Origin of the sequence: Candidatus Thiodictyon syntrophicum, assembly GCF_002813775.1 — a bacterium.
Classification (GTDB): Bacteria; Pseudomonadota; Gammaproteobacteria; order Chromatiales; family Chromatiaceae; genus Thiodictyon; species Thiodictyon syntrophicum.
On the sequence record NZ_CP020370.1, the window covers coordinates 2,632,733 to 2,861,207 of the forward strand.

Annotated in this window: 203 protein-coding genes, 1 tRNA gene and 1 pseudogene (2 of these 205 cut by a window edge); 91 read left to right on the forward strand and 114 right to left on the reverse strand. The window is 67.6% G+C overall.

Annotated features, from left to right (window positions below):
• The 4 genes from THSYN_RS11050 to THSYN_RS11070 all read left to right on the forward strand — a co-directional run.
• Positions 1–960: the 3' portion of an aldolase catalytic domain-containing protein gene (locus THSYN_RS11050; protein WP_100919191.1), read on the forward strand. It extends 24 nt beyond the left edge of the window; the window shows 960 of its 984 coding nt (coding positions 25–984); its start codon lies off the left edge, out of view; it ends in the stop codon at positions 958–960.
• Positions 961–1,059: 99 nt separating this feature from the next.
• Positions 1,060–1,929: a 23S rRNA pseudouridine(2605) synthase RluB gene (gene rluB, locus THSYN_RS11055; RefSeq protein WP_236848936.1), complete on the forward strand. Its 870-nt coding sequence runs from the start codon at positions 1,060–1,062 to the stop codon at positions 1,927–1,929.
• 102 nt (positions 1,930–2,031) lie between these two features.
• Entirely contained in the window at positions 2,032–2,280 is a 249-nt protein-coding gene (locus THSYN_RS11060; RefSeq protein WP_100919193.1) for a type II toxin-antitoxin system ParD family antitoxin, read from the forward strand.
• Positions 2,281–2,658: 378 nt separating this feature from the next.
• Complete coding sequence (locus tag THSYN_RS11070) at positions 2,659–3,327, forward strand: caspase family protein (protein WP_100919195.1); 669 nt, start codon at positions 2,659–2,661, stop codon at positions 3,325–3,327.
• A 99-nt stretch (positions 3,328–3,426) separates the two neighbouring features.
• Here THSYN_RS11070 and THSYN_RS33720 read toward each other — a convergent pair whose 3' ends face one another.
• The 6 genes from THSYN_RS33720 to THSYN_RS11095 form a co-directional block, all read right to left on the reverse strand.
• Entirely contained in the window at positions 3,427–3,576 is a 150-nt protein-coding gene (locus tag THSYN_RS33720; protein WP_157817601.1) for a hypothetical protein, read from the reverse strand.
• A 208-nt stretch (positions 3,577–3,784) separates the two neighbouring features.
• Positions 3,785–4,063, reverse strand: a complete 279-nt coding sequence (locus THSYN_RS11075; protein WP_100919196.1) for an MraY family glycosyltransferase — start codon at positions 4,061–4,063, stop codon at positions 3,785–3,787.
• A gap of 117 nt (positions 4,064–4,180) precedes the next feature.
• Positions 4,181–5,104, reverse strand: a complete 924-nt coding sequence (locus THSYN_RS11080; RefSeq protein WP_100919197.1) for an SDR family oxidoreductase — start codon at positions 5,102–5,104, stop codon at positions 4,181–4,183.
• Positions 5,105–5,275: 171 nt separating this feature from the next.
• A complete protein-coding gene (gene rlmKL / locus THSYN_RS11085; RefSeq protein WP_100919198.1) occupies positions 5,276–7,429 on the reverse strand; it encodes a bifunctional 23S rRNA (guanine(2069)-N(7))-methyltransferase RlmK/23S rRNA (guanine(2445)-N(2))-methyltransferase RlmL in 2,154 nt (717 codons plus the stop codon).
• 199 nt (positions 7,430–7,628) lie between these two features.
• Positions 7,629–8,042, reverse strand: a complete 414-nt coding sequence (locus THSYN_RS11090; protein WP_100919199.1) for a YajD family HNH nuclease — start codon at positions 8,040–8,042, stop codon at positions 7,629–7,631.
• A 12-nt stretch (positions 8,043–8,054) separates the two neighbouring features.
• Entirely contained in the window at positions 8,055–8,954 is a 900-nt protein-coding gene (locus THSYN_RS11095) for a Tim44 domain-containing protein (protein WP_100919200.1), read from the reverse strand.
• A 428-nt stretch (positions 8,955–9,382) separates the two neighbouring features.
• On the opposite strand from THSYN_RS11095, the gene THSYN_RS11100 reads away from it, so the two are divergent.
• The 5 genes from THSYN_RS11100 (at position 9,383) to THSYN_RS11120 (ending at position 16,845) form a co-directional block, all read left to right on the forward strand.
• Positions 9,383–10,354, forward strand: coding sequence for a hypothetical protein (locus tag THSYN_RS11100; RefSeq protein WP_100919201.1), 972 nt, complete (start codon positions 9,383–9,385; stop codon positions 10,352–10,354).
• A gap of 263 nt (positions 10,355–10,617) precedes the next feature.
• A complete protein-coding gene (locus tag THSYN_RS11105) occupies positions 10,618–11,856 on the forward strand; it encodes an HD-GYP domain-containing protein (protein ID WP_100919202.1) in 1,239 nt (412 codons plus the stop codon).
• A 432-nt stretch (positions 11,857–12,288) separates the two neighbouring features.
• Complete coding sequence (locus THSYN_RS11110) at positions 12,289–13,122, forward strand: transporter substrate-binding domain-containing protein (RefSeq protein ID WP_236848863.1); 834 nt, start codon at positions 12,289–12,291, stop codon at positions 13,120–13,122.
• 460 nt (positions 13,123–13,582) lie between these two features.
• Positions 13,583–16,336, forward strand: a complete 2,754-nt coding sequence (locus tag THSYN_RS11115) for an ATP-binding protein (RefSeq protein ID WP_100919204.1) — start codon at positions 13,583–13,585, stop codon at positions 16,334–16,336.
• Positions 16,337–16,482: 146 nt separating this feature from the next.
• The gene (locus tag THSYN_RS11120; protein WP_100919205.1) at positions 16,483–16,845 is read left to right on the forward strand and encodes a sulfur globule protein CV3; all 363 of its coding nucleotides are present in this window, start codon (positions 16,483–16,485) and stop codon (positions 16,843–16,845) included.
• Positions 16,846–17,063: 218 nt separating this feature from the next.
• Here THSYN_RS11120 and THSYN_RS11125 read toward each other — a convergent pair whose 3' ends face one another.
• Both THSYN_RS11125 and THSYN_RS11130 read right to left on the reverse strand, forming a co-directional pair.
• A complete protein-coding gene (locus THSYN_RS11125) occupies positions 17,064–17,540 on the reverse strand; it encodes a hemerythrin domain-containing protein (RefSeq protein WP_100919206.1) in 477 nt (158 codons plus the stop codon).
• Between the two features lie 666 nt (positions 17,541–18,206).
• Positions 18,207–18,812 (reverse strand): HNH endonuclease, encoded by a 606-nt coding sequence (locus tag THSYN_RS11130; protein ID WP_100919207.1) that lies wholly within the window; start codon positions 18,810–18,812, stop codon positions 18,207–18,209.
• 533 nt (positions 18,813–19,345) lie between these two features.
• On the opposite strand from THSYN_RS11130, the gene THSYN_RS11135 reads away from it, so the two are divergent.
• The 6 genes from THSYN_RS11135 to THSYN_RS11160 all read left to right on the forward strand — a co-directional run bounded on the left by THSYN_RS11135 (position 19,346) and on the right by THSYN_RS11160 (position 27,751).
• Positions 19,346–21,580, forward strand: coding sequence for a primosomal protein N' (locus THSYN_RS11135; RefSeq protein ID WP_100919208.1), 2,235 nt, complete (start codon positions 19,346–19,348; stop codon positions 21,578–21,580).
• A 238-nt stretch (positions 21,581–21,818) separates the two neighbouring features.
• Complete coding sequence (gene argS / locus THSYN_RS11140; RefSeq protein ID WP_100919209.1) at positions 21,819–23,588, forward strand: arginine--tRNA ligase; 1,770 nt, start codon at positions 21,819–21,821, stop codon at positions 23,586–23,588.
• Complete coding sequence (locus THSYN_RS11145; RefSeq protein ID WP_100919210.1) at positions 23,589–24,281, forward strand: SPOR domain-containing protein; 693 nt, start codon at positions 23,589–23,591, stop codon at positions 24,279–24,281.
• Between the two features lie 9 nt (positions 24,282–24,290).
• Positions 24,291–25,349 (forward strand): response regulator, encoded by a 1,059-nt coding sequence (locus THSYN_RS11150; protein WP_157817602.1) that lies wholly within the window; start codon positions 24,291–24,293, stop codon positions 25,347–25,349.
• Positions 25,350–25,483: 134 nt separating this feature from the next.
• The gene (locus THSYN_RS11155; protein ID WP_100919212.1) at positions 25,484–27,205 is read left to right on the forward strand and encodes a thiamine pyrophosphate-binding protein; all 1,722 of its coding nucleotides are present in this window, start codon (positions 25,484–25,486) and stop codon (positions 27,203–27,205) included.
• 18 nt (positions 27,206–27,223) lie between these two features.
• Positions 27,224–27,751 (forward strand): carboxymuconolactone decarboxylase family protein, encoded by a 528-nt coding sequence (locus tag THSYN_RS11160; protein WP_100919213.1) that lies wholly within the window; start codon positions 27,224–27,226, stop codon positions 27,749–27,751.
• Between the two features lie 49 nt (positions 27,752–27,800).
• On the opposite strand, the gene THSYN_RS11165 is transcribed toward THSYN_RS11160, so the two are convergent.
• The 3 genes from THSYN_RS11165 to THSYN_RS11175 form a co-directional block, all read right to left on the reverse strand.
• Positions 27,801–28,412: a M48 family metallopeptidase gene (locus THSYN_RS11165; RefSeq protein ID WP_236848864.1), complete on the reverse strand. Its 612-nt coding sequence runs from the start codon at positions 28,410–28,412 to the stop codon at positions 27,801–27,803.
• Between the two features lie 26 nt (positions 28,413–28,438).
• A complete protein-coding gene (locus THSYN_RS11170) occupies positions 28,439–31,438 on the reverse strand; it encodes a type I restriction endonuclease subunit R (protein WP_216644730.1) in 3,000 nt (999 codons plus the stop codon).
• Positions 31,439–31,832: 394 nt separating this feature from the next.
• A complete protein-coding gene (locus THSYN_RS11175) occupies positions 31,833–33,143 on the reverse strand; it encodes a Fic family protein (protein WP_100922382.1) in 1,311 nt (436 codons plus the stop codon).
• A 56-nt stretch (positions 33,144–33,199) separates the two neighbouring features.
• Here THSYN_RS11175 and THSYN_RS11180 point away from each other — a divergent pair, with 56 nt between their 5' ends.
• The 19 genes from THSYN_RS11180 to THSYN_RS11270 all read left to right on the forward strand — a co-directional run bounded on the left by THSYN_RS11180 (position 33,200) and on the right by THSYN_RS11270 (position 53,167).
• Positions 33,200–34,831 (forward strand): DUF935 domain-containing protein, encoded by a 1,632-nt coding sequence (locus THSYN_RS11180; protein ID WP_100919215.1) that lies wholly within the window; start codon positions 33,200–33,202, stop codon positions 34,829–34,831.
• Between the two features lie 56 nt (positions 34,832–34,887).
• Positions 34,888–35,181: a M15 family metallopeptidase gene (locus THSYN_RS11185; protein ID WP_216644731.1), complete on the forward strand. Its 294-nt coding sequence runs from the start codon at positions 34,888–34,890 to the stop codon at positions 35,179–35,181.
• Positions 35,174–35,992: a phage head morphogenesis protein gene (locus tag THSYN_RS11190; protein ID WP_100919216.1), complete on the forward strand. Its 819-nt coding sequence runs from the start codon at positions 35,174–35,176 to the stop codon at positions 35,990–35,992. Before THSYN_RS11185 ends, THSYN_RS11190 begins: the two co-directional genes overlap by 8 nt.
• Positions 35,992–36,531 carry a phage virion morphogenesis protein gene (locus tag THSYN_RS11195; protein WP_100919217.1) on the forward strand — a complete coding sequence of 180 codons (540 nt, stop codon included), beginning with the start codon at positions 35,992–35,994 and terminating at the stop codon, positions 36,529–36,531. The genes THSYN_RS11190 and THSYN_RS11195 overlap by 1 nt, the downstream gene beginning before the upstream one ends.
• Before the next feature lie 213 nt (positions 36,532–36,744).
• On the forward strand, positions 36,745–37,833 hold the full coding sequence (locus THSYN_RS11200; RefSeq protein ID WP_100919218.1) for a phage protease: 1,089 nt from the start codon (positions 36,745–36,747) through the stop codon (positions 37,831–37,833).
• Complete coding sequence (locus THSYN_RS11205) at positions 37,830–38,591, forward strand: hypothetical protein (RefSeq protein WP_100919219.1); 762 nt, start codon at positions 37,830–37,832, stop codon at positions 38,589–38,591. Before THSYN_RS11200 ends, THSYN_RS11205 begins: the two co-directional genes overlap by 4 nt.
• A 144-nt stretch (positions 38,592–38,735) precedes the next feature.
• Positions 38,736–39,704 (forward strand): Mu-like prophage major head subunit gpT family protein, encoded by a 969-nt coding sequence (locus THSYN_RS11210; RefSeq protein ID WP_100919220.1) that lies wholly within the window; start codon positions 38,736–38,738, stop codon positions 39,702–39,704.
• A complete protein-coding gene (locus THSYN_RS11215; protein ID WP_100919221.1) occupies positions 39,704–39,934 on the forward strand; it encodes a hypothetical protein in 231 nt (76 codons plus the stop codon). The genes THSYN_RS11210 and THSYN_RS11215 overlap by 1 nt, the downstream gene beginning before the upstream one ends.
• Complete coding sequence (locus tag THSYN_RS11220) at positions 39,931–40,224, forward strand: HU family DNA-binding protein (RefSeq protein WP_157817603.1); 294 nt, start codon at positions 39,931–39,933, stop codon at positions 40,222–40,224. Before THSYN_RS11215 ends, THSYN_RS11220 begins: the two co-directional genes overlap by 4 nt.
• A gap of 2 nt (positions 40,225–40,226) precedes the next feature.
• On the forward strand, positions 40,227–40,625 hold the full coding sequence (locus THSYN_RS11225) for a phage protein Gp36 family protein (RefSeq protein WP_100919223.1): 399 nt from the start codon (positions 40,227–40,229) through the stop codon (positions 40,623–40,625).
• Entirely contained in the window at positions 40,622–41,086 is a 465-nt protein-coding gene (locus THSYN_RS11230; RefSeq protein WP_100919224.1) for a phage protein Gp37, read from the forward strand. Before THSYN_RS11225 ends, THSYN_RS11230 begins: the two co-directional genes overlap by 4 nt.
• A 108-nt stretch (positions 41,087–41,194) precedes the next feature.
• Positions 41,195–41,977 carry a phage tail tube protein gene (locus THSYN_RS11235; RefSeq protein WP_100919225.1) on the forward strand — a complete coding sequence of 261 codons (783 nt, stop codon included), beginning with the start codon at positions 41,195–41,197 and terminating at the stop codon, positions 41,975–41,977.
• A 3-nt stretch (positions 41,978–41,980) separates the two neighbouring features.
• Positions 41,981–42,403, forward strand: a complete 423-nt coding sequence (locus THSYN_RS11240) for a hypothetical protein (RefSeq protein WP_100919226.1) — start codon at positions 41,981–41,983, stop codon at positions 42,401–42,403.
• Positions 42,403–45,444, forward strand: coding sequence for a phage tail tape measure protein (locus THSYN_RS36645; RefSeq protein WP_100919227.1), 3,042 nt, complete (start codon positions 42,403–42,405; stop codon positions 45,442–45,444). The genes THSYN_RS11240 and THSYN_RS36645 overlap by 1 nt, the downstream gene beginning before the upstream one ends.
• Positions 45,445–45,537: 93 nt before the next feature.
• Positions 45,538–49,125, forward strand: a complete 3,588-nt coding sequence (locus tag THSYN_RS11250; protein WP_100919228.1) for an RHS repeat domain-containing protein — start codon at positions 45,538–45,540, stop codon at positions 49,123–49,125.
• A gap of 34 nt (positions 49,126–49,159) precedes the next feature.
• The gene (locus THSYN_RS11255; protein ID WP_100919229.1) at positions 49,160–50,368 is read left to right on the forward strand and encodes a hypothetical protein; all 1,209 of its coding nucleotides are present in this window, start codon (positions 49,160–49,162) and stop codon (positions 50,366–50,368) included.
• Complete coding sequence (locus THSYN_RS11260; protein ID WP_100919230.1) at positions 50,365–50,673, forward strand: hypothetical protein; 309 nt, start codon at positions 50,365–50,367, stop codon at positions 50,671–50,673. The genes THSYN_RS11255 and THSYN_RS11260 overlap by 4 nt, the downstream gene beginning before the upstream one ends.
• The gene (locus tag THSYN_RS11265; protein ID WP_100919231.1) at positions 50,670–51,071 is read left to right on the forward strand and encodes a hypothetical protein; all 402 of its coding nucleotides are present in this window, start codon (positions 50,670–50,672) and stop codon (positions 51,069–51,071) included. The genes THSYN_RS11260 and THSYN_RS11265 overlap by 4 nt, the downstream gene beginning before the upstream one ends.
• A 5-nt stretch (positions 51,072–51,076) precedes the next feature.
• A complete protein-coding gene (locus tag THSYN_RS11270) occupies positions 51,077–53,167 on the forward strand; it encodes a hypothetical protein (protein WP_100919232.1) in 2,091 nt (696 codons plus the stop codon).
• Between the two features lie 136 nt (positions 53,168–53,303).
• Here the strand turns inward: THSYN_RS11270 and THSYN_RS11275 are convergent.
• The 3 genes from THSYN_RS11275 to THSYN_RS11285 all read right to left on the reverse strand — a co-directional run bounded on the left by THSYN_RS11275 (position 53,304) and on the right by THSYN_RS11285 (position 54,916).
• Positions 53,304–53,390, reverse strand: a tRNA-Leu gene (locus THSYN_RS11275).
• A gap of 55 nt (positions 53,391–53,445) precedes the next feature.
• Positions 53,446–53,889 carry a tetratricopeptide repeat protein gene (locus tag THSYN_RS11280; RefSeq protein WP_100919233.1) on the reverse strand — a complete coding sequence of 148 codons (444 nt, stop codon included), beginning with the start codon at positions 53,887–53,889 and terminating at the stop codon, positions 53,446–53,448.
• Positions 53,890–54,073: 184 nt separating this feature from the next.
• On the reverse strand, positions 54,074–54,916 hold the full coding sequence (locus THSYN_RS11285) for an inositol monophosphatase family protein (RefSeq protein ID WP_335582503.1): 843 nt from the start codon (positions 54,914–54,916) through the stop codon (positions 54,074–54,076).
• Between the two features lie 203 nt (positions 54,917–55,119).
• Here THSYN_RS11285 and THSYN_RS11290 point away from each other — a divergent pair, with 203 nt between their 5' ends.
• Positions 55,120–57,141 carry a transglycosylase SLT domain-containing protein gene (locus THSYN_RS11290; protein ID WP_216644732.1) on the forward strand — a complete coding sequence of 674 codons (2,022 nt, stop codon included), beginning with the start codon at positions 55,120–55,122 and terminating at the stop codon, positions 57,139–57,141.
• Between the two features lie 159 nt (positions 57,142–57,300).
• Here THSYN_RS11290 and THSYN_RS11295 read toward each other — a convergent pair whose 3' ends face one another.
• Genes THSYN_RS11295 through THSYN_RS11305 form a run of 3 tightly spaced genes read right to left on the reverse strand, consistent with a single transcriptional unit; the run spans position 57,301 to position 60,256 of the window.
• Positions 57,301–57,810 (reverse strand): pyridoxamine 5'-phosphate oxidase family protein, encoded by a 510-nt coding sequence (locus THSYN_RS11295; protein ID WP_100919234.1) that lies wholly within the window; start codon positions 57,808–57,810, stop codon positions 57,301–57,303.
• Positions 57,800–58,369: a UbiX family flavin prenyltransferase gene (locus tag THSYN_RS11300; RefSeq protein WP_100919235.1), complete on the reverse strand. Its 570-nt coding sequence runs from the start codon at positions 58,367–58,369 to the stop codon at positions 57,800–57,802. The genes THSYN_RS11295 and THSYN_RS11300 overlap by 11 nt, the downstream gene beginning before the upstream one ends.
• 18 nt (positions 58,370–58,387) lie before the next feature.
• Positions 58,388–60,256, reverse strand: a complete 1,869-nt coding sequence (locus tag THSYN_RS11305) for a putative bifunctional diguanylate cyclase/phosphodiesterase (RefSeq protein WP_100919236.1) — start codon at positions 60,254–60,256, stop codon at positions 58,388–58,390.
• Positions 60,257–60,550: 294 nt separating this feature from the next.
• Here THSYN_RS11305 and THSYN_RS11310 point away from each other — a divergent pair, with 294 nt between their 5' ends.
• Both THSYN_RS11310 and THSYN_RS11315 read left to right on the forward strand, forming a co-directional pair.
• The gene (locus tag THSYN_RS11310; protein WP_100919237.1) at positions 60,551–62,386 is read left to right on the forward strand and encodes a SufS family cysteine desulfurase; all 1,836 of its coding nucleotides are present in this window, start codon (positions 60,551–60,553) and stop codon (positions 62,384–62,386) included.
• A 14-nt stretch (positions 62,387–62,400) separates the two neighbouring features.
• On the forward strand, positions 62,401–62,610 hold the full coding sequence (locus THSYN_RS11315) for a hypothetical protein (RefSeq protein WP_100919238.1): 210 nt from the start codon (positions 62,401–62,403) through the stop codon (positions 62,608–62,610).
• Between the two features lie 278 nt (positions 62,611–62,888).
• Here THSYN_RS11315 and THSYN_RS34845 read toward each other — a convergent pair whose 3' ends face one another.
• Positions 62,889–63,038, reverse strand: a complete 150-nt coding sequence (locus THSYN_RS34845) for a hypothetical protein (protein WP_172965264.1) — start codon at positions 63,036–63,038, stop codon at positions 62,889–62,891.
• A 127-nt stretch (positions 63,039–63,165) separates the two neighbouring features.
• Here THSYN_RS34845 and THSYN_RS11320 point away from each other — a divergent pair, with 127 nt between their 5' ends.
• Positions 63,166–63,483: a c-type cytochrome gene (locus tag THSYN_RS11320; protein WP_100919239.1), complete on the forward strand. Its 318-nt coding sequence runs from the start codon at positions 63,166–63,168 to the stop codon at positions 63,481–63,483.
• Between the two features lie 616 nt (positions 63,484–64,099).
• On the opposite strand, the gene prlC is transcribed toward THSYN_RS11320, so the two are convergent.
• The 4 genes from prlC to argE form a co-directional block, all read right to left on the reverse strand.
• On the reverse strand, positions 64,100–66,133 hold the full coding sequence (gene prlC / locus THSYN_RS11325; protein ID WP_100919240.1) for an oligopeptidase A: 2,034 nt from the start codon (positions 66,131–66,133) through the stop codon (positions 64,100–64,102).
• A 226-nt stretch (positions 66,134–66,359) separates the two neighbouring features.
• Positions 66,360–66,947: a CNP1-like family protein gene (locus tag THSYN_RS11330; protein WP_100919241.1), complete on the reverse strand. Its 588-nt coding sequence runs from the start codon at positions 66,945–66,947 to the stop codon at positions 66,360–66,362.
• A gap of 7 nt (positions 66,948–66,954) precedes the next feature.
• A complete protein-coding gene (gene ypfJ / locus THSYN_RS11335; protein ID WP_100919242.1) occupies positions 66,955–67,890 on the reverse strand; it encodes a KPN_02809 family neutral zinc metallopeptidase in 936 nt (311 codons plus the stop codon).
• Between the two features lie 12 nt (positions 67,891–67,902).
• Positions 67,903–69,093, reverse strand: coding sequence for an acetylornithine deacetylase (gene argE / locus THSYN_RS11340; RefSeq protein ID WP_100919243.1), 1,191 nt, complete (start codon positions 69,091–69,093; stop codon positions 67,903–67,905).
• 309 nt (positions 69,094–69,402) lie between these two features.
• On the opposite strand from argE, the gene THSYN_RS11345 reads away from it, so the two are divergent.
• From THSYN_RS11345 to THSYN_RS11360, 4 genes are all read left to right on the forward strand, one after another.
• Positions 69,403–69,696: a BrnA antitoxin family protein gene (locus THSYN_RS11345; RefSeq protein WP_100919244.1), complete on the forward strand. Its 294-nt coding sequence runs from the start codon at positions 69,403–69,405 to the stop codon at positions 69,694–69,696.
• A gap of 176 nt (positions 69,697–69,872) precedes the next feature.
• The gene (locus THSYN_RS11350; protein WP_100919245.1) at positions 69,873–70,115 is read left to right on the forward strand and encodes a hypothetical protein; all 243 of its coding nucleotides are present in this window, start codon (positions 69,873–69,875) and stop codon (positions 70,113–70,115) included.
• Entirely contained in the window at positions 70,112–70,510 is a 399-nt protein-coding gene (locus THSYN_RS11355) for a type II toxin-antitoxin system VapC family toxin (RefSeq protein WP_100919246.1), read from the forward strand. Before THSYN_RS11350 ends, THSYN_RS11355 begins: the two co-directional genes overlap by 4 nt.
• A 124-nt stretch (positions 70,511–70,634) precedes the next feature.
• Positions 70,635–73,766, forward strand: coding sequence for a caspase family protein (locus tag THSYN_RS11360; protein ID WP_100919247.1), 3,132 nt, complete (start codon positions 70,635–70,637; stop codon positions 73,764–73,766).
• 1,181 nt (positions 73,767–74,947) lie between these two features.
• Here THSYN_RS11360 and THSYN_RS11365 read toward each other — a convergent pair.
• Positions 74,948–76,105: an IS91 family transposase gene (locus THSYN_RS11365; protein ID WP_100917452.1), complete on the reverse strand. Its 1,158-nt coding sequence runs from the start codon at positions 76,103–76,105 to the stop codon at positions 74,948–74,950.
• Entirely contained in the window at positions 76,098–76,946 is an 849-nt protein-coding gene (locus THSYN_RS11370; protein ID WP_100917453.1) for a tyrosine-type recombinase/integrase, read from the reverse strand. The genes THSYN_RS11365 and THSYN_RS11370 overlap by 8 nt, the downstream gene beginning before the upstream one ends.
• A gap of 547 nt (positions 76,947–77,493) precedes the next feature.
• On the opposite strand from THSYN_RS11370, the gene THSYN_RS11375 reads away from it, so the two are divergent.
• The 4 genes from THSYN_RS11375 to THSYN_RS11390 are packed head-to-tail and all read left to right on the forward strand — an operon-like array spanning position 77,494 to position 78,745.
• Complete coding sequence (locus THSYN_RS11375; RefSeq protein WP_100919248.1) at positions 77,494–77,934, forward strand: hypothetical protein; 441 nt, start codon at positions 77,494–77,496, stop codon at positions 77,932–77,934.
• Positions 77,935–77,971: 37 nt separating this feature from the next.
• Positions 77,972–78,259 carry a hypothetical protein gene (locus tag THSYN_RS11380; protein ID WP_157817604.1) on the forward strand — a complete coding sequence of 96 codons (288 nt, stop codon included), beginning with the start codon at positions 77,972–77,974 and terminating at the stop codon, positions 78,257–78,259.
• On the forward strand, positions 78,256–78,447 hold the full coding sequence (locus tag THSYN_RS11385; protein WP_100919250.1) for a nucleotidyltransferase substrate binding protein: 192 nt from the start codon (positions 78,256–78,258) through the stop codon (positions 78,445–78,447). The genes THSYN_RS11380 and THSYN_RS11385 overlap by 4 nt, the downstream gene beginning before the upstream one ends.
• Before the next feature lie 28 nt (positions 78,448–78,475).
• Positions 78,476–78,745 carry a nucleotidyltransferase family protein gene (locus THSYN_RS11390; protein WP_216644733.1) on the forward strand — a complete coding sequence of 90 codons (270 nt, stop codon included), beginning with the start codon at positions 78,476–78,478 and terminating at the stop codon, positions 78,743–78,745.
• Positions 78,746–78,810: 65 nt separating this feature from the next.
• Here the strand turns inward: THSYN_RS11390 and THSYN_RS11395 are convergent, their stop codons facing one another.
• The 4 genes from THSYN_RS11395 to THSYN_RS11410 all read right to left on the reverse strand — a co-directional run bounded on the left by THSYN_RS11395 (position 78,811) and on the right by THSYN_RS11410 (position 81,346).
• A complete protein-coding gene (locus THSYN_RS11395) occupies positions 78,811–79,806 on the reverse strand; it encodes a GNAT family N-acetyltransferase (RefSeq protein ID WP_100919252.1) in 996 nt (331 codons plus the stop codon).
• 19 nt (positions 79,807–79,825) lie between these two features.
• Entirely contained in the window at positions 79,826–80,206 is a 381-nt protein-coding gene (locus THSYN_RS11400) for a hypothetical protein (protein ID WP_100919253.1), read from the reverse strand.
• Between the two features lie 48 nt (positions 80,207–80,254).
• On the reverse strand, positions 80,255–80,788 hold the full coding sequence (locus THSYN_RS11405) for a NifB/NifX family molybdenum-iron cluster-binding protein (RefSeq protein ID WP_236848865.1): 534 nt from the start codon (positions 80,786–80,788) through the stop codon (positions 80,255–80,257).
• A gap of 147 nt (positions 80,789–80,935) precedes the next feature.
• The gene (locus tag THSYN_RS11410; protein ID WP_100919254.1) at positions 80,936–81,346 is read right to left on the reverse strand and encodes a hypothetical protein; all 411 of its coding nucleotides are present in this window, start codon (positions 81,344–81,346) and stop codon (positions 80,936–80,938) included.
• 18 nt (positions 81,347–81,364) lie between these two features.
• On the opposite strand from THSYN_RS11410, the gene THSYN_RS35850 reads away from it, so the two are divergent.
• Genes THSYN_RS35850 through THSYN_RS11425 form a run of 3 tightly spaced genes read left to right on the forward strand, consistent with a single transcriptional unit; the run spans position 81,365 to position 82,556 of the window.
• A complete protein-coding gene (locus tag THSYN_RS35850; protein WP_236848866.1) occupies positions 81,365–81,850 on the forward strand; it encodes an SDR family oxidoreductase in 486 nt (161 codons plus the stop codon).
• Between the two features lie 32 nt (positions 81,851–81,882).
• On the forward strand, positions 81,883–82,125 hold the full coding sequence (locus THSYN_RS11420) for an antitoxin (protein WP_100919255.1): 243 nt from the start codon (positions 81,883–81,885) through the stop codon (positions 82,123–82,125).
• 2 nt (positions 82,126–82,127) lie between these two features.
• Positions 82,128–82,556, forward strand: coding sequence for a type II toxin-antitoxin system VapC family toxin (locus tag THSYN_RS11425; protein ID WP_100919256.1), 429 nt, complete (start codon positions 82,128–82,130; stop codon positions 82,554–82,556).
• Positions 82,557–82,819: 263 nt separating this feature from the next.
• Here the strand turns inward: THSYN_RS11425 and THSYN_RS35855 are convergent, their stop codons facing one another.
• A complete protein-coding gene (locus THSYN_RS35855; protein ID WP_236848867.1) occupies positions 82,820–83,002 on the reverse strand; it encodes a hypothetical protein in 183 nt (60 codons plus the stop codon).
• A gap of 198 nt (positions 83,003–83,200) precedes the next feature.
• Here THSYN_RS35855 and THSYN_RS11435 point away from each other — a divergent pair, with 198 nt between their 5' ends.
• A complete protein-coding gene (locus THSYN_RS11435) occupies positions 83,201–83,635 on the forward strand; it encodes an SDR family oxidoreductase (protein WP_236848868.1) in 435 nt (144 codons plus the stop codon).
• Positions 83,636–83,923: 288 nt separating this feature from the next.
• On the opposite strand, the gene THSYN_RS11440 is transcribed toward THSYN_RS11435, so the two are convergent.
• From THSYN_RS11440 to THSYN_RS11465, 6 genes are all read right to left on the reverse strand, one after another.
• The gene (locus THSYN_RS11440) at positions 83,924–85,735 is read right to left on the reverse strand and encodes a DUF262 domain-containing protein (RefSeq protein WP_100919257.1); all 1,812 of its coding nucleotides are present in this window, start codon (positions 85,733–85,735) and stop codon (positions 83,924–83,926) included.
• 4 nt (positions 85,736–85,739) lie between these two features.
• Entirely contained in the window at positions 85,740–86,708 is a 969-nt protein-coding gene (locus THSYN_RS11445; RefSeq protein ID WP_100919258.1) for a hypothetical protein, read from the reverse strand.
• Positions 86,708–87,889: an AAA family ATPase gene (locus THSYN_RS11450; RefSeq protein ID WP_100919259.1), complete on the reverse strand. Its 1,182-nt coding sequence runs from the start codon at positions 87,887–87,889 to the stop codon at positions 86,708–86,710. The genes THSYN_RS11445 and THSYN_RS11450 overlap by 1 nt, the downstream gene beginning before the upstream one ends.
• Positions 87,890–88,354: 465 nt before the next feature.
• Positions 88,355–88,783 (reverse strand): DUF779 domain-containing protein, encoded by a 429-nt coding sequence (locus tag THSYN_RS11455; RefSeq protein ID WP_100919260.1) that lies wholly within the window; start codon positions 88,781–88,783, stop codon positions 88,355–88,357.
• A 215-nt stretch (positions 88,784–88,998) separates the two neighbouring features.
• Positions 88,999–90,519: an aldehyde dehydrogenase gene (gene adh, locus THSYN_RS11460; protein WP_100919261.1), complete on the reverse strand. Its 1,521-nt coding sequence runs from the start codon at positions 90,517–90,519 to the stop codon at positions 88,999–89,001.
• Positions 90,520–90,862: 343 nt separating this feature from the next.
• Positions 90,863–92,011 (reverse strand): zinc-binding metallopeptidase family protein, encoded by a 1,149-nt coding sequence (locus THSYN_RS11465; protein ID WP_100919262.1) that lies wholly within the window; start codon positions 92,009–92,011, stop codon positions 90,863–90,865.
• A gap of 437 nt (positions 92,012–92,448) precedes the next feature.
• Here THSYN_RS11465 and THSYN_RS35260 point away from each other — a divergent pair, with 437 nt between their 5' ends.
• The 4 genes from THSYN_RS35260 (at position 92,449) to modD (ending at position 98,833) form a co-directional block, all read left to right on the forward strand.
• On the forward strand, positions 92,449–92,544 hold the full coding sequence (locus THSYN_RS35260) for a toll/interleukin-1 receptor domain-containing protein (RefSeq protein ID WP_216644734.1): 96 nt from the start codon (positions 92,449–92,451) through the stop codon (positions 92,542–92,544).
• A 51-nt stretch (positions 92,545–92,595) separates the two neighbouring features.
• Positions 92,596–93,072, forward strand: coding sequence for a toll/interleukin-1 receptor domain-containing protein (locus THSYN_RS11470; RefSeq protein WP_236848869.1), 477 nt, complete (start codon positions 92,596–92,598; stop codon positions 93,070–93,072).
• 394 nt (positions 93,073–93,466) lie between these two features.
• Positions 93,467–96,901 (forward strand): tetratricopeptide repeat protein, encoded by a 3,435-nt coding sequence (locus THSYN_RS11475; protein WP_236848938.1) that lies wholly within the window; start codon positions 93,467–93,469, stop codon positions 96,899–96,901.
• A 1,041-nt stretch (positions 96,902–97,942) separates the two neighbouring features.
• Positions 97,943–98,833, forward strand: a complete 891-nt coding sequence (gene modD, locus THSYN_RS11480) for a ModD protein (RefSeq protein ID WP_100922387.1) — start codon at positions 97,943–97,945, stop codon at positions 98,831–98,833.
• A gap of 42 nt (positions 98,834–98,875) precedes the next feature.
• On the opposite strand, the gene THSYN_RS11485 is transcribed toward modD, so the two are convergent.
• The 6 genes from THSYN_RS11485 to tagH form a co-directional block, all read right to left on the reverse strand.
• Positions 98,876–99,490: a nitrogen fixation protein NifQ gene (locus tag THSYN_RS11485; RefSeq protein WP_100919265.1), complete on the reverse strand. Its 615-nt coding sequence runs from the start codon at positions 99,488–99,490 to the stop codon at positions 98,876–98,878.
• 268 nt (positions 99,491–99,758) lie between these two features.
• On the reverse strand, positions 99,759–103,373 hold the full coding sequence (gene tssM / locus THSYN_RS11490) for a type VI secretion system membrane subunit TssM (protein ID WP_100919266.1): 3,615 nt from the start codon (positions 103,371–103,373) through the stop codon (positions 99,759–99,761).
• Positions 103,370–104,749: a type IVB secretion system protein IcmH/DotU gene (gene icmH, locus THSYN_RS11495; RefSeq protein ID WP_100919267.1), complete on the reverse strand. Its 1,380-nt coding sequence runs from the start codon at positions 104,747–104,749 to the stop codon at positions 103,370–103,372. Before icmH ends, tssM begins: the two co-directional genes overlap by 4 nt.
• A 3-nt stretch (positions 104,750–104,752) precedes the next feature.
• Complete coding sequence (gene tssK / locus THSYN_RS11500) at positions 104,753–106,087, reverse strand: type VI secretion system baseplate subunit TssK (protein WP_100919268.1); 1,335 nt, start codon at positions 106,085–106,087, stop codon at positions 104,753–104,755.
• A gap of 293 nt (positions 106,088–106,380) precedes the next feature.
• Entirely contained in the window at positions 106,381–106,890 is a 510-nt protein-coding gene (gene tssJ / locus THSYN_RS11505) for a type VI secretion system lipoprotein TssJ (protein WP_100919269.1), read from the reverse strand.
• A 339-nt stretch (positions 106,891–107,229) separates the two neighbouring features.
• Positions 107,230–108,984: a type VI secretion system-associated FHA domain protein TagH gene (gene tagH, locus THSYN_RS11510; RefSeq protein WP_100919270.1), complete on the reverse strand. Its 1,755-nt coding sequence runs from the start codon at positions 108,982–108,984 to the stop codon at positions 107,230–107,232.
• Positions 108,985–109,297: 313 nt separating this feature from the next.
• On the opposite strand from tagH, the gene THSYN_RS11515 reads away from it, so the two are divergent.
• Positions 109,298–111,049, forward strand: coding sequence for a serine/threonine-protein kinase (locus THSYN_RS11515; RefSeq protein ID WP_100919271.1), 1,752 nt, complete (start codon positions 109,298–109,300; stop codon positions 111,047–111,049).
• A 53-nt stretch (positions 111,050–111,102) separates the two neighbouring features.
• A complete protein-coding gene (locus THSYN_RS11520; RefSeq protein WP_100919272.1) occupies positions 111,103–112,380 on the forward strand; it encodes a cation:proton antiporter in 1,278 nt (425 codons plus the stop codon).
• Positions 112,381–112,559: 179 nt separating this feature from the next.
• Here THSYN_RS11520 and THSYN_RS11525 read toward each other — a convergent pair whose 3' ends face one another.
• The 4 genes from THSYN_RS11525 to THSYN_RS11545 all read right to left on the reverse strand — a co-directional run bounded on the left by THSYN_RS11525 (position 112,560) and on the right by THSYN_RS11545 (position 115,883).
• The gene (locus THSYN_RS11525; RefSeq protein WP_100919273.1) at positions 112,560–113,405 is read right to left on the reverse strand and encodes a PA4780 family RIO1-like protein kinase; all 846 of its coding nucleotides are present in this window, start codon (positions 113,403–113,405) and stop codon (positions 112,560–112,562) included.
• Positions 113,406–113,862: 457 nt separating this feature from the next.
• A complete protein-coding gene (locus tag THSYN_RS33725; RefSeq protein WP_236848939.1) occupies positions 113,863–114,828 on the reverse strand; it encodes an IS66 family transposase in 966 nt (321 codons plus the stop codon).
• Between the two features lie 225 nt (positions 114,829–115,053).
• Positions 115,054–115,485, reverse strand: coding sequence for an IS66 family insertion sequence element accessory protein TnpB (gene tnpB / locus THSYN_RS11540; protein WP_100919275.1), 432 nt, complete (start codon positions 115,483–115,485; stop codon positions 115,054–115,056).
• A complete protein-coding gene (locus tag THSYN_RS11545; RefSeq protein WP_100919276.1) occupies positions 115,473–115,883 on the reverse strand; it encodes a hypothetical protein in 411 nt (136 codons plus the stop codon). Before THSYN_RS11545 ends, tnpB begins: the two co-directional genes overlap by 13 nt.
• A gap of 189 nt (positions 115,884–116,072) precedes the next feature.
• Here THSYN_RS11545 and THSYN_RS11550 point away from each other — a divergent pair, with 189 nt between their 5' ends.
• The gene (locus THSYN_RS11550; protein WP_100919277.1) at positions 116,073–116,663 is read left to right on the forward strand and encodes an RNA-dependent RNA polymerase family protein; all 591 of its coding nucleotides are present in this window, start codon (positions 116,073–116,075) and stop codon (positions 116,661–116,663) included.
• Here THSYN_RS11550 and THSYN_RS11555 read toward each other — a convergent pair.
• The 4 genes from THSYN_RS11555 to THSYN_RS11570 all read right to left on the reverse strand — a co-directional run bounded on the left by THSYN_RS11555 (position 116,580) and on the right by THSYN_RS11570 (position 121,529).
• Positions 116,580–117,866 (reverse strand): ISKra4 family transposase, encoded by a 1,287-nt coding sequence (locus tag THSYN_RS11555; RefSeq protein ID WP_100917720.1) that lies wholly within the window; start codon positions 117,864–117,866, stop codon positions 116,580–116,582. The two genes, THSYN_RS11550 and THSYN_RS11555, sit on opposite strands and share 84 nt — an antisense overlap.
• Positions 117,867–118,166: 300 nt before the next feature.
• A complete protein-coding gene (locus tag THSYN_RS33730; RefSeq protein WP_157817608.1) occupies positions 118,167–118,493 on the reverse strand; it encodes a type 2 periplasmic-binding domain-containing protein in 327 nt (108 codons plus the stop codon).
• A gap of 1,037 nt (positions 118,494–119,530) precedes the next feature.
• Positions 119,531–120,688 carry an IS91 family transposase gene (locus THSYN_RS11565; protein ID WP_100919279.1) on the reverse strand — a complete coding sequence of 386 codons (1,158 nt, stop codon included), beginning with the start codon at positions 120,686–120,688 and terminating at the stop codon, positions 119,531–119,533.
• On the reverse strand, positions 120,681–121,529 hold the full coding sequence (locus THSYN_RS11570; protein WP_100917453.1) for a tyrosine-type recombinase/integrase: 849 nt from the start codon (positions 121,527–121,529) through the stop codon (positions 120,681–120,683). The genes THSYN_RS11565 and THSYN_RS11570 overlap by 8 nt, the downstream gene beginning before the upstream one ends.
• Before the next feature lie 936 nt (positions 121,530–122,465).
• On the opposite strand from THSYN_RS11570, the gene ltrA reads away from it, so the two are divergent.
• On the forward strand, positions 122,466–123,689 hold the full coding sequence (gene ltrA, locus THSYN_RS11575) for a group II intron reverse transcriptase/maturase (protein WP_236848870.1): 1,224 nt from the start codon (positions 122,466–122,468) through the stop codon (positions 123,687–123,689).
• Between the two features lie 186 nt (positions 123,690–123,875).
• Here the strand turns inward: ltrA and THSYN_RS33735 are convergent, their stop codons facing one another.
• The 3 genes from THSYN_RS33735 to THSYN_RS11590 form a co-directional block, all read right to left on the reverse strand.
• Positions 123,876–124,274: a hypothetical protein gene (locus THSYN_RS33735; RefSeq protein ID WP_157817609.1), complete on the reverse strand. Its 399-nt coding sequence runs from the start codon at positions 124,272–124,274 to the stop codon at positions 123,876–123,878.
• Between the two features lie 428 nt (positions 124,275–124,702).
• On the reverse strand, positions 124,703–125,860 hold the full coding sequence (locus THSYN_RS11585; RefSeq protein WP_100917452.1) for an IS91 family transposase: 1,158 nt from the start codon (positions 125,858–125,860) through the stop codon (positions 124,703–124,705).
• Positions 125,853–126,701, reverse strand: coding sequence for a tyrosine-type recombinase/integrase (locus THSYN_RS11590; protein WP_100917453.1), 849 nt, complete (start codon positions 126,699–126,701; stop codon positions 125,853–125,855). The genes THSYN_RS11585 and THSYN_RS11590 overlap by 8 nt, the downstream gene beginning before the upstream one ends.
• Positions 126,702–127,549: 848 nt before the next feature.
• On the opposite strand from THSYN_RS11590, the gene THSYN_RS35860 reads away from it, so the two are divergent.
• Both THSYN_RS35860 and THSYN_RS37260 read left to right on the forward strand, forming a co-directional pair.
• Complete coding sequence (locus THSYN_RS35860; RefSeq protein WP_418219913.1) at positions 127,550–128,119, forward strand: phage integrase N-terminal SAM-like domain-containing protein; 570 nt, start codon at positions 127,550–127,552, stop codon at positions 128,117–128,119.
• Positions 128,086–128,331, forward strand: a complete 246-nt coding sequence (locus THSYN_RS37260) for a tyrosine-type recombinase/integrase (RefSeq protein ID WP_418219914.1) — start codon at positions 128,086–128,088, stop codon at positions 128,329–128,331. Before THSYN_RS35860 ends, THSYN_RS37260 begins: the two co-directional genes overlap by 34 nt.
• A gap of 1,000 nt (positions 128,332–129,331) precedes the next feature.
• Here THSYN_RS37260 and bioD read toward each other — a convergent pair.
• The 5 genes from bioD to bioB form a co-directional block, all read right to left on the reverse strand.
• On the reverse strand, positions 129,332–130,033 hold the full coding sequence (gene bioD / locus THSYN_RS11605) for a dethiobiotin synthase (RefSeq protein WP_100919283.1): 702 nt from the start codon (positions 130,031–130,033) through the stop codon (positions 129,332–129,334).
• Positions 130,030–130,908 carry a malonyl-ACP O-methyltransferase BioC gene (gene bioC, locus THSYN_RS11610; protein WP_100919284.1) on the reverse strand — a complete coding sequence of 293 codons (879 nt, stop codon included), beginning with the start codon at positions 130,906–130,908 and terminating at the stop codon, positions 130,030–130,032. Before bioC ends, bioD begins: the two co-directional genes overlap by 4 nt.
• 400 nt (positions 130,909–131,308) lie before the next feature.
• A complete protein-coding gene (gene bioH, locus THSYN_RS11615; RefSeq protein ID WP_100919285.1) occupies positions 131,309–132,115 on the reverse strand; it encodes a pimeloyl-ACP methyl ester esterase BioH in 807 nt (268 codons plus the stop codon).
• Positions 132,116–132,245: 130 nt separating this feature from the next.
• Entirely contained in the window at positions 132,246–133,439 is a 1,194-nt protein-coding gene (gene bioF, locus THSYN_RS11620; protein ID WP_100919286.1) for an 8-amino-7-oxononanoate synthase, read from the reverse strand.
• Positions 133,440–133,619: 180 nt separating this feature from the next.
• Positions 133,620–134,663, reverse strand: coding sequence for a biotin synthase BioB (gene bioB, locus THSYN_RS11625; RefSeq protein ID WP_100919287.1), 1,044 nt, complete (start codon positions 134,661–134,663; stop codon positions 133,620–133,622).
• A 225-nt stretch (positions 134,664–134,888) separates the two neighbouring features.
• Between bioB and THSYN_RS11630 the strand changes: the two genes are divergently transcribed.
• From THSYN_RS11630 to THSYN_RS11645, 4 genes are all read left to right on the forward strand, one after another.
• Positions 134,889–135,368: an SRPBCC family protein gene (locus THSYN_RS11630; RefSeq protein ID WP_100919288.1), complete on the forward strand. Its 480-nt coding sequence runs from the start codon at positions 134,889–134,891 to the stop codon at positions 135,366–135,368.
• Positions 135,369–136,143: 775 nt separating this feature from the next.
• A complete protein-coding gene (pflB, locus tag THSYN_RS11635) occupies positions 136,144–138,462 on the forward strand; it encodes a formate C-acetyltransferase (RefSeq protein WP_100919289.1) in 2,319 nt (772 codons plus the stop codon).
• Positions 138,446–139,249, forward strand: coding sequence for a pyruvate formate-lyase-activating protein (gene pflA, locus THSYN_RS11640; protein ID WP_100919290.1), 804 nt, complete (start codon positions 138,446–138,448; stop codon positions 139,247–139,249). The genes pflB and pflA overlap by 17 nt, the downstream gene beginning before the upstream one ends.
• A gap of 13 nt (positions 139,250–139,262) precedes the next feature.
• A complete protein-coding gene (locus THSYN_RS11645; protein WP_100919291.1) occupies positions 139,263–139,511 on the forward strand; it encodes a hypothetical protein in 249 nt (82 codons plus the stop codon).
• A gap of 65 nt (positions 139,512–139,576) precedes the next feature.
• On the opposite strand, the gene THSYN_RS36650 is transcribed toward THSYN_RS11645, so the two are convergent.
• From THSYN_RS36650 to thiC, 4 genes are all read right to left on the reverse strand, one after another.
• Positions 139,577–139,990, reverse strand: a complete 414-nt coding sequence (locus THSYN_RS36650) for a nucleotidyltransferase domain-containing protein (protein ID WP_335582504.1) — start codon at positions 139,988–139,990, stop codon at positions 139,577–139,579.
• The gene (locus THSYN_RS11655; protein ID WP_216644736.1) at positions 139,872–140,351 is read right to left on the reverse strand and encodes a HEPN domain-containing protein; all 480 of its coding nucleotides are present in this window, start codon (positions 140,349–140,351) and stop codon (positions 139,872–139,874) included. Before THSYN_RS11655 ends, THSYN_RS36650 begins: the two co-directional genes overlap by 119 nt.
• Positions 140,352–140,568: 217 nt before the next feature.
• Positions 140,569–141,141: a Uma2 family endonuclease gene (locus tag THSYN_RS11660; RefSeq protein ID WP_100919293.1), complete on the reverse strand. Its 573-nt coding sequence runs from the start codon at positions 141,139–141,141 to the stop codon at positions 140,569–140,571.
• Between the two features lie 283 nt (positions 141,142–141,424).
• Positions 141,425–143,317, reverse strand: coding sequence for a phosphomethylpyrimidine synthase ThiC (gene thiC / locus THSYN_RS11665; protein ID WP_100919294.1), 1,893 nt, complete (start codon positions 143,315–143,317; stop codon positions 141,425–141,427).
• A 467-nt stretch (positions 143,318–143,784) separates the two neighbouring features.
• On the opposite strand from thiC, the gene THSYN_RS11670 reads away from it, so the two are divergent.
• Entirely contained in the window at positions 143,785–145,881 is a 2,097-nt protein-coding gene (locus THSYN_RS11670; protein WP_100919295.1) for an EAL domain-containing response regulator, read from the forward strand.
• A 166-nt stretch (positions 145,882–146,047) separates the two neighbouring features.
• Here the strand turns inward: THSYN_RS11670 and THSYN_RS11675 are convergent, their stop codons facing one another.
• Positions 146,048–146,953, reverse strand: a complete 906-nt coding sequence (locus THSYN_RS11675; RefSeq protein WP_100919296.1) for a lytic transglycosylase domain-containing protein — start codon at positions 146,951–146,953, stop codon at positions 146,048–146,050.
• Positions 146,954–147,228: 275 nt separating this feature from the next.
• On the opposite strand from THSYN_RS11675, the gene THSYN_RS11680 reads away from it, so the two are divergent.
• The 6 genes from THSYN_RS11680 (at position 147,229) to THSYN_RS11705 (ending at position 157,021) form a co-directional block, all read left to right on the forward strand.
• Positions 147,229–150,864 (forward strand): class I SAM-dependent DNA methyltransferase, encoded by a 3,636-nt coding sequence (locus THSYN_RS11680; protein ID WP_100919297.1) that lies wholly within the window; start codon positions 147,229–147,231, stop codon positions 150,862–150,864.
• A gap of 216 nt (positions 150,865–151,080) precedes the next feature.
• Complete coding sequence (locus THSYN_RS11685) at positions 151,081–151,749, forward strand: response regulator (RefSeq protein WP_100919298.1); 669 nt, start codon at positions 151,081–151,083, stop codon at positions 151,747–151,749.
• Positions 151,746–153,113: an ATP-binding protein gene (locus THSYN_RS11690; protein WP_100919299.1), complete on the forward strand. Its 1,368-nt coding sequence runs from the start codon at positions 151,746–151,748 to the stop codon at positions 153,111–153,113. The genes THSYN_RS11685 and THSYN_RS11690 overlap by 4 nt, the downstream gene beginning before the upstream one ends.
• Positions 153,114–153,301: 188 nt before the next feature.
• Positions 153,302–153,751 (forward strand): hydrogenase expression/formation C-terminal domain-containing protein, encoded by a 450-nt coding sequence (locus tag THSYN_RS11695; protein ID WP_100919300.1) that lies wholly within the window; start codon positions 153,302–153,304, stop codon positions 153,749–153,751.
• 239 nt (positions 153,752–153,990) lie between these two features.
• On the forward strand, positions 153,991–154,971 hold the full coding sequence (locus THSYN_RS11700; RefSeq protein WP_236848941.1) for a hydrogenase small subunit: 981 nt from the start codon (positions 153,991–153,993) through the stop codon (positions 154,969–154,971).
• A gap of 73 nt (positions 154,972–155,044) precedes the next feature.
• Positions 155,045–157,021 (forward strand): nickel-dependent hydrogenase large subunit, encoded by a 1,977-nt coding sequence (locus THSYN_RS11705; protein WP_100919301.1) that lies wholly within the window; start codon positions 155,045–155,047, stop codon positions 157,019–157,021.
• Between the two features lie 356 nt (positions 157,022–157,377).
• Here THSYN_RS11705 and THSYN_RS11710 read toward each other — a convergent pair whose 3' ends face one another.
• Positions 157,378–158,676: an alpha-amylase family glycosyl hydrolase gene (locus THSYN_RS11710; RefSeq protein WP_100919302.1), complete on the reverse strand. Its 1,299-nt coding sequence runs from the start codon at positions 158,674–158,676 to the stop codon at positions 157,378–157,380.
• A gap of 200 nt (positions 158,677–158,876) precedes the next feature.
• Positions 158,877–161,012: a glycogen synthase gene (locus THSYN_RS11715; RefSeq protein WP_100919303.1), complete on the reverse strand. Its 2,136-nt coding sequence runs from the start codon at positions 161,010–161,012 to the stop codon at positions 158,877–158,879.
• Between the two features lie 315 nt (positions 161,013–161,327).
• Here THSYN_RS11715 and THSYN_RS11720 point away from each other — a divergent pair, with 315 nt between their 5' ends.
• Positions 161,328–161,462, forward strand: a complete 135-nt coding sequence (locus tag THSYN_RS11720) for a hypothetical protein (protein WP_236848942.1) — start codon at positions 161,328–161,330, stop codon at positions 161,460–161,462.
• A 158-nt stretch (positions 161,463–161,620) separates the two neighbouring features.
• Here the strand turns inward: THSYN_RS11720 and THSYN_RS11725 are convergent, their stop codons facing one another.
• Positions 161,621–162,013, reverse strand: a complete 393-nt coding sequence (locus THSYN_RS11725) for a PilZ domain-containing protein (protein WP_100919305.1) — start codon at positions 162,011–162,013, stop codon at positions 161,621–161,623.
• Positions 162,014–162,249: 236 nt separating this feature from the next.
• Between THSYN_RS11725 and THSYN_RS11730 the strand changes: the two genes are divergently transcribed.
• From THSYN_RS11730 to THSYN_RS11745, 4 genes are all read left to right on the forward strand, one after another.
• Entirely contained in the window at positions 162,250–164,916 is a 2,667-nt protein-coding gene (locus tag THSYN_RS11730; protein WP_100919306.1) for a type IA DNA topoisomerase, read from the forward strand.
• A 138-nt stretch (positions 164,917–165,054) separates the two neighbouring features.
• Entirely contained in the window at positions 165,055–165,735 is a 681-nt protein-coding gene (locus tag THSYN_RS11735; protein WP_100919307.1) for a TIR domain-containing protein, read from the forward strand.
• 17 nt (positions 165,736–165,752) lie between these two features.
• The gene (locus tag THSYN_RS11740) at positions 165,753–167,747 is read left to right on the forward strand and encodes a tetratricopeptide repeat protein (RefSeq protein ID WP_100919308.1); all 1,995 of its coding nucleotides are present in this window, start codon (positions 165,753–165,755) and stop codon (positions 167,745–167,747) included.
• A gap of 247 nt (positions 167,748–167,994) precedes the next feature.
• Positions 167,995–168,930: an RpnC/YadD family protein gene (locus THSYN_RS11745; RefSeq protein ID WP_100919309.1), complete on the forward strand. Its 936-nt coding sequence runs from the start codon at positions 167,995–167,997 to the stop codon at positions 168,928–168,930.
• A 184-nt stretch (positions 168,931–169,114) separates the two neighbouring features.
• Here THSYN_RS11745 and THSYN_RS11750 read toward each other — a convergent pair whose 3' ends face one another.
• Complete coding sequence (locus THSYN_RS11750; protein ID WP_100919310.1) at positions 169,115–170,701, reverse strand: ATP-binding protein; 1,587 nt, start codon at positions 170,699–170,701, stop codon at positions 169,115–169,117.
• Between the two features lie 86 nt (positions 170,702–170,787).
• Here THSYN_RS11750 and THSYN_RS11755 point away from each other — a divergent pair, with 86 nt between their 5' ends.
• Entirely contained in the window at positions 170,788–171,102 is a 315-nt protein-coding gene (locus THSYN_RS11755; protein ID WP_100919311.1) for a DUF3301 domain-containing protein, read from the forward strand.
• A 320-nt stretch (positions 171,103–171,422) separates the two neighbouring features.
• On the opposite strand, the gene THSYN_RS11760 is transcribed toward THSYN_RS11755, so the two are convergent.
• The 6 genes from THSYN_RS11760 to THSYN_RS11785 form a co-directional block, all read right to left on the reverse strand.
• Positions 171,423–171,875, reverse strand: a complete 453-nt coding sequence (locus tag THSYN_RS11760) for a ClpXP protease specificity-enhancing factor (RefSeq protein ID WP_216644785.1) — start codon at positions 171,873–171,875, stop codon at positions 171,423–171,425.
• A 41-nt stretch (positions 171,876–171,916) separates the two neighbouring features.
• A complete protein-coding gene (locus tag THSYN_RS11765; RefSeq protein WP_100919313.1) occupies positions 171,917–172,519 on the reverse strand; it encodes a glutathione S-transferase N-terminal domain-containing protein in 603 nt (200 codons plus the stop codon).
• Positions 172,520–172,951: 432 nt separating this feature from the next.
• Entirely contained in the window at positions 172,952–173,677 is a 726-nt protein-coding gene (locus THSYN_RS11770) for a cytochrome c1 (RefSeq protein WP_100919314.1), read from the reverse strand.
• Positions 173,674–174,927: a cytochrome b gene (locus tag THSYN_RS11775; protein ID WP_100919315.1), complete on the reverse strand. Its 1,254-nt coding sequence runs from the start codon at positions 174,925–174,927 to the stop codon at positions 173,674–173,676. The genes THSYN_RS11770 and THSYN_RS11775 overlap by 4 nt, the downstream gene beginning before the upstream one ends.
• Positions 174,928–175,521, reverse strand: a complete 594-nt coding sequence (gene petA, locus THSYN_RS11780) for a ubiquinol-cytochrome c reductase iron-sulfur subunit (protein ID WP_100919316.1) — start codon at positions 175,519–175,521, stop codon at positions 174,928–174,930.
• Between the two features lie 353 nt (positions 175,522–175,874).
• Positions 175,875–176,627, reverse strand: coding sequence for a Nif3-like dinuclear metal center hexameric protein (locus tag THSYN_RS11785; RefSeq protein WP_100919317.1), 753 nt, complete (start codon positions 176,625–176,627; stop codon positions 175,875–175,877).
• A 156-nt stretch (positions 176,628–176,783) separates the two neighbouring features.
• On the opposite strand from THSYN_RS11785, the gene THSYN_RS11790 reads away from it, so the two are divergent.
• Positions 176,784–177,488: a L,D-transpeptidase gene (locus tag THSYN_RS11790; protein WP_100919318.1), complete on the forward strand. Its 705-nt coding sequence runs from the start codon at positions 176,784–176,786 to the stop codon at positions 177,486–177,488.
• 39 nt (positions 177,489–177,527) lie between these two features.
• On the opposite strand, the gene THSYN_RS11795 is transcribed toward THSYN_RS11790, so the two are convergent.
• The 7 genes from THSYN_RS11795 to THSYN_RS11825 all read right to left on the reverse strand — a co-directional run bounded on the left by THSYN_RS11795 (position 177,528) and on the right by THSYN_RS11825 (position 183,422).
• Positions 177,528–178,289 (reverse strand): AAA family ATPase, encoded by a 762-nt coding sequence (locus THSYN_RS11795; protein ID WP_157817610.1) that lies wholly within the window; start codon positions 178,287–178,289, stop codon positions 177,528–177,530.
• Positions 178,252–178,890 (reverse strand): AAA family ATPase, encoded by a 639-nt coding sequence (locus THSYN_RS11800; protein ID WP_100919320.1) that lies wholly within the window; start codon positions 178,888–178,890, stop codon positions 178,252–178,254. Before THSYN_RS11800 ends, THSYN_RS11795 begins: the two co-directional genes overlap by 38 nt.
• Entirely contained in the window at positions 178,887–179,090 is a 204-nt protein-coding gene (locus THSYN_RS35265) for an AbrB/MazE/SpoVT family DNA-binding domain-containing protein (protein ID WP_216644737.1), read from the reverse strand. Before THSYN_RS35265 ends, THSYN_RS11800 begins: the two co-directional genes overlap by 4 nt.
• A gap of 267 nt (positions 179,091–179,357) precedes the next feature.
• Complete coding sequence (locus tag THSYN_RS11810; protein WP_100919321.1) at positions 179,358–180,152, reverse strand: hypothetical protein; 795 nt, start codon at positions 180,150–180,152, stop codon at positions 179,358–179,360.
• 9 nt (positions 180,153–180,161) lie between these two features.
• Complete coding sequence (locus tag THSYN_RS11815) at positions 180,162–181,835, reverse strand: polysaccharide biosynthesis tyrosine autokinase (RefSeq protein WP_157817611.1); 1,674 nt, start codon at positions 181,833–181,835, stop codon at positions 180,162–180,164.
• A 29-nt stretch (positions 181,836–181,864) separates the two neighbouring features.
• The gene (locus THSYN_RS11820) at positions 181,865–182,449 is read right to left on the reverse strand and encodes a Wzz/FepE/Etk N-terminal domain-containing protein (RefSeq protein WP_100919323.1); all 585 of its coding nucleotides are present in this window, start codon (positions 182,447–182,449) and stop codon (positions 181,865–181,867) included.
• A gap of 226 nt (positions 182,450–182,675) precedes the next feature.
• A complete protein-coding gene (locus THSYN_RS11825; protein ID WP_100919324.1) occupies positions 182,676–183,422 on the reverse strand; it encodes a polysaccharide biosynthesis/export family protein in 747 nt (248 codons plus the stop codon).
• Between the two features lie 167 nt (positions 183,423–183,589).
• On the opposite strand from THSYN_RS11825, the gene ilvD reads away from it, so the two are divergent.
• The 5 genes from ilvD (at position 183,590) to THSYN_RS11850 (ending at position 189,118) form a co-directional block, all read left to right on the forward strand.
• A complete protein-coding gene (gene ilvD / locus THSYN_RS11830; RefSeq protein ID WP_100919325.1) occupies positions 183,590–185,443 on the forward strand; it encodes a dihydroxy-acid dehydratase in 1,854 nt (617 codons plus the stop codon).
• A 115-nt stretch (positions 185,444–185,558) separates the two neighbouring features.
• Positions 185,559–186,119 carry an REP-associated tyrosine transposase gene (locus THSYN_RS11835; protein ID WP_100919326.1) on the forward strand — a complete coding sequence of 187 codons (561 nt, stop codon included), beginning with the start codon at positions 185,559–185,561 and terminating at the stop codon, positions 186,117–186,119.
• A 32-nt stretch (positions 186,120–186,151) separates the two neighbouring features.
• Complete coding sequence (locus THSYN_RS35270) at positions 186,152–186,607, forward strand: hypothetical protein (protein ID WP_157817612.1); 456 nt, start codon at positions 186,152–186,154, stop codon at positions 186,605–186,607.
• 43 nt (positions 186,608–186,650) lie between these two features.
• Positions 186,651–187,613, forward strand: a complete 963-nt coding sequence (locus THSYN_RS11845) for a hypothetical protein (RefSeq protein WP_100919328.1) — start codon at positions 186,651–186,653, stop codon at positions 187,611–187,613.
• A gap of 233 nt (positions 187,614–187,846) precedes the next feature.
• Positions 187,847–189,118 (forward strand): anion transporter, encoded by a 1,272-nt coding sequence (locus THSYN_RS11850; RefSeq protein ID WP_100919329.1) that lies wholly within the window; start codon positions 187,847–187,849, stop codon positions 189,116–189,118.
• A gap of 224 nt (positions 189,119–189,342) precedes the next feature.
• Here the strand turns inward: THSYN_RS11850 and THSYN_RS11855 are convergent, their stop codons facing one another.
• From THSYN_RS11855 to THSYN_RS11960, 22 genes are all read right to left on the reverse strand, one after another.
• Positions 189,343–189,762, reverse strand: coding sequence for a type II toxin-antitoxin system VapC family toxin (locus THSYN_RS11855; protein WP_100919330.1), 420 nt, complete (start codon positions 189,760–189,762; stop codon positions 189,343–189,345).
• Positions 189,762–189,980, reverse strand: a complete 219-nt coding sequence (locus THSYN_RS11860) for a hypothetical protein (RefSeq protein ID WP_100919331.1) — start codon at positions 189,978–189,980, stop codon at positions 189,762–189,764. The genes THSYN_RS11855 and THSYN_RS11860 overlap by 1 nt, the downstream gene beginning before the upstream one ends.
• A gap of 694 nt (positions 189,981–190,674) precedes the next feature.
• Positions 190,675–192,816, reverse strand: coding sequence for a CDC48 family AAA ATPase (locus THSYN_RS11865; RefSeq protein ID WP_100919332.1), 2,142 nt, complete (start codon positions 192,814–192,816; stop codon positions 190,675–190,677).
• A gap of 10 nt (positions 192,817–192,826) precedes the next feature.
• The gene (locus THSYN_RS11870) at positions 192,827–193,357 is read right to left on the reverse strand and encodes an Hsp20/alpha crystallin family protein (protein WP_100919333.1); all 531 of its coding nucleotides are present in this window, start codon (positions 193,355–193,357) and stop codon (positions 192,827–192,829) included.
• Positions 193,358–193,502: 145 nt separating this feature from the next.
• A complete protein-coding gene (locus tag THSYN_RS11875; RefSeq protein WP_100919334.1) occupies positions 193,503–194,195 on the reverse strand; it encodes a hypothetical protein in 693 nt (230 codons plus the stop codon).
• A gap of 21 nt (positions 194,196–194,216) precedes the next feature.
• A complete protein-coding gene (locus tag THSYN_RS11880) occupies positions 194,217–194,597 on the reverse strand; it encodes a gas vesicle protein (RefSeq protein WP_100919335.1) in 381 nt (126 codons plus the stop codon).
• A gap of 10 nt (positions 194,598–194,607) precedes the next feature.
• On the reverse strand, positions 194,608–195,033 hold the full coding sequence (locus THSYN_RS11885; protein ID WP_100919336.1) for a gas vesicle protein K: 426 nt from the start codon (positions 195,031–195,033) through the stop codon (positions 194,608–194,610).
• Positions 195,026–195,247 carry a gas vesicle protein gene (locus THSYN_RS11890; RefSeq protein WP_100919337.1) on the reverse strand — a complete coding sequence of 74 codons (222 nt, stop codon included), beginning with the start codon at positions 195,245–195,247 and terminating at the stop codon, positions 195,026–195,028. Before THSYN_RS11890 ends, THSYN_RS11885 begins: the two co-directional genes overlap by 8 nt.
• A complete protein-coding gene (locus THSYN_RS11895; RefSeq protein WP_100919338.1) occupies positions 195,244–195,600 on the reverse strand; it encodes a gas vesicle protein GvpG in 357 nt (118 codons plus the stop codon). Before THSYN_RS11895 ends, THSYN_RS11890 begins: the two co-directional genes overlap by 4 nt.
• 74 nt (positions 195,601–195,674) lie before the next feature.
• The gene (locus tag THSYN_RS11900) at positions 195,675–196,442 is read right to left on the reverse strand and encodes a GvpL/GvpF family gas vesicle protein (RefSeq protein ID WP_236848872.1); all 768 of its coding nucleotides are present in this window, start codon (positions 196,440–196,442) and stop codon (positions 195,675–195,677) included.
• A 64-nt stretch (positions 196,443–196,506) separates the two neighbouring features.
• Positions 196,507–196,710 (reverse strand): hypothetical protein, encoded by a 204-nt coding sequence (locus THSYN_RS11905; protein ID WP_157817613.1) that lies wholly within the window; start codon positions 196,708–196,710, stop codon positions 196,507–196,509.
• 26 nt (positions 196,711–196,736) lie between these two features.
• Positions 196,737–197,147: a hypothetical protein gene (locus THSYN_RS11910; protein WP_100919340.1), complete on the reverse strand. Its 411-nt coding sequence runs from the start codon at positions 197,145–197,147 to the stop codon at positions 196,737–196,739.
• 1 nt (position 197,148) lies between these two features.
• A complete protein-coding gene (gene gvpN / locus THSYN_RS11915) occupies positions 197,149–198,132 on the reverse strand; it encodes a gas vesicle protein GvpN (RefSeq protein WP_100919341.1) in 984 nt (327 codons plus the stop codon).
• Between the two features lie 190 nt (positions 198,133–198,322).
• Positions 198,323–199,057, reverse strand: a complete 735-nt coding sequence (locus THSYN_RS11920; RefSeq protein WP_100919342.1) for a hypothetical protein — start codon at positions 199,055–199,057, stop codon at positions 198,323–198,325.
• A 166-nt stretch (positions 199,058–199,223) separates the two neighbouring features.
• Entirely contained in the window at positions 199,224–199,442 is a 219-nt protein-coding gene (gvpA, locus tag THSYN_RS11925) for a gas vesicle structural protein GvpA (RefSeq protein ID WP_020503491.1), read from the reverse strand.
• A 611-nt stretch (positions 199,443–200,053) separates the two neighbouring features.
• Entirely contained in the window at positions 200,054–200,485 is a 432-nt protein-coding gene (locus THSYN_RS11930) for a response regulator (protein ID WP_100919343.1), read from the reverse strand.
• A 1-nt stretch (position 200,486) separates the two neighbouring features.
• On the reverse strand, positions 200,487–201,980 hold the full coding sequence (locus THSYN_RS11935) for a PAS domain-containing protein (RefSeq protein WP_236848873.1): 1,494 nt from the start codon (positions 201,978–201,980) through the stop codon (positions 200,487–200,489).
• On the reverse strand, positions 201,955–202,677 hold the full coding sequence (locus THSYN_RS11940; protein ID WP_157817614.1) for a GvpL/GvpF family gas vesicle protein: 723 nt from the start codon (positions 202,675–202,677) through the stop codon (positions 201,955–201,957). The genes THSYN_RS11935 and THSYN_RS11940 overlap by 26 nt, the downstream gene beginning before the upstream one ends.
• 17 nt (positions 202,678–202,694) lie before the next feature.
• Positions 202,695–203,459 carry a GvpL/GvpF family gas vesicle protein gene (locus THSYN_RS11945; protein WP_100919346.1) on the reverse strand — a complete coding sequence of 255 codons (765 nt, stop codon included), beginning with the start codon at positions 203,457–203,459 and terminating at the stop codon, positions 202,695–202,697.
• A 21-nt stretch (positions 203,460–203,480) separates the two neighbouring features.
• Positions 203,481–204,866 (reverse strand): sigma-54-dependent transcriptional regulator, encoded by a 1,386-nt coding sequence (locus THSYN_RS11950; RefSeq protein WP_100919347.1) that lies wholly within the window; start codon positions 204,864–204,866, stop codon positions 203,481–203,483.
• 1,346 nt (positions 204,867–206,212) lie between these two features.
• Positions 206,213–207,439 (reverse strand): pyridoxal phosphate-dependent aminotransferase, encoded by a 1,227-nt coding sequence (locus THSYN_RS11955; RefSeq protein ID WP_100919348.1) that lies wholly within the window; start codon positions 207,437–207,439, stop codon positions 206,213–206,215.
• Between the two features lie 152 nt (positions 207,440–207,591).
• The gene (locus THSYN_RS11960) at positions 207,592–207,909 is read right to left on the reverse strand and encodes a hypothetical protein (protein ID WP_100919349.1); all 318 of its coding nucleotides are present in this window, start codon (positions 207,907–207,909) and stop codon (positions 207,592–207,594) included.
• 571 nt (positions 207,910–208,480) lie between these two features.
• Here THSYN_RS11960 and THSYN_RS11965 point away from each other — a divergent pair.
• On the forward strand, positions 208,481–208,960 hold the full coding sequence (locus THSYN_RS11965) for a DUF29 domain-containing protein (RefSeq protein WP_100919350.1): 480 nt from the start codon (positions 208,481–208,483) through the stop codon (positions 208,958–208,960).
• Positions 208,961–209,117: 157 nt separating this feature from the next.
• Here the strand turns inward: THSYN_RS11965 and THSYN_RS11970 are convergent, their stop codons facing one another.
• Both THSYN_RS11970 and THSYN_RS11975 read right to left on the reverse strand, forming a co-directional pair.
• On the reverse strand, positions 209,118–209,450 hold the full coding sequence (locus THSYN_RS11970; RefSeq protein ID WP_100919351.1) for a hypothetical protein: 333 nt from the start codon (positions 209,448–209,450) through the stop codon (positions 209,118–209,120).
• A gap of 341 nt (positions 209,451–209,791) precedes the next feature.
• A pseudogene (locus THSYN_RS11975) lies at positions 209,792–210,313 on the reverse strand (BPTD_3080 family restriction endonuclease); the annotation flags it as partial.
• A gap of 434 nt (positions 210,314–210,747) precedes the next feature.
• Between THSYN_RS11975 and hisG the strand changes: the two are divergent.
• Positions 210,748–211,620, forward strand: a complete 873-nt coding sequence (gene hisG, locus THSYN_RS11980) for an ATP phosphoribosyltransferase (RefSeq protein ID WP_100919352.1) — start codon at positions 210,748–210,750, stop codon at positions 211,618–211,620.
• 252 nt (positions 211,621–211,872) lie between these two features.
• On the opposite strand, the gene THSYN_RS11985 is transcribed toward hisG, so the two are convergent.
• Entirely contained in the window at positions 211,873–212,949 is a 1,077-nt protein-coding gene (locus THSYN_RS11985; protein ID WP_100919353.1) for a glycosyltransferase family protein, read from the reverse strand.
• A 104-nt stretch (positions 212,950–213,053) separates the two neighbouring features.
• On the opposite strand from THSYN_RS11985, the gene THSYN_RS11990 reads away from it, so the two are divergent.
• The 4 genes from THSYN_RS11990 to THSYN_RS12005 all read left to right on the forward strand — a co-directional run bounded on the left by THSYN_RS11990 (position 213,054) and on the right by THSYN_RS12005 (position 214,518).
• The gene (locus THSYN_RS11990; protein ID WP_100919354.1) at positions 213,054–213,308 is read left to right on the forward strand and encodes a type II toxin-antitoxin system prevent-host-death family antitoxin; all 255 of its coding nucleotides are present in this window, start codon (positions 213,054–213,056) and stop codon (positions 213,306–213,308) included.
• Positions 213,309–213,313: 5 nt separating this feature from the next.
• Entirely contained in the window at positions 213,314–213,751 is a 438-nt protein-coding gene (locus tag THSYN_RS11995) for a type II toxin-antitoxin system PemK/MazF family toxin (RefSeq protein ID WP_100919355.1), read from the forward strand.
• A 168-nt stretch (positions 213,752–213,919) separates the two neighbouring features.
• The gene (locus THSYN_RS12000; RefSeq protein WP_100919356.1) at positions 213,920–214,165 is read left to right on the forward strand and encodes a DUF433 domain-containing protein; all 246 of its coding nucleotides are present in this window, start codon (positions 213,920–213,922) and stop codon (positions 214,163–214,165) included.
• Complete coding sequence (locus THSYN_RS12005) at positions 214,162–214,518, forward strand: DUF5615 family PIN-like protein (protein ID WP_100919357.1); 357 nt, start codon at positions 214,162–214,164, stop codon at positions 214,516–214,518. Before THSYN_RS12000 ends, THSYN_RS12005 begins: the two co-directional genes overlap by 4 nt.
• Before the next feature lie 56 nt (positions 214,519–214,574).
• Here the strand turns inward: THSYN_RS12005 and THSYN_RS12010 are convergent, their stop codons facing one another.
• The 10 genes from THSYN_RS12010 to THSYN_RS12055 all read right to left on the reverse strand — a co-directional run bounded on the left by THSYN_RS12010 (position 214,575) and on the right by THSYN_RS12055 (position 223,041).
• Positions 214,575–214,871, reverse strand: a complete 297-nt coding sequence (locus THSYN_RS12010; protein ID WP_100919358.1) for a type II toxin-antitoxin system RelE/ParE family toxin — start codon at positions 214,869–214,871, stop codon at positions 214,575–214,577.
• A complete protein-coding gene (locus THSYN_RS12015; RefSeq protein ID WP_100919359.1) occupies positions 214,859–215,044 on the reverse strand; it encodes a hypothetical protein in 186 nt (61 codons plus the stop codon). Before THSYN_RS12015 ends, THSYN_RS12010 begins: the two co-directional genes overlap by 13 nt.
• A gap of 11 nt (positions 215,045–215,055) precedes the next feature.
• Entirely contained in the window at positions 215,056–215,397 is a 342-nt protein-coding gene (locus THSYN_RS12020; protein ID WP_100919360.1) for an HVO_A0114 family putative DNA-binding protein, read from the reverse strand.
• A 37-nt stretch (positions 215,398–215,434) separates the two neighbouring features.
• Positions 215,435–215,662 carry a type II toxin-antitoxin system VapB family antitoxin gene (vapB, locus tag THSYN_RS12025; RefSeq protein WP_100919361.1) on the reverse strand — a complete coding sequence of 76 codons (228 nt, stop codon included), beginning with the start codon at positions 215,660–215,662 and terminating at the stop codon, positions 215,435–215,437.
• 216 nt (positions 215,663–215,878) lie between these two features.
• On the reverse strand, positions 215,879–216,136 hold the full coding sequence (locus THSYN_RS12030; RefSeq protein WP_100919362.1) for a hypothetical protein: 258 nt from the start codon (positions 216,134–216,136) through the stop codon (positions 215,879–215,881).
• Positions 216,133–216,315: a hypothetical protein gene (locus THSYN_RS33745; protein WP_157817615.1), complete on the reverse strand. Its 183-nt coding sequence runs from the start codon at positions 216,313–216,315 to the stop codon at positions 216,133–216,135. The genes THSYN_RS12030 and THSYN_RS33745 overlap by 4 nt, the downstream gene beginning before the upstream one ends.
• Positions 216,316–216,485: 170 nt before the next feature.
• On the reverse strand, positions 216,486–218,474 hold the full coding sequence (locus tag THSYN_RS12040) for a HEAT repeat domain-containing protein (RefSeq protein WP_100919364.1): 1,989 nt from the start codon (positions 218,472–218,474) through the stop codon (positions 216,486–216,488).
• Between the two features lie 76 nt (positions 218,475–218,550).
• A complete protein-coding gene (locus THSYN_RS12045) occupies positions 218,551–220,947 on the reverse strand; it encodes a TIGR04083 family peptide-modifying radical SAM enzyme (protein WP_172965266.1) in 2,397 nt (798 codons plus the stop codon).
• A gap of 494 nt (positions 220,948–221,441) precedes the next feature.
• Positions 221,442–222,710 carry a type II toxin-antitoxin system HipA family toxin gene (locus THSYN_RS12050; protein WP_100919366.1) on the reverse strand — a complete coding sequence of 423 codons (1,269 nt, stop codon included), beginning with the start codon at positions 222,708–222,710 and terminating at the stop codon, positions 221,442–221,444.
• Complete coding sequence (locus THSYN_RS12055) at positions 222,700–223,041, reverse strand: helix-turn-helix domain-containing protein (protein WP_236848874.1); 342 nt, start codon at positions 223,039–223,041, stop codon at positions 222,700–222,702. The genes THSYN_RS12050 and THSYN_RS12055 overlap by 11 nt, the downstream gene beginning before the upstream one ends.
• Before the next feature lie 252 nt (positions 223,042–223,293).
• Between THSYN_RS12055 and THSYN_RS12060 the strand changes: the two genes are divergently transcribed.
• Together THSYN_RS12060 and THSYN_RS12065 are read left to right on the forward strand one after the other, a co-directional pair.
• Positions 223,294–224,790 (forward strand): IS1182 family transposase, encoded by a 1,497-nt coding sequence (locus tag THSYN_RS12060; protein WP_100919367.1) that lies wholly within the window; start codon positions 223,294–223,296, stop codon positions 224,788–224,790.
• Between the two features lie 447 nt (positions 224,791–225,237).
• Positions 225,238–228,475, forward strand: the 5' portion of a protein-coding gene (locus tag THSYN_RS12065; RefSeq protein WP_100919368.1) for an alpha-2-macroglobulin family protein. 2,453 nt of this gene lie beyond the right edge of the window; only the first 3,238 of its 5,691 coding nucleotides appear in the window; its start codon is at positions 225,238–225,240; its stop codon lies off the right edge, out of view.

Genomic DNA, 228,475 nt, shown 5'->3' on the forward strand with positions numbered 1-228,475 from the left:
ACCTACCGTCCCGAGCTCAAAGTCCTCGATTGCACCATCCGTGACGGGGGACTGGTCAACGCCCATCAGTTCAGCGACGCCTTCGTCGGCGCCGTCTATCGCGCGTGCGTGGACGCCGGCCTGGACTACATGGAGATCGGCTACAAGAACTCGAAAAAGGTCTTCCCGACCGACAAGTTCGGCCCCTGGCGCCACTGTGCCGAGGAGGACCTGCGCCGCGTCGTGGGCGACCACACCGCGGCCGCCACGGGGCTGAAGCTCGCCGCCATGGCCGACGCCGGCAAGAGCGATTGGCAGCACGACATAGTTCCCGCCGCCGACAGCCCGCTCGACATGATCCGGGTCGCCTTCTATGCCCACCAGGTGTCGGAGGCGGTCGAGATGATCCGCCACTGTCACGAACTGGGCTACGAGACCACCGCCAACCTGATGGCCGTCTCCAACATCACCGAGGAGGAGATTGACACGGTGCTGGAGGCCATCGCCGCGACCCCGGCCAGCACCATGGTCATCGTCGACAGCTTCGGCTACCTCTACCGCGAGCAGATCGACCGGCTCTACAAGAAGTACGCGGCGGCCATGGCCGGGACCGGCAAGGAGGTCGGCATCCATGCCCACAACAACCTCCAGCTCGCCTTCGCCAACACCATTGAGGCGATCATCCTGGGCTGTAACCGGGTCGACTCCACCATCTACGGCTTCGGCCGCGGCGCCGGCAACTGCCACACCGAACTGCTGCTCGGGTTCCTGCGCAACCCCAAGTTCAATGTCCGGCCCATCATCGAGGTGATCCAGCACCAGGTGGCACCGTTGCGCAAGGACTTGGTCTGGGGCCCGTCGATCCCTTTCAACATCACCGGCCAGCTCAACCAGCACCCGCGCACCGCCATCGAGTGGACCGAGGGCCCCAACCGCGACGACTACCTGGCCTTCTACGACAAGGTTGTCTCGGAGTCCTGAGTGCGCCACCACCACGGTTCCGGCACACCCCCGCGTCCTTCAGGCACCGCCCGTCCGCCGCTCGACCGCAACCGCGGCGGGCGCGGCCGGACCGAACCGGTGCCTGCACCCGCCGACGGCCCCGGCGAGCGGCTACAAAAGGTCCTGGCCGAGCAGGGGCTAGGCTCGCGCCGCGAGATCGAGGTCTGGATCACCGAGGGCCGCGTCCGGGTCAACGGCCAGGTCGCGAAGCTGGGCGACCGCGCCACCCCCACCGACCGGGTGCGGGTCGACGGCCAGGAGGTCCGCCGCCGCCCCCGGCGCGAGGCCGAGAGCCAGATCATCGCCTACCACAAGCCGGAGGGCGAACTGGTGACCCGCCGCGACCCGGAGGGGCGGCCCACGGTCTTCCGCCACCTGCCGCGCCCCAAGGACGGGCGCTGGATCGCCGTTGGCCGGCTCGACATCAACACCTCCGGGCTCATGCTCTTCACCACCGACGGGGAACTGGCCAACCGGCTCATGCACCCCTCCCGGGAACTGGAGCGCGAATACGCGGTGCGCATCCTGGGCCGGGTCCCGGACGGCACCCTGGACCGGCTGACCGCCGGGGTCGAATTGGAGGACGGCCCCGCCCACCTGGACGCCGTGAGCGCGCGCGGCGGCGACGGCGCCAACAGTTGGTACCACGTCGTCCTCAAGGAGGGCCGCAACCGCGAGGTCCGGCGCCTCTGGGAGGCGGTCGGCTGCCAGGTCAGCCGCCTGATCCGGGTGCGCTACGGCAACATCGAACTGGGCCGGCGGCTCTTCCCCGGTGTCTGGCGGCCGCTGACGGATGAGGAACGCCGGACCCTCTTGACCCTGGTCGGGATGGAGCCGGTGCGGCGCGTGCCGCGGGCCAGGACCGCCGCCTCAGAGGTGTGGGCGCCGGGACCTGGGGGCGGGGGGGCAGGGCGTGGGCCGCGGGCGGGGTACTCCAAGAGAGAGTAGGTGTCCGCAAATGAACGCAAATGAACGCAAATTGCGCCGCGGGCTTGACCTTACGGCATCCTCGATACCCTATTTGCCACAAACAATGAGTCGAGGTGCGCGATGGCAACCACGAAGCTGAATCTGGGTGATCGCTGGGAGGCGTTCATCGACAGCGAGGTCTCCTGCGGGCGGTACGGCTCCCCGAGCGAGGTCGTGCGGGATGCCCTGCGGCAGATGGAGGCAAGACAGCGGACGCTTGAGGCCCTGCGAACGCATCTCGCCGAAGGTGAGACGCAGGCGTACCGCGGTGAGTTCGTGCAGGACTACTCCGTCGAGGCCATCTTGGCTTCGTCGGAGCAGGGGGCGTGACCCGCCCGTTCCGGATCACGCCCAGGGCCGCTCAGGACTTGCGGGACATCGCCCGCTACACCATGCGAACCCTACCAGACATCACCAACTTGAAGCCGAAAAAAACAATGCTTCTGAAGACTACCTTGAGGAATATCTTGGCTACGTGTTTGAAAAATTTTCTGACACCAAGAAAGAATACGATGCACTCTGCAGCGAGCAGGACGTATGATAGTCTCCTTATCTAGAATCCGGACAAAACAATTTTCATTGACAATGTTTTTCATTTAATAACAACGGGGAAAACGGGCCAGGCTCGAGTTGATACTGACGCCGAACCGCACTCGCTCGTTCCGGTCCGCCTGCACTCGTCCAACACCGACATCCGTCTAAGCACAAATGGGTTCTGAAAACGTAAGTTCGTCCATTTTCTATGCCTCACAGTCCGGAAGGCCGACCCTCGACCAAGGAGAGGGCAGAGGCAACCCGTTTGCAACTTCTCTAATTGAGCTTCTTGCAAGACCTTCGTTAAAGTATTCCGAGCTGCGAACGGACATTGTTTCGCTGACCCAACACAAGAGTCGCGGCTTTCAAGTACCCGATGTTCCTGCTGTTGAAACTGATTGGACCCCCGCCGCCTGGCAACTGAAGCCCGCTGCTTCGGAAGAAAAGCGCATGGCATTCATCTTCGTATACTCGGATTATGAAAAAGCCGGAGTGTCGTCCCTTCCCGGAGCCGAGCGGGACCTTGGCCGCGTAACAGACGCATTGGTGCAAGCGGGATTCGCTGTAGAAACAGCCGCAAACCCAACCAAGCAAGAACTCCAGCGGGCTTTAGCTGATTTTTCCCGGAGATCTGCGAGCGCGGATGCAGCGACAATATACGTTACCGGTCATGGATTTGAGCAAAACGGAAAAGTTTATCTGGCGCCGAACGATTATCCTTTCAAGCAAGGCGCAAAGGTTCTTTCCGAGATGGGAATTGATATTGTCGGCTTGGGAAATTATTTGAAAGCAAAAAGTGCGAACATGGTTTTCTACGGCGGCTGTCGGAGCGAATTGCGGTAAAAGACGTCAAACAATCGGCGCAGCGTCGCCGCATACCGCGCGCCGAGTTCGTCGTAAGATTCAAAGCTGATCACCAAACTCGGCGCATCGCGCTGCCAGTCAATCGGCCGCCACGGCCTCGCCATTGAGCTGCCGCCAGGTGATCTCGCTGGCGACCAGATAGACGCTGAACAGGGTGAGGAAGGCGGCGAATTGGTAGCGCTCGGGCGCGCCGAACCGGTAGGCGCAGAGCCCGGCCGCGGCGAGCACAGGGTGCCGGTACCCAGCATGACCGCGAGTGCGCCGTTGACGGTGAGACCGACGGCGCACAGGAGGTGGTGCAGGTGCTCGCGGTCCGGCAGCAGGGGCGAGCGGCGGTGCAAGGTGCGGCGCAGCATGATGCCGACCGTATCCATGAGCGGGATTGCGAGTATCCATAGTGCCGTTACGGGGGCGATCACCAGGGCCTCTCTTTGGCTCAGGGGCCGACCACGAACCAGGCCAGCCCCAAGCCGAGGAACAGGCTTCCGGAGTTGCCCATGAAGACCAAGGCGCGGGGCCGACCCGGCAGGCGCAGGTTGGCGAACAGGAAGCCACAGAACATGGCGATGCCGCCCACCAGGGGTACCTCGCCCAGGTGGGTCTTGTGGCCGCGCGGAATGTCGATGAGTCCGATGTTGCGCGCGACCGGGGAGAGCAGATGGGGCAGGGCGGCGGTGCTCAGAAAGGCGATGGGATAGACGGCGATACTGTGCATTCGTTGCGGTGCGATCGCCGGTGACGGTAACAGGGCACCCAAGATACACAAAACACGGACGCCGTGCGGCAACTTTCGCACCGTGCAGAGCGCAGGACTCGCCCCGGCGCGCCCCGCTCAATCCTTCAGATAGTCCAGTGCCGGCGCCGCGAACCGCTGGGGTCTGATGCCAAGCCGGGCCAGGCCGTCGTCCCCGGAGCAGACGTTGCCCTCCAGCAGCATCTCGATCTGGTCGCGGGTGATGGGGAACCAGGGGTAGCGATCCAGCAGCGCCGCCGCCGCCTTCACCGCGACGGCGGGTGCGGGCAGCATCCACTTGGAGCGTCCGCAGGCTGCGGCGATGGTGGTGAGGATGGCCTTCCAACTGAGCCGGTCCGGGCCGCACAGGCAATAGGTCTGGGACTCGGTGCGCGGATCGGTCAGGGCCTGGGCAAAGGCCGCCGCTACGTCAATGACACTGACCGGGGCGAGTTCAAATCGGCCGGCCTGGAGCGGGAGCAGGCCCGGAAAGAACAGCGGCGCGGGCAGGGGACTCAAAATGATGTCGCGTTTGAGCTGGTCGCAGAACTCCATGCGCCCCCGCGGGTCGCCGAAGATCACCGAGGGGCGAAAGATCGTCCAGCGCAGCCCCGCGGCCTTGACCGCCTCTTCGGCCCGCCACTTGGTGCGCTGATAGGCGGTGCCGTCCGCGCGAATCCCATTTGCACTCATCAGGATGAAGCGCGGGACACCCTGGAGCCGGGCGGCGGCCAGGGTGTCGACCACGCCCTGGTACTGCAAGGCCTCGAAGGTGATGCCGCGGGCCGGAAATTCGCGCAGTATGCCGATCAGATAGATCACGGCCGAGGTCCCTTGGAGGCAGTCGGCCAAGGCCTGGGGGTCAGCCACCGTGCCCGTCACCCGTTCGCACCCGTCCGGCCGGTCGACCTTGGACTCGCTGCCGGGCCGCACCAGGAGGCGGGGGGTGTGGCCGTCCGCGCGCAAACGCTCGATCAGGTATGAGCCCACGAACCCGGTGCCGCCGATGATTGCAACCTTCATGTTGTTGTCTCCGCATGTCCAAAACGATGGGTTGGAACTGGTGGCTGGCGCGGGTTTGTCAAGCATGTGCCGCGGGCCTTGATCATACGTTGTCGTTGTCGTTGTCGTAATCGTAATCGGAAAAGCGATAACCTCGATTACGACAACGACAACGACAAGGACAACGAATTCCTAGTGGCGGATACGCCAGCAGTTGTGGATACGCGGGTTGCGGGCGAAGTCGCGGGGCAGGGTGTCCGCGCTGAGGTCGGTGATCTCCAACTCCGACAGGTCCTCGGCGTCCATGCGGAAGCGCCGCAGGTTGTTGGAGAAGATCAGGGTTCCGTCCGGCTCCAGCAGGCGCACCGTGGCGCGGATGAGGGCCGCGTGGTCGCGCTGGATGTCGAGCGTCTCGTCCATGCGTTTGGAGGTGGAGAAGGTGGGCGGGTCGAGAAAGATGAGGTCGAAACGGCGCCGGCCCTCGACCAGGCGCAGCCAGTCGAGGCAGTCGGCGTGGATCAACTCATGCCCCAGTCCTTCGATCCCATTGAGATCCAGGTTGCGCCGCGCCCAGTCCAGGTAGGTGCGTGACAGGTCCACCGTGGTGGTGGCGGCAGCCCCGCCGCGGGCGGCATAGACGGTGGCGGTGCCGGTGTAGGCGAACAGGTTCAGGAAGCGCTTGTCGGCGGCCAGTTGTCCGATCAGGCGGCGGGTGTCGCGGTGGTCCAGGAAGAGTCCGGTGTCCAGGTAGTCCTCGAAGTTGACCAGGAAACGGTGACCGCCCTCGGCGACCTGGTGGAAGCGCCCGGTCGCGGCCAGGCGTTCGTATTGACGCTCGCCGCGCTGGCGCTCTCGCACCTTGAGATACACCTGGGTCTCGGGTACCTCCAGCACCTCGGGGATGACACTCATGGCCTCGCGCAGGCGACGGCGCGCGTCCCTGGGATCGATGGTGGCGGGGGCGGCATACTCCTGCACCACGACGCAGCGGCTCTCTCCCTCGTAGATGTCCAGCGCCACCGCGTACTCGGGCAGATCGGCGTCGTAGAGTCGGTAGCAACTGATGTCCTGCGTCTTGAGCCACTTACGCAGGGCCTTGAGGTTCTTCGTGAGACGGTTGGCGAGACTGGTTGCGCCCTCGCTGCGTTGCTCCGGGGCCAGGGGGCGGGGCCGGCTGGAGACGAAGTAACGCGGGTCGACCTCGAAGTGCAGCAACCGGCATTCGATGGGGCCGTTGTAGAGGGTGTGCAGGCGGATCGCCCGCAGGCCCATCTGCTTGCCGAGATCGGGGTTGCCGGTCAAGAGTGCGGCGCGCCAGCCGACGAAACGCTCCTTGAGCAGGCTGCCCAGCCGGGCATAGAGGGCGGGCAGGTCGAGGTCGGTGCCGAGCCGCTCGCCATAGGGGGGGTTGACGACGACCAGGCCCCGGTCCTCCTCCCGCCCGGGCCAGCAGTCGGCCAACTCCCGTCGCTCGAAATGGACCCGTCCCGCGAGTCCGGCCCGCTCCAGGCAGGCGATCGCCACGCGGATGGCCGTGGGGCTGGCGTCATAACCGCGCAGCGGTGGGAGCCGGTTCAGTCCGGCGGTGCGTCGGATCTCGGCCTCGTCGATGAGGCGCTCCCAGATCGCGGGCTGATGCCCGGCCCAGCCCAGGAAGCCGAAGTCCTGGTGCAGCAGGCCCGGGGCGATGTCCGCGGCGATCAGAGCCGCCTCGATGACCAGGGTGCCGGAGCCGCACATGGGGTCGAGCAGGGCCCCGCCCTCGGCCGCGCTGGCCGGCCAGCCGGCGCGCAACAGGATGCCGGCCGCCAGGTTCTCCTTCAGCGGCGCGGCGGAGCCCTCCTCCCGGTAGCCGCGGCGGTGCAGGGAGCCCCCTGAGAGGTCGAGCGCGATGACGGCGCTATCCTGGTAGGCATAGCAATGGATCAGCAGGTCCGGGTGGTCGGGGTCGACGTTGGGTCGGCGTCCGCAGTGCTCGATGAAGCGGTCGGCAATGGCGTCCTTGACCCGCAGCGCCGGGAACTGGCTGTTGTTGACCCCGGCCAGACTGCCGTCGAAGCGCACCGCGAAGGTCCGCTCCAGCGCCAGGTGCTCCTCCCAGGGGATGGCGCGGGCACCGGCGTAGAGGGCCTCGATGCCGGGTGCCGGAAAGGCCGCGAGTTGCAGCAGGACGCGGTTGGCCACCCGTGACCACAGACAGGCGCGGTAGCCGTCCTCCAGGGTGCCGGTGAAACGGGCACCGCCACGGGCCTCCACCGCCCCGGTCAGGCCCAGCCGGTCCAACTCCTCGGCGAGCAGACTGCCCAGGTGCTTGGGGGCGGTGGCGAAGAAGGTATAGCGGGACATGCATGGACCTGCGGGTGGGGGTGCGCGGCGAAAGGGGAGTAAGGATGCCGGGCGCAAACGTTGTTGTTGTCGTTGTCGTTGTCGTAATCGTGGTCGGATTATTCGATTACGACAACGACAACGACAACGTACCCGGGATCTCGGTCACCACATCCAGCCATCGCCGGTCGCCGGTTCCTTGCGGCGACGCCCCTTGGGCTTATTCCTTCTTCAGCAGATCGCCTAACCCCGCGAAGGGGTTGTGGGTGGTCTGCTTGCCCCCGCCCGGGGCCGGCCGGGTGGGTCCGGCAGCGCGGGCGGCCAGGTGTTCCTCGTAGCGCTGGTGCTCGTTGTCGTGGCAATAGAGGCAGAGGAGTTCCCAGTTGCTCCCGTCGGGCGGGTTGCGATCGTGGTTCATGTCCTTATGGTGGACGGTCAGTTCGCGCAGGTTGCTTCGGTCGAAGACCCGGGCGCAACGCCCGCACACCCAGGGGTAGATTTTGAGGGCCTGTTCGCGGTAACCGGCGGCGCGCTCGTCGCTGGCCGCCCGCGCCTGACTGACGACGCGGTCGAGCCGCGCCGTGTCGATCGGTCGGCCGGTCTTGCCGTGACGCGGGGGATCACTCGGGGGCATGGGTCGACCTCGTTACGCCTGTTGAATACCGGCGATGTACCAGTCGCCGGCCGCGCTCGCCCACTGGTGCTGGACGTGCCAGAACTCGCGGACTTCCTGGGCGGGGCCCTGTTGGTCCTCACGGATCAGCCCGGAGAACAGGATGCTCGCCACGGCCAAGTCCCCGTCGCGCTGCAGCGATGCCAGCTGCGCCTGGAGGCGTACCACTTCGGTGTACTGGGGGCCGGCCAGGGCTGCGCGCTCGCGCTGCAGCTCGGCACACAGTTCGGGGGTGGTGTAGTCGCGGATCTCGCTGAAGTCCGCCTTGTCCCAGGCCGCCTGCAGGCGGATATAGTGGTCCTTGGCCCCGGCCTCGAAGGCCGCACCGTCGAACCAGACGGGGAGTTCATTGCCGCCGCCGGTCGAGTCACGCGCTTCACCCAGACCGCCGCCGTTCTGCGCGCCGAGCGGGTCCTGGCCCGCGGGCGGCGGGTTGAAGCCAGGCCCCGCGTTGGCGGTTGCGGTCCTGCCATAGGCGCCCGCGGCCAAGGGTCTGGCCTGGTTGCGGCGAAACCAGCGCCAGAGCATGAAGACACCAAATACCAGCGCGGCGATTACCAGAAAGTCCATGATTTGGAAGCCCTGGAATCCGCCGCCCATAAACATGGACGCCAGCAGCCCGCCGGCGGCAAGCCCCGCCAGGGGGCCGAGCCAGCGGCTGGCCCCGCCCGCCTGGGGCGCCCGCTGCCCGGCGGCGGCCGTCGGACCCTGCGCCTGGGTGGGGCGCTGCACCGGCGCCTGACTCGGCACGCTGTACTGCTTGCCGACGTTGCCCCCGCTACCCATGCGCTTGGCGTCGGCCGGTTGGGGCAGCAGCAGGAGGCCGGCGACCAACAGCGTGGCCGCGGCGATGAAGATGGTCTCAAGTTTCATAGTGCGGGTGAGGTCCTGCAAGGTGAGTGGATGGGTCCGGACCCACGGTCAAGGGGTGACTGGACGGCGGCGTCGGCGCCCGCTGACCTTGCCAACCCTGGGCCTCGATGTCAAAGGCGGATTGTCGGGGTCCGCCGCGCGGCGCGCAACCCCCCGGGGAAGTCCCGGTCCCGGGTTGGCCCCACGACCACGAACCTGGGTTGCCGCGGCCGCCGGGCAGCGCGGTGACCCGGCGCGGTCGGCGCGCCGGGCGAGCCTAACCCGCGCTGCACGGCGCCTTCGTCGCCGTTTTCCCCGCATCTGTCACCTCTCTCTAGCTATCTTGGGGTTTACCGATAGCTTTAACAGGTAGGAGGGGGTACTGCGCCGTCGGGCGGGTGCCACGAGACAGGGATCAGGCCTCTCCCACCGTTATTGGAGTCGTAAGCATGTATAAGAATCAACACCACGCACAGTACCAAATCGCCGCCGCGCATCAGGCGGCAAGCCACGGCCGGTCACCTGTCAACCCCCGCGAGGCCGGCGCGGACAGTGCCCCCATCCTGGCGCGCCTGCACGCCTTGCGCACCCTCGATAGCCACCGGGTGCTGCCTGAACTCATCCTGATCCTCGGGCAACTGCCGGCGGCGCAACTGGAGGTGCAGGCGCGCTGCCACGCCTTGCGCAAGCTCGAGCGGGCGGTCGTGCAGGTCGCCGCGGTCCTGGCCCCGGGACCGATGGGTGCGCCGGCCGGAGCCAGCGCTCAACGCACCACACTGCGGGGGGGGCGCCGCGCGGCGCTGAGTCTGGAACAGCGGCTCTATGCCGCGATGGCCCACAACTGCGTGCATCTGCTGCACGAATTGGACCACGGGCAAGGGTTTTTCTCCGATGATCACGCGCGCGGCCGGGCCTGGGCGATCCGCGTCGCCTTCCGCTTTTTCAGCCGCGAACTGCTCTATGCCGTCAAGGCCGGGAGCGCCTGGCCCGCGGGCGCCTGGCTGGCCTTGCACGAGCTCTTCGTCTATCTGGTGATGCGCGGCAGTGTGCGGCCGCATGGGGAGTCCCCGACCCTGGATGAGGACGAATTCGATCCTGAACTGGCCTACAAGCGGCTGTTGCTGATCGGCCTGGTGGCGGACCTGTGCGGGTGCGCGCGCATCGACCGTGAGGTTGCCGCACGCCTCCGGCACCTGGCCGCGGACGCCCGTCTGATCGCCTCCGACGGGCTGGTCGGGGAGTCCGGACTCATCGTGGTCGATGTCGGGCTGGATCGCCCGGCGCAGCTCAAGACGGGCAGTCTGGATGATCCCTTCCGCGGGTGGGTATTACGGGTCCCGGACGCGTTCCACGCCCTGCTCCTGTTCCTTGATCCCTTCCATCACCATCGGATCGCCGGCGCCGCTGAGCATCGGCCCTGACCGCCGCGGGCGGCGGAGGCCGACGCCGCGTGCCGGCCTCGGCGTACCGGGTCGATCACGGGGGGTGCGGTCAGAACTGATGTATTCGTTGTCGTTGTCGTTGTCGTAATCGTGGTCGGATTATTCGACAACGACAACGACAACGACAACGATAGCGTACCCGGGATCTCGGTCACCACAGCAGTTCTGATCGCACCCCAAGGGTGGGCTGGGGTGCTAAGCTCAGGGCACCAGGATATCATCCACCGACCAGTCGCGGCGCTATGTCCCTCACCCCCGACGTTCGCTCCACCGTGCTGGTGGTCGACGATACACCCGAGAACCTTCTGGTTCTCGGGGAAATACTGCAGCCGGAGTTTCGCGTGCGGGTCGCCAACGGCGGCGTGCGCGCGCTGGTCGTCGCGCACACCAAGCCCTGCCCGGACCTCATTCTGCTTGATGTGATGATGCCGGGACTCGACGGCTTTGCCGTGCTGGAGCGCCTGCGCGGCGACCCCGTCACCGCTGAGGTGCCGGTGATTTTCGTCACCGCGCTGGATGCGGTGCAAGACGAAGAGCGCGGTCTTGCCCTCGGGGCGGTGGATTACATCACCAAGCCGGTGCGCGCCGCGATCGTGCGGGCGCGGGTGCGTACCCACCTGCTGCTCAAGCACGCCCGCGATGCCTTGGCACTGCGCAACGACGCCTTGGAGGCGGAGGTGGCGCGGCGCGTGCGGGAGGGTCAGATTGCGCAGGACGTGAGCATCCGCGCCTTGGCGAGTCTGGCCGAGACGCGCGACCCCGAGACCGGCAACCATCTGCGCCGCACCCAGGCCTATGTACAATGCCTGGCCCAGCGGCTCAAGGACCACCCGCGCTTTCGCACGGCCTTGAGTCCCCGCGGGGTGCGGATGATCGTCCAGGCCGCGCCGTTGCACGACATCGGCAAGGTCGGCATTCCGGATCATATCCTGCTCAAGCACGGCCGGCTCACCGGGGCAGAGTATGCGGTGATGCAGACTCACAGCCGGATCGGCAGCGACGCCATCGACGATGCCATGCGCGGGGCCATGTCGGAGACGGAGTATGCGGCGCTGCGCGAGCATTGCCGCCTCGGTCATGCGGCCTTGGCGGCGGCCTTGGCGGGGCCCGGCGCCGCCGCCGACCCCGGGCCGCTGGAGTTTCTGCTGATTGCCCAGGAGATCGCCCGTTCGCACCACGAGTGCTGGGACGGCAGCGGCTATCCGGACGGTCTCCAGGGCGATGACATCCCCGTCGCGGCGCGTCTCATGGCGCTGGCGGACGTCTTCGACGCCCTGGTGTTTCGCCGCGTCTATAAGCCGGCCATGGCCGTCGATGCGGCGATCGAAGAGATCCGCGTTCACCGGGGGACCCATTTCGATCCTGACGTGGTCGATGCCTTCCTGGCCGATCAGGGCCGCTTCCGGGCGATCGCCGGCCGCTATGCTGAGGACGAGCGCCACCGGATGGCGGCGCTCGGCGTCTATCGGGACCGGGTCTGAGCCGGCCCCCGGTGAAACCGCACACTTGCGCCTAAAATCCACAGATGACTGCTCTCTCAGGGTCGGGCGGCGACGCTGCCTGACGCCGCCGGCTTGGCGGCGCCGGGGCGCCCCCGTGTCCGCCCGGAAGCCGGCGCGACGCGCGCCGTCGGCCATCCCCGGCGCGCGGCGCCCGTGCCGAATCGCGAGCCGGATTGCGTCGCAATTCGCGAACCGCACGCCATCCGCCACATCAACCGCTTGTAAGGTGCCGTCACGGCGTTCGGGATGGATCTTGCATTAAACACTAGAATGATATCGGAACAGACCCAAAACGGGAGAAACATCATGCTGCGTCCATCATCTGCGCCTCTGCGCGCCGTCCTTCTCCGGTTCCGCCGCGGTTGGGGTCTCGTAGTGCCGCTCGTGGGGTGCCTCATTCTGAGTTTCCTGGTGACCGCCGCGGCCGCGGCGGGCGGGCTGGCGGAGGTCAAGGAACGCGGGGTCCTGCGCCACCTGGGTATCCCCTATGCGAATTTCGTCACCGGCGCCGGTGACGGCATGGACGTGGAACTCATGCGCGCCTTTGCCGCTCACCTGGGGGTCCGCTACGAGTTCGTGCAGAGCGACTGGGGCGACATCATCAGTGACCTGATCGGCCGCAACGTCAAAAGCAAGGGTGACGACTTCGAGGTGCTGGGGGCGGCGCCGATCCGCGGTGATGTGATCGCCAACGGCATGACGGTGATCCCCTGGCGGACCAAGGTGGTCAGCTTCGCCGATCCGACCTTCCCCACCCAGGTGTGGCTGGTCTCGCGTGCCGACCTGCCGGTGTCGCCCATCACGCCCAGCGCGGTCCTGGACAAGGACATCGCGGCCACTAAGGCGCTGATGCCGCGGCGCACCCTGCTCGGCAAGGCGGATACCTGCCTCGATCCGGAGCTCTATGACATCAAGGCGACCGGCGCCAAGGTCGCCATGTTCAAGGGTACCTTGAACGAGATGGCCCCGGCGCTCATCAACGGGGAATCGGAGTTGACCCTGCTCGACGTGCCGGATGCACTCGTCGCCCTGCAAAAATGGCCGGGGGAGATCAAGGTCATCGGGCCGGTAAGCGAGCGCCAGGACATGGCCCCGGCCTTCCGCCCCGCGGACAAGGACCTGCGCGATGCCTTCAACCTGTTTCTCAAGGAGTTGAAGGCGAGCGGCGAGTTCAGACGCATCGCCCTGGCCTATTACCCGTTCGTCATCGACTACTTCCCGGACTACCTGCCCGAAGCGCGCTGAGCGGTGTCGGCGGTCCCGCCGGTGCGCCCCTGCCGGGCGGCGGGGCGAGGGCGGCCGTGATCATCGCTGCGGCGGCAAGGATACCGCAGGTCAAGGCTTTACCGTGAAAGCCGCTCCCGCCGGGGGCTTTCGTGCTGCGGGGGCGACGGACAATCCCTGATAGCGGTTAGCCGCGACGCGACCGTGGCGGCTGCCGTGGCCTCGTTGCGGCTAAGCCCCTCTCACCGCTTCGCTGCGGGACTTTCCTGTTAACGCCTCGACGTCCAGCGCGGGCGCCTGCTCTCCCGCTCCCCTCCGGCGCGAACCGATTTGCGCCGCGGCGGCGTCAGACGACAGACCGGCTGCCTTTTCCAAGGTTATGCGTTAGCCTGTGTGGCGTGGCGCCGAACCGCATCCCCGCGGTGTGGCCGTCCCACGCCGCCCGCGTATCACGGGTACCCCTCTGGAGAACCGATCGAGTATGCACGAGCCCAAACCCCGGGGAGCGCTCCGCGCCATTGCGCCCAGGTATGGCCTCCCGACCATCCTGATCAGCGTCGTCCTGACGCTGTATGTGGGCTTCCTGCTGGTGGCCAACTACTGGTCGGCCACCAGCCTGCGTCAGACCATGGAGCAGCAGCGGCGCCTGGAGAGCGGGCGGCGGGTCGCGGCGCTCCAGTATTTCTTCAGCGAGCGGCGCGACGATCTGGCCAATCTGGCCCTGTCGCGGGAGGTGGCGGGGTTCTTCGAGAATCGTGCCCTGGGGATGAGCATGCGCTACGGGCTCAAACAAAGCCTGGTGCCGATCGGCGCCCGTTTCGCCCAGCTCATCGACCGCAAGCGCATCGGCACCAAGCCCATCTATCAGCGTCTGGTCCTGCTCGACGAGACCGGGGAGGTGCTGGTCGACGAACCGAGCCAGGGTGAGGCCACCCTGCTCGATCGCCCCTGGAAGGAGTTCCTGAATCCCGCCCATCGGGGTGGCGAGATCCTGGTCCTGGACGGGGGCCGCACCCTGGCGGTGTCGCTCGCCCACGAATTCAAGGGGGTCTACGCGGGTCAACTCCTGGCCCTGCTGGACGCGGGGCTGGTGACGCGCGAGGTGCTCAATGTGGACCGCGGCGCCGACGACACCTACGTGGCGACCATCGCGGGGGGGCATCTGCACGGGATCGGCGGTCAACTGGCCCCCGGCCTGGCAAGCTTAACGCCGCCCGCGGGGGTGAAGGACGGCCAACTTTTCGAGTTCCGCGACGGTCCCGCCGGGGACGGCGAGCACATGGTCGCGCTTGCCCGCCTGTTGTCAGGGACCGAATTCGTTGTGATCGACGTGATGTCCACGGCGCAACTGCGCGGCCGGCTCGAACCCTGGCACCTGTTCCTGGGGATGGCGAGCCTGGCGGTGGTGGTCCTGCTCGGGGTCTTCCTGATCCTGCGGCTGAATCTGCGCGCGGTCGCCTTGCAGGCCCATTTGCGTGAGAGCGCGCTGCGCGAGAAGGCGGTGCAGGAAAAAAACCTGGAGCTCGAACAGGAGATCGGCGAGCGGCGGCGGGTGGAGAGCGAACTGCGCGACGCCAAGGAGGCGGCGGAGGCGGCCAACCGGGCCAAGAGCGAGTTCCTCGCCAACATGAGCCACGAGATCAGGAACCCCATGATCGGGGTGGTGGGGATGGCCAACCTGCTGGCGGAGACCCGGCTCGATCAGGAGCAGCGCGAGTATGTCACCGTGGTGCTGCACTCGGCCGACGCGCTGCTGAGCGTCATCGACGATATCCTGGACTACTCCAAGGTCGAGGCCGGTAAGCTCACCCTGGACGAGACCGACTTCAGCCTGCGCACCCTGATCGAGGAACTGGCGGATATGTTCGCCTACAAGGCCGATGGGCGCGGCCTGGGCTTCGCGTGCATCTGTGAACGCGGGGTGCCGGACTGGCTGCACGCCGACCCGGGCCGCTTACGGCAGGTCCTGATCAACCTGATCGGCAACGCCATCAAGTTCACCGAACAGGGCGAGGTCGAGGTGCGGGTCGCGGTCCAGACGGGGCCGCATGGGGGCGCGCGCCTGCATTTTGCCGTGCGCGACTCCGGCATCGGTATCGCCGCGGACCGGTTGGGGCTCCTGTTCCGTTCCTTCTATCAGGTGGACACCTCCTTTACCCGCCGCTATGGCGGCACCGGCCTCGGGCTCGCCATCTCGCGCCGCCTGGTGGAGTTGATGGGCGGCGAGATCGGGGTCGACAGCCGCGAGGGGGAGGGCTCCTGTTTCTGGTTCGAGTTGCCGGCCGTGCCCGTCGCGGCGGGAGAGGTACCCCTGCCACCGTGGTCGCGAGTACCCCGGGCGCTGCTCATGGATACGCTCGCGATCGGCCGGGCCGCGCTCACCGAGACCCTGGCCCATTTGGGGGTCAGCGTCCTCGCCACCGCCGATACCGAGGGCGCGATGGATGAACTCCTGCTGGCCGAGGATCGCGACGATCCCTACGACCTGGCCCTGATCGTCCTGCGCCAGCCCGGCGGGGAGGGCGACCGCCTGTTTGACCTGGTACCCCACCAGCCCTGGCGGGTGCCCTTGCGGGTACTGGCCTTGGTGCCCCAGGGGCGGCGCCGGGACCTCACGCTGGCCGAGTCGAGTCCGGTACGCGTCCTGACGCTGCCGGTGCATCGGGCGGCCCTGCTGGAGGCCCTGGATGAGCGGCCGCGGCCAGCCTTGATGCCGACGCCGGCGGCCCCAGTGGTTGATGCGGCACCACGTCCGGTGGCGGCCGCGGTGGAACTGCCGCCGGCAGCCGCGCCGGACGCGAGCGCGCCACGCCGCTGCATCCTCCTGGTGGAGGACAACAAGATCAGCCAAAAGGTCGCCACCGCCATGCTCGACAAGCTGGGTTACCAGGTGGAGGCGGTGGACAATGGCGTCCTGGCCCTGGGGGCGGTGGAGCAGCGGCACTACCACCTGGTGCTGATGGACATCCAGATGCCGGAGATGGACGGACTGGAGGCCACCCGGCGGATCCGCGCCGCGGAGGCCGCGGGGCACCTGCGCTACGAGTCCCCACTCGGCCATCTGCCGATCGTCGCCATGACCGCCCACGCACTGGCCTCCGACCGCCAACTCTGCCTGGAGTCCGGCATGGACGACGTTATCACCAAGCCGGTCAAGCGTCAGGTTCTCATCGAAACCCTGACGCGGGTCCTGAATGGGGAAGCGGCCGGGGCGGCAGACGACGGTCGTACCTGATCGGGGGCTGGCCGCCACGCCTGGCGCGCTGCCGCTCCAACCGGGTGCTGACCGCGCCCGCGCTTTTTACTATCCTTATGCCGGGAGCTCGTCAGCGCTCCCACCCCTGAATCCCTGTCACTGTCTTCACTGACGAGGTGCAACACATGAACAAAGTCGTGCTCGCGATCGCCGGTGCCGCCCTCACCGGCGCGGTCAGTCTGCCGGCCCAGGCCTTCTGGGGCTGGACGCCTTGGGGCGGTGGTCCGTGGAGCGGCGGTCCTTGGGGCGGCTACCCCGCCTGGAACAACTATCCCGGATGGGGCGGTTGGGGCTATCCTGGGTACGGCTATCCCGGATACGGTTACGGCTATCCCGGATACGGTTACGGCTATCCCGGATACGGTTACGGCTATCCCGGTTATGCCTGGACCTATCCTGGCTACAGCGCCGGCGGCTACGGTTACCCCTACGCCGCCCCGGCGACCGCCGCGACGGCGGCCGCACCGGCTGCCGGCGGCGGCAAGTAAGGGCGCGGCGGGCCTTGATCACAGCTGCGGCCACGCGCCCTTGCGGCAACTCGTCGCGGCCGGGGACCGCTCCTACGGCGTAGGAGCGGTCCCCGGCCGCGACGGATATCATTCTCTAGGGGGTGATCAAGAAGACCAGCCGATTGCGCTGACGGAGCCGGCGGCGGTCGCGAGGGGAGAGAAACGGTTAGGTCGGACGAGGGTTGGCGTCGCGGCGGTTACCAGCGGTCCGCGCCGTGGCGGGCTCCCAATGGGGCACGCGCATCCTGAAACATGCCGATCTCCAGCAGTTTGGGGAGCAGTACCTGCTCCTCGCGATCGATGCGCTGAGCGACCAGATCGAAGACCGCGCGGGTTTCGGACAGGAAGTCATCGCTGAAATTGAAGTCGCAGTTCTTCAGCCAATGGGTGTGATAGTCGTCGAAGGTTTGCCGCAACGGCTTCTCACCGCTGATGAAGCCCCAGGCGATGGACTTGACCTTGGGGTCCTCATGGATCAGCAGGCTCGGGTACAGACTGCGATCCTCTTCGGCCAGGTGGCGCCGCACCCGCTCACCGAGATCGCACAACAACTCATACGCCGTCTTGGCATTGGGGCGTATCCGCAGCTGCTCCGTGGTGAGGAGCGAGCGCAGGTCGTCGAGCATTTGCCGCAGGTCTGAATGGGTGCTGCGGTAGCCGTCTAGGGTATGCATGAGTCATCCTCGTCGTTATTGATTGGCGGTTACCACCGAAAGGACAGGACCTTCAGTGAAGCCCCGTGGCCGCTAGGCCCCGGAAACCGTGCCCCGAGGCCTTCGCGCGACACTAAACCCTTCGCGCAACTGAGCTTTGCGTGCCTGATCAGACAGATTGTTGCATTGCACCATAATTGCGCCGTGACCGCCGCTTTGTTGCATTGCACCATCCGGTACGGTTTTGCTGCATTGCATCATTCCGCTCCTTTGCTGCATTGCACCATTGCCGGGCTGCTCCTTCTCATCTGAAGATTAGCTTAGATCCGCATTAGGATTCAACTCAAAATCGGCGCGGCGTTGAAATTCACTTCACCGCGTCGTTCCCGCAATGGCAATCAGCCGCGGGCCGCTGCGGATTAAAGACGGTAATTCAGCGAGATAACACCGGCGCGGACGCCCTTTCGCGGGATCGATGACGCACACTTTTCACGGGGTTGGACCACGGGGCGCGGTCGTGATCCTGGTTGCGTGCGTTCGGCGAGCGGTGGTCGAGGCTTCACGCCGGTCGACTTGGCGGCGGCGCGGCCTTGGTCCGGCCAACAGAATAGGGAGCGAACATCAGCCACCCCGGACGAGGAACGGCGGGCGTGGGAGCGGTGTCAGGCGGGCGGGGGCGAGCGGCCTTCAGGCCCCGGGTCGGGCGGCAGTGCGCTCGCGCAGCGGACTGCTGCGCGGGAAGTGGGCGCGCAGAAACTCCATCTGGTCGGCGAGGACGCCGCGGCCCATCAGATAGACGTACTCGGCATGGGTCGGCGTGAAGGGCACCGCCAGCAGTTCCATGCCGGCCGCCTCCGGGGTGCGGCCAGCCTTGAAATTGTTGCAACGCACGCAGGCGGTGACCAGGTTGGTCCAGTGGTCGCGCCCGCCCAGGCTGGATGGGCGCACATGGTCGCGGGAGAGTTGCCGACTGGGGAAGCGGCCGCCGCAGTACAGGCAGATGTGGTTGTCGCGCTGGAACAGGGTGCGATTGCACAACGGCGGCACATAGTGGTCCTGAAGCCGGTTCAGGGCCTGGTGCAGTCCCAGCGTGGCGATTATGGAATGGATGCGTAGCCGGCTGCGGCGCCGGGTGGCAACATTGATGCCGCCGCGCAGATGAAACAGCGTATCGCCACAGTCGTAGGCGACCTGATCGAGGAAATACAGGCGGGCGGCGGTGCGGTAGTCCACCCACTCGAGCGGCATACCCGCCAAATCCGTTCGCAGTACCTGTTGGTTCAGTGGCAACATAGCGCTCGGGCTCGCAAGTTGACGGCATGATACACATTGAGCGCGGGGGCGCAAGGGTGCCGGGCACCTGCCTTTCCGGGGCCTTGGGTTTCTTGTGTACGCCGGTGGCCGTCTCGTACCTGTTCTGGGGCATGGCGCGCCCAGGCTGCCGGCGCGGCCTTGATCCCGGTCCCTGCCGCTCGGTGGCGCTCGCCCGGCCTTAAAGAGTCCACAGTCTGCTTGCGTTCTCGGGCATTGGGAGCGGCGGTCGCGCCGTCCTCTGTCAGTCGTCGATGGATATCAAAAAAATAAGATAAAACAAGAGTCTTAAAAAGCGGCTATTCCGTAGCCGATTAAACAGCACCGTAACAACGGCGCCGCGTTGCGACCCTGCCTCAGTGGCTGTCCACAGAGTTATCCACAGGGATTGTGAACAGATTTCCTTTCGCCATGGCTGACAGCCGGTTGCGTCCTCTTGATTTAAATCGACCGCAGGAACCTGGCCTAAGTTGCAGCAACCGGAGTCTCCGCCCATCCCGAACCAACCTACCATCTTGCGCGTCGCGGTGGCGGCCCCGCTGGCCGGACTCTTCGACTATCTGCCCCCGGCGGACGCGCACTTGATGCCCCTGATCCCCGGCGTGCGTCTCCTGGTGCCCTTCGGGCGCGGGCGGCGGGTCGGCATCCTGGTGGAGACCGCCGGGCACTCCGACCAGTCGCCGGAGCGCTTGAAGCCCGCCCTCGCCGTGCTGGATGCGACCCCGGTGCTCGGCCCCGACGACTTGCGGCTCATCCGCTGGGCCGCCGACTACTATCGCGCACCCCTGGGCGAGGCCCTGTTCAGCGCCCTGCCGGCGCGCCTGCGCCGCCCGGACGCGCGCCTCGGGAGCGGCCTCCCGGGGCTGCGCGCGACCGCCGCCGGGGGCGCCCTGGCGCTTGCCGACCTGGGGCGGGCAGCGGGTCAGCGCCGCCTCCTGGAGACGTTGCGGGCGGCCCCGGAGGGACTGGCGACGCTGCATCTGAAGGCCCTGCTCGGCCCCTGCGCCGGGCCGCTCAAGGCCCTGCGTGAGCGGGGCCTGATCGAACCCTGCCGGGTCGCGGCGCGGGCCGCGCCGTCGGCGCCGGTCGGTTCCCCGGCGGCGGCCGCGCTCGCCCCGGTCGCGGTGGGGCCGGTCCTCAATGCCGAGCAGACCCGGGCGGTCGCGGCGGTCGCGGCGGCCCTGGGCGGCTTCGCCCCCTTCGTCCTCGACGGGGTGACCGGCAGCGGCAAGACCGAGGTCTATATTCGCCTGATCGAGCGCGTGATCGCGTCCGGGTACCAGGCCCTGGTGCTGGTGCCGGAGATCGGTCTCACACCGCAACTGCGCGACCGCCTGGCGCAGCGCCTGCCCGGACCCCACGCGGTGCTGCACTCGGCCCTGCCGGAGGCCGAGCGCGAGCGCGCCTGGCACAGTGCCGCCGCCGGGCGCGCGACCCTGGTGCTCGGCACCCGCTCGGCCTGTTTCGTGCCCCTGCCGCGCCTGGGGCTGATCGTCGTGGACGAGGAGCACGACGCCTCCCTCAAGCAGCAGGAGGGGTTCCGCTACTCGGCCCGGGATCTGGCGGTGCGGCGCGCCCAGCAGGCCGGCTGTCCGGTCGTCCTGGGCTCGGCCACCCCGTCCCTGGAGACCCTCCACAACGCCCGCGCCGGGCGTTACCGGCGGCTGCACCTGAGTGAGCGCGCCGGGGGTGCGCAGGCGCCCGTCTTCGCGCTCCTGGACATCCGCGGCCAGCCGATGAGCGCCGGCCTCTGCGCGGCGCTGCGCGACCAGGTCGAGACCCAGACCGGGGCCGGTAATCAGGTCCTGCTGTTCCTCAACCGCCGCGGTTATGCCCCGGTGCTGACCTGCCACGACTGCGGCTGGGTGGGTGCCTGTCCCCATTGCGACGCGCGCCTCACCCTGCACCTGCGGCTGCGCCGCCTCTGGTGTCACCACTGCGGCTGGTTCCAGGCCACGCCGGGCACCTGTCCGGACTGCCGGGGCACCGACCTGCGCGGCCTGGGCCTGGGGACCGAGCGCCTGGAGGAGGAACTGCGCGCGGTCTTTCCGGCGGTCAACCTGGCGCGCATCGATCGCGACAGTACCCGCCGCAAGGGGGAGTTGGATCGGCTGCTCGCGGCGAGTCGCAGCGGGGAGATCCAGATCCTGCTCGGCACCCAGATGCTCGCCAAGGGGCACGACTTTCCCGGGGTGACCCTGGTCGGCATCCTCGACCTCGACCATTCGCTCTATGCCGCGGACTTCCGCGCCCCGGAGCGCACGGCCCAGCTCATCGTTCAGGTCGCCGGGCGCGCCGGGCGGGCGCAGCGCCCCGGCCGGGTCGTGCTCCAGACCAGGCACCCCGAGCACCCCCTGCTGCGCTCCCTGATCAAGGGCGGTTACCCCGGCTTCGCCGAACTGGCCCTGGCCGAGCGGGAGGCGGCCCAACTGCCGCCCTTCGCCCACCTCGCGCTCCTGCGCGCCGATGCCCCGGACGCCGAGGTCCCCATGGACTTTCTGCGCCAGGGGCGCGCCCTGGCCCTGGCCCTGCAGGGCGAACTGGTCGGCACCCGGGTGGCGGTGTCGAGCCCGGTCCCGGCGCCCATGGAGCGGCGCGCCGGCCGCTATCGCGCCCAACTCCTGCTGGAGGGTCCGGACCGGCCCGGGTTGCAGCGCTTTCTCGGGTCTTGGGTCGGCCGTCTGTGGACGCTGCCGCGCACCCGGGGGCTGCGCTGGTCGCTCGACGTGGACCCCCAGGACATGATGTAAGGACCGGATTCGGGTATCCTTGGCTTATTGCGCCGCGGGTTCCGAAGTGCCCTGCGCGCCTGTTTTTTCCGGCCCTTGATCGTTGCTCTGACCAGTGCACCTGGGCAGCCGACTGTGCTGTCCGTCGGTTTCACCGATGGGTGGGCGCAGGGTCCGTGCTGTTCAAGATCCGGCGCGCTGCGTGACCTGGACGCAACCCTGGTCAAGGCCCCTTTCCCGACCCGACCGAACAACACTAATGAAGCAACAGATTACCGACCTCCTGCGCGCCGGCCTGGCGCACCTGACCGCGGACGGCGCCTGGGACGCGATCGACCTGCCGCAGCCCCAGGTCGAGCGTACCCGGGACCAGGCCCACGGTGACTTTGCCACCAACCTGGCCCTGCTGTTGGCCAAGCCAGCCCGCGCCCGTCCCCGGGAGGTCGCGGAGCGCCTGGTGGCCGCCCTGCCGGCCTCGCCCCTGGTCGCGCGGGTGGAGATCGCCGGACCCGGCTTCATCAACTTCTTTCTCGCCGCGGATGCCTACCGCAGCGTGGTGCCGGCCATCCTGAGCGCCGGGCACGACTACGGACGCTCCCGGCGCGGCGCCGGGCGGCGGGTCCAGGTCGAGTTCGTCTCCGCCAATCCCACCGGCCCCCTGCACGTGGGCCACGGACGCGGCGCGGCCTACGGCGCGGCGGTGGCGGACCTGCTGGCGGCGGTCGGCTACGAGGTCCACCGGGAGTATTATGTCAACGACGCCGGCCGCCAGATGGACATCCTGGCCACGTCCGTGTGGCTGCGCTATCTGGAGCTGTGCGGCGAGGCGATCGAGTTTCCGAGCAACGGCTACAAGGGCGACTATGTCTGGGACATCGCCGCCACCCTGCACCGGGAACACGCCGATGACTACCGGACGGACACCGCCCTGGTCTTCGCCGGGGTCCCGGCCGACGAGTGCGAGGGCCAGGACGGGGGTGACAAGGAGGACCACATCGACGCGCTCATCAGCGCCGCCAAGCGCCTCCTGGGGGACAACCGTTACCGCTACTGCTTCGAGCTGGCACTCAATACGATCCTGGACGACATCCGCACCGACCTGGCCGAGTTCGGGGTCGAGTATCAGGAGTGGTTCTCGGAGCGCTCGCTTGCCGAGCGGGGCGCCGTCAATCGGGCGCTGGAGCGCCTGCGTGAGGCCGGGCACGTCTTCGAGCAGGGCGGTGCCCAGTGGTTCCGCTCCAGCGCCTTCGGCGACGAGAAGGACCGGGTGCTGGTCCGCGAGAACGGGCAGGGCACCTATTTCGCCTCCGACATCGCCTATCACATGGACAAGCTGGAGCGTGGCTTCGAGCGGGTCATCGACATCTGGGGTGCCGACCACCACGGGTATGTGCCGCGGGTCAAGGCGGCGCTCAAGGCCCTGGGCGACGACGCCGACCGCCTGGACGTCCTGCTGGTGCAGTTCGCCATCCTCTACCGCGGCGGGGAACGCGCCCAGATGTCCACCCGCTCCGGCCAGTTCGTGACGCTGCGCGAACTGCGCAAGGAGGTCGGCCGCGACGCCGCCCGCTTCTTTTATGTCATGCGCCGCTGCGAACAGCACCTGGATTTCGACCTGGATCTCGCCAAGAGCCAGTCCGCGGACAACCCGGTCTATTACTGTCAGTACGCCCATGCCCGGGTCTGCAGCGTACTGCGCCAGGCGGCCGACAAGGGCATGGTGGTGGACCCGAGCCCCGGTGCCGCCAACCTGGAGCGGCTCACCGAAGACCATGAGCAGGCCCTGTTGCGGACCCTGGCCCGCTATCCGGAACTGGTCGACACCGCCGCCGCCAACCATGAGCCGCACCTGGTCGCCACCTATCTGCGCGAACTGGCCAACGAGCTGCACACCTACTACAACGCCCACCAGTTCCTGGTAGACGACACGGCCCTGCGCGACGCCCGCATCAAGCTCATCCTGGCGGTGCGTCAGGTCTTGCGCAACGGGCTCGCACTGCTGGGTGTCACTGCCCCGGAGGCCATGTAGATGGCCCTGGACCCCAGGCGCGGCGCCGCCAAGCCGACCCCCCGGCGCGCCCGACCCCGTTCCTGCGTCTGGTGGTTCCTGTTCGGGGCCATCCTCGGCAGCTTCGGCGTCGGACTCTATTGGATGACCCAGGCCCCCGGCCAGGTGCCGCCCCCGGTGGCGGCGGCGCTGCCCAAGACCGAGCGGCCCGCCCCCCGGCAGCCGAGCTTCCAGTTCGAGAAGATCCTGCGCGAGACCGTCGTGGACACCAAGGACACCGGCAAGCCGCCGCCGCCGCCGGCGCCCCGGCCGGAGCCGCCGCCGCCCGTCACGCCGGAACCGCCTGCGGCGCCGCCGCCTGATGCGGCACCTGGTACCCCGGCCGACGCTGCCAAGGCCGAGGCCGAGGCCAAGGCTGACGCGAAGGCCAAGGCGGACGCGAAGGCCAAGGCGGATGCCAAGGCCAAGGCCGAGGCCGCCGGGATTTACGTCCTCCAGGTGGGGTCCTTCAAGACCGCCAAGGAGGCCGACGCTATGAAGGCCAAGCTCGCGCTGCGCGGCGTCTCCACGCGGGTCCAGACGGTCACCTTCAAGGACGGGCAGGTCTGGCACCGGGTCATGACCGGGCATCTGGACGGCAAGAAATCGATGGAGTCCACCCGCGCCACCTTGAAGAAGTTCGGCACCGAGGCCGTCCCGGTCAAGCTCAAGTAGCCCAAGTCCATGAGTGAACGATCCATACGCATCGCCGTCAGCATAAAGGATCGCGCCGCGCGACAACTCGCCTGCACGATGTTCAGCAACGCCGGCGCGACGGTAAAGGCCTGCGATGGCGCGGCGGCGATCCTTGAGGCCGGCGCCGACCTGCAGGCCATTGTGCTGGGCCTGGGCGCCGCCCCGGAGGAAACCTTCGACGCGTTGGTGATGCTGCGCCAACGCCTCGCGACCATCCCGATCTACGTGATCGCGGACACCGCGGGGGAGCGCTCGGCCAAACGTGCCACCCAGTTCGGCGCCACGCAGGTGATCCCGAACGCACTGCTGGAGCGTCGGGTCGCGCATCTGGTCAAGCAGATCGCGCAAGCCGGCGGGATCGAGGACTGGAGCATCCGCTCGCCGGGATGGATGGCACCCCGGGCGGATCAAGGCTACAACATTGAATCGATGGACCTGGGTGCGTGGCTGGCGATTCCGGGCAACCGGCGCTTACTGGGCATGCAGGAGCCCAGTACCGAGGCCGCCACGCCAACCTCGGGCCCGGCGGTTCAGGACGAGCGGCCGGGCGCCGACCGGACGCGAACCGCGCCCAATCCGCCCCTGCCAACCGTCACCGAATTGGAGTGGATAGCGGCACCGTCTCCGGTGCCGGAGGAGCCGGCACTGGAGGCGTCCGCGGCACCGCAAGCGGTGGCTGGCGGCGCGCCGTGCGGCCTTGGCGACTGCCGGTTCCTGATCGAATGTCGCGCGCAGCTCGAGGCCCAGAGCGCCGCCATCCTGGACGTCCACAAGCAGCATGAGCGGCGCCAGCAGGAACAGAACCAAACGTTCCGCGATCACCTCCAAGCCGATCTCAGGATCGAACTGCACCAGACCGTGATCCAGGAGATCGCCGCCGCCCAGGTACGGGCGCAGGCGCGCATGGATACGTTCGTCGCCAAGGTCAGGCGGGAGCGCTCCGCCGCGATCCATCGTATCAACCTGATCCTCGGCGTTTTGGTCGGCGTCCTGGTCCTCGTGGTACTCGCCGGTATCGGCCTGGCATGGCGATTGGGGGTCTGGTGACGGACGCGGCGCCAGCGACCCACGGGCCCCGTCCGACGCGGGTGATACGGCTCCTATTGATTCGTTGTTTTCGTTTCCCATCAGTGGCCGCGGGCTGATGCTTGTCCGATCACTTGACGATCCGGGAGAACGTGATGCAAGGCGCCGATTTCATTCTCGACAGCTTGGTCAAGGAGGGGATCGATCATCTCTTCATGGTGCCTGGGGGATTAATTGATCCATTCCTGCCGGCGCTCGGCCGGCACACGGCACTCACACCGATTGTCGCGGCCCAGGAGGGTGGCGCCGCCTATATGGCAGACGGTTATGCCCGGGCCAGCGGCAGGTTTGGTGTCGCCCTGTGTATCGGCGGTCCCGGCCTGGGCAACGCGGTGACCGCGGTTGCCGCTGCGCAAACGGATGGCTCACCGCTGCTGCTCCTGAGCGGTGAAGTTGCCACCGACATGGAAGGCTTGGGTGAGTTCCAGGATGCCGGCAGTCAGACGCTCGATGATGTCAGCATACTGAAACCACTCACCAGATACTCCACGTCCATCGCCAATCCACGTAACCTTCCGCACCTGCTGCGCCGCGCGTTGATCCAACTGCGCACTGCACCCACCGGGCCGGTCCATCTCTCGATTCCGACGGACAGTCAGCGCTTCGACCTGGACGCGCGTTATCGACCGATCGCTGACGGCTTGATCCATGCGCGGACGCTGGCGCTGGACGCGGCCATGGCGACCCTGGCCCATTTTACCCAAGGTCCTGACGGCAAGCCCCCGGTGCGCATCGTCATTCTGGCCGGCGCCGGCATCGAACACGCGCGCTGCTCCACTGCACTGCTTGTTTTCGCGCAACGCTGGTCCATCCCGGTGGCAACGACGCTGCGGGCCAAAGGGGCCTTTCCCGAGGATCATCCACTGTCACTCGGTGTCTTCGGCTATGCCGGAACGCATCACTCACGCCTGGCGCTACTGGATGACCCCCCGGACCTGTTGTTGCTGCTGGGGTCCGGGCTCAACGAACGCGACACGATGCATTGGGCACTCAGGCTCAGGGCGCAACGGACGATCTGCGTCAATCTCAGCACTGTGGTCATGGGTGCCCACCTCACCGACAGTTGTGTGGTGGGGGACGCCGGGGCCTATCTGGACTGGTTGGCAGCCCACGACGACCGGATTGGACCGACATTGGAGGACACGCGCGTGGCCCGCGGCCACTGGTTGGCCGGGATCACCGCGCAGCCGCGCCTGCAGGACCCGCAACATTGCGCAAGCGATGCAACGCCTCTGCATCCCGCCAGGGCAATCAGCGAGTTACGCACGGCCTTACCAAAAGACGGTATTGTCTTGATCGATTCCGGTGCACACCGCGCCTTCGCCGGGCATTACTGGACCGCCTATGCACCGCTCACCTACCTGTCCGCAACCAATCTCGGCCCCATGGGCTGGGCTATTCCCGCCGCCATCGGTGCGCAATGCGCAAGGCCCGACCGCCGGGTGGCCGTCATTACCGGTGATGGCTGCATGCGGATGCAGGGTATGGAAATCGCGACCGCCGCCCGCTATCGGCTGCCCATCATCTATCTGGTCATCAACAATGCCGCGCTGGGCAATGTCTGGCTGCGCGCCCATACGCTGGGTGCAGTGCCTGATGAATTGACCAGCTTGCCGGACCACGACTGGGCCGGTTTTTCCCGGGGACTGGGAGGTTGCGGCATCACCGTATCCCGCCCCGAGCAACTGGCAGGGGCCTTTGCCGTGGCCCTCGAGAACCAAGGGCCGACGGTGATCGATGTCAAGGCCGACAAGCGGTTTGCGACGCCGGTGCAGGACTGGTCCGCCGCCTGTGCCGCCTGGTCTTATCACGAATAATCAGCAAGGGGCCTGCCCATGGCGACGCTGCACTTTGATCCCGCGCAGCTGACTGCGCAAGACCAGTCGATTTATGAGGCGATGGTGTCACAGCGCAAAAGCCAGGGTGCCACCTTCGGCGGACCCTACGACGCCCTGATGAATCATCCGGCGCTGTGCGAGAAGATCGAGGCACTCGGCTATTATCTCAAGTTCCAGGGGCAACTCCCGCGCCCCGTCTATCAGTTTGTCGTGCTGGCGGTCGCCCGCGATACCAAGGCGGCCTTTGAATGGAGTGATCATGTCGATCACGCCGTGGCCGCGGGCGTACCACCGGACGTGATCGAGGCCCTCAAGGCCCGCGGTATCAGGGACGGCGCCTTTCCCGAGCCATTTCAAGCGGCGGCGCGGGTGCTGCAGGCAACGCTGGGCTGGCAGACCATACCCGCCGGCGCTCAGGCCGATGCCATCAGCCGGTACGGACTGAAAGGATTCATCGAGATCGTTGTGTTATCGGGTTTTTATCAGATGTTTTCGGCCATCAACCAAGGCTTCGATATTTCCTGACTTGGTGGTGCACCGGCACCGTCGTGGTGAGCGGGCCTTGATCTTCGGCCTACTGCCGCATCGCGGGGGCGCACCAGAAAACGTCGGCGCTGCTGCGATCCAGCTCGGCCTTACGGTCCTGCCAGTCCGGCAGGGCGCGCTCCAGCGACCGCCGGAATTCCCGGTTATGGCTGGGCTCCACCAGGTGGCACAACTCATGGACCAGCACGTAATCCACCAAGCGGACCGGGAGTTGCAGGACCCGCCAATTGATGTAGAGCGCGCCATCGCGCCCGCAGGACCCCCACCGGTATCCGAGATCCCTGACCAGGACCCGCGTCGGTGCCGGACCTGTCCGTGGCCGCAGCAAGTCGATGCGTCGCGCCAGCCACTCCTTGCCGACAGTGATGTACCACTGCCGGAAGTGGGCATCGGCGGGCCTTGCATCGCGCCGCAGCAGGAAGCGAGCCCCGTCGAAGTCGAGCGCTGCCTGCTGCTCATCCACCAGCACCAGGCGATAGCGCCGGCCGAGATAGCTGAAGGTCTCCCCGGTCACATACTCAGGTGCCGGCGCCTTAGGGGTGGACTCCTCCTTGAGTGCGAGCTTGCGATGCACCCAGAGTAGCTTGGTCCCGGCCCAGGCGGCCAGTTCGTCATCGCTGGTGGCAAGCGGTGCGTGCATGACCAGATCGCCGCCCCGGTCGACGGTCAACCCCAGGGTCCGGCGGCGGTCGCTGCGCCGCAGAAATCGAGCACGAGACGCACGAACGGCACCTGAATCCGCGGATCCAGGTCAGGGAAATCGGCCCCGTCGCCGCGCTTCAGTTCCCCGATGAAGCGCCGCAGTTCCCGCTCCAGCGCGTCCCAGTCGTCTTTGAAGCGTTGCAGGATCTCCTCAAGCTTCTCACTCATCTGTCGGGCATAGACCGGGTTCTGATTGGTGAACCCGGTAATGTGAAAACGCGCCGCGTGCTGCATGTGCGCCGCCCGGGCGCGGTTGTTGGTCTGGTTGGCGAGCACCTGCTCAAACTGGGCGTCGGTAATGGCGGTGGGCGGGATCCTGGGATCGACCCCGCGGGCGGACACATGACCGTCGATCAGAGCCTTGACCTTTTCCGCCACGCCCAACAGATTCAGCGCCGGATCGCGGTACAGATTTGCTGCCACCTTGTTGATGAAGCCCAGCAGCTTCGCATCCCGAAAGACAGCCCCGGGAACCTCCGGTCGATGTTCCAGAACATTCAGGGTTTCGTAGAAGAGGCGCAGCGTATTGATGAATTCGGCTCGGACCCCCAGGTCCGCGAGCAGTTCCACGCACTGATCGACTTGGGTGAAGAGGTCGCTCACACCCCGAGACGTGAAGACCGCGAGGGCCCGCGCCCGTCGATCCAGCAGCTTCGGCAGCTCGACGCCGATGTCGATGAGCGCCCCGGTGATGTCCGCGCCGTCGTACTCCTTCAGCGCCTCGTCCAGGTGACGCGCCACGCCGATGTAATCGACCACAAAGCCGCAGTGCTTGCCCCCATAGGTGCGGTTGACCCGGGCAATCGCCTGCAGCAGGTCGTGCGAGACGATCTTGCGATCCAGGTACATCATCTGCTCCACCGGGGCGTCGAAGCCGGTCAGCAGCATGTTGTTCACGACCAGGATCGCCAGCGGATCGGTCTTGGCCGTCTTCTCCGGCGCCCAGCGGCGTTTGAAGCGTTCGATCGATGCCTTCTGTTTCTCCTTGTCCGACCAATTGCGCCACGACTCCCGGTCGTTGTGACCGGGCGAGATGACCGCCGCGACCTCCAGCACCCGCAGTCGGCCTAATTGGGGATAGAGCGCAAGCAGCGAACGGGTCGCGTCGTCCAGTGACTCCCGCTCGTCATCACCCAGGGCCAGCACTGACTCCGGCAGCGCCGTGATAGCGGATACCAGTTCATCGCGCGCCCGCACCAACTGTTGCTGATAGGTCACCGCCGCCTGGCGGCTGGCCGCCACGACCTGGGCCTTGAACCCCTCCGGCAGCGCGACGGCGGCAAAGTGCCGCAGCATGTCACGGGCCTTCTGCGCGATCAGCAGCGGCGCCTCCAGCACGTCGCCCTCCGTCCCATAGCGCGCCTTGATGATCGCAAGCTCCGGCGGCGTGTAGTCGACGAACATGTCGACGAATAGCTGATCGAGCCCGGTTGCGTCCTTGACGAATCCATCCGCGGTTCGCCCCTCGTAAAGGATCGGCACCGTGGCCCCGTCCAACTCGGCGTCCTGCAAGAGATAGCGGTCGATGAAGTCACCGAAGATCTCGGCCGTCGTCTTCTTGTCGTGACTCAGGATGGGCGTACCGGTAAAGCCCACGATGGCCGCGTTCGGCAGGGCGCGGCGCAGATTACGGTGCAGCGTGCGCGTGTTGCCGCGGTGCGCCTCGTCGACCAGGACCAGGATCTGCGCCGACTCATTGAGCAACGGAAAGTTCTCGAAGTCGATACGCTCGGTATAGGTCACGGCCTTTTCGAGCACCGGTTGATCCTTGCCCGGCCGCTTCTCCTTGCGCTGGATCGTCATGGACACCCGCTCGCCGTCCCGATCCCGCGCCCCTTCCTGGTACTTCTGGAGCATGGCGAAGCAGATGTCGGGCGTCGGCTCGCACAGGATGCGTTGCGTGCGGGCCGTCGGCGACTCGCGCAACCGCTCGTCCTGTTCGTTCGGACGCAGCGTCTCGCCGGAAAGACGGGCGGTCGCGCGCAATTGGCCCTCCAGGTCAGTGCGGTCCGTCACCACCACGATCTTGTAGCCGAGCAGCTCGGGCGTCATACGCATCTTGCGCACCAGAAAGACCATGGTCAGGCTCTTGCCCGAACCCTGGGTGTGCCAGATGATGCCGCCGCGTTCGTCCAGCACCACCCCTTGCATGCGCGACCGACCCGCGAGCAGCCGCGCAATCGCCTTATGAACGGCACGGCATTGCTGGTAGCGCGCCACGACCTTACGGGTGCGCCCATCCACCTGTTGGAACACCGTGAAGTTGCGAATCAGGTCCAGCAGGTGGGCGGGGCGCAGCATCCCGGCGACCAAGAGCTGCTGACTTTGCAGCCCCGGACCCTGCATGGCGGGTGGGCGTTGCGCAGGGGTCCGGAAGAACAACGGGGTCCCGGCCCGCTCGGATTGCTCCGGGCCAAGCAGGGCCAGTGCCTCGGCCGCCGCCTGCGCGTCCGGCGCCTCTGATACCAGGCCCAATTCCTCCGCGACCCTGGTCGAGGGGACCGGACTCGTATCGCTCCATTCCAGATAGGCCTCGGGTAGTGCACCCAGGGTCGCGGCCCGCGCCTCGAAGAAATCGCTGGCGATCAGCAACTGGTTGGTGCGAAACAGGCGCTCTACACCCTCATTCTCGGTGTAACGCTCCGGCCAGACCTCGCGACGTTGATTGGAGTAGCGGAGCAACTGATTGGTCGCCTCCCCGATGGGATTTTGGATACCAGGGCTCTTGAATTCCGCGACACCCAAGGGCAGGCCGTTCACGAACAAGACCCCGTCCGCGATGATATGGCTGCGCCCGCTCGTCAATTCGACCTTGAACTGGTTGATGACCAGAAAATCATTGTTCTCGGGATGATCGAAGTCGATGTAGCGCACCGGCTGGGGTCGGCCCTGGTCCCAGTCGGGCAGGCCTTCGACCACAGTGCCCTTGAGCAGCAACTCCGTCACCGCCTGGTTGACCTCCATGAGTTCGTGTCCCGGCGCCCGCTCCAGGTCGCGGATCGCCTGCGCGATACGCGCCTCGTCCAGCCAGGGCTGACCGTCGCGCAGGTTGATCCGTTAGAGCGCCGCGGCCAGGCGCCCGCGCAGCAGCACCTCCTGCGAGCTGGTTCGCTCGGTGGACTCCGGCAGGTCCGGGTCGCCCTGGATCCACATCCCAGCCCATGGCCTGAAGCTGCCGACAGAAGGGCAGTTCCACCAGGTCGCGTTCCCACTCGATCTTGCTCATCTGCTTGCCTGTGCTGTTGACCTGACCCTGCAGCCCCGAGAATCGGGGCGAAATCGCTCTTATGGGCAGCGGTGGGGTTGTGCTATTTTTCGCTCGAAATCGCGTAAGACTTTGTTTCTATATTACCGCGCACTATTTCGGTGCAATTGGGCTTGTGCTAAGGCTTGTGCTAAACAGCGCACCCTGCAGCAACTCGACCCACTCCGGAGCCAGGGCGTAGGCACGTACGCGTTGCGCCCCGGCGCGTGCGGGAAGGACAAAGCCCTCGCCCCGCCACCGCTCCAACCATTCCCGAGCCGTGTTGGCCGACACGCCGAACCACTCGACCATATCACCGGGGCTGAAGCTCATGGCGGTGGCCCCTTGTTCAAGTCCGCGCATCAGCAGGCGTGTCAGCAATTGCTGTTGCACCCGGCGCAACGATTCCCACGGTGGGGCTGCGCGACGCTGCGGGGCGTACAGTTCGATCGCCTGTCGATGCAGCGACTCAGCGGCCCGGGCCATGGTTGCCAGGAAATAGGTCAGCCATTGCGTGTGGTCGGCATCATGACGGCCATCGTAGAAATTCACCGGCAGGGCCATCTGGAGATTATCGTAATAGGCCCGCAGGTCTGCCGTATAGTGCTCTTCGAGCGACAGGAAACCGCGTATCTCGTAACCGCTGCGCCACAGTTCCACCGTCGCCAGGGCCCGGGCCGTGCGGCCGTTGCCGTCGCTGAATGGATGGATGCTGACGAAGCGATGAGCGAGCAGCCCGGCGCGTGCCGGTCCGGGCAACAGGGCGGCCTCCGGTCCGGTCCACCAGGCAGCCAAATCGGCCATGAGTACCGGCACGTCCTTCGGCACGGGCGGGGCATAATCGATGCGACGCGTAGCCGTATCCACCACTGGACATTCCTCGCGGCGGTAGTTGCTGCGCAGGCCCCGCCGGCCCACACCGCGCACCAGGATGATGCCGTGCAACTCCCGAATCAGCTCCTCGGACGGTACCCGGCTGGCCTCGATCTGCTCCTCGATCCACTCCAACGCCCGCCAGTAGTTGCGCACCTCCTGTTGCATCTCGGTCTGGGTCTTGCCGACCGCCAATACCGCCTGACCGACCTCGACGGTATTGAGCGTATTGCCCTCGATGCGGGTCGAATGCCGGGTCGCCCGCTGCCGGGCCGCCTGGCGCAGGCGCAGTTCCTGGTCGGGCGGCAAGGGCAGTACGGCGATGACTGAACGCGCGGATTCGATCAGGGCCAGGTCACGCACCATGGCGTGACTATAGCTGAAGCGCGCGCGGAAGGTCAGGGGTAGGGCGTCGCCGGGCAGGGCTTGGGGGTCCGGTGGCGATGGGGTCAGCGGGAGCCCAGCCTCGGTGATCCATCGCTCGATCAGTTGCAGCCGAACGGCCAAACCGGCCCGGTCCACTACGTCCTCGTCAGGCGTCTCGGCCACCATCCGCAGCAAGGCGCCTCGCTCGCCGACGCTGATGACGACCGCCGAGGACTCTACTGATGGGACTGCTCCGCACCGCCGCCGCCGCGCTCGCCGATTATTTCGGCCGCCCGGTCGCCCCCAAGACCCTGGCCGCGCGCCAGACCGAAGGCGCGAGCACGCAGGCGCTGGCGCGCACCTGGGCCGGGCACCCGGTGCGCGGCCTGACCCCGGAACGCCTGGCCGCGCTGCTGGAGGGCGCCGAGACCGGCGACCTGACGCAGCAGGCCGAACTGTACTTGGACATGGAAGAGCGCGACCCGCACCTGCACGCCGAGATGGCCAAGCGCCGCCGGGCGATCCTGAGCATCCCCTGGAGCATCGAGCCGCCGCGCGACCCCAGCGGCAAGGAGAAACGCCAGGCCAAGGCCGTGGCGGGGCTGCTGGGCGGCATCCCGGATCTGGAAGATGTCCTGCTCGACCTGATGGACGCGGTGGGCCATGGCTTCAGTTGCCTTGAGGTCACCTGGTCAGGCCCCAGCACCGAACGCCTGCCGGTCCACATCGAACACCGGCCGCAGACCTGGTTCCAGTTGGACAAGGGCACCCGCACCCAGTTGCGCCTGCGCGACGGGTCCGCGGACGGCGCCGACCTGTGGCCCTTCGGCTGGCTCACCCACACCCACCGCGCGCGCTCCGGCTATCTGGCGCGCGCCGGGCTCTATCGCATCCTCGCCTGGCCCTGGATCATGCGGCAGTTCAGCCTGCGCGACATGGCCGAGTGGCTGGAGATCTACGGCTTACCCATGCGCTTGGGTTATTACCCCAGCGGCGCGGGCTCCACCGAGAAGGCCACCCTGTTCCGCGCCGTGCGCGACCTGGGCCGCCACGCCGCCGGCATCATGCCCGAGGGGATGCGCATCGACCTGCTGGCCGCCGCCGAGGGCCAGGCGGACCCCTTCCTGGCGATGGTCGAGTATGCCGACGCCGTCATGTCGCGCGCCATCCTGGGCGGCAGCCTCTCCAGCACCCCGGGCGCGACCGGCATGGGTTCCGGGGTCGCGGACCTGCAAGGGGAGGTCAAGCGCGACCTGCTGCTGTCGGACGCGCGTCAGGTGCAGAGCACCCTGAGCCGTGACCTGGTCTATCCGGTCGCGGCCCTCAACGGCCTGGTCGATGATCCGCGCCGGGCGCCGGTGTGGCGCTTCGATACCCGCGAGCCGGCGGACCTGACCGCCTTCTCGACCTCCTTGCAGCGGCTCACCGCGTCCGGCATGGGGACCTTCATCCCGGTGTCCTGGGTGCGCGAGCAGACCGGCATCCCGGAGCCAGCGGGGGATGAGCCGACCCTGGGAGCCGGGGCGTCCCGCCCCGGCGTGCCGGAGGTGACCGCGGCACCCGCTGCGGACATCACGGCCCTGGCCGCCGCCGCCACCGGCCGGGGCGGGACGCCCCGGCTCCCGCCCGACTACGCCGTGACCCACACCGCGGCCCTGGCCCGGCTGGCCGAACCCGCCATGGTCGCCATGGCCGGCGCGGTGCGGGGCGAACTGGACGCGGCGCTGGCCGCGGGAGAAGACATGGCGAGTTTTAACGCCCGGTTACTGGGCATGTATCCGGCATTACCGGACGGTTCCCTGGTCGCGGTGCTGGCCGAGGGGCTGGCGGCGGCCGACCTGGCCGGACGCTATGACGTGGCGCAAGGCGACTGACGATGTATCCCAGGTGCATGATGACATTACGGCAACAACAGTCAAAATTCGCAAGCATGATTCCGGGCTTGATCCAGCACGCCATCGCCCTGGGCTACGAGGTGACGCTCGGCGACGCCTATCGCGACCCGCGGGTGCATGGGGCGTCCGGGATCAAAAAAGGCTACGGCGCGGCCAAGAGCTTCCACAAGCGGCGCCTCGCCATCGACCTGAACCTATTCCGGGGCGGGAAGTATCTGGACGGGACCGACGCGCATCGGCCGCTCGGGGAATGGTGGGAAGCGCAAGGGGGCACCTGGGGCGGGCGATTCCGCGACGGCAACCACTACTCGCTCGGCGAACATGCCTGATCCCGCCTACGGCTCACTGCCCTTCGCTGAGCAGATCGCCTTCTTCAAGGCGAAGCTGAACCTGCCCACCGAGCACTGGGACGACCTCCTGGGCGCGGCGCACGACCGCGCCTTTGTGGTGGCCGGGGCGACCAAGGCGGACCTGATCGCCGACCTCAACACGGCGGTGCTCAAAGGCATCGAGCAGGGCACGACGCTGGCGGAGTTCGCGCGCGACTTTGACGCCCTGGTGGAAAAGCACGGCTGGACCGGTTGGACCGGGGAGGGCAGCGCGGCGGGCCGGGCCTGGCGCACTGAGGTTATCTACAGCACCAACCTGCGCACCAGCTACGCCGCCGGGCGCTGGGCGCAGATTCAGGCGGGCAAGGCCGACCGGCCGTATCTGCTTTATCGTCACAGTGACGGCGTGCTCGACCCGCGCCCGGAGCATCTGGCCTGGGACGGCCTGGCGCTGCCGGTCGATGACCCGTTTTGGCAGACGCACTATCCGCCCAACGGCTGGGGCTGCCAGTGCCGGGTGTTCGCGGTCAATGACCAGGACCTGGAGAAGCTGGGTAAGGCCGGGCCGGACCGGGCGCCGGTACCGCCGGGGGATACCAGCGGGATCGGGCGGGGGTGGGATTATGCGCCGGGGGCGAGTCTCCAGAATCTGCTCGGGACGGTCCAGGCCAAGGCGGCGGGGCTGCCGGGGGCGCTCGGGCGGGATCTGCTGGCAGCGCTGCGGACCTTCACCGAAGGCCGTCCGCCGGCAGACGCCGAGCCGCCGCGCGACGGCGACCAGCCCGCCGGGGCGGGACGCCCCGCCTCCTGATGGCCGGCACCAACATCACCATCCGCGTCGACGACGCCGCCGTGCGTGCGGCCCTGGGCGCCCTGATTGCCAAGGTCGGCAAGCCGGCGGCGGCCCTGCGCGACATCGGCGAGTACCTGCTGCTGGCCACCGACCAGCGCTTCCGCGCCCAGCGCGCGCCCGACGGCACGCCCTGGGCGCCCAACAGCGATGTGACCCTGCTGCGCGCGCTCGGGCGCGGCGGGCTGTCGCGGCGGCGCACCGCGAGCGGCGGGCGCACCCTGACCGCCAGCGGCGCGCGGCGCCTGGCCGTGAAGATGATCCTGCGCCAGAAGGGATTCCTGCAGGACACCCTGCGCTATGACCTCACCGCGGGCGGCACCGGGCTTCAGTTCGGCACCGACCGCAAGTACGGGGCGATGCAGCAATTCGGCGGCACCCGCAGCCAGTGGCCGCACCTGTGGGGGGACATCCCGGCGCGGCCGTTCCTGGGTGTGACGGGGGAGGATTCGTCGGAAATCCTCGCCCTCCTGCGCCGACACCTGGTGCAGGCGCTGTAGCCGACCGTTACCGGGATGCGGAACCCCGTTTAAACCCCGTTTAAATCGCTCCCAAATCGAGCGGCGGGGGTCCCCCGGTGCATCCCCCGCGGCGCGGCGCTCCAAGGGCTCAAATCGCCTCCTATCGGAGGCGCCGCCCGGCACCATCCGGGACGCCCAAATCCCTCGCTCGCTCCGCCCCGATCGGGCGGCGCGGGCGGGCACAGTGGGGCCATGTCACCGCCCCCCCGCATCGCCGCCCTCGCGCTCCCCGCTACCGTCGGGGCGGCGCAATTGCTGTTGCCCGCGGGCACCTTCGATGCCCCACGCGGGGCCATGCTGGGCGCGGGCCCCTGGCACCTGAGCGAGGCCCAGGGCCGCGCCCAGGCCAGTGCCCTGGCGCAGCACGCGGCGGATCTCCCGATCGACTACGAACACCAGACCCTGCGCGCGGCCGACAACGGCCAGCCGGCCCCGGCGGCGGGCTGGATTTGCCCGGCTGACATCCTCTATGAAGCCGGCCGCGGCCTGGTCGCGGCGACGGTGCACTGGACCGAGCGCGCCGCCGCGTACATCACGGCCGGCGAGTACCGCTATCTATCCCCGGTCTTCACTTACGGCGCCGACGGCGCGGTGCGCGAGCTGCTGCACCTGGCCCTGACCAACACCCCGGCGCTCGACTATCTACCGGAGGTCGCGCTGGCCGCGGCCTCTCTCCTGTCCCATGCCCCTGCGGAGGCCCCGATGGATGACATGCGCGAGCGCGTGCTCTACCTGCTGAATCTTCCTATGACCACGAACGACGCGGAGCTGCTCGCCGAACTGGACAAGCTCAAGGCGCTGCTGGGCAACGGCCCCGACGGCACCGCGGCGACCTCGCTGCCGGCGCTGCTGGCGGAGCGCGACACCCGCATCGCGGCCCTGACGGCCCAGGTGCAGGCCGCCCCGCCGGCGGACCTGATCACCGAACTGCGCGGCCAAGTGGCGGCCCTGATGGCCGACGGGCAGGCGCGTGCGCGTACCACCCTGCTGGCCGCCGCGGTCGCCGACGGCAGGCTGCCGCGCGACGGCAAGCTGTTCGCCTATGCGCAGCAACTCAACCCGGACGCCTTGACCGCGCTGCTGGCCGACCTGCCGCCGATCGCGGCGCTGTCGGGCACCCAGACCGGCGGCCAGGCCCCGGCGGCGGTCGCCACTGACGCCACCGACGGCGGCCCCTTCACTGCCGCCCTGGCGGCCGAGTTCGGGACCGAGGACGCCTACCGGGCCTATCAGCGCGCTGAGCAGGACGGGCGCATCAAACACTTTGGAGGTACCAAGTGACCACCCTTGCAGCCAACAAGCCGCGCCCGTTCGAGTTGGGCGATATGGGGTCATACCCGGTCGCGGCCAGCACGACCATCTATGAGGGGTCCGCGGTCGGTCTGATCGCCGCCAGCGGCTACGCCCGGCCCCTGACCAGTGCCGATCGCTTCGTCGGCTTCTGCTTCGCCCCGGTGGTCAACGTGACCGCCGCGGAGTTGCAGGTGCAGGTGCGGCGCAGCGGCGCGGTGCAGTTGCCGGTGACCGGCGCGGTGATCACCGACGTGGGGATGCCGGTCTATGCCACCGACGACGACGTGTTCACCCTGAGCCCGGTCGGCGGCGTCTTCATCGGCTTCATCCGGCGCTGGGTGTCATCCGCGGTCGCGGTGGTGGAGTTCGGCCCGCTGCTGGTCGATCCCTATGCCGCCTGGCCGACGCGCGAGGCGGTTGCCAACGCCAAGACGCTCGATGCCGAGGACAGCGGCAAGCTCTTTTGGGTCACGGCGGACGCCGGGGTCATCACCCTGCCGGCCATCGCCACCGCCCTGGGCGGCTGCGCCATCGTCAACGGCGGCGCCTTCGGCACCGTGCTGGTCACCGTCAGCCCGGCCGCGGCCGACATGATCATGGGTCTGGACCTGGCCGGGGTCGACGACAAGGACCTGCTCAACACCAAGGCCACCGCCCGCCGCGGCGACCTGGCCGTCCTCATGCACGGCGACGCCGACGGGTATGTCATCACCCGCCTGGTCGGCACCTGGGCGAAGGAAGGATGAGGGATGAGGGATGAGGGATGAGGGATGAAGGATGAAGGATGAAGGGGGAACCCTGAGCCCGTCGGCGCCTTCAACCTTCAACCTTCAACCTTCATCCTTTCTTGAACCCGCCCCCTTACGCCTTCGTTAAACTGGAGTTAAGCCATGCCTACGATCCCCCAACCCGCCCGCATCAGCACCAGCCGCGCCGTCATTGCGCTCTTGGTGCAACAGATGGAAGACGCGCTCGGCGACGACTGGACCGGCCAGATTGCCAACCCGACCCCGTTCGCGTCCGATCAGGAGTCCGAGACCTACGCCTGGCTGTCGGAAGTCCCGAAGCTGCGTGAGTGGCTGGGCGGCCGCCAGGCCGTCGGCCTGTCCGAGTCCGGCTTCACCATCCGCAACCGCAAGTTCGAGTCGACGATCGAGATTGCCGTGGATTGGATGCGGCGCGATAAGACCGGCCAGATTCGGCAACGCATCAACGAACTGGCCGACGCTGACCGCGCCCATTGGGCGGAGTTGCTCACTGACCTGATCATTGCCGCTGAGGATACCGTCTGCTATGACGGCCAGTATTTCTTCGACAGCGACCACCCGGACCCGAGCCAGGGCACCAGTGCCACCCAGTCCAACGACCTGACCTATGACTCGGTCAGCGTCACGGTGCCGACCACGGTGGAGTTTGTCGCGGCGACCCTGAGCGCGACCAAGGCGCTGTTGAAGATGCGCACCGAGAAGGGCCGCTATCTGAACGCCGGGGCCAAGCGCTTCACCCTGATGGTGCCGGTCGACTTCATGGACGTGGCCGCCGCCGCCCTGGGCGCGACCGTCATCGCCGATACCGTCAGCCGTACCAACACCATTCAGGTGCTGGCCACGCTGGGCGGCTTCGGCTATGACCTGGTGATCAACCCGCGCCTGACCTGGACCACCAAGTTCGCCCTCTTCCGCGGCGACCGCAACGCCCAGGCACTGATCCGTCAGCAGGAGCAGGCGACCCAGGTGTCGGCGATTGCGGAGGGCTCCGAGTTGGAGTTCCAGAAGGACGTGCATCAGTACGGGCTCAAGGCGATCCGCGGCGCGGGCTTCGGGCGCTGGCAGCATTCGGCGCTGCTGACCTTCGTCTGATGGATGAGCTCTGCCACTGTGACGTGATCCGCCTGCCCGGCGCCCCGCCCTGGCGGGCGGGGCGCGCCTGGCCGCTCGGGCTCACCGCCGCCTTCCTGACCCCGGAGCAGGTTCGGGTCCTCGGTGAGGACCCGGGCTATTCGGTCAGCGACTGGGACCCGGGACCGGCCGCCGCTACCCCGGCCCAATCACCCGCCGCCGCGGCCCTGCGCCGCAAGAGGTCCGCTTGAACAAGTCCCAACTGAGCAACACCGTCGCCGTGGTCTTGGGAGTCTCCAAGTCCAGCGGTGCCGCCACCGTGGATCTGGTCCTGGAGGCGATCGGCGGCGTCCTGGCTACGGGGGAGGATGTCACGCTGCACGAGTTCGGCACCTTCCGCCTGATCCACCGGGCCGCGGAGCCGGCCCGTGCGATCAATGGCAAGACCTACGCCATCCCGGCCCGGACCAAGGTGCGCTTCAAGGCCCATGCGGGGCTGCTCGCGCGCCTGCCCGCCCCGGTCCCGGACCCGGCCGCCTGAGCATGGTCTACGCCACCCCCGTTGAACTGCGCGCGCGCTACCTGGTCGGCCTGGATCAGGACGAGTTCGCCCTGCGCGATGATGCCAATCTGGAGCAGGCCCTGGCCGCCGCCGCGGCCGAGATCGACGGTTACCGCCTGCCCGGTACGCCGAGCCCGGCGGCGCTGCTGATCCTCAAAGACAAGTGCCTGACGCTGGCGCGGATGCTGGTCAATCAGGACCAGGCGCTGAGCGCCGAGCATCCGATCGTGCGCGATGGGTTGCGGGTCTTCACCTGGCTCAAGGATCTGTCGCGCGGCGTGGTGAAGCTGCCGGCCGCGGATGCCGAGGACGTCGGCGGGGGCGCGGATTGGGCCAGCGCGCCGACGGCGTGGGGGCGTGGGGAGGGGGGCGGATTGTGAATGCTCCCCTCGCCGACCTCCCCACCGGCCTCGCCGCGATCGTCGCGGCCCTGGCCGCGGCGCTCCCCGGCGGCGTGAACGTGGTGCGCGCCGGCGGCCCCTTCGACGTGGCAGAGGTGCGCCGGCACGCCATGAACGCCCCGGCCGTGGTGGTCGCCTGCCTGGGCCTCACCAACTACACCCGCCGCGGCGAGACCTGGAGCGTCATGGGGCAACTGGCGGCCTATGTCGTCACCCACGACCAGTCCGGCGCGGCCCTGCGCGATGTGGCGGCGCTCGGCCTGGTGGACCAACTCCTGCGCGTCGTCGCGCGCAACACCTGGGGCCTGCCCGAGGGGTTCGGCGTACCCGACCCCGCGAGCGTGGAGGCCGCGAATCTCTACAGCGGCGATCTGGACTCGGTGGCCGTGGCGCTGTGGGCGCTGACCTGGCGCCAAGAGTTCAGAGTTCAGAGTTCCTGAACCCCGAACCCCGAACCCTGAACCCCGCACCCCGCACCCCGCACCCCGCACCCCGCACCCCGCACCCCTCACCCCTCACCCCTTACCCCTAAACCCCGGAGCCCCACCATGGCACTCGACCTCACCCCCCGCCGCTTCCTGTTCCTGGACGTGGCGATGAAATACGGCCCCTGGGTCGGCGACACGCGCCCGACCCAGTTGTACGACGCCATCAACTTCTCGAAGCTGGAATTTGCCCCCCCGCCGCAGAAGACCAGCCGCATCACCAGCCGCATGGAGGGCAGCATCGGGCAGGCGCTCGCGTCGGTGCAGCGCCCGACCGGGGAGCCGGGCACGCTGGACGCGGAGTTCGACGCCGCGCCGGTCGGCTTCCTGGCGCTCGCGCTGGGGGCGACCGTGGTCGAACTGGCGGTCAGTGCCGCGCCGGTGGCCGATGCCGCCGTCACCACGGTGCTGGGCTTGTGGGTGAAGCTGCCCAACGCCTGGATCGATGCCGCGACCTTCGTGCTGGAGACCGACGGCGATCCGGACGTGGCGATCGATGCCACCAAGTACCAACTGGATGCGGTCAACGGCTTCGTGAAGGCGACCCATGCCGACGCGGTGGGCAGCAAGCTCGCCAGCTACAGCGTCAAGGCGACCACCGGGGAGACCTACCACGCCGGCCAGGCGCTCAGCACCGACGTCTATCTGGTCGGTACCGGTACCGAGCAGGCCACCAAGAAGCGCTGCTCCATCGTCGTGGAGCGCGCCAACCTGGCCCCCGGCGGCAAGTTCGACCCGGTCGCCGGCGATGCCCTGAAAGGCAGTGTAAAGGGCGATTTACTGACCCCGGCGGACGCGGTGAGTCCGTGGCGCTACGCCTACTCGAACTGGGCCTCGACCCTCTGAGCCATGGCCCTGACGCTCGCGAGCACCGCGACCTCGCTGACCCTGCCGGGTAACCTGCTGTGGGCGGATGAGCTGGCGTGGGAGCCGCGCCAGCAGGCGGTGACCTGGGCGCTCGATGGGGTGGTGTGGGTGTTCGACGGGCCGGCCCGGACCGGGCGCCCGATCACGTACCGCGGCGGCGCTGACTGGGTGCGCCTGTCGCGGACTGACTTGCTGGCGCTGCTGGCCCTGGGCGCCCTGGGCACGGCGCTGACGCTCAACCACCACGACGGGCGCACCTTCCGGGTGCTGCCGCGGCGCGAGAACGGCGAGTCCTGGGTCCGGTCCGCGCCCTGGCCGGTGGTGGGGGACTCCGGGGCGGCGAACCCCAGCGGCACGGCCTGGTATGTGCTTGAGGAAATCCGCTTGATCGAGGTGCCGGTCTGATGGCCGCCCGGGACCTGGCACTGAAGATCGTCATCGGCGCGCAGGATGCGGCCAGCGGGGTGCTCCATGCGCTGACCGGCAGTGTGATGCGCCTGGCCGCGGCGGCGGCGGCGTTCTTCGGCGCCCGCGCGCTCGCTGAGTGGTTCGCGTCCGCGACGATCGAGGCGGGGGCACTCCAGCGCGAACTCTCGATCTTGCAGCAGGTTACCGGCGCCCTGCCGGCGGACCTGCAAGCCTTGCGGGCGGCGGCCGACGCGGTCGCCGCCTCGTCGCTGCCCTACACCACCCGCCAGGCGGTGGCCGCGGAGATCGAACTGGCCCGCGCCGGACAGAACACGGCGCAGGTGCTCAACTCACTGCGCCCGACGCTCGACCTGGCGAGCGCCGGGCAACTGGAGGTCGCCGAGTCGGCGGCGATCATGACGCGCACCCTGGCCGGCTTCGGCCTGGGGGCGCAGCACGCGGCACAGGTCGCCAATACGCTGGTGGCCGGGGCCAATGCGTCCAACACCAGCGTGCGGGGGCTGGCGGAGGCCCTGAGCTATGCCGGGCCGATGGCGTCGGCGGCGGGCTACAGCCTGCAACAGATGGTCGCCGCGACCGGCGCCATGGCCAATCGCGGCATCGACGCGAGCCGGGCGGGCACGGCGCTCAACAGTATCCTGAGTCAACTCGCCGATCCGGCCTCGGCGGCCGCGCGCGCCCTGGGCGATATGGGCATCACCTCGCGCGACCTGTTCGTGGTGCTGGGCGAACTCGCCACCGGCGGCCCCGCGGCGGAGCGGGCGATCCTGGCCTTCGGCATGGAAGCCGGCCCGGGCTTGCGCTCACTGGTGGCCGAGGGCGCCGCCGGGGTCGAGACCCTGCGCCAGCAAATGCTGGGGCTGGGCGATGAGGCCGGCAAGGCCGCCGCGGCGATGCAGGACAATCTGCCGGGGGCCTTCGCGTCCCTGTCCTCGGCCTGGGACACCATCAAGACGCGCCTGGGGGAGGGGTTGCTGGAGCCGGTGCGCAAGGAGGTGGTGGCACTGACGGGGCAACTGACGACCTGGCTCGCCAGCGGGCAGTTGGAGGTGCTGCGGGCGGACCTGGCCAAGGTGTTCGAGTCGGCCGCGGCGGCGGTGCGCAAGTTTATCGGCGACTTCGACTTCGGGACGGTGGTGGAGAAGATCGGGGCCTTTGCGCGGGACTCCGCGACGACCTTCGAGGGGTATGTGGCCAAGCTCAAGTCGCTGGGCGAGACCACCAGTCAGGTGGTCGGGGCGCTGCAGGTGGCGTGGAACGGCACCGCCGTCGTCGTCAACAAGCTCAGGGAGGTCAATGCAGCGATCGAGTTGTTCCGGGCGAACAATATTCTGTGGCGCATCGAACTGGCGGCCAAGGTCGGCCTGGCTGATGCCCAGATGGTCGCCGCCGCGCGCAAGAGCGCTGATGAGTACAAGAAGGCGTGGGAGGACGCGGGCAAGCGGGTCGAGGCGTCTTACGACGCTACCGGCGCCGCCGCGGCGCGGATGATCGGCGATCAGGAGTCCCTGGCCGCCATCGCCAAGGCCGAGGCCGAGGCCGCCAAGGAGGCCGCCGCCGCCAAGGAAGCCGCCGCCGCCAAGGGCGCGGCCGCCGCCGCCACCGAGGCGGCCGCCATCAGCCTGACCGCCGACCAGTTGGACGCCCTGGGCGAGGGCTACAGCCAAGCCTCCGACGGGGCCATCGCCCTGACCAACGCCAGCGCCCAGACCGCCACCGCGCAGCAGCAGGCTGCCGCCGCGCTGACCGCGGCGCGCGCCGCGCTCGCGGAGGAGAACGAGGCCGCTGAGCGCGGGGTGGAGGTCGCGCTCCAGTGGAACGCCGCGACGGGCAAGTGGGTGACGGCAGCGCAACAGGCGGTGACCGCGGCCCTGGCCCAGGTCGCGGCGGCGCAGCAGGGCACCACGGCCAGCGCGGCGGCGGCCAGTGCCACGGAGCTGGAGACCAAGCGCCGGGCGGCACTGACGCGCCAGCTGGCAGAGGAAACCGAGACCCTGCGCCAGTCCATCGAGATGCAGCGCACCGAGTCGACCATCGCCCAGGGCGCCATCGGCGTGCTGGAGCGTCAGGGCCAGGCGCGCCTCACGCATCTTGCCAACCTGCGCGCCGAGGCCCTGGCGCGCGGCGACACCACGGCGGCGCAGCGCCTCGAACTCGATACCACGGCGGCGGAGCTGGTCGAGCTGGCGGCCCTGGCCACGGCCAAGCAGCAACAGGCCGACCTGGAGGCCAGGCTGGCGCAGACCATCGCCGAGAAGGCGCGCGTGCAGGGCGATGCTTCTCCGGCGACACAGGTGGCGATTGCCCAGGCGCAGCAGGCGGCCGAGAGCTTGCAGTTGGAAGCGGACGCGGCGCAGGAGGCGACGCGCCACGCGCAGGCCCTGAGCGAGGCGCAGCACGCCCTGAGCGAGGCCTTCGCGTCCGCCGGCGCGACCGGGCTGAAGACCATGGAAGACCTGACCCGCGCCATCGCCGCGGCCGCCGACAGCGACGCCCTCGGGCGCCTGGAGGCGGCCCTGGCATCAGCCTTCGAGGCCGGCATGGTGGGCGCCGACAAGTACCAGGAAGCCCTCAATGCGGTCCTCAAGAAGGAGCAGGAACTGCAGGCCGCGGCCGATGCGCGCCGCAACGCCCCCAGCACCACCAGCTTCAACGACCTGTTTGCACAATTCGGCACTGACCTGGGCGGCTATGGCTCGAGCTTCGGTACCGGGGTTGACCCCACCCAAAAAGCGGCGGCGCTCGCCGCCTACGAACAGTGGCTGCGCGCAAACGGCAAATTCGGCGCCGCCACCGACACCGGCGCCGCGTCCGGCACCAGCACCGGCGGCACCGCCAGCGGCACCAGCGGCGGCACCGCCACCGGCACCACCGGTGGCGGCGCGATGGTCAGCCGCACCACGCGCGTAGAACTGGTGGTGGGCGGCACGACCACGGCCCTGGATGTTGGCGCCGGCCAGGACCAGGACCTGATCGAGGCCCTGCGCCGCGCCGGTCTGGCGTCCTCGATCGGATGATGGAGGACGGGGCCGGCCGCCACGACCCGCGCCCGCCGTGCTGCATCCTGCATCCTTCATCCTTCATCCTTCATCCTTCATCCCGGGATCATAATGGCCATCACCGCCGAGGACCTGCGCTTCTTTCAGTCGGAACGGATGTCCGACACCACTGACGGCGGCGGCCAGCGTGCCGGTACCGAGATCCTCAGCGGCACCGCCAATCAGATCTTCGATGACCTGTCCGACGTGGACCGGGTGGCCGGGGATGTCTCCATCCGCAAGGTCTTCGCCCAGGTGGCGAGTGCCGACGCGGCCAAGTACCTGGATGCCGGGGTGGTGGTGCTGACCCCCCCGGCCGACCCGGCGGTGTCGGTGCTGGCCTTCTCCACCGGCTCACACTATGACGAGCGCGGGGCGCTGCGCGAGCGGCTGGAATCGGGCCTGAGCCCGGGCGCGCGCTGGAGCGGCTGGTTGTGGGGCACTCACTTCACCAATCAGCGTGCGCTCAACCTGTGGCAGCGCCCCGCCGCGAGCCTGCCGGGGGTGGGGCAGCGCCTGGTGCTGGTGGCGAGCGCTAACGGCGTGGCGCAATCCTCGCAAGTGGTCTGGATCACGCGCGTGGTGGATGATGTGGTGGAGGTGCAGACCCCGCAGGGCGCGGTGACAGTGCGCTCGGTGGTGTGCGAACTGGCCGAGCCGTTGCGCCAGGACTTCACCGGCAGCGAGCCGGGGCTCTATGACGCGACGGGAGCTACCGAGATCTTTGCCACCCGCTACAGCGCCGATGCCGTGTCGCTGGTCGGCGCCCTGCCGCTGGCGAGCGCCGCGGCGCTCGGTGACTACAGCGTGCGCCTGCCGAGCCTCTATGCGGCGTTGATCCCCACCGCCACCACCGAGACCGCGTTGGCCGACACGACGCCGGGGGGGGGGCTCGCGGGCCTGGTCCCGGCCGCCGCCGGGACCTGGTCCTTCAGCACCAGCACCGACTGCGTCAAGCCGGGGGCCAGCCTGTACCTGGGTGGCCCGGTCTATCCCGGCACCCTGAGTATTGTCGTCGCCGGCTCTACCATCACGGACCTCGGCGGCACCCTGCGCCTGGCCACCACGCCCATCGGCACGGTCGACTACAGCAACGGCGTCTGCGCCTTCAACGACGCCGCCCCGGCCTTCGGGGCCGCGGCGAAGAACATCCTCTACCGCCCGGGGGCGGCGCCGGTGCGCATCGCCGACACTGCGGCGCAGTTGGTCACCTTCGAGAACCGCGGTTTCGTGTGGGTCATCACGCTGGTACCCAGCCCGGCGGCCGGCACCCTGCGGGTGAGTTACCGCACCAACGACGAGTGGTACACCCTCTTCGACACGGGGGCCGGGGCGCTCGCGGGGGTGGATGCGAGCTATGGCAGCGGCCAGCTCAACCGGGCCACTGGCACCGTGACCCTGACCTGCGGCGGCCTGCCCGACGTGGATTCCGAGATCATCTATGCCTGGGGCACCCCCATCAGCTACACCGCGCGCGGCGGCACCGCGCTCGACGCGCCCAAGGTCAGCGGCACCACCGCACACCCCGGGGTGGCCCCGGGTACCGTCGATATCAGCTGGAGCGTCGGCGCCACCACCTACACCCTGAGCGACGACGGTGCGGGCGGCGTGAGCGGCACCGGCGGCACGGGGGCGATCCACTACGCCACCGGGCAGTGGTGGGTGCGCCCGAGCCTGGTGCCGCCGCACGGCACCGAGTTCACCATCAGCTACGACTATGGCGACCCGGTCACCGAGACCTTTAGCGCCCCGGCGCGCCAGCCGGACACCTCGCTGCTGCTCACCCTGGCCGCCGTGCCACGCCCCGGCTCGGTGGCGGTGACCTGGCCCATCAGCGTGGTGGATTACCGCGACACCAACCACCAGATGCCGCCCATCCCCGAGCAGGTGAGCGCCACCGACGACGGCGCCGGCGCCCTGCCGATCACCGGCGGTACCGCGGGGGTCGTGAACTACGCGAACGCGACGCTCGCCTGGGTACCGGAGGTGACGCTGACGGTACCGCGCCAATCGTGGCTGGTGGGGGAGCAGCTGGGGGTCGAGGCCTCCGGTCCGGTCTATCGGGTGGTCTTCAACGGGTTTTGGTACCAGGACACCGGCGGCACCTTCCCCGGCGCCGGCACCGTCACGGTGCGCTATCGCCCCAGCGGCGGCGACACCGGCGCGCTGGAGACCCTCACCCTGACGGCCCTGGACCTGGACCTCGCCAAGGGCTTCGGGGAGACCCTGACCGCCGGCTCGCTGCGCTTCACTTTGGGCGGCACCCACTATATCCACCGCAACGGGGCCCTCTATACCGACCTCAGCCCGGCCACCGGCGTGGGCGCGCTCGCCGGGACCCTGGACACCAGCAGCGGGCGCGCCCGCCTGACGCAGTGGCCGGCGGGCGGCGCCAATGCCGTGACGCTCGATGCCCTGGTGACCGAGTTCGGCGGGCAGCCGGTGGACCAGGTCATCTTCCGCACCGCGACCTCGCCGATCAAGCCCGGGACCCTGCAACTGCGCTGGACCGACCTACTGGGCAGCACCTTCACCAAGACCCCCGGACCGACCGGCATCATCACGGACAACGACTGCGAGATCCGCGTCGATCCCATCCGCGGCCTGGTGCGCTGCCGCTTCGGGCGCTGGCGGCTGGTGTCCGGGCTGACCCCGGCCGAGCTGGCCGCCGACTGGTACAGCGCGGACGCCATCGTCACCACCGGCACGGTGCAATCGATCTGGCAGTCACACCTGATCGACGCCGCTAGCCTGGTCTACAACGCCGTGGCGACTACCACCATACCGCCCGACTCCACGCTGCTGGGCCTGGACGCCGCGCGCCTGCCGGTGGACGGGCGGGTGCTGATCTATCGCCCCGGGATGCTGGCCCTGGTGCACCACACGGCGACCCTGAGCGTGCCGACCCTGAGCGCCGGACAGGTCATTGACTGTGGGCGGCTGCGGCTCTATCGCGTGGTGATCGATGACAGCCTCCAGGCCCGTCTGCCGGCTGACCGCTACACGCTCGATCGCGCCGCCGGGCTCCTCACCCTGGCTGATCCGCTGCCCCAGAGCGGCTTCACGCCGCCCTGGACCATCCGCCACACGATCGCCGACCTGGGGCGCCTGCGCGACACCGACATCAACGGTACCCTGACCTTCGTGCGGGCGCTGTCCTACGACTTCCCGGCGGCCACCAGCCTGGTGTCGGGGATGCTCTACTGCGGCACCCTGCAGGCGCGCGTCTCCAACCTGTTTGCCCAGACCACCTGGACCGGGACCTGGAGCGACGCGCGCCTGGGGGATGAGCCGTTGTGCCAGTACAACGCCACCCTCTACCCCATCGGTGTGACCAACGCGGCGGCGGTGCCGGACCGCGTCCTGGTGCAGATCACCGGCGCCACGGCCTTCCGCGTGATCGGGGAGAGTCTGGGGATCATCGCCGTGGGCGACACCACGCAGGACTGCAGCCCGGTGAACCCGCTGACCGGGCAACCCTATTTCACCATCGACGCGCGCGGCTGGGGCCTGGGCTGGAGCGTCGGCAACTGCCTGCGCTTCAACGTGGCCGCGGCCAGCTACCCGATCGACCTGGTACGCGCGGTGCAGCCGTCGCAGCCCAGCGGCCTGGGGGATGAGGTGGAGTTGCTGCTGGTGGGCAATGTCGACGGCGCTTAACCGGCGCTCAAGCGCTCTGTAAGGGGACTGTACGATGACGATCCGCGACACCTCGGTGTGCTACTTCGACTCCACCATGGCCGGGGCGCCGACCCTCAACGGCCTGGCGGGCAGCATGATCAGCGTCCTGGACGCGTGCCTGCTCGACGGCTTCGGGTCCGTCAGCGTCACCAGCCTGACGGTGACGACCGGGGTGGCGACGTTGACCGTCAACGCCGGGCATGGGTTGGTGAATCTGGGGGCCTCCGCCAGCGTCGACATCGGCGTGGTGATCCTGATCGGCGGTGTGTCTGCCCCCCGCGACGGGCTCAACACCCGCTGGCGGGCGAGCGTCACCAGCCCGACGGTGCTGACCTGGACCTGTGGCAGCACGATCCCGGATGGTAGCGCGCAGGGGGTCATCACGGTGCAGCGCGCGCCCACCACGGGGTGGTCGAGGGTCTTCAGCGGGACCAACCGCGCGGCCTACCGGTCGCTGGATGCCGCCGCGACCGGGCTCTACCTGCGCGTGGAGGACGCCGGCTCCAACGCCACCGAGGGGGCGCGCGTGGCGCGCGTGGTGGGCTACGAGGCCATGTCGGACATCGACACCGGCACCGCCCCCTTCCCCACCGCGGCGCAGCAGGCTGGGGGGCTGCGCTGGATCAAGAGCTACACCGCGGACGGCGTGTCCCGGTTTTGGGCCATCCTGGCCGACCATCGTACTGTGTATCTCTGGGTTAATTGCGGCGCCGTGGTCGCTGCCGGTCGGGGACGGTTCACGTTCGGGGATTGCTCCAGTTTCGTGACCGGAGACGTTTCTAACTTTATTTTGTCCGGCAATTTAGCGGCCTTAGTCGGCGGGTACTACAGCATGGTATGCCGAGAGCGCGCGATGCCGGGTAGCGCCTCGGCCCACTATGTCGCGCGCTCCTATGTGCAGAGTGGCGGGCCGGTTTACCTGCACTATCTCACCCCCTACGCGGGGGGGGGCAATGTAGGGCAGGGACTGCTGGCCGACCCCTGCCTATCGGATGGGCGCACCTGGGTGGCCCCCCTCTGCGGCGGCGAGAGTACCGTGCTGCCGCGCGGTACCTACCGCGGACTCTTCGAGTTGCTGTCCGTGTATCAGGTCCGCACCTGGCTGACCCCGTACGTCGATGTGAGCGGGGCGCCGGCGACGCTGTTACTGATGGCGGGTGGGCATGCCGACCCGGCCCACGCCGGCGACGTCCTCGCCGACGTCGTGGGGCCGTGGTCATGAGCGGCCGTCTCTCGCCCCTCAGCCCCAGCGCCCCCCTGCGTGCCGACCCGGTGTTCGGCGGCGCGTATCGCATCGCCGACACGATCACCGAACTGGGCATCCCTGGCGCCTACCGGGTCAGGCTGTACCACCGCGCCACCGGGCGGCTACTGCGCGAGACCTGGAGCGACCCAGCGACCGGCGCCTACGCCTTTGAGCGCATCGCCTGGCGCGATCAAGGCTATTTCGTGATCGGCTTCGACCACGGCGCCGAGCCGGTGAACGCCGCCATCGCCGACCTCATCACCCCGGAGCCGATGCCATGAGCGATCTGCTGGCCTTCGCCGAGGACCGGCGCACCGCGCGCGCCGCGCTGCTGGGCACCTGGCTGGATGGCGGCACCCTGGCCCTCTACGGCGCCCCGCGCCCGGCGAGCGCCGATAGCGCCCCCGGCGCTGCCGCGCTGCTGGGGACCATCAGCTTCGCCAGCCCCAGCGGCAGTGCCGCCGCCGGCGTCTGGAGCGCCGACCCCGTCCCCGCGGCGGCCCTGGCGCTGGGCACCGGCACCGCCGTGTGGGGGCGCCTGCGCGACAGCGCCGGGGACACCATCGCCGATGTCACGGTCGGCATGACCGGCACCGCTGCCGCCATCACCCTGGACGCTACCGCGCTGATCGCCGGCGGCATGATCACCGTCAGCGCCGCCACCATCACCGAGGACTGAGCGTCATGCCCGGCAGCGCGACGCTGCGGCTCACCGGCCAGCCCGGCAACCCCGCCCTCGTCCTGGGCCTGGCCGACCTCCCGCCCGGCCGCCTGTCGCTGCGGGGTAGGGCCGGCGGGGCGCGCGGGGCCCTGGCCCTGGGGTTCGTCCCCCCGTCGTTTCCCGGCGCGCTGGCCGGGCGCACCGCGGGGGCGCGCGGGGCCGTTGCCCTCGGCTTCGACCCCAACCTACTCATGCACGTCGGCGCCACCCGGGCGGCGCGCTGGGCGGTCGGCACCAGCCTGGCCGCCGGCCCGGCCGACCAGTGGCAGCCGGCCGCCCCGGCGCATGGCACGCTGCGCCCCGCGTGGCGCGCCGCCCCCCTGGCCGCCGCGGTCGGCCGGGAGCGCTGGCACCAGTCACCGCTCCTGCCGGGGAACCGCGGCCATATCCGCTGGGGTGTCGCCAGTCCCCAGCGCGGCAGCGCCCGGGCACACTGGGTGCAGGCCCCCCCGGCGTGCACCGGCGTCACCCAGTCGTGGGCCACGGGCACCCGCAGCGGCGGCGGCGCCGTCGCGGCCTGGGTCGACCTGCCGCTGGCGGTGCGCGCCTGGCGCAGCGCCTGGGCACCGGGCGCGTCCGCGCAGCAGACCCTGCGCGCCCCCTGGCGGGCGGGCGCGCGGCTGGCGGTGTGCCTGATCGAGCGCTGGCGCGACGCCGCCCTGGTCGGCTATGTGTGGGGCGATCAGCCGCCCGCGCCGCCCTGGCAGCCGCCGCGCCCGGCCCCCAGCGCCCGGCTGTTCCTGGACTGGCCGCGCGCGGGCGGGCGGCTGTACCTGGGCCGCCGCGCCGCGCCCGGCGCCTACCGCTTCCCCACCCGGAGGTCCTACTACGTGAACCACGAATTTGCCGCCTGGCGCCTGGCCGATAGCGCGCGCGTCGGCCTGCTGACGTTTGACGTGTCCCTGGACGCCGACGCCTGGGCCTGGAGTTGGAGCGGCACCCTGGCCGGGCCCGCGGCCCTGGAGACGGTGCAGGCGGGCAGCGACGGGGCGCCGGTACCGTTGGCGGTGCAGGTCAATGACACCCTGTGGTGGCTGCGGGTCGAAGACTGGGAGGCCGAGGGGCAGGCGGGGAGCAACACCATCCGGGTCAGCGGCCGCGGCCTGTCGGCCGAACTGTCGAGCCCGGAGGAACTGCCGGCCTGGGGCGTGCTGCAACAGGCCCGCACGCTGGCGCAAGCCTTCACCGAGCGCCTGCCCCTGGGCAGTCCCTGGACCCTCGCCTGGGCCGCCGGCACCCCCGATTGGCTGCTGCCGGCCGGGGCCTGGACCTGGAGCAACCAGACCCCCATCGGCGCCATCCACGCCGCCGCGCTATCGGTCGGCCTGATCGTCGTGCCGGAGCCGGGCGCGCGCCGCCTGACCATCCAGCCCCGCTACCCGGTCCTGCCCTGGGCCCTGGCCGCGGCCACGCCGGACCTGAGCGTCCCGGCCAGCGCCATCTGGATGCGCCGCACCCGCCAGCGGCTCACCACCCAGGCCACCGCGGTGTGGGTGCAGGGCGGGGACATCGGCGGCCTGCTGGGGCGCGTGTGGCGCGAGGGCAGCGCCGGCGACAAGACCGCCGCCCCGGTGCAGTGCGACCTGGTCACTCATGTCGACGCCGCCCGCCTGCTCGGCGCCCGCCTGCTGGCCGCCCAGGCCCCGCAACCGCTGGTGCGCGCCGTGCGCCTGCCGCTGGGCGGCGGCCTGGGCCTGGTACGGGTGGGGTCAGTGGTGGAGATCGCCACGGCGGGCGGCACCGAGCGCGGCATCGTCTGCGGCGTCGCGGTCACTGCCAACCAGAGCGAGGCATCCCAAGTGGTCAGCCTGGGCGAAGACACCCCCAACCAATGGGCCGCCTGGCGCCGCCTGACCCCCGCCTCGCCGCTACTGGCCGGCACCGTCGCGAGCGTCGGCGCCGGGACCTGTGTGGTCGGGGTCCCGGGCCAGGGGTCAATGCGCCTACGCTACCGCGGCGAACCCGCCCCAGGTGTCGGCACTCGCGTGTGGTGCCAGGACGGCTGGGTGCAGGGGGCTGCACCTGCGATGCCGGAAGTCGACATCGCGGTGTGATGCTTCGTGCAAACCATTTGGCGCGCTTGTGCAAACCATTTGGCGCGCTTGTGCAAACCATTTGGCGCGCTACACACGGGCGCGGCAGGCAAACGAAAAGGGGTTAGGCGTTCCCGCCTAACCCCTTGTCTTTACTTGGTACCGAGGGCCGGAATCGAACCGGCATGGGGTCACCCCCGTCAGATTTTGAGTCTGATGCGTCTACCAGTTTCGCCACCCCGGCAGCAGTCCCGCCATTATAGGTCCAAGGCGCCCGGGCTGTCAGCCTGGATCTGGGGTCAACGCTCATCGAACCCGGCCAAGGCGCGCCAGCGCGCGGCCTCGGCCGGGTCCTGGGGTACGCCGCGGCCGTCCTCGTAGAGGTTGGCCAGGATGCTCTGGGCGCCGGCCAGTCCCTGGTCGGCGGCCTTGCGGAACCAGGCGGCGGCGCGTTGCGGGTCCGGCGCGGTACACTCGCCCTCCAGGTACATGAAGCCCAGGCCGTGCTGGGCGAGGCCCAGCCCGGCGACGGCGGCGGCGTGCATGTAGCGGTAGGCGAGCAGCGGGTTGGGCTGCATGCCGAGCCCGTTCTGGGCCATGATGGCGACGCGGTACTGGGCCTGCGCCTCGCCGACCTCGGCCAGGGGGCGCAGCAGGCCGACGGCGCGCGAGAACTGCTTGGATTCGTAGGCGGCGATGCCGCTGGCCAGGGCCATGGACTGGTCGTCGGGGGTTTGGTTCATTGGGGGTTCGCTGTTGTTGCTGGGGGCTGCGAGGCAAGAATAAGTTAAACACGACACAATCTTTGTCGTTGTCGTTGTCGTTGTCGTTGTCGTTGTCGTAATCGGAGAAGCGATGCAATTTGGCGTGCGAGAGAATCCGGGGCGCTAAGAGAACCTCGACAACGACAACGACAACGACAGTTCCTTAGCGCACCGGGCCGGTGCCCGGCGCGTCCAGGGGCAGGTCGATGAAGGCGAGCCAGCGCTCGAAGAGGTCCGGGGTCGCCGCGGCGACCGCGAAGCGGGGCTCCAGGTCGAGCCCGGGCGCGGGTCCGACGCCATAGGGGCGGTAGAGCCTGGCGCTTACCCCGGCCTCGGCGGCGATCAGGTGCCCGCCGGCATAGTCCCACAGCTTCTGGCCGCCGTGCAGATAGAGTTGAAAACGCCCGGCGGCCAGCCAGCACCACTCCAGGGTCGAGGCCCCCAGGTTGCGTTGGGAGCGAAAGCCCCCGGGGCGGAACAGGGTCGGGAGCCGGGCCGCGGGCAGGCGCTTGAAGTCGATCATCGCCAGGCAGTCGCCCAGCAGCGGCCCCGGGGCGAAGGGCGCGATGGGCACGCCGTTGCACCAGGCACCGCCGCCGCGGATGGCGCAGAAGCACTCGTCGCGCAGCGGGTCCAGCACCGCCGCCTGGACCACCTGGCCGGCCTCGAGCAGGGCCAGCGAGATGGCGAATCCGGGGAAGCCGCCGGCATAGTTGCCGGTCCCGTCCAGGGGGTCCAGGACCCATACCGAGTGGTCGGCGGCGAGCAGCAAGTGCTCCTGCTCCGCGACGGTCATCTCCTCGCCGATCAGGGGGATACCGGGATGGTCGCGGGCCAGGGCCGCCGTGAGGTAGGTCTGGACGGCCGCATCGGTCTCGGTCACCAGGCTGCCGTCCGCCTTGGCGTGGCTCTGGACGTGGTGAAAGCGGGGCATGATCTCGGTGGCGGCGGCCGTGCGCAGGTGCTCGGTGAGTCGCTTCAGATCGGGGTGCATCTCAGGGTGCATGGAGTCCTCTTATCGGGTTGGGGGCGCTGGTGCCGGTACCGCGATAGGTCGGTCGCGCTGTAACGCTGACGCTTGAGCAAGCCACCGTCGGATCGCAATGTTCGCCCCGCCGCGTTGCACGGTAAGATGTGGGCGCCACGGTGCCGATGCGAGCCCCCGCGCCGGGGTCCACACCGAAGCGCTGTTGGATGGGAGACCCGCTGATGTTGCGTTTTCTGGCCGCCGGGTGCGCGGTGGTGTTGATCGCCTTGGTCGTGTGGGCGCTGGTCCCGCGGGCGCCCGAGGTGCCGGCCACGGGCGGGCCGGGTGCCGGTCCGGCGCCCGCGGCCGTCCGCCCCCTGGTGCTGCGCCCCCCGCCGGAGGCCGATCTGGCGGGGTTTCGCGCCGCCGAACAGGCCTTGCAGGCGGGGGATCGGACGGCCTTTGCGTCCCTGCTGGAGGGCCTGCGCGATGATCCCCTCTACCCCTACCTGCGCTTTGCGGCGCTGGACGCCGAGCTGGCGTCGGCACCGGACGCGGCCATCGAGACCTTCCTCGCCGAGTTTCCCGCCACGGCGCCGGCCGAGCGCCTGCGCGCCGCCTATGTGAAGCGCCTGGCCGCGGCCGGGCGCTGGGCGGACCTGGTCCGGGTTTATCGCGATGACGACGACAGCGTGGAGCGGCGCTGTCTGTATCTGCGCGCCCTGGTGGAGACGGGTCAGGCCGATGCGGCGCTGACGGCGGCGCGGCTGGAGCCGCTGTGGCTGGTGCCTCGCCCCCAACCGGCCGCCTGCGAGCCGCTCTTTGCCGCCTGGCGGGCCCGCGGCGGCCTCGACACGGCGCTCCTCTGGCGCCGCATCCGTCTGGCCATGGCGGCGGGGGAGACCACGCTGGCGCGCCAGTTGGGGACCCGACTCCCGGCCGCAGAGCGCCCCTGGCTGGAGCGCTGGCTGGCGGTCCAGGCGCGCCCGGCCCTGGTGCTGGAGGCCCAGTCAGGGACGGGTCAGGCGCCGGCCAGCCACCCGCTGGCCGCGGCGATCCTCGCCGACGGGATCGGTCGGCTGGCCCGCTCCGACCCGCGCGCTGCCGCGGGCGCCTTCGAGTCCGGCCGCGCGTCCCTGGCCGCGGACCCGGCCGCCCTGGATACGGCCGCGGCGGCGGTGGGCCGGGCGCTTACCGGGGCCGCCGACCCGCAGGGGCTCGCGATCTGGGACCTGATGTCTGCCCGGGACGACAATCTGGAGGCGCAGGAACGCAGGCTGCGCGCGGCGATCGGCCGGGGGGACTGGGCGCGGGTCGCGGCCTGGGTGCAGCGGATGCCGGACCTGACCGAAAAGGGCGATCGCTGGCTCTACTGGCTCGGGCGTGCCCAGTCGGCCTTGGGCGATGAGACCGCGGCGGGCGCGAGCTTCGCGCAGGCCGCCCGCAGCCGCAGCTTCTGGGGCTTCCTGGCCGCCGATCGGCTGGGGCTGCCCTATCACCTGGCGAGCCGCCCGGTCCCCGCGGAGCCCGAGCGGGTGCGCCGCCTCAGTGAGGCACCGGCGCTGGCGCGGATCCTGGCCTTGCGCCGGCTCGGCCGGGAGGCGGACATGCGCCGCGAGTGGCGCACCCTGACCCGGGGGCTGGCGACACCCGACCTGCTTGCGGCGGCCCTGGTGGCGGAGGCGCTGGGCTGGTACGACCAGGCCATCTTCACCCTGAAGCGCGCCGATTATTGGGACGACCTGCAACTGCGCTTCCCGCTCGGTTACCGGGACCTGGTGGAAGAACAGGCGCGGCAGACGGGGCTTGCGGCGGACTGGATCTACGGCGTCCTGCGCCAGGAGAGCGTCTTCAACGCGAGCGTCGCCTCCCAGGCCGGGGCCCTGGGGCTGATGCAGCTCATGCCGGCCACGGCGCGGCAGGTGGCGGTGCAGTTGGGCCTGCCCGCGCCCGCGCCCACGGCCATCCTCGATCCGGGACTTAACATCCGGCTCGGGGCCACATACCTCGCGCAAATGAATGAGCGCTTCGGCCACGCCGCCCTGGCCACGGCCGCCTACAACGCCGGACCGCAGCGCGTGGTGCGCTGGCTGCCCGCGCGCGACACCCCTGCGGATCTCTGGATCGCCGCTATTCCGTACGAGGAGACGCGCGGCTATGTGGAGCGGGTGCTGGCCTACCGGGCCATCTACCGCGCGCGCCTGGGGTTGGAGCCGGAGCGCCTGATCGACCTGCTGCCGCCGGTGCCGGCACGGGGCGAGTAGATGGCTTCTGAGGTCCGGTGAAGGCGACGATGGGGGGCGCCCCCGGGACCGCCGTCACCGGCAGTGGAGTCTTCGGTTTCGTGGCGAAAACGGCCCCGGACGGTCGGTGCCGACCGCCCGGCATTGGCGCAAGCGCATGTCAGCGGGTCGCCGCGGCGCTCACTCGCGTGCCTCCAATTCCGGCGGGCCGACGGCTTGGCCATCGACCAGCCGCAGTGACCAGCGTGTGCCGATCCCTAAGGCGTTGTCGAGATAGCGCAGACGGGAGGGTCGCAGCACCTGCAGGGTGGCGTGGGCGAGGGCGCCTGCCGTTTCCGCCGGGTGGGCGATGAGGTCTTGGGCGAAGGGAAATTTGGTCAGATAGGCGGCGAGCGCGCGGGCCTTGGCCGCGGTACCTTCGGGTGGGTGAACCTCGCCCTCGATCTGGAGACCGCGAATCTCCCGCCAGGACTTCACCTGCGGATGAATAGTGGCGGCGCAGGACGGATTGATGACCAGGTTGCGGCTGTGCCGGGAGCGCGGCGAGGAGAGGAATATCAGGTCGAACCCATCCGGGGCGAAATAGACGTCAGTGGCCCAGGGCGTCGCGTCCGTGCAGGTCGCGAGCGTCATCACCGCCACCTCGTCGCAGAGTCGCCGGGCCGCCGCCGTGAACGCATCAGTCTGCATCGCCGCCCCAGCGCCTGAACAGGTCGTGCTCGATCCCGAACTGGTCGAGCACCTTGCCCAGCGTCTGGTCCACCAGGTCCATGATGGTCGTGGGTGCGTGATAGAAAGAGGGGGCCGGGGGCAGGACCACGGCCCCCATCTCGGTAACGGCCGTCATGTGGCGCAGGTGGCCCAGGTGCAGCGGGGACTCGCGGGGAACCAGGACCAGCTTGCGACGCTCCTTGAGCGTTACGTCCGCCGCCCGGCTGAGCAGGTTGTCGCCGAGGGAGAGCGCGATCTGGGCCAGGCTCTTCATGGAGCAGGGGATCACCACCATCCCCAGGACCCGGAATGAGCCGCTGGAGATCGGGGCGGCGAGGTTGCCGTGCTCATGGACGACATCGGCCAACGCCCGCAAATCGTCGAGGCTGGTTCGGGTCTCGAGCCGCAGGGTGACCTCGGCACCCTTGCTGACGACGAGATGGGTCTCGATGTCAGGTATGGTCTTCAGGAGCTCCAGCAGGCGGACACCATAGATGACGCCGCTGGCGCCCGAGAGTCCGACGATCAGTCGTTTCATGAGACCTCCGCAACTCGCTCATCCGCGCCGACAGTAGGCCCCGAACTCGGCCGCCGCCAGCGGCCGGCTGAACAGGTAGCCCTGACCGATGCGGCACCCCGCGGCCTTGAGGGACTCCGCCTGGGCGCGGGTCTCGATGCCTTCGGCGACCACCCGCAACCCCAGGGCCCGGCCCAGGACGATGATGGCCCGGGCGATGGCGGCGTCGTCCGCGTCCCCCGGGAGACCGGCGACGAATGACCCGTCGATCTTGAGTCCGCGCACCGCCAGCCGCTTCAGTGAGGCGAGCGACGAGTGCCCGGTGCCGAAGGAGTCGATGGCGACCTCGATCCCCAGGTCGAGCAGCCGCCGGATGTTCTCGGCGGCCGACTCGGAGTCGGCGACGGACTTGATGTCGGTGATCTCCACCGCCAGGGCGCCGGGTTCGAGCCCGCTTTCCGCGACCGTGGCGGCGATGCCCTCGGCCAGACTCGCGGTGCGGATCTCGCGGTTGGACAGGTTGACCCACAGGGTCACGTCCGCCAGCAGCCCCTGTTCGCGCCAGGCCCGCAGTTGGCCGGCGGCGGTGCGCACCACCCAGGCGCCGATGGGGACGATGAGCCCGCTGGACTCGGCGAGCGGGACGAACCACTCGGGTCCGACCAGTCCCAAGGTGGGGTGGTGCCAGCGGATCAGGGACTCGACGCCGATGATGCGGCCGGTGGTCAGATCGTGCTGGGGCTGGTAGTAGAGGACAAACTGCTCCAGGCTCAGGGCCTCGCGCAGCGCCGTCTCCAGGGAGACCTGGGCGAAGGCGCGGGCGGTCATGTCCGCGGTGTAGAATTGAAAGCCGTCGCGGCCCTGGTCCTTGGCCTGGTACATGGCGGTATCGGCGTTGCGCACCAGGGTGTCGACGTCGATACCGTCCTGGGGGTAGAGGCTGATGCCGATGCTCAAGGTGACATAGAGGGGCCGGCCGTCCAGATCGATGGGCCTTTTGAAGGCCTGGGTCAGCTTTTCGGCCACCAGGGCAGCGTCGCCGGCGCGCTCCACGGGGTCCAGGACCAGGGTGAACTCATCGCCCCCGAAGCGGGCGAGCGTGTCGCCTTCGCGCACCTGGCCACGCAGGCGCCGCGCCGCTTCCTGCAGCACCCGATCCCCGGCCGGGTGTCCCAGGCTGTCATTGATGGCCTTGAAGCCGTCCAGATCCAGGAACAGCAAGGCCACCTGGCGTTGCTCGCGACGGGCCCGGCGCAGCGCCTGGCCCAGGCGGTCGGCGAACAGTAGCCGGTTGGGCAATCCGGTGAGCGGATCCTGGTGGGCCAGTTGCACCAGGTCGCGTTCCCGCTCCCGGAGTTGCTCGGTGAGCCGCTGGTGCTCGGTGATATCGAGCAGGGCCACCCGGCAGGTGGCCGGGCCAGCCGCGCCGGGGCTTGGCCGCTCGCGTTGGATCAGCAGGCGCAGCGCGCGCCGCCGCTCATGGGCCGACACCAGATCCACCTCGAGTACTTCCTCCGCCCCGGTGTCCAGCGCCCGCGCCAGGGCGGCGAGCAGGGGCGGCGCGTCACCGGGGCCGAGCCGAGGGCCCAGATAGAGGTCCCCGGTGCTCCCCCGCTCGACGCCCAGCAAGCGGGCGGCGGTCAGGTTCATCTGGGTGACCAGGCCTTGGCGGTCGATGGCGGCATAGGCGACCGGGGCGAGGTCGTAGAGGTCCGCGTAGCGATCACGGGACTCCTCAAGGGTCTGCCGGGCGCAGCGCAGTTCCCGGTTCTGGAGTTCCAGCTCGATCTGGTGGACCTGGAGGTCCTGCACCAGGCGCCGGCTATCGGTCGCCTCCCGGGCCTCCCGGCGCAGGGCGGCGAGGACGTCGGCGAGGGTGCTGTCGGAGAGGTTTCGCAGGGCGGTCATGCGGCACTCGCGCAGGTGAGAAGGTGTGGTCGGTCCGGTCCCGGGACCCGCGACGGGCGGTTATCATGCAGCATCCTTCGACAGTATAAGGCCCCGGCCGTGCGGGCACCGCACTGATTGCGGCATCGCGCAGCGCCGTCCCCGCGGCCATCCGAGATTGACTCCGGCGTTGGGAAATGGACAAGTCCAGGTTCCATGAGCTTGAGCCGACTCCGGTCCAGCCCAACTTAAGCCCATAGTGTTTCTCCTCTTCGTCGGGGCTTGGCCCCCTACTCAGGCTCAGAGCCATCCGCCATGACAGCTTCGTCCACCCTTGATGTTGCGGATCGGCCGGCACTCGATGCGGCGGCCATCCGCGCCCAGTTTCCGATCCTGCGCTCCTGCGTCCACGGCCAGCCGTTGGTGTACCTGGACAACGCCGCCAGCGCGCAGAAGCCCGACCGGGTGGTCGATGCCGTCGCGGACTACTATCTGCGCCAGCACGCCAACATCCACCGCGGGGCCTACCAGCTCTCCATCGTCGCCACCCGCCTGCACGAGGAGGCCCGCGCCGCCGTGGCCCGCTTCATCAACGCGGCCGAGCCCGCCGAGTGCATCTTCACGCGCGGGACCACCGAGTCCATCAACCTGGTCGCCGCGTCCTGGGGCACCGCCAATCTGCGCCCCGGCGACGAGATCATCCTCTCGGAACTGGAGCACCACTCCAACATCGTGCCCTGGCAACTGGCGGCCCAGGCGACCGGGGCGCGGATCAGGGTCATCCCCATCGACGACACCGGCGCGCTGCGCCTGGATGTCTATCGGCAACTGCTCTCCCCGCGCACCCGCCTGGTTGCCGTGAACCAGGTCTCCAATGCCCTGGGCACCGTCAATCCGGTGCGCGAGATCATCAGTGCGGCGCACGCGGCGGGCGCACTGGTGCTCATCGACGGCGCCCAGTGGGTCGCCCACGGACGCACCGACGTCCAGGCCCTGGACGCCGATTTCTACGCCTTCTCCGGGCACAAGCTGTATGGGCCCACCGGGATCGGGGTGCTCTACGGCAAGCGGCGGCTGCTCGCGGCGATGCCCCCCTACCAGGGCGGCGGCGACATGATCGAGCGCGTCACCTTCGCGCACACCACCTACGCCGAACTGCCCAGCAAGTTCGAGGCGGGCACCCCCCATATCGCCGGCGCCGTGGGCCTGGCGGCGGCGATCGACTGGCTCTGCGGCGTGGGTCTGGAGGCCGTCGCGGACCACGAGGCCCGGTTGCTGCGTCATGCCACGCGGCGCCTGTCCGCCATCCCCGGGGTCGAGCTCAAGGGCACCGCACCCGACAAGGCCGGCGTCCTGTCCTGGGTCGTGACCGACCCGCCCCTGGGCACGCTCGATATCGGCATGGCGCTTGATCTCAAGGGCATCTGTATCCGCACCGGCCATCACTGCTGCCAGCCGCTCATGGACCGTCTGGGCCTGGCATCGACGGCCCGCGCCTCCTTCGGTGTCTACAACACGATCGCGGAGATCGATTGCCTGGCGACGGAACTCGCCGCGATCATCGACGCCGGCCGGGGCGCGCGGGTCAATGTCCGTGCCCGGCCCGCAACGGCCGTGGGTCTGCCGACCGCCGTGCCGGAGATCGCCTACCCGGGGCCCGTGGCCGAGTCGCCCGCGGCGGCGGCGGCGCTGATCAGCGAGGTCTTCGACCTGCTGCCCGACTGGTCGATGCGCTACCAGTACCTCATGGACCTGGGGGCCCGCCTGCCCGTCATGCCCGAGGCCCTCAAGACCCCGGCCAGCTTCGTCTCCGGGTGCCAGAGCCTGGTGCACCTGGACGCCCGGGTCCGTCCCGGCGACACCGACATCATCGAGTTTCTCGCCGACAGCGACGCGGCCATCGTCCGCGGCCTGATCGCCCTCTTGCAGCAGTTATTCTCCGGGCAGAGCGCCGCCGCCGTCCTGGCCTTCGATGTCCAGTGCTTTTTCGGTCAGCTCGGGCTCGAAGAACACCTGAGCCTGGGGCGGCGCAACGGCCTGGCCGCCATGGTCCAGCGGCTGCGGCAGCTGGCCGCCCGGGTGGTGGGGCAGGGGGGCGCGCCGGACCTGGAATCCGTTGCGTTTGCTGCCGTGCACTGCGCGCATGCCTGACGGGAGCGACCGCAGTGGACGACCAAGACCGTTGCACCCCGCAGCGCTCGATACGCATCGCCGTCGCCGCCAAAGAGCCCGCGGCCCCAACGCCCGCCGAGGTGGTCGAGCACTACCCCAGTCACGCGCTGCCCAGGGACCGGGAGGAGACGCAGCGACTCATCGCTGCGTTGCGGGCCCAGCGTCACGCGGACGACTTGCTGAGGACCGGCCGGCACGGATGATCTCAAAGCCGGCAGTTGCTCACGCCGAGGCGTCAAGCTCGCCGCCTCTGCGTCTCTGCGTGAAACACCCGGGTCATCGAGCCCTGCTCGGCAGGCCTGGCGTGACGGTGCGCCCGACCCGCTGGCCGAGGGGCTCGTTCAGTTGGACGGCTATCGGGCCGGGTTGGGGCTCAACCGTCGCTGGCTGGTGATCGTCGACCGCCGCGGCGGGCAGCCGCCCATCACCGGGCGCACCGCCGTCGCCGAGGAGCCCAGCCCGCTGGGGCGGCGCATCCAGGTCATCCGAGCCGGATACCCGGCCAGGCGTGCAGGTCGGCCTCGCCCCGGCCCGCGTCGGCATCTTCCAGGGCCCGTGGCGGTGCGCCGCGGGCCCCGCCCGGCGCCTCACTGCCCGCGGGAAACGCCACGGCACCCGGATTACGTGGCAAGATCCGCCCGCGCGACCGCCGCCGGGGAGCACCCCGACCTCAGGGGCCGGACCCGGCGAGCGCGTCGAGCAGCTATTTGTTCTGGCTGGCGTCCCGATCGACCTGGTCCATAGTCCAGAGGTATCCCATGAAAGTCCCGTTTCGCCGCGTCATCCTCGTGTCCCTGCTGTTGCCGCTCGGCAGCGTGGCCGCGCCGCTCGATGGCGCCTTAGTCTACACCGGCAAGATCTGCGTCACCTGTCACGGCATCGACGGCAATACCCCGAGCAAAACGGACTATCCGCGCCTGGCCGGCCAGAGCGCCGACTATGCCTATGGCCAGATGGTCGATATCAAGAGCGGGGTGCGCAACAACCGGCAGAGCGAGGCCATGCGCCCGGTGATGAACGTGGTGAGTGAAACGGAGATGCGGGCCATCGCCGACTGGCTCGCGACGCTCAAATGAACCTGGGCGGGCCCGGGCGAACGCAAGCGCCGCCCGCCCGGCCGTCGCCCAAGTGCCGTCGGGCGGATGCGGGTGCCCGCGGGGCGATCCGCCATCCGTCGCGGCCCGGGGGCCGCTCCTACGCCGTAGGAGCGGCCCCCCGGCCGCGACGGGTTGCCGCAAGGGCGCGTGGCCGGAGTGATGATCAAGGCCGCGTCGGGGTCCCGCTGCCCGCACCCTTGACGCTGATCGGACTGGTGCTTGCGGGGCTCGGTTGGTTGCGCCGCTGCACCGGCCGGTGAGGCCCGCGGGCCGTCACGGCGCTCTAGCGGTTTCTTGGCCGCATCCCGCTGTCCAGGACGGCGCAAGATACCTCTTGGCGCGAGGAGGGAGAGACCGGCCTGTGGGCACTCGATGCGCCGGTCGGCGCGACGCTCAGCGGCACTTGGCGGGGCCCCAAGGGTGGCGCCTCCCTGCCGATCGCGCTGCGCTTGATCGACCGAACCGATCTATTGGACCTCGCGGTGGGTGACGGTCCGCGATTACATTTGGTACGCGGGCACCGGGCGGGCCCGTGCTGTCGCGGGAGGGAAAGGCGGCGGTGCAGAGAATCATCGGGTCGCAGCGGCGGCTACGCCTACGCGGCAATCCCCGAATGGCGCAGCAGCGCATCGGTGGTCGGCTCGCGTCCGCGGAAGTCGACATAGAGGACCATGGCGTCGCGCGAGCCGCCCTGCTCCAGAATCGACTCCTTGAAGGCCCGGCCGGTGGCGGCGTCGAAGACCCCGCGCTCCTCGAAGAGCGAGAAGGCGTCGGCGGACAGGACCTCGGCCCATTTGTAGCTGTAATAGCCGGCGGCATAGCCCCCGGCGAAGACGTGGGAGAAGCTGTGGGCGAAGCGGTTGAAGGCCGGCGGGCGGATGACCGCCACCTGGTCGCGGACCTCCTCCAGGATCTCATAGATACGCCCGCCGCGGGCCGGGTCGTATTCCAGGTGCAGGCGAAAATCAAAGAGCGCGAACTCGAGCTGGCGCACCATCTGCATCGCGGACTGGAAGTTCCGGGCCGCCGTCATGCGCCCATACAGGTCCTCCGGGAGCCGCTCACCGGTCTGCCAGTGGGCGGCGAACAGATCCAGGGGTTCGCGCTCCCAGCACCAGTTCTCCATGAACTGGCTGGGCAGTTCCACCGCGTCCCAGGCGACCCCATTGATGCCGGCCACCGCCGGATAGTCGACCCGGGTCAGCAGGTGGTGCAGCCCGTGGCCGAACTCGTGGAACAGGGTCTCGACCTCGTTGTGGGTCAGGAGCGAGGGTTGATCCCCGACCGGCGGGCTGAAGTTGCACACCAGATAGGCGACCGGGATCTGGTCATAGCGGGCGGTATGCAGCCGGTTGGTGCACACGTCCATCCAGGCCCCGCCGCGCTTGTCGGGGCGGGCGAAGGGGTCGAGATAGAACTGGCCGCGCAATTGGCGGGTTTCGGTGTCGCGGATCTCGAAGAAGCGCACCTGCGGGTGGTAGGTCTCGAAGCCCTGGGCCTCCTCGATATCGACGCCGAAGAGGCGCTGTGCCACCCCGAAGAGCCCGCTCAGGACCCGGGAGACCGGGAAATAGGGCCGTAATTCCTCCTGGCTGATCTGGTAGCGGTGCACGCGCAGCTTCTCGGAGTAGTAGCCGAGATCCCAGGGCTCCAGTTGCCCCTGACCGTGGTGCTCCAAGGCGAAGGCGCGTACTTCCTCCAGTTCGCCGCGCGCCTGGGTGACGGAGCGTTGCGCCAGGTCGTTGAGGAAGGCCAGCACCTGGTCCGGCGAGCGCGCCATCTTGGTGGCCAGTGAGCGCTCGGCGTAATTGGCGAAACCCAGGAGTTGGGCGAGTTCGTGGCGCAGGGCCAGGATGCGCTCCATGAGGTCGCCATTGTCCCACTGGCCGGCATGGGGGCCCTGGTCGGAGGCGCGGGTGCCGAAGGCCTGATAGACCTCGAAGCGCAGGTCGCGGTCGTCGGCGTAGGTCATGACCGGGATATAGGAGGGCATGTCGAGCGTCAGGAGCCAGCCGTCCTGGCCGCGCTGCTGCGCACTCTGGCGGGCCAGGCCCAGGGCGGACTCGGGCAGCCCGGCGAGCCGTGACGGATCGGTCACGAGCTTGCTCCAGGCGTTGGTGGCGTCGAGCAGGTTCTCCGAATACTTGGCGGTGAGCTGCGAGAGTTCCTGGCTGATCGCCTTGTAGCGCGCCTTGCGGTCCGCGGGCAGGTCGACGCCGGAGAGGTGGAAGTCGCGCAGGGCGTTGTCCAGGAGCTTGCGCTGGGTGGCGTCCAGGTGCTCCTGGGCCGCGACCGCCTGGTAGGCGCGGAACAGGTCCTCGTTCTGGCCTACCTCGGTGCCGTAGTCGCTGAGCTTGGGCAGGCAGGCGTTGTAGGCGGCGCGCAGGGCCTCGCTGTTCATGACGGCGTTCAGGTGTCCCACCGGGGACCAGGTGCGGCTGAGCGTATCGTCCGACTCCTCCAGGGGCTCGACGAAGCTCTCCCAGGTCGGCACCCCCGGCGCCCCGGTCAGACGGGCGATCTCGGCCCGGCAGGCCGCAAGGCGGGCATCCAGGGCCGGTTCCACATGTTCCGGCAGGATGCGGGCGAAGGCGGGGAGACCGGCCTGGTCTAAGAGCGGATTGGACATGCGGCTAGCCTTATTGATGATTTGGATTGAACCTTGGGGTGCGGCAGGCAGCCCCTGATGCCATTGGAATGGCGGCGGCGGGTAGGGTCTTCAAGTTTGGCGCCCGGGCCGAAGCCCGGGCCGGACGGGGCATTCATCCCGTCCGCAACGTTTTCCGCGACGCCGCGGTCGAGTCAAACGTTCGGGACGGGGTTGCAAACCCCGTCCCGCCTGACGCCACGTTTTCCTACTGCGTCTGAAACCCCGAACCCTCGGTCGCCGCGATCCGCCCGCGCAGCGCGCGCAGCAGGTCCTTGACGGGCCGGGCGCGCATCTCACGGGGGACGCAGAAGCGCTGGCGCAGGTCCTCGCGGTAGGCCCCGCTGTCCCGGTCGAGCGGCTGCCACTGCGCCTCCGGGACCCGCGTGAAGCGCCCGTCGCTGCCGTAGGCGATGGTCTTGTAGGCGCCCCGCAGGGTGCAGCGGATGGCCTCGAAGGACAGGTTGCGGGTGCCGCTCGCCGACTCGATGACCAGGGTGTAGTGCACCTCGGTGCCGCGAGCATCGCCGAGTTTGAGGTTCTTGCCGTCGATGGCGAAGCGCAAGGGGGTTTGAGGCCCATCCGGGACGAAGGCGATCAGGTCCGCATCCCGCGGCCAGGGCGGCAGGGGCACGGTGGCCTCGATGGTCGGCACCGGCTCGCCGTCCGTGAGGCCGCGCGGGCGAACCGGCTCCAGGTCCTGGAGTAAGTTGTTCTCGGCCGGGGCGGGCGGGCCCCACAGCAGGAGCGCCAGGAGCAAGGGGAGCCTGGTCTGGATGGTCTTGTTCATCGGCATGGATACACTAAAGCTCCGCGGTGGAAAAGGTGTCGCAGGCGGCCAGGCGCCCCTCGGCCAGCCCGCGCTTGAACCAGCGTACCCGCTGGGCGGAACTGCCGTGGGTGAAGCTGTCCGGGGTCACATAGCCGCGGGTCTGGCGCTGCAGCCGGTCGTCGCCGATGGCGGAGGCCGCGTTGAGTCCCTCCTCCAGGTCCCCCTGTTCCAGGATCTGGCGCGCCTGGTGGGCACGGTTGGCCCAGATACCGGCGAAGCAGTCGGCCTGGAGTTCCAGGCGCACCGAGAGGTTGTTGGCCTCGCGCCGGCTGGCGCGGCGGCGCAGGCTCTCCACCTGGTCGGAGATGCCGAGCAGGTTCTGGACGTGGTGGCCCACCTCATGGGCGATCACATAGGCCTGGGCGAAGTCCCCGGGGGCGCCGAAGTCGTTGCGCAACTCGTCGTAGAAGGCGAGATCGATATAGACCTTCTGGTCCGCCGGACAGTAGAAGGGCCCCATGGCCGCCTCCCCCAGCCCGCAGGCGGAGCGGGTCATCCCCGTGAACAGCACCAGGCGGGGCTCGACATAGCGCTTGCCGGACTCCTTGAAGACCGCCGTCCAGGTGTCCTCGGTGTCCCCCAGGACCACCGAGACGAACTGCTTCATCTCGTCCTCGACCCCGGCCGTGGGGGCCTGGAACTGGGGCGCCCCGTCCGCCCCGGGGCCCCGGCGCGCGGGGGACTGCTCGGGCGCGATCTGACCACCCGGGGTCAGCAGAAAGGAGGGGTCCACGCCCAGCAGCATCAGGACCACCACCAGCACCACTCCGCCGACCCCGCCCCCGATGCCGATGGTGCGCCCCACCCGCATCGGTGCCCGTCCGCCGCCGAAGGGGTCACCCAGACCGCCCCCCGCGTCGCGTTGGTCCTCCACGTTATCGCTACGTCTGCCGGTACGCCAGCGCATGGCCGTGCCTCCTCAAGGATCGTTGTTGGCTTTTTCCGGTGGGATAATAGCATCCAGACAGAACCGCCGGATGAACCCCCGCAGCAGTTCCAGGGTGGGCGGGATGCGGGCCAGTTCCAGAAACTCGTCGGGCTGGTGGGCCACGGCGATGTCGCCGGGTCCCAGGATCAGGGTCTCCATGCCCAGGCGGTCGAAAAAGGGCGCCTCGGTGCCGAAGCTGACGGCCCCCGCGGCGTGGCCGGTGAGGGCCTCCCCGGCGCGCACGATCAGGGAGTCGGCCGGGGTCTCGACCGGGGGGATGGACCTGAACAGCGGCTCCACACTCCAGGTGAGGCCGCGGCGCTGCGCCACCTCGGCCACCCGCCGGGCCAGTTCGGCGCGCAGGTCCGCGGGGTCCATGCCCGGCAGGACGCGCAGATCCAGGTGCAGTTCGCAGTCCCCGCAGATGCGGTTAGGGTTGTCGCCGCCGTGGATGTGGCCGGGGTTGATGGTGGGGTAGGGCACCGCGAAGGCCGGGTGCCGGTGGGAGTGCACGAGTTCGTCGCGCCAGGCGAGGATGGCGGTCAGGGCCTCGTGCATCCCCACCAGCGCATTGTTGCCCAGGCTGGGGTCGCTGGCGTGGCCGCTGCGCCCGATGAGGCGTACCGCCTCGCCCATGACACCCTTGTGGGTGCGCACGGGTCTCAGCCCAGTGGGCTCGCCGATGACTGCGTAGCGCCCGAGCGGGCGCCCGGCCTCGGCCAGGGCGCGCGCCCCGTGCATGGCCGACTCCTCGTCCGCGGTGGCGAGGATCATCAAGGGCTGTTTGAGGTCCGCGGCCCTGAGTCCCCGCGCCGCATCGATGGCCAGCGCCAGGAAGGACTTCATGTCGGCGGTGCCGAGCCCGTAGTAGCGCCCCTGCGATTCGGTGAGCTTGAGCGGGTCATGCGACCAGAGCGGCTCATTGAAGGGGACCGTATCGGTGTGGCCGGACAGGACCAGACCGCCGGGGCCGCGGCCCAGGGTCCCGAGCAGATTGGCCTTATCCGGGTGCCCGGGGATAGGCAGCACCTCGACCCGAAACCCGGCCGCCGCGAGCCAGCCGGCCAGCAGGTCGATGACCGGGCGGTTGCTGTGGTCGTAGGCGGGCGTGATGCTGCTGACCGACAGGCTGCCGATCAGGCCTTGCAGCATGGGGATGAGTGCGGGGGCTTGGCTGGACATGGGGCTCCGGGCGCTGAGGCCGGGGCCGGCGGCGGGCGAGGGGTGCCGCCGCGGGCCTGGGCTTGGGGTCGATGGCGTGAGCTTAGACCGCTCGGCGCGGGCAAGCCAGCGTCCAGTCTCAACCCCATCCCGGGCTTGATCGGTTCCCCGCTTCCCGGGCGCAGCGGTTGGGTCGGCAGGCGTCGCTTTGCCCATCCTTGCCCATCCGACAGACTTGACGATCTGTACATTTGTGCATACTGTTAGAACTATGGAGATCGAATTCGACCCGGTGAAGGCCGCCGGCAACCCAACCGCAGCGTGATCGCTATGAGCAACAATTCTGACCCGCTGTTCGACCAGTATGCCGACCTCGACTTCGCCGACGCCAAGCCGGTGGCACAGGTGCCCGCGCTGGCCCGGCTGCAGGCCGAACAGGGCGGCAAGTCCCGCATTACGATGCGGGTCGACAACACGGTGCTCGCCGCCTTCAAGGCGCGTGCGGCCCTGACCGGCGGAAGCTACCAGACGCTGATCAACGAGGCCCTGCGTCAGTTCGTCGCAGGGCAAACGCTGGCCGATGTGGTGCGTGAAACGATCCGGCATGAACTCAGGACCGGCTGAACCCACGGCATTGTGCCCGAACTGACGGCCGACAGCGGTGCCGTCACGGCGCGCTTGCCAAGACTCGCAGGAACAGTAATCCTGCTGCGCTCACTGAGTTCCTACGTCCTTTACCTCCGTTCGCCGCCCGGTCAGCCGACATGCAATCAGTCACTATCCGTCATTGGAGATGTCACATGCTCGCCATTGAAATCGACGCCGAGATCGACGAGAACAGCGAGATCCACATCAAGCTTCCACGGTCACAGCGGCGCGGTCCGGCGCGGGTGATCGTCCTGCTCGAGGCCGAGCAGCCCAGGCCGTCGGCACCGAAGAGGCACGCCCCCTCGCCGCGCCTCGCCTTCCAAGGGGCCGTGCTGAACGGCGACGACATCGTGCCCGCGCTGGCGCCGGGCGAGTGGGGGGATCTTTACCAATGATCCTGCTGGACACCCATGCCTGGGTACGCTGGCTCCATCCGGAGATCAGCGGCAAGCTGCCCGAGCGACTCCGGAGCTGGCTGGAAGCGGTCGATGAGCCGCTTGCCGTGTCGGTGATTTCTGCGTTGGAGGTTGCGCAACTCGTCAAGAAGGGCACTTTGACGCTACCGTTGAGCTTGCCGGATTGGTTTGATGCCGCACTGACAGAGTCGGCTATCGAGTGCCTTGCGCTAACCCCCGGATTGCTGCACGCATCCACCCTATTGCCGGATATCCATAAGGACCCGGCAGACCGCATCATCATTGCTACTGCGCAGGCTCGCAATGCGCGGCTGGTAACCGTCGATGAAACCATCCAGACCTATCCCGACCTGCGCACGGTCTGGAGCTTGTGATGCGCTGCATTAGCGCGACCTGGTGGGCGACTTTCATGGGAAGGCCGCGACCGCGGGTCTGCCGGGGCGGCGGTTCGGGTTAAGATGGCGACCGCGCTGACCGACAGGAGGTGTCCAGCAGCCCATGTCCGAGCACCGACCGCCCGCACCCGCACCCGATCAGGGCCCGGCCGCCGCCGCCGCGCCTGCCCCCGACCCGGCGGACCCCTTCCCGGGCGCGCCCCAACTGCGCCTGGACCCGGGGGGCCATACGGCGGCGATCAGGCGTACCGCCGTGGATGCGGCGGGGCTGTGGCTGGTTTCCGGGTCGGACGACAAGACGGTGCGGGTCTGGCGGCTCGCGGGGGCGGCGGCGCCGGGTGAGGGGCCGGGCACCCTGGAGCGGACCATCCGGGTGCCGCTCGGCCCCGGCCACCTGGGCAAGGTCTATGCGGTGGCGCTGAGCCCGGACGGGGAGAGGGTCGCGGTCGGGGGTTGGCTTGGCCCCAGCGGTGAGGACTTCATCTATCTCTTCGACCGCGCCACCGGCACCCTGCGCCAACGGATCAAAGGGCTGCCCATGGTGGTCCTTCATCTCGCCTTCGACCGCACCGGGCGCCGGCTCGCTGCGGTACTCGGCCGTGGGGGCCTGCGGATCTATGGCCTCGCGAGCGGCGGCGCGCTGGCCGGTGCCTCGGCGGCTTGGTCTGAGGACGGCCGGGACTCGGACTATGGCGGGGATGCCTACTGGGCCGACTTCGCCGCGGACGGGCGCTTGGTCACCAGTTGTTATGACGGCCAGGTTCGGCTCTATGCCCCGCCGCCGGACGGCCCGGACGCGACCCCGCGTCGGTCCTTCTGGGGTCGGATCAAGTCCGCGCTGAGCGGCGGCGGCCAAGGGCTCAAACCGACCCACCGCGTCCGTCCACCCGGCGGCAAGCGCCCGTTCACGGTCGCCTTCTCTCCGGACGGCACCCGCATCGCGGTGGGCTATACCGACAGCACCACGGTGGACCTGCTGGACGGTCGCACCCTCGCCCACCTGGGCAGCGCGAACACCGCCGGGATCGGCAACGGGAATCTTGGCACCGTCGCCTGGTCCGCCGACGGCGGCACCCTCTTTGCTGGCGGGCGCTATGACGAAGGCGGCGACAGCCCGGTACTGCGCTGGTCGCAGGCCGGGCTCGGGGCGCGGGGCCGCCCCCTGCGGGCGACGACCAACACGGTGATGACCCTGCACCCGCTCCCCGATGGCGGGCTGGTGATCGGGGCGTCAGACGGCATCTTCGTGCTCGGTTCGCCGAGCCCCGGGGCAGAACCGGAACCGCGCTGGTCCAATCCCTTGGCCGCCGCGGACTTCCGCGGCCAGTGCCACGACAAGGGCATCCGGCTCTCGGCCACCGGCGATCGGGTCGCGTTCGGCTACGGGCAATGGGGCAAGCGCCCGGCCCTGTTCGACCTGGGCACCCGCGCCCTGACCCTGGACCCGTCCGCCGCGGCCCTGGCGGACCTGACCCTGCCGGACGAGGGCAGGGCCGACCCGGACCCGGCGCACCCGGGCGGCCCCGGGTGCCTGGTGACCGATTGGGTGAACAACACCGAGCCCAAGCTCGCGGGCCGCCCGCTCAAGCTCGAACCCTACGAGATCGCCCGCTCACTGGCCCTGACCCCGCCCGGGTCGCCGGGCGACCTGGGCTTCCTGCTCGGCACCGAGTGGCGGCTGCGCGCCTACACCAGCACCGGCCGCGAGTGCTGGCAGCAGCCGGTGCCCGGCACCGTCTGGGCGCTCAATGTCACCCGCGACGGCCGCTACGCGGTCGCCGGCTACGGCGACGGCACCCTGCGCTGGCACCGCCTGACGGACGGCGCCGAGGTGCTGGCGCTCTACCCGGCCCCATCCCAGTCTGGGGACCCGCCAGGCACCCAACCCCGCTGGGTCCTCTGGACCCCGCTCGGTCACTATGCCGCGTCGGCCGGGGGCGAGGACCTGATCGGCTGGCATGTCAATCGCGGGCCGGATCAGGCGCCGGACTTCTTCGGCGCCTCGCGCCTGCGCGAGCGGTTCAACCGTCCGGATGTCATCGCGCTGGTGCTGGAGAGCGCCGACCCGGCCGCGGCCCTGCGCCTGGCCGATGCCGCCCGCGGCACCGCGCCGGCGGCCGAGACCGGGTCGCGCGGGATCACCTTCCTGCTCCCGCCGGTCCTGCGCCTGCTCTCCCACGGCCTGACGGTCGTCGCCGACGGGACCCGGGTGGACTGTACCTACAAGGCCGACTCGGACGCCGCCCCGGTGCTGCGGGTGGAGGCGCGGCTGGATGGTCGGCCGCTGCCGCTGCTGCTGGACCGGCGCGAGTTGGAGACCGACGGCGGTCGCCGGGTGGTGGGCCAGTTGCGGGTGCTGGCCCCGCCCGGCCCCGGGGTGCTGAGCCTGGTCCCCTTCAGCGAGTTGGGCGCGGGCGAGGCGGTGCTGCTGCCGATCCCCTGGAGCGGCGACGCGGACTGGCGCAAGCCCCGGCTCTATGGTCTGACGGTGGGGGTGGGTGCCTATCCGCCGCAGATCGTGCAACCGCTGCGCTTCGCTGCGGCGGACGCCGATGCCGTGGCCGCGGAACTGCGCGCCCAGGCCGGCGGGCTCTACCGGGAGGTGCAGGTGCGTCCGCTCACCGACGCGGCGGCCGGGCGGACGGCGATCCTGGAGGGGCTGCACTGGCTGGAACTGGAGGTCGGGCAACGCGACGTGGCGGTGGTCTTCCTCGCCGGTCACGGGCTCAAGGACCACTTCGGCGCCTACTATTATCTGAGCGTCGACGGCGACCCGGCCGCGCCGCACCATAGCGCCATCAAGGGGGGCGATATCGCTGAGTATCTGCGGCGCATCCAGGGCAAGGTGGTGCTGATGCTGGACACCTGCTATTCGGGCGCCCTGCTCGGCGATACCAGGGCCGCGCTCGACTCGCTGCCGGACCTGGACCGTTTCGCCAACGAACTGGCGGACGCGGACACCGGGGTGGTGGTCTTTTCCTCCTCGAGCGGCGCCCAGCTCTCGCGCGAGGACGCGGCCTGGGGCCATGGCGCCTTCACCTGCGCGCTCCTGGAGGCGATCCGCGACGGCCGCGCCGATTTCAGCCGGCTCGGCTTCGTCACCCTGGCGGAACTGGAGTGCTATCTGGCCGACCGGGTCAAGGCCCTGACCGCCGGGCGCCAGCACCCGACGGTAACCAAGCCCAAGGCCGTGACCGATTACCGGATGTTTCGGGTTGGCTGCCGGTCGGGTTAGGCGCGCGGCACCCGGTCCGCCAGGCCGCCGTTATGTCACGCCCTTTCAGGGCTGTACCGAAACAACAACGCTAACCCAGGGCGTTGCCCTGGGCTGGTATTTTCGACCCCGTTGGGGTCGGTATGTAGCATAAGGTGGAATGGGGTACTGGCATTCGGCCTCGATCGTAACTCCGGCCACGCGCCCTTGCGGCAACCCGTCGCGGCCTGGGGGCCGCTCCTACGGCGTAGGAGCGGCCCCCAGGCCGCGACGGATGTCTCCCTCGAGGTGGCCGGGTCGGGTAGCCAGGCGACGTTACCGCCACCCAGCCCCCTAAGAACCGTGCTTGCGACTTTCACCGCACACGGCTCAAGCCTTGATAAGCCCCAGTGACAGAGCCGGCCGTTCGGCCTTCGCGATACCAATTTGCAGCCCTCGTACCGTTCGGTGTACCTTGGCGTGCGCCAATCCACTTTGCAGTCGGTGGCTGCACCAATAGCAGAAGCTATCATCATTTGCTTTGCCGCCGTTGTGAGAGTTCTACAAATGTTCTCGCGATTCAAGACCAACTGGAAGTCTGCCCCCTTTCGGGTGAAGCAATGTTTCAGCCCCTATCCGCGTCGTTACAACCCGGCGTTCGCTTTCTCCAGTCTCCTTTACCCGCCTCCCCAACAGTTCCTCTTGCGATTCACCTGCCCTCAGTTGGGCGGCAAGACGGGCTTACCACGTTCCGCATAAATGACAGAGAGGGTTAGGTGTCGACTCTAACTCGGTGGAGCAACATTCTCGTGCGATCAATAATTAAGATCGCATCCTGTCCACTTGCCTTTTGGCCACTGCCTATCGAATAAGCGTTTATCCGTCGTGCGCGCCCAACTGACCCCGAGTCGGAGCGCGACGCCGCGCGCGCACGACGGATAAACGTTTGTTGGACTAATCCGCTCCTGGCACGACGCCTGCTGCGGCCGCGGTCCTCTTTAAGAGAGGGAATTGTATCCCTGAGGCCGGGGCGCCGGTCGGTCCCGGACCACGTTGCAGCACCCGGATGCCGCTCGGTGCGGCACCAAGCGGGCCTCCGCAGGGCTCCGCGGGGCTGGACAACGGGCTATTGAGGACGAAGTGTAGCCCATTTCCCGGATGTTGGGCGAGCGCGAACGCAGGCCGCGGGCGGCCTGTCCCGGACGGCCGGCGGGCGCTGAGGCTTAGCAGGTGGCGGGCATCAGCGAAACCCCCTGACCACGCCGTAGCGGGGCCAGGTGCGCGGTGACGTGCAAGCGCCCAGTGCGGCACTTGGGACAGGGATAGCCGTCAAAGGGCGCCGTCGCCGCCGGTGCCGTGGCGGGTTCCGGCGTCGGCGGCGGGGCCGCCAGCGCCGCACGGATCAGCGCCAGACAGCGCGCCCGGCAGCGGTTGGCCAGGAAACCGAAATGACGAACGCGCATGAACCCTTTGGGTAAGACGTGCAGCAGGAAGCGCCGGATCAGTTCCTCGCCGGTCAGGGTCATGACCTTGTTGCGACTGCCGTCGCGGTAGTCCTTGTAGCGGACGTCCACCGTGTCGTCCTCTTCATCGAAGGCCAGCAGCCGCCGGTCCGACAGGGCGATGCGATGGCTGTAGCGGCCCAAGTACTCGATCACGGTGTCGGTGCGCGCCAGACAAGGCTTGGAATAGACCACCCACTCGGGCTGCATCAGGGCGTTGAGGACGCGGTCAACCTCCGCGGCCGTGAGGCGCGACAGTCGCCCGTCTTTGAAGGCCCGGCGCAACCGGCTGACCAAACCGCCGCGGAAGTGCCGCGACAGCGCCCGCACCGGGAACAGATAGGTACTCTTGGCCGGATGCCAGGTCCCGTCGGCGCCAAAGGCCCCGCCCGGCACCAGACAGTGCAGGTGGACATGGCGTACCAGCGTCTGCCCCCAGGTGTGCAGCATCGCCGTCATCCCCAACTGCCCGTCCAGGCGCTTGGGGTCCTCAGCGAAGGCGGACAGGGTCGCCCACACCGTCTCGAACAGCAAGGCGTAGATCACCTCGGGGTGGACCTCGACCCAGCCGTTGAGGGTGTCGGGTAGCGTGAAGACCAGATGGTGATAGGTCACCGGCAGCACCGCCGCACGCTGGCGTTCGACCCATTCCTCGGAGGCCCGGCGTTGGCAGCGCGGGCAATGGCGATCACGGCAGGCGTGATAGAGGAAGGGGCAATCCCCACACTGGTCGCATTCCAGGGCGAAGCCGCCCAGCGCGGCGGTACGACAGTCCAGGATGTGATGACAGACCTGCCATTGGTGCGGGCTCAACGGGTGATGTTCGGCATAACCGGACAGGCACGCCGCCATGACCGCTTGCAGGGAGGTATTAGCCATGGCCGGCCTCCAATTGGGCAAGCAGGTCCAGGGTCCCTTCGCCCTCGCTGGCACTGGGCAGCCAATGCACATAGCGCAGGGTGGTCTGGATGCTGCGGTGGCCCATCAACCGTTGCAGGCGCTCCACCGACAACCCGCCCGCCAATTGATGGGTGGCGTAGGCGTGGCGCAGCCCATGGATCCCGCCGACCGTGGTTACGCCGGCCTGGCGCTTGGCGTCGGTGAAGGCCTTCTGCAAGCCGGTCGGCGACAGCGGCGTCCCGGCGCGCCCGGCGAACAGCCAATCCGCTGGCCGATAGAGGCGCCAATAGTCCCGCAACGCCTCCAGCAGGGTCGGTGAGAGTGGGACCAGGCGGTCCTTCGCCCCCTTGCCCTGGGTGATCCGCAGCAGTCGGCGCTCGCCGTCGATGTCCTGCACCCGCAGGGCCAGGACTTCGCTCAGGCGCAGTCCGCAGCCATAGCAGACCGTCAACATCATGCGGTAACGCGGATTGTCGCAGGCGGCCAGGATGGCGGCGACCGCGCCGCGGGTGAGCAGCTCCGGGATGCGCTGCGGGCGCTTGGGTAAGGTGACCTCCAGGTCGACCGTCGGCCAGCCGAGCACCCGCAGATAGAAGAAGCGGATGCCGTTGTACATCAGCCGCACGCTGGCCGGGGCCAAACTGCGCTGCACCACCAGATGCTCGAAGTAGCGCGTGAGATCGGCGTGCTCCAGGGTGTCCGGGGAGCGCCGGGTGAATTTGGCGAGGTCACGCACCGCGTCGAGATAGCTTTCGTGGGTGCGCGGCGAGAAGCCATGCATCTGCATGGCCGTGATCATCTGCTGACGCAGGGGTGTCATCGTCTGGTTCTCGGTCAACGACCCGGAGTGGGCCGTTACGAGTGTGGACGATGGGGGACGGGGCGGGGCCGCGGGTAACCGTGGGACGGCTGGGCTTATCCGCGCTTCATTCGCTATTCAATGGCGCTGCGGGATGGCCGCGGAAGGCCCCGCGGAGCGGATTAGTTCAACAGCATCTTTGGCAGTTTCTTGATCACGGGTCTTATGTCGATTCACATGTGTTCACCATACCTCTCAGCCTAGCCTCCTACCGCATGATGCTTGCAGTGTTGGTCGCCCTCACGGGCTCGTCTTACCCTTTCGGGCGGAGTACATTGTCAGAGCAGCTTCACACCGGACCGTTACCAGTCCCGCATGTGCTCTTAGGCTACGACGGGAGAAACCGTCGGTTCTATCAGGTCGCCTCCAAGCGACCGCCAGTAGAACAATCACTTACGCGACTTCGTGTCGCACAGTTATGATCAAGGCCTGGCATTCCGACCCCGGTATCGGGTTACGCCGCGCTAACCCGACTGACACTCATCCACCCATCGGAAACCTTAAGACCATGGCAACCCTGTTCGAGATCCTGGCCCGCGAGCAATCCTTAGGCGAGGGCCATGCGCGGCTGCTCTGCGAGCAGGGGCGCGATGACCCGCGGACCTATACGGAGGGCCTCATCGCCTATGTGGAGGCCAAGGCCGCATTCGATGCCCTGATCGAAGGGGCCAAGAATTACCTGATCGCGGGCGTGGACCTGACCGAGGTCGAGGGCTTGCGCGCCTGGGTGGCGTCCGCGGTGCAACTGCGGGCGGCCTTCACCGAGCTGGTGCGGGCGCGGCTGCTCGACCCCGCGGGGGCGACCCGGTTCGGGCTGCCCGCGGCGCTCGACCTGAGCAAGCTGGTCAAGGGCCTGGTCGACACCCTGCTGGCCCTGATCAAGTCCTTCCGGGAGGTGGACGAGACCCGTCGGCGGGAGACCCTGGCACGGCTCGACGGGCTCAAATGACGGCCGTTCGAGGCACTGAGTCGGGATTAGGGTAGCGATGGGTTTCGCTGCGCTCTACCCATCCTACACAACTGGCATTGATGATCTGGAGGCTGACATGCAGGCGACGAAGCTGCTGCTGACGACCGACAACGCCGGACGGATCCAAGAGATCCCCCCGCTGCCGCCGAATGCGCGTCTGGAGGCGATCTTTCTCGTCATCGAGCAGGGGGAGTCACCATCGGCCAAGCGGAAACCCTCTCCGCGGATCGTGGGATTGGGGGCGATTCATGACGATCCGATCGCCCCGGTGGCGGCCGCCGACGAATGGGAAGCGAAACCATGACGAGACTGAGTGTCGATGTACTGGAAAAGGCGCTGGCGCGACTCGAGGAAGGGTTTGGACATTACGAGGCACGCAACAAGACCTCGCATATCTACGATAGCGAGGAGGCGACCCGCGCGTTTGAGCGTGCCCGGACCTTTCTGGCCGATGCCAAGGTCACCCTGGAGCGGCTGCGCCATGCCGCTTGACTTACGCCCCGACCATTTGGCGATGGTGATGGCCATTTTGCACCGGCAGGTCCCGGACCGCGAGGTTTGGGCCTTCGGCTCGCGCGCCAAGGGCGGGGCCAGGCGGACGTCCGACCTGGACCTGTGCGTCATCGGGCAGACCCCGCTGCCGTATGAAACGGCCGCTCACCTGCGGATGGATTTCAGTGAGTCCGATATCCCCTATACGATCGATCTGGTGGATTGGGCCAACACCAGCCCGGCCTTTCGCCGGATCATCGAAAGCGAAAGGGTGGTGATCAAGAAGCCGTGTGGATGATGAGTGCTGCCGCCGGGCGCCTGCCCGTGAGACCTTCCGGCACGGGGGTGGCAAGCCCCCCAGGCTCAGAGTTCCTCCCACGGCGGATACACCAACCCGGGAATCCGCGGCGTGTCGACCCGGAAGCCGCAGCGACGGGTATAGGCCTCGAAGACGGTGATCTTGTAGGCCAGTCCCTCGGGCATCCCGGTGTCCGACCAGTGGTAGCGGCGCTCCCACTCCCGGGGGCCGCGGATCAGCGGCCAGCCGCAGACGGCGAGCCATAGGGCGAAGGTCGGGGCGGGCGAGGCGAGGGTTTCCGGTTCCCCGGCGGCGTCCGCGTCCGCGTCCGCGTCGTCGTCTCCGTTCCCGACGGGTGCGTGCTCCTCCCAGATCAGGGTGTCGCCGCGGCGCCGGGCCGCGATCCGTGCATTGTCCGCCGTCGCCGTGCCGACGACGAAGGCCATGCGCCCCTCGTCGTGCCGAATGCGGTAGGGCGGGTCGGCGAAATAGCGCACGAGGCTGAGCCCATGCTTCCAGTTCGCGACCCAGAAGCCTTGTTGCAGATAGAAGCGCACCGCGCCCTGCCAGGGCCAGGCGGTCTCCAGGCGCAGGCCCCCGAGCCCCAAGTGCCGGGCGGCCCCCTCCAGCGCTGCCATGACCCGGGTGCCGCACCCGCTGCGCCGCCCTTCCGGGAACAGATACAGGCTCGCGATCCAGAGGCAGGGCTGGCCCCAGCCGAGGTCCCGGACCATCACCGCGACCGTGCCCAGGCAGGTGCCGTCCTGTACCAGCCAGTAGGGCCGGTAGCCCAGCAGGTCGGCGGGGTCCCCCGGCACCTCGCCGTCGGTCAGGCCGCGGCGCGCCCAGTCGTGGATGGCCTCGTCGGTCAGGGAGCGCGGGTCCGGCGCCGCGTCGAACCGATACTCCAGATAGGTGCACAGTTCGCAGGCGCGCCACAGGCGGCGCTGCGCCGGGCTGCCCGGGGCCGCCGGCCGCAACAGGGGCACCGCGGCCAGGCAGTCCGCCAGGTCGGCGTTGTAGCGCTCGGTCGGGTCGTCCCTGTCGCGGACCCGGGGCATGGGGGGCGGGCCCGGCGGCTCAGGGGGCCTTGGTGATCGTCGCCTTCTCGATCAGCAGCGGGTACTTGTAGCCCGAGCCGAAATCCATGTCGACAACCAGGGTGCCGACGACCGTGACCGTATCGCCCGGGTTCGCGGTATCCATGGTGGTGATCGTGATGTCGTTGGAGCCGTCGGCGGTGTCGCCGGTGCCGTCGCGCAGGTGCACCCAGTTGCGGTCCATGATCTGGTTGTTGACCTTCGCGACCTTGCCGTGCAGCGTCACCTGCTTGCCGCTGAGCGCGGCGCGTTCCTTATACAGGTCCCCGACCGACTTCGCGGGCGCGGCGTCCTGGGCAAACAGGGGGGCGACCAGGAGTGCGGACAGGAGTGTCGCCAGGGGGAGGGGGGTTTTCATCATCGGGCGCCTTTTGGTGAACAACTGGTTGGAAGCGGCGATTGTACTGCGCTAATGCTTGGAGAACAGGTCGCGCAGGCGGCACAGGAGCATGCCGGGATCGAAGCCGGGGTCGGGCAGGACCTCGCCGCTGAGCACCGAGCGCAGCGCGCGGTCGGCGTCCGGCTCGCCGGTCAGCAGCAACTCCACCCCCTGCTTGGCCATGCGGCGGCGAAAGCCTTCCCCGGCGCTGCCGGCGACGATGGCGCAGATGCCGTCCAGGGGGTGTGGGCCCTCGCCCTCCCAGTGGTGAAAGACCTGGGCCTTGGGAAGTTCGACGCGCACCGGCTGGGGCCCTTGCGCCTCACTGTCGTAGAGAAGCCAGTGGCGGGCCTGGCCGGCATGGCCGGCGACCCGGGTGTAATCTTTGGTGGCGATGGCGATTTTCATTTGGGCGATAGGCGTTAGGGCGCGCTCATGGTCTGGGGCAGCGGCGAGCGGGGCGGCCCGCGCGGGTGCGATCAGAACGGATGTAGTGACCGAGATCCCGGGTACGCTTTCGTTGTCGTTGTCGTTGTCGTTGTCGTAATCGAATAATCCGACCACGATTACGACAACGACAACGACAACGACGCCCGATCCGCGCAGCGGACCCTACGGGACTGGGTCACCGTAGGGTCCGCTGTGCGGACCTGAAGACCGCGCTCGACGCGGGAACCAGGGTCGCGGCGCGGCCTGACCTCGCGGCTGGGCTCAATACCAGCCGGGCCCGGGACCCCAACCCCCCCAACCGCCCCAGGCGCCCCAGTTCATGGATGCCTGTTGGTTCATCGCCGCGGCCTCCAGGTTGTCGTTGCTGATCTGCCTGGCCAGGCGTAGTTGCTGATAGCTCTGATACTGCTTGGGTCCGCCGACCCAGGCCTGGTTGTTGGCCAGGTCCGGCAGGACATAATAGACCTTACCGTCCTGTTTGACCTGGGTGACCTTGTTGGCGGGCAGGCTCTTTAAGAGCGCCGCCTGCTCCGGCTTGGTGGGGGTGATGACCTTGAAGCCGGCGGCCGCCGCCAGGTTCTCTTTTTCCTTCAGATCGCCGGCGCAACCCGCGGCGAGTGCCGCGAGCGCGAGGACCGCAAGGACCTTCAATGACGTGTAAAGATAGTGCATGGTGCTCTCGATGTGTACATGACTGAGACGCGCAGGGGCCTGACCCGCCGCCGGGGCGGGTCATCGGGCAGTCTAGGCCCGCGCCGTGCCTTGTCAACGGCGGATGAGTGGAAAATCGGTGAGATCAGCGACGCCGACTGGCTGCGCTTCTTCGAGACCAATGTCATGAGCGGGGTGCGTCTGGCGCGGCACTACCTTCCGGGCATGCGCGGGCGCGACTGGGGCCGCATCATCTTCGTCTCCAGCGAATCGGCGGTGCAGATCCCGGCGGAAATGATCCACTACGGGCGCCTCCGCGACCAACGGCACGGCCCTGCGGGTGGATGGCGGCGTGGTGCGTGCGATTCTCTGATCACAAAGGCCGCGCCGACGCTGAGTCGAGGACGCCAGTCGGCTTGCCCAACTGACACCATCGGCCATGCGTTGAGCCCCAAGAGCGCGGCTGGTCTCCTGCACCTGCGATCACCGACCCCTCGCGTCGTCCGATCGCTTCGCCTATGCTAGCGCCTATGCCTTCCGCTCCGGATCGATGACCTATGCAGACTGAACGCCATGTCCGCTTGTTTCGCAACGGGCGCAATCAAGCCCTGCGTATCCCGCGGGAGTTCGAACTCGATGCAGACGAGGCGATCGTCAGCAAAGACGGCGAGCGCTTGGTGGTCGAACCGGTGAAGCGCCGTCCGGACCTCGCCACCCTGCTGGCCGGATGGAAACCGCTCGACGAGTCCCTCCCCGCGGTAGACGAGGGTTTGTTGCCACTGGACGACATCCGCCTCTAGCCATGGATGGGCTGCGCTACCTGCTCGACACCAACATCCTCTCCGCGCTGATCCGCCAGCCGCAGGGCTCGGTCGCGGCAATGCTCGCCCGGCGCGGCTACGCAAGGGTCTGCACCAGCATCATCGTGGCCGCGGAACTACGCTTCGGCGCCCGGAAGCTCGGCTCCGACACCTTGAGCAAGAAGGTTGAGTCCCTGCTGGCTTCCATGCCGGCGCTGCCCCTGGAGGCCGGGGCCGATCGAGCCTATGCCAAGGCCCGCCTTCAGTTGGAGCAGGCCGGGACGCCCATCGGACCCAACGACCTGCTGATCGCCGCGCACGCCCTGACCCGCGGGCTTACCGTCGTCACCGACAATGTGGACGAATTCTCGCGGGTCGCCGGGTTGCGGGTGGAGAATTGGCTGGACAATCCGGCGCCCGCGCCGAAATGATCGGTCTCAGGGCCACCGCGCTCAACTGACCGTGGCGTCCGCTTGCCGGCCGGATTCCTGTGCCGAGAGACCGCGATCGATTCACGGGATAAAGCATGCTCAAAGCCTTCATCGAACAATGGCGCCAAACCCGTTTAGAGAACTACCGACTGCTGGCAATCTGCATCGCTGGTGCCGCCTGGACGCGGGGTAAGAGGGCGAGAGAACCCCGCTGGAACAGGCTGAGGTGGTCAGTATCGAGAACCCGCAGCGCCATGGTCAGCCTACTCGGGCGGACGGTTGCGTTCCTGACGGTAGGTGGCGATCTCCGCCTGCCAATCGTCGAAGGTCGGGTCGTCGGCAAAGCTGCCGAAGTGCTCAAGCAGTGAGCGGCTATCGCCGAGGTCTAAGCGGACCAGTTCCACCCGGTCGAAATAGGCCCGCAGCCGCCGCTCGACCCCGCGCAACGCGGCCTCGCGGGTCGCCTCCTTGGCGCGGATCTCCGGCAGATTGCTGACCTGTGCCAGGTAGCCGCTGCCCCGTTTGCTAAGTGATGATATCGACCTTCATGGGGTTAGCCCTGCCGATGGGAGTCTGTCTGTGAGACGTTGCCCTGACCCTAACACCCGCGCCGACACTGAGCAAGACCGAAGGCAATCTCGCGCGTGAAATCCGCTTCGTTTGGCGATTCCGGGCGCGACTGGGGCCGGATCAACTTCGTCTCCAGCGAATCGGCGGTGCAGATCCCGGCGGAGATGATCCACTACGGCATGACCAAGGCCGCCCAGGTGGCGGTCGCGCGGGGCCTGGCGGAGACCACCGCCGGGACTGGGGTCACGGTCAACAGCGTGCTGCCGGGGCCGACCCGCTCGGAGGGCGTGGCGGTCTTCGTCGAGCAGATGGCGCAGCAGCGGGGGATCAGCTTGGCGGCGATGGAGAAGGAGTTCTTCGACACCGCCCGGCCCTCCTCGCTGCTGCGGCGCTTCGCCACGGTCGAGGAGGTCGCGAACATGATCGTCTATCTGTGCGGTGCGGGCGCCTCCGCGACCAACGGCGCGGCCCTGCGGGTGGACGGCGGCGTGGTGCGCGCGATCCTCTGAGTCCCGGCGGCACCCGTGGTTGCCCGGACTCGTGGGCGGGGCGGAGTCAACGCAGGTTTCAGATGCCTGCTGTGTAACGCGAACCGACGGATGGTCCTAAGTGTATGGCTGACCGACGGCTCACGGCCATAAGCGGTCCCTGAGTAGGACCAAGCGTGCGACAGTTATGGTACGGGAAGCCGTCAACGAGCCTAACTGAAATCAATCAAATGTGGCCCTCGTACATATGTGACCCAGAGACCGCCGCGATTCGAGGCGACCCGGTCGCTAGAGCGAGTATTCGCTGATTTACACGTCCTCCGCATCCGGCATTGGCAGGGGGGCATCGTCATCTTGGTCGATGATGCTCGCCCCTGGTTGGGCGGACGCCGGTAGTTGAATCCCGAGTTCGAACATGAACTGCCGCTCCAGCGTGATCATCTCTTCCAGGCGCCTTTTCAGCACCAGTTCCATGCTATCGGATTTTTGGAGGGCATCGTCCAAGGGATAAGGCAGCCAGTGCGATTCGAGAAACGCCTGCGGATGGACCAACTCAGTCCGCCGAAAAAGGGTGCGTGCCTGACCACGTTCTAGTCCAAAGACATCGAACATTCGATTGGCAGGACTGGAGCGCAACAGCGATTGCGATGAGGCCCAGATGGTGCGCATGGCCTCAGGGCCGTTGCGTGCGAAATCGTCGGCGATGGCGCGTGCGTCTTTGCGCGTGCCGTCCGGATTGAAGACACCCCTACGGGCCAGCAGACATAGCAGAGTCCGTACCCGGGCGCTACGCAGGTCATAGCGCTCCGGAAAGGGCTCCGCCCGGGTATCCCAAGGGAGATATCGTAGTTCGGATGGTACCGGAGCCCCTTGCTCCCGAACCATACGGGCTCGGTCACGCAGTTCTGCGAGGACGGCGGCATAGCGGGATGGATTGCCCTGACCGAACCAGCTTGCGAATCCAGTGAGCCAGAGCCAGCGCCGGAGCAGGCGCTTGGCCTCAACGGTCGGACTCGGGTCCTCCCCGAGCCAGGCGCTCAGACCCACCAATTGCAACCCATAGGGCAGCATACGGGCGTTATGGATGTGCTCCTCTCGCAGCAGCTCGATCCCGCGCAGCAGCCCTTCCCGCGCCCGGCGCATGGCCTCCGGCAGCTTGTTGGCCACGCTTTTCTGCGTCTCGTCCCCGAGCTTGCTCCAGTCAGTGCGATACGGGTCAAGGTCCGCGGCAACCAGGAAGGCCCGCAGGACCAGGACGCGGTTGACCTTACCGAACCCGGTCTGCTTGATCTCGGCCAGGGTACTGTCGATCTCGCTTGCGATACGGAACCCTCTCTGAGCCCCAGCCTGATAGGTGAGGGCCGAGAACATCTCGTCGGCGCCGATAGCGACCCCTTTTCGATTCAAGCGGGTGAAGCTCTCCACCGCCAGGTTCAGGTCGTCGGTCATAAACTCCACGATGGGAATCTTGTAGGATTGCAAGGCCCTCGCCACTCCCTGAAGCCGGTTGACCAAGACCTCTTTGCCGACTCCGGCCGCCGCGAGGGTTTCCGGTGCAGCGTTGAAAATCGGGGCAATGGTCTCAAAAAGCTTATTGGTATCGCTCAACTGATGGAGCGGAACCTGCCATGGCTGGGCCGTAGCACCGGAGGCGAGGTGCATGAACACCCCCTCACGACTCTTATCCTCCTGCCTCTTCTCGTCCGTCTGGCCGCCACTGGCATCGAAATAGACGTTCCAGCGCTCGGCGTCTTCATCGTCACCGGACCAGCTGGGAAGTCCGGAGTCCCGCAGTAGCACGCCCGCCAGAGTCGTGAGCCGTTGCTGGCCGTCCAACAGCAACAGCGTTTCCAGCGGTCGGGTCTGCGAAAGGTCGAAGGGCCCGAAGCGGAAGAGCGGTCTCGCGGTCTCCTTGGAAGACTTCCAAAACAGAAGTGTGCCAATCGGATAGCGCCAGCGCACTGAATCGAACAGGTCCAGCATGTTCGCTCGCGTCCATACGTAAGAACGCTGGAAGGCCGGCACCCGGATGCGCCCTTGCCTCACCCATTTCAGGAGGTCGAACAGGAAGACAACGCTCGGATTGATTTCCGGACCGTCATCCGTGCTCAGTTGAGTCATGACGTTAGCGCTCCCGGTCGATCAGTTCGAGAATGGCGCTCAGATCACCCGAGTAGTCACGAGCGCGCAAGTCGGCGGCCATCGCGCTGAGCACTGCTTGATCCTGCTCTTGTCGGACGCTCCCCAACAGCACTTCCAGATGGTAGGGGCGTTTGCGTTCGTACTGCGCAGGGACTTGCTTGCAGCCTAATGTGTCCATGTCACAATAGTCGCGTTGATCGTGATCCATGGATAGGAGATTAGTCATGTCGTTACTCCAACGCGGATTACGAGGGTCCCGCTCCCTCTCCGTTTGCCAGTGAAAATTGGGGATATAGTTTTCCGCCTCACGCTTTGCGAGTATGAATGCTATTACCTTAAGCTGAGATGCTTTCTGCTCAACCGCAGTGGCTTTCTGAGAGGGTAACGCTCCGGGGCCGGACCTGTCCGAGTCCACGACGGCAATCAATCTCAACGGGATGTCAGCGCCTCGCGTTCTCGCCGCTTCTTGCTCCATGTGCTTCGGCATATCTCCCGCACCCCCAGAGTGGATCACATCAATGGCCGGAGGCACAGGGGGATTGATCCACAACTGTCGAACCGGCTCATCTGCGAGGAGGCGCGCCGCCACTTCAAGCAGCGCCCCATCCCGGAGGCTATTCTCCACAAGCACCTTGAGCGGCGAGTTGGCGATGCGCAACGCCCGTTCGGCCTCGGCAGCCGTTGAGACATGGCAAGTCGTTGTGGTTGCACGCTCAGAGTTCCATGCGGAGGCACGGGCTAATTCGCGGAGTTCCAAGAGGAGGTCTTGCGTGGTCTGCCGAGCATGTTGGAACCACTCACTGTTATCGAGCAGATCCGCGTCCCGCAGCACGACGGTGTGTGCGGCCTCGTCCGCGCGGAAGATCAGCCGATCCAGGAATGGCAGCGCCACCAGGTCGTTCCAGACCGCAACCGTATCCTCTCCCTTCGGCATTTCAATCGTAAATCGCATCAATGCCCCTTGAGCCGTTGAGCGCGCCGCAGGGCCTTGACCTCTTCATAAGACTCCAAGAAGACGCCTGGCGGCCAGTAATCGACCTCGCCCGTCTCAAGGATGCGGATACGACGGAGCGTGCTGCCGTCCGGTGCGTCATCAATGTAGTAGAGCGCCACCAGCTCCGGCGGTATCTCGCCCTCGCTCTCGGCAATACGCCGACGCACCCGCAACAGTAAGCCCTCGGCATGGGTTTCCACGACAGTGATTCCGACACCGGTACGGGCGACGTCCAGAAAGAGGTCGCCGAGCATCGAATGCAGTGCATCATGCAGATGCAACTCCGGCTGCTGGACAACATCGATAAACGGCCTTGGGTTGGCATTCCGATTCCGCCACTTGGCGAGCGTCAACACCGGGAGCAACTGATGCACGCCGGTACCCACTTGGGTGATCGGAACGCTGCGGGCAACGCCGCGCGTCGTCTGCAAGCGCCAGAGGTCGAGGTTCTTCTCCCAACGCAGGGATAGGCCGGCGTTCGCGGCAAGCCAAGTCGAGACCTCACCGAAGACCGTTTCATCCTCGGCCAGGAGTTCTGTCACGCCCTGACCCGACGGTCCTATCGTGGGGGTCTGGGGATTGTGCCCATGCCGAGACGGAATTTCAGGCACCCGTTCACGCAAGGGACCGAGCCACACACTGGCCTGCAATATCTGCCTGGCCTCATCGCGCACTGCGGTTTGCTCGGGAACTTCAGGGATCGGAAAACACTCAAGGGGGCCGTCGGGAGCGGGGTAATCCGCCCCGTCCCATCCAACGTGACGGGCCCGGGGGCGCGGGTCGTCGTCCAGCAAACTACGAAGGTATAGGATCGTTTCCAGCCGGTGCAGACCACTCTTGGTCGCAATGGACACTGCAAGTTCCAGGAACGCACTTAAATCCCGCGCGGGTAGCAAGTCCTGAAAACACTCGGCCACAGGACTGCCTCCTACCGTCAGGGGCAGCGCCTCTTTACTGATGCCGGCCAAACCGCCCAGCACCTGGTAAAGCAAGGTGGCGACGCTGGTCTTGCCCGCGTTGTTCCGCCCAATCAGGAGGGTTAGCGGCGCGAGGTCCAGCCGCTGAAATGGCTGGCTGCGATCGTATTGGCGACGGCAGGGAAAGCCTCTGTAGCCATCAAACTCAAGGGAACGGATCATGAGTGCCGGGGAACCTGCCTAGGGAGGGAACGCTTGCCGAGTGCTGGCACCGCTGATTTTGGGGCGCAGAGTTGCAGGTGACAAGAGATAGTTTCGGCGATGATCAAGGTTTCCGAATCGCCCGCGCTGTCGGTGTGTATGACTGCTTGCCGGTGCCCTGCTGCCTCTGGGCGCCTCACGCTCAAGGTCTGTTTAGGGTCGCCAGCAGCCCGATCCGGTCCATGGGGCCGGTCGCGCGCCGGGCGGCTCGGCCCGTGAACCGTCCTTTGGCCCCGCCGGCTTCCGCTCACACGCCGGGCAGTCCTTGCAGGACGGCGGGATTGGTTTGACGGAAGCGTTCTTCGGCCAGCCGCCGCTGTCCGCGCCGCGTCGGGGCGCAGGTGCTGCGCGCGACCGGATGCTCGCGTTGCTGGTCTTGGGCATATCGGTCGGTTCGAGCTGACCTGCGTCACGACAGCCGCGCCATCAGGATCGCGTGGGAAGGACCGTCCAACCCGGGTCTTGCGCTCCCGACTGCGGCTCGGCCGCCGCGAGTTGGGCGGACTCCGCATCGTTGAATAGGCGCGAGCGGGTGTGAAAGCGGACTGCCCGCCCGTTCTCCAGCGAGAACATGCCGCCGCGGCCGGGGACGACATCGATGATGAGCTGGGTATGGCGCCAGACGGCGAATTGGGGCCGGCCGATATAGAAGGGCGCGCCGGCGATCTCGCCCAGCAGGACATCCTGGTCGCCGACCAGGAAATCGCCTTGGGCGAAGCACATGGGGGAGGAGCCGTCGCAGCAGCCGCCGGATTGGTGGAAGAGCAGCGGGCCGTGCTCGGCCTGGAGTTCCGCGATCAGGCGGGCGGCCGACTCGGTGGCGATGACTCTGGGGACTGGGGTGGGATCGCTCATGGTCTGGACCTCGGGCGGATGATGATGCCGTCGGCACGCGCGGTGCGGAGCGACTGGGCCAGGGCCCGCGTAGGATGGGTAGAGCGCAGCGAAACCCATCTTCCCATCTGCGGGCACGGGTTGTGGTCGGCGTCGCCCCTGGCGCGACGGTGTTGGTCCGCACAGCGGACCCTACGGGCTCGCGGCTGCTGTAGGGTTCGCCATGCGGGGCCGGGCTAGAAGAAGCCCAGTGCCTTGGGGCTGTAGCTCACGAGCAGGTTCTTGGTCTGCTGGTAGTGGTCGAGCATCATGCGGTGGGTCTCGCGCCCGATGCCGGACTGCTTGTAGCCGCCGAAGGCGGCGTGGGCCGGGTAGGCGTGGTAGCAGTTGGTCCAGACGCGGCCGGCGTGGATGCCGCGGCCCATGCGGAAGCAGCGCCCGGCATCGCGGCTCCAGACCCCGGAGCCCAGGCCGTAGAGGGTGTCGTTGGCGAGGTGCAGGGCCTCGGCCTCGTCCTTGAAGGTGGTGACCGAGACCACGGGGCCGAAGATCTCCTCCTGGAAGATGCGCATCCGGTTGTTGCCCAGGAACACGGTCGGCTGGATGTAATAGCCGCCCTCCAGATCACCGCCCAGGTTGGCCGCGGCCCCGCCGGTCAGGACCTCGGCCCCTTCCTGGCGACCGATCTCGAAGTAGCTCAGGATCTTCTCGCGCTGTTCGCTGGATGCCTGGGCGCCGAGCATGGTGTCGGTGTCGAGCGGGTTCCCCTGCTTGATCGCCTTGACCCGGGCCAGGGCCTTGGCCATGAAACGGTCGTAGATCGACTCCTGGATCAGGGCGCGGCTGGGGCAGGTACAGACCTCGCCCTGGTTGAGCGCGAACATGACGAAGCCCTCGACCGCCTTGTCGAAGAAGTCGTCGTCGGCGGCACAGACATCGTCGAAGAAGATGTTGGGCGACTTGCCGCCCAGTTCGAGCGTGACCGGGATCAGGTTCTGTGCCGCGTACTGCATGATCAGCCGGCCGGTGGTGGTCTCACCGGTGAAGGCGATCTTGGCAATGCGCGGGCTCGACGCCAGCGGCTTGCCGGCCTCCAGGCCAAAGCCGTTGACGATATTGAGGACCCCGGGGGGCAGGAGATCCCCGATCAACTCGGCCCACACCAGGATACCGACCGGGGTCTGTTCGGCGGGCTTGAGCACCACGCAGTTGCCGGCGGCGATCACCGGGGCGAGCTTCCAAGTCGCCATCAGGAGCGGGAAGTTCCAGGGGATGATCTGGCCGACCACGCCCAGCGGCTCATGGAAGTGGTAGGCGACGGTGGTCTCGTCGATCTCCGACAGCGAACCTTCCTGGGCGCGGATGCAGCCGGCGAAATAGCGGAAGTGGTCGATGGCCAGCGGCAGGTCCGCGGCCAGGGTCTCGCGCACCGGCTTGCCGTTGTCCCAGGTCTCGGCCACGGCCAGCAGCTCCAGGTTGTCCTCCATGCGCTGGGCGATCTTGACCAGGATGTTGGCGCGCTCTGCGGCCGGGGTCTTGCCCCAGCCCTCGCGGGCGGCGTGGGCGGCGTCGAGTGCGGCCTCGATGTCCTCGGCACTGGAGCGTGCCACCTCGCAGAAGCCCTTGCCGTTGACCGGGGAGACATTCTCGAAATAGGCGCCCTTGGCCGGGGGCGTCCAGCGCCCGCCGATAAAGTTGTCGTAGCGCTTCTTGAAGGTGATCTTGGAGCCGGGTTGGCCGGGATTGGCGTAGATCATGGGTTCACTCCTCGGGCTTCTTGGTTTGGTGCGGATGGGGCCGGGTGCGGGGCGGGCGGCTGGACACCCTGTAGATCGGCGCAAGCACGGCCTGTGCCAGGAGCGCGGTCGCGGCCCGCGCGGCGCCTGGAACCAGCGCGGACGGGGCCGCGGATCGGGCCGCGCGGACCGGGCCGCTTCACTGTGCCCGGCAGGCGTGCCGCGTGCGGCGCAACGGTGTTCCGAACGCGAACAGTCGAGCCCCTGCGACTGTCCTGTTTCGGAGCAATTCGGGCGCTGCGACAACGACAACGACAACGACAACGACAACGACAGCGTACCCGGGATCTCGTCGGTCGCCACATCAGTGCTGATCGCGCCCCTCCCGCACCACCCGGTGGATATAGGCAAGCCGATCGATCGCCGCCTGGGGCAGGACGAAGGGATAGAGGTCCTGCTGGCCCATGCTGCGGTTGAGGCTGTTGACCGCGAAGGTCAGCGGCAGCCAGTTCTCGATGATGGGCGCGAAGTCGGCGATGGTGTAGGGGTCGAACTCGGGGTCGGCGCTGCGACAACTGCCGTCGGGCAGCCGCCACTCCACCTCGATGCCGAAATGGGCGGCGGTCTCCAGGGTGTCGACGATGTGCAGATAGTGCGCCCAGGTCTCGGCCCAGTTTTCCCAGGGGTGGCTGCTCGCGTAGGTCGTGATATAGCGGTCCTGCCAGTCCGTCGGCGGGCCATCGCGGTAATGGGCCTCCAGGGCCTCGCCGTAGTCCTCCCGCTCATCGCCGAAGAGTGCGCGGAAGTCCGCGAGGCGCCCGCCGTCGCGGATCAGCAGGTCCCAATAGTAGTGACCGATCTCGTGGCGAAAGTGCCCGACCAGGGTGCGGTAGGTCTCGTCCAGGTCCACCCGGATGCGCTCGCGCTTCACCGAGTCCGCCTCCGCGAGGTTGAGCGTGATGAGCCCATCGGCGTGACCGGTCAGAACCGGCTGATCGGGCGGGGCATCCTGGGCGGAGAGGAAGTCGAAGGCCAGGCCGTGTTCGGGGTCCTCATCCCGACTGAGCACCGGCAGCCCGAGCCGCAGCAGCCCATAGAACAGCCGGCGCTTGCCGCGTTCGACGCGATACCACTTCTGCGGATTGCCCGGGCGGCCCAGATTCGGGATGGTGCGGTTGGGCCGACAGGCGGGGCACAGGTCCGCGCCCGATTCCGCCGACACCATCCAGTTGCAGACATTGTGCTGCTCATAGTTGCCGCACTTGCGGTAGCGCCGGCCCGCGATTGCCGTTGTCGGCGGCTCCGGCCGGCGGGACAGGAACCGCGCCAGCAGCCCCGGGCGTTTCAGTGCGGAACTCGCGGGCAGCGGCGTCCAGAAGCCGTCCGCGTCCTCCTCCAACGCCGTGAGAAGCAAGGCATCCGGCACGAAGCCCAGGGTCGCGCCGCATTGATTGCAGCACCAGTTCTCGAAATAGACGGCCTGGCCGCAGGCTTGGCAGGCGAAGGTCCGCATGGTGGGGGCACTCCGGGGGTTGGGGCACGGGGATGAGCGGGAGGGCAGATTATCGCCCCATCGCCCGCTCGCCGCCGCATCCGCAAGCGGGCGCCGTGTCCGCCGGTAGGGTCCGCTGCGCGGACCTTCGCCGACTTTTCGGTCCTGCGGGTACCCGCGATCCCGGCGTTTACCCCGAGTGCCCAAAGGTTCGGGACGGGGTTTCAAACCCCGTGCTGCCCGAGAGCACGCGCGCAGGCGGGTCGAACGCTGGGAGCGCCGCACCCCAGTGCGGCGCGGCCTCGCGGGCGACCGCGACGTTGCGTGCTGCGGATAGGCCGGGCCGCACTGGGGTGCGGCGCTCCCGGGCCGGACGGGGCATTCGCCCCGTCCCGCCCGAGACCCCGTGCCGCCCGAACCATCGCCCAAGGACCGCAGCCCAGGAGCCGACCGCCGCCATGACCGCCACCGAGAACCGGGTCTTCCTCTCCCACGCCTCCGCCGACGACGCCCTGGTGCGGACCCTCCAGCAACGCCTCCAGGACCTGGGGTAGGGGGTCTGGATCGATTCGCGCGAACTGCGCGGCGGGGACCTGCTGTGGCCGGTGATCAGGCAGGCGATCGAGGATGCGGACGCCTATGCGATCCTCATCAGCCCGGCCGCGTTGCAGTCGGAATGGGTGCACCGGGAGCTGCGACATGCCATCGAGGTCCGCAACCGCCGCGCCCGCTCGGGCGGCGCGGGCCGGCTCGGCCGCCTGCTGCTGCGCCTGACCGGCCGCACGGGCAAGGGCCGGGCGGGCGGGGTGGACTACCCGATCATCCCGCTCTCACTGGACGGCACCCGACTGCTCGCATTGAAGGACCTGCTCGGCGCGACGCCGCTCTACTGCGCGCTCAGCGGCGCACCCGGCGGGGTCGAGGCGGCGCTCGACGCTATCCTGGTCGCGCTCGGCCGACGCCTGCCGGCCGACCGGCCCGCGACGGCGGCGCCGCCGGACGAGCCACTGGAGGAACTGGTCCTGGAACTGACCGACCTGCGCTTCCACGAGGCCGACGGCCTGCGCCCGGCTGGTCTATGAGCCGGCCACGGCCGGCCAACGCGCGGTCCAGGGTGCGCAGACCTGGCGCCTGATCGCCCCCCTGGGCCCGATCGAGGCCGAGGAACTGCGCTGGTATCTGGAGAAATACGCCATCTGGCCGAGCCCCATCTTCGAGGCACGCGCGCTCCGGGTCCGGCAGGCGCTGGCCGATTGGGGCCGACTCCTTTACCAGGTCGCCCTGCCGCCCCTGGAGACCGCCAACGTCCTGGCCGCCTGGTCCGGCATCGCCCCCCAGGCCGGGCGGCGCTTCTCGGTCCTGGTCGATACGACCCTGGAGTCCGGGGCCCCGCAGCCCGAGGTCCAGACCGCGCGCGAGGCCGCCACCGCCCTGCTGGCGCTCCCCTGGGAACTGCTGCACGACGCCGACGCCTACCTGTTCCAGGGCGCCCGCCCCACCCGCGTGCGCCGCCGGCTGCCCAACACCCGGGTGCTGGAGGTGCCGGCGGTCGCCACCCCGATCCGCATTTTGCTGGTCAGCGCACGTCCGGAGGACGAGGCCTGCGGGTACATCGACCACCGTGTCAGCGCCTTGCCGCTGGTGGATGCGATGGAGGACCTGGGCGGGTTGGTCGATCTCCAGATCCTCGAGCCGGCGACCTTGCCGGCCCTGCGCGCGGCTTTGAATCGCGCGCAGGATGCGCGCGCCCCTTTCCATGTGGTCCACTTCGACGGCCACGGCACCTACGACCGCCAGGTCGGACTCGGCGGACTCTGCTTCGAGGACCCGCGCGACGGCGCCCAGTTGGAGCGGCGCCGCCACAGCACCGTCTACACCGACGCGCTTGGGCCGCTGCTGCGCGACCACCGCATCCCGCTCGTCTTCCTGGAGGCCTGCCAGAGCGCCGAGGCCCAGCGTGCCTCCGAATCGGTCGCCTCCGAACTGCTCAAGGTCGGGGTCGCCTCGGTGGTCGCCATGAGCCACTCGGTCCTGGTCGAGACCGCGCGGCGCTTCGTCCTCGCCTTCTATGCCGCCCTGGCCGCCGGCCGGCGGGTCGGCGACGCCATGCTCGCCGGCCAGTGCGCGCTCAAGGACGACGACTTCCGCGGCACCCTCCTGGGCGCCGGGGACCTGCGGCTGGAGGACTGGTTCGTCCCGGTGCTCTTTCAGGAGAAGGCCGACCCGCGGCTGTTCACCGCTGCGGCGGCGCGGGTCCGGGCGGATCTCAAGCTCGCGCTCCGCGGCCGGCTCGGTGCGGTCCCCGCGCCGCCGGAGACGGGGTTTATCGGGCGCAGTCGGGACCTGCTGGCGCTGGAGCGGTTGTTGAGCCGGGGACGCTGGGCGGTGATCCGCGGTCAGGGCGGGGAGGGCAAGACCGTGCTCGCCGCCGAACTGGCGCTGTGGCTGGTGCGCACCCGGCGGGTCGAGCGCGCCGCCTTCGTATCGGTCGAGCGCCACGGGCGGGTGGGCGCCGTGCTCGATGCCATCGGTCGGCAGCTCGTCGGGGCGGACTATTCGGTCGCGGCCTTCAAGGACCTGGAGCTTGCGATCCTGCCGGTCGAGCGGGCTCTGGTCGAGCGCTCCACCCTGCTCGTGATCGACAACATGGAGAGCGTCCTGCTGCCGCCCTTCATCGCCCGGGACACCCCGCCCGCCCTGACCGAGGAGGCGCGCCTGGACCTCACCGCCATCCTGGCCCTCTGCGCCCGGCTCGCGGCCCAGGGCGAGACCCGGCTCGTCTTCACCAGCCGCGAGTCACTGCCCGCGCCCTTCGCCGCCGCGGACCACCGGCGCGAGCTGCACCGGCTCGACCGCGAGGATGCCGTCCGGTTGGTGGAAAAGGCGCTCGGGCGCGAGACCGGCGGGGCGGGCGCCGCCGCGGAGGCCGCACGCACCGCGATCGAACAGTTGGTCGAGTCCGTCCACGGCCACGCCCGCACCCTGGCCCTGCTCGCCCCCGCGCTGCGCGACCGGGGTGTCGAGGCGACCCATCGCTCACTGGTCGAGCTGATGGTGGAGATGGAGCGCCGCTTCTCCGGGGAGCGCGAGCAGTCGGTCTTCGCCGGGGTCGAACTGTCCCTGCGGCGGATGTCGGCGGCCAATCGGGAGCGGGCGCTGGTGTTGGGGGTCTTTCATGGCGGGGTTCAACTGGTCGTGCTGCGCCTGATGATGGGCTGGGAGGAGGCGGAGTGCGCCGCGCTGGGGGACGAGCTAATCGGGACCGGGCTCGCGACGGCCGACCCCTACAACCATCTGACGCTCAATCCCGCGCTCTGCCCCTACCTGAGACGGCGGCTGGACCCGGCCAGACTTGAGTCACTGACCGCCGGTTGGGGCCGGGCCATGGGCCAGTATGTCGGGTTCCTCGAGCAGCAGCAGCACCAGAACACCGAGGTCGCGGCGACCCTGACCGGGCTGGAGTTGCCGAACCTGTTCGCCCTGCTGGATCAGGTGCGGGCGGCCGGGGATGCGGCGGCGACCATTGACCTCACGACCTCGCTCTACAGCCTGCTGCGATGGCTCGGCCGGCCGCGCCTGCTCGGGCTCGTCGGGCAGGTGCGCGATGCCGCCGCCTTGGCCCTGGGCGATGGCTCGACCCATGCCGGCTTCGAGGCGCAGCGCACCCGCATCGAGCAGCAACTGGCGGCCGGGCGCCTGCGCGAGGCGCTCGCGGGCGCAGAGACCCTGCTCCAGCGCGCCCGGGCGGCGGGTGTCGGCGCCTATCCGGGCGCCGATTACGATCTGGCAATGGCCTGTTTCCTCCTCGCCCGGGTATTGGAGACCGCCGGTGGAGCGGAACCCGCCTTGCCGCTCCTGGCCGAGGCGCGGCAGGGCTTCGAGTCTATCTCGCGGGTCCGGGACGAAAAGGCGGCCGAGGGCATGACGTCCGCCTGCATCACCGAACGCGGCGACTGTCTGCTTAGCCTGGGCCGGCTCGACGAGGCGGCGACCGCGTATGAGGAGGGCATCTGCCGGGATGAACAACGCGGGGCCGACCGGGATGTCGCCATCGGAAAGCTCCAGCTTGGGACCGTCCGGCTGCAGCAGGGCCGGTACCCGGAGGCACTGGCGGCCTATGCGGATGCGCGCGAGCGGTTCACGCAGTTGGACGAACCGGGCACCGTTGCCACTGCCTGGCACCAGACCGGCATGGCGTCTCAGGAGGCGGGGGAGCCGGAGGCGGCGGAGGATGCCTACCGAAATTCGCTCGCCATCGAGGTGCGGCTCGGCGATGTCGCCGGGCAGGCGGACACGCTGGGGCAGTTGGGGAACCTATACAACGATGTCCTCGACCGCCCCGAGGAGGCGGTCGCCTTCTACCGTCAGGCGGCGGACAAGTATGTCGAGATCGGCGATCCGGCCAAGGAGGGCGCGGCAAGGAACAATCTCGCCTTGGCCCTGCGCGGGCTGCGCCGTTTCGACGAGGCGCGCCGGGAGGTCCGCCGGGCGATCGAATGCAAGGCGCCATTCGGACACGCATCCGAGCACTGGACGACCTGGGGCATCCTCGCCGACCTGGAGACGGACGCCGGGGACCCCGGCGCCGCCGCCGAGGCCAGGGGCAAGGCCATCGACGCCTACCTCGCCTACCGCCGCGACGGCGGGGAGAACCACGACGGCCCCGGCCGGCTCGCACTCGCCGTGACCCAGCCCCTGCTCGCCGGTGACCCGGCCGCCGCGGCCTCCCTGCTCCAGCAGTTCGCCGCCCGTCCGGCCCTGCCCGAAGCGCTCCGACCCTTCATCCAGTCCCTCCAGGCCATCTGCTCCGGCAGCCGCGACCGCGCCCTCGCCGCGACCCCGGGGCTTGACTACACCATGGCCGCCGAGTGCCTGCTCCTGATCGAGACCCTGGAAGCGGCCGGCCGCTGAGCGGTCGCGGCTTGCCCCCGAACGTCGCGCAGCGACGCCTGTGGGAGCGGCTTCAGCCGCGACGCGACCGCGCAAGGCGCGGTGGCCTCGTTGCGGCAAGCGGACATGAACCTGAAATCCACAGATGAACACAGATGAACACAGATGAATACAAATTGTCTTCTAAATCGCTATGTTCATAATCACCTGAAAGGTGATCTACCGGCCTTGATCATGATCCCGGCCACTGGGAGCGCCGCACCCCAGTGCGGCGCGATCTCTCAAACAACTGTGGCGTCGCATGTTGCCGATAGGCCGGGCCGCACTGGGGTGCGGCGCTCCCAGTCGGTCGGCCTGAGGGCCGACCTGCAAGCGTCGCCGGCCGGAACGATGATCAAGGGCGATCTACCGACCAAGAGTAAGCCAATGAATAATCTGTGTTCATCTGTGTTCATCTGTGGACAACTACTCTTTTCTGGATGAAGGCTCGTCCGTCACCCCGGAACATGAAAGTCCCTTGTGGGAGCGGCCTCCGGCCGCGCCGCGGCGCCGCGGTGCGAAGTCCGACGCAGGGCTACAGCGTCGCTGCGCGATTTTTATCCCAAAATCCGGGAATTGCTCTCACAAAGACACAAAGACACAAAGAAGAACGGATCATTGAAGACGTTGCGCCGACTTCCATCCTGACGCCCGGGGCCGCCCAGGTGACCGCCTCCAATGACATATCGTTCTGAAAATTCTTGTGATCTTTGTGTCTTTGTGAGAGAACTACTCTTTCCGGGTTCATGGTTAAGCGCCGTAGGGTCCGCTGTGCGGACCGACCACCTCGCCGCCCCCGCCATGGTCTGGGTCATGGTCAAGCCCAAACCGCGCAGACCATCGGGTGCCGGCGCATAACGGCTATACTGTCGCCGACCGGACCCAAGGGCAGGGTCGCGGCCACCGGTGCGGCCTTGCCCACCGCTCCAGCCGACGGCCCTCTTCCGGAGTCCAAGGCTTCAGCCTTGGTCCGGCCCATCCAAGGCTGAAGCCTTGGACTCCGTCCGGGAACTGCCCGGAACCATGATCGCGCACCCGCCCCAGTTCAGACCCGAGGATACCACCCTGACCCCATCGACACCGCCGGTCCTCGCGGACCACGAACTGCACCGCCTGCTCGCCGAGGACACGCCCTTCGGGGACCTCACCACCGATTCGCTCGGGATCAGCGCCCACCCCGGCACCATCCGCTTCTTCGCCCGCGACCCGATGGTGGTCTGCGGGGTCGAGGAGGCGGTGCGGCTCTTCGCATTGTGCGGGGCCCAGGTCCGGCTGCTGGTCCCCTCGGGGGCTGTAGTACCGACCGAGACCCTGCTGCTGGAGGCGACCGGCAGCGCCGGCGCACTGCATCGCGGCTGGAAGACCGCCCAGACCCTGGTCGAATGGTGCTCCGGGATCGCGACCAGCGCCGCCGCCATCGTCGCCGCCGCCCGGCGCGGTGACCCAGGGGCTCTGGTGGCCGGTACGCGCAAGAATGTCCCGGGCAATCGCGCCCTGGCGGCCAAGGGCTTCCGCGCCGGGGGCGCGGTGATGCACCGGCTGGGGCTTTCCGAGACCCTGCTGGTCTTCGCCGAACACCGGTTGTTTCTGGGGGCCGAGCCCCCCGCGCGGACCCTGGCGCGGCTGCGCGGCCAGTGTCCGGAGAAGCGGGTGGTGGTGGAGGTCCACGGGTTGCAGGAGGCCTTGGTCTGGGCCGGGGCGGACGTGCTGCAACTGGAGAAGTGTACGCCGCAGACGGTCGCGGAGGTCGTGGCCGCGCTCGCCGCCGCCGGCTCCACGGCCCTGGTCGCCGCGGCCGGCGGTATCAATGCCCGCAATGCCGAGGACTATGCCCGCGCCGGTGCCCGGCTGCTGGTCACCACGGCCCCTCACCTGGCCGCCCCGCGGGACGTACAGGTACGCTTCGAGCGGTGATCCTAAGTCCGGAAATTCCCGGATTCAGCTTCACGGTGAGGCTCAGGGCCGAGGCGCAGCGTCCTCCCCATGCCCGAAGCAGTCCGCAACGTCTACGCAGTCCGCACAATTGGGTGACTTGCAGATGGGCACCGCGGCGCGCTCGCAGAGTTGGCGATAGAAGAACTTTTTCCATTTCATGTCGCCGACGTTGAGCGCGGCCAGCGCGGGAAAACAGGTCGCCATGAGGTGGGAGAGCAGGGGCCGGTTCGGCAGCCCCAGGTCCTGCCACAGATGGTTGTCGCGCATCGCCGCGGCGGCGATGGCGTGGCTCAGCCAGGTGAGCGTCTCGCTCGGCTCGCGGCGAGACTCCAGCAGCAGTTCCAGGAGTTCGTCGAACTCGTCCGGCGGCGCCTGCCCGGGGTCGCCGTTGCGCAGCGCCGCCCCCGGGAAGAAGGCGGCCAGGAGCCGCTGAAAGTCTGCTTCGGCCAACCCGCGGATCAGCGGTCGCCGACCGGCGTCCAGCGCGCGCCCGATGACCCCCGCGAAGGCCAGCGTCAGCGCCTCCCGCGGATCGCGGGCCGCGGCCAGGAGGGACCGGCCATCACCGATCGGGGGCGCCGGCACGGGCCCGGCGGCGTCGTGGGCGGGTACCTTGGGGAGGGGCGGGGTGGTCATCTGGTCGTTACCTCGCGGGGGCTGGCGGGCGAACCGTAAAGATAAAATCCACAGATGAACACAGATGAACACAGATAAATACAGATTCTCCGAAAAGCAAAATGAATCTTAAACGATTGAATAATATGTATTTATCTTTATTCATCTGTGTTCATCTGTGTTCATCTGTGGATAACTCTTCTTTCCAGGTCAATAATCTGTGTTCATCTGTGGATGACTCCTCGTTCCAGGTCAATGTAGTCGCATGACGGCCGATGCTCACCGCACGCTATAGCCGCTCGGGACAACTGAAGCCGCGCAGTTCTTTGAGATCGAAGGGGTTGCGGACACTGGTCGCGCGCAGGTCGAAGCTCGCGGAGAAGCCGGACAGGGTGAAGACGAGGCGGAACAGTTCCGGTTGGGCGGTGGCCTGCAGGCGCGCCCGGTCCAGGAGCCGGAACCAGGCCCAGGGGCCCTCCTCGGTCTGGCCCGGGGTCTTGCCGTCGATCCCGGTGAAGGTGATACGCGCCCGCCCGAGCCCTTCGGGTGCCGGCCATTTGAGCGTCTGGGGTTTGCGTGGTCCCTGGCGGTAGTCGAGGACCTGACCGCCCAGGTCGAGGGTGAATTGGGTCGCCAGGCGGTCCAGGCTGGTGGGGGTCAGCTCGAACTCGACCGCCGGGGTCTTGCCGCCGCCCGCGAAAAAGGCCTCGCGGATCACCTCGGCGCGCTGAAATTGGGCCAGGACCGCCGTGGGGATGCCCAGGTCGGCGTTGGTCCAGCGCCAGGGGCGGCGGGAACTGTCGACGAGGGGGGCCAAATGGTCCTTGAAGAAGGCGTCCAGGAGTCCCCCGGGGCCGAACAGTCGGCCGAAGTCGGCCAGGGTGGTGTCGCGCCTGCTGCCCGGCTCGACCGGGTAGCGGCCCTGGATCGCCTCCCGGCAGAAGGGCAGGGGCGTGGCGGTCCAGAGGTTGTTCAACTGGACGCGCGCGCCCCCGGCCACCAGGGTGGCGCTGTCCTGGGCCAGGGTGCCGAGCACGCCCGCTACCACCGGATGCTGGGCGGCGGCGGCCTGTTTGGCGGCCTGGATCTCCTTGCCGGTGCCCAGGGTCAGGGGGCCGCGTCCGCTGGTCGCGGCGGCGTCCACCGCGCTCAGGTGCAGGCCGAGCTGACCGACGGTTTCGAGCGTCTTGTCGAGCGGGGCGGCGTTGCCCCCGGCGGTGTCCACCAGACCCTGCAGCCAGGCGAAATGGCGGGTGACCGCGGCCTCCGGCGCCGACGCCGCACCGGCCTGCTCCCCAACACGCCGGCGCAGGTCGGCGGCCGCGACCCCGGCCACGCCGCCGACGCTGTTCACCGCCCGGTCGGCCAGGGCCCCGGCCGCGGTCCCGGCCACGCCCGCCGCGAGGCCGCCCGCGCCGCCCTCGGCCGGACCGGGCGGACGGTCGAGTGCGGTCTCACGCGCGGCGGCGATGAGCAACCGGCGCAGGGGTGAATCGGCCGGGTTGGCCAGGACCTCGGCGCTCTGCGCGGCGCCCTGCAGGTCCCGCGGCGGGATCAGGGACAGGTCCGTCAGCAGCGCGTCCCAGCGTGTGACATAGTCGCGCAGATACAGGTCCCGGACCTCCGCGGCCAGGGCCGCGGCCTGCGGGGTGCCGGGGATGATGCGCCCCTGCGGACCCAGGACCCAGCTCTCCAGCGCGGCGGCGGCGATCAGCGCGGTGACCGCCGCGTCGAACCGCTGGTGATAGCCGTCATAGGTATAGAGGGCGGGAATGCCCTGATTGATGGGCTTGCCGCTGCGCCTTGCCAGTACCTTCATGGTCAGGGGTCCGCCGGCCCGGGCGAGGGTGAAGTCCGACAACCCGGCAGCGGCCTCGGAGCCCTCCAACTGGCCATAGATCCGGGGCGCGAGGCGGGTCCCGGTCAGGACCTCGCGCGCCTGGCGGATCAGGTCCGCGTCCAGGGCCAGCGGCAGCGGGCTGAGGTTGGCGGCCAGCAAGGCGCTCAGGTGGCGGGCAAGCTCGGCGCGCTGCTCGGTCGTGGTCTCGCGCGGCAGGCGTTGCGCCCAGTCGCGTTCGATCGCTGCCTGCAGCACCGCCGGGTCAGCATGTTGCGCATCGTCCAGCATCAGGTAGAGACGCAGCGCCTCGTACAGGCGGGCCGGGTCGGCCAGCGCGCGGCGGACCTGCTCCTCCAGTTGCAGGGTGATGGCCGGCAGCAGGGTCTTGTGCAACAGACGCTGGTAGGCGCGCTGCGCTTGGGGGCCGAGCTTTTCCACCTGGTCGAGCCCCAGTTCCATGCTGAGCGGGGTGCCCGCGTCGCGGTCCGCATAGCCCCCGGGGATCTGCCGGGCGGCGTTGAGCACCGGCAGCACCGCGAGCAGGTCGCGCCCGGTCGCCCCCCCCACGCCCTTGAGTGAGTCGATCTGGGTCTGGATCGTACTGACCTGGCCGGCGACCGCCGTGATGTAGGCGCGGTTGCCGAGATAACTCAGGGTCCAGGCGGCGGCGGCGCTGACCGTGAGCAGGGCCACACCGGCATAGGCGCCCCATTTCAGCAGGCGGCGGCGACGCTCCAGGCGCGGGTCGAGCCCGGCCAGCGGGGCCTCCGGGAACACGACCTCGCGCAGCAGGCGGGTGACGAAGAAGCTCTTGGCGGTGCCCTGGAAGGCGTCCAGGCCCTGGCGGCCCAGCCCGAAGTTGGCGGCGATGGCCGCGAGCACCCGGTCGATCGGGGTGCCGGTCTGGGTGCCGCTGGTGAAATAGACCCCGCGCACCAGGGGGCGCGACTCGAAACGGGTGGCGTCCAGGCAGTCGTTGAGGAAGTGGTCGACGGTCTCGCCCAGGGCCCCGAACTGGCGCGGGAAGCGCAAGACCAGGCCGCGGCGGCGCCGGTCGCGCTCCGCCTGCAGCCGCCCCAGCAGGTGTTGGTCGAGCCGCTGCTCCAGGGCGCGCTGTTCGGCGCCATAGGCGGCCAGGCCGGGCGCCGCGTCCGGGGCGGGGTCGAAGGGGAAGGTCATACCCCAGACCTGCTCCCGGCCCTCCTTGCCAAGATCGGCGAAGAACTCGCTGAAGCCGGCCACCAGGTCCGCCTTCATGAACAGCACATAGATCGGCAGGCGCAGGCGCAGGGTGCCGTACAGTTCCTGCACGCGCGCCCGGATCGCCTGGGCGTGGGCCGCGCGTTCGGCCGGCGACCACTGCAGCAGGTCCGCGAGGCTGATCCCCAGCAGCAAGGCGTTGATGGGCCGGCGCGGGCGGTGCTTCTTCAGCAGCGCCAGGAAGCCCAGCCAGGCGGCGCTGTCGACCTGGGCGTCGCTGTCCTGGGTGGTGTAGCGCCCGGCGGTGTCGAGCAACACGGCCTGGTCCGTGAACCACCAGTCGCAGTTGCGGGTGCCGCCGACACCGCCGACCGGGCCCTGGCCCAGGCGCTCGGCGAGCGGGAACCTGAGCCCCGAGTTGAGGAGCGCCGTGGTCTTGCCGCAGCCCGGCGGGCCTATGATCAGGTACCAGGGGAGCTGATAGACCCAATGCCCCCCGAGTCCCTTGCGGCCCTCGGAGCCCTTGAGCAGGGCCAGGGCCGCGTCGAAGCGCCCCTGCAGGGTCTTGAGCTCTTCGGCCGCGGCCCGGTCCGCCGGGTCCGGCGCCGCGCCCGGCCCGCCCGCCAGTTGCTCCACCAGGCGCCGGTTGCGCTGCCGCACGACGAGCGCCGCGCCGATCTGCCACAGGGCCCAGAGGACGAAGAGGGCGCCGATCACCCACCAGCGCCGCGACTGCGGCCCCAAGGGCTCGGTGCCGGCGAAGCCGATCAGTGGCCCCACGAACCACACCAGGGCGGCGAGGGCGAGGGTCCCCAGGAGGCTGAGGAACCAGCGGGCGGTGAGAATCCCTGACAGGGCGTTCATGGTTGCGCCTCCCTCGGCTGGGGTCCGGGCCGCTGCAGGCTGATCTCCACCCGGCGGTTGCGGGCGTCGCGCGGGTTCTCCGGGACCGCCGGCTCGCTGTCGGCGCGGCCCTCGGCGGTGAAGCGGGCGGGGTCGCGCGTGATGGCCCCGAGCCGTCCGGCCACCTCCTGGGCGCGCGCCTGGGACAGGTGCCAGTTGGAGGGGAAGCGCAGTGACTTGATGGGGGCGCTGTCGCTGTGACCGGTCACCAGCACCGGTCCCGGCACCTGGGTCAGGGCCGCCCCGATGCGCTCGATCAGGGGCGCGACCCCCGGGAGCAGTTGCGCCTGGGCCGACGCGAAGAGCGCTTCGCCGCGGATGATGAGCGTTTGTCCCTGGGGCCCATTGACGACCGCGACGCGACCGGCCGCGAGGTCGTCGCCCAGCAGGGTGCCCAGGGTGGCCGTGTCCGGTTCGGGCGGCGGCGGGGCCGGGCGCGGCCGGTCCGTGGGGGCCGGCAGGCCCCGGTCCAGGCCGGCCAGGGACAGATAGACCGGGTCCGAGTCCCGGCTGAGTGCAAAGGTATAGGCGGCGAAGAGCCCCAGCAGCAGGAGCGCGGCGACCGCGGACAGGACCCACAGGGGCACCTGCGCGAGCAATGGGTCATGCTGGGGCGCCACCCCCCGCCAGTGCGGCGAGAGCTCGGGTTCCGGCTCGCCGCGCTGGGTGCGGATGCACTGATAGAGGTTGGCGCGCACCCGTTCGAGCTGGTCGCGACCGCCCTCGCGCACCCGGTAGCGGCCCTCGAACCCCTGGGCCAGGCACAGGTACATCAGCTCCAGCAGGTGCAGGTTGCCTGCCGGGTAGGCGAGCAGGCGCTCGAGTGCGTCGAAGAACTTCTCCCCGCCCCAGGTCTCGTTATGGAAGCTGACCAGCAGGCCCTGCTTGCTCCAGATGCTCTGGCTGCCCCAGGGCGTGTCCAGCACCGACTCGTCGAGGAGGGCGCACAGGACATAGCGCGCGGGCAGGACCAGGGTGTCGGCCAGACCCCGCCCCCGGGCACAGGCCTCGAATGCGCGTATCTGTCCCACCAGGCGCTCGCGCAGGCCCTCGGGGTCCCGGTGGGAGGCGCTGCCGCGCAGCTCCCCGGCGACGGTGAGCAGGTCGCTCGCACAGGCCACCAGCGGGTTGTCGGAGTTGTCCGCCGGGATGGGCAGCGGCGCCCGGTTGCCCGCCGCGGGGGCCGGCGGCCAGGGCGCGGCCGGCGGGTTGGGGAGCGGCGTGAAGCCCTGGCCGGGACCAGGGGGCGCCCCGGTCGGCCGGCGCCCGCCGGGGTTCGGCCGGATGACGGTCGCGCCGGCGTCCGCGGGGTCGAAAAAGGGGTCGTCGTTGGTCAAGCCTTACTCCCGGATCGCCCACAGGGCCAGTTCCAGGCCCGGGAACTCGCCCCCGACGTGCAGGCCGAGACCGCCCCCGGCCGCCGCCGCCGCCCAGAACTCGCTGCTGCGGTCCAATTCAAAATAGTCGCAACCGGCGTGATAGGGGATCTCCAGCGGGGCCGTGGGCAGGGGCCGCAGGCCGATCCCCGGCAGGGCCAGTTTGACGAACTCGGTGATGCGCTCGATGGGGCCGATCTTGGACTGGGCCGGGAAGCGGTTGCGCAGGGCCTGGGAGTCCATGTCCGCGTGGACCGCGAGCACGAAGCGCGCCCCGGTGAGCAGTGAGCGGTCCGCGACCAGGGCGACCCGGAACCCGTACTGGCGCTCCTGGATGGGGATCTGGATGGCCCGCTCGACCAATTCCCGGCTCAGATAGTCGCGCAGGCGCTCCATGACCGGGGTGAAGGTCGCGTCCAGGTCGTCGTGGCGATAGGGGGGGAAGTCCGGCGGGCGTTTGGTGTCGCCGGCATAGGTGGCCAGTTCCCCGGCCAGCGCAAGCAGGAAGCGGTAGAGGGGCTCCGGGTGCAGCCCCTGGATGCGGCCCAGGTGGATGGACACCGGCTCACTGCGGTTGATCAGTTGCAGCATCAGAAAATCGGCCCAGTCCGAGACCCCGCCGCGGCCCGCCCCCCGGACCCGCCCGGCCCGCGCCTCGGCCTGCCGGTGCAGGAGCCCGGTGACCTCCTCCAGGAAGCCGGCCAGGCGCGCCGCGGCCTGCACGTCCAGGCAGGGGGGGATATAGGTGTCGGCGAGCTGCACCAGCAGGTCGGCGCGCCGCTCCAGGACCCGGGCGACCCCGCAACAGGCGAAGCCGTCGCGCGCGTCGCGCTCACGCAGCAGCCGCAGATCGAGCCGGCCCACCTCCAGCAGGGTCTCGGTGTCGGCGCCCAAGGCGTTGTCGCGCACCGTCAGGTCCCCGGCCCGGTAGCGCAGCATGGTGTCCGGGGCCGCGGGGGCGCCGCTCTGCGGGGCCCCCGGGCGGCGCAGCGGCAGGGCCAGGTAGATGGTCTGGCCGGCGGACTCGGGGTCGAGCAGCAGGGGGGTTGGCAGGGGGTCGCTGGCCGGGGCCTCGAAGGGGGTGCCGTCGGGCAGCCGGCCGGCGCACTGGGTGAGGGCCAGACGGCCCTGCGCCAGCAGGTCACGGTCGATGGTGAGCCGGGACAGACCCCAGGGATAGGGACAGCCGAGCCCCGCCTGGGACTCCACCAGGTGCTCCAGATAGCGGTCGTGTTGCTGGAAGTGGTGGGGCTGCAGAAACAGCCCCTCCGACCAGAGGACGCGATTGTCGAGGGCCATGGGGGGATCGCCTTTAGTAACGAGTCAAGAACAAGTCAAACTCCAGGGCCGGACGGGGCATTCGCCCCGTCCGGAACGTTTTGGCGCCATCCCCCAACGTGCCAACGATGCGACTTGCCGAGCCTCCTTAAACGTTCGGGACGGGGCGCATGCCCCGTCCCGCCAGCGGCGGGAAGCGGCGCCGCATCCGGCTGAAGCCTCGGCCTCCGGTTTGTTGTGCGGGTACGAAGTCATCCGAAATTCACCTTAGACATTGCCTGATGGACTTGTTTAACCTATCGGTGAACCTTCCCTTAGTGTCGGCGGGCACTGATCGCGGCCGCCCCGACCTCGACCTCAACGCTGTTGTCCCGGCCGGGTTCGAGGGCTTGCAGGGCGCGCCAACCGGCCCGGTCGATGTCGCTGAAGGCGCCCAGCACGCCCAGGTGGGTGGCCGCGGGGCTCAAGGGCAGCACCGTGAGCCGCCGCTGGCCCGGGGCCAGCGTGACCTCCTCGCGGGCGATCAGCGTGGCGCCCAAGGCGGCGGTCTCCTGCTCATAGAGGCGGAAGAAGTCGGCGGCGGCGAAGTCGCCCGCGGCCTTCAGTTCATAGAGCCGCACCACGATCGGCAGGCCCCGCCCCGTCTGGTCCCGGTTGGCGTCGGCGGCGGCGCTGACCGTGATGCGCAGTTGCGGCGGCGGCTGGTCCGCCGCCGGGCTGGGCGGCGCGGGCGGCGGTTTGCCGGCGCAGCCGAGCAGTGCGGCCAGCACGGCCGCGGCCATCGGGGCGCGGTGCGCCCGTGGTCCAGGTCCGGATCCGTTCATGCCCTCGCCCTCGCGCGTCTTGGTTTTCAGAGATTATCAAGGATCGGCCCGCGGGCTTGGCAATTTTTGTTCCGCCTCGTGCGCCGCGGGGGCCGGCGGGTGCGATCCAGACTGATGTGGTCGCGCGAACGCCGTAGGGTCACTGCCATCAAGTCAAGGCGCACCCGCCGACGGCGTCGCCTCTGCCTGGAGTCCAAGGCTTCAGCCTTGGCGCGCTCCAAGGCTGAAGCCTTGGACTCCAGGCGCTTGGGCTGCGGCGCCTAACTTGCCGGCAGTGATGCCGTAGGGTGGGCAGGCCGCGCTTCGCCCATCTACGATCGAGGATCAGGCCGACCCACATCAGTTTTGATCGCGCCCGCGGCCGGGTGCCGCCGGGGTCTGCCGCCGCGCCTGGATCAGGCGCTGGATCTGATCCTCGTAGGCACGGGTGAAGGCGTCGCCGAACAGTTCCATGAAGTCCTCCGCGGCGTCGGCGGCGACCTGGTCGTAGACCTCGGTGAACAGCTCCCAATAGCGTGACCGGCGGGCCATGGGCAGGAGCTTGTCGAGTCCCGACGCGGCGCCCAGGCAGCGCTCCAACGCGGCCGGCTCGAAGCGCGCCAACAGTGCCCGCAGGGCGGCCCGCAGCCCCGCAATCATGGCCATCTCGTGGGCCTGGACGTCCTCGAAGGCCCCCCGGGCCGCCTCCGGCGCGCCGAGAAAGCCGCCGCCGGGGCGCAACAGCAGCCGCTCCAGGGCCTCGTCCACGTCGACCGAGAACTTGAATGGGTTGTTGTCCGCGGCGCGGATGGTGGTGACCCCCAGGCGCAGCTCGTTCTTGAACTGGGCCCGCGACTGCATGGTGGTGGTGAGGCCCTGGGCCAGCGCCCGCAGCAGGCGGCCGGCGTCGTGCAGGAACCGGTTGGGGTCCGCGATCGTCCGGGCGTCGCCGGTCCCGAGGCCGGCGAGGAAGGCGGCGAGTCCGGTGTCCGCCGCGGCGCCCGGCGACGTACCGGGCCTGGCGTCGGGCGGGGCCTGCGGGGTCGGCAGTGGGACCGGGTCCGGCGCGGTGCCTGCGGCCGGGGCTGGCGAGGGGTCGGTGGGCGCGGTCGGCGGCGACAGCGGGCGGGCCGGCGTCGGCGCCGACCAGGGCGCGAGGGGCGGCGGCGCCAACTCAGGCCCCGCCGGTGCTGCCGCACCGGCCGCGAAGGGGTCGGCCATGGGCGGCAGGGAGCTGAACGGGCCTGGTGCGCCAAAGTCTTGCTCCGCAAAGGCTGCGAAGGGGTCGGTGCGGGGCCGGCCGGGGGGCGCCGCCGCGCCGGGCTCGGCGACCGGACCGCCCAGGGCGTCGGCGAGCAGGTCATAGTCGTCCGGCACCGCCGGGCCGCCCGGCGCCGGTCCAGCCACTGCCGGCCCGATCTCCGGTGGGCGCAGGTGGACGCGCTCCAGCGGGGTGGGCGGGGGCGTCGCCAGGGCCGCCGCGGCGGGCGCGGCGGCACCAGCGAGGAAGGGGTCCAGGGCCAGGGCGTCGGCGAAGGGGTCCGGTGCCGCCGCCCGCTCGCACCGGGGGGCTACCGGCGCCAGGCTGGGGGCGGTCGGGTCGGTGGGATCCGTCGGGTTACCCGCCTCGAGCAGGTCCAGGATGTCCGGTGAGGCCCCGCGGCCCGGGCCTCCGGGCGGACCCTGGGGGGCCGGGGGCTCGAATGGATCGGCGTGGACGGCGGCCGCGGCGCCGGCCCGCCCGTCGTCGGCCTCAATCACCAGGTCGTAGGGACCCACGGACAGGGTGTCCCCGGCCGCCAGGCGCACCGGTTGATGGGCCGGCAGCCGCTCCGTACTCTGATTGAGGAAGGTCCCGTTGGTGCTCAGGTCGGTCACCCACAGGGCGTCGTCGCGCAGCGCCAGGTGTGCGTGGCGGCCGGAGATGACCCGCTCCGAGTCGCTCAGTGACAGGTCGTTGTCCGGGTTGCGGCCGATGGTGCAGCCCCCCCCGGCGATGGCCAGGGTGGTCGGGGCGGCCGGGGCGGCGCCGCGCCAGCGCGCGATGGTGATGCGGTACGCCATGTCGTGCCCTGCAGCGTTGGCGAAGAGGTCCTTGAGTATAACCGAGGTCAAGGTCGGGATTGGCCGGTGCCGCTCGGCAGCGTTGTCGTTGTCGTCATCGTGGTCGGATTATTCGATTACGACCACGACAACGACAACGACAGCGTACCCGGGATCTCGCTCGCCACATCAGTTCTGATCGCACCCGGCGCCTCGTCTGACCGCCGACGAGCGGCCCCCGGGGCGGGGCGGCCCGCTACAATGCCCGGGTCGGGTCGGGCCGCAAGGCCCCCCGCCGCGACGCCTGGGACACCCGAGGTCCCGGTCCGGTCCATTGTTCCGCCCGCACGCCGCGGCGGAACCCGCTGTGGGAGCAAAGGGGCAGATGAACAGTGATCCGACCAGACTGACCGGCGGCGCGGTGGATCCCGCGGCGGCGACCCGGGTGGGTCCCGCGGCCCCGACCGGGCCGGGCGCGGCGGCGGACGCGACCACCGTCCAGGCCGGCGTGGCCGACCCCGCCGCGGCCGACACCGCGGGAGCGCCCCCGCTGCACGGCATCCCGCCCGGCACCCTGCTGGTCAATACCTATCGGGTCGAGCGGCTGCTGGGCGGCGGCGGCATGGGCGAGGTCTATCTGGTGCGCCACGCCGGGCTCGCGACCCTGCACGCGGTCAAGGTGATCCGCCCCGCCATGGCCGCCAACCACCAGGTCATGGATCTCTTCTACCGGGAGGCGAAGGTCCTGCGCGGGGTGCGTCACGACGCGGTGGTGAGCTACGACGGCTTCGTGCGCGACGCCGACGGGCGGGACTATCTGGTCATGGAGTTCGTGGAGGGGCCCTCGCTGGCGCAGCGCCTGCGCCGGGGGCCGCTCCCGGCGGACCAGGTCCTGGCGCTGCGCGATCGGCTCGCCGCGGGGCTCGCGCAGGCCCATCGCCAGGGGGCCATCCACCGCGACATCTCACCGGACAACGTGATCCTGCCGGGCGAGCGGGTGGACAGCGCCAAGCTCATCGACTTCGGACTGAGCAAGCTCACCGACCCGACCCAGGAGACCATCATCGGCGCCTCGTTCGCCGGCAAGCTCCGCTTCGCCGCGCCGGAACAGTTCGGCATGTTCGGCGGGGAGGTGGACGCACGCTCCGACATCTACAGCCTGGGGCTGATCCTGGCCGCCGCCGCCCGCGGGCGCCCCCTGGACATGGGCGACAGCTTCGCGGCCGCCCTTCGCGCCCGCGAGGCGGTGCCGGACCTGACCGAACTCCCGCCCGCCCTGCGGCCCTGGCTCAGTGCCATGCTGGAGCCCGACCCGGCACGCCGGCCCGCGAGCCTGGACGAACTCCTGCGGCGCTGGCCGGCGGCGACCCAGGCGGTTGCCGCGCCCGCGCGCGGCGCGAGCGCCGCAGCCCAGAGCAAGCCGCCTGGGCAGGGGACCGTGCCGCGAGCGACGCTGCTCCGGGGCGGCCTGGGCGCTGTGCTGGCGCTCGCCGCCGGGTGGGGGCTCTATGCTGTGCTGCGGCCCCTGGAGACGGTGCCGCCCAGGCCCCCGGTACCCGCGACGACGACCATCCCGGAGACGCCCCAGTCGCAGCCTCAGCCGCAGCCCGGTCCCCCGGAACCCGGCCCGCCCCCGGCCGGGGACCTCGCGGCCCTGGTGCAGGGCGGCCGTGACGACCAGGCCTTGAGCGCCGCCCGGGCCCTGATCGCCGCCAACGCGGACGCCCCGGCCGGCGCGCGGACGGCGCTCCCGGCGGACGCCTTCCTGGCCCTGGCCGAATCGTTACGGGCCGCCGGACGGCCCGCGGAGGCCTTCGCCCTGGTGGAGGCCCTGATCGGCGGCGGGGCCGCCCCTCCCGCGGCGCTCCTCTGGCCCCTGGCCCAAGACCTGCGCGCGGCCGGGCGTCTGGACCCCTACTTTTTCCTGGTGCGCGCCCTGGCCGGCCAGGGCGACGGCCCGGCCGCCTTCGCCTACGGCGAGCTCTACGACCCGCTGCACTGGACGCCCGGTACCTCACCCTTCACCAAGCCCCGGGCGGACAAGGCGCGGGACTGGTACGAGAAGGCCGCCGCGCTGGGCGTTCCCGCGGCCGCGGCGCGGCTGGAGGCGCTCAAGGCGGTGGTGCCGGGCGATTGATTTTTTGCTAACGACAACGCGAAGTGCGATTCCACTCACCAGGACCGAAGCCCATGAGACTCTACGACATCATCGCTGCCCTGATCACGCTCGCCGCGCTCTTCAGTTGGTTCAACCACCGGTTCCTGAAACTGCCGACCGCGATCGGCCTGATGCTGATTGCGCTGCTGATGTCGCTGACGCTGCTCTCGCCGCTGCCGGGCACCGACGGCCTGGAGCAGGACGTGAAACGGATGCTCGGCAGTATCGCCTTCGATGAGACGGTGCTGCACGGCATGTTGGGCTTCCTGCTCTTTGCCGGGGCACTGCATGTGCGGCTCACCGATCTGGCGCGCCACCGTGCGGCCATCCTGGTGCTGGCGAGCCTGGGCGTGCTCATCTCGGCCCTGCTGGTCGGCGCCGGCGCCTGGCTGCTGTTCCTGCTGCTCGGGCTGCCGGTCCCATTCATCTATTGCCTCCTGTTCGGCACCCTGATCTCGCCGACCGACCCCATCGCGGTGCTCAGTATCTTAAAGCAGGCCGCGGCGCCCAAGAGCCTGGAGACCAAGATCACCGGGGAGTCACTGTTCAACGACGGCGTGGCCGTGGTGCTGTTCCTGGTCCTGGTGAAGATCGCCGTCGGCGGCACCGCGGGGATGCATCCGGGCATCTTCCTCGGCGCCTTCTTCACCGAGGCCCTGGGCGGTCTGGCCCTGGGGCTCGGCACCGGCGGCCTGGCCTATCTCATGATGCGCAGCATCGATAATTACCAGGTCGAGGTGCTCATTACCCTCGCGGTCGCCAGCGGTGCCTATGCGGTGGCCGAGCACTGGCACGTCTCGGCGCCGATCACGGTCGTCATCGCCGGCCTGCTGATCGGGAATCTGGCGCGCGAAGGGATCTGGTCGGCCGAAACCATGCGCTATGTCGATGCTTTCTGGGAATTGGTCGACGAGATCCTGAACGCGGTGCTGTTCGTGCTCATTGGGCTGGAGGTCATGGTGATGAAGATGAGCGCGCCCATCCTGCTCGCCGGCCTGCTGGCCATCCCGCTGGTGCTGGCCGCCCGGGCGGTCAGCACCGGGGTGCCGCTCGCCGCTCTCAAGCGGTTTCGCACCTGGTCGCCGGGTGTAGTCGCCATCCTCACCTGGGGCGGGCTGCGCGGCGGCATCTCGGTCGCGATGGCCCTGGCCCTGCCCCATGGGGAGGCCCGCGACATCCTGGTCTCGGTGACCTATGTGGTGGTGGTCTTCTCGATCCTGGTGCAGGGGCTGACCTTGGCCCCCTTCATCCGCAGCATGGGCAGGAGGGCGGATCTGGAGTTCAGCCAGACCTCGCTTTCAGTACCGTGAAGCCGAATCCCCAATGCTGGTTCAGTTATCGAGCGAGAGGCAAGCGGCAAGAAATTAGACAGGATTAACAGGATTTTGCAGGATTAACAGGAATAAATCCTGAGAAATCCTGTTAATCCTGTCCATTTGTTAACCTCAGGATTATGCTTGAGTGTTATCGGGAACTGAGCCTCGCGCTGCTAATCGGCGTCGCGCGCCTGTTTGCGGCGGACCGCTTCCTCCCGCGCATCATTGATTTCCCGCATGATGCCGTTGATGTCGGCCTCCTTGTTGCGGCCCTTGAAATGGCCGGTGAGTTTGACCTCGGGCGTCAGATTGCCGCTCTCGTAGATGTACCAGATCTCCTTGCCGTAGCTGGTGGTCAGCAGTTCCGGCGCAAACTGGCCGAAATAGGCCGCCAGATTGGCGACATCGCGCTCCAGCATCCGGGCGGCATTGTTGTTGGCCGCCGCATCGACCGCCTGGGGCAGATCGATGATCACCGGGCCCTGGGCGTCGACCAGCACATTGAATTCGGACAGGTCGCCATGGATGAGCCCGCCGCAGAGCATCTTGACGACCTCCGCGATCAGCCGGTCGTGGTAGTCCAGGGCCTGGGCGGCGGTCAGGTCCAGATCGTTGAGCCGGGGCGCGGCCACGCCGTGCTCATCGGTGATCAGTTCCATGAGCAGCACGCCATCGACGAAGTGATAGGGCTGGGGTACCCGCACGCCGGCCGCCGCCAGTCGGTAGAGGGCATCGACCTCGGCATTCTGCCACACCTCCTCCTGCTCCTTGCGGCCGAAGCGCGTGCCCTTTTCCATCGCCCGCGCCTGGCGGCTGTTGCGGACCTTGCGGCCCTCCCGATACAGCGCCTGCTTATGGAAGCCGCGCTGATTCGCCTCCTTATAGACCTTGGCACAGCGAACAACGCCGTCGGCCAGCACCACATAGACCGCGGCCTCCTTCCCGCTCTTCAGCGGGCGGATCACCTCATCGATCAGACCGTCGCGCACCAGTGACTCGAGACTCTTTGGAACTTTCATCGTCGTCCTTTCTGCATGGCCGGCGGGTGGCGAGCCTGGCGGGTGGGGGCCGGCAGGTCCGGCGACCGATCACGGCCGGTGACAGGCCCCGCGCGCCGCCGCGCCGCGGGTGGGCGGCCGGCGGGCGCTGGGGCCGCAGCAACCGGGAGGACCGGACCTGCCCGGCCAGAGGGCGATTATGGACGTTGCAGGTCCGCGTAGGGTAGAGGATTCGCCGCGGTACCCGGTTAGGCAGCCGCCGGGGCGGCGCCGTCCGACAGATCGGGAACCCCAGCCTGGCCTTATTGCCGGCATGATCGAGGACAGGTTGCCGGGTCGTGGCGCCCTGGTCAGGATGCATGGAGGCCGGCGCGCGGTGGGCGGTTCGGTTTCGCAACTTGCAGCCTCCCACTTGCGTGTACTAGCCATAAACTTTTCAGTTGGTTAAACTGACTTAGGGTCGTTCGATCCCGGCCCCTTATGACACTGATGCCTGCAGGAGCACACCATGACCGCGATCGTCTTCGACACCCTGAAATACGCCGACCGCCTGGAGAGCGCCGGGATTCCGCGCGACCAAGCCAAGGCCGAGGCCGAAGCCCTGGCCGATGTGTTGGGCACGGCGGAAGTCGTCACGCGCAAGGATCTGCAGATCGAACTGGCGCCGATCCGTGCCGAACTGACCCTGCTCAAGTGGATGGTCGGCCTGTCGTTGGCACTGTCCACCGGCATCCTGGCCCTGCTGGCGCGCATCGCCTTCTTGTTGCCGCGGTAGGATTGTCCGATCAACTCCGGGTCTGAAAAACGTCTTCGAGGACTCGAGCGTCCAGCACCCGGTCGGTCCAGGATTCGAGCTCCGCTTCCTTAGCCTGCTCCAGCCGTTGATCGTGTCCTTCCGGCAAGGCCGCATGAATGCCGAGCGCGGTTCCGGTAGCGTGGGAGCCCCGCGTCCTTGGCGAACCCAAGGCCCGCCGTTGTCGCTGTTGGCGGAGCGGGCGAGCCGCCAGTACCAAGCTGGGATGACGTCTGCCTGCCCGTGCTCGGCGTTAGCTCCCGGGGGCAGCGCCTCGGCCCGCGCCTCGGCGGTGAATTTCAGGATGCGCATGGTGGTGTCGTCGTTGTAGAGCACCGTGCCCTGCGCCGCCTGCCGGGCCAGTTCCTCCACCGCGGGGGTGAGGCACGGCGCGGCCGCCGCGACGACGTCCCATTGGGTGGTGGCCGGCAGGGGGATGGCCAGCGCCTGCTCCAGGCGTTGGATGCGATGAAACGGCAGCCCGCAGCCGTATTTCAGCAAGGCGATCATGGCAGCGGCGGTCGCGTCGTATTTCGCCGCGCCCACGCCCGCGGGGGGTTCGGCCGTAAACACCGTGCCGCACAGCCCACAGCGCAGCCGCTCCAGGGTGTAGACCTGCGCCTGCAGGGGCGCCACCCCGGTGACGTGCACCAAGACGGCGGGCTCCTGGCGTTGGACATAGACCCGGCCGGTGCAACCGGGCTCGGGACAGGGGTCGCACTGCTTCCTCGGTCAGCCGCGCCAAGGTGTCGACCGCCGCCTTGAGGGTGGCGTGGTCATCCACCGGCAGCGCTTGGGTACGGGTGCGCTCGACAATGGCATCCAACTGCGCGATCGGGACCGACACCCGCGGGGTGCGCGGGTTCTTACGTCGGCTCATGCCGCGACTGGCCGGTGGTGCAGGAGCGTCGTGTTCATACACGGCGTTATGCCGCATCGTACACCGTCAGGTCCCGCCCCCGGCGTCAGCGCCCGCCACACCGGCGCCCCTGCCGCGGCGCGCCAATCCCCACCGGCGAGCAACACGGCCAACTCCTGGGGGGCCAGCAGCTGTCCCGGCGGCCCGCTCGGCCAGTGCCGAAAACGGCCTTCGGACAGGCGCTTCTGACACAGCCAGAAGCCTTGGCCGTCGTAGACCAACAGCTTGATCGCGGTCCCGCGGCGGTTGCGGAAGACGAAGAGCGCTCCGCTCATGGGCTCGTCAGCCAAGACCTGGCGTACCCGCCGGGCGAGACCATCAATACCTTGGCGGAAGTCCGCCGGGGCCGTCGCGACCAACACCCGTAGCTGCGGGGTCAGAGCGAGCACGGTGCCGCCTCCCAAAGGCTGCGTGCCACCGTCGCGACCTCGCCGGTCGCCGTCCCCGTCCACTCGATGCGCAACGAACGACCACGGGCGTCGGACAGGGTCAGCACGCAGCCCGGCCCCGACGGTGGTAAGCCCAGCATCATTTCCACAAAGGCCGGCGGCGCCGTGGTGGGCACCGGCGGGGGCGCTGTCCGCGCCGTCAGCCGCCGCTTCAAACCGGCGTAGTCCAGCCGCAGCGTCGCGGCGACCTTGCTCACCCCATGGCGGGCGGCCAGTTCAACCGCCCGCGACCACAGTTCCGCGGGAATGCGCGCGCCCTGGGACGTGGTGTTGCGCCAGTGGGCAAAGGCCGCGGCCGTCTGCGCCAGATCGGCCGCGGCGGGAAGTGACAGTGACATCGTGGAGCCTCCGGATCACCAAAAACGGGGCTCCTACGCTACCGGGCCAGGGACGGGATTTCATGCAGCCTTACCGGAAGGACACAATGGAGCGCAACCTATACCGGCTCTTGGATATGGCCGATACATGAAGGCTTCTTGGTAGCAACCTAACTCGTTGAAGCCGATATCCGAGGATTTTTCGAGCATATGGACCACGACTGGCTGCTGAAGATGCTCTCGTTACGGATCGACGACCGCGCCTTTCTCAATCTCATCTGCAAATGGCTCAAGGCGGGAATTCTGGACACCCACGGAACGGTGCTCCATCCTGAAACGGGGACTCCCCAAGGCGGAATCGTTTCGCCCGTGCTGGCGAACCTCTATCTGCACTATGCGCTGGGTTTCGAGCTGTTCTGGTTTATCGACCGGGAAGGCATTCCACGGGTGAAGCGTCGCACCGCCCGCAAGCGATTGCAAGGGGCGATTCGGCGCGTGAAGGAATGGATCAAGAGCCACCGGCACCTGCCGGGCATGGAGTTTATCAAAGGACTCAATCGGCGGCTGGTAGGGCATTACAATTACTATGGTCTACGGGGCAACTCGGCGGACCTGTGGCGCTTCTACCGAACGGCCGTCGTCTGCGCGTTCAAGTGGCTGAACCGGCGCGGGGGCAAGCGTAAGAGCTTCACAGGGTGCGGCCTCCGAATAATGTGCCTAACCGTAGCACTCAGCCCCAAACTGGTCGATCTTCTGCCAGAACTGTGCCCATCGTCCGGTGGTCTGCGTCAGTGCGCGTAGGCTGAGCACAATCTTGGCCCCTTTGTTCTTCCAGCGCATCCCGGAGGCACATAGCCGTTGCTTGACCAAGGTCTTGCAGGCGGCCTCGGTGACGCCCGATCCGATCGGCAGTCCCGCGGCGACGAAGCCCGGGTAGTCCATTTGATGGCGATGGTTGGTGAAGTAGGTCCAAGCGCTGAGAACGTCGTCGCGCAGCGTCTGCGAGAGGGTGTGCCGCTGCGACAGGCGCGCGGCCTCGCCGATGAGCAGGTCAAGGGCGGCGGGGTCGTGCTTGAGCGTCGTGCAGTGCGCGCTCTGCCACTGCGCGCGCGGGCCCTCGGCGTGGCGCTGCGGATGGGTCGCTTGGGCGATTTTGCCCACGTATTCCGTTGCATGGAAAAAATCGATCAACTGGCGGTCGGTGTGTTGCTCGAGGAACCGCCAGTTGCTTGCCGCCCCGTCGGCGATGCCCAGGTACAGTGCCTCGGGGAGGTGCCGCTTGACGCGTTGGATCTCGCGCTCCATGCGTTGCCGGAACTCCTGCTTGCCGTACTCGGGTGCCGCAGCGAGGTAGATGGTGTGCTGGCGCTCGCCCTCGCCGTCGTAAAGCGAGAGGGTTCCGACCATGGCTTCGCGCCAGCCCGCACTGTCGGCCATGGGGATCATGGCGCCGTCGAGGCTGACCACGACGGTCGCGATGGGCGTCTCAAGCGCCGGCATCGCGTACTCCCAGTCCTCCTCTTTGGCCGTGGCGATGGTGCCTACCCACTCCGCAACATTTTGAATATACGAGGTAGCGATCGTCCGACCGTGGTTCTGCTCAAGGTCAGTCTGCACCGCGCGCACGTTGAGCTGCGCATACTTGTGGCTGAGTTGACTGGCGAATCGGGGGGTCGCCCCGCGCACGATCCGCGCCTGGTGCTCGAGCGGACAGTAGATCCGCCCGCCGCGCGAGCTTTGGTAGACATAACGCTCGACCTCGACCGGCCCGTAAGGCGTCTGGTACTCCTTCGGATCGCGCCCGCGCGCGGTCAGCTTGATCGCGCCGACACGGATCGCACTGCCGTCGGTGTCGAAACGCTGCAGCGCCTCCTCGGTGGCGCAGCGCCCCACCGCGTTGGTGGCCTCCTGGATGGCTCCTTCCATGTCCAGCAGGCTACCGCTGAGCCGCACCGTTACCTCGACCGTCACCTCGTCACCCGAGATCCTGACTACCTTCGCCACGACTGCACCTTCTCGTCTAGTCACAGAAGGTTACGAAATACTCCTCAAAGGCACATCATGTCAAGGCCGCACCCGCTTCACATGGGCGGCCTTCGGTCGCGCCATCGAAAAGCTTGGTATCGCCAAACCCCGCATCACCGAGTCGCGCTGCTTGCAATACGAACTGGTGTTTGCGTAAAACCTCGCGCTCGCTTGATGAGCGAGTACGACCGAAGGAACCGGATGCGGGAAAACTGCACGTCCGGGTCTGTGGCGGGGGCCCCGGGTAACCGGAGTCCCTACGCCGGAGCGATTTTGTGTTCATGCAGCTTTTGAGAGTGTTTGATTTAGGACATGCCAGAATGTTGATGTTTGTTCAGGTTTTTGATCAAAAAAGTCCTCAAAAAATCCAGGAACATTCAAGGAAGCCGGGTAAGAATACTGTTCCCCGTCGGTGCCAAACTCGGTAACCCAATCTGGGGGATGCTGCGCATCAATGACATCGAAAAGATCAAGCGGATAGAGGTAAGGCTTCCCTTTATCATTCAAGATTCTAAAGTCGTTTGCTTCGATTCCAATAACGAAATACGGCTGGGATGCCGAAAGCTCCGGATAGTGCGGGCTCGATGACTTGAGGCGAACAATCATTTTACGAGACAACCTTCAGTTTCGTTTCAAATCGGCCGATACCATAATGTTCGTACCAATGATATTCATAGTCGGCACCCTTGTACTCAAATTCAGGACTACTCTTCTTAACCCATCCGGACCGCTTTCCGCCATACATGTCAACTAACCGCTGAACATCCCGAATACGCTCCCCCTTCGCGATAACTCGGGATTTGGCAATCAAATCTTTCGTAAGTTCGATTATCGCGATCCTCCAACTGCTTCTTCACGCTAAAGCGCGTTCTTAGATCGACAATTTGACGTAAGACCAGCCTCCGGCCGTCGTTCTATTTTCGGAATATGGTTTTCCGTCACTGGTTTTAATGAGTTTAGATACGCTGAAAGGCTGATCTAGACGTATCAGCCTTCTAATATGCAGCAGATTTACGCTTTCCTCGCCTTCGACTGTCGACGAGTTATAAACGCCTTCTTCATTTGGCTGAAGAGCCCAAATAATGCGAGTGATTGCCTTATACTTTGAAGATGGTAAGGTCCTTTTGTCGTCCCAGCCTACAATCTCTGCTTGGTAAGCGACTATTGAAAGGTCATCGGTCTTAGAAATATAGAGTACAACGGGCGCTTCACATGTGGGCGGGTGCTCTGCGAGTTTCTTGATTGCTTGTGCTTTGTACGGCTGAAGGAACAGAATATGATCTGGAAGATATTCTTTAATCTTGAGAACTTCTTGGAGGACATCCTCATATACGCCGTTAAGAAAGAGATCTTCTGCGTTTTCTGAGAGTTGGACTAATCCGCTCCTGGCACGACGCCTGCTGCGGCCGCGGTCCTCTTTAAGAGAGCGGATTGTATCCCGGAGGCCGGGTCGCCGGTCGGTGTCGGACCGGGTTGCAGCGCCCGCGCAGCGCCCGGTGCGGCACCAAGCGGGCGTCCGTGTGGCGCTGCCGGACGATTCAGCGGCGTCTTGGAGATGAAGTGTAGACGATTTTCCAGCGGTTGGGCGAGCGCGAGCGCAGGCCGCGGGCGGCCTGTCCCGGACGGCCGGTGAACGCTGGTGCCTAGCAGCGCACGGTCATGGTCGTCACCCCCTGACCACGCCGCAGCGGGGCCAGGTGCGCGGTGACGTGCAAGCGCCCGGTGCGGCACGTGGGACAGGGATAGCCGTCAAAGGGCACCGTCGCCGCCGGTTCCGCGGCGGGTTCCGGCGTCGGCGGCGGCGCCGCGAGGGCGGCACGGATCAGCGCCAGACAGCGTGCGCGGCAGCGGTTGGCCAGGAAACCGAAATGACGGACCCGCATAAAGCCTTTGGGCAGCACATGCAGCAGGAAGCGCCGGATCAGTTCCTCGCCGGTCAGGGTCATGACCTTGTTGCGACTGCCGTCGCGGTAGTCCTTGTAGCGCAGGTCCACCGTGTCGTCGTCCTCATCGAAGTTGAGCAGCCGCCGGTCCGACAGGGCGATGCGATGGCTGTAGCGGCCCAAATACTCGATCACGGTATCGGTGCGCGCCAGACAGGGCTTGGAATAGACCACCCACTCGGGCTGCATCAGGGCGTTGAGGACGCGGTCAACCTCCGCGGCCGTGAGGCGCGACAGTCGCCCGTCTTTGAAGGCCCGGCGCAACCGGCTGACCAAACCGCCGCGGAAGTGCCGCGACAGCGCCCGCACCGGGAACAGATAGGTACTCTTGGCCGGATGCCAGGTCCCGTCGGCGCCAAAGGCCCCGCCCGGCACCAGACAGTGCAGGTGGACATGGCGTACCAGCGTCTGCCCCCAGGTGTGCAGCATCGCCGTCATCCCCAACTGCCCGTCCAGGCGCTTGGGGTCCTCAGCGAAGGCGGACAGGGTCGCCCACACCGTCTCGAACAGCAAGGCGTAGATCACCTCGGGGTGGACCTCGACCCAGCCGTTGAGGGTGTCGGGTAGCGTGAAGACCAGATGGTGATAGGTCACCGGCAGCACCGCCGCACGCTGGCGTTCGACCCATTCCTCGGAGGCCCGGCGTTGGCAGCGCGGGCAATGGCGATCACGGCAGGCGTGATAGAGGAAGGGGCAATCCCCACACTGGTCGCATTCCAGGGCGAAGCCGCCCAGCGCGGCGGTACGACAGTCCAGGATGTGATGACAGACCTGCCATTGGTGCGGGCTCAACGGGTGATGTTCGGCATAACCGGACAGGCACGCCGCCATGACCGCTTGCAGGGAGGTATTAGCCATGGCCGGCCTCCAATTGGGCAAGCAGGTCCAGGGTCCCTTCGCCCTCGCTGGCACTGGGCAGCCAATGCACATAGCGCAGGGTGGTCTGGATGCTGCGGTGGCCCATCAACCGTTGCAGGCGCTCCACCGACAACCCGCCCGCCAATTGATGGGTGGCGTAGGCGTGGCGCAGCCCATGGATCCCGCCGACCGTGGTTACGCCGGCCTGGCGCTTGGCGTCGGTGAAGGCCTTCTGCAAGCCGGTCGGCGACAGCGGCGTCCCGGCGCGCCCGGCGAACAGCCAATCCGCTGGCCGATAGAGGCGCCAATAGTCCCGCAACGCCTCCAGCAGGGTCGGTGAGAGTGGGACCAGGCGGTCCTTCGCCCCCTTGCCCTGGGTGATCCGCAGCAGTCGGCGCTCGCCGTCGATGTCCTGCACCCGCAGGGCCAGGACTTCGCTCAGGCGCAGTCCGCAGCCATAGCAGACCGTCAACATCATGCGGTAACGCGGATTGTCGCAGGCGGCCAGGATGGCGGCGACCGCGCCGCGGGTGAGCAGCTCCGGGATGCGCTGCGGGCGCTTGGGTAAGGTGACCTCCAGGTCGACCGTCGGCCAGCCGAGCACCCGCAGATAGAAGAAGCGGATGCCGTTGTACATCAGCCGCACGCTGGCCGGGGCCAAACTGCGCTGCACCACCAGATGCTCGAAGTAGCGCGTGAGATCGGCGTGCTCCAGGGTGTCCGGGGAGCGCCGGGTGAATTTGGCGAGGTCACGCACCGCGTCGAGATAGCTTTCGTGGGTGCGCGGCGAGAAGCCATGCATCTGCATGGCCGTGATCATCTGCTGACGCAGGGGTGTCATCGTCTGGTTCTCGGTCAACGACCCGGAGTGGGCCGTTACGAGTGTGGACGATGGGGGACGGGGCGGGGCCGCGGGTAACCGTGGGACGGCTGGGCTTATCCGCGCTTCATTCGCTATTCAATGGCGCTGCGGGATGGCCGCGGAAGGCCCCGCGGAGCGGATTAGTTCAACGTTCAGGCCAAGGCGGCGCGCGCCACCGATGAGCCCGCAAACCAGCACAACGCCCGTGGCGCGCGCTCGCTCTTTGGCCGAAAGTTATCGCGCCGAGCAAAGCTCGGCGTCTCTTGCCGGGTGAAAGTCCCGGTCGGGTAAGGGTTAGCCGCCCGCCCGTATCGAGTGTTGGTCCCGTTGCGGAGTAGGGTAACCTGCGAACAACAGACGGGGCAAGCGTACACAGAGAATCCTGTAGGCCGCAGGGGAGGTCGCGCTCCCTGAAGTGCTGGTACAGCTTCGAAATGGCTTGTTGCGGATGTCGACAGTCTTAACTTGCTGGAAGACAACACGAAGCGCCCGCAATGGCTTGGGCGTGGAGGTCCGCCGGAGTCCTCAGGCCGTGGCATGCAGGAACAGAGACGCTGGAGAACTCGGGAAGCCCCGGGGGCTCCCGGACGAGGTGAAACGATGAAACCGTCAGTGTTGGGACACGAGAAGGCGATGAGCCCTGAAACGGCGTGGGCACGGGTGGAGGCGTGGAGCATGGAGCGTCCGGGCAGGCCGGAGACGGCCGCATGCCCTTGGGGTGTCTTATCGGGCATAGTAGTCGGAGGTTGGGAAAGCCAGCCACATGGCGAAGGACCCGACGGAAGTACGCAGCCCGTACAGGCAACTCGCGCCGGACACGCAGGATCGGGATACCGCGAGCCAACCTCCCTGCGGGGAATAGCAAATCGAGCGCAGGATAGCAAACACCATCGCTTTCGCAACCTCTTCGGAGAAGTGAACGCCGACCTTCTGACGTATTGCTGGCAGCATTTGAATAAGGACGCGGCCAGCGGCGTCGATGGGCTGACGGCGGAAACCTACGCGGCCAATTTGGAAGGTAATATCGCCGATCTGGCGGAGCGTGTGAAAGCGGGACGCTACCGGGCGAAGTATGTCCGGCGCGTCTACATTCCCAAAGAGAACGGAAAGGAAAGGCCGCTGGGCATTCCGGCACTGGAAGACAAGCTCGTACAACTGGCCGTGGCGAAACTCCTGGGGGCGATCTACGAGGCCGATTTCCTCGACTGCTCCTACGGCTACCGCCCCGGTCGCAGCGCCAAGGACGCGGTGCGCGATCTGAGCCTTGCGCTTACGATCGGCAAATTCGGCTATCTCGTTGAAGCCGATATCCGAGGATTTTTCGAGCATATGGACCACGACTGGTTGCTTAAGATGCTCTCGTTACGGATCGACGACCGGGCCTTTCTTGATCTCATCCGCAAATGGCTCAAAGCGGGAATTCTGGACACCGATGGAACGGTACTCCATCCCGAAACGGGGACTCCCCAGGGCGGGATCGTTTCGCCCGTGCTCGCGAACCTCTATCTGCACTATGCGCTCGATCTTTGGGTCGAGCGGGTGGTAAAGCCCCGCTGTCGGGGTGAGGTGCTGCTGTGCCGGTATGCCGACGATTTCGTCTGCGCCTTTCGCTTCGATGCGGATGCGCGGCGGTTCTATCGGGTGTTGGCGCAACGGCTGGAGAAATTCGGCCTGGCGCTGGCGCCGGAGAAGACGCAGGTTCTGCGTTTTAGCCGCTTCCATCCGAGTATGCAACGGCGCGTGACCTTTCTGGGTTTCGAGCTGTTCTGGTTTATCGACCGGGAAGGCATTCCACGGGTGAGGCGTCGCACGGCCCGCAAGCGATTGCAAGGGGCGATTCGGCGCGTGAAGGAATGGATCAAGAGCCACCGGCACCTGCCGGGCATGGAGTTTATCAAAGGACTCAATCGGCGGCTGGTAGGGCATTACAATTACTATGGTCTACGGGGCAACTCGGCGGACCTAGGGCGCTTCTACAATACGGCTGTCGCCTACGCGTTCAAGTGGCTGAACCGGCGCGGGGGAAAGCGTAAGAGTTTCACGTGGGCGGCCTTCGGTCGCGCCATCGAAAAGCTCGGTATCGCCAAACCCCGCATCACCGAGTCGCGCTGCTTGCAACACGAACTGGTGTTTGCGTAAAACCTCGCGCTCGCGCGAAAGCGAGTACGACCGAGGAACCGGATGCGGGAATACTGCACGTCCGGGTCTGTGGCGGGGGCTCCGGGCAACCGGAGTCCCTACGCCGGAGGCATTGCGTTTCTTAATTCTGGAATTAAGTAAACAGTCCCCGGAATTGGGAATTGCGAATTGCGGTCCCCTATTCTTCTACTGCCCGACTCTATTACAACTGCCCATTTCATCGTCGAACTTGTCTAAAATGTTAATAACATTATCCAGACTTTTCTCAAGTCTCTCATGCTGCTGCCTGTCTGAACACGTGAAGTATATTGCCTCTCGTAGTTCTTTAACACCTTTCCGTACATCTGTCAAGCGCGTCCGAGCATCGGTAATGCACGAACGTAAGATGTCGTATTTCCAAACGATATTGAGAATAATATTGAAAGCGATGAGTGGAATTACCCAAAGCGAAAATTTCCAGGTGTCTTTCGCGAAGGATTCGGCAGCCAAGGCGTCAGCTATTTCCTTTCCGGATAGATATGCCAGCAGCCACGTTGGCGCTACTATGATAAGCGTATACGCGAGAACTTTCAGAGCCATTTTCATTGCGATGATCTCCAGTGCCAGGTATCGTCTGCTCAACTACATGGTCAACGGCCAGGGCATACGGGCCTAACGAATAAGCGTTTATCCGTCGTGCGCGCCCAACTGACCCCGAGTCGGAGCGCGACGCCGCGCGCGCACGACGGATAAACGTTTGTTGGACTAATCCGCTCCTGGCACGACGCCTGCTGCGGCCGCGGTCCTCTTTAAGAGAGGGAATTGTATCCCTGAGGCCGGGGCGCCGGTCGGTCCCGGACCACGTTGCAGCACCCGGATGCCGCTCGGTGCGGCACCAAGCGGGCCTCCGCAGGGCTCCGCGGGGCTGGACAACGGGCTATTGAGGACGAAGTGTAGCCCATTTCCCGGATGTTGGGCGAGCGCGAACGCAGGCCGCGGGCGGCCTGTCCCGGACGGCCGGCGGGCGCTGAGGCTTAGCAGGTGGCGGGCATCAGCGAAACCCCCTGACCACGCCGTAGCGGGGCCAGGTGCGCGGTGACGTGCAAGCGCCCAGTGCGGCACTTGGGACAGGGATAGCCGTCAAAGGGCGCCGTCGCCGCCGGTGCCGTGGCGGGTTCCGGCGTCGGCGGCGGGGCCGCCAGCGCCGCACGGATCAGCGCCAGACAGCGCGCCCGGCAGCGGTTGGCCAGGAAACCGAAATGACGAACGCGCATGAACCCTTTGGGTAAGACGTGCAGCAGGAAGCGCCGGATCAGTTCCTCGCCGGTCAGGGTCATGACCTTGTTGCGACTGCCGTCGCGGTAGTCCTTGTAGCGGACGTCCACCGTGTCGTCCTCTTCATCGAAGGCCAGCAGCCGCCGGTCCGACAGGGCGATGCGATGGCTGTAGCGGCCCAAGTACTCGATCACGGTGTCGGTGCGCGCCAGACAAGGCTTGGAATAGACCACCCACTCGGGCTGCATCAGGGCGTTGAGGACGCGGTCAACCTCCGCGGCCGTGAGGCGCGACAGTCGCCCGTCTTTGAAGGCCCGGCGCAACCGGCTGACCAAACCGCCGCGGAAGTGCCGCGACAGCGCCCGCACCGGGAACAGATAGGTACTCTTGGCCGGATGCCAGGTCCCGTCGGCGCCAAAGGCCCCGCCCGGCACCAGACAGTGCAGGTGGACATGGCGTACCAGCGTCTGCCCCCAGGTGTGCAGCATCGCCGTCATCCCCAACTGCCCGTCCAGGCGCTTGGGGTCCTCAGCGAAGGCGGACAGGGTCGCCCACACCGTCTCGAACAGCAAGGCGTAGATCACCTCGGGGTGGACCTCGACCCAGCCGTTGAGGGTGTCGGGTAGCGTGAAGACCAGATGGTGATAGGTCACCGGCAGCACCGCCGCACGCTGGCGTTCGACCCATTCCTCGGAGGCCCGGCGTTGGCAGCGCGGGCAATGGCGATCACGGCAGGCGTGATAGAGGAAGGGGCAATCCCCACACTGGTCGCATTCCAGGGCGAAGCCGCCCAGCGCGGCGGTACGACAGTCCAGGATGTGATGACAGACCTGCCATTGGTGCGGGCTCAACGGGTGATGTTCGGCATAACCGGACAGGCACGCCGCCATGACCGCTTGCAGGGAGGTATTAGCCATGGCCGGCCTCCAATTGGGCAAGCAGGTCCAGGGTCCCTTCGCCCTCGCTGGCACTGGGCAGCCAATGCACATAGCGCAGGGTGGTCTGGATGCTGCGGTGGCCCATCAACCGTTGCAGGCGCTCCACCGACAACCCGCCCGCCAATTGATGGGTGGCGTAGGCGTGGCGCAGCCCATGGATCCCGCCGACCGTGGTTACGCCGGCCTGGCGCTTGGCGTCGGTGAAGGCCTTCTGCAAGCCGGTCGGCGACAGCGGCGTCCCGGCGCGCCCGGCGAACAGCCAATCCGCTGGCCGATAGAGGCGCCAATAGTCCCGCAACGCCTCCAGCAGGGTCGGTGAGAGTGGGACCAGGCGGTCCTTCGCCCCCTTGCCCTGGGTGATCCGCAGCAGTCGGCGCTCGCCGTCGATGTCCTGCACCCGCAGGGCCAGGACTTCGCTCAGGCGCAGTCCGCAGCCATAGCAGACCGTCAACATCATGCGGTAACGCGGATTGTCGCAGGCGGCCAGGATGGCGGCGACCGCGCCGCGGGTGAGCAGCTCCGGGATGCGCTGCGGGCGCTTGGGTAAGGTGACCTCCAGGTCGACCGTCGGCCAGCCGAGCACCCGCAGATAGAAGAAGCGGATGCCGTTGTACATCAGCCGCACGCTGGCCGGGGCCAAACTGCGCTGCACCACCAGATGCTCGAAGTAGCGCGTGAGATCGGCGTGCTCCAGGGTGTCCGGGGAGCGCCGGGTGAATTTGGCGAGGTCACGCACCGCGTCGAGATAGCTTTCGTGGGTGCGCGGCGAGAAGCCATGCATCTGCATGGCCGTGATCATCTGCTGACGCAGGGGTGTCATCGTCTGGTTCTCGGTCAACGACCCGGAGTGGGCCGTTACGAGTGTGGACGATGGGGGACGGGGCGGGGCCGCGGGTAACCGTGGGACGGCTGGGCTTATCCGCGCTTCATTCGCTATTCAATGGCGCTGCGGGATGGCCGCGGAAGGCCCCGCGGAGCGGATTAGTTCAACTAGATTTCGGCGGACGAACTACCTCATAACCCGCCGGGTCGACGCAATTGGATCAAAAATCCGTCCGACTGTCAAGACCCTGGGCGCGTCCGCGCGCCGCACCGTTAGTGGCTTATGAGGCAATCTTGCCGCCTAAACCACGCCGCGGGACAAAGAGCGTTCCGCATAAACCGGCGTTTCTTGGTCGGTTGAGCGAAAAATGCTCTCTTGATCAATACGCTGACGCGACCACGCGCGATCCTGGCCGTGCGTTATGCGGCAACTTTGCCGCCCAAGCCGCGATTCGGCGGACGAACTGCCGCGTAAAACGACATTGCTCGGATTGTCGGGAGCATGATTGATCGGTTATTCAATCGGTTGAGCGGCTTCTCTCGCTGCACCGTTAATGCGTTATGCGGCAACTTTGCCGCCTGAGAAAGACTCGCCGAGGGCGGTTGCCGTCTATGCCGTCGCGTCCAGTCGTTCCGCTTCCGCGGAAAAACCTCTAGCAACCATCGGTTATCGCTATCTCAAGTCGCGAGGCCCCGGTTTATGCGGCATCGGGACCGCGCGCGCCGTCCGTCCGCGGGAGCGGCCGTTCGTCCGCGGCCCGCGGCTGATTTTCGTCGCCGACCTTGCTTTTTCAGCGAAAGCTGTCTATTTATACAGGTGTCCGAACTGACCCTCAGGAGATCCCCATGTCGCTCCCCGAGACCGCGAACGCCCCCAAGCCCATGCGCCTGCTGGATCAGGTCCGGGACAAGCTCCGTAAGCTGCACTACAGCCCGCGGACCGAGGAGGCCTATGTGGGCTGGATCAAGCGCTATATCTGGTTTCACGGCAAGCGGCATCCGCGCGAGATGGGGGAGGCGGAGGTGGAGGCCTTTCTGTCGAGTCTGGCGACGCAGCGCGGGGTTTCCGCCTCGACACAAAATCAGGCGCTGTGCGGGCTGTTGTTCCTCTACAAGCAGGTGCTGGGTGTGCAGTTGGGCTGGTTGGACGGGGTGACGCGGGCGAAGCGCCCGGAGCGGGTGCCGGTGGTGATGACGCGGCAGGAGGTCGCGCTGGTGTTGCAGCAGATGCAGGGGCGGGATTGGCTGATGGCAAGTCTGATGTATGGGACCGGGCTGCGGCTCATGGAGTGTGTGCAGTTGCGCACGTCGACCGCTCGCGCGATCCGATCACCGGGCGGATCAAGCGGCATCACATCGACCCGACGGGGCTTCAGAAGGCGATGCGTACCGCGGTGCAGCGCGCGGGGATTATGAAGCGGGCGACGCCGCATACGCTGCGTCATTGCTTTGCGACCCATCTGCTGGAGGCGGGGTATGACATCCGCACGGTACAGGAGTTGATGGGGCACCGGGACGTGACGACGACGCAGATCTATACGCATGTACTTCAGCGGGGTGGGTCGGCGGTGCAAAGTCCGGTGGATGCGCTGCTTGGGGGCGGGGTGGGGGTGCGGGCGGCGGCTTAGGCTTGCGGTAACCCTGAATCCGGCAGCGGTCTGCGGATGTCACGCCCTTTCAGGGCTGGGGGACCCTCAACAACAGACCACCCAGGGCGTTGCCCTGGGCTGGTATATCACGCCCTTTCAGGGCTGGGATGCTCAACAACAGACCACCCAGGGCGTTGCCCTGGGCTGGTATGTGACGCCCTTTCAGGGCTGGGGGACCCTCAACAACAGACTACCCAGGGCGTTGCCCTGGGTTGGTATGTCACGCCCTTTCAGGGCTGCGATCCTCAACAACAGACCACCCAGGGCGTTGCCCTGGGCTGGTATGTCACGCCCTTTCAGGGCTGGGGGACCCTCAACAACAGACTACCCAGGGCGTTGCCCTGGGCTGGTATGTCACGCCCTTTCAGGGCTGGGGGACCCTCAACAACAGACTACCCAGGGCGTTGCCCTGGGCTGGTATGTCACGCCCCTTCAGGGCTGGGATGCTCAACGACAGACCACCCAGGGCGTTGCCCTGGGCTGGTATGTCACGCCCCTTCAGGGCTGGGATGCTCAACAACAGCCTACCCAGGGCATTGCCTTGGGCTGGTATGTCACGCCCTTTCAGGGCTGGGTTCCTCAACAACAGACCACCCCGGGGCGTTGCCCTGGGCTGGTATATCACGCCCCTGCGGGGCTGACGGGTGATGGCAGGTAACCCCCCGCGTGCGACCAAGGCGTTCGGGTGGGAGGATTGGTTCCCAGCGGGGTCGCGCATACCAGCCCATGGGAGCGGCTTGCCGCCGCGATGCGACGTTGCGGTCACCTGCAAGGCTGCGGCGGTCTGGGCCTTGATCATAACTCCGGCCGCCTCGAGGGTGACATCCGTCGCGGCCTGGGGGCCGCTCCTACGCCGTAGGAGCGGCCCCCGGGCCGCGACGGGTTACCGCAAGGGGGCGTGGCCGGAGTTATGATCGAGGTGGCGGTCTGAGAGTTCCGTCGCGGCTGAAGCCGCTCCCACGGCGGCGCTGCGCGGCGTTCAAGACGGGCATCGGGGGACCTGGCGGGTAACCAACAGGTCCAAGCGGAGCAGCGCGGCCAGGGTGTCGGGCGCGGGCTGGGCCAGCCAGGGGACGACGCCCAGGCAGGGGGCCGCGAGCAGGGCGGCCAGCGTCGCGATGTTCTCATCGGCCGCCTGCATCCGGCGGTCGATGCCGTTGCCGACCCAGCCGGCGAGGGTGGCGCCCTGGGCGCGGATGGATTCGGCGGTGAGCAGGGCGTGATTGAGGCACCCGAGCTTGAGGCCGACCACCAGGATCACCGGCAGGTCCAGCACCCTGGGCAGATCGCTGACCGACAGGTGGGTGCCGAGCGGTACGCGCCAGCCGCCGACGCCCTCGACCACCACCCGCTCGGCGGCGGCGGCCAGGGCGCGGTACGCAGCGAGGATGGGGCCGGCGGCGATCTCGATCCCGGCCTGCCCGGCGGCGAGGTGGGGGGCAATGGGCGGCGCGAAGGCATAGGGATTGATCAGGTCGTAGGGGGCGGCGGTGCTGCCCTGGGCCTGGAGGCGCAGGGCGTCGCCGTTGCGCAGACCGGCGGGGCTGGGGTCGCAGCCGGTGGCGACCGGTTTCATGCCGAGCACCCGGTGTCCTTGCGCCTGCCAGGCGGCCATCAGGCCCAGGGCGATTTCGGTCTTGCCGCAGTCGGTGTCGGTGCCGGTGATGAAGACCCCGCTCATGCCCCGAGGCCCGGTCCGTAGCGCCGGCCGATGCTGCTCAGGGGGACGCCGATGCCGCCGTCCATGGGCTTTTGCAGCGGCGCCCAGGCGTGTCCGTAGACGACCTCATAGGTGGCGGGCAGGCGCCCGTCGTCCTGGCGCTCGCGCTCGTAGGCGGCGGTGACGGCGGCAAGGCGGCGCGGGCCGGTGAGCCCGCGGGGACGCGCGGCGGTGGCGTTGTGGGCGCCGATGCCCTTCAGGTCGGCCATCAGGTCAGGCAAGCGCGCATAGGTGACGGTCAGGCGCTCGGTGTCCATCACCGGGTCGGCGAAGCGCGCCTGGACCAGGGCGTCGCCCAGGTCGTGCATGTCCGGGAAGGGGCTGACGTGGGTGTGGCCGTCCACGCCGGACCAGGCCGCGCGCAGCTCCTTGAGGGTGTCCGGGCCGAAGGTGGTGAACATCAGCAGTCCCCCGGGGCTCAGGACCCGCAGGCATTCGGCGAAGACGGCGGCGGGGTCGTTGCACCACTGGAGGGTGCTGTTGGAGAGGATCAGGTCGGCGGCCCCGTCGGCCAGCGGCAGGCGCTCGGCGTCGGCGCACAGGCACAGGGGGCGACGCAGCCAACTGCCGCGGCGGCGCGCCTGGAGCAACATCGGGTGGGCGACGTCGAGCGCGATCACCCGCGCCTTGCGGTAGCGCCGCTGCAGGGGGCCGAGCGCGTAGCCGGTGCCGGTCCCCAGGTCCAGGACGCGCCGCGGGTCCAGGCGCACATAGTCGAGCCGCTCCAGGAGCCGGTCGGCGATCTCGCGCTGCAGCACGGCCGCGGCGTCGTAGCCGGCGGCGGCGCGCTCGAAGGCGCGGCGGGCGCGGGGCTTGTCGATGGGGTCTTGGCTCATGGTATTTCGCGGTTCATCATAAAGAGTATCTGGCCGCAAATGAACGCAAATAAGCGCTAATAGATCTGGTGGTTAGCATCGTCGGCCTTGATCATGGTTCCGGCCACGCCCCTGGCCGGTTCCGAAATTTCTTGACAGGATTAACAAGATTTACAAGATTGAAGACGAATAACATCTTGTAAATCTTGTTAATCCTGTCTAAATGTATTGGCTTCGCGCTCGCCGTGCGGTTCGGGGCCGCCCCCTTAAGACCTCAATTCCTGCCGATGCTGGCCGGAACGGCGATCAACGCCGCATCGTCGCGGGCGTTACCCGGACGGCGACCACGTATTAAAGGCCAAGCCTCTGATCATTTGCGTTAATTCGCGTTCATTCGCGGCTGGACCGCATTTATTCGGGTTCATGCCTTCAGTTGAGCGAGGAAGGAGGCGATGGCGTCCGCGGTTTCCCGCGGATGGGACAGGAAGGGCGCGTGGGCGGCGCCCGCGATGACGCGGGTCTGGGCCGCCGACATCAGGCATTCGACCCGCTCGCCGACCCCCGGCGGGACCAGGGTGTCATGGTCGCCGAAGAGCCACAGCGACGGGCAGCGGATGTCGGGCAGGGGGCCGCGCAGGTCTTCATCGCGCAGCAGTTCGAGCCCCAGGGCCAGGGCGGCCGGGTCGGCGGCTGGCCGCTGGGCCAATTCCCGGCGCAGGGTGCGCAGGACCTCCTGGGCCTGGTCGCTGCCGCGTACCTGGAGGGCCAGGAAGCGGCTCAGGGTGCCGGCCGGGTCCGCCAGCAGCCCGGCCTGGAACTGGTCCAGGGTCGCCTCCGCCACCGCCGGGGTCCAGTCCACGGCGCGCAGGAAGCGCGGGGTGGCGGTAACCATGATCAGGGCGCGGACCCGCTTGGGCGCCCGCAGCGCGGCGGCCAGGGCCACCAGCCCACCCAGGGACCAGCCGAGCCAGACCGCCCGCGCCGGGGCGGCGGCCAGGCAGGCGTCCGCCCAGCGCCACAGGGCGCCGGTGCCGGGGCCCAACTGGGGCGGGAAGGGGCTGTCGCCGTGACCGGGCAGTTCGATGCGGTGCTGGGTGAGACCCGCACCCAGGTCCGCGGGCAGGCCGTCCCAGACGGTGGCGTTCATGCCCCAGCCGTGGAGCAGGACCAGGTCGTTGCCGGGGGTCTCGTCGGTGCCGAGCAGGTCGGCCAGGGTGTGCAGTGTCATAGCGATCCAGTGTCTTGTTTGCGTTCAGTGGCGGCCTTGTCCCGTTGTCGTTGTCGTTGTCGTAATCGTAAATCGGAGAAGGGCTGCAATTTGGCGTGCGCGAGAATCCGGAGCGCTACGATAACCTCGATTACGACAACGACAACGACAACGACGCGCCTGGCCCGTCCCTGACCCCGGGCAATCCGGCCAAGGCCTCGAGCAGGCGCTCCAGGTCGGTGTCGGTATGGGCCGCGCTCAGGGTGATGCGCAGCCGCGCCGTGCCCACCGGGACCGTGGGCGGGCGGATGGCGGTGACCAGCAGGCCGGCGGATTCCAGGGCGGCACTCCAGGCCAGCGCCCGCTCGGCGCTGCCGGCGAGCAGCGGTTGGATGGGGGTCGGCGAGTCCGCGAGCGACAGTCCGAGTTGCGCGGCGCCCGCGCGCAGGCGCCCGATGAGGGTGCCCAGGCGCTCACGCCGCCACTCCTCCCGGCGCGCCAGGGCCAGACTCACGCGGGTCGCCGCGGCCAGGGCCGGCGGGGTGGCGGTGGTATAGATATAGGGGCGGGCGTGCTGGATCAGGGTCTCGATCAGGGCCTCGCTGCCCGCGACGAAGGCGCCGAAGGTCCCGAAGGCCTTGCCCAGGGTGCCCATGAGGATCGGTACCGCGGCGGCGTCGAGGCCGCAGTGGTCCAGGCTGCCGCGCCCCTCCCGACCCAGGACGCCCAGCCCGTGGGCATCGTCCACCAGCAGCCAGGCGTCGGCCTGGCGCGCAACCTGGGCCAGGGCGGGCAGGGGGGCCAGGTCCCCGTCCATACTAAAGACGCCGTCGGTGGCGATCAGGCGGGGCGCGGCGCGCTGCGCCAGGCGCTCGAGCGCGGCGGCGTCGGCGTGGGGGTAGCGGCGCAGCCGGGCGCGGGCGAGCAGGGCGCCGTCCAGGAGCGAGGCGTGGTTGAGCCGGTCCTCGAAGACCGTATCGCCACGCCCGCTCAGCGCCGCGATCACCCCCAGGTTGGCCATATAGCCGGTGGAGAAGAGCAGCGCCCGGGGCCGTCCGGTGAACTCGGCCAGGTCCTCCTCCAGTGCCTGGTGGGCGGCGCTGTGACCGTTCACCAGGTGGGCGGAGCCGCTGCCCACCCCCCAGCGCGCGGCACCCTGTTGCAGGGCGGCGATCACCTCCGGGTGGTTGGCGAGCCCCAGGTAATCGTTGCTGCAAAAATTGACCAGCGACCGCCCGTCGGTGCGGCCATGGGGCCGCTGGGGACCGTCCTGGACGCGGCGGCGCCGGTAGAGACCGGCGGCGCGCAGGCGGTCCAGTTCGGCGGTCAGGTCGGGCGCTGCCATCAGGTTTCGATCATCCTAGAAAGAGCAGTTATCCACAGATGAACACAGATGATCACAGATTATTCATTGACTTACGCTTGGCCGGGGACTCAGCTTGTCGGTGATCTTGGCAATAGCAAGGAGTTCATGACAATGTGGAGAAAATCTGTGTTCATCTGTGTCCATCTGTGGATCTTAGGATCAAACCCTATGTTGCGTGACTAAGGCGGCATCCGGGGCCCGGTCGATCCGCTGACAGGCCCCGGGTTCGTCGCGCTCCGGCGCCAGTTCCTCGAAGGCGAGCCCCAGGCGCTCGAACAGTGCCCGGTCGCGGTCGGCCCCCGCGTTGGGGGTGGTGAGCAATTGCTCGCCATAGAAAACCGAGTTGGCCCCGGCGAAGTAGCACAGGGCCTGGAGTTCGTCGCTCATCTGGGCGCGTCCGGCGGAGAGCCGCACATAGGAGGCGGGCATCAGGCAGCGGGCGGCGGCGACGGTGCGCACGAACTCCAGCGGGTCCAGGGGGGCGGTACCGAAGAGCGGGGTGCCCTCGACCTGGACCAGCAGGTTGATGGGCACCGACTCCGGATGGGCCGGCAGGTTGGCGAGTTGGCACAGGAGCGAGGCGCGGTCGCGGCGCGATTCACCCATCCCCAGGATGCCGCCGCTGCAGGTCTTGAGCCCGGCGGCGCGCACATGGCCCAGGGTCGCCAGGCGGTCCTGATAGGTCCGGGTGCTGATGACCTGGCCGTAGAACTCGGGGGAGGTGTCCAGGTTGTGGTTGTAGTAGTCGAGCCCGGCCGATTTTAGCCGCCGGGCCTGCTCGGCGGTCAGCATCCCCAGGGTCACGCAGGTCTGAAGCCCCAGGTCGTGGACGGCCGCGACCATGCCGATCACCTGCTCCAGGTTGCGGTCCGTCGGGTTGCGCCAGGCCGCGCCCATGCAGAAGCGGGTGGCCCCCTGCGCCTTGGCGGCCGCGGCGGCGGCGATCACCGCCGCGACAGGCAACAGGGACTCCCGCGGCAGGCCGGTGTCATGCCCCGCGCTCTGGGCGCAGTAGGCGCAGTCCTCCGGGCAGGCCCCGGTCTTGATGCTCAAGAGCGTGCTGACCTGGACCCGGTTGGGTGCGAAGCGGGCGCGGTGGGTCGTCTGGGCCTGGAGCAACAGGTCGTTGAAGGGCTGGCAGAGGAGGCGCTCGACCTCGTCGATGGTCCAGTCGTGGCGTGGCGGGGGATGGCTCTCGGGCATGGCAGGATCCGGACGGGCGGCGGGTGCGGGGGTGCACCAGCGATGCCGCAAGCAGCAGGCCCCACGGCGGCGGTTGCGGCCGGGGGTCAAGGGCCTGCCATGCTAGCGGGCCCGGGGCCATTGTCAACCGCCGCGCCCGCGGCGGGTTGACGATAAGACTTCCGCCCCGGTCACAAGCCTGTTAATCTCCCGCCCCCGCCATCCACCGCGAGCCGCACCCCCATCGTGATCAGTGCCTGTGCCGACATCCTGATCGAGAGGCCTGCCGAGCCGGTCTTCAGTTTCGTCGTCTTGGATTTCTTCAAGAACTACCAACGCTGGTCGCCGGAGGTCGAGTGCCTGGAGCTGCTCTCGCCGGGGCCCGTCTGCGTCGGCAGCACCGGGCGCCAGGTGCGCGTGGACCAGGGTCGGCGCACCGACACCACCTTCAAGATCGTCACTCTGGAGCCGCTCCAATGTCTGGAGTTCCTGGAACTCGGCGAGCGCTACCGCATCCGCTACGCGCTGGAGCCGGTGCCGCTCGAGGCGGACGGGGTCGATGCGCCCGCGCACACGCGTCTGATCTTAAGCCTTGATCTCAAACGCCTGAGTCTGCTCATGCGGCCCTTTGAGACGCTGATCCGCACCGCGGCGCAGGAGGGCGCCGATCGCATGGTGGAGTCCATCAAGGGGTTGGTGGAGTTGGAAGTCCCCGGAAGGGCGTGAGGGTAGGCCCGGCCGCGACGGATATCACCCGCGAGCCCGTAGGGTCCGCTGTGCGGACCAGCAGCGTCGCCGTCGGCAACCTGGCCGATATAATGACGAAGGTCGGCGGCGCGTAACAGATCAGTCATCGTTTAGTGTCATCCTAATTCAACCGGACAATGCGTGCGCCGCGCCGCCGCCCACCGGACTGCCTGTTCCTGGTCATTGTCCCCGATCCGTTCCTGTTGGATATCCGACAAGACAAGGCACCTTGTCGGGTATCCGACAGGCGACACCCTGGTTTGATTTGCACCGAGACGGTGCTGTTGATTCCAATCAGTCAGACCTTGCCGCGATGACGCTGGCACAACATCTGCATATCTGATACTATTACCACAAGCGTACGAGAACGACGAAATCACCGTTATCGCTGTTTCACCCCGATCCTCTCCGCAACGCGGGAGGGCGGTCGTGATCAAAGGCGCGGCGACGCGGACCTTATGATCAAGGCCACCTGGGCCGTCACAGCCTGCAATCGGAGCCTCATGTTCACGCGCTTCCCCGGCGTTGCCCGGGTATATCCTTGAACCAGGGCCCGCGATCCCTTATCTAGTCTACGAACGACCATTTTCTGCCGCCCGCCGGTCCTGCGAATACCAACCAGAAACCGGACAGCAATCGACTACCCCGGCCCGGGGAAGGCTGTTTCCGCTGCGGCGGGCGCTGTTGCCCCGTCGACGGTCTGCCTGTCCCGCGGCCTCGCGATCCAACAACAAAGAGAGAAGAGGAACCACCGATGACCACCCGTGATTTCCAGAATGCCGCCCTTGCCCGCGGCGATCAAACCTGGGGCCAAGGCAACACGCCCGAGGAGTCCTGGGACGGTTTCACCGCCGGACCCTGGCAGCACGAGATCGACGTGCGCGACTTCATCATCCGTAATGTCACGCCCTACACCGGCGATCACGCCTTTCTCGCCGGCGCCTCCAAGGCGACCAAGGCACTGTGGGCGCGGGTCATGGAACTGCGCAAGGCGGAATTCGAGAAGGGCGGGGTGCTCGATGCCGACACCAAGGTCCCGTCCGACCTGATGTCGCATGACGCGGGCTATATCGACTCCGCGCTTGAGTCCATCGTCGGCCTCCAGACCGACAAGCCGCTCAAGCGGGCCATCATGCCGGTCGGTGGGGTAAAGATGGTGGTCGACGGCCTCAAGGCCTACGGCTACAAGATCGACCCCTCGATCCAGGAGATCTTCGGGCGCTATCGCAAGTCCCACAACCAGGGCGTGTTCGACGCCTATACCTCCGAGATGCGTGCGGTGCGCAAGTCCGGCATCATCACCGGTCTGCCGGACGCCTATGGCCGCGGCCGGATCATCGGCGATTACCGCCGTGTCGCCCTCTACGGTGTGGATCGCCTGATCGCCGAGCGCGAGGAGCAGAAAGACACCTCGGACAAGGCCCGCATGGCTGAGGAGGTGATCCGCGAGCGTGAGGAACTGAGTGACCAGATCCGGGCTCTGAAAGACCTGAAGGGAATGGCGGCCAAGTACGGCTACGACATTTCCGGGCCGGCCAATACCGCCCAAGAGGCCATCCAGTGGCTGTATTTCGGCTATCTTGGCGCGATCAAGGAGCAGAACGGCGCCGCCATGTCGCTGGGGCGCACCTCGACCTTCCTCGACATCTATGTGGAGCGGGATCTGGCGGCACATCGCATCACCGAGGCTGAGGCGCAGGCCCTGTTCGACCAGTTCGTGATCAAGCTGCGGCTGGTGAAGTTCCTACGCACCCCGGACTATGACGCACTGTTCTCTGGCGATCCGACCTGGGTCACCGAGTCCATCGGCGGCATGTGCGCGGACGGCCGCACCCTGGTGACCAAGTCGTCCTTCCGCTTCCTGCACACGCTCGATACTCTGGGGGCCGCGCCGGAGCCGAACCTGACCGTGCTCTGGTCCCATGCGCTGCCGCAGGGCTTCAAGGACTTCTGCGCCCTGACCTCCATCCGCACCTCGTCCATTCAGTACGAGAACGACGACCTCATGCGCGGCTTCTGGGGCGATGACTACGGCATCGCCTGCTGTGTGTCGCCCATGCGCATCGGCAAGCAGATGCAGTTCTTCGGTGCCCGCGCCAACCTCGCCAAGTGCATGCTCTATGCCCTGAACGGCGGGCGCGACGAATTGTCCGGCGAACAGATCGGGCCCGCCCTGGAACCGATCTCCTCCGACGTGCTGGACTACGACGAGGTGATATCGCACTTCCTGCCGATGATGGACTGGCTGGCCCGCACCTATGTCGGCGCGCTCAACGTCATCCATTATATGCATGACAAGTATTCCTACGAGCGCCTGGAGATGGCGCTGCACGACAAGGAGGTCCTGCGCACGCTGGCCTGCGGGATGGCGGGCCTGTCCGTGGTGGCCGACTCCCTGGCGGCGATCAAATACGCCAAGGTGACGGCGGTGCGCGACGAGAATGGTCTGGCCCAGGACTTCATCATCGAGGGTGATCCGCCGCGCTTCGGTAACAATGACGAGCGGGTGGACTCGATCGCCCGGTGGTTGACCGAGGCCTTCATGGAGAAGCTCAAGAAGATCCCGGCCTACCGCAACGCCATGCATACCCAGTCGATCCTGACCATCACTTCCAATGTGGTGTATGGCAAGAAGACCGGGGCGACACCGGACGGGCGCAAGAAGGGTGAGCCCTTTGCACCGGGTGCCAACCCGATGAGCGGGCGTGACATGAAGGGCGCTCTGGCCTCCATGTCGTCGGTGGCCAAGCTCGATTACCGCCATGCCCAGGACGGGATTTCCTACACCTTCTCGATCATCCCCAGCGCGCTCGGGCGCACGGAAGGCGACCGGGTGGCCAATCTCACCGGCTTGCTGGACACCTATTTCGGCCTGAACCCGCACAGCAACGGCGCCCAGCACATCAATGTCAATGTGCTGGAGCGCGAGGCCCTCCTGGATGCCATGGAGCACCCGGAGAAGTATCCCCAACTCACCATCCGGGTGTCGGGATACGCGGTCAACTTCGTCAGGCTGACGCGCGAGCAACAGCTCGACGTCATCAACCGCACCTTCCATGGCTGCTGTGCCTGATCCGAGTGCGGTGGACGGTTACGTCCACTCCGTGGAGACCGCCGGGACCCTGGATGGTCCCGGCGTGCGCTTTGTGGTGTTCGTGGCCGGCTGTCGGCTGACCTGCTCCTATTGCCATAACCCGGACGCCACCAAGCTCAGCAATGGCAAGCTGACCTCCAGCGCGGCACTGTTGGCGGAGATCGCGCAATACAAACCCTATCTCGTTCACACCCGCGGCGGTGTGACCATCAGCGGCGGTGAGCCGCTGGTGCAGCCGGCCTTCACCGAGGCGCTGCTCAAGGGCTGCAAGAAGATGGGACTGCACACGGCGATCGACACCAGCGGCTACGGCGGTATGCGTGCGCCGGATTCACTGCTGGACCATACGAACCTGGTCCTGCTCGACATCAAGTCCGGGCTGCCCGCCCTCTATCAGCGCGTCACCGGCGCCGGCCTGCAACCCACACTCGACTTCGCCCGCCGCCTGGAGGCGCGGCGGCTGCCGGTCTGGGTGCGTTTCGTGCTGGTCCCGGGGCTGACCGACGGTGAGGACAACATCCGCGCCGTCGCGAAGATCGTCGCCGGCCTCTCCAATGTCGAGCGGGTGGAGGTGCTGCCGTTCCACAAGATGGGCGAGCACAAATGGGACGACATGGGGATGACCTATACGCTCAAGGACACGCCGACCCCCACCCGGGAGCAGGCCGAGCGTGCCACTGACATCTTCCGCGAATACGGATTGGACCAGGTGCTGCGGGGCACGACCGCGGCGCTGCCGGCGGTCTTGGACCGGGTCGGAGGCTGAAGAGTGCAAGACCATGACCTATGACGACTGGAACATCCAACGCGAGGGTCGTGCCTGGAGCCGGGAGGAGATCGAGTCGCGCTATTTTGAACGGACCCCGGAGAAGATCGAGCTGATCGACGGCCGACTGTTCTGGAGTGACGAGGACCGGATCAACCTGCTCGGCTGCCTGTTGGAGAACCTGGGTGCCGACGCGGCGGTGCGGCTGGGCGATCCGCAGGTCTGGCGGGAGGCGGTTGCTGCCCTCGGCGCGGCGTCCTGACAGCAGCCAGATGGTGTCGATCAGTCAAGGCGCGGCCGTCGCTCAACCTGATGTCGCATGGAAGCTCAGATCCAGACCGTTTCCGCCGTAACGGTGGTGAAGAAGCGCCCGCCCTCCTGTTCAAGGCGCGCCCACTCACTTTCGGTGTAGACGAGAATCTCTGCCGGGACCGGTAGCGGGTCCAGGTCCCAATCCATGGCCCTTTGCCCGAATGGACGCTTGCCATGGGACACCAGTGCAATCAGGTCCAGGTCACTGCCCACACCCCAATTGCCCCGGGCATAGGAGCCGAAATACCCTAGCTTTTTAAGCTCAGGGTGCAGTGCCCGCTGCGTTTCCGCCCAACGGCGTGCCGCGGCGTCAACCGCCGCGCGGTTCGGCCATCGCAGCACGGACGAATCCAAGGATCTCACTGGCATAGCGAATAGCGTCTCCACTTTGAAGGGGGCCATAGTGCTCGACGGGGGCGCCCTCCGCATGGCCGTTGGCATAACGGGTGGCGATATAGAAATTGTCGAGGACCCGGCCCTTGTCGACCAACTCGGCCGGGACTTCAACGGGAAGGTCACGGAGCAGGCGGGCAATGACCTGCCCCCATGACTCCTGCCCCAGCGACAGGTGCAATGCCTTGACCGCCTTCTCCCCCGCCTGCTGGGCGGCGAAACAGGCCCATTCGTGGCGTCCCTCGCTGGTGCAAGGCGATGGCTTCGATCCGATACGGTTGGCGCATCGACGGTCTCCGGTGGCGTGCTGTCTCGTCAGGTGCGCATGGGCGCGCCGGGCTTGGTGAAATCGGGTGCGCCAAGCATAGCGCGTCTGGCCCGCGAGAGGTGGTTGCACCCCACGGCCGGGGGCCGATGCTTTACGTGAAAGTCGCGCAGCGACGCTGTGGGAGCGGCTTCAGCCGCGATGGGCCAAGCGGTAAGGTAGCATCGGAGTTCGTCGCGGCGCCGCATCGCGGCCGGAGACCGCTCCCACAAGGCACTTTCACATCCCGCGGTGACGGACGAGCTTTCATGGCCATTAGCCGGGATAGGGTTGTAGGGTACAGGTTCTTTCACCACAGATTGGAGATGTCGATCCGGAGGGACTCTAAGCCGGGAATAGGCAGGGTGAGGTCGGCAATCTGCTCGGATGCCGCGTAACCCGTCGAACCCGGTCCGCGAAAGCGCTGGAGCGTGCGGGCCTTCACATCCAGCAACCAGACCTCGGGGATGCCGACCCGGGCATAGCGGCCGAGTTTGACGTCCCGGTCGAAGCGCAGCGTGGTGTCGGCGACCTCGATCAGCAGCAGGACGTCCCCTGGCCGGGGATGGCGCAGGCGATACTTGGATGCGGGCGGGGTGACCAGGGCCAGATCCGGCTGCGGCTCGTCGTGGCGGCCCAGGTGGATCGGGTTCTGCACGCGTACGATCGCCGCGTCGCCTACCGCACGCTCCAGCGTTCGCTGGACCTCGGTCACGGTACTCGCATGGGGTGCCCCAATCGGCGGCATTTCGATGACCTCCCCGTCGATCAGTTCGACCCGTGCGTCGGGCGCGAGGATGCCGACCTCGGCCATGCGGTAATAGTCCGCGACCGTGTAGCGGTGGCGGCGTATGGGGGTCAGGTTCGCGGCGGTGCTGGTCATTGCTCGATACCTCAGCCTTTGCTTGTGGTCTCACGCGGCGGCCTTGATCGTCGTCGCGGCCGGCGCGCGCGGTCCGCACAGCGGACCCGACGGGATGGCGCCGCGCCCGTAGGGTCCGCTGTGCGGACCAGCGACCTCGTCCCGACCGAAGTGGCCGGAACGATGATCGAGGCCCACGCGGCGATGCTTGCGGCGCAGCGCCAACGATGGGTTTCGCTGCGCTCTATCCATCCTACGGGATGACTTGGCCGGTCTCTGGAGCGCTGTCACGCGGGTGGTAAAATCAGACCTCCTGGTAGATCCTGGCCCCCTCCTGCACGAATTCCTGCGCCTTCTCCTTCATCCCCTCGGCAATGGCGATCTCCAGGTCATCGAGGCGATGCTTCTCAGCATAGTCACGCACGTCCTGGGTGATACGCATGGCGCAGAAATGGGGGCCGCACATGCTGCAGAAGTGGGCCACCTTGTGCGACTCGTGGGGCATGGTCTGGTCGTGGAATTCGCGTGCCCGCTCGGGGTCGAGCGAGAGATTGAACTGGTCGTCCCAGCGGAATTCAAAGCGCGCCTTGGACAGTGCATTGTCGCGCACCTGGGCGCCGGGCAGGCCCTTGGCGAGATCCGCCGCGTGGGCGGCGATCTTGTACGTCACGATGCCGTCGCGCACGTCCTCTTTGGTCGGCAGTCCCAGATGCTCCTTGGGCGTCACATAGCAGAGCATGGCGGTGCCGTACCAGCCGATGTTGGCGGCGCCGATACCGGAGGTGATATGGTCATAGGCGGGGGCGATGTCGGTGATGAGCGGCCCCAGGGTATAGAAGGGGGCCTCGAAGCAGTCGGCCAACTCCTTGTCCATGTTCTCTTTGATCATCTGCAAGGGGACATGGCCGGGGCCCTCGATCATGACCTGCACATCGTGCTGCCAGGCAATCCGCGTCAGATCGCCCAGCGTCTCCAATTCGGCGAACTGAGCCGCGTCGTTGGCGTCGGCGATGGAGCCGGGGCGCAGTCCGTCGCCCAGGCTGAAGGCGACGTCATAGGCCTTGAGGATCTCGCAGGTCTCCTCGAAATGGGTATAGAGGAAGTTCTCCTGGTGATGGGCCAGGCACCACTTGGCCATGATGGAGCCGCCGCGCGAGACGATGCCGGTCAGGCGATCGGCGGTGAGCGGGACATAGCGCAACAGGACCCCGGCATGAATGGTGAAGTAGTCCACCCCCTGCTCGGCCTGCTCGATCAGCGTATCGCGGAAGAGCTCCCAGGTGAGTTCCTCCGGGCGGCCCTCGACCTTCTCCAGGGCCTGATAAATAGGCACGGTGCCGATGGGCATCGGGGCATTGCGCAGGATCCACTCGCGGGTCTCATGGATGTTCTTGCCGGTGGAGAGATCCATCAGGGTGTCGCCGCCCCAGCGGGCCGACCAGACCATCTTCTCCACCTCGTCGGCGATGGATGAGGTGACCGCCGAGTTGCCGATGTTGGTGTTGATCTTCACCCGGAAATTGCGCCCGATGATCATGGGCTCCAGTTCCGGGTGATTGATATTGGCCGGGATGATGGCCCGGCCGCGGGCGACCTCGTCGCGCACGAAGGCGGGCGTGATCGTTTCCGGCAGGGCGGCACCGAATGACTGGCCGCGGTGTTGGCGCAGGAGTCGGGCGTAGCGGGGGTCGCGGCGCAGTTCGTCCAGGCGCAGATTCTCGCGGATGGCGCAATATTCCATCTCGGGGGTGACGATCCCGGCGCGGGCATAGTGCAGTTGGGTGACATTCTGTCCAGCGGCGGCGCGGCGCGGGGTGCGCAGGTGCTCGAAGCGCAGGTGGTTGAGCGCCGCGTCGTCCTGGCGGCGGCGGCCGAAGTGCGAACTGGGCGCGGCGAGTTGCTCGGTGTCGCCGCGCTCCGTGATCCAGGGGGTGCGCAGGGCCGGCAGACCGGCCAGCAGGTCGATCGGCACCCCGGGGTCGGTATAGGGTCCGGAGGTGTCGTAGAGGAAGACCGGCGGGTTCTCCTCGTCCGCCTGGGTGCCGTGGGTGGCGGTCAGGGTGACCTCGCGCATGGGTACCTGCACGTCGGGCCGCGACCCCTGGACATAGACCTTGCGGGAGTTGGGGAAGGGCTGGGTAACCTCGTTCGACAGCCGGGTCGTCTGCTGGATGAATTCGTTCGCAATTGCGCTCATGGGTGTCCTCGAGGGGCAGGCGGGCGCGTGCCGGCGCCGGTTCTGTGTATCATCGAAGCCGCTGCCGGGGCGGCGCTTGGTCGCGGGTGGCGGGCCGGAAGGCAGTGACGAACGCACCGCGGGGCCGCAGGCACTGCGGGTGATCCGGCGGGGTTCGCCTGCCTTCCTGCGCCGGCATGATCCGGGTCAGGTTCACATAGGGACTCTCTCAGTCCGACCTCGGTCGGACATCACCAGGAGGTTCGGCGCGACGAACCTAACCAAATGCCCGGCGGATTTCAACTGCGGCGTCCCGCCCCGGGGCTTGCGGATGTGACCGGCGGACGAGCAAGGGGCTTGGATTCGCGCTACCTTACACAATTGTGGACGCAAGCAGTTTCCCGCGGGGCGCCCCCGTCGGCCCGTGACCGCCCGTGCCGGGTCGGCCCGCGGGCAATCGGTCAGCCAAATAACTAGAGATTCGCCAGATGTTCAATCCGTCTACCCACGCGGCGCCGAACAACCGGGTCTACTACCTGGGCGCCGATTCGGTCCTGGGCCTGGACCTGGGCTCGATCCTCAACCAGAAGGGCCTGAAACTCCAGATCTTCGAGTCACCGGACGCCCTCGTTGGCGCGGCCCGGCAGGCCTCCCCTGCGGTCCTGATCCTGGAGTTGGGGCGGCTGCCGCCCGGCACCGCGCTGGAGTCCTTCATCCAGGCCCTGATGCGGGAGGCCGTGCCCCGCCCGGAACTCCTGTGTATCGCCGCGGCGGACGACATCGAGACCCGCCTGCAGGCCCGGCGCGCGGGCGCCCAGGGCCTCTACATGGCCCCGGTCACGGCCGCGGACCTGGCCCAGAAGGTGATTCAGATCAGTGGTATCGGCAGTGCCGAGCGCTACCGGGTGCTGGTGGTGGAGGATGATCCCGCCCAGGCGAAATATGTCGCCCTGTTGCTGCGTAACTCGGGGCTGGAACCGCGCGTGTTGGGGGAGCCGCTCAAAGTCCTGGAGGCCATCCGCGACTTCCGCCCGGACCTGGTGCTGATGGATCTCTATATGCCCGGTGCCAACGGGGATGAACTCACCGCGATCATCCGTGACCAGGACGAGTTTTTCGACCTGCCCATCATCTTTCTCTCCTCCGAGCGCGATCTCGACAAGCAGATGGACGCCCTGCGCCTGGGCGGTGACAGCTTCATCGCCAAGCCGGTGCAGCGCAAGCTGCTGATCGAGTCCATCGACCACCGCATCCGCATGAGCCGCTGGCTGCGCGAGCGCCGCCAGGCGGTCAATCGGCGCGATGCGGCCACCGGCCTGCTCCAGAAGGACCTCTTTCTGCGCCAACTGGACCGCTGTGTCCGCAGCCCCAGTCCGCCGGGGGACGGCTGCGGTCTGTTGCAGATTGAGATCGACTCACCCCAGGAGACCCTGGATCGGCTGGGGGTCGAGGGGACCGAGCGGCTGCTGCGCCAATTGGAACTGCGCCTGTGCAAGCACATGACCTCGGAGGAGAGTGCCACCCGCCTCGGGGATTTCAGCTACGCCCTGCTCGCCCGGCGCGACGATACCCGGGCGCTCACCGAGTTGGCGGAGCGGCTGCGCGGCTCGCTCATCGATCCGGGGGCGCCGGGCGAACCCCCGGGCGAGGCGGCGGCCGGGGTCGCCGCCGGGACCACCCTCAGTATTGGGATCGGACTCTTTTCGCCCCCGGCGGATGATGCCGTCACCATGATCTCCCGCGGCCAGAAGGCAGCCATGGTGGCGCGCCTGGACGGGGGTAACCGGTCGCGCCGCTGGGCGCCGGCCGTGGCGATCGGGCCGGCGCTCGATGAGGATGCCCAGATCCGCGCCCTGCTGGAGGACGCGATTCCCCACCGGGGGCTGATGCTCCTGTTCCAGCCCATCGTCTGTCTGGGTCAGGAGGCCGGGGAACTCTACGAGGCGCAGTTGCGCCTGCGCGCCCCGGACGGCGAGCACATACCGCCCAATGACTTCCTGCCGGTGGCGGAGCGCTGCGGGCTCATGCCGGCCATCGACCGGTGGGTGATCCAGCAGGCCCTGGACGTGATGGACATCCAGCGGGTGGTCCACCCGCGGTTGCGCCTGCTGGTCCACCAGGCGGTGGCCTCGGTCGCCGCCCCCCATTGGCTCCCGTGGTTCCGTGACCAGATCGTCCAGCGCAATCTGGTGCGGCTGCGGCCCTTGCTGGAGTTTCAGATCGCCGACGTCTGCCATGACGTGGAGCTGTCCAAGGCGCTGATGGTCAATCTGCGTAAGTACGGCATCCAGGTCTGCATCGCCAATTGCGCCGGCACCCCGGCCGAGGTGCAACTGCTGGCGGAGCTGGCGGTGAACCTCGCCAAGCTCTCCTTCCACACCCTGACCAATACCGAACAGGGCGAATTGAGCGGGATCGTGCGCGGCTTGCGCGATCAGGGCATCGCCGTGATCGCCGCCGGCATCGAGGACCCGGAGACCGTCGGGCGGGTGTGGAATTGCCGGCCCGACTTCCTGCAGGGCAATTATCTGCAGATGCCGAGTACCGAGCTGAGCTTTGACTTTACGAAGGCGGATTATTTATGAAGGGATAGGTAACGAGTCAAGAACAAGTGAAACACAATCGTTGTCGTTGTCGTTGTCGTAATCCGAGAAGCGATGCGATTCGGCATGCGAGGGAATCCGGGGCACTACGATAACCTCGATTACGACAACGACAACGACAACGACGCGATGAGCATTCCCTAACCGCTCAGTTGATCCGCGCGATGATGTGACTCACATAGGCGCGGGTCTCGGCGTAGGGCGGGATGCCGCCGTGGCGCTCTACGGCCCCCTCGCCGGCGTTGTAACCGGCCAGGGCGAGTTGCACATCACCCTTGAAGCGGGCCAGCAGCCAGCGCAGATAGGCCATGCCCCCGCGCAGGTTCTGCTCCGGGTCCCAGGCGTCCCGGACCCCGAAGCGCTCCGCGGTCGCGGGGATGAGCTGCATCAGCCCCTGGGCATTCTTGGGCGACAGGGCGCGCGGGTTGAAATTGGATTCCGCCTCGATGAGGGCCAGGACCAACTCCGGGTCCAATTGGTATTGGGGGGCCAGCTTGCGCACCAGTGAGGCCACCTGGCCCTTGGCCGGATGTGGACGGGAGGCGAAGCGCGCGGCCGGGGGCAGGGGCGGGTCGAGCAGACATTCGGTTTCACGCTTGGTCTTGCCCTCCACCTTCAGGACCTTGAGCAGGCGTAGCGCGATCACATCGCGCTTGCCCGCCGCCGCCTGGAACCAGGCTGCCGCCAGGTCCTGATCGCGGTAGATGCCGCGTCCGAAGGCGTAGATCTGACCGAGCCGTACCGCCGCCTGCGTCTCCCCCTTGGCCGCCGCCTTGCAATAGAGCTGCACGGCTTTGCGGGTGTTCTGGGTGACCCCGTCGCCGTTTTCATAGCGGGCGGCGGCGGCCACGAGTTGGTTCGGGGAGCGGGCGCGCAGCGCCAGGTCAAATGCCGGGTCCTTGTCCTGCTCGCCGACGTTCGTTTTTGCGAATGCCGGTCCGAGCGCCGGGGCCGACCCCGGGGCGGCGAGGGGCGCCGCGCCCGCGATGGCGATCAGCAGGGCCGCCAACAGGCGCGCCCAGGGTCTGCGGCGGGGATGGATTGGGGTGTGCATGGGCCTCTATTTGACCACAATTCATGATCATCTGGTCGGCTGTTGGTCGGTCGGTCTGACACGCGTGGCTGCGCGTGAAGTCTGATGCAAGTGTGCCCGGTTGCCAAGCGGGTCCGGGCGCAAGACCCCTGGTCGAACCCGAGAGGGTTGGTCGATCCGCCGCGCCCCGGTTATTATCCATCGCCACTGGGCAGCGTCTCGGCCGCAGCGCTGACCAAGGCCGCAGCCACCGACCAACCCCGTTCCCCATCCCCCGCGCCCCGAGAGCCCCGCCCATGGAAGACACCCCGCTGCCGCCCGCCCTAGACGACCCAGCCCCCGGCGACGGCCTCGCCCCTGAACTGATCGACGCCTTCATCGCCCGCTGGTCCGCCGCCACCGGCACCGAGCGGGCCAACTACCAGCTCTTCCTGACCGAGCTGTGCACCCTGCTCGGCCTGCCCCAGCCGGACCCGGCGCGCGGCGACACCCAGGAGAACGCCTACTGCTTCGAGCACCGGGTCATCTTCCAGCACGGCGACGGCACCCAGAGCCAGGGCTTCATCGACCTCTATCGGCGCGCCTGCTATGTGCTGGAGTGCAAACAGACCGGCCTGACACTCGACACCGGCGGCTGGGACAAGGCCATGCTGCGCGCCCACGGCCAGGCGGTGCAGTATGTGCGCGCCCTGCCGCCGCCCGAGGGCCGCCCGCCCTTCGTCGTGGTGGTCGACGTGGGGCGCAGCATCGAACTCTACAGCGAGTTCAGCCGCAGCGGCGGGGCCTACATCCCCTACCCGGACCCGCGCTCGCACCGCATCCGTCTGGAGGATCTCCGCCGCCCTGAGATCCGCGCTCGGCTCCGCGCCCTCTGGCTCGATCCTCTGAGCCTCGACCCCAGCCGCCACGCCGCCCGCGTCACCCGCGACATCGCCGCCCGGCTGGCGCGCCTCGCCCTCTCGCTGGAGGCCGCCGGCCACCCGCCGCAGGTCACCGCCGCCTTCCTCATCCGCTGCCTCTTCACCCTGTTTGCCGAGGACATCGGGCTGCTCCCGCACCAGGGCTTCACCGACCTGCTGCGCTCGGTGCGGGCCGACCCCGCGCAATTCGTCCCGCTCACCGAACACCTGTGGCGGGACATGAACGCGGGCGCCGCCTTCTCCATCATCCTGCGCGAGCGGGTGCCGCGCTTCAACGGCGGGCTCTTCGCCCAGGGCCAGGCCCTGCCGCTCGACCGCGACCAGCTCGATCTCCTGATCGACGCGGGCAAGGCCGACTGGCGCCAGGTCGAGCCCGCCATCTTCGGCACCCTGCTGGAGCGCGCCCTGGACCCGCGCGAGCGCCACCAGCTCGGCGCCCATTACACCCCCCGTTCATACGTCGAGCGCCTGGTCCTGCCCACCGTGATCAATCCCCTGCGCGATGAATGGACCGCGGTCCACGGCGCCGCCTTCATCCTGCACGAACAGGGCAAGGACCAGGAGGCCGTCAAACTGGTCAGCGCCTTCCAGGTCCGCCTGGCCAACATCCGGGTCCTCGACCCCGCCTGCGGCTCCGGCAACTTTCTCTACGTGACGCTGGAACACTTGAAACGCCTGGAGGGCGAGGTCCTGGACACCCTGGAATCGCTCGGTGAGCGCCAACTGCTCATGGCCATGGAGGGCATCAGCGTCGACCCCCACCAACTGCTCGGCCTGGAGCTCAACCCCCGCGCCGCCGCCATCGCCGAGACGGTCCTGTGGATCGGCTACCTGCAATGGCACTTCCGGACCCACGGCGCCGTGAACCCGCCGGAGCCCGTGATCCGCGACTTCCGCAACATCCAGTGCCGCGACGCGGTGCTCGACTCTGACCGCATGGAGTGGGTCACCGACGCGGCCGGGCGCCCGGTTACGCGCTGGGACGGGCGCACCTTCAAGCCCCACCCGGTTACCGGGGAGGCGGTCCCGGACGAGAGCGCCCAGGTGCCGCAGGAGCGCTATGTCAACCCGCGGCGGGCGGTGTGGCCGGCGGCGGATTTTGTGGTGGGGAATCCGCCCTTCATCGGTGCCGGCCCGATGCGCCGCACCCTGGGCGACGGCTATGTCGAGGCCCTGCGCGGCGTCTGGTCCACGGTCCCGGAGTCGGCCGATTACGTCATGTACTGGTGGGAACAGGCCGCCGAGCTGACCCGCACCGGGGCCCTGCGGCGCTTCGGCTTCATCACCACCAACAGCCTGCGCCAGACCTTCAACCGGCGGGTGCTGGAGCGGCACCTCACTGCCGCCCAACCCCTGTCGCTGATCTATGCCGTCCCGGACCACCCCTGGGTGGACACGGCCGACGGGGCCGCGGTGCGCATCGGCATGACCGTAGGGGAGGCGGGCGACTGGCCCGGGGTGATCGACAAGGTAGTGGCCGAGCGCAGCGGCCGGGGCGAGGGGCTGGACGTGGATCTTGAGCGTAGCGAAGGGGTGATCCATGCGGACCTGACGATTGGGGCGAACGTGGCCGCGGCGGTAGCGTTGCGGGCAAATCGGGATATCAGCAACCCTGGGGTCAAACTCCACGGTGCCGGGTTCATCGTCACTCCGGATGAAGCCGCCAACTTGGGCTTAGGGCGGGTGCCTGGTCTGGATCGCCACATCCGTGCCTACTTGAACGGCCGCGATCTGACGCAGACCTCGCGTGGCGTCATGGTGATCGACCTGTTCGATCTGAGTGCGGAGGAGGTCCGATCGCGCTTTCCGGAGGTCTATCAGCGCGTACTGGAGCGAGTGAAACCCGAGCGAGACCAAAACAAGCGCCAAAGTAGAAAGGACAATTGGTGGCTCTTCGGTGAGACCAATCCGAAATTGCGCTGGCAACTCGCCGGCCTGTCCCGCTACATCGCCACCGTCGAAACTGCCAAACACCGCACCTTCGTCTTCCTGGATCAGGGCATCCTGCCCGACAACAAGCTGATCGCCATCGCCCTGGACGACGCCTGGACCCTGGGCGTCCTCTCCAGCCGGGTCCATGGCCTCTGGGCGCTGGCGGCCGGCAGTCACCTGGGCGTCGGCAATGACCCCGTCTACGTCAAGACCCGCTGCTTCGAGACCTTTCCTTTTCCGGCCCCAGCGGGGCCGGAAAAGGGACTTATCCGCCAGTTGGCCGAGGCCCTGGACGCCCACCGCAAGGCGCGCCAGGCGCTGCACCCGAATCTCACCATGACCGGCATGTACAACGTGCTGGAGCAACTGCGCCGCGGTGAGCCCTTGGGGGCGAAAGACCGGCAGGTCCACGAACAGGGCCTGGTCTCGGTACTGCGCCAGCTCCACGACGAACTCGACGCGGCCGTCCTCGCCGCCTACGGCTGGGCGGACCTGACCGCCGCGCTGCTCGCCGGGTCCGCCGTGCGGACCTCGCCGGGCGGGACGGGGCATGCGCCCCGTCCCGAACGTTCGGAGACGGGCACCGACCCGCTGGACCAGCGGTTTGACGCGGCATCCGAAACGTTGCGGACGGGGCGAATGCCCCGTCCGGCCCAGGGTATGGCCCGTCCAGCCCAGGGAGGCGCTGACCGCGTCGAGGCGCTGATCCTGGAACGCCTGGCGGCCCTGAACGCCGAGCGCGCGGCCGAGGAGCGCCGCGGCCTGATCCGCTGGCTGCGCCCGGCCTTACAGAACCCCGGCGGGCAGGCCGACGACGACGGCACCGTCCAGGGCGAGGCGCCACTCGGACTCGCCGCCCCCACCGCGAGCGGCCCCAAGCCCGATTGGCCCAAGACCCTGCCCGAGCAGTTCCAGGCCCTGCGTGCCGCACTCGCCGCCCGCCCCGGCCCGGGGAGCCCCGCGGACCTGGCCCAGGGCTTCACCCGCGCGCCGCGGGCCCGGGTCGCCGAACTCCTTGATACACTGGCGAGCCTCGGCCACGCCCGCCGCCTGGAGGACGGACGCTACCTCCCCGGGTAGCGTCGCGTCCTCAAACCAGGGCGTCGGCGTTCCGCCAGGCCGCGCGACGCCGGCGCCCGGGGCCGGAAGACAGCCGTAGGGCGCGGGGTTCGTAAAGTCGGCAAGTATGTCGCGACGGTGCTGACTGAACGCTGACAGTCGGCGTCAGACAGCGTTCAGGGGCCTGCGGCTAGAGTGGCGCCATTTTCGTTGTCGTTGTCGTGATCGAGGTTATCGATGCGCGTCCTGATCGTCGAGGATGATCCACTGCTGGGGCCCGGGCTCAAGACCGGTCTCGCTCAGGACGGCTTTGCCGCGGACTGGGTGCAGGCCGCCGAACCCGCCCTGCACGCCCTGAGTCTGGAGCACTTCGACGTGCTGGTCCTGGACCTGGGGCTGCCGGGGCGCGATGGGCTATCGCTCTTGCGTGAACTGCGGCGCGCGGGCTCGGTCCTGCCGATCCTGATCCTCACGGCGCGCGATGCGCTGGCGGACAAGGTCGGCGGGCTGGACGCGGGGGCAGACGACTATCTGGTCAAGCCCTTCGATCTGGACGAATTGAGTGCGCGGCTGCGGGCGCTGGTGCGCCGCAGCGGCGGTCACCCGGCGCCGCTGCTGTGCGCCGGCGACCTCACCCTGGATCTCGCGCAGCGTGCTGCGACCCAGGGCGGGCAACCGTTGACCCTCTCGCCGCGGGAGTTCGCCCTGCTGGAGGTCTTGATGACGACCCCTGACCGGGTCGTGGCGCGCACCCGGCTCGACGCCTCCACCTGCGGTTGGCATGGCGACAGCGAGGGCAATTCACTGGAGGTCCATATCCACAACCTGCGCCGCAAGCTTGGGCCCGGGCGCATCCTGACGGTGCGCGGCGTCGGTTACCGATTGGTCTGCGACCCGGTGCCGTGACCTCGATCCGGCGGCGCCTGCTGCTGTCACTGTTCGGCCTTTGGATCACCGTCTGGGCCGCGGTGGCCCTGACCACGCTGGATCGCTCCGGCCATGAGGTCGGCGAGCTCATGGATGCCCAGATGGCCCAACTCGCCCGGGTCCTGCGCGAGATCAGCCTGACCGACCCCCAACCCGCGGCGAAGGCGACCCCGCAGGCCCTGTCGGCGGTGGGTCATCCCTATGAGAGCAAGCTCAGTTACCAGCGCTGGCTGGGCGACCGGCTGGTGGCCAGCTTTGGTGTAGCGCCGGTCACACCCCTGGCGGCGACCATCGGATTCTCGGACCAAGAGTTCGGGGGCGCGCGCTGGCGGGTCTTCGGACTGCCCGGCAACGCCCCCGACGAGGTCCTTTTTGTGGCACAAAGCGATACGATCAGGGAGGAACTGATCCACTTCCTGACCATCCAGGCCCTGAAACCCATCCTGTGGTCGCTCCCGGTCAGCGTGCTCCTGATGTGGCTCGCGGTGGGCGAGGGCCTGCGTCCGCTGTACCGGCTCGCCCGCAGCATCGGGCGCCGCTCGGCGGAGCGGCTGGAGCCGATCGACGGGGACGGCGTCCCGGCCGAGATCCGCCCCCTGACTGCGGCGCTGAATGACCTGATGGAGCGGCTGGATCAGGCCCTGGCGGCAGAGCGGCGCTTTGCCGCCGATGCCTCCCACGAACTGCGTACGCCCTTTGCAATCATCCGCACCTACGCCCAGATCGCCCGGCGCAGCGGCGATCCCGCCGAGCGCCAGGCGGCCCTCGACAACCTGATCCGCGGCGTCGATCGTGCCAGCCGGTTGATCTCCCAACTCTTGATCCTGGCCCGCCTCCAGGGCGAACCGCGCGCGACCGGGCGGGGCGTCGCTTCGCTGGTGCGGGCGGCGGCGCGGGTGGTGGCGGACTGGCAGACCGACGCCCAGGCCGCGGCGCTGACCTTGACCGCCGCGGCGGCGGAGGGCGAGCCCGGCGTGGTCGCGGTCCCCGCGGCGGCACTGGGTATCCTGATCGGCAACCTGGTCGAGAACGGACTCAAGTACACGCCGCCTGGGGGCTGGGTCCAGGTGGCGATCGGGTCGGGTCGGGGGAGTGTGGCGCTGCGGGTGACTGATTCCGGCCCCGGGATCCCGGCGGCCGACCGCGAACGGGTCTTCGACCGCTTCTACCGCCCCCCCGGCCAGGCCCAGCCCGGCTCGGGTCTCGGGCTCGCCATCGTGCGGCGCATCTGCGATCTGTACGGACTGCGGATCGAGATCCGCGACGGGGCCGACGGGGTGGGCCTCAGTGTCCTGGTCATCTTCCCTGAGCCCAGCGGCAGTCCCAAGGCGCATCCACCCTAGCCCTGGGTCCGCCATCTGCCGGATGAAAGATCGGAAGTGTGAGGTACGTCACGTTTCCGCTGCCCATCCCTTAAGGCTTTCTTAAGCCGCCGAAGCGTACATTATCTCCGACCAACGGACCGAGCACCACCGCTTCGCGTGGCTACGGCACCGATGGTCTTTGCCCGAGAATCAGCGATCCAAATCCCATGACCAGTCTAAGCGACATTCCGGTACTCGCCCCGCGCGGCGAGCCGCTGCCCGGTGAATCCCCAGTCGTCAGCGCAGTATTGAATCAGGTGATGGAGTTGCTCGCGCAATTCCTCGCCTCAGGAACGGCTGCCGCCCTTGACTTGAGGAGGGTGCCGCGGATGGACGCGGCGACCTACCAGCAGCTCAAGGACGCCTTGTCCACGGGCGAGGTGACCGCAACGGTCGCGGCCGACGTCAGGGTCGAAATCAGTGAGACGCAATACCCCGGTGTCTGGTGGGTGACGCACCGCAACGAGCGGGGCGACATCGTGACCGAACTGATTGAGGTGACGGAGGTTCCGGCCATTCTGAAGTCCCATGTCGCCGATATGCGCGCCGGTCTGCAGCGGCTCGAGCAGGCACTCGCCCTGCCGTCATCGCGCGAAGGCACGCCGGCGCCGGCGTGAGGTGCGCTCCGACGCCGGCCGGGCAGGCCCGCGCCGGAGCGCCTTCGAGTAAGCACAGGGCGCGGGCGGCATCGCCAACGCGGCGCCAACTACAAGCTGAGGAGATATCCCCCATGAGTAGCGAATTACCGAACCGGTTGGATCACATCCAGGCCCCGACGGATGACGGCGCTGCCGTCACCTTCGACGAGGCAACCGCAACCCGGCTGCTCGCCCTCGGTATCAGCCGGCGGCGCTTCATGTCTTACTGTGCGGGCCTGGCCTCGCTGCTGGCCCTGCCGCAAGCGATGGTGCCGCGACTGGCGCAGGCGGCTACCTCCACGACCTTACCGTCAGTGGTTTACATGTCGTTTCAGGAGTGCACGGGTTGTCTGGAGTCCATGGTCAACTCCTTCGCCTTTGGCGGCGGCACGACGATCGACAACCTGATTCTGAACATGATTTCGCTGGACTATCAGGAAACGCTGATGGCGGCGGCGGGCGATCAGGCGGAGGACCTGCTGCTTTCACTCACCGACAAGACCGGCTATGTCCTGGTCGTGGATGGTTCCATCCCGGCCGACGGCGATAGCGGCTATTTCATCAGCGGCGAGCGCAGTGGTGTCGCCCGCTTCGAGGCGGCGGCGCAGAATGCCGCTCTGATCGTCGCGGTCGGGACCTGTGCGAGTTTCGGCGGCCTGCCCAAGGCCAACCCTAACCCCACCGGCGCCATGTCGATCGGCGATTTGATGAACGATCTGGGCATCTCCAAGCCATTGGTCAACGTCTCCGGCTGCCCCCCGATCCCGGAGGTGATTACCGGCGTCATTCTGTATTATCTGAGTAAGGGGATGCCGCAGCTCGATAGCCTGCAACGGCCGACGGTGTTTTACGGCGAAACCGTTCATGACGGCTGCTATCGCATGTCATCCTTCATGGAAGGTCCGCTCGCGCAGGCCTTCGACGACAGCAACTCACGCAAGGGCAAATGCCTGTATCAGCTCGGCTGCAAAGGCATCGTCACGCATAACGCCTGCGCGAGCGTGCGCTGGAATCAGGGCACCAGTTTCCCGATGATGAGCGGGCATGGCTGCATCGGATGTTCAGAGCCGGATTTTTGGGATCGTCTCAACGCGAAGAATCAGAAGGGCTTCTATGTTCCGATCACCACCGGGTCTGGTCATAGTCGCGGCCTGCCATGCGAGGTCTGTCACGCGGACGGCGACGATTACGACGATTAATGCCGGCACCGGGGCAATCCGTCGCCTATCCCCGCGGGTAGGCGAATAGCTACAAGAGGCTGGGAGAACGCGAATGGCTACTACACCGAACGTCATCATCGACCCCGTAACCCGCATCGAGGGTCATTTACGAATTCAAGCGCACGCCGTGCCGGACGGCAATGGCGGCGGGACTATCACCGACCCTGGACTCAGTGCCAGCACGATGGTGCGTGGCGTGGAGAAGATCCTCCAGGGCCGCGATCCGCGGGACGCCTGGGCCTTCACCCAGCGCATCTGCGGCGTCTGTACCGTGGTACATGGCTTGACCTCGGTGCGCGCGGTGGAAAGCGCGATCGGCATCAAGGTGTCCAAGAATGCGGACTACATCCGCAACATGATGATCGGGGCCCAGTATGTGCATGATCACGTCATGCATTTCTACCATCTCCACGCGCTGGATTGGGTGGATGTCGTGAGCGCGTTGAAGGCCGACCCAACCGGTACCGCCGCGCTGGCCAGGCTCAACAATCCCAGCTACAAGCCCAACGCCGGTCAACTCCCCACTGCCGCGTATTTTCAGGGCGTACTGACCAAGCTGAACGGTCTCGTTACCCGCGGCCAGCTCGGCATCTTCGCCAATGGTTACTGGGGTCACTCCGCGTACAAATTGACCCCGAACGAGAACCTGTTGCTCGTCTCTCACTACCTCGAGGCGCTGGCCTGGGCGCGGGAGGTGGTGAAACTGCATACGGTTTTCGGCGGTAAGGATCCCCACCCCAACCTGGTGGTGGGCGGTATGCCCTGCACCCTCAGCAGCAACACCGGTACGGTCAATGAGGACCGGGGCGGGACCTCGCTCAACACCGCGGGGTTGGCGACCATCAGGACGGCGACGGCGGTCATGAAGGCCTTCGTCGATCAGGTCTATCTCCCGGACGTGGTCTTGCTGGCGAAGCGGTACAAGGCGTGGGCCAACTACGGCGCCACCGCCGGGAATTTCCTGTGTTTCGGCGAGTTCCCGGACCCGGCATTGGTAAGAACGGAATTCACCGACGGCGCGATCGACTATCCCGCAGGGTATGTGTTCCCAGTCGGCGTCATCTGGGCGAACGCGCCGACGGTGCTGGCCCCCTTCGATGAGAAGAAGGTCACCGAGAATGTCGCCCATGCCTGGTATCTGGGATCGGTGAGCGGTGAGCATCCGTACGTCGGCAAGACCGATCTGTACTATGACGGGCCCCTGCCGGATCAGGGGAAGAGGCCTGACGGCACTTCCTATTACATGCTTGACGAAGAGGCCAGGTACTCCTGGATCAAGTCGCCCCGCTACGACGGTCAGCCGATGGAAGTCGGTCCGCTCGCGCACATCCTGACGATGCACGCACGGGGCGCCACCACCAAGGCCCAGCCTACGGACAAGCTGGTCCGTGCCTATGTAACGAAATTCTGGACCAATCCGGAGGCACAGGGCGGATTGGGGCTGACCTTCGGTCAACTCAATTCGACCCTGGGGCGAATCTTCTCCCGGATGCTGGAGACCAAGATCATCGCCGATCAGATCGCCGGCCGGGCCGCCGATAAGGCGTCGGGCACCGCGGCCTATGCGGGTTGGTATCAGCTCTATTACAACAACAAGTCCGGTCCTTACTGGAATCCCAACACTTTCACACGCCTCAAGGCGCCGAAGTCGTGGCCCGTGAAGGCCGGTTTAGGCTCCGGCTTTGGTTTCGGTTTCACCGAGGCGCCGCGCGGGGCCCTGGGTCACTGGGTGAAACTCAACGCGGTGTCAGGCCTGATCGACAACTACCAGTGCGTCGTTGCCAGTCAGTGGAACGCCGGGCCGCGTGATATCGGCGGTGAGCCCGGACCTTACGAGACGGCTTTGGCCGGGCATGTCCTCGCCAACCTCGAAAAGCCGCTGGAGGTGTTGCGGACCATTCACAGCTTCGACCCCTGCATCGGCTGCGCCGTCCATATCGTCGACCCGGACGGCGAGCCGCTGGTGCAGATCGATGTCAACCACTCCGCGCGCTCGGCAGTCTGCGCGCCGAGCGGCGCTTGCGGCTGAAGATCCGCGTTGCGCGGGTGATGACCGCCGGCGCCTGGCGGTCGAGGTGCGGGCGGTGGCCTGAACGCCCCCTGGTAGCGCCGCCCCCCGCACAACTGGAGGCCGACGCTTCAGCGGGCGGCCCTCCCGCTAAAGCGTCGACCTCCGGTGTCGCGGTCACGCCCGCCGCCTGGAGGACGGACGCTAGTACACCCGGATCGAAATGCTCGGACCTTAAGCAAAAGCGTCTACCCGTAGGGTGCGCCGCGCGCACCGGGGCGCCGGCCCAGGCTCGCGAGGTTTCGTTCAACCGCAGCCTTGGAAGGTGCGCACGGCGCACCCTACGCCAATGCTCGGGTGACTTGTGCCGCGTGGTACTAGGCCTGGGCCTGCGGCTGCTGCGCGGCCACCAGGACCCGGGCCATGCCGGGGCCGAGCCAGAACTCGAAGGGGGTCGGCAGGTCGGCCATGGGCCAGTCCGGGGAGAGGTCGCGCAGCGGTTGCGGGGACTGGATCAGGTGGTAGAGGTCATCGGCGTAGAAGCGCTGGCGGTTCCAGGGGTCCTTATTGAGCACCAGCAGGGCCTGGCCGGGGCCGTTGATCTCGTGCTTGCGCAGGACCAGGATGGACGGGTCTGGATAGTCCAGCCGGTCGATGCGACCCTCGCCGGCGAAGGTGGGGGTCTGGTCCTTGATGGCGTTGACCTGACTGATGAAGCCGGTGATGTCGATATTGGGCTGCTCCCAGTCGTTGGGAACGGTGGTGACGACGTCCAGGCGTTTGCGGAAGCCGTATTCGAAGCCCATGGGGATCATGACACCGCTGGCGAACATGGCGGTGAACAGATAGCGCTGGCGCAGGGCGTCGACATTGCCCTCGAACTCATCGAACATGCGCCGTGTGTCATGGCTTTCCGGAAAACCGATGGAGGGGGCGATATGGCGGGTCGCCTCGTATTGCTCCAGCAGCCAGTTGCCGTGGAAGTCCCACCATTTGGCGCTGTTGAAGATGGCATCGAAGCCGGCCCCGGCGGTGTCGCGGGTCTGGGCCGGCGAGCAGCCCAGGGTCTCGGCGACGAAGACGGTGTCGGGGTGCTTCTGGCGGACGCGGACGATGAGCCGGTGCCAGATCTCGGCGGGGAGCTGATAGGCGGCGTCGCAGCGAAAGCCGCGAAAGCCGAGCCCGATCAGGTGCTCGACCATTTTCACATAATAGGCCAGGAGTCCGTCGGGCGAGTCCGGGTGGCGCAGGGCCTGCTGATGGTCGAACTGGGCCAGGTCGCGCCAGACGACCTTGGTGCCGTTTTCTTCGATGCAGAAGGGGTGGGCGACGCGGCCGTGCTCGCGGGCGAACCAGTGCGGGTGGGTCTGCACCAGCGGGTTGTCCTCGGCGCAGTGGTTGATCACCAGGTCGATCATCAGGGACAGGCCCAGATCCCCGGCGGTCCTGGCCATGGCGCGGACCTGCGCGTCCGGGGTCAGGGGTGAGCCGGGGTTGTGCAGGGCCTTGTTGATGGCGAAATAGTCGGCGATGGAATAGAGGCTGCCCGAGCGCCCGAGCTTCTGAATGGGGTTGACGAAGAGCCAGTCGAAGCCCATGGCCGCGGCGCGTTGCAGATGCGGCTCCCAGGTGTCGAAGGGCCCGGCGAGCAGGGGAAACAGGTTATAAATCTTCATACTTGTCCTCGTCGTTGATGTTCTTTCTTCTGACGGCGGTGCCGGCTGTCTGGTCAGTCGCGGTCGTTGTCGTTGTCGTAATCGTTGTCGTAATCGAGGTTATCGTCCGCCCTGGATTGTCTCGCGCCCGAAGTTGTATCGCTTTTCCGATTACGACAACGACAACGACAACGATTGTGTTTGAGTGCTTGACGCGTTACTCAGCGTTCGCGGATGAAATCATAGATGTTGAGATAATCCTGCCCCGGCTGGTTCCAGGAATAGTCGGCGCGCATGCCGTTCTTCATCAGTTCGCGGAAGTCCGCCGGGAACTCGAAATAGCAGTCGATGGCGCGCCCCAGGGCGGACTCCAGTCCGGGACCGTCGTAGTGGTCGAAGCGGTAGCCGTTGCGCTGGTCCAGCGGGCGGTCGGAGTGGTCCTTGTCGAAGACGGTGTCGGCCAGACCGCCGACGGTACGTACCACCGGTACCGTGCCGTAGCGGAGCGCGATCAGTTGGGTCAGACCGCAGGGCTCGAACTCGCTCGGCACCAGCATGAGGTCCGCACCGGCATAGATGAGGTGGGCCAGGTCCTCGTCGAAGCCGATCTCCAGGTGGCAGTCGGGGCTGTCGTTGAGCATGCGCTTCAGGCCCCAGAAGTCGTCGTTGATGGCCTTGTCCGGACTTGAGCCGAGCAGGACGAATTGGCCGCCGCGCTCCAGCGTGTAGAAGATAGCATGACGCACCAGCCCCAGGCCCTTCTGCGGGTCCAGGCGGCCGATGAAGGCGACGATCGGCTTGTCGTTGTCGGCCAGCATCAGCCGGTGGCGCAGGGCACGTTTGTTCTCGTACTTGCCGTCGAGATGGTCGACGCTGTAGCGCACGGGGATGTCAGCGTCGACCTCCGGGTTCCAGACATCGTAGTCGATGCCGTTCAGGATGCCGCCATATTTCATGTGATGCACATGCAGGGTCGGCTCCAGGCCGAAGCCCTGGCCCTGGTCCTTGGTCTCGAAGGCATAGCGGGGTGAGACGGTGGTGACGAAGTTGGAATAGACGATGCCGGCCTTGAGCAGATTGAGCGCGCCCTTGTGATGGTTGTCGCCCATGCGCAGCCAATCGAAGAAGCGCTCCGGTGGGGTCAGCCCGGTGGCGCGCAGCAGTTCCAGCCCGGTGAGGCCCTGATGCATGAAATTGTGGATGGTCAGGCAGGCGCGCGGGTGGGTCATGCCGAGCTGTTGGTAAAACTCGTAGAGAAAGACCGGTACCAGCGCGGTCTGCCAGTCGTGGCAGTGAATGATGTCCGGGTTCTTGCCGGCCTTCCACAGAAACTCGATCGCGGCGCGGGAGAAAAAGGCGAAGCGCAGCACGTCGTCGCGGAAGCCGTAGATGGTGCCGCGGTTGAAGAAGTTGTCCTGGGAGTGCGGCTCGATGAAGAAGCACTTGCGGCCATGCACGAAGCCGAAGAAGACGGTGCAGTGCACGGCCCCCGCGTGCCAGGGCACCCACAGGTCGCGATAGACCTCGTGCAGCTCGAAGATGTGGTCGTAGCGCAGGTTGGCGTACTTGGGCAGGATGATCTCGACATGGTTGCCGCGGATGGCTTGCTCGCGGCTGATGCCGAAGACCACGTCCGCCAGGCCGCCGACCTTCGCCACCGGGGCCATTTCCGGTGTGATGTGGACGATGAATAGGCTCTGGCGATGGTGTTGCGGGGCCGGCGCTGGTGCGTGCGCCGACTCGGGTGCCGGATGGTAGCCGGAGTCCGGGTGCTCCTCGGGAGCTGGGGGCGCGGCCGCCGCGGGTTGCGCCGCCGTCTCGGGCTCGGGCTCGGGGTCCCGGGCCCTGTCCACGGCGGCGTCCGGCGCCGCGGTGGGCGTCGGTGCCGCGGCGGCAGGGGGATTGGCCGGCTCGGGTAGCGTTGCCGACGCGGGCTCGGGGTCCAGGGCCCTGGCCACCGCGGCGTCCGACACCGCCGCGGTGGGCGTCGGTGCCGGTGCCGCGGTGGGTGTCGCGGGCGCGGCGGGTGCGGGCCTGGCCGGCGCGTCTTGCGGGGCGGGCTGGTCGGCCGGCAAGACGACGCGGGTCGCGGCGACGGGCGCGTCAATTGCGGCGGGGGCCGCGCCGACGGGCGCTGCCGCCGCCGGCTGGGCCGCGCCCGCCGCTGAGGCGTCCGCGGCGGGCGGCGTCCCGGGTGCACTGTCCGGCAGCGGGCCGCCGGGTGACGCCGCGGCCTTCGTGGCCGGGGGCGGCGCGGCTGCGGCGACGGCCGCATCAGTGGTTGGGCCGCCTTGGGGGCTGATCTGGGACGGGGCCGGCGTGGCGGTCTTTTTGGACTTGGTCGGGCTTTTTGCCATTGCTTGTCACCTGCAAGGTCTGTGCGTCGCGATTGCCGGAGTCTGGCCGCTGCGCTCTAAGTAGGGCACGGTAACGCGCAAGCGGCCCCGGCGTGAAGCCCTGGGTTGTGATTGGGCAAAAAAAAAGCGTTGCCCCCGGGGGCGGACCGCGGCGGGGTCCGGCCGCGTTCGGCCGCGCCTGACCCCGGGCGCTCGGGTGTCCTTGGCGTTAATACGTTAGAGTATCCTGTTATCCCCCTTGGTTGCCATTTGATCGAGTGACCGAACGATGTCCGACCGATCAACGACAGCCTGGGCCACGCCGCCGGCGACGCGCTGCTCCAGGTGGCGGCCGAGCGCCTGCTCCAGTGCGCGCGCGCCTCCGACACGAATGCGATAAGAGCGATCCTTGGAGAGGTGGGGGCCGGCGCGGCGTCTGTTAGTCCAAGAAGAGTATTTGGCCGCAAATAAGCGCAAATAAATCATCTGGTTAGTACCATCGCGGGGGTCACCCGGACAGTAAACAAGCAGTAAACGCCAAGTCTCTGATTATTTGCGTTAATTTGCGTTCATTTGCGGCTAAACTGCTTTTTTCTGGGGTCAAAGGACGTCGCAACGGGACGCGGCACTCAGACCTGCTGCCGCCGCAGCCACTCCAGGGCCGCCTCTTCGCCGTTGAGGCGCCGGCCGTCCTGCATCCAGATCTCGCGCTTGAAGTTCTCGATCTGGCACACCTGCTCCACGATGCGGTGTTTGCGCGGGTCCTGCCCGGCGAAGCGCACCCCGACCTCGAAGCCGTCCGGGGTCGGCTCGCACCAGGCGACGACGCCGGCGGTCTCGAACACCGGCTGCGCCACCGGGATCGTGATATGGATGGTCGCGCCGATGTCGAGCGCCATCAGGGAGCGGAAGCACAGGCCGCCGCGGCTGATGTTGCGCAGGTATTCGCGCCCGGGCGGGACCACCTCGCTCAGTTGCACATCGACGGGGCAATCGGTGGGGTGCCGGATGTATCTGCGCATGGTTACTTAAGCGGCGGGCCTGGGTCGTCTGGGGCGGCGGCGTGAGGCCCCGATGATCCGCGATCCGCGGCCGGCGGGCAAACCGAATTCGATTTTCTCCGTGTCTTTGTGTCTTTGTGAGAGGATTAATGCGGCATGGGTAATGGCATGGCTCCAGGGGGTACGGTGTGGTGTGGGTCTATCTCGTCGTGGCGGCGGTGTTCGAGCGGGGTTGGCCGGTCGGGCTAGCGTGACGCATGGCGACCGTCGTCATCGCCGAGAAGCCGAGTGTGGCCCGGGACATCGCCCGGGTCCTGGGGGCCAACCGCAAGGGCCAGGGGTACCTGGAGGGCAACGGCTGGTGCGTCACCTGGGCGCTCGGGCACCTGGTCCACCTGGCGGAGCCAGACGACTATGGCCCGCCGTGGAAAGGGCGCTGGAGCGCCGCCCAACTGCCCATGCTGCCCGAGCACTGGCGGCTCACGCTCGACCCCAAGACCGCCGACCAGTTTCAGGTCGTCAAGGGCCTCATCAATGACCCGGCCCACGCGCGCCTGGTCTGCGCCACGGACGCCGGGCGCGAGGGGGAGCACATCTTCCGGCTCATCTATGAGCAGGCGCGTTGCCGCAAGCCCTTCGACCGGCTCTGGGTGTCGAGCCTCACCGACGAGGCGCTGCGGGCCGCCTTCCGGGCGCTCAAGCCCGGCAGTGCCTTCGACGACCTGGCCCGCGCGGCGCGCGCCCGCGCCCAGGCCGACTGGCTGATCGGCATGAACCTGACCCGCGCCTACACGGTCCACAACCGGGTCCTGTGCACCATCGGCCGCGTCCAGACCCCGACGCTGGCGATGATCTGTGCCCGGGATGCGGCGATCGCCGGTTTCACCAAGACCCTCTTCTATGAACTCATCGCCCACCTGGCGGAGGGCTTTCTCGCCCGCTACAGCCTGGAGGGGGAGACGCGGATCGGTACCAAGGAGGCGGCGGAGCTTCTGCATCGTGACATCGCGGCGGCCATCGAACCCCACCGGACGGGCACGGTGCGGGAGTTGGACATCCAGATTCAGCACAACCGCCCGCCGCCGCTCTACGACCTGACCACCCTGCAGCGCGACGCCAATCGCCGCTTCGGGCTGACCGCCGCCGCGGTCCTGGAACTGGCGCAGGCGCTCTACGAGACCCACAAGCTGATCAGCTATCCCCGCACCGAGAGCCGTCACATCGGCGAGGACCTTGTGGAGCAACTCCCCGGCATCCTCAAGGGCCTGGACCACCCCCAGGCCCCGGTTGCCCTGGCCCGGCTCGCGGCCGGGCACCGCCTGGGCCGCGCCTATGTGGACCAGACCAAGCTCACCGACCACCACGCCATACTGCCGACCGGGCGGTCGGTCCCCGCGGGCCTGAGCGGGCCGCTGCGGCTGGTCTATGACCTGGTGCAGACCCGCTTCGTCTGTGTCTTCCTGCCCGATCAGGTGGTGGAGGAGACCCGCGTGCTGCTCGCCATCGGCGGTGCGGATTTCGTCGCCCGGGGGGCGCGGGTGATGGACCCGGGGTGGACCATCGCCGAGGGTGGCGGTACTGCCGCGCGCGCCAAGGCGGCCGGCGCGGCGCCCCGGGCGGCGGCGGGGCCGGGGGGCGAACCGGCCGCCGCGGCCGATCCGCCGGAGGCCGCCGAGGAGCAGGTCCTGCCGCCGCTCAAGGTCGGCCAGGACGTCCATGTCGAGCGCCTGGAGGTGCGCGAGCGCGAGACCAGCCCGCCGCGCCCCTTCACGGACGCGACCCTGCTCGGCGCCATGAAGAACGCCGGGCGCAGCATCGAGGACCGGGACCTGGCGCGGGCCATGCAGGCGAGCGGTCTCGGCACCCCGGCGACCCGCGCCGAGACCATCGAAAAGCTGATCCGCACCGGCTACGTGGAGCGTCAACGCAAGCAGTTGCGGGCGACGCAGAAGGGGCGGGTGCTGATCGAGCGGGTGGCCGCACCGCTGAAAAGCCCCGAACTGACCGCCGCCTGGGAGCAGCAACTGCGCGAGGTGGAGGAGGGCGCCCGCCCGGTAGCCGAGTTCAACCAGGCGATCGTCGACCTGGTGCGCGACCTGATCCCGCAGGTCTGGCAGGGGCCGGCCTTCTCCGCGGAGCAGGTCGAGCAGGCGCGGGCCGCCCAGGGGACCCGGCCGGGCGCCGCCCGCGGCGCCCGCAAGGGTGCCATACCGCGTCCCGCCGGGCTCGGCACCTGTCCCGGGTGCGGCCAGGGCGAGCTGATGGAGACCGCCCGCGCCTTCGGGTGCAGCCGCTATCGCGAGGGCTGCGCCTTCGCCGTCTGGAAGACGGTGGCGGGGGTCAAATTGACCAAGGCCCAGGTACGGGAACTGCTGGCCAAGGGCCGGATCGGTCCCCTCGAAGGCTTCCAGTCCAAGGCCGGCAAGCCCTTCAAGGCCGCGCTGAAGCTGGGCGCCGACGGGCGGGTGGCGTTCGACTTCGGCCCGACGCCGGACCCGGCGGCGCCGCCGCGCCCGGGGAGCGATCCCGCCCCCTTGCCCCCGGCCCCCGCGGTCCACCCCGAATCCGCCCCGGCGGCGCCGGCCCCGGCCCCGGCCGCGCGCGGACCCGCGGGGCTGACCTGTCCCAAGTGTGGCCAAGGGCGGATCATCCAGGGACATCGCGGTTTCGGCTGCAATCGCTATCGTGACGGCTGCGACTTCGCGGTGCTGCGGGAGGTCGGCGGCAAGGTGCTGACGGATCTTCAGATCGCGGGCTTGATCCGGGATGGGCGCACGCGGTTGATCAAGGGGTTCACTGACGAGCAGGGTAGCCGGTTCGATGTTCGTTTGGAATTGGACAGCGGATTCAAGGTGCGAGCGCGGCGGGAACCGGCGGCCGAAGAACACGGATTGCCAGCAAATGAAGGCAAGCATGCAGCGTAGTGTCGGCCCGGCCCCTGCGGCAACCCGTCGCGGCCTGGGGGCCGCTCCTACGCAATCCTCCGGCCCCAGTGCGACCCGTATCGCGCCAACGGACCATGGATTACACTGCCGCCACGCCGGTTGACCAGGACCCGCCCGATGCGCCCCGATGACACACAGATCCGCGTCTTCGTCAGCTATGCCCAGCACTCGGACCGGCACTCGGCCGCGGTGCTGGCGCTCGCCCAGGCGCTGCGCGGGCACGGTATCGCGGTCGAACTGGACCGCTTCCACGGTCACGAGCTGATCGACTGGCCGCGCTGGTGCCGGGAGCAGTTGGCTGCCGACCGGGCGCGCTGGGTCCTGATGACCTGCTCGGCCATCTATTGCGACCGCCTGGACGGCCGGGTCGATCCGCATACCGGCAAGGGCGTCTTCTGGGAGGGCGCGCTGCTCGACGACGAGCTCTACGACGGCAAGGGCAACCGGCGCATCGTCCCGGTGCTGCTGCACGACGAGCCGGACAGCGCGATCCCGACCCTGGTGCGCGGCTGGACCCATGTCCGTCTGCGCGGTTTCGACCTCGATGACCCGGGCTATGAAGGGCTCTACCGGCTGCTGACCGGTCAGGCGGCGATCGTCCCCGCACCCTTGGGCCAGCGGATCAGTCTCCCGGCGCGCACCGGCAGCGCGCCCGCCCCGCCCGCGGCCCGACCCCAAAACCTCCCCTATCCCTCGCTCGGCACCCTGTTCAAGGGCCGCGCCCCGGAGCTTGCGCAGATCCGCTCCTGGACACCGAAGCGGCCGCCGCCGCCGCGGACCGACGGCTCGCCACCCTGACCGGCGGGCATCTGCTGATGACCGGCCGGCTCGCCAACTGGCCGGGGTCGGTGCGCACCCTGCCGCTCGACCGATTGGACCCGCAGTCCGCCCGCGACTTTCTGCTGGAGCGCACCCAGCGCGGGCGCCAGACGCGCCCGGACGACACGGTGCAGGCGGGCGCGCTCGCACAGGAGCTGGACGGTTACGCACTGGCGCTGGAGCAGGCCGGTGCCTTCGTCGGGTGCGAGCACAGCACACTCGCCGACTATCTGGCGCGCTGGCGCCGCAACGACCGGCGGGTACAGGGCTGGCACGACGCCTGGCTCATGGACTACCCGCGACCGCTCGCGACTACCTGGCAGACCAGCGCCGAGATCCTGCCCGAGACCGCGCGCGCACTGCTCGATACCATCGCCTGGCTGGGGTCCGAACCCTTGCCGCGGTCCCTGTTCTGCGAGACCGGGGAGGACGCGGGGTCGGCGGGACGGATCGCCCGGCGCGCGCAGTCACTGAGCGGCCTGCTCGCTGCCCAGTCGCCGGACGCGCCGCTGGACCTGGAGGAGTCCCTGGCCCGACTCGCCGAGCTGTCCCTGCTGCAAGCGGCACCGGCCGACTTCGATAGCCCGGGACGGCTGCACCGGGTACTGGCGCTCATGATCCGCGCCGCCCAGACCCCGGAGCGCGCCGCCGCCGCCCGCGCCGCGGCCTTGGCGCTGGCCGATACGGTCGCGGTCGGCGACCCGATGGATGTACGCGACTGGCCGGTCTGGGTGCCGCTGGCGCCGCATCTGGGTGCCTTGCTCGCGGAGGACCGCGACGGGGCGGGCGGGGTGGAGTCGTGCTTGTTGAACGAGTTGGGGAAGCTGCTGTACGCCCAGGCCCGTTACGCCGAGGCCGAGCCGCTGAAGCGTCGGTCGCTCGCCATCGACGAGCGGGTCCATGGGCCGGACCATCCCAGGGTAGCCATCCATCTCAACAACCTGGCCCAATTGCTTAAGGCCACCAACCGACTCGCCGAGGCCGAGCCGCTCATGCGCCGGGCGCTCGACATCGACGAGCGGGCCTATGGGCCGGACCATCCCAGTGTCTCTCGCGATCTCAACAACCTGGCCGCACTGCTTCAGGCCACCAACCGACTCGCCGAGGCCGAGCCGCTGATGCGCCGGGCGCTCGCCATCGACGAGCGGACCTATGGGTCGGACCATCCCGATGTCGCCATCGATCTCAACAACCTGGCCCAACTGCTTCAGGCCACCAACCGACTCGCCGAGGCCGAGCCGCTCATGCGCCGGGCGCTCGCCATCGACGAGCGGGCCTCTGGGCCGGACCATCCCAGGGTCGCCATCGTGCTCAACAACCTGGCTCAACTGCTTCAGGCCACCAACCGACTTGCCGAGGCAGAGCCGCCCATGCGCCGGGCGCTCGCCATCGCCGAGCGGGCCTATGGACCGGACCATCCCGATGTCGCCACCGATCTCAACAACCTGGCCCAACTGCTTACGGCCACCAGCCGACTCGCCGAGGCCGAGCCGCTCATTCGCCGGGCGCTCGCCATCGACGAGCGGGCCTCTGGGCCGGACCATCCCGCTGTCGCCCGCGATCTCAACAACTTGGCCCAACTGCTTCAGGACACCAACCGACTCGCCGAGGCCGAGCCGCTAATGCGCCGGGCACTCGCCATCGACGAGCGGGCCTATGGGCCGGACCATCCCGCTGTCGCCCGCGATCTCAACAACTTGGCCCAACTGCTTCAGGACACCAACCGACTCGCCGAGGCCGAGCCGCCCATGCGCCGGGCGCTTGTTATCCTGCTGCAATCCACCGCCGCCACCGGGCACCGGCTCCCCGATCTCGATCCGGTCCAGGCGAACTACGCCGCCCTGCTCGCCGCGCTGGGGCTCGACCCGGCCGACAGCGCCGCTCGGATCACCCGGATCGACATGGAGTCGGGGGTCGCCCCGGCGCCGCTGCCGAGCCGGCGCCGCCGCTCCGGCTGGCTTGGCCGGCTACTGGCCCGGCTGCGGCCTTGATCATCACTCCGGCCAGCGGCGATCGGTCCGCACAGCGGACCCTACGGTAAGGCTGCGTTCCGTAGGGTCCGCTGTGCGGACCAGCGGCCTTGCGGCTCGCGCGGTGGCCGGGGTTATGATCAAGGCCCCCGGCTGCGAATCACCGCCTGAGGCCCCGGGGACCTTCCGGCTCGCCAGTCGGTAGGCTTGCCAGGGTCCCGCATCTCGCCTAGAGTCGAGTATCCGGATACGACGCGGAGGCGACCCGATGGCCGATGACTACGACAGCCCGTGGAAGGAGATCCTGGGGGACTATTTTCCCGATTTCATGGCCTTCTTCTTCCCCGATGCCGCCGCCGAGATCGATTGGTCTCTTGGGTTCGAGTCGCTGGACAAGGAGTTGTCCCAGGTGGTGCAGGACGCGGAGCTCGGCCGGCGCTATGCGGATAAGCTGCTCAAGGTCCATCGGATCGGCGGGGGCGAGGAGTGGGTCCTGGTCCACATCGAGGTCCAGGGCCAGAGCGAGGCGGACTTTCCGCGGCGGATGTTCGTCTATGCCTATCGGCTCTACGACCGCTACGCCCGCGACATCGCAAGCCTTGCCGTGCTGGCCGACACCACGGCCGACTGGCGACCGGATCGCTTCGAGATCGGCTGCTGGGGCAGCCGACTCGGGATCCGTTTCCCGAACGTGAAGCTGCTCGACTATGCATCGAGACAGGGCGAGTTGGAGACGGAGGATAACCCCTTTGCGACCGTGGTGCTGGCTCATCTCGCGGCCCAGGAGACCCACGGCGATGCCCAGGCGCGCTACCGTCGCAAGCTCAAGCTCACCCGCCGACTCTACGAGCGCGGCCTGTCGCGACAGCGCATCATCGACCTGTACCGCTTTCTGGACTGGATTCTGCGCCTGCCCGACGACCTGGAACTGCAATACACAGATGCGATCTTCGCGATCGAGGAGAGCCTCAAAATGCCTTACATGAGCTTTGTGGAGCGCCGCGGCCAGACCCGCGGCGAGGCGCTCGGCCAGACCCGCGGCGTCTCGCTGGTCCTGCATGGTTTGCTGGAGCAGCGTTTCGGCCCCTTGTCGGCAGAGACCCTGGAGCGCCTGGACCAGGCCGAGCCCGAGCGGCTCATGGCCTGGAGCCTGCGCGTCCTCGACGCCGGGTCGCTCGACGAGGTGTTTGCCGAAGGCCCCTAAAGTGGACCCCTGCAAGGTTCCGTGCAATCCAAGGCTGAAGCCTTGGACTCCAGTCGGCCGGCGCCGCGGCTGGCTGGAACCATGACCAAAGCCTGGTATCGCCCGCGCGGCGCCGCGCGGCAGGGTGCTCAGCGGCAAGCGGAGGCCCGTCGGTGCGGGCGACCCGAGGACCCCGATGATCCCCCTACATGCCCCACACCTCGATCGCCACCCCGGCAAACCGCTCGGTCCGCCGAAAGACCTTCTCACTCCAAGCCCGTTTGCTCCGGTCGAAGATCAGCAGATGGGCCTCTTGTGCGGCGCAGCGGTCCAGATATTCGTAGGTCTGTTGCAGTCCCAGGGCAATGGTCGCCTCGAGCCCCCGATGCCGGACCTTCAACTCCAGCACGGCCTTCTGGACCTGATCAGCGTCATAGGGCCACAGGATGAAGAGATCCGTGCGCATCCGCCCCAGTCCGTATTCGCGCTCGATCCGCCCGCCGCCGTTGACGATGCGTTGCAGGAAGGCCTGGAGCAGCAATTGGGGCCCGGCCTCTTTGTACTCGAAGCGTTCGATCCAGTGTTCGGAGTGCTCGCGGAAGAAGACCTGGAAGGCGGTGAGCAGTTTGGGCAGGTCCAGACGGCCGTCCGGCGCGATGTACCAGGCGCTCTGGTATTGCGCCTCGAAATCGATCTGTTGGACGAAGGTCAATTGCCGGGGGATGATCTCGCGATAGATCGGGTTGGCGATGGCGAGTACGCCTGAGTCCCGCGCGACCAGGCCCAGGTCCGTGACATACTGGATATCGTCTTCGTGTACCGAGCCTTGGGCCTCGCCGCCGGTCAGCATCGGCTCCACGACGCGGCGCACGCGCGGCTCGCGCAGCTTGTCGGCGAGTTGGTCCAGGTGGGTGTCGCGGCGCTGGATCAGGACCTCTTTGGCCTGCTCCACCCGCTCGGCGGTGATGACGACCCGGCGATCACGCGCGCCCCGGTCGCGAAAGCACAGTTGGTAGCCCAGTGCGTTGACCAGCCAGGGCTGGCCGCGGGTCAGGTCCCAGATGCGTTCAATGGCGTCGGCGGTAACGAGCTGACCCGTTTCCGTGCTGTGCTGGAGGTAGAGTGCGACGACACCCGCCGCGCTGAAATTGCCCATCCGGATGGACTCGGCCTTGATGTTGAAGGCACTGCCGCCGGTGATGATCTCTTGTGAGCGGGCGGAGTGGATACGGTAGTCGCGCACGTCGCGGACCCCGCAGAGCACGACGCTCTGCGGGAAGGCGCGCGGGCGTTTGGTGTAACCGGCGCGCAGTTGGCGCAGCAGCGCGATCAGGGTGTCGCCGATCAGTGCATCGATCTCGTCGATCAGCAAGACCAGGGGCCGGTCGCTGTGTTCGGCCCAGCGGCTCAAGACCTCCCCGAAGGCATTGAAGGCGCCCGCTTCGGCCAGCACTTGGGGCCAAATCTGGCCCGGATAGGGGTCTGCGGCCAGTTGCCGTGCCCAGGTGCCGAGGCCGCTCAGGAGCGCCTGCATTGCCGCTGGTACGTCCTCGCGGGCGGCCTGTGCCGGCTCCACGTTGATATAGACGCAGCGGTAGCGGGTGCCCGCATTGAGATGGTGCATCAAGGCCAGGAGCGAGGAAGTCTTGCCGGTCTGGCGGGGGGCGTGCAGCACGAAATAGCGTTGCTGTCCGAGCAGCGCTTCGACCTCCTCCAGGTCGATGCGATGCAGCGGGTCCAGGCAATAGTGCTGGGCGCAGTCGACCGGTCCGGCGTTATTGAAAAATCGCATGGGCTCCTCCTCATCAGTTCTGATCGCACCCGCGAGGCCGGGTCGACACGAACCGCGGGCCTGCGCGATGGTACTATGGCAGACCTATGAGCGATCTGTCCGCCATCTTCGTCTTCTTGCTGCTCGGCTGGTTCTGGCTCGACAGTCTGCGCGCGCGCGAGATCGCGCTCGGCATCTGCCGCGCGGCCTGCGAGCAGCGCGACCTGCAGTTGCTCGACCAGGCCGTGGCCTTGCGCCGTTTGCGCCTGGCCTGGGGCCGTGAGGGGGTGCGTCTGCGCCGGGTCTACCGGTTCGACTTCAGCGAGGAGGGGGTGGGTCGGCGTAGCGGCTACCTGGTGATGCGGGGGCTGGGTCTGGAGGACCTGAGCTTTGGCCTGCCGGAGCAGATCGAGGATACCTGAGGCGCCCGGTGATCCCGGATTCGGTAATCCTGAAATCCTGAAATCCACAGATGAACACAGATAAGCACAGATATCCTTCAAATTATGGTTCGCTTATCGTTATTTTTTCAATCACCGGCAAGGTGATCCCACGACTAAGCGTAACTTAATGAATAATCTGTGTTAATCTGTGTTAATCTGTGTTCATCTGTGGATAACTGCTCCTTCTATGGTCATTGCTCACGCCAGGACGCCAAGAAGAAACCAAGGGATCTGGGAATTGTCCGGATCGCCCGATGCGCGTGCCAAATCACTGCGCTACTGCCGGGACGCGACCGGCGCTACTTGACGATGGTCAGTTTGGGGCCGCCCCGTCCTTTGCCCTTGCCCTTGCCGCCCCCGTCGCCCTTCGGTTGATTCGTCGGCGCGGGGGGGGCGCTGTCTTCTTGGGGCGAGGCGTCGTTGCCCAGGGCCTCGTCCACCGGCTCAGCCGGGGGGAAGATCATTCCCTGGTGGTTTTCGCGGCTGAAGATGCCCAGCACGGCCTCGCTCGGGATCTCGAGGTGACGGGTGACCCCGCCGAAGCGCGCGCTGAAGCGCACCCAGTCGTTGTCCATCAGCAGGCCATGCACCGCGCTGGGGGCGATGTTGAGGACGATCTGGCCGTTCTCGACGAATTCGTTCGGCACGCGCGTGCCCGGGTGGCGCGCGTCCACCAGCAGGTGCGGGGTCATCTGGTTGTCCAGAATCCACTCGTAGATGGCGCGGACCAGATAGGGCTTGGTTGAGGTCATGGACCCGTCTTGGGTGTTCATCCGCGGCTCCTGGGGCCGGTTTACAGGTCGGTGACCAACTCCCGTTCGGCCTCGGTCAGACTGGAACGGAAGGCCTCCCAGGCAAAGATCCGCGTCATATAGTTGCGGACCGCCTTGGCCTGTTCCGGGATCTCGATGGCCAGCGCGGGCAGCCGCCACAACAGGGGGGCGACGCAGCAGTCTACCAATGAGAACTCGTCGCTCATGAAGAACGGGTGGGCGGCGAAGATCGGTGCAGAGGTAATCAGGCTCTCACGCAATTGCTTGCGCGCCTTGGTCTTTTCTTCCGCGGTGCCGTTAAAACCGCGCCCCATCAATTGATACCAGTCGTGATCGATACGGTACATGAAGAGCCGCGCATTGGCGCGCGACACCGGATCGACGGGCAACAGCGGCGGGTGCGGGAAGCGCTCGTCGAGATATTCCATAATGATGCGCGACTCATAGAGGCGCAGGTCGCGGTCGACCAGGGTCGGCACGGTGCCGTAGGGATTGAAATCCATGACCTCGTCCGGGAGGTTCTTGGCATCCACATCAACCACGTCCACCGCGATGCCCTTTTCGGCAAGGACCATGCGGACGCGATGGCAGTAGGGACAAAGGGGATCAGAAAATAGGGTCATTACAGCTCGTCTGCTCACGGCCACTGGCGGCGTTCCCTCATTCAGCGCCGAGGCGCAGCCCGGCAGCGACCGAAGAACTCCAAGCGCCAACCCTTCCAGGCCGCGCGGTGTGGTGTCGGCGCGTGGCTTTCCTCAGGGGGATGCCGGTGCCAGGTGGACCCTGACATGGGCGAGGGGAGGGGGAATGCACGCGCCGTACTTCAACCCGGGAGTATACCGTGTCAGGGCACTGCCCGAGGGCGCTTTTTGGGGGGAGGTTGCCCGGCGGTCGGGCGCTTCGCCAGGGTCCCGGCCGATCCGCTCATCTGGCGGCGTTCTGGGGTGGTTGGTCCGCGCAGCGGACCCTACGGGTTGCGCATCGGGTCCGCGGTGCGGACCGCTCGGCGGGCAAGGGCGGTGCCCCGGGGACCGGGGCACCGCGGTTGCGTCACCTCAGTGGACGTCCTTCCAGAATTCCTTCTTCAGCAGGTAGGCGAAGATGAAGAGAAAACCGAGGAAGATCAGCACCCAGACGCCCAGGCGCTGGCGCTCCAGTTGCACCGGCTCACCCGCATAGGTCAGGAAGTTGGTGAGGTCGCGGACCATGGTGTCGAACTGCGCCGGGCTCAGGGTACCGGCCGTGAGGGGCTTGACGCCCTCCGCTACCGGGGTTGCACCCGCATGGTGGGACATGACCGCCTTTTGCTGTCCCTGCAGGTCGCCCAGGACGTTGGGCATGGCCACGTTCGGGAACATGACGTTGTTGACGCCCCAGGGCCGGGTCGGGTCGACGTAATAACTCTTGAGATAGGTGTAGACCCAGTCCGGGCTGCGCCAGCGGGTGACCAGGGTGAGGTCGGGCGATGGCACGCCGAACCACTTTTCGGCGTCGTCCACGCGCATGGCCCTGGTCATGAGGTCGCCGGGCTTGGCGTCGCCGACCAGGAAGTACTTGCGCAGGCTGGCGTCGTCGATCCCCAGGTCCTTGGCCATGCGGTTGTAGCGCATGTACTGGAGTGAGTGGCACCCCATGCAGTAGCTGGTGAAGTACTTGGCGCCGTTCTGCAATGACGCCTGGTCCTTCAGGTCGATGTTCGCCGGTTGCGTTTGCGGCCCCGTGTTGGCGAACCCGAGGACGGGCACCAAAGCCAGGGTGAAGGCGGCTAACAGCTTGTTCATGCGGTGACCCTCTCCGGAACCGGCTTGACCTTGTCCAAACTGCTGTAGATCGGCATCAGCAGGAAGAACGCGAAATACAGAACGGTAAAGACCTGCGACATGACGGTCGCCAGTTCACTGACGGGCATCATCCCGAGGTAGCCCAGGGCGATGAACGACACGACGAAGATCCCCAGGGCAACCTTGGTGACCATACCCTTGTAGCGGATGGACTTGACCGGGCTGCGATCCAGCCAGGGCAGCAGGAACATGATCAGGATCGAGGCGAACATCGCGATGACGCCCGGGAACTGGGAGTCGTACATGGGCGGCACCGCCCGCAGGATGGCGTAGAAGGGCGTGAAGTACCACACCGGGGCGATATGCAGCGGGGTCACCATCGGGTTGGCCGGCTGGAAGTTCGGGGCCTCGAGAAAAAGGCCGAAAAAGCCGGGGCCGAAGAAGACGACGGCCGCGAAAATGGCCAGGAAGACCACGGTGCCGACCAGGTCCTTCACGGTGTAATACGGGTGGAAGGGGACGCCGTCGGCCGGTGCATCGGGGCTCCAGCGGTTGCCCTTGGGGCCGTCCTTGATCTCGATCCCGTCCGGATTGTTGGAGCCGACCGCGTGCAGTGCCACGACGTGGATGAACACGAGCGCCGCCAGGACGAAGGGGACGATGAAGTGCAGCGCATAGAAGCGGTTCAGCGTCACGTCGGAGATGACATAGTCGCCGCGGATCCAGGTGGACAGGTCCGGGCCTATGTTGGGTACCGCGGCGAACAGGTTTACGATGACCTGCGCCCCCCAGTAGGACATCTGGCCCCAGGGCAGCAGATAGCCCATGAAGGCCGTGGCCATCATGACCAGGTAAATCACCACGCCGATAATCCACAGCAATTCCCGCGGCTTGCGGTAGGAGCCGTAGAGCAGGGCACGGAACATGTGCAGATAGATGATGACGAAGAAGGCCGAGGCGCCGGTGGAGTGCAGGTAGCGGATCAGCCAGCCCCACTCGACGTCGCGCATGATGTACTCGACGGAGGCATAGGCCTCGGCCGCCGAGGGCTTGTAGCTCATCGCCAGAAAGAGCCCGGTGACGATCTGCAGGACCAGGACCAGGATGGCCAGGGACCCGAAGAAATACCAAAAATTGAAGTTCTTGGGGGCGTAATACTGGGCCAGGTGCTCGTTCCAGACCTTGGTGGCCGGGAACCGCTTGTCGATCCAGCCCATGAAGCCGGTGGTTGTCGTCTCTTGTGCGCTCATCTAGGCGGCTCCTTGATCCTGACCCACCAGGACCGTGGTGTCGTTGAGGTACATGTGGATCGGGATCACCAGGTTGGTTGGTGCGGGCACGCCCTTGAACACCCGACCGGCCAAGTCGAACCGCGAGCCGTGGCAGGGGCAGAAGAACCCGCCCTTCCAGTCCTTGCCCAGGTCATCCGGCCCGATCTCGGGGCGGAAGGTCGGCGAGCAGCCCAGGTGGGTGCAGATGCCGATCGCGATCCAGTACTCGGGCTTGATCGAGCGGATGGGATTCTTACAGTACTCCGGCTGCTGCTCGACCGCAGAGTTCGGGTCGGTCAGCTGCGAGTCCAGGGTCGGCAGGGCGGCGAGCATCGCCGGGGTCCGACTCACGATCCAGATCGGCTTGCCGCGCCACTTGACGCGCAGCAGGGCGCCCGGCTCCAGCTTGCTGATGTCCGCCTCGACCGGGGCGCCGGCCGCCCGGGCCTTGGCGCTCGGGTTCATGGATCCGATGAAGGGAACGGCCACGAAGCCGGCGCCGACGGCGCCGACCACGGTGGTCGCGGCGACGAGTAACCGTCGCCTGCTCTGATTAACGCCTGGTGCGCTCATTTCCGACTAACCCCCGGGTGAGACAGGTGCTGCCGACTCCCGAAAAGCCGGCCTTGCGCGTGTGTTGGAAAAGGGAAAATAAGTATATGCAAAATCGCTGTAAAACCGACCTGGCATTCTCCGTGATTCGGGCGCTTGTGGTCAAGGCGGGACTCAGCAACCACGCGGGCTCGTCGGCATTTCCTTGGGTCGGGCCGCGGGCCGTACCGCGCAACCAGTACCCTACGGCGGCACTCAGGTAACCCGTGGAGACTGCTCGACGCGAAAGTCGCGCAGCGACGCTGTGGGAGCGGCTTCAGCCGCGACCAGGCCGCGCAAGGCCGCCACGCCGAGCGCGGCGTTGTGGGCAAGTATCAGGCCGGATTGTCGATTTCGACATAACGGTGGTCCAGTGCAAAGTGCCGGGCCAGGTGGTCGCCCAGCGCTTGGACCCCGTAGCGCTCGGTGGCGTGGTGGCCGGCCGCGAGGTAGGCGATGCCGAGTTCCCGTGCGGCGTGAGTGGTTTGTTCACTGATCTCCCCGCTCAGGAAGGCCTCCACCCCGAGTGCCGCGGCGGCCTCGATATAGCCCTGACCGCCGCCCGTGCACCAGGCGAGGTGCTGCACCGGTCGGTCGCTACCCACCACCAGGGTCCCGCTCCGCCCCAGTCGCGCCCCCACGGCCGCGGCCCAGTCCGCGGGCGCCATGGGGGTGCCCAGGCGTCCGGTCCACAGGACGCCGTTGCCGATGCCGGTTGCCTGCGCGTCCAGAATCCCCAACTGGCTGGCCAGGGCGGCATTGTTGCCCAGGGTCGGGTGGGTATCCAGGGGGAGGTGGTAGGCGATGAGGCTAGCGCCGCCCTGGATCAGGGCGCGCACCCGCCGCCCCTTGAGCCCGGTGAGACAGGGGTTCTCGCCCTTCCAGAACCAGCCGTGGTGAACCAGCAGGGCATCGGCCTGAAGCTCCAGGGCGGCCGCGATCAGGGCCAGGCTGGCCGTCACGCCGCTCACCAGGCGCCGGATCGGCCGTTCGCCCTCCACCTGGAGCCCGTTGGGGGCATAGTCCGTGCAGGCGGCGCTGTCCAACAACCGGTCGCAGTAGGCGCTCAAGGCCAGGGGTTCGATCATGGTTCTCTCGGTCGATCTCCCCCCTTGGTCGCCCGGCCCTGGCTTTGGGTCGGCGCGGGGTGGGAGAATGAAGGGTTATCAGCGTCCCCAGGTCCAGGCCCGGAACGCCGCGGCCCTGCCCCGCGGGCAGTGTGCCAATAGAATAGAAGGTAAGCAATGCACAACCCAAGATTTCTGCTCCTGCTGCTCGCCGTGGTCGGCGCCTCGATGAGCGGCGGGTGCGCGCACCAGGCACTCGACACCCAGGTCCGGCCAGAACCGGCGAACCTCGGCCCCGTGGGCCCCGCGGTGGTCGCCGCCCCCATGGGCGAGTCGGCGCCTGTGGGGGAGTCGGCGCCCATGGGCGCGTCGGCGCCCAGGGCTGAGGTGCCGCCCGCCGGTGAGTCGGCGCGGCCCTGGAAGCCCGCAGTGCTGGTGAAGCCGGAACATGACCTGCGTTACCGCCTGCCCGCGGGGCAGCGCCGCGCCCTGACGATCTTCATCGGCTCCCAGACCTTCGAGTACGTGGAGGACGGTCAGGTCTTCCTCAGCGGGCGGGTGTCGTCGGGGACTGCCGCGCATCCCACCCCCAAGGGCGAGTTTCGTGTCCTCAACAAGGATATCAACAAGCGCTCGGGCAAGTATACCAACGGGTTGGATGAAAATACCCCGATGCCCTATTCGCTCCAGTTCAGCGGCCCCTATTTCGTCCACGAGGGGTGGGTGCCCGGCTATGCCGACTCCCATGGCTGCGTGCGCCTGGACTACGAGGATGCGCGCCTGCTCTATGACCGCATCCGGGTCGGTGATCCGGTCACGATCAAGGCCGCGGGGGCCGCCCGGCCGGGCAACGCCTGGCCCGACGTGTTCCCCATCTTCTGAACCGGGAAAATCGCCCTTGGGGCGATTTTTCCGGTTGATTCAACCTTCGATGCGTTGCAGTTGCGGGTGATCTCCGCGCAGTTGGTCCCGCAAGCGGGCAAGCAAATGGCGCGCGTCCGGGGTTGCATATTGACCTTGATCCACTAACGCGATCAGACGTTGGATGTCCGGTTTCTCCTTTATCGGCGGATGTGGGTCGACCATCATGATGCTCTGCAGTACGTCACTGCTGATTTCGCCATAGGAGCTCGCAAGCGGAACGCTTGCGACGCAGGCGCCGTTCATGTTCTTGCCCAGAGCTCGAATGTTCCCCTGGTGAATCGACGTCAGGACTTGCGGACTGTGGGTTGCTGAAATGAATTGAATTCGGGGAAACGCCTCCTGGAAGTTGCCGACGACCACTTGCTGCCACTGCGGATGGAGATGCATGTCGATCTCGTCGATCAGCACGATGCCGTCGGTCTCCAATGGCGCACGCGCGGCGAGGTGCGGATTCAGCCGGACGCAGCGATAAGCGATGTCGCCTGCCATGGCGATCATGTTGCGCTGGCCGTCGCTGAGCTGATCGACTTTCAATTCGCCTAGCTCCGCATGTGACATGACTAATGTTTGATGGGTTTGGCTATACCGTAACCCCGTCCAACCAGTCCCGCTCATGATCAGATCGACCGAGCCGGAAACCGCCGCGAGGATCTCGCCGTAGGGAGTGCTGGCATTAACCAAACCTTGAAATCCCTCACGCTCCATCGTCTTCGTCTTTTGCTCAAAGTCGGAGGCATAAGTCAAGAAGAACCAGTCCAAGAAAGATCCATAGTCGGATGCGGAGTCCAGGCACCCAAGATAGGCATATGTGCTTGAAAAATAAAGAGCTTTTTGATTCGCGCTTGAGCGTCACTTTACGCCGCTTCCAGAGTCGGCCCGTGCCATAGTAGGCAATGATCGGCAACGTAACGTCTTTGGTTTCCTCGCTATCGTATTCGTCAATGAGTCTAATCTGAGACTGATAAACTGACCCGACTTCCATCAGCGGCTTAGCCTCCCTGATCGTCGTTTTCGATCCGGCGCTTACCTTTTCGCGGGACCGCGACCAACTGATGGTTTCGCCGGCGATGACGGCGACCGCTGAAACTACGGAAGGCAACCGTGGTTCCATATTGGGATGACTTGCCAGGCTGGTTGGACGGACCCTGACATCATCAATATCAATGCCAGATCCGGGCATCGTGCCGCTCACGACATCGAAGGCACTGACATAGGGCCACAAGGCGATGCGGATGGCGTCGAGCACGGTGGTCTTACCCTGGCCGTTGGGCGCGACCAGGACAGTCAGGCGTTCGTCGAACTCGACGGCCAGAGAATCGAAGCAGCGAAAGTTCTGGAGCTTCAACCCGGCCATTCTCATGGGTTGACTCCGCTCGTCAGGTCGAGCCGTTGGATCAGCCCCACGCGCACCGCACTGGCATCTGCCGGGCTGAGCCGTCCCGGCCGTCCTCGGATGAGCGCGTGGTCGAGCACGTTCCCCGGACCGGCCTGGAGCGCCTTGCGGACCTCCTGGGGGATGGTGGTCTGGCCTTTGCTGGTGATCTTGGCGGGTGCGGTCATGGTTGAAACCCGGAAGGACGAATTACGTCCTTACATTCTAGCGTGAACGCGGTTCGGGTAGGCAGGCGATCCGGGCACGCATTGGGCAGGTCCAGCAGCCGATTACAGCCGGAGAATGGGCGGCTCCGCGCCCGCGAGCAAGTCGCCGAGTCTGTAGTTGATGCTGGCCATCCCGAACTCAGGCTCTTGGCGGAAGGGATTGCGGATGTCCTGCACGCGCCCACGATCGGCATCCTCTAGCAGGCGCGGATGAAATATAGATTCGGATCAGGGCTGCGGTGGGGACTCGATGCGGTAGCGCAGGGCGGAGATCCGATAGCCCGCCGCTTGCCGGGTCAATTCCAGTCGCAGCGTGCCGGCCTGGTGCGCGGCCGGGCGGCCGTTGGGGCGCTGCAGGTCGCCGTCGGCGAGATAACGGTCGCGGCCGTCGGGCCGCAGTCGCAGAGGCGTGAGTCGGAACGTCCGCTTGAGGGTGGCGGCGAAAAGGTCTGCCCCCGCGTTGGTGGGGTTGTCATCCCCAAGGCGGCCGATGCGCGCGTCGTCCGCCAGCAGGAGCAGGAGGCCCGGCAGGTCGCCGGCGGCGAAGTGGCGCTGGAAGCGTGCGATGACGGCCTCCGGGTCCAGGGCCTCGGTGGCGGCGGGCGCCGCCGGTCGCCAGCCCCGGTCGGTCTCGATCGGCCGGGCGGGGGCAGGGTACGGGCCCCGGGCCGGGGTCGCGGCCGCGATTGGAACCGCCCTCCGCGCCGGGGTCCGGTCCGCAAGGGGGTCAGGCGTGCGCCCGGTGCCGGGCTCCCGGCCCGAGACCGTCGGCCCTGGCGCTGTCCCGATCGGCGGCGGTGCTGGGTCACGGTAGACGGGCGGCGGGGTAGTGCGGCGGTCGAGGTCGATGTGTCCGCCGATCCGCAGGGTTTCCCGTCCCGGGCCCAGGGCGAGTGCCAGCACGGCGATCGACACCAGGGCGGCGCCCGTCCACAGGGCCTTCGCAAGGCCGCTGCCGGGTCTGCGCCCGGCGCGGGGCGCGGGTGGGGTGGGGGCGCGCCGATGGCGGGGTGCGGGGCTCATCGACCGGCCCTAGCCCTGGCGGCGCGGGGGCAGGGCCTGGCGGTGGGGCACCGCGTCGCGCCCGCTATCCGGGGCCGCGGCGCCGTAGCCGTACCGGGACACCCCGTCGTCAGGCGTGATCAGGAGGGTCCCGAGCAGGTTCGCGTCGGCGCTGCGCAGGCGCTGTGCCGTTTCCGCCAAGGCCCCGGTGCGGGTCCGGCCGGCGGTGACGACCAGCAGGGTCGCATCGGCCAGGTGGGCCAGGACGAGGGCGTCGGCCAGGCCCATGACCGGCGGTCCGTCCAGGATCAGGTGATCGAACTGCCCGCCCAGGTCCGCGATCAGGTCGCCCATCCGGGCGCCGGCCAGCCGTTCGACCGGCTGGGTCGGCGGGGGGCCGCTGGTCAGGACGTGCAGCCCGTCGACCGCGGTCGCCTGGGTGAGGGGCGCCGCGGTCCCCGTCAGGCCGTCGCTGAGCCCAGCCGCGTTGGACAGGCCGAAGACCTGGTGCAGGCAGGGGCGGCGCAGGTCGGCATCGATCAACAGTACCCGGCTGCCGGCCGCGGCGAAGGCGATGGCGGTGGCGCAGGCGGCGCTGCTCTTGCCCTCGTGCGGGGCGGCGCTCGCGAAGTGCATGACGCGCGGTGCGCCGGCCGGGGTGGCGAAGACGAGCGCGGTGCGCAGGGTGCGAAAGGCCTCGGCGAGCGGGCTGGCGGGGTCGCGCCAGGTCAGCAGGGCCGGCCCGGCGTTGGCTGGGGCCGCGCGCCCGCGCCCGACCTGGGGTATCAGGGCCAGCACCGGCGCGCCGGTGTGCCGCTGTACCTCGTGCGCGGTGCGCAGCCGATCATCGCGTGCTTCGCGCACCAGGGCCAGTGCGACCCCGCCGAGCAGACCCAGGGCGAGTGCAAGGCTGAGGTTCTTCCCCAGGTCCGGCCGGTAGGGCGCCCGGGGGACCTGGGCACGATCGACAATGGCGATGGGGTTGATCCCGGGACCGGCCGCGGACTCGAGCGACTTCATCCGCGCGAGCAGTGCGTCATGGCGTTCCTGGTGGTCGGCGACCTCGCGCTCAAGGACCCGATACCCGCCGCCAAACACCTGGAGGTCGCGCAGTTGCGCCCGGACCTCGTCACCGCGCTCGGCCAGCCGCGCCTCCTGGTGGGCGCGCGCCGCGGCCGCCGCCCGGGCGGCACTGCCGATGGCCGTCGCCTCCTGCCTGAGCTGGCGCTCCAATTCAGCGAGCGCCCGGCGCAACTGCTGCATCTTTGGGTAGCCGGGCTTGAAGACCTTGAGTTGCTGCTGATAGTCGGCGCTGAGTTCCGCCTTGCGCGCCTGGAGCCGCTGGATGACCGGGCTGTCCGTTGCCGCAGCGTCGGTGCCCGCCTGCCGGGCCTCGGTCTGCGCGGCGAGTTGGGCGGCGAAGGCGGCGGTCTCCTGCCGGCCCAGGGCCTTGAGCCGCTCCAGGAGCAGCGTGCGCTGGCCGTCCAGGTCGATGATCCGGTGCTCGTCGGCGTAGGCGGCCAGGCGCCGCTCGGCGTCCGCGAGCGCCGCCTGGGCCGCGCGCAGCCGTTCGTCGAGGAAGGCGCGGGCCGGGACGGAGGCCTCATAGCGGCGCTCCAGGCCGCTGTTGACGAAGTTCTCGGCGAGCGTCTGGGCCACGGCCGCCGCCTCGGCAGGGTTCGGGCTGTCGAAGGCGACGCTCACCAGGCGTGAGTTCCCGAGCGGGGTCACCGTCAGGTTGGCGAGGAAGATTGTCTCCAGGTCGGGCGCGGCCCTGGGTGCCCCCCCCCGGCCCCCAGGTCCGCCGGCAGGCGCTCGCCGGCCCCGATCAGGTCGCGCAGCCAGGGCAGTCGCGCCGCCGGGGTCAGGGCCGGTGACCGGGTGAGGCCCAGTTGGTCGATCACCCGGCGCGCCAGGGTGCGGCTGCGCAGCAAGGCGTATTGGGTCTCGAAGAAGTCCTTGGTGTCGGGCGCGTCCGCCGGCGCCGCGGCGGCGGTCGGGGTCGGCCCGGTAGCCTGCCCGGAACCCTGCCGCGGACCCGGGTCAGGCTCGATCTGGAGCAACACCGAAGCGCGGTAGAGCGGGGTCGTCAGGAGACTGGCGATGAGTGCCGCGGCCAGCGCGATCAGGCAGACGGTACCGATTGACCAGCGGCGTCGGAGCAGAGCGCTCCAGGCGCGGCCGCGCGGCCGCGGCGCCTGCTCCACCCAGACCGGCCCGCTGCCGACCCGCCGGGGTAAACCCCGCCGGCCGCCAATGGGCGTCAAGGCCCTGGTCTGCGCTGTCGGCGGTTCGCCGGGGGGGGAGGGGATGGTCATAGGCGAAAACTGACTCTGATCGAGGAACGGTTCACGAATAGTTAAACAAGTCCGCTAGGGAATGGTCGTCGCGTCGTTGTCGTTGTCGTAATCGAGGTCATCGTAGCGCCCTGGATTCTCCCGCACCCTAAAGTGCATCGCTTCTACGATTACGACAACGACAACGACAACGACAACGACAACGACAGCGATTGCGTGTGTGTTTAACTTGTTCTTGACTCGCTATTTAGAACGGGATACGCAATAGGGCGCGCAGGGTATCGGTCGCCCCCTTCAGGAGCACGGCGCCGCCCGACTCCGGGACCACCACCCGGTCGCCGCCGACCAGCACCGGGTCACGCAACTCCCCCCGCTGCACGGCCGCGGCATCCACCACATAGGCGACCGGGCGACCGGCGGCGTCCGCGCGGAACAGCAGCACACCGCTCTGCTTGGCGAGCGGGTCGAACCCCTGGGCCAGGGCGATCGCCTGCAGCAGGCTGGTCTCACCCTGGAGCGGGAAGACCCCGGAGCGCTTGACCGACCCCAACACCGTCACCTGTTGGTTCGCGGACTCCTTCAGGTCCAGGTCCACCCGCGGGTCTTGCAGATAGTCCTTACGCAGCAGGGCGGCGATGCGCGCCGCCGCCTCCCGGGGGGTCAGGCCGGCGACGGCCACCGGCCCGAGCAGCGGCAGGAGGATGCGGCCGTCGGCATCGACCCGCTCCTCGCTCGACAGCTCATCCACCTGAAAGACCTGGACCCGGACCAGGTCGGCGGGTCTGATCCGGCCGGTCTGGCGCGCGGCGGGTGCGGGCGGCGGACCCTGGAGCGCCGGCACCCAGCGCCCGGGCCCCGCCGTGTCCGGCGCCGCGTGCCGGTCGCCGCGCCCGCGCGGCCAGTCGTCGTCGGTGACGTTGCCGCCGGCCGCGGCGCAGAGGCCCGCGGCCCCCGCGAACAGCAGGGCAATCGGCAGCCGGGACTGGTGTTTCATCGCGGCGTTCTCCGGCGGTGGGTGGGGCCCTGCCCCTGAGGCATCTGGTGTATAGTCCGCTGCTTTCGTTCGCGGTTCAATCGCTAAGGACCGACCCCGGCGGCGCTTGCCCAGGGTCAGGGCAGACGAGGACCGCGCGCGGTGGCACCGACCAGCGAGAGACCATCATGCCCCAGTATCGTTCCCGCACCACCACCCACGGCCGCAACATGGCCGGCGCCCGCGCCCTGTGGCGCGCCACCGGCATGACCGACGGTGACTTCGACAAGCCCATCATCGCGGTGGCCAATTCATTCACCCAGTTTGTCCCCGGTCATGTGCATCTGAAGGATCTGGGCCAGTTGGTCGCGCGCGAGATCGAGCGTGCCGGCGGTGTTGCCAAGGAATTCAACACCATCGCCATCGACGACGGCATTGCCATGGGCCACGGCGGCATGCTCTATTCGCTCCCGTCGCGCGACATCATCGCCGACTCGGTGGAGTACATGGTCAATGCCCACTGCGCCGACGCGCTGGTGTGTATCTCCAACTGCGACAAGATCACCCCCGGGATGCTGATGGCGGCGCTGCGGCTCAACATCCCCACGGTGTTCGTCTCCGGCGGCCCGATGGAGGCCGGCAAGGTGCACCTGGCGGGCAAGGGTGACCTCAAGCTCGACCTGGTGGACGCCATGGTCACGGCCGCCGACGCCCGCGAGAGCGACGCGGACGTGGCCGCGATCGAGCGCTCGGCCTGCCCGACCTGCGGCTCCTGTTCCGGGATGTTCACCGCCAACTCCATGAACTGTCTCACCGAGGCCCTGGGGCTCAGCCTGCCCGGCAACGGTAGCCTGCTCGCCACCCATGCCGACCGGGAGCAATTGTTCCTGGAGGCCGGGCGCCTCGTGGTCGACCTGGCGCGGCGCTGGTACGAGCAGGAGGACGCCGCCGTCCTGCCGCGGGCCATTGCGAGCTTCGACGCCTTCGAGAACGCCATGAGCCTGGACATCGCCATGGGCGGCTCCACCAACACCGTGCTGCACCTGTTGGCGGCGGCCCACGAGGCGCGGGTGGACTTCAGCATGGCGGACATGGACGCCTTGAGCCGCCGGGTGCCGAACCTGTGCAAGGTCGCCCCCTCCACCCAGAAGTACCACATGGAGGACGTACACCGTGCGGGCGGGGTCATCGGTATCCTGGGTGAACTGGACCGGGCCGGACTGCTGCACCGCGACTGCCCCACGGTCTATGCGCGCTCCCTGGGTGACGCCCTGGACGCCTGGGACATCGCCCGCGACACGGCTGCCGACGCGGCGCGCACCCGCTATCTGGCCGCCCCCGGCGGCGTCCCCACCCAGGTCGCCTTCAGTCAGTCGAGCCGTTGGCCGGACCTGGATCTCGACCGGGCCGACGGCTGCATCCGCGACCTGGCGCACGCCTATTCACTGGACGGCGGACTGGCCGTGCTCTACGGCAATCTCGCGGAGCACGGGTGCATCGTCAAGACCGCCGGGGTCGACGCCGCCAACCTGACCTTCAGCGGGCCGGCGCGGGTCTGCGAGAGCCAGGAGGCGGCGGTGGCGGCGATCCTGGCGGACCGCATCCTGCCGGGCGAGGTGGTGCTGATCCGCTACGAGGGCCCCAAGGGCGGTCCGGGGATGCAGGAGATGCTTTATCCCACCAGCTATCTCAAGTCCAAGGGGCTGGGCAAGGCCTGCGCCCTGGTCACCGACGGGCGCTTCTCCGGCGGCACCTCCGGGCTCTCCATCGGCCACGTCTCGCCGGAGGCGGCCGAGGGCGGCCTGATCGGGCTGGTGGAGGAGGGCGACCGCATCGAGATCGACATCCCCAACCGGCGCATCGCGCTGCTGGTCGCCCCCGCGGTCCTGGAGGCGCGCCGCGAGGCCATGAACGCCCGCGGCCGGGACGCCTGGCGGCCGGTTCACCGCCAGCGCGAGGTCTCAGCGGCGCTGCGCGCCTATGCCGCGCTGACCACCAGTGCGGCGCGGGGGGCGGTGCGGGACCTGACGCAACTGGATTAGGGTGCGCCGCGCGCACCTCCCCGCGGGCGCGGCCGGTGTGCGATCTCTTGGTCTTATCGGGCCTTTGAAGAGGTGCGCACGGCGCACCCTACGACCATTTGCGGGGACAGCCATCATGTCGGATTACCATCGCATTCGGATGCCCGGCGGTTCGTATTTCTTTACGCTTTCGTTATACGACCGACGGGCGGCGGTCCTTACCGACGAGCAGGTGCGTGCGGCGCTCCGCGAGGCGGTGCTGACCGTGCGCCGCGAGCGGCCATTCCATGTCGATGCCTGGGTGCTGATGCCGGACCACCTTCATTGCATCTGGACCCTGCCGGAGGGCGATGCGGACTACAGCGTTCGCTGGTCCCAAATCAAACGCCTGGTGACCCAGTCGGCGCCGATTCCCGGTCTGAGGCCGCGGTCCGAATCACGGATGCGGCGCCGCGAAGGCAATCTTTGGCAGCGCCGCTTCTGGGAGCATCTGATTCGCGACGACCAGGATTTCGAGCGCCATTTCGACTATGTCCATTGGAACCCGGTAAAGCACGGTTATACCGTCGCCGCCCGGGATTGGCCTTGGTCGACCTTTTCGCGCAGCGTCGGTGCGGGACTCTATCCGGAGCATTGGGGTGAACTGGCTCCGGAGTTCGGCGACGGCGATTTCGGTGAGCCGCCCTGGTTCCGGTAGGGTGCGCCGTGCGCACCTTGCGGCGATTGGGGATGAACTGTGGTCTTGTAGTCAACTTGGGCCTCGGAAGAGGTGCGCACGGCGCACCCTACGGGTCGTCGCAACCTGTTGCATTGCGCCGCCGGAGCAATGGCGTCGATCGTCCTGGGTGGGCGGCCGTTTCTGAAGCTCGATCGCCCCGGGGTCGCGCTGCTGGGGCCATCGCCCTGATCGCCACCGCGGCGGTGTCGGAGCCGGCGGTATCGGCGGCCATCCACGCGCCGACCTTTATCCTGCTGTTCTCCAGCGATTTCACGCCCGCCGCCCGACAGGGCTTTTCCACCTTGCCGGCTGACATGCAGGCGCACGGTGCACGCAGCGTCGGCTTGCCGGAAACCCGCGGGCCGCAACAGGTCCGCGCAACCCTGAGGTCGACGGCTTCAGCCGGCGGCACCGGCCAAAAAAACGCGCCGCTCAGGGCGGTCGACAGCCATGCTTTCCTCGCCTGAACGCCGGGGTCCCCCGGTCACTTTCGACTCATGCGAGGTTATCATGTCACAGGTCAGTTTGCTGCCGTTGGTCGTGCTTGGTCTGTCGTTCACCAACCACGTCGCCGCCGCGCCGAAATCAATCGTTGAAATCACGGGGCACATCGCGCGTGATACGCTGTGGTCCGCTGACCATATCTATGTGGTTACCGGTGAGATACATGTCCGCGCCGGTGTGCAATTGGTCATCAGCGACCACAGCACGATCCTGATCAAGAATGGGGATTATCCGACCCCCGCGGGCAACGTCACCGGGAAATCGGCGCTGATCTTCGATTCCGGATCGCAGCTCACTGCCCGCACGGTGTATCTCAAGGCCGGCGGCGCCGATAACAACATCGCGGCGTATGCCGATAACGCGGGGGTGTCGTTTTTGGGCTCGGCGAGCATTGCGGAAAAGGATAAGTTGGCCGTCACCTTCACCACCAGACCCTCCCGTTTCAGCGCTGACGCACTCTATGCCTCCTACCTTGGGCACGCTGATTCATTACGGCCCGCTGAATCCGCCGCGACTAAGGATGACGACGCCGGCGATGACATCGATGCCATCAACATCATTGCCGTGACCGGCAGCGAATGGGAGATCGGCGAACTGCACTCGCAATACAGCGGCGATGACGGGGTGGATATCGAGAACTCGGACCTGACCCTGCGGGATCTGACCGTCACCACCCCCAACGAAGACGGCGTGAATATCACCAGCAGCCGGGTCAGCATCACGGGTTCCCTGGTCATCGCCATGACGAGCACGGGCGCCGACGACCGCGATATCTTCGACATGGAATGGGATGACGGCCGTCCCTTTCTCCGGCTGATGCGCAACTGCAAGGTCGATATCACCGGCGTCTTCGGTGACGAGATGACCATGATCTCAGATGATCTGCCGCAGCCGCGCGGCGAGGACGCCTATTCATTCGACGGGCGCCTGCGCTCTGGCCAGACCTATATCTACGCCCACGGCGACTGAACTCCCGGCGGGCGCCGGCGACTGACTGAGCCCTTGCGGTAACCCGTCGCGGCCTGGGGGCCGCTCCTACGTGTAGGAGCGGCCCCCAGGCCGCGACGAATGCACCGGCCACCTTTGCGGGCCCAGGTACCAGCCGCCGCGGCGACGGGTGCGGGATCGGGCGCAGATTGCGGACCGATCGCGACGTTCAGTGGGGGTAAACTCGCTGCTTCCATGTTACCCCGGCGCCGCGCATGACCCCCGTGATCCTCACCGTCTTCGCCCTGACCTACCTGGGCATGATCCTGGGCGGGCTACCGTTTCTGAAGCTCGATCGGACCGGGGTCGCACTGCTGGGGGCCATCGCCCTGGTCGCCACCGAGGCAGTGTCGGAGCAAGCGGCGCTGGCCGCCATCCATGCCCCGACCCTGATCCTCCTGTTCTCCTTCATGGTGGTGTCAGCCCAGTTGCGCCTGGGCGGTTTCTATGACTGGGCGGCGCGCCGCCTGGGGGCGCTCCCGGTGCGCCCCCTGGTCCTCCTGGGGGCACTGATCGCGGTGGCGGCCAGTCTGTCGGCAGTCTTCAGCAACGACATCGTCTGCCTGGCCATGGCCCCGGTGCTGGCGGATCTGTGTATCGCCCGGCGGCTCGACCCGGTGCCCTTTCTGCTGGCGCTCGCCTGCGCCGCCAACCTGGGCTCCGCCGCCACCCTGATCGGCAACCCCCAGAACATGCTGATCGGGGAAACCCTGCACTTATCCTTCCCCGGGTACCTGGCGCAGGCCGCGCTGCCGGTGGTGCTGGGATTGCTGGTGACCTGGGGGCTGATCGGGCTCCTGACCTGGGGGCGCTGGGAACTGCCGGCTGGAGTGCCCGCCCCGTCGGTCCATTCAGACGAGCGAGGACCCAACACCGCCGGCCACCCGGAACCCGGTCGCCCCCTGAACCGCTGGCAGAGTGCCAAGGGACTGGTCGTTGCCGCCCTGCTCTTTGCCGCCTTTCTGTTCGTCCCCTGGCCGCGGGACCTGATGGCCCTGGCCGGTGCCGGCCTGTTGCTGACGAGTCGGCGGCTGCACTCGCGCCGGATGCTGGGGCTGGTGGACTGGGAACTGCTGGTCCTCTTCATGGGGCTCTTCATCATCAATGGGGCCTTGCAGCAGACCGGACTCCCGGCCCAGGCGGTGGCGGGGCTTGCCGCCGCCGGGGTCGACCTGCAGGCCCCGGCACCCCTTTTCGCCGCCAGCTTCCTGCTCAGCAACCTGGTTTCAAACGTCCCCGCCGTGATGCTCCTGCTGCCCTTGGCGTCGGCCCACCCGCAGGGCGCAACGCTGCTCGCACTCTCCAGCACCCTGGCGGGCAACCTGTTCATCGTCGGCAGTATCGCCAACATCATCGTCGTACAGGCGGCCGAGCGGCGCGGCATCCGCATCAGTTGGCGACGCCACGCGCGGGTGGGCGTACCGGTGACGGTCGCGACCCTGGGTATCGCGGCGGTCAGTTTGTGGCTTGGGGTGGGGGCGCCCTGAATCGGCGCCGTACATTGGGGGACGGGAATGTGCCAATCACGATGGTTCGGAAACAAGGATCTCAGCCTTGATTCATAACCGCTTGGTGATATGCTGCGTATCAACTGATACCGGAGCAGGCAGGATGTTCCATGGACTTCCCGCCTGAGTTGCCGCTGGATCGGCATCAGTATCCCGCTGGGCGTCTCGATCACGGACCTCGCTGCAACCTTTCGACTCCCCCGTCAGGATGAGTGTCGTAGCAGAATAGTGAGTCCCGCTTGGGTGAAATGATGATCAGTGGTGAAGACCTGTCCGATTCCAAAGTCGGATGCGACAACGATGCTGATTGAATCCGTAAGACTCCAATCCTTGTCCGACATTTTCCTGAACAGCGCCAGCCCATTTTCAAGCAAGCGGGAGTCCAGCGGAACACAGCGCCAACGAGGCGATTGGCGAGCCGTCTGGATCAGCCGTAGGGCCACGCCCTTATACGCGGCTCGGCTAAAGGTGTTGCCGACTTCAAACAGAACCGCATCCGTAGTGACAAAACGGCATCCTGTCAATGTAAGTTGACGGCTAACCTGGATCGCTTGAGCATGCCATTGGTCATCCTTGTTGCCGAGTGCAACCAGCGCGGCGGTGTCGACGAAAATCGTCTTCATCAGATGGCGCCGAGGTAGTGGTCATGGCGCTCGGCAAGGTCCGTGATGCCAGTATCCGCCGCGATCCCTTCGATTTCCTCCAAGAGCAGCCACCATTCGTCCTGGCTCAGGCCGCCGGTCAGGGATTCGGCCAGTAGGTCAATGACGAATCCCTGTGGGTCCGGTAGTGCCGCCAGCTTTTGTCCTAATTGATCCGGGATATCTAATGTGATCTGCATGTCGACCCCTCGCTATTACACATGAAGCGTCTTGACTTGTTGGACATTGGTTGCGCGTTACCTTTCGGAAAGGGTTCCGGACGCCGGGTGACGCGCCCGAACTTGCTGCTATCTGCAGAGTTTCGGGAGCAAGTCGCACCAGGCATCGCGCCTCATAGGCCCCACGCGCGAGCTGCAGTCCGATGTTGCCGCTCGTGATCGCTGACTCGAGAGCCTGGCTCAGACTACCGCGGACATCGTTCGTCATCAGGGGGAATTCATGGAACTCGCCGAAGTCGGGCTCGAGACTAAAGTCGCGGTCAGCAAAGACGGCGAAGACACCCGGCTCATCCAGTGGGATAAGGCGTTTGTTGCCGGTCGCTGCGGGGACCTTCGCTACTTCTGGTTCGAGCGTTCCCTGATCGGCAGGAAGCTGCCGCTGATGGCGCGCTTTGCGGGGTGGTCTATTCCCTCGCTTGGTCATCGACTTCCTCCGAAACTAAGTCAGGGTGGAACTCCTTCGGAGTCCAAGGCTTCAGCCTTGGTCCGCCCATCCAAGGCTGAAGCCTTGGACTCCAAAGCTCTTTCTACTTGCGTCTGTTTGCGTTCATTCGCGGCCCCGTCCCTTCCGGGCGCCCAAACAAGGACCGGCGCGCCCCGGATTACCCAGGACGCACCGGTCAGGTCCCCCCCGACTTTAGTACCTATCGCCTGCTCAGCGGATGCGCACGCCGTCGACGGCGGTCGTCAGGTCGGCCATCGTGACCTGGACCACCAGGTCCTTCGGGTCCGACTCCTCGCCGATTGAGGCGACCGCTCGGCGCACGGCCGCGAGCGCGGCGCGGGCGCAGACGGCGGCGACCTCGGCCCCGCTGAATCCGGCACTCGCCTTCACCAGTGCCCCGATGTCGATCTCCCCGGTTACCGGCTTGCCCTTCAGGTGAACCTTGAAGATCTCCTGGCGCCCCTCGTCGTCCGGCAGCGGGATGCGGATGATTTCATCGAAACGTCCGGGCCGCAGGATCGCCGGGTCCAGCATGTCCGCCCGGTTGGTCGCGCCCAAGACCAGCACCCCGCGCAGGTCTTCGATCCCGTCCATCTCGGACAGGAACTGGCTTAAGACCCGCTCGCCGACCGGGTTGTCGCTGCCGCTGCCGCCACGGGCCGGGACCAGGGCGTCGATCTCATCGAAGAACATGATGCAGGGGGCGGCCTGACGGGCCTTGTGGAAGATCTCACGCACGCCGCGTTCGGATTCGCCCACATACTTGGACATCAGGGCCGGCCCCTTTACCGAGATCACGTTGACCTGGGTCTCATTGGCGACCGCCTTGGCCAGCATGGTCTTGCCACAGCCGGGCGGGCCGTCCAGCAGGATGCCCTTGGGCGGGCGCACCCCGGCCTGCTCAAACAGGTGCGGGTACTTGAGCGGCCAGGTCACGGCCTCGCGCAGGAGTTCCTTGGTCTCGTGCAGGCCGCCCACGTCCTCCCATTTGACATTGGGGATCTCGACGAAGACCTCGCGGATGGCGGACGGCTCCACCTCATGCAGGGCGTCGAGGAAGTCGTCCATGCGCACTTCAAGCTGGGCCAGGCGCTCATAGGGCACCGCGTCCAGGCCCAGGTCCAGTTCGGGCATCAGGCGGCGGAGGCAGCTCATCGCGGCCTCACGGCACAGTCCCTGCAAGTCCGCGCCCACGAAGCCGTGAGTCACGTCCGCCAGTTGGCGCATGCTGACGTCTTGGGCGAGCGGCATCCCGCGGCTGTGGATGTCCAGGATCTCCAGGCGGCCGTCCCGGTCCGGGATGGGGATCTCGATCTCCCGGTCGAAACGCCCGGGCCGGCGTAGCGCCGGGTCGATGCTGTTGGGGATGTTGGTGGCGGCGATGACGATCAGGTTCTGGCGCGCATTGAGCCCGTCCATGAGGGCCAGCAACTGGGCCACCACGCGCTTCTCGACCTCGCCCAGGGTGCCTTCGCGCTTGGGGGCAATGGCGTCGATCTCGTCCAGGAAGATGATGCTCGGCCCCTTGGCCGCGGCCTCCTGGAAGATCTTGCGCAGGTGCGCCTCGCTCTCTCCGTAGAACTTGTGGATGATCTCCGGTCCGCTCACGGAGAAGAAGTTCGCCTCGGCCTCGGCGGCGATGGTGCGTGCGATCAGGGTCTTGCCGCATCCGGGCGGGCCGTACATCATCACCCCCTTGGGGGCGTCGATGCCGAGCCGGTCGAAGAGTTCCGGATAGCGCAGCGGCAGCTCGATCATCTCGCGGATGCGCTGGAGCTGGGGCTTCAAACCGCCGATGTCCTCGTAAGACACGGGATTGGGCCCGGCGTTGGCGGCCGCACCCTTCTGGCCCTTGGGTCCGCTGATCACCAGTTGGGTGGTCGGGTTGATGATGACGGTGCCGCGCGGGGCGGTGCCGACCACGCGGAAGTCGGTGGAGCGGCTGCCGAAGAGGGTTACCCGCACCCGGTCGCCCTCGCGCACCGGCAGGCCGTCGAGCAGGCTGCCGATGTAGGGCAGGTCGCGCTCGCTGGGGGTGACGGTGGTGGGGGCGAGCGTGATGCGCTCGGCCGGGGCGTGCTCCGTTACGCGCAGGAGCACGAATTCATCGAGCCCGGCGCCGGCGTTGTCGCGGCTGATGCCATCGAGTTGCACCCGGCCCTGACCGCGGATCTCCTTGAAGGCCGGCAGTACCTTGGCCACCGCACGGCGCTTGCCCTCGACCTCCACGATGTCGCCGATGGCCACGCCCAGGCGGGCCATGTCGGCGGGGTCCATGCGCGCGAAGGCGCGCCCCACGTCCTTGCTCAGGGCCTCCGAGACCTTCAGCCTCAATTCGCCGTTGTCGCTCATCGGCTTACTCTTATGTGGCATTGGATTTTACCTTGGGGCACTTGACCTCGACCACGCCGTTGTTGCAGGTAATGGTCAGACCCTCATTGGTGCAGTGGGCAGGGAGCACGATCTCCTTGTAATAGGAGCGCTCGCCCTTACCGGCGCGCAGCGTCAGGATGTCCTCTGCCACCTCGACCGATACGGCCTCGACCGCCACCCCCGGCATCTCGGCCACCAGGTGTACCTGATCGGGTTCGTCGAAAATGTCGATGACCGGCTCCCGGACCTCCTGGACCACGGCATGCCCCGTGATCTTGTCCCGCTTGATATTGCCGAAGGGCTCCACCTTCACCTCGTCGCGGTCGCCGCCGATCCCGCTGCGGACGGTGAACCCATACATCCCCTTGAAGTTCTTGCCGTCGCCGCCCTGGACCTCGAAGTTGCCCTCGCGCTTGAGCTGATCGCCCTTCTCGGCCAATTCACTGAGCTTCTCGACCAGTGTGGAGAGTCCACCGAGAAAACCATCCACCGACCCTGCCTGACGTTTGCGGTTAATCATCTGTCGTTACCTCGTTAGTGGGCGATCGGCGGTCAACCGCCGGCCTTCAGCCTGATGCGCCGTGTTGCTTGTTCGATGCGATCCGCTGCTGCCGGCGTGTGGGCGCGGACCGTCTTGGCTCCGGGGTGTCCGGGCCCCGCGGGATTCAGTGAGGACCTTCGTCCTCCGGCTGGGCGGCGACCGTATCCGACCCGACCGGCGTACCCAGTGGATAGGCGACCTGGATGTCCGGGTCCAGCCAGGGGGTGATGTCGTGGAGCATCCCCAGGAACAGGATGCCCAGGTCCCCAGGGGCCAGGGTCGAGTTGATCCGTTCGGCGATGAAGCGGTCACGTGCCTTGAGCAGTACCCGGGCGTGCATCTGCAGGGCGTCGCGTGCGTCGCCGTCCAGCGCCCCTTGTCCCGGGTCCAGCAGGCGCTTGGCCAGGTTGTATTCCTGGAGCAACAGGGGCGCGGATTCGGTTCCCATCAGCAGGGCGCCGCGGGTGTGCAGGCGCAGCAGGATGCGGTGGTTGCGGCTGCCCTTGTAGGTCATCTCCTTGACGATATCGAGTTCGTGTTCGCAGATGGGTAGCCCGTCCTGATAGAGCCGGGTGCGCTCCGGATTGAGATCCATGCCCTCGATGAGCCGCTCGATCTCGTTCCACATCTGATCGACCGTGTGCACCCGGCGTCGCCAGGCCTCAGCGCCCAGGGCGGTGCGGGCGGCCGACTGCACGGGCTTACCCAAGGCGCCCAGGTCCACGACGCTGTGGATGACCGGGCAATAGATCAGGGCGCGCGGCTCGGTGAGCGCGTGGGAGCCGGGTTCCTGGTCCCGTTTGGCGGTGCCGGACATGGCGGTGCTGGCCTTGAAGGTCTAAACGGGGACCTCGGCGGAGGCGGACTGCTTCAGCAGCAGGGCCTCCAGCCGGGCCAACCGATCCTCCAGCGCGGTGGTGTCCTGCACCGGCGGCGCCAATGCGGGGGCGGCTTGGGCGGCCGGCAGGGTGCCGGTCGCGTCCTTGCTGGTCAGCCCCTTGAACATGGCGTTGTCGGACCACCAGTCGATACCCATCTCGCGCGCCTTGTCGACGGAGCAGATGACCAGCCGCAATTGGATGGTGAGCAGCTCGATATCCACCAGTTTGATGCGGATATCGCCGGCGATGACGATGCCCTTGTCCAGGACGCGCTCCAGCAGGTCGGCGACACTGGTGCTGTTGGTGGAGTGGGTGAGGGTGGCGCGTTGCATGGACATGGTGGCAATCTCAAAAAAGCTTTCCGAGCGGGCCGAGGTCGAGGTTCAGGTCCTCTTCCTCGAGGTCGAAGAGGCGGCGCAGGCGATCGATCTCTTCGGTCTGCCGCATCAGGGTCAGACCCACCTGCTCGATCTCGTCGTCACTCAGGTCACCGCTGTCCATGCGTCGGATCGCCTGGCGCTCCAGCAGCACATGCAGCAGTTTTACCAGGGTCAGCACCAACTGGCCCAGGCCCTTTTGTACACGTTCGGGATCGATGTCGATGCGGCGACTGGTCGCGGCGACCTTGGTCTCCAAGAGGTCCGCCAGCAGGTTGATCGGGCGCGCGGTCTCCGGCGCCCCGGTCGGGTCGGCCGCCGGTGGGACCTTGGGTACCGCCTTGGCCGTGACCGGTGCCGCGGTGGGGGTGGTGTGCAGCGATCGAATGCTAGCCATGGGCGAACTCCCGCCGTGCGGTCGCGACCGAGGTGAGTACCAGTTGCAGGCTGAGATAGAGCAGGTCCACGTTGGCGACGGCGATGGTCAGTTCGCCGGAGACCACGGCCCCCTTGTTCAGGATGCGGTCCAAGGCCTCGCACAACGAGACCCGCTGGAGGTCCTGAAAGCTGTCCGCGGGGGTCTCGGCCCGTTCACCAATTGCGAGCATCATGACCGCAGCGGCTCCTGTGTGGCGGGGTCGGATACCAGGGCGGGCACCTCGCGGGCTTCCTCGTATTCGTCTCCATCCTCTTCCTCATCGTCATCGTCATCGTCCTCATCGGACCCTTCGGCATCGGCCTTGGCATCCAGGGCGTCGAGTTCATCGAGCAAGGTCTGTTCCCGGTCGTCAAAGACCTCCTCGGTGATCTCGCCTTGCTCCAGTGACACATAGAGCGCGCTCAGGGACGCCATGATCCCGTCGCGTCGCGAGCGCTGTTCCTCCTTGGCCGCGTTTTCGATCTCGCGAAAGACCCAGAGGATTCCCTTGACGGGAGCGGCCAGCAGATCGTCGACCAGCAACACGGAACACCTCCAATGGGCACGGCCGGGTGCGGATGGGCACCGGCCGCCAGGTCAGCTTGGGAAGGGCCGGGCGCTCACAATCGGATGTCCATTTCCACGAAGTTGTGCGGTGCCCAGGGCCCGTTGAAATCAAAGGCATAATTGTTGTCGAAGGGGCGTGCCGCCTGCAGCACCGCCTGTTCGAAGCGCTCCAGATCGGCGCGGTTCACCAGACAGGCCAGATTCATGATCTCCTTTTCAGTGCGGCACTTGTTGCGCTTGAGTTCGCGGCAACAACTGCGCATCACGGCCTCGACCTGCTCGGTGTACTTCTCCCGGTCCTGCTCCAGCAGGCGCTCGAAGCTGCGCCCCAGGGTGATCATCTGGTCCTGGGTCAGGTTACCGCCGTCGCGGAAATAGTCGTCGCGCAGTTCCTGCAGCTCCGGGTGGGCGCCGACGAAGAACTCAAAGATGTTGGGAACGTCCCAGGTCATGCGCAGACCCATCTCCACGCCATCGTTCACCCGCGCCAACTGGTCCAGAAAGGCCGTCCGGTTATCCTTCAGAATTTTCGAGATGGCGGCATCGTCGTCCGCCACCAGACCGAACGCGGCCGGCAGGGGGGTGAGGTCGCGCAGCAGTTGCTTCAGCACCTCCTGGTGTGCCGCCATGTTACGCCGTTGGGGGCGGATGCGCGCGCTGTTGAGATCGCTGACCACCGCGGCGACGCGCCCGTCGCCCATGGTATAGACCTCGGTCTCCTCCAGTCCGATGTTCCCCAGACTCCGCCGGCCCTGGTCGGGGATGATCGCGTAGATATAGTGCCCGACCGCCGCGGTCTGCTGGCTTGCCTCTTGCATCATTTGACCTCTTGCGCAGGTGGCGGCCACGGGCCGCGCCTGGCTTCAATGGTGGTTTCGATGGGTCCTAGCCGGGGTGGGCGGGGCGCGCCTTGAGCGCCGCGGCCGGGGCCGGGGCCTTGGGGGTGGCCTCCATGGAGCGCAATTGCCCCTCCTCGACGCGGACCGTCATCAGACTCTTGCACACCGCACAACGCAGGGGGCCCTGGTAGTCGTGATAGGCCTCGCTGAGTTCGATAGAGTGACCGCAATACATACAATGAATAAGCATCAGTGTTTCTCCGCCGTCGTTAGGATTCAGTAGCGAATCTTAACGGGTTCGGCGCTAACCGTCTCGGTCGGTGGCGTCTGCGCCGCGGCGCGGGGGCGGGTGCGCCGGGGGTCACCCTGCGGTGATCCTCGCGACGGGCGCGCGCCCGCCGCCTGGGCGCCGTCAGCAAGTGCCGCCGCCGGTATCTGTGCGGGGATGGACTCGACCCCCAGAAGGCCCAGCAGTTGCTCCTTTTCCCGGTCGATCTCCGCACAACGCGCATCGATGTTGGTCACCCGCAGCATCGCGCTGAGGCGCTCCTGCTTCCGACGGTGGCGTTCCGTCTCCAACGCGAACAGGCGCATATACATCTTGTGGGGTGTGAGAAGGTCGTCGGCCTTGCCCGCGAGGGTCTTGATGTCACGCACGGTGCGTGACGGCTGAGTGAACTTGGGCATGTCAGCTCTCCGCTTCGACGGCCTTGGGTCGGCGTGACCGGCCGCTGATGCGCGCGATCACCTCGTCGGCCGGTGATTCGGTCAGACTGTTGCCGTCGCGCCGGACCTTGGCGGAGTCCATGTCCAGGATGTCGCGGCAGATGTCGCGGAAGAAGGTGTTGTCGGCACGGGCGCTGAGCTTGCGGCTGGCCATCACGCGCGCGATGGCGATACAGGCCCGCAGGGTCGGGCGATGGTGGTTGACGCTCTGGCCGCGCAGTTCGCGCACGATGTCGACCACGATGGCCGCCTCGCTCGCGGGCAGACCGGACTTGGCCTGGGTGACACGGATCTCGGTCTCCCGGTCATAGTGACCGATCTTCATGGTGATCATGCGGTCCATCAGGGCGTCCTGCGTCTTGTGGGTGCCCGCGTATTCCTCCGGATTGGAGGTGAAGATCACCCGAAACTCGGGGTGGACCTGGAGATAGCCCGCGCCCTGGTGGCGCCGGTTGGGGAGATTTAAGATGCCCTCGCCCAGGATGCTCAGGAAGAGGTTGTTGACCTCCGGGCGGGAGCGGTTGAATTCGTCATAGATCAGGGTCTCACCGTTGATACAGGCGGTGGTGACCCGGTTGTCGATCCAGAAGGTGCGGACCTCTTCCTCGGTCTTGACCACGGAGTGGATATAGTTGTCCACCAAGGTGTTGCGGCGGTAGCCGTTGTCCTGGCCGACCAGATCGGCGACCCCGAACTCGTCGTTGCCGTGGATCAGCTTGACCGGGCGCCCGCGCTTGGCGGCGGCATGAAAGGCCAGGGTGGTCTTGCCGGTGCCGGCGGGACCGGCCAGGTGCACCGGGTAGCCGGCGTCGAGATAGGCCGAGGCACGGTCGGCCAGGGATTCGACCAATGGCGTGCAGACGAACTCTTCGCTCGCCTCGGGCTGCACGTTGTCACTGTTCACCGTGGGGACCTCTGACGCCTGTTCGAGGTTCTGGACGCTCATCGATTCTTGTCCTGGCTTGAAGGGCGCGCGGCCCCGCGACTCGGCGGCTGATCCCACGCGGCGGTTTGAATACTGATTCGTTCGGTCTAAGTGCCGACCCCGTCGGGGTCCGTCCCTGGACCACTCACGCGCTGCCGACAGCGGCAGTCACCGGTCCGGCAGCGCTGACGCAGGGTGCCGGACCCCTAGTCTACTGCATGGACTCGTCGCTTGCGCCGCGGGATGGGCGTACCTCGTCCAAGGTCGGCTTCTCGGCCGGCTTCATGACCGCCTCAGCCGGCGCCGCCGCCTTGTGCCGCGGCTTGGCCGCCGCCGGCTTGGCCGCTTCCGGTGCTGCCTGCTGGGGCTTGGCCCGTGCCGGGGCCGCGGCCTTGGGGGCCGCACCGCGCCAGGCCGCCCGACCCGCACTGCGCTCACCGGCGAAGTCACCGACCAGTTGCATGGTGTCGCGCTGGATGTCGGCCACGGCACCGACGATGCCGGAGACGAAGGACTGACCGGCGGCCCGCACCTCCATCGCCATCACGCCGCGCGCGTGCTTGAAACCGTCCTGCAGCGCGGCGACCTCGTCACGCATCTGCGCATTCGACTGGGCACGCTCGTCGCGCGCCTGCGCCGCAGACTCGGCCAGTGCCTCGCGCACGCTCGCCTGACGCTCGGCCGCGGCGACCCGGATGTCGGCGACGGCGCCGCCCAGGCGGGCCAGAAAGGCGTTGCGATCCGAGCGGGCGGACTCTGCCATGTCGGCATGTTCGGCCCGGAAATCGGCCTGCAGGGTTCCGACCGTGTTCTTCAAGTCACTGATGAAGGCGTGTGCGGCCTCCGTGACTTCTTGGCGGGTGTCGGCGATCAGGGTTTGACGGGCGATGCGCTCGGACTCGATCTCGTCGCGCAGCCGCCCCATATCTTCAGTAAAACGGCCCATGGCTTGCTCCTCGTACTAATTGCGAATCTCGGACCCGGAGCAGGCGGGTTCCCGCGCAGCCGTAAAACCGGGTTCGGCGCGGCTTGCCACCTGACCCGGCACAAGGTGCCGCTCAGGGTCGATGCCTAAGGCATCGGAGCGGCACCCCATTGGCGCGAGAGCGCGATCAGGCCGGCGCCGCCGCCGGGGCGGTGAGGCCAATCGCTTCGGCATACTTCAGGTAGGTCTCAACCGAGGCGATGACCACACGGGCTTCCACGGCGAGCAGCTCGATACCGACGAGCGAGACCTTCAACCACGCATCAATCACGATGCCCTTGTCCAGAATGCGGTCAACAACTTCGGCCAGGCTGGAGGAATCGGTGGAGTTGGCGACTTTTGCCATTTTCTTTACCCTCTGAGAGTGATTTGACATGCACGTGATGTGCGCCGAAAGCGAACCTACCGGGCCTGGGTCACATTGCGCCTCCCTGCGCCCCCACCCCGCCGGGGGAGTCCCCTGATCCGCTTGATACTGCCGGCGGGCTCAGGGCTTCCCGGTGTGGCATCCTGCCGACTCGGTCGCTTGATGGGTATAAAGCATCTGGCGTGCCAGAAGCAGGTTTCTTCGACAGGGATTAATAACTCGTTAAAAAACAGACATCAATGCTCGTCAGGGAGGGCTGGTGGCGGCGTATCCAGGGGGCGGACCAGAGGCTTTTATGGAATGCGTTCCATAGCTCTGGCGTTGGCTCCATAGCGAATCCGAGGATGCGTCAAGGTTTCGGCTTACGGCGCCCGCAGCAGCCGGAAATAGCGTATCACGTAGCAAGGATGCGATAGTCTGAAAGCACTTGGACAGGATTAACAGGATTTTTCAGGATTGACAGGATTGCGAACGCGGCGAATCCAATCATCCGCACTCATCACAGTCCTGTTAATCCTGCGAAATGCTGTTAATCCTGTCTACTTGCATCCAGCCGGTATTGTGCCTGAGGCCTGGCGTGTAGCCTCTGATCAGTCCGTCCCGATCGCCGCAATCCGGTCGATCAGGGCCAGGATCTCACCATGCAGGAAGGGCTTGGCGACGAAACCCTGAATCAGGCCGCTCTGCAGCGCCTGGTCGACGGCCGGGTCATCGGCGAAGAAATAGCCGGAGATCAGGACCACGAAGGGGTCACCCAGGAGATCGCGCAGGTGCTTGATCAGGACCATCCCCGACATGTCCGGGAGCTTGGCGTCGACAAAGACGGCGCGATAGGGGGTGTGGTGGCTGAGATCGATGGCCTCCTGGGCGCACAGTGCGTGATGCACCGGGAAGCCGCGGCGGGCAATCAGACGCCCCAGGATCCAGTTGATGTCGGGTTCGTCATCGACGGTGAGAAAGGCGGGAGCGATGCGGACGCCGGTGGCGCCGCCCGCTGCCGCTGATTCGTCCGGACCTGACATCCTAAGCCAGCGGTAAATGGACGACGAAGCAGGTGCCGATCCCGGGGGCGCTCTCTACCTCGATACGTCCATGGTGCTGTTGGATGATCGAATAGCAGATGGACAGGCCCAGGCCGGTGCCCTTGCCGACCGGGGAGCGGGTATAGAAGGGGTCGAAGATCTTGCCGATGTCCGCGGCATCGATCCCGACGCCGGTGTCGATCACATGCACCAGGACCTCGTCGCCGTCGCGATCCAGCGTCAGGGTGAGCAGGCCGCCATTGGGCATGGAGGCGATGGCGTTGAGCAGGATGTTGATGAACGCCTGCTCCAGCAGGCTCGGCACCCCGCGCACCCACAGGGGTTGCTCGCAAAACTGGGTCTCGACATCGAGCTGGTTGAGGTGGGCCTGATGGTTGACCACCGACAGGGCCTGGGTGAGCAGGGCGAGCGGGTCGACCCGGGTCATCTTGTCGCCGCCCGCGGGGCGGGCGAAGCGCAACAGGTTCTCGATGATCTCGGAGGCCTTGTGAACCCCGGCGATGGTCTTCTGCACACACTCGCGGCGCAAATCCGGTGCCAGGTCCTCATCCAGGAGGAACTGTGCGGCGGATGAGCAAACCGCCAAGGGGTTGCGGATCTCGTGGGCGATGCCGCCGGCCATCACGCCCAAGGCGGCGAGTTTCTGCGATTGGAGCAACTGGGCTTCCAGCCGGTGGCGTTCGGTCAGGTCGCGTCCGGCGGCGACCATGCCGGTGGTCTCACCGTCGGCATTGAGCATGGGTGCCAGGGTCCAGGACACCGCGATGCGCTCCTCCGACAGGGTGGTCAGGGCCCACTCTGCGGTCCGACTGGCGGCCATGGCGGGGCCGCCGCCCAAGGCCTGTTCAATCTCCGGCCGGTCCGCGGGGGCGAAGAACTCCGGCAGGCGCCGGCCGATCGCCTCGCACGCCTGATACCCGGTGAGCCGCTCTGCCGCCTTGTTCCAACTGAGGATGCGGCCGCGGTTGTCGGTCGAGAGCAGGATGTCGCTGGCGCTCTCCACCACGCTTGCGAGGTGGCGCTCCACCCGCTGGATATCCTGGCTCAAGCGCACCTGCTCGGTGATGTCTTCCATCAGGAACAGGGCGTATTGGACCTGATCGTTCCAGTTGAACGGCAGGGCGCGAAAGTAATAGGTCCGCATGGGCACGCCGGGGGCGCGGAAGGTCATGCGCTGGGAGGGGCTCTGCTCGTTGCGCTCGAAGACCCGGCGTACGCAGTCGAGGATGCGGGTGCGCTCCACGATGGTCGGCGGAAAGACGTCTTCAAAGCGATGGCCGATGGTATCGCGGGGCGTACGATTGCCCTTTTGCAGGAAGTTGCGATTAGCCATGGCGATGCGCAGGCGGCTGTCGACCAACAGGATCGATGACGGAATCGCATCGAACAGGGTACGAAACAGGTTCTCATAGGGTTCGCGGGCGTTGCCACCGTCCGCGAGGCCCGGTTCAAGCCAGGGACCGGAGGTCATCATCGATCGCTCCAACGAAGTTGTAGGGCGGCCAGGGGCCGGTGATCAGGCCTGACCCCGGGACCGCGGAGGGGTCCCGCCGCAACGCCTCCACGAAGGCCCCGCTCTGCTCGCGGGGGACCAGGAAATAGAGCGAGAGCAGGGAGCGCCCGCCGATCTGACCGAACTCCTGATGCAGATCACGGTAGAGTCCGGCCACGATCCGCTCGATCGCACCGCGTGCCTCAGCGGCCCGGGCGGCGGCGAGGGCCTCGTCGTCGAGGCGCCGCCGGATCACCGCCAGGTGGCCGTGACCGGGGCCGCGGTCCTTGAGTCCCTCGGCCTCCGGGGCGGGCCCGGGTGCCGCCGCCGTCGCGGTCGGCGACGCGGCCTTGGGGAGCATCAGACGGATGCCGATCTCGACGCAATCGTCCAGATGATCCAGCATGGTCAGCAGCCGCGCCTGGTGTCCGGTGAGTAGTTTGCGTACCGCGGCATCGGAGGTGAAGACGCAGCCGAAGCGCATGGGGATCAGGGGCGCGTCACAGTGCAGGCACGCGATCAGGTCCGCGTAGCCCTGGAGTTGTGCGCTGTCCGCCGCACGGACCTGATCCGGGTCCACGTCGGCGACGACCGCCCGCAGCCCGTCCACGCCGATCCCCCGCAGCCCCCCGGGCAGGGGCGCGCAGCGCGGCGGGTCGCGCAGGATGCAATGGAGCATAGGACGCCTGCCGACCGTCATGGTGCCCCACAAAAGCTGTAGAGCGGCCAGGGTCCGGAGCAGTGCAGTTGCAGCCCGTCCTCCAGATAGGGGGCTTGGGCGCGCTCGATCGCCGCGTGCAGGGCCGCGGCACCGCCGGGGGCCACCAGGCAGGCCCAGTTGGCGACCGCCGGGTCGCGTGCGGGGCGGGTCATAACGGCCTCGCTGCAGCGGCGCAACTGCGGGTCCAGGTCCGCGATCACCGCGCTGAGCCAGGGGCCGATGGCACGCTGCGCCTCCACCTTGCGCCGTTGCTGCTCAAGATAGCCGCGACCGCCGACGATGGTGTCCGCGGCGTCCGCAAAGCCTTCGCGCAGGCGCGCCGCCGTGGCCTGGTCGCGGTCCAGCAGGGCCTTGACCGCCCATTCTTCGCGCCCCGGCATGCGGGCGAAGAAGTCGAGCAGGGTGTGGCGGCGACGGGCGGCCTCCAGGGCCAGGGCCCCGACGGAGGAGAACAGGGTGCCGAAGGGGAGGGGGAAGACCGTGGTGGCGGACATCGCGCGCGTGATGACCAGATCGTGGGCCTCGACCCGCGGCAGCAGCCACTTGAGGTCGGCCAGGCGCTCCTCCGCCTGCGCGCCCGCGAAGCGCTCCGCGGGGCAGTCACTCAAGACCGCCTTCAGCCCTGCCGCGGCGCCGATGTAGACCGGCTCCTCCCAACCACAGTCGCCGAGCCCCAAAGCGGCCGCCTGATCGATCTGAAGTGAGGCCGGCGCGAAACAGAACGCGTAAATCGCGCGCATTGCCCATCCCGGTCTTTTGTCTTAGGCGCTCAATCCGTAGGTCTTGAGCTTCGTATGGACCGTCTTATAGTCCACTTGGAGCATACGCGCAACCGCCGCCTTGTTCCCGCGCGAGCGCTGCAGGGCCTCGAACAACACCTGGCGCTCCACGTCCGCCATGCGCGTGCGCACAATCTCCTTCAGCGACAGACCCGTTTGGTAAACCACGTTGTCGGCCGCCGTCGGCGTGCGCTCGGGCCCGGCGTCCGGCAGTGCCAGGTGGTGGGTATCGATCGTGAAGTTTGCGATCAGCACCGCCCGGCGGACGATGCTGCGCAACTGGCGCACATTCCCCGGCCAGTGGTAGGCGAGCAGGGCCGCCGCGGCCTCCTCGGTGAAACTGCCGACCTGCTTGCCCAGTTCCCGATTGGCCTCGGCGAGGAACTGCGCGGCGATGTGCAGGATATCCTGGGCGCGGGCGCGCAGGGGCGGGACCGCCACGCGGTAGTCGCACAGGCGGTAGAGCAGGTCCTCGCGGAAGGTCCCCTTGCTGACCGCCTCAGTCAGGTCCTGGTTGCTGGCCGAGATCAGCCGCACGTCCACCGGGACCGGCTTGGTTCCGCCGACGCGGTAAATGACCCGCTCCTGGAGTACACGCAACAGTCGCGCCTGCGCGGACCAGGCCAGGTTGCCGATCTCGTCGAGCAACAGGGTCCCGCCATGGGCGGCCTCGAACTTGCCCGGCTGTTGCCGCTCCGCGCCGGTGAAGGCGCCGCGCTCATGGCCGAACAATTCGTTTTCGATCAAGGTGTCAGGGATGGTGCCGCAATCCACGGCGACGAAGGGATGACTGGCGCGGGGGCTGAGATCATGAATGGCGCGGGCCACCACCTCCTTGCCCGCGCCGGTCTCACCGAACAGGCTCACGGCGAAATTCGTCGGCGCCACCCGTTCCACGTCCTCGATCGTGCGCGTGATCGCCGGGCTGGTCCCCATCCGGGCGCGCAATCCGAGCGTGGCGCTCGGGATCATGGGGGCCTGCTGACGGCACGCCAAGGCCTCGCGCACCTTGTTCAGCAAGCCTTGGTTGTCGAAGGGCTTGGAGAGATAATCAAAGGCGCCTTCTTTGATGGCGACCACCGCCCCGGCCAGATCCGCGAAGCCGGTCAACAGGATAACCGGCAGGTGGGGGCTCGCGACCTTGAGTCGGCGCAGGAGATCCAGCCCCGTCATGTCCGGCAGCCGATAGTCCAGGATGGCCAGGCGCGGACCGCAGGTGCGGGCCAGACACAGACCCTCGCCGGCGTCCTGCGCGGTGATGACCCGAAAGCCGGCGCGCTGCAGTACCAGTTGGAGGATGCGGCGCATACTCTCGTCATCATCCACGACCAGGATAACGTCTGACGACTCGCTCATTTCCCCGTTCATGCTGTAGTCCTGGACTAGTTGCCTGAGTGCGCGCTCCCGCTGGCGGGAGGCCTACCGGTCTGAAGCCGGCGTACTCTCTGTTTCCGATAATGACCGCGGTTGGCCGTAGGCGGTCGGTCCGCGCCTCATTCGTCGGCACACCCGCTGCCCCGGCGGTCCGCCGTGCGATGCCCGGCAATGACATCCGGGTTCCGGCCACTCACCTGCCGACGGTAGGCCAATCCCGAGCGATCCCAGGGCCGCAGACTCGTTACGAGACTATGAACCATTCGGTGCCCGAGATACGTAAACTTTGGTAAATCCGGGGCGGGATCGGGCGTGGAAACGGTTAAGTTTGGTAAATCCGCGGGCTCAGGGGGACCGCCGCCTTGCCGCCGGATGCGCGCTAAGCCCCTGGTTCGATGGGTTCACGGTGCCGGCCGGGCCTGGGGGCGCGGGCGTCCCGCCCGCCTGGCGAGTCCAGCGCCCGGCCCCACGCGTGACGGCGGTCGGCGCCATGATCAAGTCGCTACGACAACGCAATCCTTCAAGCCGATTGACTAGTCCTGTTGTGTATCGAGTTAAGAAAATTGGACAGCGCCCACTTGCGAGAGTTCCCCGTTTCTGCTAAACCACGCCCAACACCGGCTAGTCGGCACCTGGCGATCCGTGGACTCAGGGGCCGACCCGGGCCGACCCGTTGTCTGATTCACCAGCGCAACGCCACGGGGCCGGCAATCCAAGGTCCCCGCGCTCTTGTGCATTCGCACGGCAGCCGAGAGGGCACATAGCGTGGAATGCCCCCCGAACCGCGGCCTGCTCTTCCCGCTGGCCTTGGCCGTTGCACCCGCGGTCCTCGCGGTCAGCCTGACCAACGGCGACTTCGCCACCGGTGACTTCACCGGCTGGCCCCGCGACACCGACGGCGGCCCCGGTGGCCGTCCGGGTTTCAGCATCGTCGGCCCCACCGGCGCCGATGCCGCCCAACTCCAGGCGGACTACTGGTCCAACCCCGGCAATACCGCCTGGGAAAGGACCCGAAGCAAAGCGGATTCAAGCGCAAGGGCCTGGGTCTCAGGTACGAAATACGATTCCGGAGAAAACGTTTCGGACGTGGCGAACGCCCCGTGCGCCCCGCCGCGGGCCTCTCGCCTCTCGTTCCCACGCGAAAGCAGGGGAATTCCGCGCGGGCGCTCCGCGTCCCCTTTGGCTACTGGACGCGGAGCGCCCGCCCTTGCTCCCACGCAGGAACCTGGGAGCCGGCATGGCTCAACTTAGCGGCATATTGGGTTTCCCCGCCGGTTTTCCCTTCGGTAAGAACCGGCAGGCGGCTGCGGGGCCCGCGGGGGCGAGAGGCCCCTGCTCCGTCAGCCGCCGTGGCGCTTGCGGTAACCCTCGAGGAAGCGCCCGATCCGTCCTATGGCATCGCCCAGGTCGTCGGTATTGGGCAGGAAGACGACGCGCAGGTGGTCCGGGTGCGGCCAGTTGAAGCCGCTGCCCTGCACCAACAGCACCTTGGCCTCCAACAGCAGGTCCAGGATAAATTGCTGGTCGTTGATGATGGGGTAGACCTTGGGGTCCAGCCGGGGGAACAGGTACAGGGCCGCCTGGGGCTTGTGGCAGGTCACACCGGGGATGGCGGTCAGCAGTTCGTGGGCCAGGTCGCGCTGCTTGCACAGGCGCCCGTGGGGGGCGACCAGGTCGTCGATGCTCTGATAACCGCCGAGCGCCGTCTGGATGGCGTATTGGGCCGGGACATTGGCGCACAGGCGCATGGAGGCGAGGATGTCCAGCCCCTCGATGTAGTCGCGGGCCTGGCGCTTCTCCCCGGACACGATCGCCCAACCGGCGCGGTAGCCGCAGGCACGGTAGTTCTTGGACAGGCCGTTGAAGGTCACGAACAGCACGTCCTCGGCGAGCGACGCGATGGAGGTATGGGTGGCGCCGTCGTAGAGCACCTTGTCGTAGATCTCGTCGGCATAGACGATCAACTGATGGGTGCGGGCGATCTCCACGATCTCCCGCAGCAGGTCCACCGGGTAGAGCGCGCCGGTGGGATTGTTGGGGTTGATGATGACGATGGCGCGCGTCGACGAGGTGATCTTGGCGCGGATGTCGTTCAGATCCGGCAGCCAGCCCGCCCCCTCGTCGCAGAGATAGTGACAGGGGGTACCGCCCGCGAGCGACACGGCGGCGGTCCACAGTGGATAGTCGGGCGCCGGCACCAGCACCTCGTCGCCGCTGTCGAGCAAGGCCCCCATGGTCATCACGATCAGTTCCGAGACCCCGTTGCCGATGTAGATGTCCCCCACCTGGACCGCCGCGATCTGCTTCTCCTGGGTGTAGTGCATGATCGCCTTGCGGGCGGCGAAGAGCCCCTTGGACTCGATATAGCCGGCGGCGTTGGGCAGGTTGTGGATGACGTCGCGCACGATCTCGTCCGGCGCCTCGAAGCCGAAGACGGCCGGATTGCCGATGTTGAGCTTGATGATGTGGTGGCCTTCCTCCTCCATCTGGTAGGCGCGGGCCATCACCGGGCCGCGGATGTCGTAGCAGACATTGGCCAGTTTGGCGGACTTGAGGACGGGCTGCATGGCGGGTGACTTCCAATGGGTGGGGGCGCCGGGTGCGGCCCGGCGGACCGCCCCGGGGGCGCGTGACAAGCCGACCAAGGTACCCGATCGAGCCCGCGCCGGGCAAATGGCGAAACCGCCCGGGCGCCGTGGCGGGACCCGGGTCCCGGCCCTCAGGGGATGTAGCCCGGGGCGTTCGGCCCAAGGTTCTTCTCGCCGTGGATGGCCGCGTCGCGAGGGTCGACCGTCACCTGCGGCACGCCGCCCTCATTGGTGGTGCCGTCGCTGAAATCCTGGACGTCCTCGCCGATGGCCGGTCCGCCGCGTCCTTGCGGGCCCGGCTCGATGACCTGGCGGACGTCCACCTCGATCCCCTGGGTGGTGACGATCTCCTCGGCGGCGGCCCCGGCGGCGGTCAGACCGAGCGCCAGCAGCAGGGGCCCGACGGCGGCGAATGTCAGGTTCTTGGGGCTCGGGTTGTTGGATGTCACTTTGCACCTCCTGGGTTGATCGAGCGAAGGAGGCAGAATGTAGCCCGAAACCAGGATGCGCGACAGCCCAAGTTGCCCTGGTGCGCGCCGAACGCGTGGGACAACCCGTCGTCGCCGCCCCGCCCCGCGGCGGTCAAGGCGCTACCTTGAGGGAGGGACCCGGCGGGGGCGGCTTCAGCCGCGCCGGAGCCCTCCGGGCGCCGCGCAACGGCGCCGGACACCGGCAGTTGCGTGGCCGCCCGGGTGCGATCAGAACTCATGTGGTGACCGAGATCCCGGGTACGCTGTCGTTGTCGTTGTCGTAATCGAATAATCCGACCACGACCACGACCACGACCACGACCACGACAACGACAACGACAACGACCCCCGGTCCGTGAGAACGTCCGGTAGCTGTAGGGTACGCATCGCGTACCCGGCTCCGGCGGTCGTGGCGGCTTGACGCCCCACGGTGCCTGCGGTAACGTCGCGGCGCACCGAAGCAATGTCGGCTGCCGGGTCGATCGGTGAGTGCCAACGGTGACTGGAACCCCGGCCGTCCGTTGTTGCAGTAACGGCAAGGCCCAATGATATGAGCGACATCAGCGAACTTTACCGCAGCGATTATTCCGCATGGGCGCAGCGCAATGCCGCGCTGCTGCGTGCCGGTGACTTCGCGGCACTGGATATCGCGCACCTGTTGGAAGAACTCGACGACATGGGAAAGAGCGAGCAGCGGGAGCTGGAAAATCGCCTGACGATGCTGCTCGCCCATTTGCTGAAATGGGAATATCAGTTGCCGACCCTCTCCGCCCGCTGGCGGGAATTCGACGGGCGCAGTTGGCGTGCGACCATCATCGCGCAGCGTGACCGCCTCGCCAAGCGGCTGAGCAAGTCCCCGGGCCTGCAGGCCAGCCTTCCGGCCACGCTTGCCGAGGCCTATGACGATGCCGCCCGGTTGGCGAGCAAAGAGACGCAACTGCCGCGCGCGACCTTTCCCGCCACATGCCCCTACAGCATTGCGCAGATCCTGGACGACGGGTTTTATCCCGGTCCTGAGGCATCGCCGTGAGCCGGGCTGTTCCGGCGCCCGCGGCTACCCTTCACGTCCACGCGAGCCTGGGGATGGCGATGAACCCTCTTCGGAGGGCGCCTGCTCTCGCGGCGTATTGCCACGCAATCGTCGTAGTGGCGCAACGGGCCGCGGCTGCTCAGGCGCTAGAGAACGGCTATCGGTTTGCCAGCTCAAGGATCTCCTCTCCCATCAAGGAACACCCGTTCGGCATGACAGAAAAGATGAAGCGCATCCGGTACCTGCCATGGGGACTGACATAAGCGTCAATCTCCAGGACGGTGAATGTCTGCTTTGGATTCGCCGGATTGCGCAGCGGTGATTTCAGTCTCGGACCTTCAAAGCCCATGCGCTCTTCAAACCCTTTGCCCAGGTGAAAGGCGAGTAGCTGCGGGGCCCGCTCCTGCGCCTGTGCGGCACAGGGCGGCTCAGCGGCCCGTGCGGACAAGCAGCCGGATTGCAGCAGGAGTGCGCAGATCAGGTGTTTCATCGTTGGGTTTCGCTCGAAACGTCAAACGGCGGGGCTGGTGACGCGCCGCCTCACACTTATTGGGTTTCCGGTTGAAACTTCAAGACCTGGTCAGCGTTCAACGCCGCGACCAGCCCTGGCTCGGGGCTTGTCCTCATCTGGCTCCCACGCTCCAGCGTGGGAGCAAGAGCGGGCGCTCCGCGTCCGGTCGGTAGCCTGGACGCGGAGCGCCCGCCCGGTATTCCCACGCAGGAGCGTGGGAACGAGAAGAATACTTGCATAGTCTCGGGGCCTGGGAACAAGAAAGACGAAAAGATGATTTGTCATGTTAGGAACCTGCCAATCATCTTCTGAAACTCGGCCTTCGATGCCAGGCACAGCAGCCCAGGGTTGGCGTCGTGATTGGCGTCGGCCAGGTGTTTGCGGAAGCGCTCCCCGGCCTTGCCGATCTGGGGCGCAACCTCGGTCAGCCAGATAGCGGTTTCAACGGCTTCGATCTGGCAGAAGAAGGGGCGCAGGCCGCTGAACGGGTGATGCCGCCAGTAAGTCAGTAGGCGCGCCGTCTCCGGGGTGACCCGCCGGTGGTTGGGATCGGGGTCCAGCCGCCAGCGGTCGACCTTCCGGCGGACGGCGTTGATGACGGCGGTGCGGTCGTAGCGCTGGGTCTGCGTGCTCAGTCCCTTGCCGTCATCGAAGAGCAGCTCACCCTGCTTGGGTGCGCCCTGCTGCTTTCGCGGCTTGGGGATCGGGGTGATGAAGTCCGCGCAACGCCGGGTTTCGAGGGTCTTCCGGGTCGGTTGGCCCCGATCGTCCAGTTCCCAGTGGCGGGCCGGGCAGGCGTAGGGCGAGTTGAGGATCGGCCGGTCGACGAAGGGGTTGCTCACGGGGGTTACCTGGCGTTCACATCCGGCGAAGGTGGAGAATACACGACCCTGGGTATGGGAGGGTGTTCCGGATAGCGCCGGGCGCGATCAGAACTGATGTGTTAGCGCACATCTCGTGGGGTACGCATCGCGTACCCGCCAAGCTGCGGCGACCGCCGGAGCCGGGTACGCGATGCGCCTGCAGCTACCGGACGTTTCCACGGACCGGGCGTCGTTGTCGTTGTCGTTGTCGTGATCGTGGTCGGATTGTTCGATTACGACAACGACAACGATAGCGTACCCGGGATCTCGGTCACCACATCAGTTCTGATCGCACCCGATGGTGCCGTCGCGCTGCGCCCTGCATCTTCGGCCGGTTCCGCGGTTAAACTGGCGGGTCTGCGACGCGCATCGCCCCGACCAACACCAGACCAGCGAGACAGCAAGGCCACCAGATGACAAAACTCAAACTCGGTATCCCCAAGGGCAGCCTGGAGGAGGCGACCCTGGCCCTCTTCAAGCAGGCGGGCTGGACCATCGCCCCGCGCTCGCGCAACTACTATCCGGAGGTCGACGACCCGGAACTGGCCTGCGCCCTGGTGCGCGCCCAGGAGATGGCCCCCTATGTGGCCAGCGGTACCCTGGACCTGGGGCTGACCGGGCTCGACTGGATCCTGGAGACCGAGGCCCAGGTGGCGGAGGTCTGTACCCTCACCTATTCAAAGAGTTCCAATCAGCCCAGCCGCTGGGTACTCCTGGTGCGGGAGGAGTCGCCGGTGCGCTCGCTGGCGGATCTGGACGGCTGCAAGGTGGCCACTGAGCTGGTGGGCTTCACCCGCCGCTATTTCGCTGAGCACGGGGTGCGCGCCACGGTGGAGTTCAGTTGGGGGGCGACCGAGGCCAAGGTGGTCGAGGGCCTGGTGGACGCGGCGGTGGAGATCACCGAGACCGGCAGCACCATCCGCGCCCACGGGCTGCGGATCGTGGAGGACCTGCTGTTCACCGAGACCCGCCTGATCGCCAACCCGGCGGCCATGGCCGACCCCGCCAAGCGGGCCAAGATCGACCAGATCGCCATGATGCTCCAGGCCGCGCTGGCGGCGCGCCACAAGGTGGCGCTCAAGCTCAACTGCCGCGCCGCCCAGATCGACGCGATCGTGGCCCTGCTGCCGAGCCTGCACGCCCCCACGGTAAGCCACCTCTATGACCGCGAATGGCTGGCGGTGGAGACCATCGTCGATACCGCGTCCGTGCGGGTGCTGATCCCGCGCCTGCGCGCCGCCGGGGCCGAGGGCATTCTGGAATACGAACTGCGCAAGATGCTCTAGTTCGCGGTCGCCGCAGTAGCGGCGACCGCGTTCGTTAGTCGTTTTGAGGCCTCGAGACGGTGCAGCGGCGTCGCGCGGCGGCGCCCGCGGGCGGGCGCGGGGCCGGCTGAAGCCGCGACCTCCTGGGCGATCAGGCCCGAACTGGAGGTCGAGGCTTCAGCCGGACGGGGGCGCCAAAGTCGCGCCGGGAATTCTTGCACCGTCTCTGCGCGTGGGGGTCTCGTAGGGTCCGCTGTGCGGACCGGTGCCCTATCAGCCCCGCAGCCAGGGTTCCAGCAAATCCGCACTCTCCTCGATCCCGCCAGGCGCCACCGGCGCCGGCCGCCCGGCGGCCAGCAGCGCCGCGATCGGCTCGGCCACCCGCCCGGCCGCGAAGTCCGCTAGACTCAGCTCCCGCGTGGGGACCACCGTCCCCAGCCAGGCATCGAGCGCCGCCGCCTCCGGCCAGTCCTCACGGGGCAGGTGCAGTACCGGCACGCCGTTGCAGGCGGCCTCGGCATAGGTGCCATACCCGGGCTTGCCCAGGATCAGGTCGACCGAGCCCAGTACGTCCAGCACCTCGAGCCCGTGCTCGCCCAGGGCCGCGGCGTCGCGCCGGCGCGGTCCCGGGAGGTCCTGCACCAACCAGTGGACTTGGTCCTGCTCCGGCCAGTCCCGCAAGGGGTCGAGACCCTCGAAGCCGCCGAACTGCATCAGCGCCAGCGGCCGGTCCGCGGGACAACCGAAGCGCCGCCGCAGCTCGGCCCGGCGGTCCGGAGCGCGGCGGGCGATGGGGCCGACAGTCCGCGCGTTCGGCAGCCACTGCATCGCCATGGCGGGCACCGGGCGGATGAACAGGTCCGCCTGCGCATAGACCCGCCGCAGATGCGCGAGGAGCGCGTCCGGCACCTGGTCGCGCAGCGGGCACTCGCGCAGGATGTCGTACCAGGTGAAGGAGCACAGTCCCACCGCCGGGATGCCGAGCCGCCGCGCCGCCTCCAGCGGCAGCCAGGGCACGTCGGCCAGCACCAGGTCCGGCGCCAGGTCGCGCAGGGTCGCCAGTTGGCGTTGCAGATGCCGCTCGTAGTCGGCCTCGAACGCGATCTGGGCGGCCAGGCTCTCCTCCCAGCGGGTGACCAGGGGTCCGTCCATGATGAGCCCCGGGTCGGCGGGTTCATGCAGTAGGGTAAATCCCGGCGGCAGCCGACGGCGGGCCAAGGCGGGGTCGATGTCCGACTGGAGTGTCACCCGCAGCCCCGGCACCCGCCGGGCGAGGGCCTCCACCACCGGCGATGACTGGGCCAGGTGCCCATAGCCATGGGCGGTGACGGCGAGCAAGAGGTGGGGCATGGGGAGGAGCGCTCCGGTGGGTTGGCGCCCAGGTTACCAGGCTTCCTGGCGGGCGGGGCCGCTTTGGTATACTTTGTCCATTCTCATCCGCACCGAGATTTACCATGTTGACCGTAACTGCGACTGAGCTGCAACGGCATTTCGGGCGTTATCGGGGCAGTGCCCTGCGGGAGCCGGTGGCGATCACCGCGGACGGCCGAGAGAACCTGGTCCTGCTTTCCGCGGAAGAATACCGACGGCTAAAGCGCCGGGATCAAGAGGCATTGTCGGTGGAGTCGCTGAGCGACGCCGAGCTGACGGCGATTACCCAGGCCCGAGTACCGGAATCCTACGCGCACCTCGACAGCGAACTGGACTGACGCCGGTGCCCCTGCCCGAGCCCCATCCGGGACTGGTCATCGGCTACCGCTACCTGTGGGACGCCGAGGCGCAGGCGGGACATGAAGAGGGTCGTAAGAATCGTCCCTGCATTGTCGTCCTCACGGTGATGCAAGCGCAGGGTGGGCCGGTCGTCACGGTCGCGCCCATTACCCATGCGGCGCCCCGGGACCCGGATTGCGCGGTCGAGGTCCCTCTGTCGACCAAACGGCGGTTGGGACTCGACGCGGAACGCTCCTGGGTCTTGGTGTCAGAGGTCAATCGATTCGTCTGGCCCGGTCCCGACCTGGTGCCGATCTCGCGTGCCGCGCCCGGGCGGTACGACTACGGTGTCCTACCGCCGCGCCTGTTCGCCCAGGTTGTCGAGCGGCTTGTCACCGTCGCGCGATCACGGAAGGCGAAAACGGACGTTCGCACCGACTGAGCGGGTGAACGAGCAGGGCGAAGCGGTCAGCGCGTCTCTTGGGCGCAAGGACTCCCGGGCGGTGTGGGACGCGGTTGCAAACCCCGTCGCGCCGAGCGTCACGAGAAAATCGCCCAAGTCTGGGGATATACTGGGCCAAGCCGACCGCCAGTGACGAGTCCAACCGACATGTATCAAGACCATCTGTTGCAACGCATCACCACCCGCCCCGATGTATTTGGCGGCAAGCCGATCATCCGCGACCTGCGCATTTCGGTCGAGTTGGTCTTGAGCCTCTTGGCACAAGGGGAGTCCTATGCGTCGATCCTCGACGACTACCCAGGACTGGACCAGGCCGACATCAATGCCTGTCTCGCCTATGCCCATGCGGTCGTTGCCCATGACCGCATCGATCGCATCGCGGTTGCCGGGTGAAGTTCCTGGTTGACCGTTGTGCCGGGCACCGTCTCGCGCAATGGCTGCGTGGGCAGGGCCACGACGTGCGTGAGGCGACCGAGGTCAGCCCGGACCCCGGCGACCAGGCGTTGTTGCGCTGGGCGGTCCGCGAGGGCCGCGTGCTCGTCACCATCGACTGCGACTTTGGACTCCTGGTCTTCCACCGGGACGAACCCCATGCTGGGATCGTGCGCCTGCCGGATGTCCCGGCCGGGCAGCGCATCGCCCTGATGGCGCAACTGATTGAACGCTATGCGGCCGATCTTGCCGACCGGGCCATCCTCACGGTCGGGACGGAGCGCGTGCGTGTCTCGCGGACACCGCGCAACTGATCCCCCGTCGGGCTGAAACCCATCTGAGACTATGAGGCGAGGCGACCAATAGCCTCCTATCGCAGCAGATACCTGTCGATGCTCATGGCGCCGTGGAAGACGCCAAGAACTTCCGCGGCATCGTGCCTGACCAGGTAGGCAATTCTGTAGTGCCCATAGAGCAGGATGCGTATTTCTCCGTCGGGGTCGTCACAGTACTTGTACCCGATGTCCGGGAACGACTTCAGGATCTGTGCTTGCTCGTAGATGCCCGCAATGACGCGGCGCGCCGCTGCCGGGTCGTCCCGAGCGATATAATCGCGGATGTCCTCAAGCCACCTGACCGCCTCGTCGGTCCATCTCAGCTCTGCCATTCCCCGATCCTGCGCTTGAGTTCTTCATTGGAGATGACCCTACCCTGGCGCGAGTCATCCAGTCCGCGGGTGATGGTCTGCTCGAAGGCCAATTCGCGCATGATCTCCTCATACGAGGCATCATCCGGCTGCTTGCGAATCACTTCCGCCATTTGCTCTTTGATTGCGGACATTGGACACCTCGTCAATCGTCATGGATAAAGATTTCATCGTACAGTGTGCACAAGCCGCCGTCCGTGCCAAGCTCCAACAGCCCAAGATCGACCAGATTGGTCACATCTCTATGCACATTCGTATAGTCCCGGCCCAGCGCGTTGACGAGTTGCCGAATCGAGATCCCATCATGGGCCGCGACCTGGCGCAGCAGGTCGAGTCGCTTCTTGGTGATCGTCGAGAACAGCTCGTGCAGACTGCCGAAGGCGAGTCTGGGTGTCACCGCTTCCCCGGTCTCGAGCGCGTGCCATACTTCGGCACAGGCGCGCAATGCGGCATCCGGCCTCAACACGCTGATCTCGATTTTATTCATTACCATCTCAGGAAGACATGCGTATCCAACAACAGGGTCATTGATAGTCCTTGAAGTCTTCCAGCGGTGCGTCGAAATCCGGCGCCATCCAGACCTGCCCCCGCGCGAAGCCGGGCTGACGTGGCCCGTCGGTTACCTCAGGCCCCCCCGCGCGGCTGGATTGTCGCTCCTTCTGCTCCAGGAACTCCACGAAGTCCAACACGGTGCCGAGTGTCGGCTCCGGCAGTTGCTTGAGATGCTCGTAGACAAGTTCTGCAGTCGTCATGGTTTACACTCCGGATCGATCGGCTGTCGGCACTGGTCCCTGGTTAACAAAGCCTCGCTTGGGAACCCGAACGCGGCACCGCTGCTTCCCGAGCCGACGTCACGCGAAGTAGCGCTTCGCGGATGCGCTCTCAAGGAGACCTTGGGAACGAGCTGACAGGTTCGGGACGCGGGAAATACGCCGTCCCGGTCGAGGCTGCCGACAGGGGCAATATTCTCACAGTCCTGTCATCAGCGACATGGCCGCCGCCAGCTTGTCCTCGATGTCGGCGGTCCCCGGCAGTTTCACATAGTTGGGGTGCCCCTGCCACAGGTCGCCCAGCAGCAGGTCCAGTTGCCGGGCCTGATCGAGGTCCTCGGGACGGTGCGCGAGGGGGTAGCGGAGGTAGGCGTGCGGGACGCGCACCGCGGCGCTTTCCAGGTGAATGACCAGGGCGTAGCGGCGGTAGTGGTCGGCGAGGCTGGTCCCGGTCATGGCGAAGAATGACTCGCGTGAATGGCGAAACTCTGCCAGAAGGCGCAGGGGTCGAGCGTTCGCCGGTGCGAGATTAGCAGATCGATGCCGGAGCCGGCCAAGGCTCGCGACAGGACCGACTCGCTGGCCGCCTGGATGGCGACCGGGGCGCACTGGAATTCGGGCGAGCGCGGGCTCATGCGCACGAGGCGTATGCTTTGGATTCCCTCGTCGAGTGCGGCAAGCGACGGATGCCTGTGCGGGTCCCCTTGGGAGCAGCGCACGAAGGTACCCTTTCCGCTGTCGGCCACTCGTCATGGCAATGACGTTCGTTAGACCAACCCTGCGTTTGTTGCACAGCACTCCGGCATCAGAAGTCCCTGGAAACGCCATTTCCCAGTGTCGGAGGATCGGGAAATTGCATTCCGATACCCACATCGCGGTGCGTGTGCCAATCCCCCGCAACTTCGATTAGCCCGTCCGCGTGCGGCTTCCTAACCAAGGTTGCCACCTGGTGCCAGCGGTTGTGTAGTGTATTTGGTGATCGGATAGCGATGTGCTTGAGGGCCTCGGCGGCAGCGCGTCTATGATCGTGCCTACCGCGTTGCAGCGCCATAGTTAAAGGCTCGATGGCCCGAGCGTCGTCGCATTCTCCGAGACGGGACATGTCGTTTTCATCTCCTATAACAAAGTCGCTCCAATGTCGCTCACCGAAACGCGAGAGGGCCTTAGCAACAGCGGAACGAACAGACCCGTCGGCATCTCCAAGCGATTGGATAAGCGGTGCAATTGCTGAGGTATTACCGAGTTGCGCCAACGCATTAGCAACTGCGCAACGCGCGTCCCCGTACAAGTATCCAAGGGCGCTGATAAGGGGAGCGACGGCTCGGGCATCGCCCAATTGCCCCAATATATCTGCAGCTCCTTTGATCTCCTCATCATGATAATACTCGGGTTCTCGGCGCAAAACCCAGATAAGAGCTTCTATAGCGCGGGCGTCGCCCGTGTGGGCCAAGCCGGTCACGTCGACAGCATTCTCGTTGACAAAATTTTTCCATACCGGTTCGCCGAGACATTCGAGTGCAGCGGCGGCGGCCCGACGAACATCGCGATACTGATCACCGAGCAGCCGGATGAGCGGCTCGACGGCACTTGTGTCGTGCAGTTTCGCCAGTGATTCGGCCGCGGCGTGGCGAACATCGCGATCGGCATCCCCTAAGGCAATGATTAGGGGCGCAACGCTACGCGTATCTTTCGTTTCCCCCAGCGCCTCGGCAGCGGCACGCCTTGTATCCCTATAGGTATGCGTCAACGCCCGGATGAGATGCTCGACGGCGCACGTACCGGCAAATTGCCCTAGCGTCCTTACTGCTGTCTCCGAGATTGAGCAGTTACCCGAATCTTCCAGCAACCTAGAGAGTGGACTGACCGCGCGCGGATCGCCGAGTTTCCCGAGCGATTCGGCGGCAGCTCGGACTAGTCCACTTTCGGTACTCGCCAATGCCTCGATCAGCGACGGGACTGCACGTTCATCTCCCAAATCTCCTAGTGCCTTTGCAGCATTTATGACTGTTTCTGCGTCTCTCCAACTTCCCTTTATCAGGGCTTGATTAACCCATCTCCGCTCGTTCTCGCCTTCAAATTGAACGCTTCTCCTATGTATCTTGCATTCGATGATTCGGCTGAGAATTCCAACGCCACGCGCATCGCCGAGTTTAGCCAGCACCCGCCCGGCGGCGACGTTACCCCATTCGGCAGCGCGAATGAGTGGCGCGACGACACGTATATCGCCGCAGTCCGCGAGATGGTCAATATCGTCATCGCGTCCTTTAACCGATCTAATCCACTTCGGTTCTCCTAAGCGTTGAAGCGATCTTGCAGCAATTCGTCGCAGTTCGCTCGCGTTCGCAACCAAGGCATCGATCAGAGGCTCGATGGCGCTCACATCGCCTAGCTCCCCCAAAGCTTCTGCCGCGACGTATGCTATACCACCACCAGAGTTCAGTAGCCCGATGAGCGGTACTACTGCGCGCCTATCTCCCAGTTGTCCCAGCGCTTTCGCGGCCGCAGCGCGGACACCCTCATCAGTCTCCGAGACATCGAGCCTACTAAGGAGTGGTTCGACAGCCCGGATGTCACCAAAAGTTCCGAGTAATTCGGCGGCGTGGTAGCGAGCACTTGGTCGAAAACTATTCGAATCGATTACTCCGAGAATAAGGGCATCAATCACGACGGCACGATCTAGACGCGCCAGCGCTGCATAAACGGCCTCAGAAAGATAGTGCAGTGCCAGTGCCTTGACCAGCGGTACTGCTGCCCGCGGATCGCCAAGTATCGCTAGGGTGTCAATTGACGCCATGGCTTTGTCCGGTCCGGATGTTCTCTCGTACCGGCTGGGATCGATTCGCCTGCAATGCCACCATAGCTTCAGTTTACTAAACACTTGGACAATCCTCCACGCACCGATTCAACGGGAGATCGAGATATTCGCGAGCCGTCTGGAGGAGGTGTTGACTTCGGGCCTTCAATACTTCGCACTCCGACGACTCCGAACCAATCGTCTGCCAAGTCGTATTTCCGTTCCAAGCCCAGTAGCCGCCTCCACAAAGATACCGCATATCGCACGTATCGCAAATCAGGTTGCCATAGATTTTGCATTTCGTTAAGTCCATAAGCCCGGCGCGGCCGATAACAGCCTGAAGTTCCTCGGCGAGCACGTTGCCCTGATACGTCTGCGCTCCATGATCGGGATACCACCACGGAAACGCTTCCCCCGACGGTTCGACATGGAGATTCTGCCCCAGCCCGCACCCGGCCACCGGCTGGAATCCACCGGCGATCAGGTCCATCGGATCGGTGTGAGCGCCGAGCGCCACTGCGGTCGGTGGCTCGCCCCACTCGCCCGCCCGCCCGAGTGAGAGAATCGACCGGAAGCGGACGCGCTTGATCCCCAGTCGCTGCGCCAGATCGCGCGCGGCGGCGCCGGGTGCGCCGTCGCTGTCGGACCGGCGCATGGTTGCGGCTAAGTATAGCTTCGCCGCGCCCGGCATTTGGGCCATTCCCTGTTGATAAACCCCAAGGTTGCGAACTACCGCCGCATCGCTCCCCGGCTCGCGGCGGGCATCGTGCGTAGCCTCATCGCCATCCATGCTGACCACGAGTTGGTCGATGGCTAGGGCGACTTGACGCAACAGGTCTATCCCCGGCGGCAGGGCCAGGTTGCTGCGCAGCACCAGGTGTATCGGCGAGGTCCAGTCGCGTGCCTGGGTGAGTGCCTCCAGCAGGGCGTCCCACTCCCGGTGCATCAGCGGTTCGCTGCCGGTCAGGACCACTTGGCGTACGCTGACCTCTTTGGCCTCCCGCAGCAGTCGCGCCGCGTCGGCGACTGCCAGGTCCGGCTGTTCCCGATCCTGCGAATCGGCCCGCCCGTAGCAGTGGTCGCACCGGAGCTGACACCGCCAGGTGACGTGCAGATAAAGGTTGTTGAGCCGCCGCGTCGGCGGATAAAGCTCCTGCCATAGGGCGTTCAGCGACGCCTCGCCGGACACCTGGGTGCGGCAGATGCCCATGTGCACCAGGCGCGCGGCGACGGCGGGCAGGTCCGGCCCGCGGGCCAACTCGACGGCGGCGACGATGCGCTTGGCGGTGCGGGCGGCCTGCCGCGGGTGCGGCCCGGGGCGGACCAGTTCGATCAAGGGTCCGCGGCGCAGCAGCGGGTGGCCGCGGCCGTCCCAGGGGCGGGCGGCAACGGCCTCGATGTTCTCGGGGGCCGCCATCTCGGTGGTAAGGCGCCGTTGGAGGTGGTCGAAGAGTGCGCGATAGGCCGGGCAATGGGGGTCGCGCACCGGGTCGCCGCCGCCGGCCCAGGCGTTGTAGGGACAGCCGCCGCGGCAGTAGGGCAGGTGCGGGCAGTCGCCGCAGCCCTGTTCTGATCGGGCGGCGACCCGGGCTTGCCGTTCGGCGAGTCGGCGGGCGGCCGGGGCGGCGAGCAGGTCGGCGAGAGTAGGGCGGTCGGCCAGGTGCCCGAGGCGCCAGTCCGGGTGGCCGCAGAAGCGCTGGCAGGGGTAGATGGCGCCTTGGGGGTCGATGACGAGGAACTGGCCCAGGCAGTCGCGGAAGGTGCAGACCTGGCCCTCGCCGCTGCCGAGCGAGCGGCAGACCTGATCCAGGGAGGGGATGGCGAGTTCGCGCCGGTGGTGGATGTAATGGTCGGCCAGGGCGCACAGAAGACGCCCGTAGTCGGCCGGCGGCAGTGTGTGCCGGGGATCGCCGCCCACGAGCGGGGGCAGGGCAGGGTGGATGGAGAAGCCCAGTTGCTCGTTGTTGAAAAAGTCGAAGACCTCGCGCCAGCGCGGGGCACTGGCGGGGGTGAAGGTGGCGATGCAGCCGGGCTGGAGGCCGTGCGCCTGGGCGCGGCGGATGCCGGCCAGGGTCCGGGCGAAATAGCCGGGGCCGCGCTGGGCGTCGGTGATCGGCTCGGGGCCGTCGAGGCTGGTGCCGATCTCGACCTGGTGTTCGCGAAACAGGCGGCAGAGGTCGTCGTCGAGCAGCCAGAGGTTGCTTTGGATGGCGACTTTGAGTCGGTCCGAGCCCGGGGTTGCACCCAGCCGTTCGCGTAGGCCCGTGAACAACTGGCGGAGCCGTGCGGGTCCGGCCATCAGGGGCTCGCCGCCGTGGAGGGTAACGCTGACCTTGGTCATCCGCTGCTCGGTGGCGATGCGGGCGACGAATTCGACGGCCGCTTCCGCGACTGCCTCGGACATGATCGGGCCTTGGTGCGGGCCGAAGCAGTAGCCGCACCGCGCCGGGCAGGCCAGCGACGGAAGTATCATGAAATGCGGCTGCGGCGGGCAGTCACCCCCGGGTTCGGGCCTGTGCAAGTCGGCGGTGGGCACGGGGGGCATCCGGTGTTTCCTGCGAATGGCGGCATTTGAGAGTCTAGACCAGGGCCGGGAGGGGGGATAGGCGTCTTGGCCGGATTGGCAACAATGATTGCGCGCCATGCCCGGTTACTGGTTCAGGCTGGCTTGGTCCGCCAGGTGAGCATACTCATAGGTCTGTGCCAGGTCGGGAGGGCGAAGGTCCGCGTAGCGGACCCTACGGGTGCGCAGTCAAAGCCCAGTACCGACGATGGAAATGCTCCGACCATTGACTGCGCCGTGACCCTAGGGTGCGCCGTGCGCACCATGGCGCCAGCCGAAACCCTGGCCGCGGCGAGCAACCGCAGCGTCTCAAGGTGCGCACGGCGCACCCTACGCCAATGGTCCGAGCAATTTCGTTAGCTGATACCAGGTTTCGCCGGTTCGGCAGTTGATGGCGAGAGGTGCTAACCGTCCCGATAGCCCTCAAGGCAATAAGGATTGAGAAACTGCCGCTGCCACAGCGCCCGCCGCTCGGCGATGGCGAGCCCCGCCGCGTCGCAAACCGACTCCCACTCACGGCCGATGACAGCGATCTGATGGTCGATCAGTGCCCGCGCCGGTGCGGCACCGAGCCCAAAGGCGGGCGCCGCGGCGAGACAGGCGGTCAGCCGGCTGTCACGGCGCTCGCCCGTCAACAGCATCGCCTGGCTCGCCTCCCCGCCGGTGCGCAACTGTGGGCAGAGGTCATAGGCCGGTGTGAGCCGATAGGTACGCCCGTCCCAGAAGGCGGCGTGATTGCGCGCATGGTCGTCGGTGTTGCCGCAGAGCACATTGAACACCATGCGTCCGTAGAGTTCGTCGAGTGTCCGGCGTGCATCGGCAAAGTCCCGGCGGACCCGGTGGGCCAGGTCCTCGTAGCTCGCATAGCGTGCCTCCATCTCACGCAGTCCGAGCAGGGTGAGGGCGGATAGCATCGCCCGGCGCTGCCAGCCATCGTCGCGGCGGACGCGGTCGAAGCGCTCGATCAGCAGCACCTCGCGGCCCAGGGAGCGGGTCAGGGCGACCGGGGCGACCTCCAGGCCCGCCAGGCTGGCCAGGCCCATGGCCAGGAATTCGGCCTTGACGAAGTTAGAAATGTCGTTGCTGGTGGAGAACTTGGCGATGTACTTGCGGGTGTCGGCGGTCAGCAGGGCCTTGGGTCTCGCGCCGCCGACCGAGGTGCCGTGCTGGAGGGCCAGGGCCAATGCGGGGGACAGGGGTTCGCCGTGCTCCAGGCGCAGGGCCGCATCCAGCAGATCATCCAGACTGGCCTCCGCGGATTCGCGCGGGCGGTAGTGTGATGACGATGCCTGGAAATCCAGGGCGCCGATGCGCTCCGATCCCGACTCCAGCAGATAGGTCAGTTCGTTCAGGTCCACCAGCGCGGCGTCCTGGCCCTGGCGTCCGGTCAGCCGGTTGATGATGACCCGGCGTCCCCAGGCGTCGGGCGCTGCATCGCGCAGACAGGAGGGCAGGTCGTCGTCCCGCTGGCGCTGCTCGCCCGCTTGCAGCGGCAGTTCGTCCGGGAAAAGGCTGATCGCATCCTCCCGCCGCAGATAGGATCGGCCATAGGCGAAGCCATGACCGCCGCGGGCATCCCGGCGCAGGACGCCCGCCACCACCGGCGCCTGGGAGCCCGGCAGCCAGACCCAGACATAGGCCCGATTGGCTTTGACGTCGGCCTCAGAAGTCATCGTTGACGGGTTCCTCACCCGGGCGGCGCACCCGGGAGGGCAGCAGCGTCAGTTTTTCCTGCTGGCGGGTCAGTTCGCGGTCCAGTCCCCGCGGCGATTCCTGCCCGAACAACGGGAGGTCCACCAGGGCGGCGGCTTCAAAGAAGGTGCCGATGGCGACGCCGGGTTCGCCGCGGGTGATGCGGCGGATGGTGACCGCGCCCACGCCGACCCGCTCGGCCAGCGTCTCCCGGGACCAGCCCTTGCGAATCCGGCCTTCCTCGATCAGGCCGCCCAAGAGGCGAAGGGCCTGGCGGGTGGTGGGGGAGAGCATGCGGTTGGTGATGGGCACCTGTCACTCAATCGACGGTTAAGGCATTAAGTGATCAAATTGTATCGGAAGGCGTTTGGCGCGACCAGTGGCGTGGTCTCAGATGTTGGACTGGGCATTCGCCGCGTTCGGAGGTGTTAATTGCCCACCTACCCGGCGCGCGGGCCCGGGGAAAACGTTCCGGACGGGGCGAACGAGATTGGGCAAGTATTCGGATCGTGCCCGGTGCCTGGCGTAGACTGTCAGCCAAGTCGGAACCAAGGGGTCAGGGGGATGGTCGGCAGACGCTACAAGCAGGGCACGGCACGCGGGTACGAGGCACGGTTGCCGCGGCGCATCGAAGACTTTGTGGGCGCGGACAATCCGGTGCGCGCGATCGACGCCTACGTGGCCACCTTGGACCTGGCGGCGCTCGGGTTCGTGAACGCGGGCGGGGCGCTGCGCTGCGGGCAACCGGCGTTCGCCCCGGCGGCCTTGCTCAAGCTCTACATCGCCGGCTACCTGGATCGGGTGCACAGTTCGCGGCGCCTGGCGCGCGAGTGCCGCCGCAATCTGGAGTTCATGTGGTTGCTGGAGGGCCTCACCCCGGGCTACCGCACGATCGCCGCCTTCCGCCAGTTCAACGGCCCGGCGCTGCGGGCGGTGTGCAAGGACTTCATCCTCCTGTGCAAGGACCTGGACCTGCTCGGCGGGGAGGAGATCGGCATCGACGGTGCCTTCTTCAACGCCAGTGCCAGCGACGCCAGCGTCATCACCAAGACCACACTGGAGAGGCGACTCAAGCAGATCGAGTGCGACATCGCGGCCTACCATCAAGACCTGGAGACCCAGGATGCCCAAGAACGGGGGTTGCCTGAGGACCTGAGCAAGACCCCGGAGTTGGCCGCCAAGATCGTGAAGCTCCAGGCGCGCCAAGCGCAGCACGCGGCCCTGCTCAAGCAGTTGGCGGACAGCGGGGACACCCAGATCTCGCGTACCGACCCCGATGCCCGCGCCTTGCGCAAGGGCGGCCAGCAGCTGGTCGGCTACAACGTCCAGGACTGCGTCGATGGCAAGCACCGGCTGATCGTCCATGACGAGGTGACCAACGCCGGCAACGACACCCAGCAGTTGGCCCCGCAAGCCCTCGCTGCCAAAGCGGTGTTGGCGGTCGAGAAACTGACCGCCGCGGCGGATGCCGGCTATTTCAACGAGGCGCAGTTGGCCGCGTGTGCGCAGGCCAACATCACCGTCTACGTCCCGGTTCCCGACTACGCGCAGGGCCTGACCGCGCAGGGGCGCTTGAGCGGGGCGAACTTCCAGTACCTGCCGGACACCGATGTCTATCTGTGCCCCGGCAAACAAGAACTGCACCAGTATGGCACGCCGCACCGCCGCGCCGGCACCGGCACCCTCTACACGCGTTACAGCCGCCCGCCCGGCGCCTGTCAAGACTGCCCGCTCAAGGCCTCCTGCCTGCCCGCGAGCGGGCGGCGCCAGGTCGAGCGCTCCGAGCATGCGCCGGTCGTGGACGCGTTGCGCCAACGCATGGCGACGGAGGGACCCGCGCGCATGCGCCAGCGCGCCGGGCTGGTCGAACACCCCTTCGGCACCCTCAAGCGCTGGTTCGGCTGGGACCACTTCCTAGTGCGCGGCTTTGAGAAAGTCTGGGGTGAGATGAGCCTGATGGTGCTCGGCTACAATCTCACGCGGGTGATCCACATTCTCGGTGTGCAGGCGTTTCGGGATTACTGCGCCCAGCGTTTGTCCAGCCGCCTGCTGCCCATCTAGGCAGGGATGGTGACTTCATCGATAGGCTTCTGTTTTCTTTCAAATAGCAGCCTCGGAGACGAATTTTGACGGCCAGTCGATCGCGCCCGCGCCGCTCGCCCGCGACGAAACCGGGCGGCGCCAGGAGCCGCCAGGCACGCGGTGGCACGCCCCCTGGCGAACACACCATGAATACTTTCACAATCTCGAATGCCCCGTCCGGCCCGAGCCGCAACGGCTACTGGGAGCGCCGCACCCCAGTGCGGCTCGGCCCCGGCTCAACCCGCACCGCCAGGGTTGTCTGCGAGATCGCGCCGCACTGGGGTGCGGCGCTCCCAGGGCGTCCCGGGCGCCGTTCGCGGCGGGACGCCGCTCCCACGGGGTTTCTTGTCGCGACGCCCGTGCGGGGGCGGTGCCGACTCACCTATACTGAGCGGGCCTCCGCCCACCTCCCCACAGGAGTCCCCCATGCACGGTTTCAGGTTCCGCCCGCGTGCCGATCGGTACGCCTTGCTCCTTCTTTTGGTGCTGGCCGTGCTGCTGCCTGCCTGGGTCCTGGCCGCGCCGGGGCCGGCGGCGGGCGCGGGGCCGACGCCTGCCCCGAGTGCGGCGCCCGGCCCCGCCCGGCAACTGCTCCTGATGCAGGACGCGGACTATTTCGGCCGTGATATCGAGGTCCTGAAGGAGGTCGCACTGGACGACTGCACCGCGGCCTGTCTCGCGACCCCGGCCTGCCGCGCCTTCACCTACAACAGCAAGGCGCGCTGGTGCTTCCTGAAGGACCAGTTCCGCGACCTGCGGACCTTCCCGGGGGCCGTCTCCGGGCGGGTCCTGGAGGGGGCGGCGGCGACGCTGGCGCAGCGGCGCGCGGCGGAACTGGGCTTCCTCCCGCCCGACGCACTGGACGCGGCCAGGAAGCTGGCGGCCGGGCTCGCGGCCCTGGTGCCCCCGGAGTCCACGAAGGAACTGAAGGGGCAGGGGGTGGACGAGGTCAGCGCCGCCGCCCGCGCCGCGCGCGGGATGGGCAACGGCGAGCAGGCGGTGGTGCTCGCGGCGGCGGCGGTGCGGCTGGCCCCGGATGATCCGGGCCTGTGGCTCGGCCTCGCGCAGGCGCTGGAGGCGGCCACGCCCGAGGGCTATGAACTGCGTTCTCAGCGCAAGGCGCAGGCGAGCGCGGCGGCGGTCAATGCCTATCTGCTGGCCCCGACCGAGGCGCAGCGCACCCCCGCGCTCCTGGCCCTGGGCCGGACCCTGAAGAACCGCGAGCAGTGGCGCCCGGCCATCGGCGCCCTGGCCGCCGCGCTCGCCCTGCGGACCGATCCGGCGGTACAGGCGGACCTGGCCAAGCTGCGGGCCGATCATGGCTTTCGTGTCACCGAGCACCGGGTGGAGGCGGAGAGCCCGACGCCACGGATCTGTATCGAGTTCTCGGAGCCCCTGGCGCGGCTCAACCCCAACCTGGCGGACTTCGTGAAGGCGACTGATGGGAACGCGGGCGCGGGCGGGGCCAACACCGGGGCCGGGCTCCCGGTCGACCCGCAGGAGCGCCAGGTCTGTATCGATGGCGTCAGTCACGGCGGCCGCTATACGATCCAGGTCCGCAAGGGGCTGCCGGCCGCGAGCGGCGAGACCCTGGCCAAGACCGTCGACCTGGATATCCGGGTCGGTAACCGCACCCCGGCGGCGCATTTCCTGGGTCGCGCTTATGTCCTGCCCCGGGGCGGTGAGGCGACGATCCCGGTGGTCTCGGTCAATGCCGACCGGCTGGCGGCCAAGGTCTACCGCATCGGCGACCGCTCCATCGCCCAGGCCCTGGGGGACGGCCCCTTCCTCAAGTCGCTGAGCGGCTATGAGGCGGGGCAGATCGCCGACCAGACGGGCGAGACGATCTGGACCGGCACCATCGAGATCCAGGCGGAGTTGAATCGGGATGTCACCACCGCGGTCCCGGTCGGCACCCTGGTGCCGGATCTCAAACCCGGGGTCTATGCCCTGACCGCGAGCCCCACCCGCACCCTGACCCCGGGCCAGCAGGAGCAGGACTGCGAAGAGGGGTGCGGCGAGTCCGCCGCCACCCAGTGGTTCGTGGTCTCGGACCTGGGCCTCACCGCGCTCACCGGCAACGATGGGCTCCACACCCTGGTGCGTTCCCTCTCCAGCACCGCCCCGGTGGCCGGGGCAAAGCTGCGGCTCATCGCCCGCAACAACGATGTGCTGGGCACCGCGGACACCGATGCCGCCGGCTATGCGCGCTTCGAGCCGGGCCTGCTGCGCGGCACCGGCGGCAATGCCCCCCTGCTGATGACGGCGGAGGCGGCGGACGGGGACTACGGCTTTCTGGACCTGACCCGCACCCCCTTCGACCTCACCGACCGCGGGGTCGAGGGCCGGCCCGCGCCCAAGCCGCTCGATGTCTTCCTGGTGCCCGAGCGCGGGGTCTACCGCCCCGGTGAGACGGTCCACCTGACCGCCCTGGTCCGCGACCCGCAGGTGCGCGCCGTCGCCGACCTGCCCCTGACGCTCGTCATCCGCCGTCCGGACGGGGTGGAGCGCGAGCGTCTGCTGGTCAAGGACCAGGGGCTGGGCGGGCACCTGGCCGATGTCGCCCTGACCGGCGGGGCCATGCGCGGCACCTGGCGCGTCCTGGCCTATTCTGATCCCAAGGGTGAGCCGATCGGCCAGACGACCTTCCTGGTGGAGGACTTCGAGCCCGAGCGGCTGGACTTTGCCCTGACGGCCCCCGGGACCGGTGCCGGGCTCGACCCTCGCGCCGCGACCGCCCTGCCGATCACGGCGCGCTTCCTCTACGGCGCCCCCGCGGCTGGGCTCCAGGTCGAGGGCGAGCTCGCGGTCAAGGTGGCCGAGGGGCTCGCCGCCTGGCCGGGCTACCGCTTCGGGCTGGTCGACGACGTGCCCGAGGCGACCCAGCAGCCCCTGGACGCCGTGACCACGGACGCCCAAGGCGCCGCCCTGGTGCAGGTCCTGCTGCCGGAACTCGTGCCCACCAGCCGGCTCCTCACCGCCGACCTGGCGGTGCGGGTGCTGGACGCGGGCGGGCGCCCGGTCGAGCGCAACCTGACCCTGCCGGTCCTGGACGGGCAGGCGCGCCTGGGCGTGCGCCCGACCTTCGAGGGCGAGGCCCCGGAGGGCGGGACCGCCGGGTTCGAGGTGATCGCGCTCGGCAAGGACGGGGCGCGCCGCGCGGCGACCGGGGTCGCCTGGACCCTGGAGCGGGTCGAGACCAATTTCCAATGGTATCGCAAGGACGACGGGACCTATGACTATGAGCCGGTCGAGCGCACCAAGCGGGTGGCGAGCGGCACCCTCAAGCTGGACGCGACGAGCACCGGACGCATCGAGACCCCGGTGCAGTGGGGCGCCTACCGCCTGCGCCTGGCCGCCGACGGGCTCCTGTCCGTCAGCATGAACTTCGAGGCCGGCTGGTATGTGACCCCCAAGGCGGCGGACACCCCGGACCAGCTCAAGGTGTCGCTGGACAAGGCGACCTACCGGGTCGGCAACCGGGCGCGCGTCCACATCGAACCCCATACGGGGCAGGGCGGTCAGGGCGGCGAGCCCGGTCTGGCCCTGGTGATGGTGGTGGACGACCGGGTGATCGCCATGCATGCGGTGCAGGTCCCGGCCACCGGCACCACGCTCGACCTGCCGGTCACGGCCGACTGGGGGCCCGGGGCATACGTGACCG

Excerpts from the sequence above, each read along its gene's own strand:
- THSYN_RS33730 (WP_157817608.1), bottom strand. The coding sequence starts at position 118,493 with ATGATTGTTCGCCTCAAGTCATCGAGCCCGCACTATCCGGAGCTTTCG.
- THSYN_RS12060 (WP_100919367.1), top strand. The coding sequence starts at position 223,294 with ATGGTCGGCAGACGCTACAAGCAGGGCACGGCACGCGGGTACGAGGCA.
- vapB (WP_100919361.1), bottom strand. The coding sequence starts at position 215,662 with ATGACGACTGCAGAACTTGTCTACGAGCATCTCAAGCAACTGCCGGAG.
- THSYN_RS35265 (WP_216644737.1), bottom strand. The coding sequence starts at position 179,090 with ATGACCGCACCCGCCAAGATCACCAGCAAAGGCCAGACCACCATCCCC.
- THSYN_RS11295 (WP_100919234.1), bottom strand. The coding sequence starts at position 57,810 with ATGCAGACTGATGCGTTCACGGCGGCGGCCCGGCGACTCTGCGACGAG.
- THSYN_RS11100 (WP_100919201.1), top strand. The coding sequence starts at position 9,383 with ATGTATAAGAATCAACACCACGCACAGTACCAAATCGCCGCCGCGCAT.
- THSYN_RS11645 (WP_100919291.1), top strand. The coding sequence starts at position 139,263 with ATGACCTATGACGACTGGAACATCCAACGCGAGGGTCGTGCCTGGAGC.
- THSYN_RS11675 (WP_100919296.1), bottom strand. The coding sequence starts at position 146,953 with ATGCACACCCCAATCCATCCCCGCCGCAGACCCTGGGCGCGCCTGTTG.
- THSYN_RS11870 (WP_100919333.1), bottom strand. The coding sequence starts at position 193,357 with ATGATTAACCGCAAACGTCAGGCAGGGTCGGTGGATGGTTTTCTCGGT.
- THSYN_RS11550 (WP_100919277.1), top strand. The coding sequence starts at position 116,073 with ATGGACCACGACTGGCTGCTGAAGATGCTCTCGTTACGGATCGACGAC.
- THSYN_RS11775 (WP_100919315.1), bottom strand. The coding sequence starts at position 174,927 with ATGAGCGCACAAGAGACGACAACCACCGGCTTCATGGGCTGGATCGAC.
- modD (WP_100922387.1), top strand. The coding sequence starts at position 97,943 with ATGATCGCGCACCCGCCCCAGTTCAGACCCGAGGATACCACCCTGACC.
- THSYN_RS11320 (WP_100919239.1), top strand. The coding sequence starts at position 63,166 with ATGAAAGTCCCGTTTCGCCGCGTCATCCTCGTGTCCCTGCTGTTGCCG.
- THSYN_RS11765 (WP_100919313.1), bottom strand. The coding sequence starts at position 172,519 with ATGACCCTATTTTCTGATCCCCTTTGTCCCTACTGCCATCGCGTCCGC.
- THSYN_RS11305 (WP_100919236.1), bottom strand. The coding sequence starts at position 60,256 with ATGACCGCCCTGCGAAACCTCTCCGACAGCACCCTCGCCGACGTCCTC.
- bioB (WP_100919287.1), bottom strand. The coding sequence starts at position 134,663 with ATGCCCGAGAGCCATCCCCCGCCACGCCACGACTGGACCATCGACGAG.
- tssJ (WP_100919269.1), bottom strand. The coding sequence starts at position 106,890 with ATGAACGGATCCGGACCTGGACCACGGGCGCACCGCGCCCCGATGGCC.
- THSYN_RS35860 (WP_418219913.1), top strand. The coding sequence starts at position 127,550 with ATGTCGCTCCCCGAGACCGCGAACGCCCCCAAGCCCATGCGCCTGCTG.
- ypfJ (WP_100919242.1), bottom strand. The coding sequence starts at position 67,890 with ATGCGCTGGCGTACCGGCAGACGTAGCGATAACGTGGAGGACCAACGC.
- THSYN_RS33735 (WP_157817609.1), bottom strand. The coding sequence starts at position 124,274 with ATGAAAATGGCTCTGAAAGTTCTCGCGTATACGCTTATCATAGTAGCG.
- THSYN_RS11410 (WP_100919254.1), bottom strand. The coding sequence starts at position 81,346 with ATGCACTATCTTTACACGTCATTGAAGGTCCTTGCGGTCCTCGCGCTC.
- THSYN_RS12040 (WP_100919364.1), bottom strand. The coding sequence starts at position 218,474 with ATGGCGTCAATTGACACCCTAGCGATACTTGGCGATCCGCGGGCAGCA.
- THSYN_RS11935 (WP_236848873.1), bottom strand. The coding sequence starts at position 201,980 with ATGATGACCTCCGGTCCCTGGCTTGAACCGGGCCTCGCGGACGGTGGC.
- THSYN_RS11520 (WP_100919272.1), top strand. The coding sequence starts at position 111,103 with ATGAGACTCTACGACATCATCGCTGCCCTGATCACGCTCGCCGCGCTC.
- THSYN_RS11300 (WP_100919235.1), bottom strand. The coding sequence starts at position 58,369 with ATGAAACGACTGATCGTCGGACTCTCGGGCGCCAGCGGCGTCATCTAT.
- THSYN_RS11970 (WP_100919351.1), bottom strand. The coding sequence starts at position 209,450 with ATGAAACACCTGATCTGCGCACTCCTGCTGCAATCCGGCTGCTTGTCC.
- THSYN_RS11115 (WP_100919204.1), top strand. The coding sequence starts at position 13,583 with ATGCACGAGCCCAAACCCCGGGGAGCGCTCCGCGCCATTGCGCCCAGG.
- THSYN_RS11165 (WP_236848864.1), bottom strand. The coding sequence starts at position 28,412 with ATGCACGCACCGCTTGCCACCAGCGATGACGAACTGGCCGCCTGGGCC.
- THSYN_RS11385 (WP_100919250.1), top strand. The coding sequence starts at position 78,256 with ATGACGAGACTGAGTGTCGATGTACTGGAAAAGGCGCTGGCGCGACTC.
- THSYN_RS12050 (WP_100919366.1), bottom strand. The coding sequence starts at position 222,710 with ATGACTTCTGAGGCCGACGTCAAAGCCAATCGGGCCTATGTCTGGGTC.
- THSYN_RS36645 (WP_100919227.1), top strand. The coding sequence starts at position 42,403 with ATGGCCGCCCGGGACCTGGCACTGAAGATCGTCATCGGCGCGCAGGAT.
- bioD (WP_100919283.1), bottom strand. The coding sequence starts at position 130,033 with ATGAGCGGGGTCTTCATCACCGGCACCGACACCGACTGCGGCAAGACC.
- THSYN_RS11380 (WP_157817604.1), top strand. The coding sequence starts at position 77,972 with ATGGGTTTCGCTGCGCTCTACCCATCCTACACAACTGGCATTGATGAT.
- THSYN_RS11485 (WP_100919265.1), bottom strand. The coding sequence starts at position 99,490 with ATGACCACCCCGCCCCTCCCCAAGGTACCCGCCCACGACGCCGCCGGG.
- THSYN_RS11395 (WP_100919252.1), bottom strand. The coding sequence starts at position 79,806 with ATGCCCCGGGTCCGCGACAGGGACGACCCGACCGAGCGCTACAACGCC.
- THSYN_RS11685 (WP_100919298.1), top strand. The coding sequence starts at position 151,081 with ATGCGCGTCCTGATCGTCGAGGATGATCCACTGCTGGGGCCCGGGCTC.
- THSYN_RS11850 (WP_100919329.1), top strand. The coding sequence starts at position 187,847 with ATGACCCCCGTGATCCTCACCGTCTTCGCCCTGACCTACCTGGGCATG.
- hisG (WP_100919352.1), top strand. The coding sequence starts at position 210,748 with ATGACAAAACTCAAACTCGGTATCCCCAAGGGCAGCCTGGAGGAGGCG.
- THSYN_RS11070 (WP_100919195.1), top strand. The coding sequence starts at position 2,659 with ATGGGTTCTGAAAACGTAAGTTCGTCCATTTTCTATGCCTCACAGTCC.
- THSYN_RS11950 (WP_100919347.1), bottom strand. The coding sequence starts at position 204,866 with ATGAACGGGGAAATGAGCGAGTCGTCAGACGTTATCCTGGTCGTGGAT.
- THSYN_RS11700 (WP_236848941.1), top strand. The coding sequence starts at position 153,991 with ATGTCTTACTGTGCGGGCCTGGCCTCGCTGCTGGCCCTGCCGCAAGCG.
- THSYN_RS12015 (WP_100919359.1), bottom strand. The coding sequence starts at position 215,044 with ATGTCCGCAATCAAAGAGCAAATGGCGGAAGTGATTCGCAAGCAGCCG.
- THSYN_RS11180 (WP_100919215.1), top strand. The coding sequence starts at position 33,200 with ATGGGACTGCTCCGCACCGCCGCCGCCGCGCTCGCCGATTATTTCGGC.
- rlmKL (WP_100919198.1), bottom strand. The coding sequence starts at position 7,429 with ATGTCCCGCTATACCTTCTTCGCCACCGCCCCCAAGCACCTGGGCAGT.
- THSYN_RS11585 (WP_100917452.1), bottom strand. The coding sequence starts at position 125,860 with ATGGCTAATACCTCCCTGCAAGCGGTCATGGCGGCGTGCCTGTCCGGT.
- THSYN_RS11425 (WP_100919256.1), top strand. The coding sequence starts at position 82,128 with ATGGATGGGCTGCGCTACCTGCTCGACACCAACATCCTCTCCGCGCTG.
- THSYN_RS11590 (WP_100917453.1), bottom strand. The coding sequence starts at position 126,701 with ATGACACCCCTGCGTCAGCAGATGATCACGGCCATGCAGATGCATGGC.
- THSYN_RS11355 (WP_100919246.1), top strand. The coding sequence starts at position 70,112 with ATGATCCTGCTGGACACCCATGCCTGGGTACGCTGGCTCCATCCGGAG.
- THSYN_RS11265 (WP_100919231.1), top strand. The coding sequence starts at position 50,670 with ATGAGCGATCTGCTGGCCTTCGCCGAGGACCGGCGCACCGCGCGCGCC.
- THSYN_RS11375 (WP_100919248.1), top strand. The coding sequence starts at position 77,494 with ATGGCAACCCTGTTCGAGATCCTGGCCCGCGAGCAATCCTTAGGCGAG.
- THSYN_RS11240 (WP_100919226.1), top strand. The coding sequence starts at position 41,981 with ATGGCCCTGACGCTCGCGAGCACCGCGACCTCGCTGACCCTGCCGGGT.
- THSYN_RS11450 (WP_100919259.1), bottom strand. The coding sequence starts at position 87,889 with ATGATCCGTTCCCTTGAGTTTGATGGCTACAGAGGCTTTCCCTGCCGT.
- THSYN_RS11725 (WP_100919305.1), bottom strand. The coding sequence starts at position 162,013 with ATGCGCAGATACATCCGGCACCCCACCGATTGCCCCGTCGATGTGCAA.
- THSYN_RS35260 (WP_216644734.1), top strand. The coding sequence starts at position 92,449 with ATGACCGCCACCGAGAACCGGGTCTTCCTCTCCCACGCCTCCGCCGAC.
- THSYN_RS11350 (WP_100919245.1), top strand. The coding sequence starts at position 69,873 with ATGCTCGCCATTGAAATCGACGCCGAGATCGACGAGAACAGCGAGATC.
- THSYN_RS11365 (WP_100917452.1), bottom strand. The coding sequence starts at position 76,105 with ATGGCTAATACCTCCCTGCAAGCGGTCATGGCGGCGTGCCTGTCCGGT.
- THSYN_RS11225 (WP_100919223.1), top strand. The coding sequence starts at position 40,227 with ATGGTCTACGCCACCCCCGTTGAACTGCGCGCGCGCTACCTGGTCGGC.
- THSYN_RS11790 (WP_100919318.1), top strand. The coding sequence starts at position 176,784 with ATGCACAACCCAAGATTTCTGCTCCTGCTGCTCGCCGTGGTCGGCGCC.
- THSYN_RS11250 (WP_100919228.1), top strand. The coding sequence starts at position 45,538 with ATGGCCATCACCGCCGAGGACCTGCGCTTCTTTCAGTCGGAACGGATG.
- THSYN_RS37260 (WP_418219914.1), top strand. The coding sequence starts at position 128,086 with ATGCGTACCGCGGTGCAGCGCGCGGGGATTATGAAGCGGGCGACGCCG.
- THSYN_RS11095 (WP_100919200.1), bottom strand. The coding sequence starts at position 8,954 with ATGAAACTTGAGACCATCTTCATCGCCGCGGCCACGCTGTTGGTCGCC.
- THSYN_RS36650 (WP_335582504.1), bottom strand. The coding sequence starts at position 139,990 with ATGCGGAGGGCGCCCCCGTCGAGCACTATGGCCCCCTTCAAAGTGGAG.
- THSYN_RS35270 (WP_157817612.1), top strand. The coding sequence starts at position 186,152 with ATGAACTGTGGTCTTGTAGTCAACTTGGGCCTCGGAAGAGGTGCGCAC.
- THSYN_RS11090 (WP_100919199.1), bottom strand. The coding sequence starts at position 8,042 with ATGCCCCCGAGTGATCCCCCGCGTCACGGCAAGACCGGCCGACCGATC.
- THSYN_RS11965 (WP_100919350.1), top strand. The coding sequence starts at position 208,481 with ATGAGCGACATCAGCGAACTTTACCGCAGCGATTATTCCGCATGGGCG.
- THSYN_RS11215 (WP_100919221.1), top strand. The coding sequence starts at position 39,704 with ATGGATGAGCTCTGCCACTGTGACGTGATCCGCCTGCCCGGCGCCCCG.
- THSYN_RS11195 (WP_100919217.1), top strand. The coding sequence starts at position 35,992 with ATGGCCGGCACCAACATCACCATCCGCGTCGACGACGCCGCCGTGCGT.
- THSYN_RS11770 (WP_100919314.1), bottom strand. The coding sequence starts at position 173,677 with ATGAACAAGCTGTTAGCCGCCTTCACCCTGGCTTTGGTGCCCGTCCTC.
- THSYN_RS11875 (WP_100919334.1), bottom strand. The coding sequence starts at position 194,195 with ATGTCCGGCACCGCCAAACGGGACCAGGAACCCGGCTCCCACGCGCTC.
- THSYN_RS12020 (WP_100919360.1), bottom strand. The coding sequence starts at position 215,397 with ATGAATAAAATCGAGATCAGCGTGTTGAGGCCGGATGCCGCATTGCGC.
- THSYN_RS11290 (WP_216644732.1), top strand. The coding sequence starts at position 55,120 with ATGTTGCGTTTTCTGGCCGCCGGGTGCGCGGTGGTGTTGATCGCCTTG.
- argE (WP_100919243.1), bottom strand. The coding sequence starts at position 69,093 with ATGTCCAGCCAAGCCCCCGCACTCATCCCCATGCTGCAAGGCCTGATC.
- THSYN_RS11800 (WP_100919320.1), bottom strand. The coding sequence starts at position 178,890 with ATGAGAATGGCCGGGTTGAAGCTCCAGAACTTTCGCTGCTTCGATTCT.
- THSYN_RS11170 (WP_216644730.1), bottom strand. The coding sequence starts at position 31,438 with ATGGAGGTCAACCAGGCGGTGACGGAGTTGCTGCTCAAGGGCACTGTG.
- THSYN_RS11745 (WP_100919309.1), top strand. The coding sequence starts at position 167,995 with ATGGCCGATGACTACGACAGCCCGTGGAAGGAGATCCTGGGGGACTAT.
- THSYN_RS11125 (WP_100919206.1), bottom strand. The coding sequence starts at position 17,540 with ATGCATACCCTAGACGGCTACCGCAGCACCCATTCAGACCTGCGGCAA.
- THSYN_RS11145 (WP_100919210.1), top strand. The coding sequence starts at position 23,589 with ATGGCCCTGGACCCCAGGCGCGGCGCCGCCAAGCCGACCCCCCGGCGC.
- THSYN_RS11835 (WP_100919326.1), top strand. The coding sequence starts at position 185,559 with ATGTCGGATTACCATCGCATTCGGATGCCCGGCGGTTCGTATTTCTTT.
- THSYN_RS11930 (WP_100919343.1), bottom strand. The coding sequence starts at position 200,485 with ATGTCAGGTCCGGACGAATCAGCGGCAGCGGGCGGCGCCACCGGCGTC.
- THSYN_RS11285 (WP_335582503.1), bottom strand. The coding sequence starts at position 54,916 with ATGCACCCTGAGATGCACCCCGATCTGAAGCGACTCACCGAGCACCTG.
- THSYN_RS11390 (WP_216644733.1), top strand. The coding sequence starts at position 78,476 with ATGGCCATTTTGCACCGGCAGGTCCCGGACCGCGAGGTTTGGGCCTTC.
- THSYN_RS11910 (WP_100919340.1), bottom strand. The coding sequence starts at position 197,147 with ATGCCCAAGTTCACTCAGCCGTCACGCACCGTGCGTGACATCAAGACC.
- THSYN_RS11420 (WP_100919255.1), top strand. The coding sequence starts at position 81,883 with ATGCAGACTGAACGCCATGTCCGCTTGTTTCGCAACGGGCGCAATCAA.
- THSYN_RS11370 (WP_100917453.1), bottom strand. The coding sequence starts at position 76,946 with ATGACACCCCTGCGTCAGCAGATGATCACGGCCATGCAGATGCATGGC.
- THSYN_RS11200 (WP_100919218.1), top strand. The coding sequence starts at position 36,745 with ATGTCACCGCCCCCCCGCATCGCCGCCCTCGCGCTCCCCGCTACCGTC.
- THSYN_RS33745 (WP_157817615.1), bottom strand. The coding sequence starts at position 216,315 with ATGAGCCCGCGCTCGCCCGAATTCCAGTGCGCCCCGGTCGCCATCCAG.
- THSYN_RS11985 (WP_100919353.1), bottom strand. The coding sequence starts at position 212,949 with ATGCCCCACCTCTTGCTCGCCGTCACCGCCCATGGCTATGGGCACCTG.
- THSYN_RS11280 (WP_100919233.1), bottom strand. The coding sequence starts at position 53,889 with ATGAACCAAACCCCCGACGACCAGTCCATGGCCCTGGCCAGCGGCATC.
- THSYN_RS11545 (WP_100919276.1), bottom strand. The coding sequence starts at position 115,883 with ATGTCACTGTCACTTCCCGCCGCGGCCGATCTGGCGCAGACGGCCGCG.
- THSYN_RS11905 (WP_157817613.1), bottom strand. The coding sequence starts at position 196,710 with ATGCTTATTCATTGTATGTATTGCGGTCACTCTATCGAACTCAGCGAG.
- THSYN_RS11710 (WP_100919302.1), bottom strand. The coding sequence starts at position 158,676 with ATGAAGATTTATAACCTGTTTCCCCTGCTCGCCGGGCCCTTCGACACC.
- THSYN_RS11080 (WP_100919197.1), bottom strand. The coding sequence starts at position 5,104 with ATGAAGGTTGCAATCATCGGCGGCACCGGGTTCGTGGGCTCATACCTG.
- THSYN_RS11155 (WP_100919212.1), top strand. The coding sequence starts at position 25,484 with ATGCAAGGCGCCGATTTCATTCTCGACAGCTTGGTCAAGGAGGGGATC.
- THSYN_RS11860 (WP_100919331.1), bottom strand. The coding sequence starts at position 189,980 with ATGCAGATCACATTAGATATCCCGGATCAATTAGGACAAAAGCTGGCG.
- thiC (WP_100919294.1), bottom strand. The coding sequence starts at position 143,317 with ATGAGCGCAATTGCGAACGAATTCATCCAGCAGACGACCCGGCTGTCG.
- THSYN_RS12045 (WP_172965266.1), bottom strand. The coding sequence starts at position 220,947 with ATGATACTTCCGTCGCTGGCCTGCCCGGCGCGGTGCGGCTACTGCTTC.
- THSYN_RS11785 (WP_100919317.1), bottom strand. The coding sequence starts at position 176,627 with ATGATCGAACCCCTGGCCTTGAGCGCCTACTGCGACCGGTTGTTGGAC.
- adh (WP_100919261.1), bottom strand. The coding sequence starts at position 90,519 with ATGATCTACGCCAATCCCGGCCAACCCGGCTCCAAGATCACCTTCAAG.
- THSYN_RS11330 (WP_100919241.1), bottom strand. The coding sequence starts at position 66,947 with ATGCCGATGAACAAGACCATCCAGACCAGGCTCCCCTTGCTCCTGGCG.
- THSYN_RS11455 (WP_100919260.1), bottom strand. The coding sequence starts at position 88,783 with ATGAGCGATCCCACCCCAGTCCCCAGAGTCATCGCCACCGAGTCGGCC.
- THSYN_RS12010 (WP_100919358.1), bottom strand. The coding sequence starts at position 214,871 with ATGGCAGAGCTGAGATGGACCGACGAGGCGGTCAGGTGGCTTGAGGAC.
- THSYN_RS11105 (WP_100919202.1), top strand. The coding sequence starts at position 10,618 with ATGTCCCTCACCCCCGACGTTCGCTCCACCGTGCTGGTGGTCGACGAT.
- THSYN_RS11845 (WP_100919328.1), top strand. The coding sequence starts at position 186,651 with ATGTCACAGGTCAGTTTGCTGCCGTTGGTCGTGCTTGGTCTGTCGTTC.
- THSYN_RS11565 (WP_100919279.1), bottom strand. The coding sequence starts at position 120,688 with ATGGCTAATACCTCCCTGCAAGCGGTCATGGCGGCGTGCCTGTCCGGT.
- THSYN_RS11235 (WP_100919225.1), top strand. The coding sequence starts at position 41,195 with ATGGCACTCGACCTCACCCCCCGCCGCTTCCTGTTCCTGGACGTGGCG.
- THSYN_RS11130 (WP_100919207.1), bottom strand. The coding sequence starts at position 18,812 with ATGTTGCCACTGAACCAACAGGTACTGCGAACGGATTTGGCGGGTATG.
- THSYN_RS11865 (WP_100919332.1), bottom strand. The coding sequence starts at position 192,816 with ATGAGCGACAACGGCGAATTGAGGCTGAAGGTCTCGGAGGCCCTGAGC.
- THSYN_RS11400 (WP_100919253.1), bottom strand. The coding sequence starts at position 80,206 with ATGATGAAAACCCCCCTCCCCCTGGCGACACTCCTGTCCGCACTCCTG.
- THSYN_RS11730 (WP_100919306.1), top strand. The coding sequence starts at position 162,250 with ATGGCGACCGTCGTCATCGCCGAGAAGCCGAGTGTGGCCCGGGACATC.
- THSYN_RS11310 (WP_100919237.1), top strand. The coding sequence starts at position 60,551 with ATGACAGCTTCGTCCACCCTTGATGTTGCGGATCGGCCGGCACTCGAT.
- THSYN_RS11760 (WP_216644785.1), bottom strand. The coding sequence starts at position 171,875 with ATGACCTCAACCAAGCCCTATCTGGTCCGCGCCATCTACGAGTGGATT.
- THSYN_RS11705 (WP_100919301.1), top strand. The coding sequence starts at position 155,045 with ATGGCTACTACACCGAACGTCATCATCGACCCCGTAACCCGCATCGAG.
- THSYN_RS11670 (WP_100919295.1), top strand. The coding sequence starts at position 143,785 with ATGTTCAATCCGTCTACCCACGCGGCGCCGAACAACCGGGTCTACTAC.
- bioH (WP_100919285.1), bottom strand. The coding sequence starts at position 132,115 with ATGACACTGCACACCCTGGCCGACCTGCTCGGCACCGACGAGACCCCC.
- petA (WP_100919316.1), bottom strand. The coding sequence starts at position 175,521 with ATGAGCGCACCAGGCGTTAATCAGAGCAGGCGACGGTTACTCGTCGCC.
- THSYN_RS11885 (WP_100919336.1), bottom strand. The coding sequence starts at position 195,033 with ATGGCTAGCATTCGATCGCTGCACACCACCCCCACCGCGGCACCGGTC.
- THSYN_RS11465 (WP_100919262.1), bottom strand. The coding sequence starts at position 92,011 with ATGCGGACCTTCGCCTGCCAAGCCTGCGGCCAGGCCGTCTATTTCGAG.
- THSYN_RS11185 (WP_216644731.1), top strand. The coding sequence starts at position 34,888 with ATGATTCCGGGCTTGATCCAGCACGCCATCGCCCTGGGCTACGAGGTG.
- THSYN_RS11900 (WP_236848872.1), bottom strand. The coding sequence starts at position 196,442 with ATGATGCAAGAGGCAAGCCAGCAGACCGCGGCGGTCGGGCACTATATC.
- THSYN_RS11255 (WP_100919229.1), top strand. The coding sequence starts at position 49,160 with ATGACGATCCGCGACACCTCGGTGTGCTACTTCGACTCCACCATGGCC.
- THSYN_RS11445 (WP_100919258.1), bottom strand. The coding sequence starts at position 86,708 with ATGCGATTTACGATTGAAATGCCGAAGGGAGAGGATACGGTTGCGGTC.
- THSYN_RS11715 (WP_100919303.1), bottom strand. The coding sequence starts at position 161,012 with ATGGCAAAAAGCCCGACCAAGTCCAAAAAGACCGCCACGCCGGCCCCG.
- THSYN_RS35850 (WP_236848866.1), top strand. The coding sequence starts at position 81,365 with ATGACTGAGACGCGCAGGGGCCTGACCCGCCGCCGGGGCGGGTCATCG.
- THSYN_RS11515 (WP_100919271.1), top strand. The coding sequence starts at position 109,298 with ATGAACAGTGATCCGACCAGACTGACCGGCGGCGCGGTGGATCCCGCG.
- THSYN_RS11660 (WP_100919293.1), bottom strand. The coding sequence starts at position 141,141 with ATGACCAGCACCGCCGCGAACCTGACCCCCATACGCCGCCACCGCTAC.
- THSYN_RS11855 (WP_100919330.1), bottom strand. The coding sequence starts at position 189,762 with ATGAAGACGATTTTCGTCGACACCGCCGCGCTGGTTGCACTCGGCAAC.
- THSYN_RS11060 (WP_100919193.1), top strand. The coding sequence starts at position 2,032 with ATGGCAACCACGAAGCTGAATCTGGGTGATCGCTGGGAGGCGTTCATC.
- pflA (WP_100919290.1), top strand. The coding sequence starts at position 138,446 with ATGGCTGCTGTGCCTGATCCGAGTGCGGTGGACGGTTACGTCCACTCC.
- THSYN_RS11920 (WP_100919342.1), bottom strand. The coding sequence starts at position 199,057 with ATGGGCCGTTTTACTGAAGATATGGGGCGGCTGCGCGACGAGATCGAG.
- ilvD (WP_100919325.1), top strand. The coding sequence starts at position 183,590 with ATGCCCCAGTATCGTTCCCGCACCACCACCCACGGCCGCAACATGGCC.
- THSYN_RS12030 (WP_100919362.1), bottom strand. The coding sequence starts at position 216,136 with ATGACCGGGACCAGCCTCGCCGACCACTACCGCCGCTACGCCCTGGTC.
- tssK (WP_100919268.1), bottom strand. The coding sequence starts at position 106,087 with ATGGCCCTCGACAATCGCGTCCTCTGGTCGGAGGGGCTGTTTCTGCAG.
- bioC (WP_100919284.1), bottom strand. The coding sequence starts at position 130,908 with ATGAGCCAAGACCCCATCGACAAGCCCCGCGCCCGCCGCGCCTTCGAG.
- bioF (WP_100919286.1), bottom strand. The coding sequence starts at position 133,439 with ATGGCAGCGCCCGACCTGACCGCCGAACTGGACCGCCTGCGCGCCGCC.
- THSYN_RS11825 (WP_100919324.1), bottom strand. The coding sequence starts at position 183,422 with ATGAAACACCAGTCCCGGCTGCCGATTGCCCTGCTGTTCGCGGGGGCC.
- gvpA (WP_020503491.1), bottom strand. The coding sequence starts at position 199,442 with ATGGCAAAAGTCGCCAACTCCACCGATTCCTCCAGCCTGGCCGAAGTT.
- THSYN_RS11360 (WP_100919247.1), top strand. The coding sequence starts at position 70,635 with ATGTCCGAGCACCGACCGCCCGCACCCGCACCCGATCAGGGCCCGGCC.
- THSYN_RS11735 (WP_100919307.1), top strand. The coding sequence starts at position 165,055 with ATGCGCCCCGATGACACACAGATCCGCGTCTTCGTCAGCTATGCCCAG.
- pflB (WP_100919289.1), top strand. The coding sequence starts at position 136,144 with ATGACCACCCGTGATTTCCAGAATGCCGCCCTTGCCCGCGGCGATCAA.
- THSYN_RS11755 (WP_100919311.1), top strand. The coding sequence starts at position 170,788 with ATGAGCGATCTGTCCGCCATCTTCGTCTTCTTGCTGCTCGGCTGGTTC.
- THSYN_RS11120 (WP_100919205.1), top strand. The coding sequence starts at position 16,483 with ATGAACAAAGTCGTGCTCGCGATCGCCGGTGCCGCCCTCACCGGCGCG.
- THSYN_RS11190 (WP_100919216.1), top strand. The coding sequence starts at position 35,174 with ATGCCTGATCCCGCCTACGGCTCACTGCCCTTCGCTGAGCAGATCGCC.
- THSYN_RS11945 (WP_100919346.1), bottom strand. The coding sequence starts at position 203,459 with ATGCGCGCGATTTACGCGTTCTGTTTCGCGCCGGCCTCACTTCAGATC.
- THSYN_RS11160 (WP_100919213.1), top strand. The coding sequence starts at position 27,224 with ATGGCGACGCTGCACTTTGATCCCGCGCAGCTGACTGCGCAAGACCAG.
- THSYN_RS11175 (WP_100922382.1), bottom strand. The coding sequence starts at position 33,143 with ATGGTGGCCGAGACGCCTGACGAGGACGTAGTGGACCGGGCCGGTTTG.
- argS (WP_100919209.1), top strand. The coding sequence starts at position 21,819 with ATGAAGCAACAGATTACCGACCTCCTGCGCGCCGGCCTGGCGCACCTG.
- THSYN_RS11940 (WP_157817614.1), bottom strand. The coding sequence starts at position 202,677 with ATGCTCCATTGCATCCTGCGCGACCCGCCGCGCTGCGCGCCCCTGCCC.
- THSYN_RS11270 (WP_100919232.1), top strand. The coding sequence starts at position 51,077 with ATGCCCGGCAGCGCGACGCTGCGGCTCACCGGCCAGCCCGGCAACCCC.
- tssM (WP_100919266.1), bottom strand. The coding sequence starts at position 103,373 with ATGAACGCCCTGTCAGGGATTCTCACCGCCCGCTGGTTCCTCAGCCTC.
- THSYN_RS12000 (WP_100919356.1), top strand. The coding sequence starts at position 213,920 with ATGTATCAAGACCATCTGTTGCAACGCATCACCACCCGCCCCGATGTA.
- THSYN_RS11890 (WP_100919337.1), bottom strand. The coding sequence starts at position 195,247 with ATGATGCTCGCAATTGGTGAACGGGCCGAGACCCCCGCGGACAGCTTT.
- THSYN_RS11260 (WP_100919230.1), top strand. The coding sequence starts at position 50,365 with ATGAGCGGCCGTCTCTCGCCCCTCAGCCCCAGCGCCCCCCTGCGTGCC.
- THSYN_RS11440 (WP_100919257.1), bottom strand. The coding sequence starts at position 85,735 with ATGACTCAACTGAGCACGGATGACGGTCCGGAAATCAATCCGAGCGTT.
- THSYN_RS11880 (WP_100919335.1), bottom strand. The coding sequence starts at position 194,597 with ATGTCCATGCAACGCGCCACCCTCACCCACTCCACCAACAGCACCAGT.
- prlC (WP_100919240.1), bottom strand. The coding sequence starts at position 66,133 with ATGTCCAATCCGCTCTTAGACCAGGCCGGTCTCCCCGCCTTCGCCCGC.
- THSYN_RS11150 (WP_157817602.1), top strand. The coding sequence starts at position 24,291 with ATGAGTGAACGATCCATACGCATCGCCGTCAGCATAAAGGATCGCGCC.
- THSYN_RS11680 (WP_100919297.1), top strand. The coding sequence starts at position 147,229 with ATGGAAGACACCCCGCTGCCGCCCGCCCTAGACGACCCAGCCCCCGGC.
- THSYN_RS11990 (WP_100919354.1), top strand. The coding sequence starts at position 213,054 with ATGTTGACCGTAACTGCGACTGAGCTGCAACGGCATTTCGGGCGTTAT.
- THSYN_RS11210 (WP_100919220.1), top strand. The coding sequence starts at position 38,736 with ATGCCTACGATCCCCCAACCCGCCCGCATCAGCACCAGCCGCGCCGTC.
- THSYN_RS11345 (WP_100919244.1), top strand. The coding sequence starts at position 69,403 with ATGAGCAACAATTCTGACCCGCTGTTCGACCAGTATGCCGACCTCGAC.
- THSYN_RS11810 (WP_100919321.1), bottom strand. The coding sequence starts at position 180,152 with ATGAGCCCCGCACCCCGCCATCGGCGCGCCCCCACCCCACCCGCGCCC.
- THSYN_RS11820 (WP_100919323.1), bottom strand. The coding sequence starts at position 182,449 with ATGACCATCCCCTCCCCCCCCGGCGAACCGCCGACAGCGCAGACCAGG.
- THSYN_RS11075 (WP_100919196.1), bottom strand. The coding sequence starts at position 4,063 with ATGCACAGTATCGCCGTCTATCCCATCGCCTTTCTGAGCACCGCCGCC.
- gvpN (WP_100919341.1), bottom strand. The coding sequence starts at position 198,132 with ATGAGCGTCCAGAACCTCGAACAGGCGTCAGAGGTCCCCACGGTGAAC.
- THSYN_RS11955 (WP_100919348.1), bottom strand. The coding sequence starts at position 207,439 with ATGCAGCCCGTCCTCAAGTCCGCCAAACTGGCCAATGTCTGCTACGAC.
- THSYN_RS11525 (WP_100919273.1), bottom strand. The coding sequence starts at position 113,405 with ATGAAAGTTCCAAAGAGTCTCGAGTCACTGGTGCGCGACGGTCTGATC.
- THSYN_RS11750 (WP_100919310.1), bottom strand. The coding sequence starts at position 170,701 with ATGCGATTTTTCAATAACGCCGGACCGGTCGACTGCGCCCAGCACTAT.
- THSYN_RS11695 (WP_100919300.1), top strand. The coding sequence starts at position 153,302 with ATGACCAGTCTAAGCGACATTCCGGTACTCGCCCCGCGCGGCGAGCCG.
- THSYN_RS11740 (WP_100919308.1), top strand. The coding sequence starts at position 165,753 with ATGACCGGCCGGCTCGCCAACTGGCCGGGGTCGGTGCGCACCCTGCCG.
- THSYN_RS11570 (WP_100917453.1), bottom strand. The coding sequence starts at position 121,529 with ATGACACCCCTGCGTCAGCAGATGATCACGGCCATGCAGATGCATGGC.